Source organism: Ligilactobacillus acidipiscis (genome assembly GCF_900116935.1).
GTDB classification, from domain to species: Bacteria; Bacillota; Bacilli; order Lactobacillales; family Lactobacillaceae; genus Ligilactobacillus; species Ligilactobacillus acidipiscis.
In genome coordinates this window covers 980,415-1,211,100 of sequence record NZ_LT630287.1, presented here as the reverse complement: position 1 = coordinate 1,211,100, position 230,686 = coordinate 980,415, and the positions used below count along the sequence as shown (strand labels likewise).

Genomic DNA, 230,686 nt, shown 5'->3' with positions numbered 1-230,686 from the left:
TATGCACCCCACGAGCTAATAGTTCATTACCGCGAAATATTGGAGTAACTTAGTATCTGACATAATTAGTACTGCTCTGTTCAAGATATGCTTTGGTATCCATTTCAAAACGCAACATTTCAGGACTATTTAATTGCCGTGTCCCTGTGATCAAGTTCCTCCAATTATCATTTTCAGCGGATAATGCCCAGCCAATTAAATGTGACCTATTATAAAGATAACCGCTTGAGATCCTTTTATTCTTCCAGCCGGTTGGGGTCACATCAGAAATGCTTTCGCGCTTTTCACCTGGTTTGGGCATTGTTGCCTGGCTCAACATAGCTTCAGCAAAAGTCGCACGATTTAAACTATCAAGCTCGCCATACTTTTCCCACGACCCATTTTTAGTAGACATCCCAGTCTCACTAAAGGTTGGGACTCCATTGTTAACATTGATGGTTTGTGTACCCTTAAATTCCAAAGCAGCAAGTTCTTTATTTGAGGCACGATTTTGTTGTTGAACCCTACTTTGATCCTTCTTTTTTGCTAACTGGGCCTTCCTAATAGATTCCTGTTTATTTGAGTACTCTTTTTTAGTACTTTTATTCCTTCGTGACGAAGAAGTTTTCCCCTTCTTAACTTGCGTTGCTCTATGTTCTTGCGAAGATACTTGTTCAGTTTTTTCTCCACTAGCCGTCTTCTCAGATCCTGTTGGAGTCAATACTCCAAAAATAACAAAGGCTAAGATCGAAGCACCAAGTATCATCCACTTCGTTTTCTCCTTCCGCCTTTTTTTGTTAAATAAACAAAAAATAAAATAGATCAAAGCTCCCAACCATATGATGGCAAAAAAAGTGTCCATTAACCTTCCTCCTCGTATTATTTTTAATAGTAATATTGTTACCTTTTATTATATACCTAAATTATTCATACTTTTTGTCTTAAATAAAATTTGGCGCAAAATAACCGTGGTCTCAGAAAAAAGCTTTTTTTGTTAGTTTTGCGGTCGTATTGCTTAAAAAAGGGCAGACTTCACCCTTTCCCTAGAAAATATATTTTATTTTGTGAGTTCACAGCGGGTATATTTTAATGTTTTGGATCTTAAACAGTGTCTGCCAGAATAATTTATCAAACACATTGGTCTGGGATAAATGGACCCAGATCTGATGGGCGTGGTGCGTGACCTTAGCTGCCAAATGAAGTAATTTAAAGCGGATGGTCTCGACCTGAGCGTGTTTAAGTTCCGGTGGTAAAACCAAGTTCTTCATGGCTTGGAGTATATTGTAAGCCGTGCCAGCCACCAACATGCGAAACTCATTGGCGTTAAAGCTGGAACTGTCCGTTTTATCAAAATGAAAACCGCGTTTAACTTCTTTGATCAAGTCTTCCATTGAACCACGTTGTTGATAGAGGGCAAAGACTTGCGGACCACTCAATTCTTCCAAGTTGGTCACGATAAACTCATGGTCAAACAGTAAATTTCCCGCTGGCCGAGTTGATCTAATGATCACCCGATAAGGGCGTGGCCAACTTTGGGGACAGTAATCCTGCAGGACATGCCATTGGACTTCAGTTTCGCTGAAGTCGTGGTCGCCCACTTGGATCAAGCGCTCAGCCCGACTTTGGAGTTGGCGGTTCGCTTTCATGCGGATCACGAATTTAGCCTGTTTTTTATCACAGGCACGGTAGATCCCTGGCGCTGCGAAACCAGAATCTCCCCGCACGAGGACATCCAAAGAAGGCCCGTAGGCCCCGTAATAAGAATTTAGTCGCTCCCTGTGAAGTATAGCGATTGCCTGGACGTAATTGGGCATTCAATAAGCAGTCCGATAAAGCATCGAAAGCTAGTAATGGATGATAACCGTTAGTCTGATAATGACCGTTATAAGCACTTTTTTCTTGGTTACCAAATGTATCAGCATGCGTGGAGTCGAGGTCAAGGATCAGCTGATGTTGATTCAGCTGGCCCAGGACTAAGTGCGCCAAAGAGATCATTACAGACTTGACGGAGAAAAGGCCTGTCGCCGAGACGTGATTGATAAAACGTGAGAGCGTCGGTTGGGAAGCGACTGCTTGTTTTAGAGCTAAGTTGAAATCAGCCGCTTGGGCCAAGGTGTTAGCAGACTGATCCTGGGAATACCCCGCTAGTAATTGAAATAACAACTGCTTGAATAAATCGTTCATAGTGAAGGTACAATACTTGCGACCATCTTTGAAACGCAAGTTAGTCTCTAAAAACTGGTCAAAGTGGAGTTGATGGAGAAACTCAGCAAGCAATAAAGTCCCCGCATCGTTCGCTAGCTCACCGCCGTCATTAGAAATTTTGATTTGTTTATTGAATAAAAGCTGTTTATGATGTAAAGTCGACATTAGGAGCACTCCTGTTCTTTGTAGTGTTTAGTCGACTTTACAATAGCACAGGATGTGCTCTTTTTGTACACCCAGCAGGTGAAAAAGAAAAAAGGTCAGCAACAGCACGGCAACAACCAAAAGCAGACCTCAAGGTAAAATTATGAATAATCCAGGATATATATAAATATCAACTTTTAAGCAAACAATTTTTTCTAGAATAAAAAGTATAACTACCGTCACTCACAATGGATACACTTACAAAAAGTAATTTTTATTTGAATTATTCGTACAAGATTGATACTATGTACTTCAGCATAATTGAGAGAGGTTTTTGATATGGCAGTATATCAACTTAACGCAAACAATTTTCTGGGTGTTGATAGAAATAATAATTATTTATATGTTTTAAAAATCAAACTTCCTAAGTTTGTCGACATCAAAGAAAATTTTATAGGTGAGTACGGATATAATTACATTAATTATGAAGATCCAGAATCACTTGATATTAAGTTCCATGAAGGAAAATTTACACGTTTTAAGTTATGGATCGATTTTCCTAAAATTGATCAACAAGCACAAAAAAGTTTTTCGATCAACCTGATGTTTCATCCAGAATTAATGCAGGTTCAAAAATACGCATTCCATGATGATGAAGGTTTTTATGTTGATACGAAACCACAAAAAAGTGATGTTTCACTAGATGAATTAGAAGAAAATTTTGAACATTTTCATTTAATTAATTTATTTTTTAATTCTCAATTCGAACGAGTTGGAGTAAGAAACCAATAAAAAAATGTCTAGTTTTAGGGTTCTATAATATTTGGTACTGATAGAAAAATCTTTTCTCAGTACCAATTTTGTTTTATGATAAAAAAATAGAGATGAAGACACACTTCATCTCAAAGAAACAATCCCTACACTGAAAGGAATGTCCTACATGAAGAATTGTACACTGGATCTATTGGGAATTAAAGACTCACACCTGGAATTTGATCCAAAATATAAGAATAAAGTGATAGCTGCAGGATTTTACCAACATAAAAAAGTCCGCAAGATCCATTTGCGGCAATCTTATCCTTGTGCTTGCCCAGTTTGTGGTCAAAAAATGCGCTACAACGGTTTTAAAACCGTTGAGATGCTCGGTTTGCCTTCGGGTGGGATCACAAATGTTTTTTCGATCCGCAAACAAAAATATCTCTGCCCGGCTTCAGCTGCCTGCCCTAAAACTATTACAAAACTTGCGGAGATCAAGGACGTCAAGGCTAACGACCAAATCTCACAAGCCGTTAAATATCAGGCTATTTCTAAATTAGACCAGAATATCTCACAAAAAGATATTGCCGCTGATTTTGGGATCTCTGGAATGACAGTGATGCGCTTTGCGCAAGAGCTCTCAACTTACTTAAGGCCCAATCATCATTTCTTACCGCAAAATATCGCTTTTGACGACTTTAAAGCGGGCAACTTTTCTAGTAGCGGCATGAGTATCATTGTCATGGACATTGCGACACGCCGCACGTTAGATATCGTGCGTTCTCGGCATAATACATACTTACGAAGTTACTTTTTACAATATGACCGTCAAGCTCGCTGGGCAGTCCAAACGGTCACAGTTGATCTGTACTCGCCTTATCGATCCTTGATCCATGAGATCTTTCCGCAAGCGCTGATCATTGCCGACCGCTTCCATGTCGTAACCCAAGCTTATCGGGCCTTAAACTTAGTTCGGACACAAACCATGAAACAGGCGGGACAGGGTTCGCACAACGCACGTGCTTTGAAACATTATTGGAAATCGTTAACTAAAGACTCGACCAAACTTGATTTTAAAACCTATCGTAAAAGCAGAAACTTTCGTAATATGCAGTTATGTGAACAGGATATTGTGGAGCGTTTATTAAACATGTCCTCCGCTTTGCGACAAGCTTACGTTTATTATCAAACACTTTTACAAGCTGTCCATCAGCGAGATCCAAGGCTCTTAGAAAGTCTAACACGTTCAGCTGCAGGCATGCCTGAGCCCATCAAAAAAACTAATCGTACCTTGCGTAAACATCTACAAGAAATCAAGAACAGCTTTCAGACGACCTTTTCTAATGGACCCGTGGAAGGAACAAACAACAAGATCAAAGCCATTAAAAAGACTGCTTACGGTTTCCGGAACTTTGAAAACTTCCGTTTACGTCTTCTCATCGAATTAAAGAATAGTTATGTCAGTTTGAATTTTCATAGTCACAATCGGGTAGGAGATAGTTCACACTATCGACCTCCCACACCACCGTACGTACGGAACCGTATACGGCGGTTCAACAACTTAAGCTTTTGCTTGAATAGACTGGTACAGTTTGGACAGATTTATTAGCCCACGCTGTGCCAGTCTTTTATTAGTTATGGTCATCAACAGTGTTTTACTGTGCGCGTTGCGCCAGTATCCCTTACGAGTATTGACGTAGATTTTCGCCTGTTTGGGTGTCAAGCCTAGTTTAATCAATGCTTTATAACGGGTTCCGATATTCTTCCACTGTTTCCAGATATACTGGCGGATGCGCGAGCGCAACCATTTGTCTAGTTGTTGGAGAAAGGTTTTCATCTTCCCAATGGAATAATATTGGATCCAGCCCTGCATTTTCTGCTTAATTTCATGCAGAATCCTATCAAGGCTGACGCCTCGGCTTCTCTTGGTGATTCTTGTCAATTCCTGTTTAATTCTCTGTTTAGGTTTTTGATGAGGACGCGGGTAGGCGCTATTGCGTCCCACACCCAGCGAAAAACCTAGAAACTTCAGTCTTAGTGGAGAACCGACTTGCGTCTTTTCTGCATTCACTTCAACTTTGAGTTCCTTTTCTAAAAACTGGGTGATGCTTTTGAGAACCCGTTCACCCGCACGCTTACTTTTAACATAGATATTACAGTCATCCGCATAGCGTACAAATTTATGTCCTCTTTTGGTCAATTCTTTGTCCAGCTCGTTCAGATAAATATTTGCTAGTAATGGTGAAATATTGCCACCTTGCGGTGTACCTTTAGCGGACTTCTCGAAAAATCGACCATTCATAACACCACTCGTCAAGAACTTACGAATCAAATGCAAGACCCATGGCTCACTAATGTAATTTTCAACAAATTTAATTAGTAAATCATGGTTCACATTGTCAAAATAGGACTTTAAATCAAGGTCGACCACGTAGTGATAACCCTGATTATAATAAGCAACCACCTTTTTCACAGCACTTTGTGCACTGCGGTGTGGTCGAAAACCATAACTATTATCTGAGAATACTTTTTCAAAAATAGGAGACAGTTGCTGTTGTAACGCCTGTTGAACCACACGGTCAACGACCGTTGGGATTCCTAACTGACGTTTCGAACCATCTGGCTTAGGAATCTCAACTCGTTTGACAGGTTGGGGTTCATAGCTTTCGGTTCGCAAGGCCTCGATTAGTTTTACGTTATTCTCTTTCAAGTATGGGCCAAGTTCCTCAACGGACATGCCGTCAATTCCTCCAGCCCCTTTATTACGCTTGACATGGACAAAGGCCCGATTTAAATTATTCCGGTCTAAGACCTTCTCACGTAATAAGCCATTTTGAGTTCTCTTTTCACCAGAAACAACGCTACGCGCTCCTGTTTGCTCTGACCCTTCCAGGGTTACCCTCCGCAGGTAGTCAGCTTTATTTTCTGTTTTCTGCGATTGTCGTATTGTTTCCACCTCCAGGATGAATCAAAATTATTGTTGTTCAGCCCTTCACCATTACTGGCTACTATGGCCTCGGCTGACTTCTGTCATGGACAACTCAACATTACTATTGAGCCTGTTCCTGCCAGAAATAACTTCCAGCTTGAGAGAACTACCATGACAGACCTCCCCGGGTAAGAGCAGTAGCTTTCGCATCAAACCGTTGGCTTTACTGTGACGGTTTCGAGTGGTCAGGGACTTCGATTTGTTAGGCAATCTCATCCCACCGTTTCCAGCCTTTTAGCCACTTCTTGTTCATCGATTCGATGTTTCGTCTAGGACTTCCTTCAGATTCTACCTCACGATAGACACCCTTGTCTTCGACTCGTGATACCGGCCACTACGGCTCACAGCGGACTTACACCGCCTAGTTACTGCCCATGCCGGGCGCACTTAAAAAAGCTGCTCATTCCATTCAGGAACAAGCAGCTTGACCAAGTAGACCAATTGCTTATTATTTTTAATAATTCATTTCATCAGTACCACTTGATAAAGAACCAGTTTTAGGACTAACTTAAAGTCCTGAAACTAGGCACTTTTTATTTCCGCCTTCTACCTCTATTATTATTTTCGATTTTGTATTTCCGACTATCTTGGATCTCTCCATAAATAGTAAATATCAGTATTATCAAAAAAACAGCCGCAAAATATAAAAAAGAATTTAAGGTGAAGTGCGAATCATCTTTTAATATAGTTGATGGAGGTGGTGCATATGCAGTTGATCCGTTAGTAAAGTCAACAATATCAGTGTTTGGTTTTTCATTCGAATTTTTTTCAGCTTTCGAATTATTGCCATAATTTCCGGCAGCTAAAATCTGCGCTTTGTTGTAAGTGTTAGTTACCCTTCTAACTTCATTATTTTGAGAATCTAATGAATTTTTGTTTGCTTTTGAAACTGACGTAAACGAACTGGATCGCCAATTTTGACCATTCTTGTTAGATTGAGCTGGAAGATCTCTCACTGAATCGGCACTGGAGCTTGGACCATTTCCCGAATCAGAGTCATTCGCAGGTGCTTTATTTTCATCAAACGAAGCACTTGTATTTGAATTACTTGCAGATGAAGATGACGCAGACGAACTTGTTTCTGAACTAGAACTATTGCTGGAACCGGACTCAGAATCACTTGATGAGGATGAACTAGATGGTTGATCAGAGCCTGTATCTGAACTCGAACTAGATGAAGTCGAGCTTGACTTAGAAGTACTTTGGTCAGAGCTAGTACCAACTTCATCACTTACAGAAGTTGTTTCAAATGGTACCGAAATCTGACTATCGTCATCCTTTTTAGATTGAGAATTTTTTATTTTTGAAGACTCCTGACTAATAGCATAATTGGCATTGCTGCTAGCAGCCGTTATGCTTGGTTCAAACATCCTCAAGAAAACAAGCAATACCAAGCAACTCATATACAAAAAAAACTTTATGGGGGCTGGTCTATGTTTAACCAAAGCTTCACTTCCTAATGTATTTATAACTATGACAGTGTTATATAATTAACGTATGGTACATACTAGCATATTTTATATTTTTTCTAAAGCTAATAAACATGTTTAGATAATCGTAAGGGAATTATTTAGTTAATTTAGGTTGGGAAATTTTAAAATGAAGTTAGCCAGTTAAAAAAATTAACACAAAAAACGCCATAGTGGCGAAATATCGTTTATCATATTAGTTACCACACCAAACATGAGAGGACGATATCCACACTATGACGCAAATTGAGAATACCACAAATCACATTCAAGGGAAACACCTAACTAAAGAAAATCGAGTATCAATTGAAGATTGGACCCGTTTTAACTCCAAAGGGCCGCATGATTTAGTTCATGTTCTTTCGAATCGACAAATCGCGAAGCTCTTAAATACCTCGCCTCAAACTATTAATAATGAACTGAAAAGAGGTACTATTAGGCAGATCCGTCGACAAAAACAAGGTGATAAAACGTACGAGTACGAATATTTCGAATATTCAGCGCAGGCTGGTGAAGCCGTCTACCAACGTAATCACCAATCCTCTGGCCGTCATTCACTAGCTGATCAAGAAGCATGCCAAGCTTTTATCAGATTTACTGATCAACACTTGCTAGCCCGCTATGCTTGGTCACCTGATCAGGTTGTCATGGCTGCTCACCAGGATGCCAAGCTTAGTCAAGCTACAATTCCATGTACTACAACACTCTACAACTGGATCGACCAACAAAAATTGAAAGCCAGAAACATTGATTTGGCCGAAAAAGTCAGTCGTAAGGCGAAAAAAGCCCGGTCTAAAACTAATGAGAAGGTTTTAGGTCGTTCAATTGAAGAACGTCCAATTGAAGTTGATAATCGTCAAGAATTCGGACATTGGGAAATCGATAGTGTTGTTGGCCAACGTGAGGCTGGCGATTTAAATCTGCTGACATTAACGGAACGAAAAACCAGATATGAAGAAGTTATTCTAGTTCAAGGTAAAGAAAACTGTTACGTTAATCAAGTTCTTGTATCGCTTAAACAGGAACTAGGTTTAAAGTTTGAGAAGATTTTTAAGACGATTACTGCTGATAATGGTTCTGAGTTTAGTGAGTTAACTCAGGTCGTCCCCGACCGTGAAAATGGAGGTATCTATTACGCTCATCCATATGCTTCATACGAACGTGGAAGTAATGAACGCAACAATAAGATCCTCCGCGGAATATATTCCAAGGGAAAACCAATCGTGGCACAACCGGCTAAAGCAGCTCGTGAAACAAGTGACTGGATGAATAACACACCACGGCGTTCACTGAGAACTCAGACGCCACGGATGGCGTTAGAAGCTGAACTTCAAAAGATTTTTCAGGCCGGTTAAGCGCGAAAAATGGGCGCGAACGGTGGGTAGGGAGAAAGGCCTTCGCCTCCCGGCTCAAGCCTTTCTCCCTACCCACCGAACTGTACTAAGCTACTAATGTGATAAATAATATGTGAGAGTGGCTAACTTAGACTTGAAATTTCCAAGTTAATTTAGGCTGGAAAATTAACTATTTGAAAAAAATCTAAATTTTTCCTTACGTCTTGAGTTGACTACTACCAAAATTTAACTTATTATAAGATTAAACATAAGGTCACGCGCCTGAAGATTTATCTTCATTGCTGCTTCGGTAGTGCACATAACAAATTAAACTCATCCTTGCTGGAAGGATGGGCTTTTTAAATGTTCATATACTAGTTATATTAAATTTATATTGTCATCATGCTTAATGTTTGCTATAATTATTCTTGTTGTGGAGAGTTGGCAGAGTGGTAATGCACCGGACTCGAAATCCGGCGAACCGGCTAATACCGGCGCGCAGGTTCAAATCCTGTACTCTCCTTATTATATAGTCTTAAATAAATGCCAAAAGCCTTGGAATACCCATTCTAAATGGCTTTTTATTTTTTTATTGGAGGTGAATAAAGGCAAAAAACGGAGGTCGTGTGCACATTATGTGCAAAAAAATAAGCCTCCGATTACTTTGGGGCTGTGAATCTTATTCAGTTGCCAATCTACGCATTACATTCATCATTGTCTTATTTTTCAAAAAGCTTTCCTCGGTCTGTGCCCAAATAGAAGCTTTGCTTTCATTATCAACATCAATAGGCTTGATTTTTAAGTTACTGTTAAAAACGATTTTTTCCTCCATGTTTAAACACCCTTTCAATCTTTAAATAAGAATACAACTAGTTTAACAAATCGTCAAACATTTCTTATAGCTTTAAAGATTTCGTTCATTTTCTTAAAATCAACTTTAATATTATCGTAAATAAACTTTTGTACGTCTTGTTCTGTATATTCTCCTACTGCAATTTTAACAGAGGCTTTATAAAGTGCGCCTTCTAATTCTTGATCGTTGTCGGCTACGAAATAGAATTGATTAGCTTCTAAGAAAAGTTGTGCTGTCATAAAAGCTGTTCTTTTGTTGCCATTGTTAAAAGCTTGGTATTTAGCTATCACATGCCAAATATGAGCGGCCTTAGCCGTAACCGTGGGAAATACGTCTTGACCAAACACTACAGAATTTTTTACCACTGATAATAAGTTAGTTATAATTCCTGGATCTTTCAACCCATATAAACCATATATCCCTTCTTCTTCAAAAATCTTTTGAGCTTTTTCATTCCAATTACACACATCATCTAAAGAAGGAAATATTATATCTATCGGTACATATATAAAGAGCCATTTGTATCCATTGGTTTTAACCTCTACATCTATACCATGATTATTATTTTGGTTTGCAGAATAAACCATTGTGCCTTCTTTTCTATTTTCTAGTTTCTTTTCTTTAAATAGAGTTCTCATAACTACTTTTGCAAACTCATTTTGATGAGGTTTTATAAAATCTACATCCTTATCTATAGGATTTATCAGGACCCCATCATAGTCATAGCCGTTATATCTTATTTTTTCTATAACTAACCACTCCCTTCAAAGTTCAAATAAAGTATAGCACAAAAAATAACGCCCACCCGGGTAAGGTGAGCACGATAACCACAACATAGGCGGGGACATTGATCCGCCTTTTGATAGTATATCATTAATAATAGATTTTTTGTCCAGGTAAGTTAAATTAGCATTCTTACCCCCAATTGTCAAATCAAGTGCGACAAGTGTAAAGCTTAAACTATAAGTGAAGATAGATGTTAGTTCAGTGGGAGGCCGGCCAGGAAGCGTAGCAAATGGCCGGCCTCCCACTGTCGAACTTTAGCCACTACTTATTTGGCTGGGCTAATTCATTTTCTAATGCTTCTTGGGCGGAGTGATAACCTAAAATCCGGCGATATTTGCCATTTAAAGCATTTTGCGCCCGCTGTATTTCCTCTGGTGTGACTTGCCTCAGTGAGTGTCCTTTAGGGAAAAATTCACGTAAAAGCCCATTCGCACGCTCATTGCTACCCCGTTCCCAGGGCGAAGAAGGATGCGCAAAGTAACTTGTAGTTCTTTTTAAACGACTTTGCTCCGAAAACTCTGCTCCATTATCAAAAGTGAGTGTCTTAAAAAGTGTGGGGGCTTGTTTAATAACCTTTTGCACAGCTGCTAAGCAAGTTTGTGCGTGATAATTAGGGACCTTAAGCACGATTTCATACCGGGTTTTCCGCTCAGTTAAAGTCAAAAGTGCCGGCTCACTAGCTTTTCTAACCCCTTTAACTAAATCAGCTTCCCAATTACCAAATGTCAAGCGTTGCTTGACGTCTGCCGGCCTTTTTTCGATCGAGAGGCCCAAGTTTTTCTGATTCTGCCTGACATGGGTATGTTTTGTCGTTTTTATTCTCCGCCGGAGTTTTTGTGGCAAATCAATATTCCTGAGCTGCAATAACCCTTGATCTATATAACGGTAAACTGTGGTTACCGACGGTGTCGGCTTGTCAGGATGGATCCGTTTGAAATAGGCCGTAAAACTGGCCACACTTTGGGAACGAAAAGGTCGCTTCAACTCTTTTGCTAACATTGCAAAATATAACCAACAATTACGTGTCAGCGGTTTTGAATGACACTGACTACGATTTTTCCGATAATTTATCTGGCCGGTCTCTGCGAAATATTGGCGGTAAAATAAATAATCAGAGTTACGCTGCAAGGTCGTCCCACGGGCGATCTCACGATAAATAGTACTTCGTGCCCGACCTAAACGTTGTGCGATCTGCATGACACTCAGACCGTCTTTTAAAGAGGCTTCGATCTGTCCTCTTTCAGCTGCAGATAATTGTTGATAGTGCTTTGGCGTGTTAGAATATATTCGAGTCATAAAGGTCTGCCTTTCTATTTAGTTTAGACACTTATAGTTTAGGCCTTATGGCTTTTTTGTTTAATTTTGACTTGTGTTGCACTTGGATTGTAAATCAGGCTCGTATTTATTTTGACTGGCGTGATCAATTTTTATTGACATGTTGTCAGATTTTCAGCATTAGAAAATCGAAAACTGGATGCAGAAATTAAAATCAAAAATTCTGCATCCAGTTTTTTATTAAAAAAGGCAAAGCAACCATAAGCCGCCTTACCTTCAAACAGTTATAGAAATCAGGTGGTCTTCACCACCAGTCTCATTTTAGTATGTCAATTAGTTTAGTTAAACCTCTTTTGCAATTCTTAACCTTAATTTAGAAGGACTAGCAAACTAAAATTTCCACTCTAAAATGGCTTAATAGAGAACAAAATTATTTACTTTCATCTTCTGATTGTAAAACAGCCATAAACGCCTCTTGTGGGATTTGAACCGTTCCGACATCTTTCATCCGTTTCTTACCGCGTTTTTGCTTTTCTAACAACTTAGCCCTTCTATCAGGATCTCCAGTGTGGATCCGTGATGTAACATCCTTCCGATAAGCCTTGATATTAGTCCGAGCAATTATTTTAGAACCAGTTGCCGCTTGAATTGGGATCTCAAAGTTTTGGCGTGGAATGATCTCTTTAAGCTTTTTAGTGATCACACGCGCACGTTCTTGTGCAAACTGCTTATGCGAAATAAAACTTAACGCATCAACTTTATCACCATTTAACAAAATATCGATTTTTACCAAATCACTCGGTTGTTCCTGGTCAAATTCATAATCCAATGAAGCATAGCCCCGTGTATTTGATTTTAACTTATCAAAGAAATCAAAAATAATTTCCGCTAACGGCATTTTATAAATCACATTGACCCGCGTATCATCCAAATAATTCATCGTCACAAACTGTCCCCGCTTGCGTTGGCACAATTCCATCACTGCCCCAACATAATCATTAGGCACCATTATTTCCGCTTTAACAAATGGTTCATTGATTTGTGCAATATTTGAAACCTCCGGCATATCTGCTGGGTTTGAAACCTTAACGTACGAACCATCAGTCAGCTTAACATTGTAAGTAACTGCTGGAGCCGTTGTGATCAGATCCATATTAAACTCACGCTCTAATCTTTCCTGAACGACATCCATATGCAACAATCCAAGAAAACCACAACGAAAACCAAAACCTAAAGCCTGTGATGTTTCTGGTTCGAACTCCAAGGCTGCGTCATTTAATTGCAGCTTTTCAAGAGCTTCTCGTAAATCATTGTACTTAGCATTATCCGTCGGATATAGTCCAGAATAAACCATCGGATGCATTTCACGATAACCCGCTAAAGGCCTATCAACAGGAGAATCTGCGCTAGTAACAGTATCACCGACCCGTGTGTTTTTTATATTTTTAATGCTGGCCGTCAAATAACCAACATCACCTGCCATCAAAAAATCACGTTTGAGAGGTTTAGGCGAATTCACCCCTACTTCAGCAACTTCATATTCCATCCCACTATTCATCAATTTGATCCGATCACCCGGCTTAACAATACCTTGTGTGACCCTGACGCTTAAAACAACACCCCGATAATCATCATAAATTGAATCAAAGACCAAAGCCTTAAGTGGTGCTTTAAGATCACCAGCAGGAGCAGGTATCTGTTGCACGATCTGTTCCAACATTTCCGGTATTCCAAGACCGGTTTTACCGGAAGTTAGCACTGCTTCAGATGCATCTAAACCAATCAAATCTTCAATTTCCTGTCGAACGACCTCGGGCTGAGCCGATGGAAGATCGACTTTATTAATGACAGGAATAATCTCTAAATCATCGTCAATAGCTAAATAGACATTTGCTAGAGTTTGGGCTTCCACACCTTGGGCGGCATCAACGACTAGCACTGCCCCTTCGCAAGCAGCCAAAGACCGCGAAACTTCATACGAGAAGTCGACATGTCCTGGCGTGTCGATCAAATGAAAAATATAATCTTCCCCATCTTTAGCATGATACTTTAATTCAACAGTATTCAACTTAATAGTAATTCCCCGTTCTCGTTCAAGATCCATGGAATCCAAAAGTTGGGCTTTCATTTCACGATGAGAAACAGTATCCGTCAATTCAAGAATACGATCGGCAATTGTAGATTTGCCATGATCTATATGGGCCACGATCGAAAAATTACGAATATGTTTCTGGCGCTCCTTCATTTCTTCTATATTCATTCAGCAAATTCCTGCTTTCTCTTCTGTTATCTTTCTAACGTTATATTATAGCCTGTCAAAGACTTAATCGTCAATTTAGCAATTTTTCTATATTTTTTAAGGCAAAAAACTCTCAATGGAAAATTTATTGGCAGAAGTTAAAGCCCTAGAAAACAAGCATCAGCAAGTTTCTATACTTAATTTTTTAGGTATTTTAAAAAAAGTTAAAAAAAATGTTGCATACAACCTTGTAAGCGATTTTCTTTTACGGTAGAATGAATGGTGTTGATTTTTTAGCTTATCAGAGAGAAAGGATGTATTATTTTGCAAAAACAACAAACCGTTGAAGCCGGCGTTGCTATGATCAAAGTTTTAGAATCTTGGGGTGTCAAGCATGTTTATGGGTATCCAGGCGGTTCGATCAGTTCGACACTTCATGCTTTAGAAGTTGAACAAGAAAACATTACTTACGTACAAGTCCGTCATGAACAAGTAGGAGCTTTAGCAGCTGCTGGTCATGCCAAAGCCACTGGTGAGATCGGTGTAGCTTTCGGTTCAGCCGGCCCTGGTGCTGTAAACTTATTGAATGGTTTATACGATGCAAAAGAAGATAATGTTCCTGTTTTAGCTATCGTTGGTCAAGTTCCGCGTGCAAACGTAAATTATGACTATTTCCAGGAATTTCCAGAAGTACCTATGTTTACTGATGTTGCAGATTACAATCGTGTTGTTATGACACCAGAAAGTTTGCCATACGTTGTCGACAAGGCTATCCGTGAGGCATACAAAAACAATGGTGTGTCTGTTGTTGTTATTCCTAATGATATTGGTTTTGAGGAAATTGAGGATGTCCCATTCTCTTCTGCACAATTAACAGATCAAAAAGCAGATCCACAACCTGAAGCTACTGACGAAGAAGTCAATCATTTGCTTGAAATGATCAAACAGGCTAAACGCCCAGTTTTCCATGTTGGTTCAGGTATTAAAGATAACCAAGACAAATTACAAAAATTATCAGAAAAACTCCAAATCCCTGTTGTTATTACTGGTCTTGCAAAAGGTAAGGTCGATGATGACTTTGCAGGTAACATGGGTACTTCTAACCGTGCAGCATCTAAAGCCGCTGACGAAGTATTCGGTTCAGCTGACTTAGTTATTGCATTGGGCGCTAACTTCCCATTTGCTAACTTAGTTTACCGCACACATGATTTCACATTTGTACAAATCGATAATGACAAGTCCAAGTTTGGTCGTCATCATTACCTTAACTACAGTATCTGGTCTGATTCAGGTAAATTCTTGGATAAAGCCCTTGAATTAAGTGAACAGCAACCAGAATCACCATTTTACAAGGCTGCTGTCGAGGATATGAAAGACTGGAGAGCTTATCTAGACAGTTTAATGAACAAAACTGAAGGTGAACTTGAATACGAACAAGTTTATCGTGAAATCAATCGTATTGCAGAACCAGATGCTCTTTTTGCAGTCGATGTTGGCGATAATATCATTAACAGTTTCCGTTTCTTAAACATGAAACGTGGCCAAAAGATGACTATCTCCGCCCTCTTTGCAACTATGGGATATGGTCTTCCGGGTGCAATTGCAGGACAATTCGCTTATCCAAAACGTCAAGTCTTTAACATTGCTGGTGACGGCGCGTTCTCAATGGTCATGCAAGATCTTTTAACGCTAAACAAGTACAACTTGCCAGTCATTAACGTTATTACATCAAACCAATATCTCAGCTTTATTAAATCTGAACAAGATGATTTAACTATGAACGATTTTGGTATTGACTTGAAAGATGCTAAGTTCAAAGATATTGCTGAAGCAATGGGTGTTCATGGTATTGAAGTTAATAAAGCAGAAGATCTGTCAGCTGCCTTCGATGAAGCACTTGCAACTTCAAAAGCCGGCAAACCAGTACTGATTGACACTAATATTACTGGCAAACGTGGTATCCCAGTTGAAGAGCTGCAACTTAAAATTGAAGGAGATCACTTTGTAGAATATATTTCCGACGGTTATCAAAAAGCTCATGGCAAACGTTCTATTGAAGAATTCTTTGCAGAATATGATGCTTCTGAATTAAAACCATTCCCTTACTACTTGGAAAAATACGGTGTACAACTTTAATATTTCAAAAAAGTCACATCATTCATGATGCGGCTTTTTTTATGGTACAGTGTATATATTCAAACCACTACAAATAAGGATGGAAAACATGACAAAATTAGCAGTCTACTGTGGAGCCTCTACAGGGGTTTCGCCAGAATTTGAAAAAGCTACGATTGAATTGGGAAAATGGATGGTTGCCCATAATTTCGAATTAGTGTACGGCGGAGGCAAATATGGATTAATGGGGACACTGGCAAAAACGATCAGTGACAATAAAGGAAAAGTTTACGGCATAATACCTGAAGTCCTATATAAACGTGATATCGCATTTGACCGTTTAACAGATTTAGAAGTTGTTGCTGATATGTCTACTCGTAAAAAGAAAATGCTTCAAATTTCCGATGCCTCCTTGGCTTTACCAGGAGGTCCAGGCACACTGGAGGAAATTTCACAGGCTTTCTCCTGGTCGCGGATCGGAGAAAACCCTAACCCTTGTATTTTGTATAATATCTCTAATTTTTATTCACCCTTAGAAAAAATGTACGATTCTATGGTTAAAAACGGCTTTTTAACAAGTGATGATAGACAAAAATTACTATTTACCGGTTCATTACCTGAAATACTAAGCTTTATGAGTAGTTATACACCACCACAGGTTCGTAAATACAGTCGTAAAGACGCAAAAAAATAAATTTCTTGGGCTAATATAACTGGTTTTGGAGGCAAAGGGTCATGACCAAATCTACCATCGACAATAAAGCTCTTTTGTTTAATTATCTGTATAAGAACGTAGCTAAAGCCTTGCCAGCAACTTGCTCAATTCGTGCAGCCAATTTCTCAAAATCTGATATTAGCGCATATTTTTTATTGAAGTATGCTCATAATCTCTGGCTAACGCTTAGAACTGCTGATCATCCGCTATGGCTCAAGAATGCACAACAATTACAAATTGACCTGGGCGACCCAGCAGATTTGGTCCGCTTTTCAGCGTATTTAAAAAAATGCCTTGCACTCAAGAAAAATAACTATTTTCATATAACTTTGGCAGAAATTTCAATACTGAATTTTTTGCTTTCGCTTGAACAAAGAGGCTTGATCTGCGTGCTTCGGCTACCCGCTAAAATATCCTCATCTCATAAATCACTGCCGTTAAATCTCAGCATGTTTATGACACAGGACTTTTATTTAGGACAAAGAAATAATCTCAATCATTTATTATTGCCGATCAAAGATGAAGAATTCCAAAAAATAGTTGCTCGTTTATATGGCAGAAATTTTCTTTTTTCACAATTTTCCGGGCATTCTTTGCTGAAATTGTTGCCTACTAACCAGTGGATCCTCCCTGTATTATCAGACTTAGACCAAAAAAACACCAACTGGCAACAAAACTGCCAACAATTTCTATCAGACAAAACACTCTTAAAACAACTCTAAAAAAGCAGTATCATCATGACTCCAACAAATCATGAATGATACTGCTTATTTGAACTCATTACAAATTACTCAAATTCTTCGTACTCATTAGGGTCTTGCCCATCGATCCGCCCATCTTCACGATCTAAAGTATTAATTGCTTTGATTTCATCATTTGTCAATTCAAAATCAAAAATATCAAGATTAGAACGCTGATGATCCAAATTTGTTGATTTTGGTAAAGGAACAATGCCACGCTGAATGTGCCATCTGAGCAAAATTTGACCAGCATTTTTATTATACTTCTCAGCTAATTTTTTAACGATCGGCTCTGTTAGTGCAGAACTGCCCCGTCCCAAAGGACTCCATGCTTCAGTTACAATGCCACGTTTAGCATTTTCTTTTACACGCTGATCATTTACCCAATAAGGGTGGATCTCAATTTGATTGACTGAAGGAGTAACGCCGGTTTCACTAATAATTTTATCAAGATGTTCGGGTTCAAAATTAGAAACACCGATCGATTTAATTAATCCCAGCTTTTGAGCAGTGACGAGAGACTGCCAAGCTTCGACGTAAAGTCCTCTTTTAGGCAATGGCCAGTGAATTAAATAAAGGTCAAAATAATCTAACCCCATTCGAGCTAACGACTCTCTGATCGCGTTTAAAGCATCATCATAATGATGATATTTTCCAGGTAGTTTAGAAGAGACGAAGAGCTGATCACGGGGAACACCAGAATCGCGAATAGCTTGACCAACTATCCCTTCGTTGTCATAATTTGTTGCACTGTCGATCGAACGATATCCATCTTTAATTGCGGAAATGATTTGATGATAGCCAATTCCACCACGTAATTGGTAAGTTCCCAAGCCCACTTTAGGTAACTTGTAACCATCATTTAGTACTACTTCAGGTATTGTCATTTAATAAATCCTCCTTTAATATATTCTTTAGCTATAGTATAACGCAAAACCGTATTAAAATAATGTAATATGTTTAGTGACATATATCTAGCTAAAAATCTAAAAAATCATGTTAGTTTGTATCATGCAATTAAGTTACTGCTGATACTCATTGCTTTACTACAATAGCAAATGTTGCATAATACAAACACATACTGAATTAAGGAGAACTTCCGATGAATATAACATTTAGATATGCTCAATTAACTGATCTGCCAAAAATTGTTGCAATATATAATCAAACTATCAAGTTAAAAAATGTAACGGCTGATATTCGCCCCGTTTCCGTTTCAGAGAGAAAAGAATGGTTTGCATCTTTCTCAAACGACTCTCATCCTCTTTGGGTCTTAATAAATAAAGAAGATGAAATTGTTGGCTGGATCGGATTAGAACCTTTCTATGGCAGAGCCGCCTATGAGAAAACTGCAGAAATCAGTCTTTACTTAGATGAAAATTATCGCGGTCAACACTTAGGCACTAAAACTCTTGAATTTATTTCAGCACATTTAAAAAAATTAGGTATTCAAAACATAGTGGCTTTTATTTTTAAACAAAATACAGCGAGTTTAAACTTATTCAAGAGACATTTCTTTGAAGAATGGGGATTCTTACCACAAGTTGCTCAAATCGACGAAAATTACCTCGATTTGGTCATTATGGGAAGACATTTTGCAAATGACCAGTAAACGACAGTAAAAAAGGTGGTTGTTACTAACGAAACAGTAACAACCACCCTTTTTTTATTTAAATTCTATCGGGGCAATGTATTCATCGATTGGATGTGTTGCAGTTAGTTGATGAACAGCTGACCTAATTTTCTCTAATTCTATTTTATCGTCATGATGATCGATCGCCCTTACGATCAACTGTGCAACCTGACGACAATCTGCTTCATTAAAACCACGAGTCGTTATCGCAGGCGTACCTAACCTGATCCCAGAAGTTTTAAATGGGCTCAACTTTTCGGCAGGAATAGCTTCTTTGTTTGTCGTAATTGAAACAGAATCGAGGACTTCTTGGGCTTGTTTTCCGTTAAGAGCAGTCTTTGATAGATCTAAAGTCATTAAATGATTATCTGTTCCACCAGAAACTACCCGGACATGTTCAAAATGAGAAAATTCATCAGCCATTGCCTGAGCATTTTTAATAATCTGTGCAGCATAGACTTTAAATTCGGGTTGAAGATCTTCATGTAACATGGCAGCTTTAGCTGCGATCACGTGATCTAACGGACCACCCTGTGAGCCAGGGAAAACGGCTGAATTTATCTTTTTAGCATATTTTTCTTTTGCAAGGATCAAACCACCTCGTGGGCCTCTTAAAGTTTTATGCGTAGTTGTTGTTACAACATCAGCGTATGGGACCGGATTAGGATGAAGTCCTGCAGCTACAAGCCCGGCAATGTGAGCCATATCAACTAATAAATAGGCACCGACATCATCTGCAATTTCACGAAACTTTGCCCAATCGATCGTCTGACTGTATGCTGATGCTCCGGCGATAATTAAATTTGGTTGGATTTCACGTGCTATTCTCAAAATCTCATCATAGTCAAGTAACTCAGTTTCAGGATTTAAACCGTAAGAAAAAGATTGGTATAACTTACCGCTAAAATTAACTTTGGCCCCATGAGACAAATGACCCCCAGCATTCAGATCCATTCCTAAAATTTTATCTCCTGGTTGTAAAAAGGCCGTGTAAACCTCTTGGTTTGCTTGTGAACCTGAATGAGGCTGAACATTGACATATTCAGCTCCAAAAAGCTTTTTTGCTCTGTCAATTGCGAGATTTTCAATAATATCGACATATTCATTACCGCCATAGTATCGCTTACCCGGATAGCCTTCCGAATACTTGTTAGTTAAAACAGAACCTTGTGCGGCGCGCACAGCGGGTGAAACAATATTTTCCGATGCGATCAATTCAATATTGTCTTGTTGTCGTTGTTGTTCATTTTCAATTGCTTGCCATAATTCTGGATCTAATTTTTGGTAATTCAACTAAACATCAGCTCCCTTTATTTACTATAAAATATCATAACACGTAACCAATTTAATTGGCGCAACAAATGTAAATAGTGACATTTCAGAGTGAAAAAAAGCAGGAGATCTTTCTCCCGCTTTTTACACTATTATAGTCTAAAAGAAATGACGCATAATATCCTTGATCGGTGGTAACTTAGGCATGCGACGTTTCTTCGCGAGGTACTGTGTTCCAAACTTTGTATACCCCTTTGCTTCGCTGCTTACGATCTGACCTGGAAGTGGAGCATCGTCAGCAACATATGCATTGATCAAAACAGGACGATCTTTAACTTTGTATGCTTTTTTCAAAGCAGCAGCAAATTCTTGCTTGTTAGTTACGGTATAGCCGACACCACCAGCGGCATCAGCAAACTTAGCATAGTCCATATCTTCAAGATCGATCGCATAATTCAACTGACCAGCAGACTGTTGTTCATATTGAATAAATGCTAATTTTCTATTATTTAAAACAATATTGATCAGCGGCATCTTGTACTTAACAGCCGTTACAAAGTCTTCCATCACCATGGCGAATGCGCCGTCACCGTTGATCGAAATCACTTGACGATCAGGATAAGCTTGAGAAGCAGCGATAGCGCCCGGTAGCGCACACCCCATTGTGCCTAACCACGAAGAAATTGTATACTTCTGTTGTGGGCCCACTGGCAAATAACGTGCACTCCAAGAAGTTGCTGTCCCAACGTCAATTGCAAAAATGGCATCTTTAGCAGCTGTTTTCTTGATTTGATCAAACAAAACTTCTGGTGCTAAAGGTGAACCTTTCAAGTCTTTTTTGGCTTCGACCCATGAATTCCAAGTAGCCATGTGTTTCTGGCATTCAGCTAAAAATGTGCCGTCAGTCGATTCTAAGCCAGCATTTAAAATTGCCTCTATGACTTCGCCAGAATCACCATGAATTGCGACATCAGCTGGAAAACGTTTGTTTAGATGACTTGGTTCTAAGTTGATCTGAATACTCTTAGCACGTCCCGGCTTTGGCAAATAGTCTGTATATGGATAATTTGTTCCGATCATCAAAACAAGATCAGCTGACTTCATAGCCTGATAAGCAGCTTTTGTCCCCAGTTTACCGACCTGTCCTAAAGAGTTCGGGTGATCATCTGGAACCAATCCTTTTGCAGGCAAAGTTTCAACAAATGGGATCTTATACGTTTCTACAAAACGCTGCATAATTTCACCAGAGTGCTTGATCCCAGTTCCAAATAAAGCAACAGGTTTTTTAGCCCTGTTTAACAAGTCAACTGCTTCTTCAACTTGAGCAGCAGGAACCGAGGGTTTTTGTAATTTAAATAAATCAGCTGTAGGTTTAAAAGCAGTGGTTAATTTTTGCTGTGGAATATCATCTGGGATCGTTAAAACAGCCACACCTTGTTTTTCATAAGCTGTCCTGATTGCTTCGTCAACCGTTTCAGCCAAATGATCGACTGATGTGATCGAACGATTATAGACAGCTACATCTTCAAACAATTGTGGTGTATTAACTTCTTGGAAAAAACCAGTATTGAGTAAATTGGACTCAACTTGCCCCAGTAAAGCCAGGACAGGCGCATGGTCCATCTTAGCATCATATAATCCATTTAACATGTGAATTGCACCAGGGCCGCCGATCGACAAACATACTGCTAATTTATCTGTTAACTTGGCCTCTGCTGCAGCGGCTAAAGCGCCGACTTCTTCATGGCGAACTTGAATAAATTTAACTTTATCTGCTTGACGACGAATACCATCAACTGTAGTATCGATCGAATCACCAGGAAGACCATATACATGGTCTACTCCCCAGGCAGTTAAAACGTCTACTAATCTATCTGCACCATTTTTCATAACTTATTATCTCCCTGTTAAAAATTTCCTAGGGACACGGTTTCTTTTTGTAAGATACTAACGAAAAAAGAAGAAATGTCCTGACTGGGAATATTTACTTTTATCGAAGATCGTTGGTATTGTTACCGTGTCTTTAGATACCAACACAAAATATTGCGCAAAATTTAGTTTACCGCAAACTGACTGTTTTTTCAAAGAATTTTCATTATTTGGTGAAAATTCTTTGAAAAAAGTTTCTATGATACTTAAATTGCCAAATCGATCTTATTTTAAGTTAGTCCGAATGAAATTAATGATCAGATCACTGATCTCTGGCTGCATATATAGCTCGTCCATATGTTCTGCACCTTCTAATTCTATCAAGTCGGCTGGATGACCGTTTTCAGTTAAACTTGCATATAATTTTTCAGAATCACTGACAGGTACGACTGCATCCTTAGTACCGTGCAAAATCAAGAAAGGAACTTTATTTTGTCCTACAAATTGAAGCGGATCAGCCCGAGCATCTAGTTTAGGAGCATCTTCAGGCTCCGCACCCAATAAATTACGATACACGAAATCAAAATCATTAGAAGCACTTTTTTGTTTAGCAGATAAGGGGTCCACTACACCATACCACGGGATCGCCTGCGAGACAGCGCTGCTTTCATCCAAGTAGTCTCCCTTATCATATCCTGTCATATTATTAGTCAGAGCTGTCATACTGGCTAAATGTCCACCTGCCGACTCACCCATAACGATGACTTGTTCTTTATTTATTTGATACTTAGCGGCGTGTGCTTTTAAATAACGGATCGCAGCTTTAGCATCCTCAAGTTGGGCCGGCCAATTTGCTAGGTTACTATGTCGATACTCAACACTTGCGACAACAAAACCAGCGCGCGCAAAATCAACCAGATTGGGCAAATGAACATTCTGGTCAACATCCATCCAGCCACCACCTGCAAACCAAACGATTAAAGGCAGCGACTTTTCTTGCTGTTCAAAGTGCCTAATAACCGTTAGCTTTAAATCACGTGTGCTATGCCCTAACCACCCTGGAACTTGTGCATAAGTTACATTATTTTCCTGCCATAAACCAGCACGTTGCTTAGTGACCTTGATTGTTTTTTTCATTCTTGATGTACCTCCAATTAAAAGTTAAAGTAAATTTGATACAATAGATTTATTATAACAAATAATTTACTAACTTTTAATTAGACTTTTTTAAGTTTTAATTATTTGCTGGATCTTAGGGTTAATCTATTACGTGAGAATTTACTACTTTTGCATAGTCTTGACCACAATAATGGTTGATCAACGAAAGATATTCATCGCTAGTTAAAGATTGACCAGTTGCTACTAGAAAATCATAATGAACATCTAGTTCAGCAATTTTAAAACCTGCTGACTGGAACCCATTAGCTTGGTAAAAAGAAAATCTTTTCTTACGAGCTTCATAATCAGCATATTTTGGAGAAACTTCTTCGATCAACAAGCAAACCCTATTTGTCGAATACTTTTCTTTGACTGCTGCTAAAGCTGCACTACCATAACCCTCTCCACGAAGTTCTGGCGCGATAGCTAAAAATCCAATATAAGTCAAATCATTTTCGGTCATACAATAGACCAAACCGACCCACTTTTCATCATCATAAATGCTCCAAAATTCATTATTAGGATCATTAAAATGGCCAAAAAGCAAGTCTGTTGGATACAATTCGTCTACAGGAAAAGCCTGTTGATATAAAGCATATACTTGATCACAATCTGGCTGGTCGGGATTTGTTAAATTTAACTTCAAGTTCATAATACCTTTGTTCCTCCTTAAAATAAAAAGCATAATGTCTTAAACATTATGCCAAACCTACATTAAAATACTTTGCCAATATAAGTTCCTAACGTAATATGACGGAAATCAAAGTCGGCAAGTTCAGAGAGTTTGATCACTCTTGTAACACCATGAGCGATCATTAAGTTCAGTGGCTTTTCATCGTCATCAGGTATCACCAAAACGATCGGCTTGTTCATGGTAGCTAAAACACCGCATTCGTATGCGATACCGTCGTCAATATCACTAGGATTGAAAAGCATGATACCAATATCTGAGCCCTTGATCCCTGCAATATCAGCTCTAAATGTTTGCACTTGCCATTCAATATCATCCATAAGTTCTGGATGTTCGGTCACATTCAAATCTTTATACTGGAAATCTAATGGATAATGTGAAAATTTACGACTGACTGACGGGTTCTTGGCAATAGCTTTCAAACCAGCTTGCCGTAATTTATCCTGTTCCTCACTAAACCAAGCACAACCGATATAAGCTTTAACTGGCGAAACTTCTGGGTCAAATTCTACATTTTTTTCTTTTGCGATCGTCATTTATATCTCCTTGTCATGTTAACAATTTAATCTCATAACTCAATTCTATATAAATTATTAACAAAAAGCAATTGCTGAATTTAACAGTAACGTCAACTGCTCACTAAACAATTTTTATCAATAAGGGACTGCTTGTTTTTTCTTCAAGCGCAAAAAAAGGGACCCTATACCAAGAGTAAGAGTCCCAAGAAAAAATTATTTTTTAAACCTATCGAAAAATGATCCATCGCCCGATGGTTTTTCTCCTGAAGCAGCTGCAAGATCATGCAATGCTTCCTTTTGCTTTTTATTAAGTCTTTGTGGAGTAACGACCTTCACAGTGACACGTTCATCACCATTGCCCTTACCTCTTAAAAGAGGAGCTCCCTTACCACGCAAACGGAAAGTAGTATTAGTTTGTGTTCCGGCAGGTATCGTTAGTTTGACCTTGCCATGCACAGTTTTGACTTCAATTTCATCACCAAGTGCTGCTTGTACAAAAGAAATATCCTGATCTAAATAGATCTCTGCTCCATCACGTTTATAGATCTTGCTTGGCGCAACGGTAAAGATAATATATAGATCCCCATATGGTCCGCCATTTTGACCAGCTTCACCTTGGCCTTGCAAACGCATTTGATTGCCATCTTCAACCCCTGCAGGAACCGTGACTTCGACTGCATGCTTTTCTTGCACTCTACCGGTGCCATGACAAGTATCACATTTTTCCTTGATTTCTTTACCAGTACCGTTACACTTATCACATTGTTGCTGTGTCATTACACGTCCGAGTGGTGTTTGACGCTGAACCTGAATAAACCCACGGCCACCACATTTAGAACAAGTCTCCGGCGATGTGCCCGGTTTAGCCCCGTTCCCGCCGCAAGTCTTACACTGTGCCTCACGCGTATAATCAACAGTCGTTTTCTTACCAAAAATAGCTTCCTCAAAAGTGAGATGCATCTCATATTGCAAGTCGCGTCCCTGACGAGGACCATTTTGATTTCGTTCACGGCCGCCGCCACCAAAGAATGAACCAAAAATATCGTCAAATCCACCAAAATCACCAAAACCGCCTTGGTCAAAGCCGCCGAAGCCGCCACCACCAAAACCGCCTTGTTGGTCAGTTGAGCCAAATTGATCATATTGAGCTTTCTTTTTCTCATCACCCAAAATATCATAGGCTTCGTTAACTTCTTTAAATTTTTCCTCTGCGCCCGGTTCATGATTTAGATCCGGGTGATACTTCTTAGATAATTTCCGGTATGCTTTCTTTATTTCATCAGCAGAAGCATCCTTGGAAACTCCAAGAACTTCATATGGATCTTTTTGCTCAGCCATATCCGTCCTCCAAATTAATTCATCTTACGTCCCTTTAGCTTATCACATCTATATCCAAATAAAAAGCCAAAGTCCACTAACGGACTTCGACCTTTTAAATTACAGCTAACTAATTAGTTCTTGTCGTCCGGATCGACTTCTTTAAAATCACCGTTTACGGTACCGTCATCATTGGAACCATTGTTATCTGATGACGAATTATCAGCAGCACCGTCTTGAGCTTTTTGGGCATCCTGAGCTTGTTGATAAAGTTTAACTGACATATCCTGGACTAATTTAGTTAAGTCATCTTTCTTAGTCTTCATGTCGTCAACATTATTTGCTTCTTGAGCCTTCTTCAACTCATCACGAGCATCTTTGATCTTTTGAACTTCGTCTTCACCGACAGCTTTGTTGTCTTTGACTTCATCCAAAGTCTTATCCGTCTGGAAGATCAGTTGATCGACTTCATTTTTCAAGTCAACTTCTTCTTTACGCTTCTTGTCGTTCTCTTCGTTTTCTTTAGCTTCATTGACCATACGATCAATTTCTTCATCAGAAAGGCCGGAAGAACTCTTGATAGTGATCTTTTGTTCTTTATTTGTGCCAAGGTCCTTAGCAGAAACATTAACAATACCGTTCTTATCAATATCAAATGAAACCTGGATCTGTGGAACACCACGAGGAGCAGCAGGAATATCTGTCAATTGGAAACGACCTAATGTCTTATTATCTGCAGCCATTGGACGTTCACCTTGTAAAACATGAATATCTACAGCTGGTTGGTTATCTGCAGCCGTTGAAAATGTCTGTGACTTCGATGTTGGGATCGTAGTATTACGATCGATCAACTTAGTGAAGACACCGCCCATTGTTTCAATACCTAATGAAAGTGGTGTAACATCAAGTAAAACAACATCCTTAACATCACCAGTGATCACACCGGCTTGAATAGCAGCACCTAAAGCGACAGCTTCGTCAGGGTTAACCGATTCGTTTGGTTGATGACCAGTTTCTTTTTCAACTAATTCCTTAACAGCAGGGATACGTGTTGAACCGCCGACCAAAATAACTTCATCAATATCACCAGTCGACAAATCAGCATCAGATAGGGCATTTCGAACAGGAATACGTGTTCTTTCAACCAAATCAGCTGTTAATTCATTAAACTTAGCACGTGTCAATGTTGTTTCCAAATGCAAAGGCCCTGCTTGTCCAGCAGTAATAAATGGCAAAGAAATTTGGGCTGAAGAAATACCAGAAAGGTCTTTTTTAGCTTTTTCAGCAGCATCCTTTAAACGTTGCATTGCCATCTTGTCCTTAGAAAGGTCGATCCCATTTTCTTGTTTAAAGTTATCAACTAACCAGTTGATGATCTTATTATCGAAATCATCACCACCAAGGTGTGTATCACCATTAGTAGAAAGTACTTGGAATACCCCATCACCTAATTCAAGGATAGAAACATCAAATGTACCACCACCAAGGTCATAAACCATGATCTTTTCGTCTTTGTCAGTTTTATCTAAACCATAAGCTAAAGCCGCAGCAGTAGGTTCGTTAACAATTCTTTCAACTTTCAGACCAGCAATTTTACCAGCGTCTTTAGTTGCTTGACGTTGTGAATCATTAAAGTATGCAGGAACAGTAATAACTGCTTGAGAAACTGATTCACCCAAATATGATTCTGCATAATTTTTAATGTGTTGTAAAATCATAGCAGAAATTTCTTGTGGAGTATATTCCTTGCCGTTGACCGAAACTTTATAATTTTCTTCTCCCATGTGACTCTTGATCGAAGAAACTGTATCTGGGTTAGTGATGGCCTGGCGTTTAGCAACTTCACCAACTTGTGTTTCACCATCTTTAAAGGACACTACAGAAGGAGTTGTCCGATTTCCTTCAGGATTAGTGATGATCTTTGCATCTTTACCTTCAAGAACAGCAACTGCAGAGTTTGTGGTCCCTAAATCAATACCAATAACTTTTGACATACAATTCTACCTCTCTTAAAAATTAATTTTTCAATATTTTTAATAACATTATTTATTGTGCAACAACTACCATTGCAGGCCTTAAGACACGGTCTTTAAGCATATATCCTTCTTGATAAACTTCAACAACTGTGTCTGCTTTTTGCCCTTTTTGCACTGGCACTGTTTTAACAGCCTGATGGAAGTTAGGGTCAAACTTTTCATTCAAAGAATTCATTTTAACGACGTGATTGTTTGAAAGTGCGTTTTGAATATCGTTGGCAACCATTTCTACGCCCTTTTTCAACTGCTTAGAGCTTTTATCATCAACTTCAATTTCTAAAGCACGTTTCAAATTATCAACAGCCGGCAAAATTGCCTTTGCAATCTCTTGACCTTGATATCTTAACAAGCGTTCCTGCTCTTTTTTATAGCGGTTTTGCATATTAACTATCTCGGCTTCTGCACGTAAATACTTATCTTCTGTCTCATCCAGCTTTTGGGATAGTTCATCTATTTTAGCTTGTTTTGTATCAATCTTTTTTGTTTGAGCTTCTTCATTATTAACTGCTTTGTTGCCATCTTCTGGTTGTTTCACTGCAGCATCTGAAGCAGAGTCTTTCTTTACTTTCTCAGGTTTTTCGCTCAAATTTTTTTCATCGGCCAAATTAACACCCCTTTTCTTTAATCATTAAAGTCACGATAATAATTGCTGAGCCGCTGTGATAGTTCAGACCGCAACGCATCAATTAAACCCAAGGCCTTAGAATATTGCATGTTTGTTGGTCCTAGAATGGCAATTAAACCTTCGCCATTATTACCATCGTGATATTTAGCAGAAATCAGACTATAATCGGTCAACACATTATCATCCGCTAATTCATCACCGATCATCACAGCCAAATCACGTTTAGTATTCAAGAGTTCACCTAAACTAGAGCTGTGATCGACAAAACTATAAATCGATTTGAACTGCTCAATATTATCGCTGGTCAAATAATTCAACAAGTTTTTCTTGCCGTCGACAAAGACTTGCTGATGAAAAGCCCGACTCAATACATTATCAAAGACATCTAGCAAACTGATCGATTCACGTAAATAATTACGTAGCTTAGGCGCATTCGATTGCAGCCTAGCACTCACTTCTTCAATCGGTAAGCCAACAACTTCTTCATTGATCAAACGAACGACCGCTTCTAATTGATCACCATGGATACCCAAGGGTACATTGTAGACTTGGCTGTCCACAGTGCCATCATTAGTTACCATGATCAACATTACCTGGGAACTGCCCAAAGGCACCAAACGAAATCCTTCAAGCTTGACATCTTTCGAACCAGGTTTTAAAGAAATTGCCGTATAATCTGTCATTTCAGACAAAAGCCTTGCAGACATAGCAATGATTTCGTCGACCTTCGAAAAATTGTTAGCCAGTGCACTATGAATAACTTCCAGGGCGCTTTGATCGATTTTAGTCGGCTTGACCAAATTATCGATATAGTAGCGATAACCGCTTAACGATGGAACTCTTCCAGAACTTAAATGTTCTTTCATAATATACCCAGCTTGCTCTAAAACAGCCATCTCATTCCTGATCGTCGCAGAACTGACATGTACAGGTAATTGCTCTTGCAATTTTTTCGAGCCGATCGGCTGACCGACATTAGCATAGTCCTGAATGATCGTCTCCAAAATCAGTAATTGTCTTTCTGTTAACATCACAATCACCTCTTTTTTAGCACTTAACACTCTTGAGTGCTAAGTCAATTATTAATATACACGACATTAACTGAAACGTCAAGAAAAGTCAATGTTTTTTGCGAACTTTTCATTTAGCCTTACAAGCTTGTGTTAAAGCTTCTACTGGGGACTTATCCTGCAAAAATTCACGAGATTTTTTTTCATCTTTTTTCATTTGGTTAATCAATTCCTCGACACCTGAAAACTTGACTGAGGAGCGTAAGTACTTGAACCATTGAACTCTCACATTTTTATCATAGAAATCACGCTTAACATCGAACAAATTAATTTCAACAGTCAAATCATTGCTGGGCCCAAAAGTTTCGTTGTGACTAACAGAAGCCATTCCATCGAACCATTCATTATCTATATTCACTTTAACTGCATAGACACCGATCGCCGGAAGTTTTTGCCGCAAGGCACTATCAACATTGATCGTGGGAAAACCTAACTTTAGCCCACGTGCTTTACCATGAACAACAGTACCCGAAATTTCAAAAGGATAACCTAACAATTCATTGACTTTCATCATTTTTCCTTGATCTAAAGCATGCTTGATTTGTGTCGAGCCCACTTTTTCAGAACCGTCTTGCAACTCTGGCACTTCACATACCCTAAATCTACCAGCTGCATAATCAACTAAAGTTTTCATGTTCGCCACACTGGCTTTGCCATAAGTAAAATCAACCCCCGCCACTGCTTCAACTACATTCAAACCAACTATATATTTATTTACAAAATCTTTTGGACTCATTGGTACTAAATTTTGATTAAATTCAACTACGTAAGTTAGGTCAACACCAATTTTTGAAAATAATTCTAGTTTACGATTCAAGAGCGTCAAATAGCGTACCTTTGCTGGATCAAGATCTTGATAGGCAATTTTTGGATAACGATCAAAGGTCATGACTGCTAACTTAATGTTTTTTTCTTGGGCTATTTTTTTAGCAGTCTTAATAACCCTTTGATGTCCACGGTGGACGCCGTCAAAAAAACCTAATGCTAGAACAATTGGTTCAGAAGGTATTAGGTCTTTATCGTATGGCTCTGATAAATTAATAACTTGCATTTTCATTCCTCTTTCAGACTAAATCTATCATTTGCTCAGGTTGATATCTTTTTTTAGGCCTGTTGTAAAAATAAACACACCGTGCACGCCCCTCATAAAACAAAACAAGTTTGTTTTGCAGTTCACCTTTAAGTTGGTTTTGCACACTTTCGGGACTTAAAAAGCCGCCATTTTGAATGATCTTCCATTCATCAACAGATAATTCGTACTGCGGATATTTTTTCAAGGCGTGACTGACGGGCTTTAAAATTTGTTCCAGCTGTTGTTCATCCATTTCACTTAACTTTTTTAAGCTAATCGATTCCTCAATTGAAAAACCACCACTTTTTAGTCTAGTTAAGTCAGACATCACTGCAGGTACACCCAATTTTTTCCCTAAATCAACCGCTAGTGTCCGTACATATGTCCCCTTTTGACAACCAACTTCAAAAAAGATTTTTTGTTGTTTTTTTTCCTGATCGTAAACTGTTGGACTGGTTTGTTTGAAATAGTCTACGGTCACTTGACGCTCAGGCCGTTTGACCGGTTCATTGTGCCGAGCGTAATCGTATAGACGGCGGCCGTTAACTTTAATAGCTGAGTACATCGGTGGGATCTGAATCTGCGTACCCGTCAACTCTCTCATCTTTTCGTCTATTTGGTCGGCAGATATTCGTTTTTCAATTTCTTCTTTAGTAATAATTTTTCCTTCAAGATCTTCAGTTTCGGTCGCAAATCCTAATGTGATCTCTCCTTGATATATTTTACCAGAATCCATTAAATAGTTAACGACCTTGGTTGCTTTTCCAATACATATTGGTAAAACGCCATCAACATTAGGATCTAGTGTTCCTGAATGACCAACTTTACCTGTTTTGAAGATTTTCCTGCACTTGAAAACTGCGTCATTACTTGTCATTCCTCTTTCTTTATATAAAGGCAAAATACCTTCCATCAAAATCCCCTCATTTTTGGTCACTAATTTTTTCTGTTCTAAAATTGGTTTACTTTAAAAGCAACCGCGTCTTTTTTTAAAAGAAAACCGCTACAAAACAATGTTTTGCAGCGACCTGTCGTCAAAGATGTTTTAGGTATGGGACAACTTGATTTTTCTAGTTATCCATCAAAACACCTTCAGTAATATCTATTGTTCCTCCTGATGCAGCTTACGCAACAATTCATCAATATGCTCACCATATCGTTCTGATTTATCCTGTTTGAATTCAATTTCTGGAGTAACATAAATACTTAATCTATGTCCCAGTTCTCCTCTGATCAAACCTGTGGCCCTTTTTAAGCCCTTGGCTGTTTTCTCCTGATCAGAAGCCAAATCAGACAAAATACTGTAATATATTGTCGCCTGCTGCAGATCACCAGTGACATCAACGCCTGTGATCGTCACACCTTGAATACGTGGATCACGGACACGTTTTTGCAATATATCATTGACTTCACGCTGAATTTCTTGCGCTAATCTGCCAACACGTATCTGTTGTGCCATCATTATCCTCCCTTAAATTCTTTTCAAGGTTAATAATAGCCGTCAGTCAGCTATTATCGAACTGGTACTTCTTCCATAATATATGACTCGATTTGATCTCCAACCTTGATATCATTATATTTTTCGATCATCAAGCCGCATTCATAACCTTGTTTAACTTGTTTAACATCATCTTTAAAACGTTTCAAACTAGCCAAATTACCCTCATAAATCACAATACCATCACGGATCACACGGACACCACTATCGCGTTGGATATAACCGTTAGTGACAAAACCGCCACCGATCGTACCAAGCTTAGAAACTTTATAAGTCTCACGGATCTCAACTTGACCTGTGATTTTTTCTTCATATTCGGGTTCAAGCATTCCCTTCATAGCAGTCTCTATCTCATCGATTGCTTTATAAATAACATTATGCAAACGAATATCAACTTTATCAGACTCGGCTTGAGCACGGGCACGCGGTGTAGGACGAACATTAAAACCGACAATAATTGCGTTAGAAGCCTCTGCTAAAGTAACATCACTTTCATTAATAGCACCAACAGCTTCATGAATAATATTGACCCGGACACCTTCAACATCGATTTTCTTAAAACTTTGTGCCAAAGCCTCTACAGAGCCTTGAACGTCTGCCTTAATGATCACGCTAACTTCTTTCATTTCCCCTTCTTTTAAAGTATCAAACAAATTGTCCAAAGTCACATGGTTAGTCTTTTGACGTTCACGTAAAACTGCTTGTTCAGCACGTTTTTCACCGGCCGCACGTGCAGTTTTTTCATCACCAAAGGCTACAAATCTGTCCCCTGAATCAGGGACGTCACTGAGTCCAGTAATTTCAACAGGAGTTGCCGGAGTTGCTTCCTTGATTCGTTTGCCACGAGCATTTGTCATCGTCCGAACGCGACCAAAGGTATCTCCAACAACGATTGGATCACCAGTATGCAACGTACCTTGCTGTACAAGCAGTGAAGCAACTGGGCCCTTGCCTTTATCCAAACGTGCTTCGATCACAGATCCAGCCCCATGTTGTTCTGGGTTAGCCTTTAATTCAAGCATTTCAGATTCTAGTAAGATCATATCCAATAATTCATCAATGTTTTTACCAAATTTGGCAGAAATTTCAACGAAAATCGTATCGCCGCCCCAACTTTCAGGGATCAACTCATATTCAGCCAGCTGTTCCATAACATGATTAGGGTTAGCTCCCGGCTTATCGATCTTATTCACAGCTACGATTATCGGTACATCAGCAGCTTTAGCATGGTTGATGGCCTCGATCGTCTGCGGCATAACACCATCATCTGCAGCAACTACCAGAATAGTAATATCAGTGATATCCGCACCACGAGCACGCATATTAGTAAAGGCAGCATGACCTGGAGTATCCAAGAATGTGATCGTCTTATCATCATGATGCAATTGATAAGCACCGATATGCTGCGTGATACCTCCAGCTTCTCCCTCAGTAATATGAGAATTACGCAACCTATCAAGCAAGGTTGTTTTACCATGGTCAACATGTCCCATGATCGTAACAACTGGTGGTCTTGATACTAAATGCTCTTGGTTTTTCTGTTCATCTTCAAAGAACTTGTCGATATCAGAAACATCAACTTGAACTTTTTCTTCAGCTTCGATCCCATAATCTGCAGCCAAGATCTCAATCGTATCCTTATCAAGAGATTGGTTTTGGTTGACCATCACGCCCATCATGAAGAGTTTCTTGATGATCTCAGCAGGTTCACGGTGAATCTTTTTTGCAATATCAGCTACATTCATCCCGACTGTATAGATCAATTTGTCTGGCAATGGTTTATTCTTACGTTGTGAAACAGGATTATGCTTGATCTTCACATTGCGATTATTCTTGCGGTTATTATTGCGCCGATTCTTCTTTTTAAAATTCTTGTTACGATTGTTATTGTTGTTATTTGAATTGTTAAAACGATTATTTGAACGCGGGTTTCCTGAGCGTACATTACGCGTTCCATTATTTTTGGAGCTATTTTCATTCTTAGAATGATTATTTTGATTATTTACCGGACGGTTATTTGAACCATTATGTTCAGGTTTGCCTGAATTATGGTTTTGACTATGCTGTTTTGAGCCGTTATTTCTGGCATTTCTATTTCCATTCTGTTGATTTTTTGGAGCAACGGCCTTTTTAGCATGCTCATTTTTCTTATTGTTATTTGTTTTTTGCGCAGGAGCTTTTTTCTTAGGTTGATAAAATTCCCGAATCTGCCGCTCTTCGTTTTCACCTAAAACCGACATATGATTTCCAACACTAAAACCCTTATCTTCTGCAACTTTAATAATATCTTTGCTGTTTACATTTAATTCTTTCGCTAACTCATAAATTCGTTTTTTGCTCATACCATCAACCTCCGATTAGATTCTGCGGAGCATCTGTCCGACCGCAACGAATCAAACGATACTCCGTTTGATCCGCCTAAGTCGACAGTAACTCAAGCATTTTACGACCGAAGCCCCTATCAGTCACAGCGATCACACTTCTTTTTTGTCCGATCGCATTACTAAGCTCAAGCTCGTTAAAAGCTTGAGATAAACTAACATTATAGCTACGGCACTTGTCATTAAATCTTTTACGTGTATTTTCGGCACAGTCACTTGCTACAAAAACTACAGTGACCTTTTGTGCGCGCACTTGTTTTAGAACCATGTCTGTTCCCGTGGTAATTTTTCTAGCTCGTTGTGCGAGACCCAGCAGATTCAAAACTTTTTGTTTATTTTCCATCGCCAAATAATTCCATCCGTGCAACCTGATGATCAACGTAGGCAATTAATTCTTCATAAAATGAAGGATCGATTTTAATACCAAAGGTCTTATCAAAAGTTTTGTCTTCACGTGCTTTTTTCGCAATAGCTACATCTAAACGAATATACGCACCACGGCCCTGTTTTTTTCCAGTCGGGTCGATACTAACTTCATTTTCTTTGTTCTTAACGACTCGGACTAATTCTTTTTTAGGAAACATTTCGCCAGACACAATATCCTTACGCATTGGAATTTTTTTTGCCATTGTAGGCCACCTCCTAAACTAATTATCAGAATCCGGATTGGCATCGTTTGTTTCAGCAGAAGCTTCTATTGAAATTTCCTTGCCATCGTCTTCAACTTGTGTTTGTGTATCACTTTCTTGTTCTGGTGTATCATCTTGTACAGCAAACTCAGCGGATACTTTCTGCTCATCAAGTTCTTGCATATCAGATTCAGATTTAATATCGACCTTATAGCCGGTTAATCTTGCAGCCAAACGAACATTTTGTCCACGTTTGCCGATTGCCAAAGAAAGTTGATCATTTGGCACAACAACAGTACATACGTGCTCATTTTCAGGGTCAAAGCGGACTTCCAAAACATCTGCGGGATTCAAAGCATTAGAAATAAAGTCTGCCGGTTCCTCTTCCCACTGGACGATGTCCATATTCTCGCCTTTAAGTTCATTAACGATCGTTTGGATCCGTTCCCCCCGCGGGCCAACACAAGTTCCGACTGGATCAACGTTTTCATTGTTGGAACGCACGGCTACTTTAGCTCGGTCACCTGCTTCTCGCGCAATTGAAACAATTTCAACAGTTCCATCATAAATCTCAGGGATCTCCTGCTCAAATAATCGCTTCAAAAGATCCGGATGTGAACGGCTAACAAACACTTGTAGTCCCTTGGAAGAATTTTCAACTTTGTAAATGTAAACCTTGATTCGATCATGGGAATTGTACTCTTCACCTTCGATTTGATCTTGACGCGATAACAAAGCTTCGACCTTACCCAAGTTAACATAAATATAACGATTATCCCGCCGTTCAACTTCACCAGTTACAATTTCATTTTCATATTGAATGTACTGATTATAGATAATGTTATGTTCTTCTTCACGTACTCTTTGCATGATCACTTGCTTAGCAGTTTGAGCTGCGATCCGTCCAAAATCTTTAGGTGTAACTTCAAAACGGATAGTGTCGCCAACTTCATAAGCCTTATTCAAATCAAGAGCATCTTTTAAACTAACTTCCAAACGAGAATCAAAGACTTCATTTACGACTTCCTTGACTGCATAGACATGGATGTTGCCCTTAGCTTTATCAAATTCAACTTCTACATTCTGAGCCTGCCCATAATTACGTTTATAAGCAGAAACCAATGCATTTTCTAACGCTTCGATCACAATTTCTTTTTTGACGCCCTTTTCAGTTTCTAAAGAATCTAAGGCTTCAAGTAATTCCTTGCTCATTTTATTTTACTCCTTGTTTTAAACTTTACTAAAATTCGATTGCTAAGCGCGCTTTGGCAACTTTTTTGCGTGGAATAACAACTTCCTTTGTCCGAGTTTTATCACGATATTCTATCGTTAACTCGTCAGCTGTCAAGTTGACCAAATGCCCTTCATATCGCTTATTGCCAGCAACCTTTTCATACAAAGTTACGAAAATATTTGCTTGCTTTTCAGCAGCTTTTTCAAAATCTTTGTCTTTTTTTAAAGGACGCTCTGCCCCAGGAGAAGAAACCTCCAAGTAGTAAGCTTGTTGAATCGGATCTGGGTCGCAAGCATCCAACTTTTCACCAAGTTCATCACTGACCAATGCACATTCATCGATCGTGATACCACCTTCTTTATCAATAAAGACCCGTAAATACCAATTCTGACCTTCCTTAACAAATTCAACATCAACTAATTCAAAATGATATTTTCCCAAGATAGGTGTTACTAAATCTGATACCGTTTCAACGACACTGCTCACGCCTTGTCCTCCTTGTCAATAAAATTTTATGCTAAAATAATCTTTCTCTGATCGTTTCCAATAAAAAGAGTGAGCATTTCTGCCCACTCATTACGAGTTATCGAGTTATCAAGTTACTGTTTAAATCTTAGCATAGTCCCCTAAAAAAAGCAAGTCAATCAGCTTTATGACACCATTACAGCCGCTGATCTCTCAGTTTTAAAATAAATTATCAAACAAACTAAGCTGATTTTCGTCAGGGAGATCATCTAAAACATGATTTTCAGTCATATATTCAATCAAAGTATTAGAAACTTTACCTCTTTTTGACAAATCTTCTTTAGATAGAAATTCTTGTTCTTCACGTGCAGCAACGATTTGTTTAGCAGCATTCAAGCCTAAACCTGGAATGGCTGATAATGGTGCTAATAAAGTATCTCCGTCAATAATTAACCAGTCAGCTGCGTCGGAACGCTTGAGATCGACCATCTTAAACTTGAAGCCGCGTTCAAGCATTTCATTGGCTAATTCTAAGACTGTCAGCAAATTCTTTTCCTTAGTCGAAGCATCATTACCCTTGGAATTGATTTCGGACATCGCTGCTTTAACAGATTCTTTACCATGTACCATTGAGACCAGGTCAAAGTCATCCGCACGAACAGAAAAATATGCTGCATAATAAACCAATGGGAAATAAACTTTAAAGTAGGCGATCCGCAACGCCATCAAAACGTAGGCAGCCGCATGGGCTTTCGGGAACATGTACTTGATTTTTAAACAAGCCCCAATATACCATTCAGGAACTTCAGCTTCACGCATTTTAGCTTGCCATTCGTCAGGGATCCCACGCCCTTTTCTAACATGTTCCATGATCTTAAACGCCAGATCAGATTCAACACCCATGTGGATCAGATCCATCATAATATCATCACGACAACCAATAACTTCTGGCATGGCGACGGTTTTATTTTTGATCAATTCTTCAGCATTTCCTAACCAAACATCAGTCCCGTGTGAAAGACCCGATATTTTTAATAGTTCGGCAAAAGTTTTTGGGTGTGTTTGATCCAACATACCCCGAACAAAACGTGTTCCAAATTCAGGGATCCCTAAAGTACCAGTTTTAGACTGGATCTGGTCTTCAGTTACTCCTAAAATATCTGTACCTGAAAACAAGGCCATGACTCCAGGATCATCCGTCGGTATCGATTTTGGTTCGATCCCAGAAAGATCTTGCAGCATTCTGATCATTGTCGGATCATCATGACCTAAAATATCCAGTTTCAAAATATTATCGTGAATCGAATGGAAATCAAAGTGAGTTGTTTTCCATGTAGCACTGGTATCGTCAGCTGGATATTGAATCGGGGTAAAATCGTAAATATCCATATAATCAGGCACAACCAAGATACCAGCCGGATGTTGTCCGGTCGTTCGTTTAACACCGGTAGCCCCTTTAGCTAAACGATCGACTTCTGCGCTACGAATGTTTTGTTCAGTATCACGTTCATATGCTTTAACGTAACCATAAGCCGTTTTATCCGCAACCGTACCAATAGTCCCGGCACGATAAACATTCTTTTCACCAAACAAGACCTTTGTATAGTTATGCGCGATCGACTGATAGTCGCCAGAAAAGTTCAGATCAATATCAGGGACCTTATTTCCCTTAAAACCTAAGAATGTCTCAAAGGGGATGTCTTGGCCGTCTTTGACCAAGTGGGTTTTGCACTCAGGACAATCTTTGTCAGGTAAATCAAACCCTGACCCATATTCACCGTTTGTAAAAAACTGATTCCATTGGCAGTTAGGACAGCGATAATGCGGCGGTAAAGGATTAACCTCGGTGATTCCTGACATCGTAGCAACTAGGCTGGAACCAACAGATCCCCGAGAACCAACCAAATAACCATCTTTATTAGATTTATAAACTAATTTTTGAGAAATCAAGTAAATCACAGAAAAACCATTACCAATAATCGATTTTAATTCCTTAGCCAAACGATCTTCGACGACCTCTGGTAATTTATTTCCATACAACTCATGAGCCTTATTCATAGTCAAATTTTTTATATCATCTTCAGCGCCTGGCATTTTAGGTGTGTACAGCTTGTCTTTCACAGGTGAGATCTCATCACACATCTCTGCGATCTGTGTGGGAGAATCCACGACAACTTCCTCGGCTGTTTCTTCACCTAAAAAGGCAAATTCATCCAGCATTTCATCAGTAGTACGAAAATGGGCATCAGGGAGCTGACGTAATCTGTTCAGCGGATTAGCACCACTTTGTGAGTGGATCAAGATCTTACGGTAAATCGCATCTTCTTTATTCATATAGTGGACGTCACCAGTTGCTGCTACAGGGATTTTTAATTCATGAGCTAGCTGGATCATATTTTTAATAATTTCTTCCAAATTAGCTGTATCTTTGACTAGTTCCTGTTCGAGTAAAGGGGCGTATAGCGGTTTAGGCTGAATTTCAAGGTAATCATAGTAGCGTGCTTTTTCCTTAGCAGTTTCATAACCCTTTTGCATCATAGCAGTGAAAACTTCTCCATTTGCACATGCTGATCCGACCAACAACCCTTCCCGATACTTATTTAAAATTGACCGAGGTATTCTGGGAACTCGATAGAAATAATCTGTCATTCCCGCAGATACAGCTTTAAACAGATTCTTTAAGCCGTCCTGAGTTTGAGCCAATATGACTGCATGAAAGGGATGTTCATGCTTATAGGCATCATTTTCACCAGCATGATCATTCAGTTGATCATGATACTCAACTCCAAACTTCTCAACTGCGTCTTTAAGCATCGCAAAGTAAATAAATCCTGTCGCTTGTGCATCATAAATCGCACGGTGGTGATGTTCAAGGTTAACATTCAATTTTTTGGCCAGATTGTTTAGCTGAAATCTCTTCATTTCCGGGTACAAAACCCTCGCAAATGGCAAAGTGTCGATCCAAGGCTCCGAAATTTCTGCCAAATTATGACGTGCATACCCAGTATTCATGAAATCTACATCAAAAGTTGCGTTATGTCCGACAATAATGGTGCCTTTACAAAATTCTTGGAACATTTTGAAAACTTCTTCTTCGCTCTTTGAGCCTTTAACCATGTCATCGGTAATACTAGTTAAATTGATCGTAGTCTGCGACAAAGGATGACCAGGATCGATAAATTGCTCAAAAGTATCGATCACATTACCATCTTTCATTTTAACAGCCGCCAACTCAATAACTTTATCATAGCGAGCTGATAAACCTGTAGTTTCAGTATCAAAGACAACATATGTGGCATCTTTAAGTAAAACATGCTGGTCGTTATAAGCGATGGGTGTCCCGTCATCGACCACGTTAGCTTCAACACCATATAAAATCTTGACCCCATTTTGTTCGCCGGCACTATGAGCTTCAGGGAAGGCCTGCAGTGTTCCATGGTCGGTCACCGCGATTGCTTTTTGTCCCCAGTCGGCAGCTTGTTTGACATAACTAGAAATGCTATTAGTGGCATCCATCGCACTCATATTTGTATGCAGATGTAATTCGACTCTTTTTTTATCAGTTGGCGCCAGATCTTGACGTTTGGGGTGAGAAACAGAGTTTAAGTCATAAGCATTCACGACCAGATCGTGCATATAAGTATCTTCCTGTACACTGCCACGAACTTTGATCCAGCTGCCTTCTTCGATCGCAGCAAACATCGCTTCATCATTTTCATCACGCGAAAACTTCTTTACAACAAACGAAGAACTATAATCTGTGATTTTTAAGATCAATAATTGTCTTTCAGACCGTAAGACACGTACCTCCTTATCGAAGACATAGCCTTGAATTACAACTGAACGCTCTTCTTCCGTGATGTCGACCATTTGGCGCGGTTCAATATCACTTGAGATTTTCTTACCCAGTTGAATTGGACCATCGATCTGAGGAAGTTCTTTTTTATTCTTACGAGCCTCTTTTTGTTGATTTTGTTTCTGGATCGCTTGAATAGCCTTTTGTGCAAGTTCTGCATCACTTTTAGCCTTTTTTTCCTTGTATTCGTCTATTTTATCCTGGGAGGCAGATTCATCCACTAAAGTCGTAATATTTTGCGGCGGAAAACCAACCTTACGATAGGTATCTTCTATCGGACCTAAAGCCTGATTAACTAAAAAATCCTTGATTATTTCATTATCTGCAAGTAACATGACACGTCCATCCTGCAAATAAGGCACTTTTCCCTCACATAGACTTTGTGTCAAGTTAGACCGCAAACCGCTATTAGCGATAACCCACTGCCAATAATCGCCTAACTTTCGATTCGTTACTTCAGGAGCCGTCGCATTAATTGCGATCGTTGTTTGTGCTATTCCTTGAAAAGCAGAACTTAAATGTTGTTGCAACTGAATAAATAATTGAAATGGCAAAATATCAGTTAAATTTATTATAAAATCCCAGCGCTTAGACACTTGATGAACTTCAACACGAGAAATACTGCCATTTTCAAAATAGCCTGTGTCTTCTGGCTGCAACTGCAGATCGATCTGCTGCAATAACTTAGTCAGCATCTCTTTTTTACTTAATTCCAAATTTGCTCCCCTCTCTCCTAGATTTTGTTCCATTACTTATTTACGGATACTGTTTCATCTTCTATAGATAAAGACAGCCGAAACATTAAACGCGTTTCGGCCTGTCAATTTCTATTGTTCTTGATCTGCATTAAGCAAAATACTAAGTGAACTCAAAAGTTCTCCTGTCTGAACTTCCAATGTTTCACCAGTTTTACGTAATTTGATTTCAACGATCTGCTCGGCAGCCTTCTTCCCCACCGTGATCCGTACTGGCAAACCGATCAAGTCTGCATCAGCAAACTTAACGCCCGCACGTTCTTTTCGATCATCCAGTAAAACTTTGTAACCGGCCTGTTCCAGCATTTCTGTAACGTGCTCCGCTAAATCAGCTTGTTCGGCCTTTTTACTGTTAACTGGGACCACGTGAACATCAAATGGAGCTAAAGAACGTGGCCAGATAATACCATTATCATCACAATGCTGCTCAACAATGGCTGATAAAAGGCGTGAAACACCAATTCCATAGCAGCCCATCTTGACTGGGACCTGACGTCCATTTTCATCCAAGACAGTAGCACCCATATCTTTTGAATAACGTTCTCCAAGCTTAAAGATATGCCCGATCTCGATCCCGTGTTGAAATTTCAAAACTCCTTCGCCATCCGGAGAAATATCTCCCTCTTGAACTAGACGCAGGTCAGTGTATTCGGCTACCTCAAAATCTCGACCAATATTAGCATTCAAATAATGGAAGCCGTCTTCATTAGCACCAACGCCAACGTTAACCATACCTTCTACATCCAAATCGGCAATTACCTTGAGATCAGTAATACCAATTGGCCCTAGAGATCCAAAACCGGCACCAAAATATTCTTGAGCTTCCTCGTTAGTTCCTGGACGAACATCCAAAGCTGAAAAGTAGTTTTTCAATTTTGTTTCATTGACCTGATCATCACCGCGCATCAAAACAACAACAGCTTCACCATCGATCACATATAATAATGTTTTAACTTCGCTGCTTGTTTCGATCTGTAAATATTGTGCGACTTCATCGATCGTTTTGGCACCAGGTGTTGCAACTTTTTCAAGTTTTTGTGGTGTTTCATGTGACTTTTTAGCAACTCGAAGATTTTTAGCCATTTCTAGATTAGCCGCATAATCACTTGCGTCAGAGTAAACAACGACATCTTCACCGATCGGAGCCATCGCCATAAATTCCTTAGAATCTTTTCCTCCCATTTGACCAGAATCAGCTAAGATCCCACGAAAGTTTAAACCAGTCCGTTCAAAGATCCTAGTATAAGCCTGATTCATATTTTGGAAAGTTTGATTTAAGCTTTCATCATCAACATGAAAAGAATAAGCATCCTTCATCAAAAACTCACGCCCGCGTAATAAGCCAAACCGTGGTCTTCTTTCATCGCGGTATTTCATTTGAATCTGATATAAAGTTAACGGTAATTTTTTATATGATTTGATAGTATCGCGAATAATAGAAGTAAATGTTTCCTCATGAGTTGGGCCTAAAATCAATTCACGCTCATGACGATCCTTTAATTTATAAAGATCTGGGCCATATGCCTCGTACCGTCCGGTTTCTTTCCAAAGTTCCGCCGGCAAAACAGCTGGGACTAACATTTCAACTGCATTGATCTTATCCATTTCTTCGCGAATAATTTTTTCAATATTTTGCAGGACCATATTCGCTAATGGCAAATATGCATACATTCCCGCTGTGATCTGCTTAATATATCCAGCCCGCAGCATTAACTGATGACTTTTAGCCTCAGCATCGCTAGGCACTTCTTTTAAAGTTGGGATCAACAATTGCGATTGTTTCATGTACTAACTTTCTCCTCTCAGTTCTCAAACAAATAATACCTAGAAAAAATATCGTTGAATATCATTCCAAGTGACTAATATCATTAAAAGCATCATAAACCCAAAACCAATCAATGTGATCAAGGTTTCTTTACTTGGATCAAGTGGTTTACCGCGAATTGCTTCAATAATATTCAGTAATAGTTTACCACCATCTAACGCTGGGATCGGCAATAAATTTACGATCCCTAAATTGATCGATAAAAAGGCCAGCAGATTGATAACACTGATAAGCCCATATTTAGTTGCTTGTTGAGTGAACGAATACATTGCGACTGGCCCACCCAAATCATTCAGACTAAAACCGTGGAACATATTGACCAGCGCATCCCAAACGGCTTTCATCACAGAGTATGTCTGAGTGAAACCGTAAGTAATGATCCCCCCGAATGAATGATCAACTTTTTGACCGGCTTGGATCCCGATCATTCCTACTTTTTGACCACCAGAATTTTGTGATTTAGGCGTCAAAGTAACTTGCTGTTTCTTATTATCACGATTTATGGTCAATTCTGTTTTCTTACCTGCTCTACTTCCAATAGCAGTAGACAAAGAATCCCAAGAAGCCGTTTTTTTACCTTCAACGGCAACGATCTTATCACCCTTTTTTAGGCCTGCTTTTTGAGCCACAGAGTTTTCTTGCACAGCCCCAACTGTATTGATCGTTGTCACAGAACCACCTTGAATGCCAGCAATCAAAATAAAGGCCAAAATCGCTAAAAGAAAGTTATTCACTGGACCAGCAATATTTGTTAGGATCCTCCTGATCAAACTTGCTGATTGATACTGAACATTACGTGGAGCAATTTGTACTTCCGTGCCATCTGTTTCAATAATCATAGCGTTAGGCTTAACATTGAAGCGACGCAGCTTTTCTTCATCACCATTTTCGTATCCTTCGATATATAAATCATCGATCAGGTCCCATTCAGTCACTTCAATCGGCAAACCGTTCAATAAACTGACTTTATGGCTAGTATTAATTTTTTCAACCTCTTCATCTTGATCTAAAATCAAATTAACAGGCATCCCTTTTTGCAAGGTATCCTCATCATCTTCTAGACCGGCCATGCGGACATAACCACCCAAAGGCAAGATCCTGATCGTATAGGTCGTTCCATTTTTATGAGTAGCAAATAACTTGGGACCCATGCCAATAGAAAATTCACGGACTAAAATACCAGATTTTTTTGCAACTATAAAATGTCCAAATTCATGGGAAGTCACAATGATCCCAAAAACAATTATAAAAGCGATGATCGTAATGAACATCTGCCACCATCCTTCCCACTGGGAAAATTTTATAAATTACAGTAAACCGCAAAAATGCATCAATGGCAAAACAAACAAAATTGAGTCGAATCGATCCAAGATCCCGCCATGTCCAGGCAAAATTTTTCCTGAATCTTTAACATCAAAATAACGTTTATAGGCCGACTCTGCCAAATCACCAAATTGACCGGCAACAGACAGGATCAGTACCAATAACAACATGAGCGGTAAACTGTATGTAAAATGTGCTTGTAAAAAGAAAACATAAAGTCCAACAACAATAACTGTGGCGATAGTACCACCGATAGAACCTTCCCAGGTCTTGTTAGGACTAATATTTGGCGCCAATTTATGCTTGCCTATCTTACGACCGATCATATATGCTCCACTATCTGTGATCCATACAATGAACAAAGCAAAGAAAATCATCCAAATACTGCTCTGTCTAGCACTCATCATATAGTGAAAACCCAGACCAATGTAAATCGAACCGATCGTTAATGCACCTGCATCATCAAACGAAAATCTGTTTCGCGTAAAAACACTATTAAGCAGCAAAAATAAAATCAAAAAGTATGCTAAATCAAAGTGTGTTACTTTTTCTGGGAGAAAACTCAGCCAAGCGTTAGGTACCAAAAATACGGCCGTTAAAAGATAAGAAATGATGGCTTCAAAAGAAACCAACAGTTTCTTCTTCATCATCAGTAATTCCGAAGTTCCCACTAAACCCATAGCCACAACTAAAATATTAAACGCTGTTCCTCCCACAAAAATAAGCGGGATAAAAATAGCCAAAGCAATTACGGCTGTTATAACTCTTTGTTTCATTTACTCTCATTTTCTCCTTTTTGTGTTTTGATTCCGCCAAAGCGTCTGTCACGCTGCTGAAATACCACGATATCATGGTACAAATTTTCCGGTAGGTAATCTGGCCAATAAGTATCTGTAAACACAAGTTCGCTATATGCGATCTGCCACAACAAGAAATTGGAGATCCTTTGTTCTCCGCTGGTCCGAATCAACAGATCCGGATCATTATAGGGTGTCAACTGACCAGTCAATAGGTATTTAGCGAACAAGTCCTCATCGATCTGTTCAGTTGTAACTTTATCATTTTTAACATCTGTGGCAATATTCTTGACTGCAGCAATAATTTCAGTCCGAGAACCATAGTTTAAAGCAAAATTTAATATCATCCCATCACAATCTTTAGTTTGCTCAATGGCATTATTAACTGCTTCTTGTGTCTTTTTTGGTAATTGTTCTTCATCCCCCATAACATTCACTCGAACATTATGTTTGATCAGTTCAGGAACAAAGCGATCAAAAAATTTAACAGGCAGATCCATCAGAAAGTTCACTTCATCTAAAGGACGTTTCCAATTTTCTGTTGAAAATGCATATAAAGTAAGAACTTTTACTCCTATTTTACTAGCCGCTTTAGTGATCGTTTCAACAACTTCCATACCTTGTTTATGCCCTGCAACTCGTGGCAAATGTCGCTGTTGCGCCCACCGTCCGTTGCCATCCATTATGATTGCAATATGTTTAGGGATCCTTTGAAGGTCCACTGCACTTTTTTCGCTCCGTTCCTGTGAATCTTTCTTTTTCTTATTACTGAACAAAGGGTACACCTCCTGAGTATCAACAAATATTGTATCAAAAAAAACACAAGAGAGGCAAAAACTTTCAAGAAAATTAGGAAAATACTAATTATTCTAAAAATTTCTGCCTCTCTTTTATGTTAGTTTATTTGAAGATCTACCCTTCAAGTACTTCTTTTTCTTTGTCGTCAGCTAATGCTTCAAGGTTTTTGATCGATTCGTCGGTAACTTTTTGTGCCTGTTCTTCAAGAGCATGAAGCTCGTCCTCGTTTAAGTCACCATCTTTTTCAGACTTTTTGAGCTGTTCCATCATATCTCGCCGAATATTACGTACAGCAACTTTACCGTCTTCAGCCTTTGCCTTAACTTGTTTAGCTAACTCTTTACGACGTTCTTCAGTCAATTGAGGAATAACTAATCTAATCGCAGAACCGTCATTGGCTGGGGAAATTCCTAAATCTGACGCAAGAATAGCCCGTTCAACTTCTTTTAAAGAAGATTTATCATAAGGCGTCACAAGCAAAACACGGGCCTCTGGAACGGTGATTTGTGCCATCTGATTTAACGGTGTATCAACTCCATAATATTCGACGTTGATCCGATTAAGCAGACTTGCATTAGCACGCCCTGCACGAATATTTCCTAACTCGCGCTGTAATGCATCTTCAGATTTTGACATTTTAGCTTGAGCTTCTTTGATGATCGGATTACTAATTTTCATAATCTATTTTCCCTCCACTGTAGTTCCAATGTTTTCGCCGAGAACAACCTTTTTGATGTTCCCATGTTCATTCATGTTGAACACAACCAACGGAATATCATTATCCATTGATAGAGAAGAAGCTGTCGTATCCATAACATGTAAACCTTTATTAATGATATCTAAATGAGTCAGTGTTTCAAATTTTTGAGCCTCTGGATCAAGTTTTGGATCGGCAGAATAAATGCCATCTACACCATTTTTGGCCATCAAGATAACATCAGCGTTGATCTCAGAAGCACGCAATGCAGCTGTGGTATCGGTAGAGAAGTACGGTGAACCTGTTCCACCAGCGAAAATAACAACACGATGTTTTTCCAAATGACGAATGGCTTTTCTCCGAATATAAGGCTCCGCGATCTGACGCATTTCAATCGAAGTCTGAACCCGAGTAGGAACACCAATTGTTTCAAGGTTGTCTTGCAATGCAAGAGCATTCATGATCGTTCCTAACATACCAATATAATCTGCTTGGGCACGTTCCATCCCCATTTGAGCCCCTGCTTCGCCACGCCACATATTTCCACCGCCGACAACGATAGCAATCTCAACGCCCAGATCGTAAACATCTTTCAATTCCTCTGCGACCTTACGAATTTCTGGGGGATTAATTCCATGTCCTTCCCTTCCGGCCAATGCTTCACCGCTAAGTTTGATAATTACACGTTTGTACTTGACTGACATGCTGCTCCTCCTAGTATCCATCCATATATTATGAATTCACGTTCACTGGACATTTTAGCACAATTTACCGCTTTATTGAACTAGTGCAAAATAAAAAACTATTTTACCGAATAACGATCAGTTCAAATAAAAACAATAATTGACTAAAGTATTTCTAATTACAATTATGTACAAAAAAAGTCCTTGAATCAACAAGGACCTAAAATTGGGTCTAAACTTTTTAGTGTTGATGAGCGTTCATCAGCACTATTTTTGTACAAAAAAGGACATCATTTGTCCTCATATGCTACGATTAAAGCGATAAAACCAAATCAAAGCGAGGTATAAATGATGTCCCAAACTGATTCTATCCTAAATTTACTCAATATCCAAGACCCAAATATCAAAATTTCAGCTTGTACTGATTTTTCACAGGCCGGAGTTCACGAAAAACTGCTTTCAGCTACGCTGACTTACCCCGTCGAACGCTGTGTTAATTGTGGTTCCACGAATCTTGTTCAGAATGGGACCCGCCTGACCAAGATGAAACTGCCCAGCCTAGGTGAACAACCGCTCCGCATGAACCTGCGCAAACAGCGTTATCTGTGCCGAACTTGCCACCATACTTTTAGCGCGCAGACGCAGCTCGCTCCGCCTCGGCACTCGATCACCCGCCAAGCAGTCCACGAAATCGCGACTTTAGCTAAGAACTCACTGCCAGTCAAGACGATCAGCCAGGCCGTGGGGATCTCAGCTTCCTCGGTTCAACGGATCTTGTATAAGGATCAGCGGGCTTTAGTAACGCCAAAAGAGCTGCCGACAGCTCTCAGCTTTGACGAATTTCGTTCAACTAAGAACTGCTTTTCTTTTATCTGCATTGACGCAAAAACACATGATTTGGTCGCCTTATTGCCAGATCGTCTCTCGCAGACGATCCGCGAGTATTTCACCAATACTTATACACTTTCTGAGCGTCAAAAAGTTCAACTGGTGACCATGGATCTGAATGCACAGTATCAGACTTTCGTCCGTCGTCTTTTTCCTAACGCACTGATCGTCTTTGACCGTTTCCATATTGTTCAGTTAGCGGGTCGGGCACTTGACCATGAACGGCTGCGTGTTTTAAAAGGGATCAACGACCACCACGACCGCAACTATAAAGTTTTAAAAAGCAACTGGCGCTTATTCCACTTAGCTGAAAATCAACTTGAGACCTCCCAGGTTAAATATTATCGGGGATTAAATGAATACACGACTGCCCAAAATGTGGTCGATCTGGGACTCAAGAATTTTCCACAGTTCGCAGAAAACTATCAGACCTATCAAACGATCTTAACCTTTATTCGCAACCGCGATCGGGCTACTTTACAACAATTAGTTATGAACTACCGTCCCAATGGTACTGAAATGGATACCGTCATGAGGACCATTCAAAAGAACTACTTAGGGATCAGGAACGCTTGTCTCTATGACTACTCTAATGGGCCGTTAGAGGGGATCAATCGCAAGATCAAAGAACTTAAACGTAGCTGTTACGGATTCAGTAACTTAAGGCATTTCTTTATCCGCATCAAATTGATCCATGCCTAAGATAAAAAATTTAGGTCAACACTGTGGGAGGCAGGTGCGGGCCCATTTCGCTACGCTTCGGACCCGCACCTGCCTCCCAACCCAAACACTTTAATCTAGCTATGGCAGTAAAAAAAGAACCCTACCATAAAGATAGAGTTCTATGGACCATCAACACTATTTGACAAAGTCCCCTAAAATTACTATTTACGACGGCGTTCTGGGATACGAGCTGCCTTACCTTGCAATGCACGCAAGTAGTACAACTTAGCACGACGAACACGACCGTTACGAATAACTTCAATTTTATCAACACGTGGTGAGTGAACTGGGAAAGTACGTTCAACCCCTACACCGCTACTGATTTTACGAACAGTGTATGTTGCAGAAATACCTTCGCCACGGCGTTTGATAACAACACCTTCAAACATCTGAATACGTTCACGCTTACCTTCAACGATACGTGCATGTACACGAACTGTATCGCCTGGGCGGAAATCTGGAATATCATCACGCAGTTGAGACTGTGTGAGCTTTTCAATTAATGGATCAACTGACATTACTTTTCTTCCTTTCACCGACATTCATGTCCAGTCGCAGCGGAATATCGTTAATATGGCCTAACAGCCAGATATTAGTTTAGCATAACAATTAGTCTGTGTAAATAAGTTTTTCAGACTTTTCAAGCTAAAAAGCTGTCAACTTTTGTTAAGAACGCTTTTGCTTGAACAAACTTATCCAGTGCTTTTCTTTTTCTGATAGTTGGCGCTCTTCCAACAAATCAGGACGTCGCTGATATGTTTTATAAAGAGCTTCTTTTTGTCTCCATTCCGCGATCTTTTGATGATTGCCAGATAGCAGAACGTCTGGAACTTTCAGGCCGCGAAAATCAGCTGGTCTGGTATACTGTGGATATTCTAATAATCCGGAAGAAAATGAATCATCTGGTGCTGAAGCACTATTGCCTAAGACTTCCGGTAAAAGTCTGACAGTTGCATCGATCATGACCATTGCTCCTAATTCTCCACCCGTTAAAACGAAATCACCAATAGAAAACTCATCAGTCACTAACCGTTTTATTCTTTCATCATAACCTTCATAATGCCCACAAATAAAAGTCAACTGCGGTTCTTTAGCAAGCTCTTCGGCCGCTTTTTGATCAAATTTGCGGCCTGCAGGATCTAATAAGATCACTCGACCTAAACTTCCACGTTTTTCATTAACATCTGCAAGAGCGTCATAAATAGGCTGTGCTTGCAATAACATTCCTGCACCGCCGCCATACGGATAATCATCCACGTGGTTTTGTCGATCCGTAGTAAAATCGCGGAAATTTGTTAGGCTAACATCTAAAATATTTTTTTCAACTGCTTTCCCGATAATAGAAGAAGAAAGTATTCCACCAAACATCTCGGGAAACAGACTTAAAATATCTATTTTCATTGTTCATCCAATCCTTCAAGCCAATCAACTATCACACACTGTTGCTCAAGGTCTACCTTTTTAATAACATCTTTGATAGCGGGCAATAATACTTCCTTGCCATTTGGCCGTTTCACTACCCACACATCATTAGCTCCTGTCTCCATTACCTCAGAGATAGTACCTAGAAGCTCATCTTCTAAAGAATAAACCTCTAGGCCAATTATTTCCCGGTAATAATAGGCGCCTTCTTCAAGCGGAGATTGCTGTTCGCTAGTGATCTGCAGTTGAGCACCCTTGTACTTTTCCACCTCGTTAATATCATTAATTTCTTCAAAAGCTAATATTTCAAATTGCTTTTGTGACCAGTGGCGCTTGACTGTTAATTTGACGGGAGAACTATTTTTTTGTGACACGTATAATACTTGCCCAGGTACAAAACGTTCTTCCGTGAAATCTGTAGTTGCTAAAACCTTGACCTCACCGCGAATTCCATGAGTATTTACAATTTCTCCAACATTAAAATAAGTCATAAACACACTCCTAAAAAAGAAAGCCCCTGTCCAAAACTTATGTGTCTGAACAAGAGGCTCTAAACTATTTGATTATTATTGGTCCACGATGTTTAACCGCACTCTTGCAGAACCATTTAAGTGGACACTGTAAACGATCGTTCGAATAGCTTGCGCAACACGACCATGCTTGCCAATAACACGACCAACATCAGCCGGTGCTACGGATAAATTAAAATTTAAAAAGTGTGCATCCCGTTGTGTTTCGATAGAAACAGCGTCTGGGTCTGCAACAAGAGGTTTAACAATCGAAATAATTAATTGCTTCACATCTGCTTCATTCATTTAATTTACCTTATTTCTTAGCTAACTTACTTTCGTGGAACTGCTTCATGATACCTTCCTTAGAAAGGATATTACGTACTGTATCTGAAGGTTGTGCTCCATTACCTAACCATTCCAAAATACGATCTTCTTTCAAAACAACTTCTTCTGGTTTAGTCAAAGGATTATATGTGCCGACCGTTTCGATTTGGCGACCATCACGTGGTGCACGTGAATCAGCGACGACGATACGGTAAAATGGACGCTTCTTGGAACCCATCCGCTTCATACGAATTTTAACTGCCATACTCTAACACCTCCTACATATTTTCTCAACGTTTATAAATATAACAGTTATTCTCTTGCCTGTAAAGGAAAATTTCTTGACACATGAATTATTTTTGTCTTGTCAACTAAAAAATGATGGGTTTAAGCAAAATTATCTGCGTTTGCGCGCTTTTTTCAGCTTCTTCAACTTTTTCTTTTTATTTTTACGAGCCATTTTATTCATCGTCATTTTAGCCATTTTTCCTTGCATGCCGCTACCAAATAAGTTTTCCATCCCTGAAAAATTTCCATTGGAAACTTTGGCCATCATATCGCGCATCTGTTTAAACTGTTTGATCAGCCGATTAACTTCTTGGACAGAACGACCAGAGCCAGCAGCAATCCTCCTTCTACGACTCGGCTTTAAAATATCAGGATCTTCACGTTCTTGCGGCGTCATCGAATAAACGATTGCTTTAGTATGGTCCATGTCTTTGGGGTCGATCGAAGCATTCTTTAAAGCAGAATTATTTGCCATACCAGGGATCATTTTCATAATATCTTCCATAGAGCCCATATTTTGTACTTGATCTAATTGCTCAAGAAAGTCATTAAAGTCAAAAGTATTGGCCCTCATCTTTTCTTGCAGATCTTGGGCTTTCTTTTCATCATAATCCCTTTGAGCTTTTTCGATCAGCGTCATCATGTCGCCCATACCCAAAATTCTGGAAGCCATCCGATCTGGATAAAAGACGTCTAAATCAGCCATCTTTTCACCCTGACCGATAAATTTGATTGGTTTGCCAGTCACAGCACGGATCGAGAGGGCCGCACCACCCCTGGTATCACCATCAAGCTTAGTCAAGATAACACCAGTGATATTTAATTGCTCATTAAAACCTTCGGCAACTTCCGTAGCATTCTGCCCTGTCATCGAGTCAACCGTCAATAAGACTTCATCTGGACTTGCGAGTTTTTGAATGTCGGCAAGTTCTTGCATCAGTTTTTCATCGATCTGCAAACGTCCGGCTGTATCAATAAACACATAGTCGTTTTTATTTTCTTCGGCGACTTTTAAGCCTTCTTCAACGATCTTGACAGGAGAAACATCAGTCCCCATATCAAAAACAGGCAAATCATTTTCAGCGCCCAGAGTTTTCAACTGATCGATAGCAGCTGGACGATAAACATCGGCTGCGATCATCAGAGGTCGAGCATTTTGTTCATTTTTTAATTTCAATGCCAGTTTGCTGGCCGTAGTAGTTTTACCAGCCCCTTGCAAACCAACCATCATAATAACAGTCGGGATCTTAGGCGACTTATTTAAGGGTACTGCTTGCTCCCCCATCACCTTGACCAGTTCTTCGTTAACGATTTTTACTATCTGTTGTGCCGGAGTTAAACTTTCAAGGATCTCGGCCCCAACAGCGCGACCACGCACAGTCTTAACGAAATCCTTGACCACACCAAAATTAACATCGGCTTCTAAAAGAGCTAAACGTATCTCACGCATTACTTCTTTTACATCTGACTCACTGATCTTACCTTTGCGGCGTAACTTGCCGATCGCATTTTGTAATCTTTCAGTCAATCCTTCAAATGCCATTATTTATCCTCGCTTTCATCCCTGATCTTCTGTATCTTCTATCAACGAGATCAACTTTAATAAACGTTGGTCATTTTGATAGTATTGATTAACGTATTCTACCAGAGAATCTATTCTTTTATTTCGTTCTAAAAAATCACGGTATAAATGTAATTTATTTTCATATTTTTCTAAAGTCTGTTCGGTCCTCTTTATATTATCATAAACAGCTTGGCGTGAAACATCAAAATTTTCAGCAATTTCACCTAATGAATAGTCTTCACGATAATATGAACCAATGTATTGCATCTGTTTATTTGTCAAAAGTTCCTCGTAAAAATCAAACAATGCATTGATACGATTAGTTTTTTCTAATTCCATCACTTTTCACCTATTCTGCTGGTTGTGCAACTAGATCTTTAAACAAACCGTAAACAAATTTTTCTGCGTCAAATTCGCGCAAATCATCCATCTGTTCACCCAATCCGACCAATTTAACAGGTAAATGGAGCTCGTTTCTGATCGCCAAAACGATCCCGCCTCTAGCAGTACCATCTAATTTGGTTAAAACGATCCCGCTAACTTCAGTCACATCTTTAAACTGCTTGGCCTGTGTCAACGCATTTTGTCCAGTCGTAGCGTCCAAAGCAAGTAAAACTTCCTGTGGACTTTCTGGTAATTCTCTTTGGATCACACGTTTGATTTTAGCCAACTCATTCATCAAGTTTACTTTATTCTGCAACCGACCAGCAGTATCGACCAATAAAACATCATAATCATCATTTTGTGCTTTTTTGACCGCATCAAAAACCACAGCTGCCGGATCACTTTGTGCTTGCTTTTTAACAATATCAACATTGACCCTTTGCGCCCATTCGTCTAACTGTTCGATCGCACCCGCTCTAAATGTATCACAGGCCGCTAATAGAACTTTCTTGCCTTCTTTTTGATACTTATGAGCTAATTTACCGATCGTAGTGGTCTTACCAACACCATTGACGCCGACAAATAAAAAGACTGTCGGACCGCTCTTAGCAAAATGCAAGGAATTGTCTTCTTCTTGGCCTTCTTTTTCGTATAGGTCAACTAACTTCTCCACGATAGCATCCGACACATCAGCTTTAGACTTAGCATTACGTAACTTAACCTCATCTTGCAGCTCATCGCTGATCTTAACGGCGGTTTCAAAGCCAACATCAGATTCTATTAAAGTTTCCTCCAAATCATCAAAGAAATCTTCATCAACATGACGAAAATTAGCCAATAATGCGTTGATTTTTGCGCCGAATCCCTGACGTGACTTTTTCAAACCTTCATCGTAACGCTTCTCTTCATTTTCGTCTGTTTCGCTTTCATCTTTGTGATCAGAAGCGGCTTTTTGGTCCTTTGTTTCACTTTCTAAACTAGCTTTTACGTCTACTTGTTTACTTTCTATGTCTGAAGGCTCATTTGAAGGCTCATTTTCACTTTTAGTTTCATCCTGAATTTTCTGAGTGTCATTTTCTGAGGACGTAGGATCTTCAGCTTTTTTTTCATCAGCAACGGCATTTTTTGTCTCACTGTCGCTTGTCTCTTGCTGGTCTTGTTTTTCCTTTTTTTCTTCTTGTTGCTTTTGTTCCTCGTCCTCAGACTGTTCAGGGCCAGAAAAAGCACGTTTTAGTTTATCAAAAAGTCCCATGTTTATTCTCCTCCCGTGTTGGTACAGTGTCTATTTTAACAAAGTGACCATTAAATTACATCTTCTAATGAAACAGATACCATGCGAGAAACACCGGAATCCTGCATAGTGACCCCATATAAAACATCGGCTTGGACCATAGTCCCTTTACGATGTGTAATAATAATAAATTGTGTCTCGTGATCAAGGCGCCGTAAATATTGCGAATAACGAGCAACATTGGCATCATCAAGAGCAGCCTCTGCTTCATCCAAAACTGCAAAGGGTACCGGACTAACTTGCAAAATCGCAAACAGCAAGGCAATAGCTGTCAAAGTTCTTTCTCCACCGGATAACAGACTTAACTGTTGCGACTTCTTGCCTGGCGGCTGAGCCGTGATCTCTATGCCGGTTTGTAATAAGTCGCTGGGATCAGTTAAAGTTAAATAAGCATTTCCGCCCTCGAATATTTGCGGAAAAACCTGGGCAAAAGCAGCAGCAACCTTTTCAAAAGTTTCCTTAAAACGTGTCTTGACCTCATTATCCATCTCTGCCATACTGCTTTCCAACTGTGCTTTAGCAGTCAATAGATCAGTTTGTTGCTGTTGCAAAAATTCATACCGTTCACTGATCCTTTCAAATTCCTTGATCGAGCCCAAGTTAACATCACCCAAATCATCCAAGCCCAATTTCAAAAGTTTTAATTGATGTTTAACTTGCTTAGCGTCTCGCTCTATCTCTTGTTGAGAAGCGTACTCGTAACTCATTCCATACTGCTCTGACAAATCACTTAAATTACGGTCAAGTAAGGTGTTAACTCGACTTAAAAGGATCTGCTTTTGTTGTTGTTCATCTCTAGTTGCTTCCTGTAATTGACTGACCCTTTGTAATTTCGCACTTTCTCGACTTAGTTTTTCTTTTAGCTCTGCTTTATTAGCAGCCAGTTCTTTTTGTAAAGAACTAGTCTCCTCGATCCTCTTGGAAATCTCGGTCAGCTTAGTCTTTAAATCTTGCTCACTTGTATCATTTAACCGGTTTTTCTCAACTAAATCATGACTGATAGTCGTTTGCTTTTCGATGAGTTCTTTTAGACGTTCTTTTTGATTCTCAACTTCTTTTAACTGGATCTTGAGCGTATCTAAACGTTCATTTTCGACAGCGACTTTTTGTTTGATCTCAACGATTTGTGCTTCATATTTTTTTTGAAAATCAGAAGCAGCTGTAGTTGCCGTTTGCTTTTCTTGTAGCAATGATTGCAATTGGTTGATTTTTGATCCTGTTTGAGCCTGTTGCTCTTTTGTTTCACTGACTTGTTGCGCAATTTTATTCTCTTGCTCGTCTCTTTTTGCAAGAGCTTGTCGCAAATTGTCATAGTCTGTTTGCTTATGCTTGACGATATAAGATAATTCCGCATACTTTTTTGCGAAAGCTTCATATTCATCCTTGGCTTTGACCGTCTGACTTTCTAACTGGTCAACTTTGTCACGCAGTTGTCTTCGTTGATCCGCAGCCTTTTTTCCAGCAACTTCGAGCTCTGCCAATTTTTGCTGCATTATTTGTACGTCGGAACGTAAATGGCTATACTGCTGTTTTTGCTCCAAAAGTCCAAGGTGTTTTTGTCTGCCAGTACCACCGGACATCGAACCCCCAGCATTGATGACTTCACCCTTTAATGTAACTATACGCGCAGCATGATTACTAACTTTTACTGCCTGTAATGCTACCTCAAGGTTAGAGACGATCACAGTTGTCCCTAAAAGATAATTTAATACGTTCTGGTCATCTGGACCCATTTTGACCAACTGACTAGCGACACCGAAGACTCCCACGATGTTAGCAAGTTTATCAGCTGCACTAGTTGCTATATGGCGCGGCTTAACTGTATTACGCGGTAGAAAAGTAGCACGCCCCAGACGTTTTTTATTTAAATATTCAATGCCTCGTTTAGCAGCATTTTCATCAACTGTCACAATATTTTGCAGCTGACCACCCAGAGCTGTTTCGATCGCAGTACTGAATTTGGGAGATAATTCTAAAAGTTCCGCAACTGAACCGATCACACCAGACAATTGCTTTTTAGCTTGTAAAACATTCTTAGCGCCTTGATAATAGCCGCTATAGTTGGCTGAGACTCTGTCCAAAGTTTCTAACTGTATTTGTGCCTTATGCATGATATCACTAGCAGAATACCACTGCTCTTTTTTTTGTTGATACACTTTTTCACTGTCAGACAACTCATTTTGGACACTTGTTGCTTGATCTTCTATTTGAGTATACTTACGCTTACTTTGTTCCATCTCAATGGCCAGTGAATCTTGTTGGCCGATCAACTGCTCAAGTTCCGCTTTTTGTGAACGCAGCTGATCATCTTGTACTTTGCTGACTTTTAAATTTTCCTCTTGTTCTTGCTGTAAATACTCTAACTTACTAGTCAAAGAGGAACGATTTTGCACTAACTTTAAAATTTGTTGCCTAATATCGTCAATTTCACTAGCTAATTGTGCCGGATCAGTATTTTGTCTATTTCTTAGATCCCTTAACTGCCGTTGCAATTGAGATAAGCTATTTTCCTTATCATTAACTTGATTTTTCAAGTCATTAAAGCGCAGTTCACTTTCTTGCAGGTCGCTTTTATTGTCTGCCAGCTGTTCTTTAAGTTCTGCTAACCTCTCTTTTTGAAAAGTACGTTCTTGCTGTGACATCTCTTGCTTACCAGACATTCGCTCTTTTTGCCTGGCCAATTCCAAAAGCTGCTTGGAAGTCAGAGTTGCTTTTTGTTCCAACTCTTCATTTTCTTTTGTTAATCTATTAGTAGTTTCTTTTTGCTGCTTATTTTGGAGATCATATTTTGCAAACAAATGATTTGTTTTTCTCAACTCACCATTAGCAGTATCGACCTGCTCTTTAAGCTCTTCAATTTCTAAAACAAGATCGCTCAATTTAAAATGGTCATACTGCTTTTTTTGTTTCAGATAATCCTTGGCAGCACTAGCTTGCTTTTCAAGGGGTTCTCTTTGTTTGTCCAATTCAATGATCACATCGGCAACACGACCCAAATGGTCTGTTGTTTCCATCAGTTCGGAGCGGGCTTTTAGCTTCTCTTTTTTATACTTAGAGATCCCTGCAGCTTCCTCGATCAAATATCTGCGATCCTCCGGCTTACTGTTAAAGACTGATTCGACTTTTCCCTGAGAAATTATGGAAAAAGAATTACGCGAAACACCTGTGTCCATAAACAGTTCGCTAATATCACGCAGTCTGACATTTTTATTATTGATCAAAAATTCACTTTCACCGCTGCGATATAAGCGCCGGCAAATTACAACCGATTCTGGTAACCTCTTCAAAGTTTGATCTGTATTATCAAATTCAATGCTCACTTCTGCGCGGTTTAACGATGCCCTTGATTCTGAGCCGCCAAAAATAATATCGGCCATTTTATCTCCACGCAAACTCTTAGCTGACTGCTCACCTAATACCCACCGTAAAGCGTCAATAATGTTACTTTTACCGCTGCCATTCGGACCAACAATACCTGTCAAACCGTCGGTGAACTCGATCTTGGTCTTATCTGCGAAGGATTTGAAGCCATTCAGCGTTAACGCCTTTAGTTTCAATGAACACTCCTCCTTACATTACTTCGTGGCTGTTTTGCCAAATTTTTTCAATGCCTGAGCGGCCGCAGCTTGTTCACCAGCTTTTTTGGAATAACCAGTGCCTTCGCCTAATTGTTCGCCATTTGCATAAACAGCCATTCGGTATAGCCGCTCATTATCAGGGCCTTCTTGATTGACTAATTTATATTCTATCGAACATTCACCATCTTTTTGCAAATATTCTTGTAATTCTGTTTTATGGTCAAAGAAATGGTCGAACCAGCCCATATCAAGTTTAGGAAAGACGACTTGTGAAATAAAATCTACTACGACCGACTTTCCTTGATCCAAATACAACGCACCAATAAAAGCTTCAAAGATATCACATAACAGTGACGGACGCTTTCTGGCATCTGCTTTTTCCTCACCTTTTCCTAAACGAATGTATTCATCAAAGTGACATTCCTTAGCAAACTTACTAAAGCTATCCTCGCAGACCATTGCCGCACGGAGTCGAGAAAGTTTTCCTTCCGGCATAGTATCATAACGTTTGAATAAATATTCTGAAACACAAAGCTGCATTACTGCATCTCCTAAAAACTCAATGCGTTCATAAAATTTCAAATTTTCTTTTGGATGTTCATTGACATACGAGGCGTGTGTAAATGCCTCATCTAATAAATTTTGATTTTTAAAATCAATTCCGAAATCATCTTTTAAATGCTTTGTTAAACCAATTATCAATACGATTACCCCTTTTTTAAATTTTTGTCCGAACAACAGTGCAAATAATGAACTAAGCCTGGCTTTATCTGATTTAGGAGAAACATCCACCATGTTACCTAGTAATATTTCTCCTAAGTCCAATATGGACCCGGGCCAATTTCAAACGCTTTTCTATAAAAAAAACTGGCACATCCGGCCAGTTCATCAAAATAATTATCAAGCTTAGTCTTTTTGGTGAGCAGAGATATACGAAACTGCTTGACCGACCGTAGCCAATTTCTCAGCATCATCATCTGAGATCTCGGCACCAAATGTGTCTTCTAACTCTAAAACAAATTCAACAATATCGATTGAATCTGCATCCAAGTCGTCTTGAAAACTTAACTCGTTGGTAACTTTCTCTGCAGGATAATTAAAACGATCTTCAATAATATTTGCAATCTTAGCAAAAACTTCTTTTTCCGTCATACTATTTACCTCACTCATATGTCAGTATTATAATTTTATCTTTTTCTAGATAAATTGTCCAGTACATCAGAAATATCGATAGTGTCAACTTTGTGTGGGTAAATTTTTAAAGGGCTTGTTCCTCTGCTTTTTGTAATTGCTCTATTTATTTTTAGTCCAATGCTGTGCTTGAATTGAGCGTCTTTGAACTACCAGCCAACTTGCAGACCATGTTGCCACAAACTCCGATGTCCTCGCAAATGCCCACTGAACGCAGCTTGTGCTTGTTCATAATACTTATTTTTAATGTTTTTTCTGACATTCAAACGCCGGTCGAACTGGCTGATTTTTTCTTGCTTGAGCGCTTTTAGCTGTTCTGCTTGTAAGAAATTGGTGATATTGCCGCCATTCAGCTGAAAGATCCGTGTTCGGGCGACACTTTGCGCACCCACTAAACTCCAACCTTGCGGACGTGAGCTTAAGCGCCGGGACAGATAATGACTGATATGGCCCTCAGCCGAACAGCCATGATAATCCTCTAAGCGGTTATCGCAAATCGCTGCGGCATTGTTGGTCAGATATTTAGCGGCTTGTTTCAAGCTGTGACATTGGCTGACAGTTACCGTTGGGTCACTAAAACGGACCCTAAAGTAATCCTGGATAAAATTAGTTTGTCCAGCTAAAGCCCAATGGTATAAAGTCCGGTCCAGACCAGCGATCCCTACGGAAGCTTTTTTACAATATTTACGTAAGTGAAACCGATCCAAAATGAACGTGCAGTGCGGAATAAAGTCGGCTCCGTGCTTGATCCATTGAGCACCGTCACCGCTTAAATAAACTTTTTCTGGCCGATAGTTGGTCTCTATATAATCTAGAACTTCTGTCCATAATTCTTCGTTGTCTTTGCCCGGATAGTTACCCGTAAAGTAATGCGCTTTGATCAGTGGATGGCGCGGATCAGTTACGTCATAACCTTCATGAACATAAACTAGTTTCATGAAACGATTAGTACTGTCCTGATAAGCAACATGATCTTCGTCAGCTTCAATAAATAGCGTTTGGATCGGTTTGGGGGCGGGCTTCTCAGTCACAGAAGGCTCATTGGGCAGTTGTTGACCTTCACGGTGAACAATGTTCATGACTGCTGTTTTAGAGTGGATCCCCAAATGGGGGATCATCGTGAGCGCTTCTTGGTAAGTATGTCCAGCAACATTTTCTAAGATCTGCGCTTTGACTCCCAGCGTCATCCGGCTATATTTTTGCCAGCCTAAGACTTTATCCAACAAAAAGAAATACGCCCGGGTTTCTTTATTTTGATAATATGTCCGCTTCACTGTGAGATCACCGTACAAAGTCGACTTAGTCGTTTCACGGATCGCTTTGATCGCAAATTTATCCTTGCGGATCTCAGACTCCTTAAACTGCCGGTCGGCTTCTTCTAAAAAGACCCTGATCAAGTTTAGGCATAGTTTTCTCCCTGCGGCCATTGTATTTTCGATCCAGTCATCAAAGGCAAGATCTTGGTACAGAACTTTTTCACCATTTTTTGTAAAATTCGCCCACATTTGTTCGCTCATCTGTTGTAAAATATTCATTGGGAAATAACTCTCTCTTTCATTGTTTTGTCGTAATTACAATTGTAACAGAGAGTTATTTCTCTTTTTTTGTCTTTTTAGACTTCCACCCACAAATACTTTACGCTAACAGAAATATCAAACTTCAGAAAAGATAAGTCTAATATTTTTCTTGCATCTCATCTGATGCTATTTTTCAGCATTTTCCGAGTCGCTTGCCTGTGCTTGTTTTTGTTGGGCTGAGAAATACTCCGTAAAGTTTGGCAGCATTTGCCCATCGATCATGCTTTTGATCTGCTTGATGGTATAATAGACAGTTTTACCATCACTTGCGCCATGCGCTTTAACAACTGGCGCCTTAACTCCTAGCAAAACTGCTCCACCATATTGAGATTGATCCATTTTACTCTTGATTTGTCCCAAGCTGGACTTCAATAACAAAGCACCTAGTTTACCTGAAACTCCTGCATTCATGATCGTATTTTTTAACAAGTGCATCACAGAAGATGCCGTGCCTTCAATTGCTTTTAAAACGGCATTGCCCGTAAAACCATCTGCGACAACAACATCACAAACACCGTCTAAAAGATCCCGTGACTCAACATTCCCAACAAAATTGATCGACTTGTCAGCTGCTATCAATTTATGGGCTTCCAAGGTCAACTTGCTGCCCTTATGTGGTTCGGTACCATTATTTAACAAACCGATCCGCGGCTCCTTGATCCCACGAACACTGGTAGCATAATATTTGCCCAAAAGAGCATATTGATACAGCTGTTCTGCCTTACTATCAGCATTAGCCCCACTGTCTAATAAATTGAATGATTCGTTATCAGAACTGACCACAGGTAAAGTTGAAACCAAGCCAGGACGACTTATCCCCTTGATACGACCGACCAATAATAAACCTGCTGCCAATAAAGCACCGGTGTTCCCACATGAAAACAACGCGTCTGCCTCACCATTTTTAACTGCAGTGGCAGCCATGACCATTGATGAATTCTTTTTCCGTCGAATAGCACGAACAGGTTCATCATTCATATCTATTTGTTCATCCGCCTGTACAAGCGTGATCCTTTCAGTATTATGGATCAAAGGATCGATCTGAGCCCGATCACCATATAACACGAATTCGACATCTAAAAACTCATCTCGTGCTGTTTCAACACCTTCAACGATGGTTTGTGGCGCATTATCTCCGCCCATTGCATCTACAGCTATTTTCAATATTTATCATCCTTTCAGGAATTATGCATAAGATTGCTGATCAGTTAATCATAGCAAATTTTTTATGCTTGTGCTCATTTTACATCTAAAAATTCAATCGAATCCCGCTGGCTGGACTATTCTTCTGCGCAAATAATTGATCAATTCAGCATTTTCCGTCTTTCTCTCAAAATCCGGAGCATTGATGATTGCATGCGCTTCTTGCTGCGCGATTTGTAAAATATTAAGATTTTCAACTGGATCGCCAACTTTAAACTCAGGTAGACCCGCTTGTTTCGATCCTAAGACTTCACCCGGCCCTCGCAATTCTAAATCTTTTTGTGCGATCAAAAAACCGTCATTAGTTTGCACCATCGTTTCCATCCGCGCTTTGCCATAATCATTTTTTGGATCTGCAATCAATATACAATATGACTGAGAACTACCGCGCCCGACCCTGCCGCGCAATTGATGAAGCTGTGCCAAACCAAAACGATCAGCATCTAAAATTAACATTACAGTCGCATTAGGAATATCGATCCCAACTTCAACTACTGTCGTAGATACTAAAATAGAATACTTCTTATCTTTGAAATCTTGCATGACCTGATCTTTTTCTTGACTCTTTAATTGACCATGAAGTAACCCTACTTTAAATTTAGGCTCAAACAATGAACTCATTTTTTGATAAACTTCTTGAGCATTTTGCAATTCGACCATTTCGGACTCCCCAATTAATGGAGAGACCACAAATGCTTGAGCTCCAACCGCGACTTGTTGAGCTAAAAAATTGATAGCCTCATTAACTTGCTTTTTAGAGAACCAATCAGTTTTGATTGGTTTACGATTTTTGGGCAGCTCATCAATAATAGAAACATCCATTTCGCCATAACTCGTAATAGCCAAGGTCCGCGGGATCGGAGTCGCTGTCATCGCAAGTACATCAGGATCATTTCCCTTTAATCGCAAAATTTTACGTTGTTCCACTCCAAAACGATGTTGTTCATCGATCACCACAAAACCTAAGTTATGAAAAATAACATCCTTTTGAATCAAGGCCTGCGTCCCGACCACAATTTGAATCTCTCCGTCTGCTAAATGACTCAATAGTTCTTTTTTTTGTGCGGTTCTGCTAGTAGAAGAACTGGTCAATAAAGCAACGTTTACCCGTAACGGTGCAAATAATTCTGCTAATTTCTCAGCATGCTGCTCGGCTAAGATCTCAGTTGGAGCCATCAAAGCACATTGAAAACCTGCCGTTACTGCTGCGTACATGGCAATTGCAGCAACTACAGTCTTCCCTGAACCAACATCGCCTTGTAACAATCGATTCATATGCAAAGAGTGATGCATATCACTGCATATTTCATTGACCACTTTCTTTTGAGCCTTAGTTAATTCAAACGGTAATTTAGCGATGAACTCTTTTAATAAATCATTATCGTAAGCAATAACTTCCCCATTAGCGTGTTTATTTTTACTTTTCATAAATTGCAGTCCAGCTTGATAACGGAAAAATTCTTCAAAGATCGCGGATCTTCGTGCGAGATCAGCGGCGTGTTTGCTGGCAGGAAAGTGCATATCATGGATCATTTGTTGCCGAGACTCCAAACGATACTTTTTACGTAATGAGTCTGGAACAATATCAGCTATTAATTCGCCATATTGCTCGTAAGCTAATTTGACTAGGTTTTTGATCGTATTAGGTCTTATTTCTTTAGACGACCGATAAACTCCAGTAAAGTCATCATTAGCGTCAGCTGTAAAAAGTTTCATGCCCGTCACTCTTTGTCTTTTGACATCATACTTGCCATAAACACCGACCTCTTGCCCAGTTTCAAGACGTGAAACAAGATATGGCTGGTTAAAAAAAGTGACCATTAGCACATCTTGTCCGACAAGAAAACGGAAATTCAACCGACTCTTTTTTCTGCCGAATCTAGCCAAGACCGGTTGAGAAGCTACCGTTCCTTTGATCGTAGCTTTTTCCTGATCTGCGATCTCATCTAATTCCTTAGTACTTAGGTCATCGTAGCGAAAAGGGTAAAAGGTTAATAGGTCTTCGATCGTGCTGATCCCCAATTTGTTTAGAGCAGTGATCCTTTTAGGCCCTGCACCATTCAACACTGAAACAGGAATCAAAAGACTACGCTCATCCACATTACTCACCCTTTCCGTTATGCAAAAATTATCGTTTTTAAAACAGCGAACAGTATGACCGGTCACTGTTATATTCTACAAAAGTAAACGTCCTCTTTATTAATCACTAAAAGCTGATCGACTCGTTTTGAATCAATCAGCTAAATACTATTCAACAGACATCAAATATGGATATAGTGGTTGATCGCCTTCATGAATTTCAATTTCAAGTTCATCATTATCAGCTAAAACAGCCTCTTTGACCTTTTGAGCTTCTGCTTGGTCACCATCCTCACCAATAATAATTGTGATTATCTCACTATCATCTTCAAGCATGGTTTTGACCATTGACAGAGTTGTTTGATAAAGATCTTTACCAGTAACGCTGATATCTCCATCAACTATTCCCATATAATCATCTTTATTGATTTGTTGACCATCAAGCGTCGTATCCCTGATTGCTTGGGTCACTTCACCAGAAATGACCGTGTCAAGATCTTCAGTCATCATCTCAACATTATCAGTAAGATCTGAACTTGCATCAAATGATAACATTGCTGTCAATCCTTGAGAGATCGACCTAGTCTTCACAACACCAACAGAAGCATCACTGACTTCAGCAGCTTGCTGGGCTGCCATAAAGATATTCTTGTTATTAGGTAAAACAAGAACTTTTTCTTTGTGAGTCTTTTTGATTGCCGCAACAATGTCTTCTGTACTAGGATTCATTGTCTGACCACCATCGAGGATCTCAGTAACACCCAAGCTCTTAAACATTTTAGCTAAACCAGCTCCAGAGCTGATCGAAATTATCCCATAATCACCGGTATCGACTTCAGGAATTTCCTCTTCTGCTTGTTCCTGTTGTTGATCATCTTTTTCCAAAATAGTTTCGTGTTGAAGACGCATATTATCTAATTTAACTTTGACAAGTGAACCAAACTTTTGACCAAAAGACAAGACATCTCCTGGATGTTCAGTATGCACGTGAACTTTTACTACTTCGTCATCGGCAATGACCAGTAGTGAATCGCCAATTTCTGCTAAATGTTCACGAAACTTGTCATAATCAAATTTAGAGTCAACCAAGCGTCCATCACCTAAACGCACCATAATTTCTGTACAGTATCCATATTTGATATCTGCAGTATTCAGCTTACTTTGAACACTCTTGTGATGTTCGGCATTGACCATTTCATCCATTTCTTGAACTGAAGGTTGATATTTATCTGCTTCTACACTTTCATTACCGCTCAAAGCATCAAAAAATGCTTCATAAACGAAAGTTAAGCCCTGTCCGCCTGAATCCACTACCCCAACTTCTTTTAAAACCGGCAACTGTTCAGGTGTTTGAGCTAAGGCTTTCTTTGCAGCTTCATACGTATCAGAAAGCACTTGAATGCAATCATCAGAATTTTTAACGCGTGCACGTGCAGCTTCAGCGGCTTTACGTGCAACAGTTAAAATCGTTCCTTCAGTAGGTTTCATCACTGCCTTATAGGCCGTTTCAACACCACTAGAGATCGCATCAGCTAAGTCTTGGGCTGACAAAGTCTGTTTTTTAGCAGTGCTTTTTGAAAAACCCCGGAAAACTTGAGAAAGTATCACACCCGAGTTTCCTCGAGCTCCCATCAATAGCCCTTTTGCTAAAGCCGATGACAATTCACCGATTTTTGTTGAAGTGGATTCTTTGACATACTGAGCTCCACTTGCAAATGACAAACTCATATTTGTCCCGGTATCTCCATCCGGAACAGGAAAAACATTTAAAGAATTTATAAATTCGGCATTATTATTTAAACGGTTAGAAGCAGCCATTATCATTTTCCGAAATTCTTTATCAGTAATCGTTACAACTTTCAAATCTTACTTCCTCCTTGGCCGCGTTTAGTCTTCAATGACTTTAACGCCTTGAACGAAAACATTAACGGATCTAGCCTTCAATCCAAGCATTGATTGTAAATTATATTTAACTTTATCTTGGACATTGCGACAAACTTCTGAGATTTTTGTCCCATACCCCGCAATAATATAGACATCGATCGCAATACCGTCATCTTCTTGGCGGACTACTACACCTTTTGAATAATTATCACGCTTTAATATCTCGTTTAAATTGTCACGGATCTGGTTTTTACTTGCCATTCCGACAATTCCAAAAATTTCCGTCGCCGCTCCACCAACAACAGTTGCGATCACATCATTACTAATGTCAATATTGCCTAATTGGTTCTGAATTTTTACAGCCATAAAAACAGCCTCCTTGCTATTGATAGACAATCACTTATTATTTTATCATACGAATTTGTCAAATCCAAACTAAGCTCGGATTTACTTGCTCGACAAAACAGGCTTTATAATAAGGCAAGCTCCCTGTGTAGTAAATAACTTTACTTTGAACATCTGCTTGATCAGTCGCTTACACTAAATATCACAGAAGTCAAACTACTTAATTTTAGCGAGACAAAGTCTATCTTGCAAATTAATTGACTGCCAAGTGATTTTACTTTACAGAAAAATCTTGCAATTGCCCTCTTATTATGATAATTTAGTTTAGTGAGTAAAGCAACTTAGTTCGCTGTAAAGAGATTAAGGAGGAACATTGATAATGGCAAAAGATTATATTACTGGCCGTAAAACTACTTTTGGCAAAAAGCGTTCACATGCTTTAAACCAAACAAATCGTAGCTGGAAGCCAAACTTGCAAAAAGTTCGTATCATGGTTGACGGCAAGCCTAAGAGAGTTTGGGTTTCTGCTCGTGCCCTAAAATCCGGTAAAGTTAAACGTGTTTAACTCTTAAAAATGGACTCCCTCATCGGTGTCCTTTTTTTATACCCAAATGTTAGCGAACCACAAAAAGAAACGGCTCTTGAGACGTTTGCTCTAATATAAGGAGCAGAAGGTCTCAAGAACCGTCTTTTTGTTAACGCAACATTTTGATATTAATCATGACACTGGATCGTACAAACAACGCCGCTTTGAAAAGAAAAACTGGTTGTATTACCGACAAATTCATTACTTGATAATGAGATCGGCTCAGCAAAGTCAACTCCATCCAATTGATATTTAGCATCATACAAATGTAAGTCAGCCACTGCATTCAAACAGACAAAAGCCAAATAATGAGTTGTCGATAATTTAGCCAGTCGATGAGTTCCCGGCAAATGAAATTTAACCGTATTCCACTTATCGACTAATTCGATCTGTTCACAGTAAGGTTTAAATTCGGGCATTAAAACAAAGAATAAATTACTCAATAATTGATCTAGCCGTGCACCAGTAGCTCCATAGATCACAATTTTATCGAATTGCAGCTCCTGGATGATATAGCGCAAGGCTAACATCGTATCAGTAACATCCTCTTTTTTTGGTCGTATCACACTTTTAGTCGCTTTTTCCTTAACTAACTGAATCTCTTCAGCCGTCGATGAATCAAAATCACCCACTGCTAGGACCGGCTTAACTCCGCATTTAACGAGCCTGACTGCTCCATAGTCGGCTCCGACCCAAACCTCATCGTCTGCAGCTTGCCTTAAATGATCTGCAAGGTCATCTGGCCAATCGGAAACTGGTCCTCCGACCAATAGGTTTACGATCATATGTGAGTTTCGCTGCCTTTCCGGAGCGCAGTAATACTATCAGCAGGAACATCAGCACCAAAAATATACGACCCTGCAACTATAACATTCGCTCCGGCAGCCAGAGCTTGTTTAACTGTTTGATCATTCAAGCCGCCATCAACCTCAATATCATAGTTTAAATTATTTTTCTTTTTGGCATCAGCTAATTGTTTGACCTTAGTCATTGTTTCGGCTAAAAATTTCTGGCCTCCCATTCCAGGATCGACCGTCATTACGAGGACCTGGTCAACCATTGGCAAAACTTCACTGATCATACTGACTGGTGTGCCTGGGTTGATCACAACCTCAGCTTTCATTCCAGCGCTTTTGATCAATGACAATACAGAGTGAAGATGCGGCGTAGCTTCAGCGTGGACACCCATGATGTCAGCCCCTGCTTGAGCAAAATCAGCGACATATTTCTCTGGGTCTTCAACCATCATGTGACAATCGAAGACTAAATTTGAATGTGATCGCAATGCTTTGACTACATTAGCACCAAAAGTCAAGTTAGAAACAAAGTGGCCGTCCATTATATCAATATGCAAGTATTCAACACCTGCATTTTCAACTACTTCAACATCGTGTGCCAAATTAGCAAAATCTGCACTCAAAATCGATGGAGCAATTTTCATACTATCACCTCATTAAAATAATTAACCAAAATATTATAGTATATCTTTCAACAAGCTCAAAGAAAACTGACCCACTTTTAATTATATTTTGGTTTTCTTTTTGCAATATCACTTTGAAATTGCACATAGTTCTCGTACCTGCTTGCTAAAATCGTTCCATCTTCGTAGGCTGCTTTAACAGCACACTGGGGTTCTTTGAGATGTAAACAGCCGCGAAATTTGCAATTATCTTGCAAAGCAACAAAATCCGGATACAACAGTGGTAATTCTTCTTTGCTAACATCCAGTATTTCAAATGAAGAAAAACCGGGCGTGTCCGCAATCAAGTTGTTTTGAATTTGTCGTAAAGTAACACGCCTGGTAGTATGTTTTCCCCTGCTTAAAGCCTTGGAAACTTCTGCTGTTTTTAAATTTAATCCAGGAGCGATCAGATTTAAAAACGTAGACTTTCCAGCTCCAGTCTGTCCCATAACTACGATCACTTCCGAACTGACTTGTCCCAAAAAATCATCTTTTATCTCTTTTGGATCCTCCTTAGAAAAAATAAAACATGGAAAATACTGCTGATAATAATCAACCAACTTAACTAATTTTTCCCTCTCATCTTGGCTAAGAAGATCTGCTTTAGAAAAATAAATCATAGGCGCAATATTATTATTGCGCAGAGATGCTAACTGCCGATCTAACAAGTTAGTCGATAATTTTGGTTCCACACAAGCAGTGACTACGATTGCCCTGTCAACATTTGCGACCGGCGGCCTGACTAAACTATTTTTTCGTTCTAAAATTTTCAACAGATAGCCCTCACGTTCATTATCGGCTTTAAATTCTACCCAATCTCCAACATAAGGAACTTCTTTTTTATTACGAAAATTTCCCCGAGCGCGAGTTCGGTATATCCGTTCATCAGCCAGTACATCAAAATATCCACTTAATGACTGGATTATCTGTCCTTTAACCAAATTGCTTCCTGCCTTTCTTAGTCACCTCAAACAAATCAACTACGAATTTGGCTGAGCGCGCCCGCCAATAGAGTCGCCAATATTATTCTTGGGTTACATCGTCTTTTTCTTCGATCACTTGACCATCACGTACTATTTTGTAAGCACCTTTTTTCCCATCTTCTAATTCAAAAGGGATTTGAACCTCACGATCACCAGTAATATCTAAAGTTTGATAAATATTTTTTATTTGATGACTTTTATCTGAAATATAGATCTGAACCTTGTTGCTTTTTCCCTGATTGGTTTCCTCAAACGGGAGCTTAACAGACACAGCAAACTTAGAGGTGCTATCCGCTAAAGAAGAGGATGATGAGGAAGATGACGAACTTTCTGCCGAAGATTCTTCTTTCGCACCGTCAGAGATCGTAACACTAATAGTATCTCCCTGATTAAGCACAGTTCCTGCTGCAGGTTCTTGTTGCATAACGATACCTTCGTCATATTTATCAGAATTTTCCCGGGTCACATTCAAAGTCAACCCTTTTTCGTCAGCATAGTCCTGCGCGCTTTTTAGCGTATAATTCAACAAATCACGTAATTCAAAACTCTTTGCTCCTTGGGAAACCTGGAAAGTAACAGCGGTTTCACCCATTACTACTTTCTTTTTAGCAGAGATACTTTGAGATTTGATCTCACCTTTCGGTATCTTTTGAGAAAAGACTTTTTCAGATTGAACGGTGACTCCCCTTTTTTTCAATTCTTTCTTAACTTGAGAGTATTTTTGCCCTGTATAATCACCAAATTTTTCTTTTTTAGGACCTTTGGAGATCTCTACATCTACTAAAGTTCCCTCCTTGATTTCTGTTTTGGCTTTAGGCCGCGTTCTGATAACTTGACCAAAATAATAAGTATTGTTGTACTTTTTGGTGACCTTTCCGAGTTTTAAATTAGCATCTTTTAGACTTTCAGTAGCCTCAGAAGTCGTCATTCCCTTCAATTGCGGCACAGAAGTATCTTTGGGGATCATAGCATAAGAAAGTCCAGTCCCTACTAAAAGAACCAGCAAAAAACTCAAAACAAAGAGCCACCTCTTCTTTTTACTCCACTTTTTCTTTGTTTTTTTGCTAATTTGATCTTGGTCAAAACCTTCATCTGCAAGAGACTGATCCTTGTCAGACAACTCACTATCTGAGGGAGGTAACAACACTTTAGTCTCATCATCATTTTCAAATGAAGGCAGCCATTTACTTTCATTTGCCCTGCCTGGAGACAAACAAGTCCGTAGATCCCCGGCCATTTGTTCAACCGTTGTGTAACGATCTCTTAGGTCTTTAGCAGTCGCATGAAATACTACATTCTCCAATGCTTGAGGAACATTGGGTTCTTCTTGCCTAACTGAAGGCATTGCTTCCTTATAATGTTTCATAATGATCGAAACAGCATTTTCGCCACGATAAGGCACATGCCCAGTCAACATTTCAAACAAAATGATACCCAAAGAATAAATGTCAGCTTGCTTGGTAACAATGCTGCCCCGCGCTTGTTCAGGAGAAATATAATGCACGGAACCCATAACAGTATTTGTTTTAGTCAATGTAGAGGAAGAAACCGCAAGTGCAATCCCAAAGTCAGTTATTTTTACATTTCCTTCTTGGTCGATCAAAATATTTTGCGGTTTAAGATCCCGGTGGATAATGCCATGCTGATGAGCGTCACCAACGGCTTGTAGTATCTGCTGCATGATTTCTAAAACTCTAGTTAATGAAAAGGGATATTCTTGTTTGATATACTGCTTTAAATCCATCCCTTTCACATATTCCATTACAAGATACTGGTTACCATCTTCTTCACCAATATCATAGATCATAACGATATGAGGATCGGTCAATTCTGTTAAAGACATGGCCTCGCCTTGAAATCTTCGCACAGCAGTAGGATCATCACGCATATCTAAGCGTAACAATTTAACCGCAACAGAACGCTTAAGTATCAGATCATAGGCAACATAAACATTAGCCATGCCTCCTTCGCCCAAGACATTGACTATCTTATAGCGGCCATTCAAAACATAACCTGTTTCCATTAACTGACCTCCTTATTTTCAAAGGAAATCAATAAAGCAGTGATGTTGTCAGCACCGCCTGCTTGATTAGCAGCTTTGATCAGTTGCTGGCATTTTTCTTTCAAACTCAACTTTTTTTGTCCTAGGATCGCAGCGATCTGCTCGTCTTCGACCATATTCGTCAAACCGTCAGTACATAAAAGCAGCTTCCCCGGAACTATTTCGCACAATTTCTGATCTAAGCGCGCATCTTTCGAAACTCCTAAAGTTCTGGTAATGATATTTTTTTGCGGGTGGATACGTGCCTGTTCTTTGCTGATCTGTCCATTTTTAACCATCTCGTTGACTAACGAGTGATCTTCTGTCAGCTGAGTTAGACGTCCTTCGTTGAAAAGGTAGCACCGGCTATCGCCAATGTTTGAAATCAATAATCTTTTTTTAAGAATAACCACGCAAACTAATGTGGTGCCCATTCCCATTAAAGAATCATTTTGATCGGCAGAATGTAAGATCTTCTTATTTTCCGACACTGCTTGTTTTTGTAACCAAGAATAAGCATCATTAGGCATCTCAAAACTAGTCTGTTCGAATTCGTAGCCAATATTAGAAACAGCCATTTCAGATGCAACTTCTCCTCCTTGATGCCCTCCCAAGCCATCAGCAACGATTGCTAAAGAAACTCCAACTTGATTTGTAAAAAAACCAACGAAGTCTTCATTTTTCTGTCTGGAGCGTCCAACGTCACTTAAATAGGAATATTTCACTTCTCACACCTCATTTTTGTTTAAAAAGAGTAGCAATAAAAAAGCCATCCGAATCATAGTCGTCCGGGTAAATCGTCAAGGATAAAGACTGACGTTCGTCTTTTAAATGATACTTCGTTGTTGTTTTGACTTGTACAAAATCTGGATTTGCAGTCAAAAACTTATCAACTACTGCTTGATTTTCAGTGCTTATAATAGTGCAAGTACTATAAGTCAACTGACCACCCTTGGCAACTAATGGAGCAGCAGCTTGTAAGATCGATAATTGGACCTGAGCCAACTTGGTCGTATCTGCCAAACTTTTTTCATATTTGATCTCAGGTTTGCGTCGTAATAAACCCAGGCCAGAACAGGGAGCATCAACCAATACCTTGTCAAAAGTCTCTCTAGAATATTTTTCAGGACTTTTTCGAGCATCTAATGCTCTTGTTGTTACACTCTCGCTGAGATGCATCCGGTCTACATTTCTTTGGATCAAACGTAATTTATTTTTATGGATATCAAGTGCTTCAACATGTCCGTTATCATTTAAATGTTCCGCAATTTGTGTTGTTTTTCCTCCTGGTGCAGCACACATATCCAAGACTTGATCATCTGGCTGAATATTCATAGATTCAACACTCAAGCTCGCACTTTCATCTTGAACAGTAACTTGGCCGGCTTTGTATGCTCTACTTTGCGGGATAAAGCCGCCCTGCACTAATAAAACAGCTGGCGAAACCCGACTCGGTGAAACATCAAACCCCTCGCTTTTTAAGATTTGTTGGACTTCTTTTGGGTCGCTGATCTTGTTGTTAACACGAACGCTTTGGGCAGGTGTTTTTAAAGTTGACTGAAGCAAAGAGCTAACTTTTTTAGGATCTAATTCAATTAGCAGCCTATCAACCAACCAGCGAGGTGTACTCGTCTGCACGCTTAACTTTTCAACTGGATCTTTGATCTCAGAAATTTTTGGTAATCCCTGACGCGAAACAGCATGTAAAACTCCAGTCACAAATCTTCTCGTTCCTTCATGACCCATTTGTTTAGCGATCTCGATCGCCTCATTAAAAATTGCATGTTCAGGTATACGGTCCAGATACCCAAGCTGGTACACAGATATCCTTAATAACTCTTTGACCCACAGATCAAGTTTCTTAGGCTTTTTTAAAAAAGGCTTCAGAAAAAAATCCAAAGTTAGCTTATTTTGAATCGTTCCATACACCAAATTAGTATATAAATTTATATCACGGCCCACAAGCTTACCAGCAGCTACAGTTTGGTCAACAACCTTATTCGAATAGGAATTTTCTTTTTCGATCCGAGTTAAGTCATTTACTGCGAGATAGCGCGGACTATTTTTTATTTTACTTGTCATCTGAGATCAAAACCTGCCCCTTTTCTAGCTTCTGGTTCAATCCATTTAAATAGTCGGTCACAGTTAAACGTTGTTTGCCTGCAGGTTGTAATTCATTGATCTGGTAGACCGTACCTTTAGCCGCAGCAACCGTTAATTGATGTTTGGTAACTTCAATGATCGTCCCTGCTGCTTGTTCGGTTCTTTTTTCAAGAGGATCAACATTCCACAATTTTGTCCGTTTACCAGCAAAGTTCTCAAAAAATGCACCCGGCGCTGGACGTAGTGCCCGGACCTTCCAGTCTATCTGTTCAGCAGTCAGTGAAAGTAAGAGTTGTTCTTCTTCAGGTTTGATCGTTGGTGCAAAAACAACTTCATCTTCATTTTGTGGAGTTGAGTTTAAGTTACCCGCGATCAATGCAGGTAATTTTGCTAGCAGCAGATCACGGCCTAAAAAGCTTAATTTTTCAAATAAGCTTCCAGTATCATCACTCATTGTGATCGGTAATTCTGCTTGACCAAGCATTTCTCCCGCATCCATTTTTTTGATCATATAAATCAAGGTGACACCAGTCTTATCATCACCATTCACTAGCGAATATTGTACCGGAGCACCGCCACGATACTTAGGCAATAAAGAGCCATGAACGTTGATTGCTGCAATTTTTGCGCTATTCAATAACTTGCTGGGTAAAAATTGCCCATAAGCAGCGGTCACGATCAAGTCAGGCGCAAGGTCAATAACACGCTTCATTTCTTCACTGCCACTGATTTTTTCCGGCTGCAGTACTTCGATATTATTTTTCACAGCAACTTCTTTAACAGGAGAAGCAGTTAAACGGTGTTTTCTTCCTACGGGGCGATCGGGCTGCGTAACGACTGCTTTAACATCATAAGCTTGTTTTAATAACCCCTCTAATACTGGAACTGCAAATTGCGGCGTTCCCATAAAAACGATTGAAGTCATACATCCACATCCTTAATTTCTATAAAATATAATTACTTTAGATAAAATCGATCGGATCTCGATCAATTTTTAGTTTGAGTTTTTGTCTAGCCTCTTTTTGACTATTCAACAGTAAATCTTCCAAAAATGCATCCAGCTCCGGTTCTTTTTTATACTTGATGACTAATTGATAATAAAACTGATTATTAATTCTCATGATAGGTTTTGGCGTTGGCCCGAGAATAACAGCTTGTGAGGATAATACTTGTTTTAATTGTCCGTCGATCTCAAACATCTTCTTGGCTACATCTGCTTCGTTAGGTCCGCTTGTTACTATCTGGGTAGTAAAGAAATACGGAGGATAACCGCCACGATGGCGCATATTCATTTCGATCCCAAAAAACTTCTCGTAATTCTGTTTTTTCGCTAACTGAATGGCATAATGTTTTGGATTGAATGTTTGAATGACGACCTGACCTAGTTTATCAGCTCGACCTGCACGACCACTGACCTGTGTTAAAAGTTGAAAAGTTCGTTCAGCCGAACGAAAATTAGGTAAGCTCAGAGATGTATCTGCATTTAGTACTCCGACTAATGTTACATCCGGAAAATCTAATCCCTTGGCGATCATCTGTGTTCCTAATAAAATATCAGCTTCTTTGTTTCCAAATTGACGTAATAGTTTGGCATGAGCACCCTTACGTCTTGTGGTATCAACATCCATTCGCAAGATCTTTGTTTCAGGCAGCAATTGTTGCAATTCTTGTTCCACTTTTTCTGTCCCAGTCCCATAATAGCGGATTTTCTTGCTTTGACAACTAGGACAAGTTCGAGGGATCGGTTCTTCATGTCCACAATAATGACACTTCATAGAGTGCGAATCCATATGAAGTGTCAATGATATGTCACAGTTAGGGCATTTTAGGACAAAACCGCATTCCCGACACATAATAAAGGAAGAATATCCGCGCCGATTCAGCATTAGCACAACTTGTTCTTTTTGTTCAAGGCGCTGTTTGATCGCATCTAACAGTGGTGTTGAAATATCAACGGCTGGTGCTCTTTTTAATTCTTGTCTCATATCGATCAACTGAACTTCAGGCAATGGCTGTCCGTTGATTCGTTCATCCAAACGGAGCCATTCATAAACTCCCTTCTGTGCTCTTGCACGCGATTCTAACGAAGGGGTCGCACTTCCTAAAACAACTGGGCAATGATGCCATGATCCCCGTTTGATGGCGACATCACGGGCATTATATTCTGGCATATCTTCTTGCTTATAACTGGTTTCATGTTCCTCATCCATGATGATAATGCCAATATTTTCTAATGGCGCAAACACAGCCGAACGAGCGCCAACCACCACGGTAGCTTCATTTCTTTCGATCCTGCGCCATTCGTCATATTTTTCTCCTTCAGACAGACCACTGTGCAACACAGCAACATTTGAACCAAAACGAGACTTGACCCTGCGCACCATTTGCGGAGTCAAAGAAATTTCAGGCACTAACATCAAAGCTGTTTGCTTATTTTTTAAGGCGCATGCGATCGTATACAGATAAACTTCCGTTTTGCCGCTGCCCGTTACCCCCTGAAGTAAAAAAACTTTATCTTGCTGCTGAACTATTGAGTGATCTATCCGCTCAACCGCCTTTTGTTGAGCAGCTTTCAATTGCTTAGGCTTAGTTCTTTTAATTTCAGCATCGCGATAAGGATCACGATATTTCTCGACTTTTTCTTTTTTTAACCAGCCTTTTTTTTCACCCTGTGTGAAGACCGCCGCTGACAAACCCGTTTTTTTTATGGCATCTTTTTGTGTCAGAATTTGTGAACCCATTTTTCCTAAAAAATCTAATAAGAGCCGTAACTTGTCTGCGTTCACCCGTAACAATTCTTTTTGTTTCTGGACCTCTTGAGCATTTAACAGACTTTTGATCGCTGTAACTTTTTTTGTGCGTGCACGGTCATGAACTTGATAAATAACTTCTGCTTTTTTTTCGCGACTGAGCTTTGAAAGTTTTTTAAAAACATCCGCTGATAATTCTTTACTGTCAAATTTTACTTCATTTTGTTCATCGAACAACTGCTTGACCTCTTCTGAAACCTCTGTACTAGTCAGTTTGATCGTTTTATTGTAGCTAGCACGCATAGCTGCTGGAAGCATGACCTGTAAACACGAAATTTTAAATGAAAATGTCCACTTAGCCAACCAACTCGCCATTTCTAACATTTCGGTGTTTAAAACTGGGGTTAGGTCTAAGACTTCCTCGATTTCTTTGATTTTAAAAGAAACACCTGGTCGTTTAGAAAGGATCTTGGTGGTAAATCCCAAAATTTTTCTTTTTCCAAAAGGCACAATGACACGCATTCCGGGAAATACTTGACCTATCCATTCTGTCGGTATGGCATAAGTATATGGTTGATTGGTTTGCATTGAAGGCACATCAACTATTACCTCGGCAAATTGTTCACTCACGTCTTTCCCCTCTTTACATCTTATAAACTAGTCAGTTCGTCCAAGATCTCATCTGCAATTTTGTCTTTACTGGTCTTTGCGATCAACTTAGGTTCTTTTTTTGGTCTTAACAACCGAACTTCATTGTCGGCTTCATTAAAGCCAATATCTTTGCGAGAGACATCATTCAAAACTAACATATCCAAATTTTTTTTAACTAATTTTTTATTACCATTTTCTATTAAATTTTGCGTTTCGGCTGCGAATCCTACTAACTTTTGATGCGTTTTAATGTGCCCTAAATCAGCTAAAATATCAGGATTGGCAACCAGATCCAAATGCATGCTCTGACCATTTTTCTTGATTTTTTGCTTTGCGATCTGTTTCACATGGAAATCCGAGACCGCAGCCGCCATAATAACCACATCGTTTTGCTCAAATTTTTCCTTAACTTTTTGCTGTAATTCTTTGGCAGATATAATGTCTATTACTGCAACACCACTTGGTTTAGACAACTGAGTCGGCCCACTGACTAAGGTCACATTTGCTCCGCGATCAGCTGCTTTTTGAGCTAAAGCATATCCCATCTTACCGCTTGAATGATTTGTCAAATATCTGACTGGGTCGATTTCTTCAACCGTCGGACCAGCCGAAATTAAAAGATTAACGCCAGCAAGATCTTGCTTAACAGTGATTTTTTCGCTGATCCAATGAAAAATTTCTTCCGGTTCTGGCATTCTGCCTCGACCACTATAGCCTTCGGCGAGAAACCCAGTTGCTGGAAACATGACACTCACACCATCGTCTTTTAATGTATGAACATTTCTTTGAGTTGAAACTTGTTGCCACATATTTTCATTCATAGCAGGTATCACAAATTTAGGAGCGCGTGTGGCTAATATCGCCGTAGATACAAAGTCATCTGCAAGACCGTTCGCCATTTTCGCTAAGATATTAGCTGTGGCTGGGACAACTACAGCAATATCCGTCCAATCTGCGAGCGCGATATGCGGTACAAATTCTTGATCCTCTGTTGGCACATGGTCGGTATAAACATGATGAGTCGATAATACTTCAAAAGTTTGCGCAGTTACAAACTTTTGGGCGGCACTTGTCATTGCAACTTTGACCTCAAACCCCGCTTTGATGAAGGATCGCACCACCTGTGCTGCCTTGTAAACCGCGATCCCACCAGTAATATACACAGCAATATGTTTCTTACTCACGTTCTTCGTTCCTTTCACTGATCGATATTACCCTTTATTGTATCAATTTTACCTGTAATAAAAAAGTGTTCATTACTTTAATGGGGACAACAACCTGAACCCAAACAAAAGTAATGAACACTGGATAAAAAGAATCTATTGTTTTTTAGTATCAGAAATCTTTAAATCGCCAGCTTCGACCTCTTCTAAAGCACGTCCAACATTTTTCTCAGAAGTATATTCACCTAATAAAGGCATTGCTCCATCATCAAGTTCATGTGCACGTTTAGCAGCCAGCATCACCAATGAGTAACGAGAATCTACTTGATCTAATAGCTTGTCTACTGAAGGATATAAAATCATTTTAAAGCATCTCCTAATTGTTTTTTATAGTCTGGTAAGAAACGTTTTACACGCCAACGTTCAGCTCGGATAATAGTTTTGATCTTTTCAGCCGCAGTTGGGACCTGATCATTAACAACAGCATAATCATAATTCTGCATCATTTCTATTTCACCCACAGCTTGGTGCATTCGCTTATCGATGGTTTCTAAGTCATCAGTACCGCGATGAACGATCCTTTGCCGCAATTCCATTAAATCAGGCGGGGTCAAGAAAATAAATAAACCGTCCGGGACTTTCTCTCGAACTTGCATTGCACCTTTGACTTCAATTTCTAAAAAGACATCCTTACCGGCATCTAACATCTCATTCACATATTTTAAAGGTGTTCCATAATAGTTGTCAACGTACTGTGCATATTCAAGCATTCCGCCAGTTTTGATCTCATTTTCAAATTCTTTTTTTGAGACAAAATAATAGTCCTTACCATTGACCTCTCCTGGACGCATCTTTCTGGTAGTCATTGAAATTGAATAATCAAAATTATTTCCTGGTTGTGAAAAGATCTCTTTTCTAACGGTTCCCTTCCCCACTCCAGATGGGCCCGAAAGCACGATCAACATTCCTCTTTTAGACATGCACTAAAACTCCTCAAATAAATATTTACCTTCTATCATGCACTTTTTACTTATTTTTTTCAAGTACGACAAGCAAGAAATGGCAAGAAAATTTTATTTTTCTCATGATTTTTTCAAAAACTAGTCTATAACATCTCTCGGAAAATAATATGTTTAAATGATGAGCGAATGTACATTTTTAGAACAACAAGAAATATTTGCGAAAAACAAAACTTTGAACTTGCGTTCGGGAACTTTTGTTCTATAATGGTAAATGTAAGCAAACAAATGTTCAACCGATCGCTTTATTATTTTTAGAAATGTTTTTAAAAATCAGGAGGTAAAAACATGAAATATCATTTCATTGCACTCTTACGAGCAAAGGCCTTTTTTTATTTTCAACTTTTACTAACAAAATGGAATACATTTTTCGATCCAGCACAAGTCTTAGAACAAGAACAAATTCCTTCAATGCCTGAATTTCAGATCGATTCATTCATTGAAAAAGCAATTCAAAATAACATTCCTGTCAAAATCAACGTCCAAGCTGGTCAACACACTGAGAGTATTGAAGGACAGTTGTTTAAAGACTTTCGTCATCAAGACACCTTCTTCATGACAACACCAGAAAATCGTAAATTGATCCGCATTATTTTCAAAAAGCAAATCACTGCGATCTCCATCAGTGGTAGTTTTAAATCAACGATCAGAACAGCAAGTTCAAGCGATTATCCTTTCAAATTAAGAAAAACATCCTAAAAAAAAGCAACTCATTTAAATGAGTTGCTTTTTTTACGACATTTTATAATTAATATTGTTCGAAATATTGTTTTCTTTCCCATTGTGAAACATCCTGGCGATATGCTTCCCATTCGATTCGCTTACCTTCAAGAAAACTTGCAGCTAAGTGTTCACCAAGAGAATTCAAAATAACATCATCCTTTTTCAATGCTTTTAATGCATTATGCAATGTAGAAGGAAGGTCTACAATATTATTCGCATGTCGCTCTTCTTCCGTCATAACATAGATGTTCCGGTCGATTGGTTTAGGGGGTTCGATTTTATTACGTACACCATCTAGTCCGGCTTCCAGAATAGTTGCAACGGCTAAGTATGGATTAGCAGTTGAATCAACACTGCGTAATTCCAAACGAGTTGAACCTCCACGTGCGGCTGGTACACGAATCAAAGGAGAACGATTATGTCCTGACCAAGCCACATAAACAGGTGCTTCATAGCCTGGTACTAACCGCTTATATGAATTAACGATCGGATTAGTAATAGCCGTAAAATTACGAGCATGCTTTAATAATCCGCCTAAAAAGTACATCGCGTCTTCTGAAAGTCCAGATTCAGCAGATGCATCGTAAAAGACGTTTCCACTGTCATTGAATAATGACATATTAACATGCATTCCAGAACCATTAATACTGGTTAATGGCTTTGGCATAAAGGTTGCATGTAAGCCATGTTTGCGTGCTACTGTTTTCACTACAAGCTTGAATAATTGAATGTTATCAGCAGCATGTAAAGCATCAGCATACTTAAAATCTACTTCATGCTGGCCAGGAGCAACCTCATGGTGAGAGGCCTCAACATCAAAACCTAAACGTTCAAGTTCAAGAACGATCTCGCGCCGACAATTTTCGCCTAAGTCAACGGGAGCTAGGTCGAAATAGCTTCCCTGATCATTCAATTTAGTAGTCGGATCATTCGTAGTTGGATCCAGCTTAAATAAGAAAAATTCAGGTTCAGTCCCGATGTTAAAATCAGTATAGCCCAGATCTTTCATTTCACGCAAAACTCTGATCAAATTGTTTCGTGGATCGCCCATAAAAGGTGTCCGGTCAGAATTATATACCTCGCAAATCACCCCAGCTATTTTACCGTACTCACTACCCCATGGGAAGATAGTCCAAGTTGACAGATCTGGGTACAACCACATGTCACTTTCTTCAATTCTTACAAAACCATCTATAGAAGAACCGTCAAACATAATTTTGTTATCCAACAACTTGTCTAACTGGCTAACTGGAACTTCAACATTTTTGATCGTGCCATACAGATCTGTAAACATTAACCGTAAAAACTGAACATTCTCATCCTTAACAATTCGGCGAACATCATCTTTAGTGTACATTGGTTTAGCCATTTGCATACTCCTTTGTTTTTGACCTACAGTTTCTTTTTATGGACAGAAAGTTTATCAGCTCGGTCAGCCAATCCACCAACAGCTTTGATTTCTTCACGTAAAATACGCCGAACATCCGTGTCAGTCAATGACTTTTGCATCTGATCTTGTTTTGCGTGTTCACGTTCTTTTTGCTGTTCATAAATGTGTCTGATTCCAGCCATATTTATCCCTTCGCTTAAATAATCTTTGATCTCAAGTAATTGATCCACATTATTAAGTGAATACATTCTCCGATTACCTTCATTACGCTCAGGGATCACTAAGCCTTGCTGCTCGTAATATCTAATTTGTCGCGCAGACAAATCAGTCAATTTCATTACCGTTCCGATCGGTAAGACTGAAAGTGAGCGCCTTAACTCTTTTTCTTTCATAAAATCCCTCCCGAAACTACTCATCCATAATATCAAGTAGTCCAAAGCTTGTCAATATTTTATGTCATATTTTATAACACGAAAATAATTCCTGATTTATAAGAGCTAAACTCATATTTTTAATACTTTTAACTTTTTTTATTTCTATTTTTTCAACTATACCAAAGTTAAACTTTACTTTTTTGGATAGACTTTTGATACACATAGTTTTATTTTATCCATTCAGTAACTATCTGCTCTATCTTTGCTATTTCTTGCGGATTTTGTACTAAATCAAACCACGAAACATTCATTCGATTTCTAAACCAGGTCAGCTGCCGTTTTGCATAATGGCGTGAATTTTTTTTGATCAGTTCAACACATTGCTCAAGTTCTGCTTCTCCTGCAAAAAAAGGAAAAAGTTCCTTATAACCGATACCCTTTCCTGCTGGCAGCTCACCACCGCCATCTTGATAAAGCTGACGTGCCTCTGGTAATAATCCATCATCCATCATGTGCTCGACTCTCGAATTGATCCGCTCGTATAATAATTTTCGGTCTGTATTTAGTCCGATTATTAATGGATCTAATTTTCTTGATCCGACATCATTTTGTTTTGAAAATAATTCTCCTGTTTGCAAATAAACTTCTAAAGCTCTAACCACACGGCGCACATTGTTGACTGGTATTTTTTGGGCAGCTTTAGGGTCAACTTTTTCCAAGCGGTCCCACAGAGCTTTGTTGCCATGCGACACAGCGAATTTTTCTAATTCTTTTCTGATATCCTGGCCTACAGGGGTATCCGGGCTTCCTAAATTAAAACCATCTAGCAAAGCTTGTATATACAAACCTGTTCCACCTACAATTATCGGCAAATGCTGCTTTGTGGCAATCTTTTTGATTTCTTTTTCACTGTTATCCACAAAATCAGCTACTGAAAAAGGCTGGTCTGGTTTTAAAATATTCAAAAGATGATGATCGATCCCATCCATTTCACGCTCTGTCACCTTGGCTGTCCCAACATCTAAACCTTGATACACTTGCATCGAGTCGCCTGAAATAACCTCACCATTAAATAAATGTGCTAATTTGATTGAAAGGTCCGTTTTTCCAACAGCCGTTGGCCCCACGATCACTAACACTTTTTGCGCCAAATTTTTTCACTCCCTGAGCTAACTTTTTTGCTATTATTCCTGATATCTTTTTAAGCAAAAAGGAAATGAGCTTTTATTGCTAAACTCATTTCCTCGACTTGCATTCAACTATTAACCTTTACTTTTAGTTTTTCCGTCCCACTTATCAAAGCCGGATTTCAAAATATAAAGGTCAGAATAACCATTTTTGTGTAATTTAGATGCCATACGTGGTGCAACTGTCTTAGTATCATCGTACAAATACACTGGCATATCTTTACGTAAGCTATCTTTAAATAATTTATACTGTGAAAACGGCATATTTCTAGCACCTAAAATGTGCCCCTTCTTAAAATCTTTTGGTTCACGAACATCAATTATTTGTGCTCGGTGCATACCTTTTTTAAAATCCTCATTAGTTAATATAGTTGCATGACGTTTCCCGATAAAATAAGTATAAAACTGTCCGCCAAACAGCCAAACTAAAATTAAGATCAATACTATATTGATCAAAGCCATAACTGACAAATCACCTAAAACAAACACTGATAAAACTCCCTTCACCCTTATTGCCTCTAATTATTTTTATTTAAACTTTAAAGCCAATGATGCAGCACCGATCAAACCAGCATCGTTACCTAATTCAGCCAATTTTAAATGAGTTGAATCTCTGACTGTTGGAAAAGCAAATTCTTCAAAGTTTTTGATAACTCTGGTCAACAAGAAATCACCTGCAGCAGAGACACCGCCACCGATCACAATGTACTCTGGATTAGTTAAGGCTGCAATATTAGCACATGCAAAGCCCAAGTAGTAACATACTTCATCAACAACGCGCAAAGCTAAAGAATCATTTTGTTTAGCGAGATCAAAAACATCCTTAGAGGTAATATCTGCACCATTATCTAAGGAACGTTTCAATTCTGAATCACCAGCAAATTCTTCTGCTTGATCTCGCGCAATATGCACAACACCAGTAGCTGATGTATATGTTTCCAAGCATCCATGACCCCCACAAGTACAGAGATAACCACCAGGATGGACATTTATATGACCGATCTCTCCTGCGGCACCTTGACCGTGAAGCAATTGACCATTGCTGATAATGCCACCGCCAACTCCAGTACCCAGTGTAACAAAAACCACTTCGTCAGAATTATTTCCGGCACCCTTCCAACGTTCACCTAAAGCGGCAACGTTAGCATCATTATCTACAGCAAAACTGATCCCTGTACCGCGTTCGATCTCTTCTTTAATGTTTTGAGTAGTCTTCCAATTTAAGTTGTATGCACCAACAACCGTTCCTGCTTCTAAATCAACAGTTCCGGGGGTACCCATACCGATCCCCAAAAACTGATCCTTATCCATATTGTATAATGCAAGATGATGATTGATCGATTCAATAATATCTGGAACAATATGTGCTCCATCATCCAAAATATTAGTTTCAACACTCCATTTTTGCTGAATCTCCCCCTCAGTAGTTAAGATCCCAAATTTGATCGTAGTACCTCCCAAATCAATTCCAAGCAACTTTTTGTCCATCAGCTTGTTCCTCCTGCTAACTTTTATTTTTTTCTTGCTCGCGTTGTTCTTCAATTCTATGTTCACGTTCGATAACTAATTTAGCTTTGATAAAAGTTTCTTTATCGATCACGTCAGATTCTCGTAAATGATCTAATTCCAAGGCCATTAGTTCAATATCCCACAAACGTTTACCAACATAGACAAAGACCCCAAAACGTTTTAACAATTGTTGTACATCATACAGAGTCTTCAAAAAGAATCACCCTTTCTATTATAGCGGAAATTAGTACTGTTTGAAACCGGCTACAGCAAGTATTCCATATATAATTACTAAGGCTGCTCCAGCCAAGATTTTTTTGTTAGTTGGAATTTTTTCCAGGTTAGGAGTACCTAGAACATAAGCCGTTAAAAAGCCGGCTAACAACCCACCTATATGACCGGCAATGTCGATCCCAGTAAATCCTAGACCCAAGTTTAAAATTACTAGGATCAAAAATTGTTTGGCTGTGGCTCTAATATACGGATTTTGACGGTAAGATTCACCCAACATCAAAAAAGCACCAAACAAACCAAAAATAGATGTTGATGCTCCAGCAGAAATGCTCGGACTGAAAACAAAACTGGCAATGTTTCCACCTAAACCACTGATCAAATAAAGGATCACAAAACGCCATTTACCAAAAACTGCCTCGATCTGTATGCCAATAAAATAAAGTGTCACCATATTCAAAACGATGTGTTGCAATCCAATGTGAATGAACATTGGGGTAAACAAACGCCACCATTCTCCTTGCCCGATCAATTGGTTGACCTTTGCACCAAAAAACACTAGAACATTAGTATTCTCACTTCCACCTGCCACGGTCATTAGCAAATAAACAATAATATTAATAATGATCAAAAAATAAGTAGCAGATGGTCGTTGTTTACGTGTCATATTCTAACCTCTTCCCTGCTTTAAAGAAAACCACCCTGAAGTGGTAACAATGTTTGCGATAGCCTGGTCATTTGCGTCCACTTGCCACTTTGTACCTAAGTAGAAGCGCGCAGGTTCCGCACAGCTGATCACGGCTCCATGATATTCGGCTAAAAAGCGATCATAAAATCCACCACCAAAGCCTAATCTTTCCCCTTTAGAGGTAAATGCAAGTCCAGGAACTACTGCGAGGTCAATTCGTGCAGGTTCAACTACTACTGAACTTTCTACTGGTTCCAACACTCCAAAATTCGATCTCACAATTTGAGTAGCAGCATCAAGTCGACAAAATTGCAAACGATGCCCGGATAATGTTCTAGGAACCACAATAGTTTTTTTACTGTGAAGAGCCGCAACGATCAGAGGTTTTGTATCAAACTCTAATGGCTCACTGAGTGTAATAGCAATGACATTGGCATCCTGCCAAACAGCGGAAGATAATAATTTCTGATAGATCTGTAATTCACTAGCTGTTTTTTCCCATCGACCAGCCTGTGAAGTTAATTTATTTAATTGTTGTTTGCGCATGTATTCCTTAGAGAACATTAACAAACTCCTTTATGAATCGGGTAGGAGATAGTTCACACTATCGACCTCCCACACCACCGTACGTACGGAACCGTATACGGCGGTTCAACAACTTAAGCTTTTGCTTGAATAGACTGGTACAGTTTGGACAGATTTATTAGCCCACGCTGTGCCAGTCTTTTATTAGTTATGGTCATCAACAGTGTTTTACTGTGCGCGTTGCGCCAGTATCCCTTACGAGTATTGACGTAGATTTTCGCCTGTTTGGGTGTCAAGCCTAGTTTAATCAATGCTTTATAACGGGTTCCGATATTCTTCCACTGTTTCCAGATATACTGGCGGATGCGCGAGCGCAACCATTTGTCTAGTTGTTGGAGAAAGGTTTTCATCTTCCCAATGGAATAATATTGGATCCAGCCCTGCATTTTCTGCTTAATTTCATGCAGAATCCTATCAAGGCTGACGCCTCGGCTTCTCTTGGTGATTCTTGTCAATTCCTGTTTAATTCTCTGTTTAGGTTTTTGATGAGGACGCGGGTAGGCGCTATTGCGTCCCACACCCAGCGAAAAACCTAGAAACTTCAGTCTTAGTGGAGAACCGACTTGCGTCTTTTCTGCATTCACTTCAACTTTGAGTTCCTTTTCTAAAAACTGGGTGATGCTTTTGAGAACCCGTTCACCCGCACGCTTACTTTTAACATAGATATTACAGTCATCCGCATAGCGTACAAATTTATGTCCTCTTTTGGTCAATTCTTTGTCCAGCTCGTTCAGATAAATATTTGCTAGTAATGGTGAAATATTGCCACCTTGCGGTGTACCTTTAGCGGACTTCTCGAAAAATCGACCATTCATAACACCACTCGTCAAGAACTTACGAATCAAATGCAAGACCCATGGCTCACTAATGTAATTTTCAACAAATTTAATTAGTAAATCATGGTTCACATTGTCAAAATAGGACTTTAAATCAAGGTCGACCACGTAGTGATAACCCTGATTATAATAAGCAACCACCTTTTTCACAGCACTTTGTGCACTGCGGTGTGGTCGAAAACCATAACTATTATCTGAGAATACTTTTTCAAAAATAGGAGACAGTTGCTGTTGTAACGCCTGTTGAACCACACGGTCAACGACCGTTGGGATTCCTAACTGACGTTTCGAACCATCTGGCTTAGGAATCTCAATTCGTTTGACAGGTTGGGGTTCATAGCTTTCGGTTCGCAAGGCCTCGATTAGTTTTACGTTATTCTCTTTCAAGTATGGGCCAAGTTCCTCAACGGACATGTCGTCAATTCCTCCAGCCCCTTTATTACGCTTGACATGGACAAAGGCCCGATTTAAATTATTCCGGTCTAAGACCTTCTCACGTAATAAGCCATTTTGAGTTCTCTTTTCACCAGAAACAACGCTACGCGCTCCTGTTTGCTCTGACCCTTCCAGGGTTACCCTCCGCAGGTAGTCAGCTTTATTTTCTGTTTTCTGCGATTGTCGTATTGTTTCCACCTCCAGGATGAATCAAAATTATTGTTGTTCAGCCCTTCACCATTACTGGCTACTATGGCCTCGGCTGACTTCTGTCATGGACAACTCAACATTACTATTGAGCCTGTTCCTGCCAGAAATAACTTCCAGCTTGAGAGAACTACCATGACAGACCTCCCCGGGTAAGAGCAGTAGCTTTCGCATCAAACCGTTGGCTTTACTGTGACGGTTTCGAGTGGTCAGGGACTTCGATTTGTTAAGCAATCTCATCCCACCGTTTCCAGCCTTTTAGCCACTTCTTGTTCATCGATTCGATGTTTCGTCTAGGACTTCCTTCAGATTCTACCTCACGATAGACACCCTTGTCTTCGACTCGTGATACCGGCCACTACGGCTCACAGCGGACTTACACCGCCTAGTTACTGCCCATGCCGGGCGCACTTATAGAAAAAAACAACAGGAACTTTTCCTGTTGTTATTTTGTTTCGCGATGTAATGTAACTTTATGATCACGTGGGCAATATTTTTTAAGCTCCAAACGATCAGGATTGTTACGCTTATTTTTGCTTGACAAGTATGTCCGTTCATGACATTCTGTGCATTCTAATGTAATGTGTACACGCATCTGTTTGACCCTCCAAACTTACATATCGTATTCAAAAGACACTTAAGCGCCTTTAACGTTAATATAATACCATCTTTTATTTATGATTACCAGTATTTTTTATTTTTTGTTAAGTGTTTTTCCTTGACACTAGCTTAGTCTGAAATGTCTGATATCTTTTTTTGAGCATTTCGCTATCGTTAACTAGAAGACAGAATGAAACTTTTTGCGCAATTCCCTAGCAGAAAAGGTTTTCTACAATTAATTAAACTTTACCTTTTCTTAATATTTGTCTATTTCCCAATCGTGGGCACACATGCCCCTTTTAGTGCTCCTAAAACTAACAAAAAGATTGTGAAACCATTTACATCAAAAAATAAAGTTGTACAATGAAGTCAGATTTTGAAAGAAAGAGAGTGACCTTATTATGAACAAACTAAATTATCAGGCAAATTTCGGTGACTTCGATGTGTACGTTGATGAAGACAATGCATGCGCACTAAAGAAATACCATCCAAGGGTAGCTGAAGTTGGTGAAGCATATACATTGAGCGGTCAAGATATGAAAACACTTCTCTTTGAATGCCAAAAGATCAACGAACTTGAAGATCAAACAGAAAAGAAAGAACATTGCGAATTTGTTGAGCGTGAAATTTTAGTTTAAGAAAAAATGTAACCGTTCTTGCAAACGCATTCTATATTAAGATAATTGATGATAAGATTTGTGCCCAGCACAAATCTTTTTTATTGGTCTCGACATAGGGCCTTTTTTTGGTACTTATACATGGGTTAAGATTATATTTAAGCTGACGTCATTTGCTGAAATTCAAAAATAACTGTGTTATCCTTGTTAAGTTATCTAGATAGATAACATTAAATATGCTTGTTGTTAACACTATCTTTAAGTGAATAATTTAATATTTGGAAGGTAACTTTCTAATGAAGATCAAAATCACCGCTTATGTAAAAAAACACTATCCTTTAATGCTTAGCTTTTGTATCCCCGTCATCTTGATGCTTGGATACTTTATTTATCGTAAAATGGCGCCTTTTGGTCAGAACACCTTATTGACCGTTGATTTAGGCCAACAATATATTGATTTCTTTGCTTTTTTTAGGAATTCTATACTTCATGATCCAAGTAACTTTTTTTATTCTTTTAATAAAGCGATCGGTGGAGAAATGTTTGGTGAATTCGCCTACTATTTGCTGAGCCCCTTTAATCTATTATTCTTGTTCTTTCCTGGAAAATCTATCACTGCCGGAGTAATGTTAGTGACTTTACTTAAATACGGCTGTTCCGGTTATACTTTTGGGCGTTTGCTTAAAAAGCAGCAGATCCAATCAAACATTTTGCTGCCGCTTTTTTCTACCGTCTATGCTTTAATGGGCTGGGCGATCGCCAACCAATTGAACCTCCTCTGGGTCGATGCTTTAGTTTTTCTACCTTTGATAATTAATTCGTTATTACAATTACTTAAAAATCAACATGGCACTTCCTACTCGTTATGGCTTGCCTTGATGTTCATTTCTAATTACTACATGGGTTATATGATCGCACTTTTCCTGATCTTGTTTTTCATCTGGACTGAGACCGATAATTTTGTATCTATCAGACATACTATTAAAGATTCTTTCTTATTTATTAGCAGGTCACTGTTGAGTGCCGGTCTAGCTTGTCTTGTATTGTTGCCGACCTTATTTTCTCTCCAAAGCAGCAAGGGAGAATATACAACTAACGTGATCCATGCCAAAATAGAGTATCCTCCGCTGCAAATGCTGTCTAAACTATTAGTCGGCTCTTTTAACTTCAAACAAATGTCAACCGGACTCCCTAACATTTTTGTAGGTTCATTGGTTTTGTTTGGTTTCCTACTCTATTTCTTAAATAGAAAGTTTAAATGGCAAACTCGTTTATGTTCCTTTTTGATCACGGCTTTTCTTTTTCTTTCAATGTGCTTCGAGCCGCTTGATCTTTTATGGCACGGAATGCAATTTCCTGTTTGGTATCCATATCGTTTTTCCTTTTTAGTCAGTTTCTGGATGATTTATCTGGCGGCACTTAACTATCAAAGTTCATTAGATATCTCAGCGGCCAAAGTTTTAGTCTTAGCTTTATTATACGCAGGGGTCATCTTCTTATCTTGGCGTAACATGAAAAAATTGTCATTTATATCGAAAGAAACTCTGATCTGTTCAACATTATTTGCAACAGCGACATTAACTTTACTATTGATACGTCCAGGCAACGTTCGATCAAATAGGATAAATAAGATATTATTGCTCTTTTTAGTTGTTGGTGGTGAAACTTTTGCCAATGCTATTCTTTCTTTGAACAATATTAGCTATTTAAGTCAAAAAGAGTATGCTGATCCATCCGAAGCCTTGGCAAACGACAGCAAGACTTTGTCTAAGATAGATCCCGGTTTTTATCGTACGGGGCAAACTTATTCACGAACTAAAAATGATGGGATCGCACATGATTTGAATACGGGTTCTTATTTCAGTTCAGCTTTAGAAAAAAGTATTCCTGATTTTTATGGCCAACTAGGCGACCCCGACGGCGATAACTATGTAACTTATTCAAATGGATCATTGATCAGCGATTCGTTACTGGGCATGAAATATTTTACTGCTCCTAAAGATAGCAGCGAGCTTGATCAAAAAAATGCACAAAAAAAAGCATTGACTCCATTAACTGTTAAGCCTGAGATCCAGCGCTATCAGCTGGTCAAAAACCAGCAGTTGACAAAAATTTATAAGAACCCGCTGGCTGCATCGGTCGGATATAGTGCCAACGAAGCGCTTAAAAATGTCAAGTTACCTATCAATGACCCTGTAAATTATCAGACCAACTGGTTAAATGCGGCAACAGGTACTTGGCCGACAACTAAATATTTCACTGCGCAGAACTTTAATGAGGTTGTTTTTCAAAATGCAGATAAAACAGTAAATTTAACTGGTTCCTTATTGAAAAAGAAAAATAAGAAAGACCCAGCACAAGTCATTTTCAAATTTACTCCTAAGACAAATGATCCATATTACCTCACTTTTGGACCTGGAATGGAAGAAACAAACGTTGAAACTTATACTGGTAGTCACTCTTTATACCACTATGGTACATTCCGTCATACCGTTATCTTAAATATTGCTGATCATTCTAAAAACAATGAAGTAACGATAACGACCAGATTTAAAAAGGACTCTTTATTTCTAGAGAACTTTGTTTTATATCGGTTGGATAGCCAGCAAGCAAACAAGAAGTTGCAGCAAATAAAGAAACAGTCTTGGCATGTCAAAGAAATCAATAACCGCCATTTGTCTGGTAAGATCAATATCAAAAATAATAACCAAATTTTTGCAACAACGATTCCATATTCATCAGGCTGGACGGTCAAGATCGATGGAAAAAAGGTGCCAACATTTAAGTTACAAAACACTTTCATTGGAGCAAATATTTCTAAAGGTCAGCACACTGTCACAATGAAATTTACCCCACCTTATTTCTACCAAGGCTTGTTAATTTCATTGCTTTCAATTTTGATCCTAACAGTCATCGAATGGCGCAGTAAAAAACAACAAAATATGTAAGCAAGAAATAAGCTGCTGTGTATCCTAAATCAGGGATATACAGCAGCTTATTTTGGTTAGTGAACTTCTTTAAATTCTAATAACTTCACCAGTTTCTACTAAGTAAATATACTTTTCGATCCTAGCATCTTTTCCTAAAATACTTTGCAAAGCTAAACCATATAAATTTAGCTGTCCACGATAAGACTCTGCGACTTTTTGTGAGCCATTTGCCGGAACATGGTCGGTTTTATAATCAAATAAAATTGTTTTATTTTGTTCGTCTGTGAAATACCCATCGATAATACCATGGATCAGCACAGGTTGTTCAACATCTCTGAACTGTGAACCATCAAACAGCTTGACTGCTGGATACAACATAGCGATCGGTGCTTCACGCTGTAAAGCTGCTTGATTTTGCAAAATCTCTGCACCAAGTTTAGTTTGATATAAACCGACTACTCCATCAATGCTGATTTTAGCGGCCAAAGAATTGCTTAACAGACCGTCTTCACATAAATCTGCTATTACCTGTTCCACTACTTTTCTAGTAACAGTACCGGTAAGGGGCAATTTTTGGAATACTAAATGCGTGGCAGTCCCGACTTGAGCAGGTGTGACATTATTTTCCTCCATCATAAATAACGGTCGCTCAAAACCATGCTGCAGATAAAGTACACGTTTTTCGTCATTTTGATCCTTGTTTTGATTTGAATTCCCTACTTGATCAATATTGACTTGTCCCATTAAATCATTATCTGGATCTTCAAACAATCGTTTAATATCAGTTACAGACTGATATGCCGTAGTCATGGTTAATTGCGTATCAGGATATTTAAATTCCATCAGTGCCGAATAATCTGCCGGTAATTGCCCACTTTGAGACTGGCGTTTGGCCCATTGTGCAGCCTGTTCGGTAATTTTGGCTTGACTTATCCCCATATCGCTTTGCAGTCTGCGTTTATCCCAAAATTCAACTTTGAATTTGGCAGGACTATCTTTCAGGACCTCTGGTGCTTGTTCTTTAAGCTCTCTAATTTTTTGAAGTAAGTCGATCTGATCTTTATCTGCGTTTTCTATAATGCTTTTTCCATCTTGCGTTTGCTTCTCATTTTCAGCTGTTAGCGTATAGCGCTTTATATTTGCAGAAGAAAACTCTTTTGATCGAATAATTGCCGCCCCGATCCAATCCAAATAGTTAGAACCAGCCCTTTTACGACTAGCGTCACTCAAAACTAATTGATCGGCAACAATTTGTCCGACCCAGTTTTCTAAGGCCGTTAAAGCGGTCTTAGATTCGCCAACAATGTAAATTTTTTGTTCTGCTCTTGTTAAAGCAACGTATAACTTGCGCATTTCCTCCGCTATAGCCTTTTGAGTTGCCTTTTCTTTAATAGCAACTTTAACTGGTGTCGGTGTTTTAACTTGAATTTCTCGTCCATCTTCAATTTCAGTTGCAACATAATCGATCCCCATACCCAATTTATCATCAAGAACATATGGTTTACTAGATATCGAACGTAAATTAAATCGCTTATGAGCATTGATCAAAAACACCACGGGATACTCTAACCCTTTACTTTTATGGATCGTCATAAACGAAACTGCATTATTACCGTCTTGGACACTCATTTCTGCTAGATCATGATCTTTTTCTTGCATCTTTTTTATGAAACGAACAAATTGAAAAATTCCTTTATAACTCATTTTTTCATAATCAGCTGCTCGCTCATATAAAGCATGCAAATTTGCTTGCCTTTGTTGACCACCTGGCATTCCACCAGCATAATCGAGAAATCCGGTACGCGAATATATTGACCAGATCAAAGTTGCTAAGTCATTACGCCGTCCGCGGACACGGAAACTAGTCAAGTCATCCAAAAAACGAGTCACTTTATGATATATTTTCTCAGACCGTTCATCTTTTTTGAACTCATCTTCATTCTGCTTTTTTTCAAAATGATAGCGAAAATCAGTTAAAGTTTGATAGAAATCTCCCTTTTGCAAATGAATACGCAAATAGGCTAGTTCATTTTCATCAAATTGATATAATGGCGAGCGTAAAACAGCGACTAACAGTATATCCTGATGTGGATTATCAATAACTTCCAATAAAGACATCATGATCTGGATCTCAATCGTTTTGAAGTAGTTATTTGTATTATCAACATTGACTGGGATCTCTAAATTTTTGAATTCTTCGGCAATCAACAAACTATCTCCATGAGTCGAAGCCAGGATCGCTATATCGCTATATTCTAACGGTCTCATTTGTCCACTATCGCGGTCAAAGATCTCTTTGTGTTCTTCATTAATCAGTTTTTTGATCTTATTAGCAACTAAATAAATCTGACCCTGCTCTTTGCTGTCAATTTCAAAATCATCTTCTATCTGCTCTTCTTGCTCGTCTTGTTCTTCTTGCGACTCATAAACTAAGATATCAGTCGACAAATGTGCTGTTTGGGGTGGATAACTAAGATTTCCTGCGATTAAACTCGCGTTGTCATCGTAACTGATCTCACCGATTTTTTCATCCATGATCTGTCTAAAAATAAGATTCGTAAAATCAGCAACATTTTGAACTGAGCGAAAGTTTTCAGCTAGGATAATCTTTTCTCCTGGTTGATCTGTGAGAGTTTCATCTTCCTTAAGTTCGGCAAAATCATGATATTTACGATTAAACAACGCCGGATCCGCTTGTCTAAAACGATAAATCGATTGTTTAACATCACCGACCATAAACATGTTCCCTTGCTGTGGATCTTGAATGGCTGTCAATAAAGCTTCCTGGACACCATTAGTATCCTGGTATTCATCGACCATGATCTCATGATAACGTTTCTGCAACATTGCACGGATCTGGCGACTTTCATCAGTTGGTGAAGAAACAATTGCTAAAGCATAATGTTCCAGGTCATTAAAATCTAGGAGATGCCTTCTTTTCTTTTCTTTCTGATATTCTTTTCTAAAAGAAATGACTATTTGCCCAAATTTTATTAATAATTTTTTCGATTTACTCAATAATGAAACTAGTTCCGAGTCAGATAAGGCAAAATAATCAACTAATAAATGTTTAGTTAATTGGTCGCTAGCAGCCATTTGCAATTTCTTCATTTGTTCGTTTATTAAAACAGCCTTTTCGTTAAGATCATTCGGTTTCGTTTCGCCTGAACACTTGACCAAGGAAGGTTTCCCACTTAACGAACAATTTTCAGCTAATTTCTTGATCTGTTTATATGGCTGGTCATTTGTAACAGCCGTACGCAATTTTTTCAAAGCAGTTAGTTCCTCTGCCTGCAGTTGCGCCTTTTTAGCATATTTTTCAAAACGAGTTTGTTTCTTTTTCTCATAATCCTTAAGATCCGTGCTAACTTCATCTGACCAGTATGACTCCATTTCAGATCGCAGCTTTTTTTCATATAAATCATTACGTTTTTGAACATTAGTTATTATTTCATCCAGTTGCCCAGTAATGATCCCTTTTAAAGAATTTTGCCAGATCAAGCTATTTACAATGTCCTGTCCTTCATCGATCTGGTATGAATTGCTCAGATTTAAAAGCCATTTTTCAGGATCACTGGTTGCACTCGCAAACTCATCCGCTCTCATCACTAACTCAGAAAAGTCAGCATCATCACGATCTTTAGCAAAAATCTGGAGAAGCTTTTCAAATAATTGTGCATCCTCACGTTCATTTTCTGTCATTGAAGAATTATTTTGATAAGAATCCTCTAACTGTTGATAAAAACTTTCGCGCACTGTATCCCAAACATCATCTCTGATCAGGGTCCTTTCTGTATCATCCGAAACCAGTCTGAAATCAGGTTCGATATCGACTGTATAATAATACTTTTGGATCAAATGCAGACAAAAAGCATGAATGGTACTGATATCAGCTACATTGACCGCAGATAGCTGTCTGCGCAACCACTTGAGCTGTTCAGTTTGTTGAATATTTCCAGATCCTAATTGCTGGCTTAATCGTTTTTGTAATTCCTTAGTCAATCTTTCGCGCATTTCTTTTGCTGCTGCTTCAGTAAAAGTCACAATTAGCATGGAAGAAAGATCAACTTTCTGCTCGATCACTTGTTTTAAGACACGTTCGATCAAGACTTTGGTTTTACCGGAACCAGCAGATGCAGCCACTAAAACATCATGTCCATGATGTTCTATGGCTTTAAACTGGCCGGGTGTCGGTTTGAAGCTGCTTTTTTTCTCAACACTCAATCTGTAGTCCCCCTTTCTTTGATCATTTTTTGTATTTCACTCCAGATTTCTTCATCGGACATTTTAGTTATCTTACGGTAGTTATTTCGGTCGAGCAGCGGATCAAACATCATGATCTCCTGATAATCCGAATAGTCAAGTCCAGTACTATTATCTAAACGATAAGGGGCTAAGTCGATCACTCCGGCAAAAATATTTTTGCGCGCCTCTTCTATTTTCAAATCATTGTATAACAGCAATTCTCTGATTTGGTTGATCGTCAATAACAGGCTTTTGGCAGTACTTGTCTTAAAATCCTTCTTACTCTTAACATATTTAACAGGATAGTTATCAGATGACGCTGAGCCACCGGTTTGCGCAGCTGATTCCAAATCTTGGTCCAAAGCTAAAAGAAAGCCGTTTTCTTCATTAGAAGCATCTGCTCCGCGACGGAATATCCCTTTATACATATAATTTTTATCTAATTCACGGGCATGATCTTTGCTTTCTTTTTTAATTATTGGATCAAATAGATGCAAATATGAAGCACTACCCAACTCGGGGTCTTTCTTATTATGGACTAATTGTCGTGCTAAATTCGAAGAACCATTCAACATATTGGTCAAATCACCATTATCAGCCGCCTGCTGTAAAGCACGCAGATAAGTCAATAACTGTAAAGAGAGTCCATTAAAAGCACGTAGTAAAAAATGATCCATTTTTCGTTCCGGATCACCAGACTTGTAATCTATCACGTTATAATAAAGTTTTCCGTCCTGACCTTCAACGAGATCTATCCGATCTATCCGTCCACGTAAATTCATTTTTGAAGCATTGTCCTTACTTGTTGGATCTGCAAAAACCAGCGCAGGAAGTCCTGTTTGATCTCCAAATGACGTTTCAGTTTTGACTGTATAGATTTTTCTTTTCTTTCGTTGTCTAGCGATCGCGTGAATCACTTGGTCAGCCGTATGAGTCAATTGGCGCTGAGTGTATCGATACCTTGCTGTGGAAGAAAAAATCTTTCCGCAAAATTCTTCTGAAACTTGTTGCAATGTCTTTGCCATTAATTCATCGAATTCGTTACTGCTGATTTCCGCCAAAGTTTTGCCCTGCTTGAGGATATTCCGGAAAAAATACTCCATAATAAAGTGAAAATATTCTCCGGTATCAGCCGGTTGAAGTAAAAACTCCTGCCGTGGGCGCAATTTTAACCCATATTGCAAAAAGTACTGGTAGGGATCAGCAAAAAAAGTTTCTAACTTAGAGATCGAAGTATTGATCTGGTCGCCATATAAACCATGAACTATTTCAGGATCTAAATATTTATGACCATCAGCTTTTTCAGACTGGCCTGGCAACACATCGTTAGAAAAACCTAAACTTTTAAAAAGCTGTGTTGTTCGTTGGTTATAAGTCGCTGATAAATAACGATAAAGACCTCGCCAAGTTGCGTGAAGATCTTTTCCATTATGAAAAGCATCTCGACTTACCGACAACAGTTCACCCAAAGTCGTAGCCTTGGTCCCAATCAAATCAATAATATTATCGGCTGTTGGATCTAGCTGTTTTTCAGGATGTTGAACCTGCAAAGAAAAAGCATTTTTGATCCGCTCAATATAAGGTGAAAGTCGTAATGGCTGGCCATCATTATCACTCAACGGATAAGTGAAGAAAATCCGCGAGTTGACCGCCATAAATGATAAATAATTCGCAAACGGTTCTTCCGCCATTCGAATCTCCGCTGTTTCAGTCAAATATTTTTCAGCAGATCCCTCGCCAGTTAATTGTTCTATCTCATCACGATCTATATCAGAAAGCAACGCATTATTTTCAAATGTCCGCGGCATGACAGCATCAGTAACTCCAACAAAAAATAACACCCGCCTATTTTGCATTTGAACTACTCCGCTTTCAGAAAATATAACCTGATCTAAAGTGGAGGGAACTTGACTATATTTAGCATTATCAAAACCGTTTTGAATAAGAGCGATAAATTCTTCCAGATCCAAAGGTTCTGCGCCCAAAGCTGTCACATACTCATCTAATAAAGAACATAAGGTGTTCCAGACTTCTTCATGCCGAGAAACATCGCTGACCGAACCACTTAAACGAGTAGGGTCATTTTCAAGATCCTTAGCGGCACTAACTTGCCAACCCTGTAAAGTTTGCGGCACACCGATTTTTTCCAAGAAATTTATCAATTCAACAGCAAACTCTCGTCCTGTCTTAACCTTGTTGACCTTTTTGAAAAATGAACTTAATTGCCGGTATACTTCCCGACGGACCTTATTTACAAAACGATTGTTAGGTAAATTAGCTTGACGCTTTTGGTGCTCTTCTGGTGACTCATTTGGTTTCATACCACAAGTTTCGACGACCCAATCCTCTGGATCTTTCCACGAAGATTCATAAAAATAGCCATTTTGCAATATACAATTTTCTAAAAGATCTAATGTGTTTCTGAATGTTCCGAGAGTCCAGTTTGGTTCGTCGATCTTGGGTACAAAAATCTCGGTTTTCAACAATCTCATTACTGAACGATAGGAATAATTTTGTTGTTGCACACTAAACAAAGCAAGTACAAATTCAACTAAAGGATGATTAAGCATTGTTTTATTCAAATCAGTAAAAATTGGAATGTCATACTCATCCATCACATTTTCCAACAGATTCTGATATTTATCCTGCTGTGGCGTTAAAATCAGAAAATCGTGATACTTATAATTACCCGTAAAAACAAGATTTCTAATTTTTGCGGCTACATAACGAATCTCACGTACACGGTCAGATGTTTCTGTCAAAGACAAACTCTGGGCATCTTCTAAGTAATACTTTTTTGGCGGAGAAAACGTTTGTGAATCTATCCAAAAATCTTCGAGGCTGGTCAAATCAGCTGATACCCGAGAATCTGCTGCTCTTTTATCGACCATTCGTGCTACATGTGACGCTTTAGCCTGCTGTGTTAACTCATAGTAGATTTTACCGGTTTGATAAAACAAATCACTTGTTTCAGGTTTACTATCAACATATTTATGATTCAAGATCAAACTAACTCTGACTTCAGCAGCCTTTTGCATCAACACTGAAATAACTTCTTTTTCTTTAGCATTAAAACTTGTAAAACCATCGATCACAAAACAAGACCGACTTAAATCAACTGTTTGCAAATAATTGATCAACTCATCCAAGCTTTCTGCCGTATCTAAGTATTGACCAGCAATATATTTTTCAAACTTCGTATAAACTAGTGAAAGATCATGTAATCTTTGACCAAGATCAACTTGTTCTCCTTTATCTTTTGTCTGTAAATTTTTAGCAAATTGTTCTAAATCTTCTGGTAAAAAACCACCTAATTTAAGCTCTACTATTTGTTCGGCTAATTTTTTACTAAACCCAGGACTATTTCTCTCACGAGTAAAAACGTAAAGTTCTTTTTCATCAAGTTCATGCAAAATATGGGTCACGATCATAGAAAGTCCTGTTGGAGTCAAACGTGTTTTGGTTAAAGCTGGTTGTTCTTTCAAAAAATACCACATCAAACGACTAAATGAAAAAGTCTGCACGTTGGCAGATGCAAACATTTTTTCCATCTCTCCTTTTTGGTGTCGTAAATAATCTAAAACATTAACTTCTGATTCAAATTTAATGTGGTCAGGTACGATATAAAATATTTCTGAAACACTGGCAGAACTTTGCCACTCTTCCAGTTGTTGTAAAACAAGTTTCTGCCGATCAGTTCCCGCCTTACCATAAATAAACCCTAAACTCACCGTGATCCCTCCATTCTTCTTTATATAGTATGCATTTTTTAATAAAAGCCTTTGATTACAAAAAAGGACCCGAATGTCACAGAGACACACGAATCCAAGAGCTAACGATCCTTTTAATATTTCATCAAACTTAAAATATCATAATCTTTAATTTTATCTCTGCCGTGCAATTCACTCAGCTCGATCAAAAAGGCACAACCGACGACTTCGCCACCAAGTTGTTCAACTAAATCAGTGGTTGCACCGATCGTTCCCCCAGTAGCCAATAAATCATCGACTACCAAAACTTTTTGGCCAGGTAATACGGCATCTTGGTGCATATAAAGTGCAGATTCGCCATATTCTAACTTGTACGAGGCCTTGACCGTTTTACGAGGCAATTTTCCCTTCTTACGTGCTGGAGCGAAACCAACACCTAATTCATAAGCAACAGGACAACCCACAATAAAGCCACGAGCCTCCGGGCCAACAATCATTTGCACGCCTTTATCTTTAGCAAACTGAACGATTTGATCAGTTGCTTGGTGGTATGCTTCACCGTCAGCCATTAACGGTGAAATATCGCGAAAAATAATCCCCTTCTCTGGATAATCAGGAATACTTGCAATATAGTTATTTAAGTCTAAAGCCATTAAACCTTCTCCTTTAATATACGCTAACACTAAACAGACTGTTCTTTGACCCAGTTAATTAAGTCAGCGCTCTTACTGTGCAGGAGGATCTGTTGAGTCCTGATCTGCAGTCTGCGGGAGTGATAACTGGAAGTCTCCTTCAAATTAACATGTTGAGTACTGGGGACACCTGTAACCAATCCATTCTCTATTTTAACAAATCCTACCTCAAAAAACACCTGAAACATAAAAATCATTAGTTCTTTTGACACTCCAAGATATTTTGCGATCTTAGCGCCATCACGAGAAAGATTTAACTCATGGTGTGATAAAACGAATCGATAAAGATTTCCAAATTGTGCTCTATCGGGCATTCCCGCCTTAGAAACATCATTTTTGGGATAAAAGACCAAGTGAATTTTTTGAGCTTCTACTGTGTTCAATGAGAGCTGTAAGTCCCGCAGATCATTAGGACAATCGATCAAATAAAGATCTTTAGCTCGTACTTTTTCTCCTTGTTTTGATAAAACTATCGCCTTTGAATCAACCGACATGTATTGTTTGACTTGTGCCAAGATTTTTTTCTCAAAAAAGGCGTAAACTCCAGGCTTTTTAAACATATTAACCGTTAATTTGTTTATTCTTTGATCAAAAACTTGTAGTTCAGGCTGCCCTTGCACTAATCTTAAGTCTTCGATCTTGACTTGCAAAGAGGTCTTATTTTGCCAAACGTTTTTATCCGGATATCCTACAAATTCTACATGTTTGGGGTCTTGTATGATCTGACCAAGTTTATCTTGATCTATTCCAAAATAAACAGCAGAAACTAGGTCACCTTTACTATTTTCCAAATTTAAACGTAGGTGATTATTTGCCTTCCCCATCGGCTTAGCTAATTTGACTTTAAAATTAGTGAAAGCAAAAACCGGTCGTTGATTATCTTGCCCAAATGGGGCTAACATTTCGATCTTGTCCAAATCGTCTAGATGAAAATTCGTTAAATCTATCTTGTCGGCGATCTCTAAAACAGGTTGGGGTGCAGCGCTAATATTTTGTTTAGCGACCTCATCATCTAAAATCTGCTGGACCTCATCTTGTTTTTCTATGGCAATAGTTAAACCACACGCCATATGATGGCCGCCAAAGGAAAGTAATTGATCTCTGTGTCCATCTAGTGCAGCAAATAAATTAAACGCTGCGATCGAACGTCCTGAACCCTTAGCAGCGCCAGTTTCTTCGTTTGCATTCAATACCAAAGTAGGTTTACTAGTTGCTTCAACCAAGCGACTAGCAACGATCCCCAAAACACCTTCATGCCAATTTGAACCAACGACCAAGTTAACTGCATGTTGTTGAGACTCATTTTCAACCTTCTTCAATGCAGCAGCCGTTATCTCATTAACCAACTCTTGACGCTTAACATTCAATTGTTGCACGTGCTGTGCAATCTCTTGAGCTCGTTGATCATCAAATGTTGTCAACAATTCGACACCCAAAGCTCCGCTTTCCAGACGGCCAAGTGCATTCAGGCGCGGTGCGAGGCCAAAACCGATCGTTTCAGCTGTGATCTTATTTTGTTCCACCCCAGCTTCGTGATACAGACTTAACAAGCCAACTCTTTCAGTGTTTTGTAAAACCTTTAGTCCCGCGCTGACGATCACGCGGTTCTCATCTGTCAACGAAACAATATCTGCGACAGTTCCGATCGCAGCAAGATCTAACATTTCTGGTGGGACCTCTTCCAATAGCGCGGTTGCTGTCTTAAAGGCTACACCAGCCCCTGAGAGATCCGAAAAAGGATAGCTGCTATCTGGATGTCGCGGATGAACGATTGCAAATGCATGGGGAAGTTCTGCAGGCATTTCATGATGATCAGTGATCACAACATCGACACCTTGTTGCTGCGCATAATTGACTGCTTCATTGCCTGAAACACCATTATCGACTGTCACGATCAACCTAGTGCCCTCGCTGATCAACTTTTTGTAAACTTCTAGGTTTGGACCATAACCATCTTTAAAACGATCAGGTATGTAATACTGAACATCTGCGCCCAATTGCAACAAAGCCTCATACATGATCGAAGTACTTGTTAGTCCATCCGCGTCATAATCACCATAAACAGTAATTTTTTCTCCCGACGTGATCGCCTTTTTGATCCGGTCACATGCTTTTTGCATATCATGTAATAAAAACGGATCATATAACATTTCCAATTCTGGTTTTAAAAATCTGTTGATCTTTTCGGCACTGTCATATCCACGTTCAAGTAAAAGCGAGACTACCAACCTTGGAGCCTTTGTTTGTTTAACTAGTTCATCGATCTGCTCGTTATTATCATTTTGGATAAACTTCCATTGATTACGGGATGAGAACACAAAATCACTCCTCGTTTTGTTCTGAACTATCTTCCTTTTTGTCCTCCGTGGAAACAGATTCAGCAACTGCCTCTGGTTGACGTCTCATGGCCTTATTAGCAGCTAATTCTTTTTGTAGATTCTTAATTTCCCTTTTCTGCCTCAAATAAGCAGTGGTTGAAAGCAAGACTGCGATCAAAGCTCCTAACAAAAGTGCGATCACTAAAATCACCACTAAAGGCATAGTAACTTTGGAAAAGCCAAAATTAACTGTTGCATTTTGAGAATTCATCCAAGAAAATAGCACCGCGATCAATAATAAAACAATTGCTCCTATCATGCTCCATTGTTTTTTCATTTTTCATAACGCCTCCTTATTTCTTATTGAATAACGTACTTGTTAAAAAATCTCCCGTTTTTGGAAACATTTGATATACATGAAAGGCTGCTTCCATGATAAGCGGACGGTTTAATTCACGTTTGCTGGTTCCAATAGTATCAACGATCTTAGCTGCCAAGATCTCAGGATCGAGGGCAAAGATCCCGATATTATCCAAATAGTGCCCCGTTTTATCAGCGTAATCAAAAAAATGTGTCTTGATTGGCCCTGGATTAACTGTTAACACTGAGATCCCCAGCGGTTTTAATTCCAAGCGTAAAGCATTAGAGTAGGCTAAAACTGCAGCTTTGCTGGCAGAATAGACCGCTGATTTTGGTGTTTGGATCTTTGCAGCGATCGAAGCGACATTGATCAAAGCCCCCCGCCGTCGTTCAGCCATTTGCAAAGCAGTATATTTAGTCATATACATCAGCCCTAAAACATTGACTCTAAACATTTTTTCGGCAATGTCCATTGGAAAATCAACGGCTTCTTCCATTAGCCCAAAGCCGGCGTTATTTACCAAAACATCTATGGGTCCAACGGAACTTTCCACTTCATTGACAACTTGTTCGATCTGAGCTGGATCTGAAACATCGAGTTCATACGCTAAAGACAAACGACCTGATAACTTACGACAGACTTCTGCAACTTTTTCCAACTTATCCTTGCGTCGCGCACAAACGATCACAATGGCTTTTTTTAAAGCGGCTTGGTAAGCGATTTGTTCTCCTAAACCTGAAGAAGCTCCAGTAACAAAAACGATCCTATTTCTTAAGCTTTTTAACTCTTGATACCCAGTCATTTTGCTTCACCTCTATTTGTCTGAAAAGGAACTTGGATCACATCAAAATCTTTAACGACTTTAGTATTCTTAAACACATCTTGAGCGTCATTTTGCAAAGTCTTGACCATCGGCCCAACGTAACGCGCAGAGATATGAGTTAATAACAACTTTCGAACGCCTGTTTTTTTGGCAACCTGTGCAGCCTGGATACAAGTTGAATGGTAGTATGCTCTGGCTAACTTAGCATCACCTTTGCCATAAGTACTTTCGTGCACCAATGCATCTGCATTAGCCGCTAATTTCTCAATATTAGGAGTAGAACGTGTATCTCCAAGGATCGTCACGATACGCCCTTTCTTAGCTGATCCAATAAAATCAGTTCCATTTATTTGACGTCCATCAGCCAAAGTTACTGTTTCACCGGCCTTGAGCCGACCGTAGATTGGTCCTGCCGGGACCTGCAATTCTTTTAATTTTTCAACCTGCAATTCGCCAGGATAGTCTTTTTCTTCGACTCGATAACCGACACATGGTATCCGATGCTCAAGATATTTAAACGAAACTTTAAACCGATCATTTTCAAAAATCTGTCCTGCTTCGCCTAATTCAATGAAATTCAACTTGTATGCTAATTTAGTACGCGAAACACGCAAGCTGGTCTTAACGAAATCTTCGATGCCGGCCGGACCATAAATCGTCAGTGTGGTTGGATCATCCCCATTTTGAAATGAACGGCTACTCAAAAAACCAGGTAAACCAAATATATGATCACCATGCAAGTGGGTAATAAAGATCTTCGTGATTTTCCGCGGACGGATCGTCGTTCTTAGGATTTGGTGTTGTGTTGCCTCTCCACAATCAAAAAGCCAAACCTCATTGATCTCTGGCAATAATTTAAGTGCAGTCGCAGTTACATTACGAAATTTGCCTGGTGAACCGGCACCAGTGCCTAAAAATTCTATTTCCATATTTAAAATATCCTATCTAACTTTAATTTTACCGAATTGGGGAAGATTTTTGTATCAAAAACACCTAAATAGTTAGTAGTGACCACTGAACTTCCTCAAAGTTATTTAAACTAACCGCCTACCATTTTATCATTATCTGTGTCTGATTAAAATAAAATTCACGCAGACAATTTCTTTAGCTGTAGTGTTACCCCTGAATTATTCATACTTTTCGTTGCAGTTAAAACTTTGTGCAAAGTTACTTTAGTGTGTAAAAAAAGCAGCTTTTTGTTAGTTTTGTTGTCGGACTGTTTAAAAAAGGACAGACTTCACCCTTTCCCTAAGAAAAACATTTTTTTTTGTGAGTTCACAGCGGATATATTTTTAGATTTTGAATCTTGAACAGTGTCTGCCAAAATAATTTATCGAACACATTGGTCTGAGATAAATGGACCCAGACTTGACGCGCATGGTGCGTGACCTTAGCTGCCACATGGAGTAATTTAAAACGGATCGTCCCGACCTGAGCGTGTTTAAGCTTTGTTGGTAAAACTAAGTTCTTCATGGCTTGCAGTATATTATAAGCGACCCCAGCTACCAGCATCCGGAACTCATTGGCCTCAAAACTAGAACTGTCCGTTTTATCAAAGTGAAAGCCACGTTTAACTTCTTTGATCAAGTCTTCCATGGAACCGCGTTGGTGATAGAGGGCAAAGACTTGTGGACCGCTTAATTCTTCCAAGTTGGTCACGATAAACTCATGGTCAAACAGAAAGTTGCCCGCCGGCCGCGTTGATTTAATAATCACACGATAAGGTCGTGACCAACTTTGAGGACAATAGTCTCGCAGGACATGCCATTGGACTTCAGCTTCGGTGAAGTCCTGGTCACCCACTTGGATCAGGTTTTCAGCCCGACTTTGGAGCTGGTAGTTCGCTTTTAAACGAATCACGAACTTAGCCTGCTTTTTATCACACGCATGGTAGATCCCTGGAGCTGCGAAACCAGAATCTCCCCGCACTAAGACATCCAGGGAAGATCCGTCATAGGCCCGTAAGCTCCGTAATAAAAATTTAGTCGCACCTTGGGAAGTATAGCGATTGCCGGGGCGTAATTGAGCATTCAACAAGCAGCCCGATAAAGCATCAAAGGCTAGTAAAGGATGATAACCGTTGGTCTGGTAGTGACCGTTATAAGCACTCTTTTCTTGGTCACCAAACGTATCGGCATGTGTCGAATCTAGATCAAGGATCAGCTGATGTTGATTTAGCTGCCCAAGAACAAAGTGAGCTACCGAGCCGAGCAATGATTTGACTGAAAAGAGCCCAGACGCTGAAATGTGATTGATAAAGCGTGAAAGTGTCGGCTGGGAAGCGACCGCTTGAGACAAGACCAGCTTAAAATCAACGGCGTGTGACAAGGTATTAGCCGACTGATCTTGGCAGTATCCTGCCAGCAATTGCAACAGCAACTGCTTAAATAAATTGTTCAAGGGAAAGGTACAATATTTACGGTCATCTTTAAAATGCAAGTTATCTTCTAAGAGCTGGTCAAAGTGAATTTGGTGCAGAAATTCAGCAATTAATAAAGTTCCGGCATCGTTCGCTAACTCACCACCGTCATTAGAAATGTTGATCTGGTCATTGAATAAAAGTTTTTCATGATGTAAAGTTGACATAAGGAGCACTCCTGTTCTTTGTGGTTTTCATCGACTTTACAATAGCACAGGATGTGCTCTTTTTGTACACCCAACAGGTGAAAAACGAAAAAGATGCGAACTAGCATGACAACAACAAAAAGTAGTCCTTAAGGGAAAAGTATGAATAATTCAGGTTACCTGTCACTCTAAAAATATTTTCCGTTAAAAATAATGCTCCATAATCAAATACGCAAAAAAAGCTGAATTTTATCAAAGAAACTGAATTAATTTTAACGATACTGCATAAGTTAGCTTTCTGCTCCACAAAATATCCCTTTTATCTCCTAATTTTTTTAACTTTCATCGACACTAAAGTACGAACTTCTATGAACAAACGCAACTTATCATCTGCATTTCTTCAGCACTCAACAGCGGTTGATTTGCATAGCTAACAACTGATCCCAGCCAAAATAGCATGCACCACAGTTTGCAATAATTTGTTTTGGCTGTTTTAAATTAGGATATATATGCAGTTTTGTTTCTTTTATACATTAGAACCCTTTACTTCTTATTATTTATTATCTTCATAATACCATCTGTTTTTTAAAAAAAGAAAACAGATGGTATAATCAAAATGTTAAGAAGCATACGCACGTTAAAATACATGGCAGTCGTCCTAGACACTAATTTATCCTACGATTTAAAGCTAAGTTTTTCTTAACTGCCTATCTGTATAAAATCAATTGTAAAAAAGGACGGTGCAAGGAATATGCGTGTCGGAGATTTTCAAAGTTGTACGTTTGGCTTAGAACCTAATTTGGAAATTTTTTTTGAGGACGACAAGAAGATATTACCCCTGTCGTTTTTGCATCAGTCTGAGACAATAACGACCATCTCTGTATCTAAAAAGCCGCTTAAACTGCATGAGTTACAGTATGGATTAAACTTTTGCCCGCCTGATTCAGTTTTAAAAATTGAAAATGAAAAAAACATTCAAACTGTATTTGGTTTTCGCCGAGTTGAAAAATATCTTTATTTACGCTGATCTTAATATTGTTTGATCCACAAAAAAGCAGGGAATTTTTACTCCTTGCTTTTTTATTGGTCCTATAAGATTTGTATCGGTCAGCGTCAAGACATCATGTACAAAAACTTAGAAGTTTGGCAGGAGAATTTACACCTACTCCCACACTTCTGTCCACCTAACTCTTGAACAAACATTACTTTTTCACATTTCTATTCTATTGATTTGCTAGTCTTTCGTCAAAATGATCACGAAACTCACTCATAAATCACAATTCCACTAACCATTCGTAAGTTGTTTTGAAAAAAGTTCACCTTAAATGTTTACTTTCCTGCTCAAAACATTGTCCGTGCCCGCTATACTGAAATCTTAGTCTACCGCTTTTTATTTCAAAATAGCTCGTGTAACAAACTTGCCAAAATAAGGTAATCCATTTGTACTCGGATGAACGTTGTCAGAATAGAACCAGTCTGGATGATCCTTACTGTAAGAATACCAATCGATCACCGTCAGATTAGAATATTTTTCTTGTGCCTGTGCTAATTCTTCATTAACTTGATCCTGCCATCTTTGTGTAGGAACATTAACGTTGATCCAGTATACTCGACGTTTTGGCCCGATCATACCCATGATCTGCTTCATATCGGAGTCAGCGAATGGTCCATTCGTACCTAAACTGATCAGTACGGTGTCTGTTAATTTTCCTCTGCGCACCAGCGAATCCAAGATCGGTAATGCTTCATGTACTTGACGACCAACTTTGGCATCCACATACATTTGTGGAAAGATACCCTGCATTGTTGAAGAAGCATCGGCCAAAACTGAATCACCGATCGCAGTGACTGGCATGTTCTGAGCCTTAGTTTTTTCCGAAGCAGTCAGCTCACCATCAGCCTGTTGTTCATTTTTTTGGCTTTTAGCTTCTGTTGCTGACTTTTCAGCAGGTTGACTTGCTTTTTTCTTATCCTTGTCAGCAGCTGTGTTTTGTTTTTTGGCTTGCTTATTATTGTTCTTGATCACCTTTTGCAAGTCAGAAGAGTCACTACTTGAAACACTTGCACGAGGTTTATCAAATGCACCCCATGTCGCCGTAACTAATACTAAAGTAGCAAGCACTGCCCAGATCCTTTTCCAACCATAAGAAGAATTTTTGGAAAAAGCATCTTTAATAACCATAAAAGTTCTTGAATAGTCAAAATGTTGCAGCGGCAGTTCAAGAAAACGATATGAAATGTCACTGATCACAAGGATCAAAGCAATTTCGATCATCGCATGCAGCCAAGGATGGTTAGCAACATTAGCAATTTTTTGTTCATAAAAAATCATTATAGGATACTGATAAAGATAAATGCCATAACTTCTTTTGCCAACCCATGTAAACACTGGGTTAGTTAGTAATCGGTTCATATCGGCCCCAGGATGGGCGATCGTCCCGACCAAAATAACTGACAACAAAGAGAAGAAAAACATTCCACCTAAGTACACCAGCTCACTTTCACCGTTCATTTTGAAAAACATTAGGACGATCAAGAGCAAAGAACCTAAGCCGACTCCATCTAAAAATAACCGCGGACCACTTTGCAGGTTTTCTTTAAGTTTAGTACTCGGCCACAAGAAAGCCAGCGCAGCCCCTAGTAGGATCGAAAACATGCGTGTATCTGTCCCATAATAAACTCGAGAAGGATCTTGTCCTGGTTTAAACAAAATGATCATTAATAATGCGGACACAAAAGCCGCGATCAATAAAATATCAAATTTAGTTTGCTTAGACCGGATGAACCGTAACAATAATAAGATCACGATCGGCCAAATTAAATAAAACTGTCCTTCTATCGACAACGACCAGAGATGGGTAAATGGTGATTGATTACCGAACTTATCAAAATAAGATTCGTGATTAGCAACCTGGAACCAATTATAAACGTAAAAGACATTAGTAACTATTACATCACGTAATTTCCCCAAAGAATCTCGGGCAAATAACGTAATAAAAGCCGCTGTTGTCATCACCATAGTGATCAACGCTGGATAAAGTCGCTTCATTCTTCTGACATAAAACGATTTAATATCGAGCCGGTCGTTTTGGTCGTACTCTTGAATCAACAAATCAGTGATCAAATAGCCTGAAACCACAAAGAAAATAGGAACTCCTAAGAAACCACCAGTCATTCCATACGGAAAGAGGTGGTACAGTATAACACCAATAACTGCTAAAGTCCTGACACCATCAAAACCTGTAATATATCTGCTTTTTTTTAATCTTTTTTCCATCAAAATCCCGTCCGTAAAAATTCAAGGAATATACAACTAGCTGTATGTACGACGATCTGAAAAAGTGTAAGCTAAATAACCGGCCAACTTTCTCAGATCGGTCTTCTTCTAATTACTCTACAAATTCGAACGTAAACTTGCCTATCTGAACCATGTCGCCACTCTTGGCTCCTTGTGCACGTAATTCATCATCAACACCCATTGCCCGCATTTGCCGAGCAAAACGCATCAAACTTTCGTCATGTTCAAGATTAGTCATCTCAAATAAGCGCTCCAGTTTTTCTCCCCCAAGTATCCAATTCGAATCAGGATCTCGTTTGAGAGTGAATGGTTTCTCTTCCGGTTTATAGGTATAAACAACATTATCATTGCTTTCCTGTTCCGGTTCAAGATCAAATCGCGGTGTTTTTTCTAAGGTATCAGCCGTCTGAGCAACTAGTTTTTGTAAATTAGAGTGCGTGATCGCTGAAACAGGGATCACTTCCGGTACTGAAGCTAATGTCGTGTCCATCTGCAACTTTTGCTTGAAAGTCTCTAAGTTGGCTTGTGAATCCGGCAGGTCCATCTTACTTGCAGCCACGATCTGCGGCCGTTTCAAAAGCGCAGGATCATATTTAGCAAGTTCATGATTGATTTTTTCGAAATCAGTGAATGGATCACGTCCCTCCATGCCAGACATATCAACAACATGTACGATCACACGTGTCCGCTCAACATGACGCAAAAATTGGATCCCCAAACCAACACCGTTCGAAGCGCCCTCGATCAGTCCGGGTAAATCAGCCATGACAAAATCACGCCCGTCATCCAATTGAACCATTCCTAAATTAGGAACTAAAGTTGTAAAATGATATTCAGCAATTTTAGGCTTAGCACTAGTTAAAACCGACAAGAGAGTAGATTTACCAACAGATGGAAAACCAACTAGCCCAACATCGGCTAAAACCTTTAATTCAAGCTGAAGATTTCTTTCAACACCCGGCTCACCGTTTTCAGCAATCTCTGGTGCCGGGTTTTTGGGAGAAGCAAACTTAATGTTTCCTCGTCCGCCACGACCTCCAGCGGCGACAACTAGTTCTTGTCCATTTTCAACAAGGTCGCCTAATACTTCACCAGTATCAGCATCATGAACAGTTGTCCCTTCAGGAACGGCAACGTATAGATCATCCGCTTTATGCCCGTACATTCCCTTGATCATGCCATTTTGACCGGCCTTAGCCTTAAAAATACGATGATAGCGAAAGTCCATCAAGGTCCGCAAACCTTCATCAACTCGTAAAATAATACTTCCACCATGGCCGCCGTCGCCACCAGCTGGTCCACCATTTGGCACGAACTTTTCACGCCGAAAAGCCACCATTCCATTGCCGCCCTTACCGGCTTTCACAGTAATTTTAACTTGATCTACAAACATTATTTTTAATCACCTTTCTCAGGTAGCCTGAGTTGTCTTTAGATGTTATTAATTTCTGAAAACAATTTTGTCTCCGCCAACTATAGCAGTTTTTATTTTCAAAATCAAAAACATCCGTACTAAAAACACTTATTTTAAGCTTAATTTAATCGTTTGTGCTACTTTCTCGGAAATTCCTAATTTTTGAAGATCTTCCAAAGAAGCTTCACTGATTTTTTTCAATGATTTAAAGTTTTTGAGCAATTTGACTCGAGTTTTAGGCCCCACTCCTTGGATCTGTTCAAGCCGCGAAGAAAGAGAGTTTTTAGAATGCACTTGCCGATGAAAAGTGATCGCAAAACGATGAACTTCATCTTGGATCCTTTGTAACAAATAAAAGCCTTCACTTTTTGGATCCAAACCAATTTTTTCATCATCTTCGGTCATTAAGTCGGCAGTCTTATGATGATTGTTTTTAACCATCCCTGCTACTGGTATCTCTAACCCTAGTTGGTTACGCAAAGTTTCACGAGCTGCATTGATCTGCACGACACCACCATCCATTAGGATTAGATCTGGTAATTGTGCATGCTCTTTTAACAAACGGCTGTATCTGCGATAAATAACTTCTTGCGTACTTGCAAATTCGTCCGCATTAGTGACCGTCTTTAGTTTATACTTACGATACTCATTTTTATCTGGTCGTCCATCTAAAAAACTGACCATAGCAGAAACTGGATCTTGTCCCTGAATATGTGAATGATCGAAAGACTCTATCCGATGACCGTTAGGCAAACCTAATGCATCCGTGATCTCATTCATTGCGCCGACTGTCTTACGATCATCCAATTCCAAAAGACGGAATTTTTCTTCCAAGACCAATCTGGCATTTTTTTGTGCCATTTCTAATAAGTCTCTTTTTTGTCCTCTTTGAGGGGTCCTAACAGGGATCCCAATAATTTGAGCCAAAATATCATGTTCCATCTCTTTAGGCACAAGGATCTCCTTAGGCAAGATCCGGTTTTTCTGATTATAAAACTGCAAAATAAACGAAGCTAATTCGTTTTCAGGAGAATCAATACATGGAAAAAGACGTTTTTCGCGCTTCATCAAACGTGCCTGGCGAATGAAAAAGACTTGGATCGACAGCCAACCCTTATCCATATAGCAAGCAAACAGATCACGTGGAGTATTATCATTAGAGATAATTTTCTGTCTTTCAACGGTGACCTCCACATAGTGGATCTGGTCTCTTAATTCTGCTGCACGCTCATATTCCATATTGTTGGCAGCTTTCTTCATTTGATTGGTCAACTTACGTTTGATCCCTGAAACATTGCCTCTTAAAAATGATTTGATTTTCTTGATTTGTGCATCATATTCGCTTTGAGGCACTTCCCTAAAACAAGCACCTAAGCATTGTCCCATATGATAGTATAGGCATGGTCTTTTTTGATAGCCGTTGCACCTTCGCAAAGGATAAACTTTCTGGATCAACTGCATCGTTTCAGTTGCAGCATATACATTTGGGTATGGTCCAAAGTATGATCCGCCATCGTGCTTAACTTGACTAACAATTTTTAATGTCGGATCCTTTTCATTGGTAATTTTGATATATGGGTAGCCAGTACCACGTTTTAGCTTAATATTGTAATACGGCTTGTGCTTTTGGATCAGAGTAATTTCCAATAAAAAAGCTTCCTTGTCAGTAGAGGTCACGATCGTTTCAAAATCGCGGATCTCAGAAACTAACTTGGCAGTTTTTCCTTCATGAGCACTTTTAAAATATGAACGAACTCGATTTTTTAAGTTTTTCGCTTTACCAACATAAATAATTTTACTGTTGATATCTTTCATCAGGTAACAACCTGGGAGATCCGGCAACAACTTTAATTTATTTTCGACATGTTGAGTTGCCATCCAAATGTTCCTTTCTTTATATCATTGAGTCAATTATACCGCGTTCTAGCGCTAATTCACAACAATTGAAACCATTATCTCAAGAAATTTACAAAAAAATACCATTTTCGCTTTAGTTTTGCGAAAATGGTTTATGAAACCCTATTTTACAACACCTTTGACAGAAATTCCTGTCCCCGTTTGGTTTGTGGATTTTCAAAAATCTCAGATGGTTTGCCAGATTCTTGGATGTAACCATCAGCCATCAACCAGATCCTGTCGGCAACTTCCTTAGCAAATCCCATCTCATGCGTTACAACAACCATCGTCATGCCGGAATTAGCTAGATCCTTCATTACTTCTAGTACTTCCCCTACCATTTCCGGATCAAGAGCTGAAGTAGGTTCATCAAACAACATCACCTCAGGATCCATTGCTAATGCACACACAATGGCCACACGTTGCGCCTGACCACCAGAAAGACTGGCTGGGTATTGTTGAGCCTTATCTGCTAATCCGATCCGTTCTAACAGTTTACTTGCTTTTTGCTCGGCTTCTTGTTTACTGACCCCTTTAACTTTCATTGGTGCAGCGGTAATATTTTCCAGGACCGTCATATTTGGAAAAAGATTAAAACTTTGAAAAACCATTCCCATTTTCTGACGTAAACTGCTTAATTGTTTTTCAGAGATCTTTGTCAGGTCCTGACCTTCAAAAATGACTTTGCCGTCTGAGGGATGTTCCAAGACATTCAAACATCTTAAGAAAGTACTTTTGCCAGCTCCAGACGGACCGATCACACACACAACTTCACCCTGGGCAACAGTTTCATTAATATTTTTCAGGATCTCATTTTTACCAAATGATTTTTTCAGGTTTTGAATTTCTAACAGCTCGCTCATTATATGTTTTCTCCTTTTTCAAACAGCCCTACCAATAACCTGTGTAGTTTCATGTTATTTTTTAATGCCTTATTTACTTTTCCTTTATTGTAGTTTATTTATGCAATATAATACAATTTTAATTCATTTTCAAGGGTAAATTTGCATATTTTAAAGATAAACTAGTTTTTTTATGCATATTTTAGCAAATTTAGCTTGCAAAAACATTATTAGAATAAATTATTTGAAAAAAAAGACAGAAACTGCTATGCTTATGTTCGAATTAAGGTGGGGCAGATGATGGCAGATCTTAAATCGAGTGTCTCGGGGACTCACTGATCATTATTTGGTGAAAGGACTGTTTAAATTGAGTTTAAAGATCAATCGTCAATCTGATTTAGATGAATTATTTAGCAAATTTGCTGTCGAACCAGATAAAACTCCTAAAAAAGAGGAATTATCTAAAGATAAAAAGCAAAACGATAAGCAAAAGAAAGAACAAAAATAAAATTAAAAAAATGACGGGTATTTTCAACTTTGAAAGTACTCGTCATTTTTTATCAAGTTGTGTAGGCAAAAAACAACAGACAACTAGTGTCTTTATGCAATCTATTTTGCGGGTGAAAAACCGTGTGGATAGCGTTTATTCAAAGTTTCAATGTTATCTTGAGCTACCTCATCAAATAGGATATCGGCCCATTCTGCAATTTGGGAAAGATACCATAAAACATCACCCATCTCGTGGATCATTTCTTGCCGGTCAAGCTTCTTGCCCTTAAAAGTATAATCTTTTACCAGATCGATCAGCTGACCGCTTTCTCCAGCAAGACCAAGCGCACAATTGGTTAAAACTTGCTCATTACCATAAAGGGTCCGATTTGCTTTTTCCTGATAATCATTAAACTCCATAGAATTTCCCATCCTTTATAAATAAAATTAAAACAGACAGCGGACAACAACAGGCGCTCATTTCGATGTCATATTATTTGGTCTTTTGTTCGATCCAATTCCAAACTTGGTCTTTGCCTGTCTTATCTAAGGCTGAAAACAAAATCAGCTCATCATTTTCACCAAGCTGTAAAGTTTTCTTGATCAAAGAATATGATTGATTTCGTTTACTCTTTTTCACTTTATCGATTTTAGTACCAACTACTAATATTGGCAAATCATAATAATGTAGTAAATTGACCATTTGCTGATCTAATTTAGTTGGGGCATGGCGTGCATCTACCAGGGACACAACGCCTTGTAATTGGTCACGAGATGAAAGGTAGGTTTCGATCATCGCTCCCCACTTATCCCGTTCTTTTTGTGATACCTTGGCATAACCATAACCGGGAACATCAACAAAAAAAAGCTGTGACTCAACATCATAAAAATTTAAAGTCTGTGTTTTCCCGGGTTGGCTAGACGTTCTAGCGAAACTCTTTCGGTTGATCAAAGCATTGATCAAAGATGATTTGCCGACGTTTGAACGACCAGCAAAGGCAATCTCAGGATAACCCTCCGTCGGATATTGATTTGGTCTGACCGCGCTAATAGTCAGGTCAACATTATGAACCTGCATAAAGTATAGGCCTCTCTTTCTGAATTATCTTTAATTCTACCATATTCGTTCAATTTCCACAGTGATAAATACTGTAATAATTGAAAATATATGTAACAAAAAAACATCCAAGATCGAATGATCCTCGGATGTTTCGTAAAATCGTCTTGAGGGCCATGGTCCCTCTATACGATTAATTCACTTTCTATTACTTAACGTTGATGACCTCTTTATCACCGTAGTAACCACAACTAGAACAAACATGGTGAGCTTGTCTTAATTCACCACAATGTGGGCATGCTGTCATGCCAGGAACTTGCAACTTGTAATTAGTACGACGAAGTCTCTTTCTTGTCTTAGAAGTCTTTCTTGCTGGTACAGCCATTTTACAAGCACCTCCTTTTCAAATTTTAAAATATTCAACAAGAAAAATTGTAACCTTTACACGCCAATTTTGCAACTACTCTTCAGTATCATCAAAAAAATGTGTTAATTTCTCCATTCTAGGATCAACTTTTGGACTACTATCTTCTTGCTTTTTATTTAACTGTTCCTCAGATAAAACTTGCCAATCACGACCTGCTATAGCAGGATCACTAGCATTTTTTTCTGCTTCAGTTAAAACCTGCATGGGAATCTGTAACAAAATATTATCAGTTATGACTTTTTCCAAATCAAGTAAATCATTATCTAAAACTAAAACAAGATCTTCTTCAGAAAAATCTGAAAAATCAGTCCTGTCTGCCTCAACATAATTTTCATCGATCAGAAAAGAAAGTTCGAGACTAACGGGAGTCAATGACCTAGTTGAAGGCAAAACAAGTTTTGCATCCACTTGTAATTGACTGTAAGCCCCTAAGCGATCTGCTCCGATCACACCTTTAACATGAACAGGAGCAACTGATAAAATATCACTTCTACGACTCTTTAAATCCTTTTCTAAATGAAATATTTCATTGATCTGGAGCGGTTCATCACCGAGCTGTTGCAGTTGTTTGTACGACCACTTCATGCTATTTTCCTCCAATGCAACACGTATGATTATACAGTGCTTAAAATCCTTTGTCAATGTATTTTCCTTGACACCCGCTCTAAAATACTATGGGTGCGCGTTTTACATCTTGTTCAACACCATTAAAAAGCTGATAAATTTTACCTGCACGGTAATCGACCGCCAATTGTTCTTTCCTATCGTCTTGTGAAACGCGGGAATAAATCGGAAATGGACAGTTCTTTTTAACCCTAGATAACTGTTTGCGGCCATCGCCTCCAAAACCGAGCAACCGAATATATGGCTCACTATTATATGCTTGAACTTCTTGCTCAGAAATGTTGAGCAGTATTGCAACTGCTAGACGTGCGAGATGAGTATAGGTAAAACGTTTTGTTTTCACTTTTTTGACCCACATATCAAAGTTGATATCTAACGGCAGCCGCTGAGTCTGTTCTTGAATCCGATATTCTATCCCCTCACTCATTCCATAGATCTGACCTAGATCGGCCAAATTGCTGCTGACCACCTTATACCGCAAAAGCGGCCAAAAATCATCCCATGAAACGAACGGACCTTCAACTAGATCGTTTAGCGAAACTTGCGGTAAATAAGGTGCAAGTTTTTTCTGCGCTTTTTTCGACAGCGAAAAGTTTTTACGGATAGCTGAAGCACTTGCGATCTGTGCACCCTTATGCAACGATTGGTCATGATAACTTGTTTCTACTCGCTGCACTGGAAAGAGGTCCAAAGGCTCACCTAAACGATAATTAGCTTTAGCATAGGCCAGACCCAACAAATCATTCGGCTGATCTACAGCATGTCCTAGCTCTTTTTTAATGGCGGTTTGAAATGAACGAGCATAGGATTCGTCATACTTATGAAATTCACCATGGACTCCAGCAACCTTACGAGCAAAAAACATAAAATCATATGAACTATGTTCTGCTCCAAAGACTAGTTTATCAGCTCCCAAGGCCGACAACAATGAAACTGCTCCAAAAGCAAAACGATCTGCCGGCTGTACACACGCCAATACCGGTAATTCGACCACTAGGTCTGCGCCGTTTTGCAGAGCTTCCTGTGTCCTAGTCCATTTATCCAAGCAAGCTGGTTCCCCTCTTTGCAAAAAATTGCCGCTCATAGCCACGATAATGATATCGTCAGGAAAAGCCTGCTTGATTTGCTGTAGTTGATACAAATGTCCATTATGAAATGGGTTGTATTCGGCGACCACCCCAACAACTCCAGCCATGCCATCTCTCCTTTTACTTGTCACAACAAAAGAACCATCTCGTAGAATCGTTTTTAACTGAAGACCGACCAAAATCTGCCTTAACCTCGACTTTTTTAAATCCGACTTCTTTTAACAAATCAATATAATTCGCTAAAGGATATGTTCTTTCGTAATGATGTTCAGTCAAACGTTGGTAATTTTTCGTAGCTTGATCTTTAATAAAAAAGGTCAATTCATGTTCTATCCCATATGAAACATCAGTCGGATATGAATGCCACAAGAATGCCTCATTTTGGTCCTGATAATTATACATATAGTCGGGAAAAACTTTTTCCATCTGATAAACACTATGCACGTCAAATAAAAATTTACCATGTTCTTTTAAATGAGCGTATACTTCACGGAATACCTTGCCTAATTCAGCAAAGTTCGCCAAGTAACACAAAGAATCCAGTGTACTGACCACTACAGCATACTGGCCAAGCCCGTTTAAATCTGTCATATCAGCCTGATAAACCGGGAAAAAGACATTTGCCCGACTCATTCTTTCACTAGCCAAACTCAACATTTCATCAGATAGATCTAGGCCTTCCATTTGAAAACCGGCTTTTTTTAATTGCATGGTCAAGGCCCCAGCACCACATCCTAGGTCTAAAACCATTCCAGAATTGGGACTGACCCGTTGCTTAAAATATTCCAGCCAAGACTCATAGATTTCTGGATCCATCAGTTGATCATATAACTGAGCAAAAGTTGTATAGTTCATTATGCCTTGACCCAATCAGAAACATCGACTTCTTTGGCATCAGACCATAATTTTTCCAAATTATAAAACTCACGCGTTTCTTTTTGGAAAACGTGCACAACAATATCTCCGAGGTCTAATAAGACCCAGGTGGAGCCGTTTTTGCCTTCGATGTCTAAAACATCATAGCCGGCTTTTTCGACTTCCTCTTCAATATTTTCCGCGATAGCCTTAACCTGACGTTGTGAACTAGCATCCATGATCACAAAGTAATCTGCCAACAAACTAACACCATCTACATCCAGTGCTGTGACATTTTCGGCCCGCTTATTATCAGCTGCTTCTACAACTACCTTCAATAATTCTTTACTGTCCATTAATAGTCTCCTTTAAATCTTTTCTTGATCTGTCTATTATACTTTCTAATGACCTGCGACCCAAGCATTATATGTCTGGATAGCTGCTGGATAGATCGTCTTATTTGAACTCATTAAATATTGCAAAGTATGCTTAGTTTCAAAGATAACCGCAGCTTGTAAATCAGCATAAGCCAAACTTCTCGCAATCTGAGCATCTGGAAAATCACGCCCATCTTCAACAAAATCCGCTACATAGATCAGCTGGTCAAGTTTTGTCATTTTAGGTGCACCGACCGTATGGCGGGAAATAGCATTTAAAATTTCAGGATCAGTGATCCCTAATTCATGCGAAACAATTTGTGCTCCAACAACACCATGCCAAATAAAATTACCCCAGTTCAATAGGTCTGGATCCATCGAATACTTCTTGATCGTTTCCTTAAATTCACTGTCACTGCGTTCCTTAGAATAATCATGTGTCAAGGCAGCGATACTAGCTTTTTCTGTGGAAACATCATTTAATTTAGCCAACTTAATTGCGGCCTGTTCGACACGTAAAACGTGTTGAAACCGATGTTCACTCAAACTCTGCTTAACAGCTGCGACCAGTTCTGCCCGCGTTCCAGAAAAAAACTCTCCAGAATACTCAATTTTATTCACGATATAAGCCCTCTTTTTTTATATACTCCGCCACAATATCTGGTACCAAATATTTGATCGAACAACCTTGTTTGATTTTACTTCTGATCAAAGTTGAACTAATATCGATCGTCGGAACATCGACCCACAAGATCGGATATTGACTATGTGTCTTGGCACCAGTTCGTTTCACGCCCACAAACTTCACCATTTTAACCAACTGCTCGATTTTATTCCACTTAGGCAAGTATTCGACCATATCACCGCCAACAATGAAATAATAGTCTGCTTCTGGATGTCGTGCTTGTAGTTCTTTGATCGTGTCATAGGTATAACTAACACCCCCACGGTCAACTTCAAGTGTATTCAGTTCAAAGTTTTCATTGTCAGCGACCCCCAAGCGAACCATAGTCACGCGATCTTTAGCAGAAATAGCCTCTTTCTTATCAACATGCGGAGGCAAATTATCAGGTAAAAATACTATCTTATCTAACCCCAACTGACTTAAAACTTGTTCCGCTACGACCAAATGACCATTATGCAATGGATTGAAAGTTCCACCCATCAACCCGATCCGTTTTCTTTGAGCGCCAAACATAACTTCTGGCATAATTTTGACCCTAGGGATCTCAACTGTACTCATTTCCAACCTACTGACCTCCAAAACTAAATAGCTTCAACCTCAGTCGAAATAACCCGATTCTCTTTATCGGATGCCTTCTTGTACAAAACCAGGACATGCCCAATTTTTTGTACGACTTGAATTGAACTATTATTTTCAACAAATTCGATCACTTCATCTTCATCAACAAGTGAATTTTGTAAAATAGAAACCTTTAGTAGTTCACGCTTTTCTATAGCGGCTTTAACGTTTATCAACCAATTCTCACTTAACCCATCTTTTCCGATCTGAAAAAGTGGCCGTAGATCATGCGCCTGACTTCTTAAAAAGCGTTTTTGTTTTCCTCGTAATGTCATTAACTCTCTCCTTGATCATTAAATACTACTCAACTATAAATTTAGTTAATTACCTCTTGCTTTATTTAAATCATTGCTTTTCTGCGTAAAACTCCTACACCTTTAGGTGCATAGCCAGCAACGATCGAACCACTTTTGACTGTTACCCAGCCCAAACCTTCAAAAACAATATCACTTTTCTCGCGAACTTTAAATTCAAAACGTTCCATCGGCGGAAAATCAGATAATTCACCAGTTGTCGGCGGTTGTAACAATTCTCCTTGATGTCGTACAAAAAATGCATCAGCTTTTTCCAACTTAGTGCGATGGACCTGCAGGTTATTTTCCATATAAACAACAACACCATTACGCGTTGACGGACCTGTGATCAGGTCAAAACGCGCCAACCCGCCAAAAAACAATGTCTGTCCACCAGCCAACTGGTAAACCTTAGGTCTGATCTCTTTTTGCGGCGTTGCCAAGCGAAGTTCTTTAGCTGACAAATAATGGGCCATTTGATCTTTATGAATGATCCCCGGTGTGTCAACTATCATTCTACCATCGTCCAAAGGGATCTCGATCTTGTCTAAAGTCGTCCCAGGGAAACTCGAGGTCGTGATCAGATCCTGCATTCCTGTACTTCGTTTGATGATCTGATTGATTAATGTCGATTTACCGACATTAGTTACTCCAACCACATAAACATCGCGACCCTCACGATACTTTTCAATTGCCTTTAATAATTCTTCTAAAGCATGTTGCTTAGTTGCACTGGTCATGATCACATCGACCGGATGGATACCTTCTGCATTAGCACGTTGACGGACCCAATCTTTTAACTTCGACCGTTTTAACGAGCGTGGCAGCAGATCTTCCTTATTAGCCACCATCAATACTGGATTATTACCGACAAAGCGGTGAATGCCCGGGATCAAAGAACCGTTAAAATCAAAAACATCAATAACATTGACGATCAAAGCATCCGCACTGCCAATTTGATTTAATAAAGCCAAAAAATCATCATCAGTCAAAGAAACATCACTGACTTCATTATAGTGACGCAAGCGGAAACAACGCTGACAATATAACTCATCATTTTCTAGGCCTTTTTTTATTGCGGAAACAGGTGTATAACCCGGTTGTTTCGGGTCATCTGATTGGATCTTTGCTCCACAGCCAATACAATAAAGCTCTTCGTTATTCTCATCCATTCAGTGAATGCCCCCATGTTCTTTTTAAATATCCTTTTTTCAATAATTGTTTCTTGACAGACTTTTCAACGGCTCGATTAAACTTAGTATTCCAGGCATCTGTGTTCACCAACGGTTTAACCAAAATACTCTTGATCCGGGCATTATTAGCAGCAGCAACATCTGTCAGCAACTGATCTCCTACTAAAACGATCTGCGAAGAATTGACCCGGTATTCTTTCTTTGCAATATTGATACCGCGGTTCAGTGGTTTTAAAGCTCGCGAAATAAAAGGCAACTGTAATTCTTTCAATGCACGAGCTGCTCTTTTGGCGCTATTGTTGGTCACCACTACCACAGGGATCTGTGCCTCATCCATAAGTGCTAGCCATTCGCGCAGCTGAGGTGTCCCATTTGGATTGTTCCAAGCAATCAAAGTATTGTCAAGATCAGTTAAAATCAACTGAATATCATGTTCACGAATTTCTTTTGGAGTTAGATCATAAATCGATTCCAACATCCATGTCGGTCTAAAATCTACAAGCATATACTATAACTCTCCCATTTTCTCAATAACTTAATTATAGATTATTTTTGCAATTTTTAGCAAAAATTAGGCAACAAAAAATCCAGTTAATGTAAAAATAACTATACACATTATTAAGCGGATCTTGCCCACATAATATGTGTACACGCCTAATATGTAAAAAAAGCTGAAGCAAAACCAATGTTTTGTCTCAGCCCACGTTATCTAAAAGATTATTTTGCCAAAGCTTTTTTAGCTTGGTCAACCACTACAGAAAATGCTTCAGGGTCGTTGATTGCTATATCAGCAAGCATCTTACGGTTTACATCAATTTCAGCAACCTTCAAACCATGCATCAATTTACTGTAACTAATATCATTTGTACGAGCTGCTGCATTGATACGAGCGATCCATAATTTACGGAAATTAGATTTGTTCTTCCGACGATCACGGAAAGCATATTGTTGACCTTTCATAACTTGTTGCTTAGCTACCTTAAACTGTGTATGTTTTGAACCACGGTAACCTTTAGCTAATTTTAACATTTTTTTACGACGCTGACGCGTAACTGTGCCGCCTTTAACACGTGACATGTGAATTCCTCCTTATTAATCATCCAAGTTTAAGCTTGGATCATCCCTCTTTAAAGAGGGCAAATAAAACTTGTTAGCAAAGGCAATATACCTTGCTTGTAGATTTCAACTGACAAATGATTATTTCATTTGTGATAGCATTTGCTTGATACGGCTCATATCTGTGGAATCTACCATACCTGCCTTAGCTAATTGACGGCGTTGCTTCTTAGTCTTGCCGTGAAAACGGTGTGATGTATAAGCATGTGAACGCTTCAAACCACCATTCGCTGTTTTCTTAAAGCGCTTTGCAGATGCGCGATGTGTTTTTTGTTTTGGCATAATACATTTTCCTCCTAAATTACCAGCCTATTTTTCGGCTAATGGTGCAAGCATTAAGAACATACTGCGACCATCCATTTTTGGTTTTGATTGAACAGAAGCAATGTCTTCTGTTTCTTTTGCAAAATTATTCAAGACTTCACGGCCAATATCTTTATGCGTGATCGCACGTCCTCTAAAACGAATAGATACTTTGACCTTATCGCCCTTACCCAAGAACTTACGTGCATTTTTGACCTTAGTATTAAAGTCATTCGTATCGATCGTAGGACTTAAACGAACTTCTTTAATATTAATGACTTTTTGCTTCTTACGAGCCTCACGCTGTTTCTTTTGTAATTCAAAACGATATTTACCATAATCCATAATTTTGGCAACTGGTGGTTTAGCCTTTGGTGCTACAAGTACCAAATCTAACTCGGCCTGTTCGGCCAAAACCAAAGCATCCTTTTTAGACTTGACCCCAAGTTGAGCCCCATCTTTACCGATCAAGCGAACTTCGCGTGCGCGGATACCATCGTTAACTATCTTGTCTACTGCTATGATATTTCACCTCCAAAAAATTTCAGAAGAGTAAGCAGAAAAAAAGTGAGTGTTTTTCAACACCCACTACTCCTCACGTTACAGTGAGGTTATTTCGTAATTCTGCCCGAGGATCCTGATCCCCTAGGCGAGAAGCGGGTGCTTCTGCTTTTTTCTCAACTACAATATGATACCAATTCTATTGTAGTTTGTCAATTAGTTTTTGCGACTATATGTTTCAATATCATGGTTCAATAAAGTTACAAAATCGTCAAAAGGCATAGTTTCAGTATCTTTTTGACCATACTTTCTGACTGTGACTGTTTGATCAGCAACTTCATGATCACCAAGGACTAAGGTATATGGGATCTTGTTGACCTGAGCTTGACGGATCTTATACCCCATCTTTTCATTACGATCATCGATATCGATCCTAATATGGTGTGCAAGCAAACGGCTCTGCAATTGTTTTGCATATTCCATATGCAATTCATTTTTAACAGGGATCATTTCAACTTGTTTTGGAGCCAACCATGTTGGGAAAGCACCCTTATACATTTCGATCAAGTATGCAGTAAATCTTTCCATAGTAGAGATAACACCACGGTGGATCATAACTGGTCGATGATCTTCGCCATCAGCACCAACATACTTCAAGTCAAAACGTTCTGGTAACAAGAAGTCTAATTGGATCGTTGATAGTGTTTCTTCTCCACCCAGAGCAGTCTTAGTTTGAACATCAAGCTTTGGACCGTAGAAAGCAGCTTCCCCTTCAGCTTCGTAATAGTCTAAGCCCATGTCGTCCATCGCTGCTTTCAGCATCTTTTGTGATTTATTCCACATTTCATCATCGTCAAAATATTTTTCAGTATTTTCTGGATCACGATAACTCAGGCGGAAACGATAATCATGAATATCAAAATCACTGTATACATCGATCATCAAATCAAGAATCTTCTTGAACTCATCTTCGATCTGATCAGGTGCAACGAACGTGTGCCCATCATTCAAAGTCATTTCACGTACACGTTGCAGACCTGTCAAAGCACCAGATTTTTCATAACGATGCATCATACCTAATTCTGCTAAGCGCAATGGTAACTCACGATATGAACGTTTATGGTGGTTATAAACCTGGACATGAGAAGGACAGTTCATTGGACGTAGTTCCAAGAATTCACCATCACCCATATCCATTGGCGGGAACATATCTTCACGATAATGATCCCAATGTCCAGACTGCTTATAAAGATCAACATTTGCCAAAACAGGAGTATACACATGCTCGTAGCCTGCAGCTAATTCCTTGTCAATGATATAACGTTCCAATGTCCGTCTGATCGTGGCGCCATTTGGCATCCAATAAGGCAACCCAGCACCAACTTTAGGGTCAACAAAGAAAATATCAAGCTGATTACCGATCACACGGTGGTCACGTTCATGAGCTTCTTGCCTTCTAGCAAGCTCAGCATCAAGGTCTTTTTGCTTATAAAAAGCTGTCCCGTAGATCCGTTGCAGCATTGGATTACTTGAAGCGCCCTTCCAATAAGCACCAGCCACTGATAAAAGCTTAAAGATCTTGACCTTGCCAGTTGATGACAAAACAGGTGCAAAAGCTAAGGAAACAAAGTCGCCCAAACGATAAACTGCTACTTGACCATCCTGAGCTAATTCAGCAACTAGTTGCTTTTGATATGGATCGTCACCTGCATTTTTCAGAGCTTCTTGCTGACTGATCGAAGTTAACTCGATCGAATCATTAGCAAGAACGATTTGATTCATGGCAGCAGTCAGGTCGTCAAAATCTGTTTCTGCAACTTGTGTTTGTCCTGGCTTTTCAGTATCCAGATAAAAGCCATGTTCATCAACATGTGCTTCACCGAAGTTCATCTCAGGATACTTGTCTACCAAAACTTTATTCAAGATCAATGCAGCTGTTTGCCATAAAACATTGATCCCTTCAGCAGAATCTTTAGTAGCGATCTCGATCACTCCGTCTTGGTTTAATTCTTGGCGAAGATCAACAGCAACATCGTTAAATTTACCGGCAACAGCTTTTTTACCTAAACTAATGCTGATCGAATCAGCAACATCTTTAACAGTTACTCCGCTGTCAAATTGTTTAACACTGCCATCTGGAAAAGTAAGATTGATTTGTGACATAAATTTTCCTCCTAAATTTTGTATAAAAAAAGCCCTGTCGTTTAATAACGACAGGGACGTTTTTAACGTGGTTCCACCCATATTCGAACTCACGCGCAGACATGAGTTCCTTATTCAAGGTCGTTAACGGAAACCATCCGGCCTAACTTTTAATTAAGCTTTTCATGAAAGTGGTAAACCGTTAATGTGAGAAGTTTTCAGTCACGACTTCTCTCCCTGAAAATTGGGTCCATGTCTTTCACACAATTTAATTATATTAAAACACTAAAATACTAAACTAACAAGAGCATTTTAAAATTTTTTTCAATTTCTCCGATTTCGTCCAACAACATGATAGTCATCGGCCAAAAAACGGAGCCGTTCCATAATACGTTTAGCCTTCAACGGTTCAGCTTCTCCTCTGCTGTTAACAGTCAAGTATTCCTCTTCTAGTTGCTGTAACGAGAGATTTGAACTGAAAAATGTAGGCAATTCTTCTTGCATCCGATATTGTAAGATCACACCCAAAACATCATCACGGAACCAACTGCTCATCTGATCTGCTCCGATGTCATCTAACATCAAGAGTGGTGCTTTTTTCACAGAATCGATCAATTCTCCGGTTGAATTACTGCTGATCGAACTTTTCATTTTCACCGCAAAGGATGGAAAATGAACAAGTGTCGTACTATATCCCTTTTCAGCCAGTGCATTGGCTAAAGCCCCTAGCAGATATGTTTTACCTACTCCAAAGCTTCCTTCTAAATACATGCCCTTATGAAACTCATGCGGTGACTTTTGAAATTCTTGAAAAAAACGTAAAGCCGCATCTAAGATCTCTTCTCTGCCATCAGGAGTGTACTCGGATAACTCAGCATTTCGAATCGATTTTGGCAAACTAATGACCTTGACCCGCTGCTTGATCTCTTTTTGTTTTTGTTTAGCAACAAATTCTTTAGTAGGAGTATATGTGACCTCGATATGGTGATTACTCAAGGTCAAGTATGGATAATATCCAGGCATAAAAGTTTTTTCCCCAGCCGCTAACTGGCTTTTAAAGTTAACAAACTCATATAACTTGCTGGCACTTCTAATAATGTCATCTTTAGTTAATTCACCTTGGTGCTGCTTCAAAAATTCCACCACATCAGGATCTCTTTCAGCTGCGGTGATCAACTTCTGATAACGAGGTCCCCATTTATTATCTTTTAACTGTTCTGCAAGGATCTGGCTAAGACTTTCCATCACCTCACCCCCATTTCTACTGAACTTTAATTAATTGTCATTCTTGATCTCTGCCAAACGTCGCTTGATCTGTGCTTGGAGATCAGCCTTTTTGCTGCTTTGATCTTTAGTTGTTTCGGGTTGTTTATAGTCATTTTGAGCCCACTCAGGTAACTGCTCTTTTTGAACAACTGCACGACCTTGACGATAATTTTTCTTCTTATTACCGTATTTCTGGTGCTTTTTTGCGCCTTCCTGTACGACTTTTCGGACCTCAGACATGGCCTGTTCAGCAGTTTTAACACCATTTTTCGACCAAGTAGCAGCTGTTGTTTCAAAATAATTTTGATTCATGCTAGCATTTCCGCGGTCGCTTAAAATATAATGGATCAACACGTTGATCACCTCATTAGGCAATATTTGCTGTTGAACTAAATTTGAAACCATATATTTTTCAGAACTAGTTAATAAGGCACCCGTTTCATCTTTGATAGCTTGTAAAAACTCCATTGGAGCCAAAGACCTGCAAAATTCTAGCAGTTGCGCATCAGCAGGGTCTGAGCTAGTACTTGTATTTTCAGCTTGGGGACTAAAAGCAGCCCCTTTAGCAGAACTTGTTGTTTTCATTTGATAATCAAAAGAATTATGTGCCAACATTTTAAAATATTTGACGTTGAGCTTATTGCTGCTAATGTCAATTGCTTCTTCTAACAAACGAACCAACTGCATCTCATCTAAACCATACAAAAGATGGATCGTCTGGACTGCATCCATGTTCTTAAAGACCTCTTCTTCAGGCACAAACGACCTTTCCAATAATTGTCTGAAAAATTTTACATCTAAATCAGTTTCATTTTGGTCGATCAATTGCTGCTGCTTTTTTTCAAGCGGCTGAACTTGTTTAGAAGCGGCGCTTTTCATTAAAGCACTTTGGCGGATCGGAAAGACATCTAAAAATGACTTAGTAACTTCCGTGCTGCCTTCTATATTAAATTTAGGTGGACAATACTTTTCCTGTAATTTTCGAAAAGCTCCTTGACCAATAGTTTCCAACAATAACGTACTGAGTAAGTCATCGTTGAAAAAGTTCTCACCCACTAAAGGTCGCTGAATAAAATATAAGGATAATTTACCTAATCGATCATTTTTTTCAAAAGTTCGTAATAGACCTAATGCCTCTAATTTTTCCCGCACCTCCAAAAAATCTCTCATTCCTAAAGATAAACCTACCAAAAGTTCTTTATTCATTGACCTTTTGACTAGGTCCGGACGCGGCTTGCCATATCGACTTAAAAGCACATAGAGTCCATAAGCGTTAGAACCCATGATCGGAACATACAGGTCTAAAAGTCCATGTAATTCTTTATCACTAGGACCACTTTCTTGAACCACAACAAAACCATCTTTTGGGGAAACATTCTTCAAATTTTCAGTAACCATATCTTCCCCTCTTACTTAATTATTACTCTTTATGGTCGTCGTCATCTAAAGCGTGCTCGTCATCTTGACTTCGACCCATCAATTCATTTAATTCATTAACAAAAGCACCCATATCTTTAAATTCACGATAGACACTTGCAAAACGGATATAGGCAACATCATCAACATCTACTAATTCATCCATCACATACTTACCGATCAATTGAGTCGAAACCTCTGTTCCACCCAAAGCGCGGACCTTACTTTCAACATCATCAACGATGCTGGTGATCTTGTCCATTCCGACTGGTCTTTTTTCAGCAGCTCGCATGATACCTCGTAAGATCTTATCACGATCGAACTCTTCCCTGTTTCCATTTTTCTTGATCACCAAAAGCGGGGTAACTTCAATTCGCTCGAAAGTTGTAAAACGATACCCGCAATTTTCACATTCTCTGCGCCGTCTAATAGCATGCCCATTATCTGCCGGCCGACTATCGACAACACGTGAACTGTTATGATGACAATGTGGACACATCATAATTTCCACCTCAATTAAATTCAAATTATCCGTTCTGAGACTACTTTAATTAGCTTATCACTCAAAATGATTTTATCATAAAAGGCGCAGCAAACAAACTTTTCACGTTAAGCAGCTATTATTTAATAAACTCTTGTTGCCCCGAAGAACATCACAGTTTATCACAATCCAAAAATAATTGCTCAAACCATTAACTGGCAACCGAGATCAGCTTTTGACAGTGCGGGCAAAAATGTGTGCCGCGTTGTCCAACCACGATCTTTTCGATCGGCGTCTGACACCTCGCACAAGGTTCGCCTTTTTTACCATAAACATTTAACTGATTTTGGAATGAACCAATTTCAGCATTAGCCCCAGCAAAGGTAAAGACTGTTGTTCCATGAGCTTTGATCGCACGATTCAATTCCAGGATGATATTATCATGCAATTTTTGTGTTTGTTCATGAGTAATTTCAAAGCATTTTGTTTCAGGATGGATCTTAGTCATCCATAAGACCTCATCGACATAAATATTTCCTAATCCAGCAACGATCGTCTGATCAAGTAACGCGGTTTTAATAACTTTCTTTTTCTTTTGAAGTTCTTGATAAAACTCATCGACTAAAAACGTCTCTGGAGTGGGTTCTGGTCCCAATTTTTTTAACGCAGCCAGATCATCTTCTGTACCGGTCTTGACCAAGTGCATGCGGCCGAATTTACGCACATCATTGTATCTTAACTGGGTCCCATCATCTAAATCAAACACAACATGCGTATGCTTATCAAGTGGCATTTCACTACTTTTAACTGAATATTTACCTTCCATCCGCAAATGAGAAACCATCGTCAGTTCTCCGGAAAAGCGAAAAAGCAGGTACTTCCCCCGACGATCGATTTTTTCAAATTTCTTGCCGGTCAACTCTTTGATAAATTCTTGCGGGTCTCCTTGAATGATCTTAGGATAAAGCAACTCAATGCCAGTGATCTGTTTATCGGTGACAAGTTCACTTAACCCCCGTCTAACTGTTTCAACTTCTGGTAACTCAGGCATTTTTCCACCAACTACTCTCTTTTTAATTATCACAAGGAGAAATAAACTCCTTATTTATATACTATCATTTTAAAAGCCGTGAGACCGGGCAAAATTTGTTCGGTCTCACGGTCAACACAGCTGAACTAATAAACAAAAAATTTGTCAGCTGGTAAATATCTTTTTTATTTTGCACTAAACCATGTTTTGCCATGGGCACATTCCACTTTGAGTGGAACATTTAAATCAACAGCTGAATCCATAACACTTTTGACCAGTTCCTCGAAATCGGTCAATTCTTCGTCTGGGACTTCAAAAATCAACTCATCATGGACTTGCAGTAACATTTTAGCCTGCATCTTCTTTTCAGCTAACTTTTTATCCATGTTGATCATCGCGACTTTGATGATATCCGCAGCACTGCCTTGGATCGGACTATTCATCGCCGTCCGTTCAGCAAAGGAACGAATATTATAATTTTTATTTTTGATGTCTGGCAAATAACGACGTCGATGGAAAATCGTCTCTACGTAACCTTCTTCACGCGCGTGCTCAACGATTTCATCCATGTATTTTTTGACCCCAGGAAACTTTTCAAAATAAGTGTCAATAAATTGTTTGGCCTGTTTACGTGTGATCCCGATGTTTTGCGACAAACCATAGTCACTGATCCCATATACTATGCCGAAATTGACGGCTTTAGCCTGGCGACGAATATTTGGGGTAACTTCGTCTTCGCTGTCAAGACCAAAGATCTGCATGGCGGTATTAGCGTGAATATCGCGATCTTCTTTAAAGGCTTCTTGCATATGCTCATCACCAGCAATATGTGCTAAAACACGAAGCTCGATCTGCGAGTAATCAGCAGAAAAAATCTGCCAACCCGCACGACTCGGTAAAAAAGCCTGTCTGATCTTACGTCCTTCTTCCAAACGGACTGGAATATTTTGCAAATTAGGGTCAACTGAAGACAAACGTCCGGTTGCTGTCAAAGTCTGCGTATAGCGAGTATGAACTTTTTGATCTTCCTTGAAAACGACCTTTAGCAAACCTTCGATATACGTTGATTGCAATTTAGAAATCTGCCGATATGTCAAAATATTATCAACGATCGGTGACATTCCACGCAATTTTTCTAACACACTGACTGCAGTAGAATAACCAGTTTTAGTTTTTTTGATCACTGGCAATTCTAATTTTTCAAATAGTATGTGCCCCAATTGCTTTGGTGAATTAATATTAAATTCTTCACCAGCTTCATTATAGATATCCTGTTTTAATTCAGACAAACGTTCTTTAAATTCACTTTTCATTTGCTCCAAGCGTTCAGTATCTACAGAAATACCAGCAATTTCCATTTTTGCCAAAACTTGTGCCAACGGTAATTCCATTTCATCATATAGATTTTGTTGCTGGTTATTCTTCAATTCAGTGAAAAGTGGTTCTTTTAAAGTTGCTATCGCAAAGACCTTATGACTCAAATGAGCAAATAATTGTTCATCTTCAGCTGGAATCTCCCGTTTAGCACCCTTACCATAAAATTGTTCATCGGTTTTGACTTGATCAAATCCGTGAAGACTAGCCAATTCACCAAGATCATCACTATTTTCAGTGTTATTCAATAAATAAGACACTAACAGCAAATCAAAATCGACATTGGTCATTGTAATTCCCAGACGATTCAAACCAACAAAAGTTCTCTTACAATCAAAAACATCAAGCTTAATAGCCGGATCGGTCAATATTTGCTTCAGTGGCGCTTGTTTTAATAATTCAACATCTCTAGCACCATAATATTGATCCGCGATCTTGAAAACAAAGCCAACAAAGGGAGCATTATGATAATTTTTGCCGTCCATTTCCAAATAAAAGACAACTGGTTCTTTAATTTTTGCAGGGACTTTATCCAAGTTTTTCTGAGTTAACATTGTCACTGCAAGTTTATCGAATGCCTTTTGTTCATCCGGATCCTCGCCAGTCAAGTCCTTTAAAAAGCTCTTAAAATCAAGTTCTTCATACAAGGAGTGCAAGTCTGTTTCATTCATTTCTTGTCGCTTTGTATCAATTAATTTGATCGTCAAAGGCGCATCTGTTTTGATCGTGGCTAAGTCTTTACATAGCAGTGCAGTTTCTTTGTCCTCGATCAGATGTTCCTTCATTTTAGACTGCTTCATTTCGTCAATATGTTCGTAGATACCTTCAACGCTAGTATATTGCTTCAATAGTTTAATAGCCGTTTTTTCACCGACTTTAGTCACACCTGGATAATTATCCGAATTATCTCCAGCTAAGCCTTTCATATCGATAATTTGCTTAGGTTCTAAACCATATTTTTCCTTAACATGATCAGGAGTATATTCTTCGACCTCGCTAAAGCCTTTTTGTGTCACAGCGACAGTCGTTTTATCAGTCGTCAATTGAGTCAAGTCACGGTCCCCAGTGACAACGACGACACGATACCCCTCTGCTTGTCCTTGGCGGGATAAAGTCCCGATAATATCATCAGCTTCGTAATCAGCCAATTCATAATCTTTGATTCCATATGCTGCCAACATTTTCTTCAAATACGGAAATTGTTCACTGAGTTCTCCAGGTGTTTTAGCTCGACCTGCTTTATAATCAGAATATTTTTTTGTTCTGAAAGTTGTTTTGCCAGCATCGAAAGCCACCAAAACGTTAGTAGGAGAATACTTTTTCAAAATATTATCAAGGATCTTTTTAAAAACATAAATAGCATTAGTATGTAGACCATCGTGGTTTGTAAAGCTGCCGACATTTTGTAAAGCAAAAAAAGCACGAAAAGCCACGCTATTACCATCAACTAATAAAAGTGTATCTTCTTGTTTGGTCATTATTATTCTCCTCTAATTTAATATTACTGATACTATTCTACCAAAAATCACTGCTGATTTCGAAGCAGACTCTCTATTGTTTGGCACAATTTCTTGAATTAAAAACTTCAAAAAAAGATACCCGCAAATTTGCTAGGTATCTTTTAGTTTGACTTTTCTAATAATTAGTCTCGACTGCTGCCACCAGAAAAAATAGTTAATAGTTGGATAAAGATATTGATAAAATCAAGGTACAACTGTAAAGCACCTGAAACGGCCAACGAAGTTGTGTTCACTTGATCACCAAACTGTAAATACATATTTTTAAAGTTTTGAGAATCCCAGGCAGTTAGGATCGTAAAAATAATAACGCCGACAAATGAAAAGATATAACTAATCATTGGACTTTGCAAGAAAATATTAATAAAAGTAACCAAGATCAAAGCAATCAAAGCTGCCAAAGCCTGTTTACCAAAACCAGAAAGATCTTTCTTAGTTGTTGCTCCAAAAATAGCCAAAACAACAAACTCAGTCGCTGCAGCAACAAAAGCCATTGCCACATGCGAAATATCATAAACCATCAAAATGGTACTTAAAAACAAGCCCTCGATCCCAGCAAATGCAAATAGCATAACAATGCTAGAAACTGCCGAACGTCCCGGCTTAAACGAAACTCCAAAAACCATAACTAACTGAATTGCAAATAGTGCAAAAAAAGCAAAGCGGTGAGTTCCAAAAAAGTTCAAAACGCTCATCTGAAAAGTAGTCGCACAGAGATATGCAATCAATGCTGAAAAAGCGACTGCCCCTGCCATAAAGCCATACATTTTAGTGAAGAAACGGTTTAAGCCGCCTTCTCCAGCTGCATAAGTTTGATTAGAATTATTCATTTGATCGTCCTCTCTTAATTTTTTATCGATTATGATCCTTTAATGATCTTCAATGGAATTATCATACCATATGAATAAATCACAAGCAATTTTGATGTTCCAAAAAAGGTCGTCCTTTCAGACGACCTTAATGCTGCTTATGTTTAAATACAATTTCAATAATAAGGATCAACCGCGCGAGATCTAGTTTTTACGTAGCTTAACTTCACTTAGCAGTCGCTCATAAGCAATTTCATACTTTTGAATGTCCCCAGCGCCCATAAATACCACAACTCCATCATGGTAATCTAACAGCGGCGACATGTTTTCAACACTCAGTATTTCTCCGCCTTTTGTGCTTTTTTCACCTAGATCAGCCGCTGAAACACTACCATTCGTCTCACGGATCGAACTGAAAATTTCAGTCAAGTAAACCTTATCTGCCAAATTTAACGCTTCAGCAAACTCATCCATCAACGCAATTGTGCGACTGAAAGTATGCGGTTGAAAAACAGCGATGATCTGTTTATTGGGATATTGTTGCCGCGCAGCATCGATCGTAGCTTTGATTTCATGAGGATGATGAGCATAATCATCAATAATTATCATATCCTCGACCTTTTTTTCAGTAAAGCGGCGCTTGACACCTGCAAAGGTCAATAAATGTTCCTGAACATCACGTTGATCAATTGCTTCAATGTAAGCAACAGCGATCACTGCTAAACTGTTTAAAATATTGTGCTCGCCAAACATATGGATCTCGTATGTGCCTAAAGACTCTCCTCTGAAATAAACATCGAAGGTAGAACCGCTAGTTGAACGTTTGATGTTTTTAGCTTGAAAATCATTATCATCTTCGACCCCGTAATAATAAACAGGGAGATCAGATTTTAACTTACGCAGATTTTTGTCTCCACCCCAAGCAAATATCGCTTTATTTGTTTGGTCTGCCAAAGTTTGAAAAGCAGCGCAAACATCATCGATACCAGTAAAGTAGTCTGGATGATCAAAATCAATATTGGTCATAACCGTATAATCCGGGTGATAGGCAGCAAAATGGCGCCGATACTCATCAGCCTCAAAGACAAAAAAGCGCGCATCGGGTGTTCCTTTGCCTGTCCCGTCCCCAACTAAGTAACTAGTCGGAGCTACACTACTTAAAACATGTGACAAAAGTCCTGTAGTGCTTGTTTTGCCATGGGCACCTGCAACAGCGATCCCAGTTGTTTCTGTCACTAGCATTTCGACAACTTCTGGATAAGTTAGAACTTCAAGCCCAATTTTTTTAGCTTCCGCGATCTCAACCTGGTCATCATCGAAAGCATTCCCAGCCACGATAGTCATGCCAGGTTTAATATTCTTGCTGTCAAAAGGAAGGATATCGATCCCTTCTTGTTCTAATCCCCGTTGGGTAAACGTATATTTATCAATATCTGAGCCAATAACTTGGTATCCCTTGTCATGTAAGATCAATGCGAGGGCACTCATACCCGTTCCTTTAATACCAACGAAAAAATAGGTAGTATCCATATTCATTACAAATATCCTCTTTTCTATTTTCCACTTCTATCAGTCTATCATATCCGCGAGGAAATGTATCTAAATTCTAAAACTTAAAAAAATTAACTTTCTCTTAATTTAACCAGACCCTCAGGCGTTAAGAAAACATCACGAGGCTTGGATCCCTTGGCTTCAGAAATATATCTCTTGGCTTCAAGTTCCTCTACAATACTTGCAGCACGATTATAGCCTATGGAAAAGACCCGCTGTAATTTGGAAGTTGAAACTGCCTCCTCGTTAACAATATAATCCAACACTTGAGGCATTAACTCATCCTCATTTTCTGATTGGATCGCCTCTTCTTTGAGACCGTCAGGATCAAAGGCAAAGTTCGGCTGACCTTGCTTTCTGACAAAGTCAGTGATCCGATCAACTTCTTCGTCAATAAACGTTCCTTGCAAGCGGATCGGCTGACCAGCACCATTACCTAAGTAAAGCATATCGCCTTTGCCAAGTAAGCGCTCGGCTCCGGCAGAATCCAAGATCGTCCGCGAGTCTACCTGACTAGCGACCATGAAGGCCACTCGAGTCGGAATATTGTTTTTAATGGTCCCAGTAACAACATCAACACTTGGACGCTGAGTTGCGATCAACAAGTGGATCCCAGCAGCACGAGCCTTAGCAGTGATCCGTGCGATGTAATCTTGGACTTCTGAAGCTGCGACCATCATAAGATCCGCCAACTCGTCGATCACGATCACAATATATGGCATCTTCAAACCATAATCACCTGCAGCCATGGCCTTCTCATTGAAACTATCGATATTCCGTGCTCCACTAGCCGCTAAACGTTCATAACGCTCGTCCATTTCTTTAACTACCCATTTTAATGCAGCAGCAGCCGATTTTGGATCTGATACGACTGGTGCCAGCAAATGAGGGATGTTTTGATACGGTGCCATTTCAACAGCTTTCGGATCGATCAAAAGTAACTTCACTTCGGACGGCTTAGCCTTATACAGCAAAGAAACTAATAAACTATTAATAAAGACAGATTTACCTGAACCTGTTGCACCTGCTATCAAACCATGAGGCATCTTCTTCAAGTTAGTGACTTGCGGTTTGCCGAATAAATCGACCCCTAAAGCGACTGTTAAAGGAGACCGCGCCGTCTGAAAGGCTTGTGACTGCAAGACTTCACGCAACATGACCGGTCGTGACTTCTTATTCGGGATCTCGATCCCAATGCTGCTTTTACCTGGGATCGGAGCCTCGATCCGAATGTCTTTAGCAGCCAAAGCCAACTTAAGATCATCAGTTAAATTGGTGACTTTATTGACCTTAACTCCTCTACCCAAAGTAATTTCAAATTGGGTAACAGTTGGACCAATCGTCCAGTCTTTAACTGTACCGTCGACATGGAAAGCTTGCAATGTTTCATTTAAGACATCCGCTTCTTGCAAGACCCATTCATCCATTTGCGGATCATCTTCGATAACTGGCTCAGGTAATAATGCAGTGTCTGGAAATTGATAGTTAATGTCTTTTTCCGACTCATCTTTTTGTCCAGTCTGTCCCCTTTCACGCTCTTTAAACAAGGAGAGGTCACGTTGCTCATTTTGTTCTAAATTTAAAACATCGGCAAAGGAGCGGCTTAAAGCCCGCTCTTTTGGTTGGGCTTTGTTTACTGTTTTTTGTGTTTCTTTACTTTCTTGCACACTGTCAGAGTCATCATTTATCGTTACAAGATCTGTATTATTTTCTTCAGCCAAACCAATTTCCTGAGCTTCCGTTCTGCCAGCAGGATTTTGCGACTCTTGTAGGTCATCATCCATGCTGTTGTTAGTCGCCACTGGTGAAACATCAGTACTTAAAGCTTGCGGTCGTACCATCACCTCAGCATGTTCGACCAACTGTGAACCAGCAGCTGAATTTAAGTTATTTTTTTGCTCTTCGGACTCATCCGCTGCATCTTCATTAGGATATAGACCAGTATCAGTTGCTTGATCTTTGCTTGCACGATCGTTATCTGTATGCTTTGCAGTAGGCAAAAATGTTTCTGTTTGCAGAACCTTATTTATTTCTTCGCGCTCTTTATTTTCTTTATCGTCGCTGGCAGTTTTGGAAACTTGGTGCTCATTTGGAAAATCAATTTTAGCTACATTCCTACCAACAGCTTTTTGTTGCGGCTCTGGGAGTGTTAAATCAATTTCTTCAAGCTCACTGTCATGCTCCAGGTCGAGCAAATAAAAAGTATCCGCTGGTTTTTGCAGTTCCTGGCACAACCGCTGATATGCAATTTTTTCTTTTGGCCTGGGCGAACGTGCTTTGTTCAACAAAGAAGGAGGAACATAAGACGGACGAAATGGACGTGAATTTAGTTTGACCCTTTTACTTATCGGATCACCGCTAACTGAGCTGTTAACACGTGCAGGCTTATGAACACCCTTTAGTGCATCTTTATTTACTTTTCTTGGTGAAATCCATTTGCTTTTTTTATAACTGTGAAGCCGATAAAAAGCCGGACCATCATAATGTTTCATAAGACTATCATCCAATCAATAAAAAAATCGGGTAGTTCGACAACTAAAACACATTGCTTTCTACCCGGCTAGTACAAACATCTATTTTGCTGAGAATAAACCTGCAGCTTGCTTAAAATCAAAAGCTTGACCGATCTCATATTCAGCAGCAGGCAACTCAAGGATCCCCCGCTTCTTAGGAGCATTCGGCAATCCTAACTCACGTGCAGAACACACCATGCCAAAACTGTCTTTACCCCTTAATTTACCGGGCCAAATAATCGCCCCACTTGGCATCATTGCCCCAACTCTAGCAACAACAACTGTTTGCTTTTCAGCAATATTCGGTGCACCGCAAACGATCTGCAGATGTTCTCCATCGTTGACCAAAACTTTCAATATATGCAAATGGTCAGAATCTGGGTGAGAGACCATTTCCTCAACGTAACCCACAACAAAACGCGGTTTATCATCTACAGCCAATTCAGGTGCAAAACCCGCTTCATTCAGCAAATCGTTCAAGTCGTTAACCTGTTTTTGAGTTAATTTTACTTGACCAGAAACACCATTCAAGTCAGAAACACGTTTTGACGCTTGAAAGAAGTTATAGCCCAAAGTTTCACCAGTTTTTTCGTCATAGATCCGAACAACGTTATCTTTTTTTTCAGACACTTGCGCAATGCTATCCTGATGTAAAACAACCATCAAGACATCACCCGTTTGTGCAAAATTATAGTTTGCGATCAACATACTCTAAATCCTATCTCCCTTATTTCTATAAATTAATTTACAGCCGTTAAAAAGTCTTCAACCTCTTTTTTGGTTTTGCGGTCTTTATTGACAAAGCGGTCTGCTTCTTGGCCATTTTCATAAACAATAAAACTTGGGATCCCCATGACCATCATTTCTTGGCACAGGTCAATATTTTCGTCACGATCGACCTGAATAAAAGTATAGTCTGAAAATTCTTGTTCGATCTCTGGCATTGCCGGTTTAATAAAACGGCAGTCAGGGCACCAGTCAGCAGTAAAGAACAAAACATAATTTCCTTTTGCCAGCTTATCTTCTAATTCTTTTAAGTTCATTTTAGGTAACATTTCCATGGTAAATTCCTCCTAAATTGTCCTGACAGTTCTGTTGCTGCCCGCCAGGCCTCTAATTGAGTACTATAATTAAGTTTATTTTTTAGTTGGGACAATTGCTTTTGTTTCACAAATTGAGCACAACAAACTAATTATAATATATTTGATCTAAATTTCATATTCTAATGTTCATAGTCAAGGATCTTTTCTCTCTTAGCTGATCAGTCTGTAAAATGAGCTGCTAATTTATAGATCGGTTGTCCTTTTTGACTAAACTTTTCCTCATATTCAGTCATCACATTGTCAGCTGCTTCTTCTGACGCGTGCAGGTCCAGCCACACTTGATCGAAAACCATGCCGTAGTTATTCATTGATGTCAGTGAGTATTCAAACAAACCACGATTGTCAGTTTTAAATTCCAACTGACCATCTTTTTGCATGACTTGCTGATACTGTTTCAAAAAAGTCCGATAAGTTAACCGTCTTTTAGTATGTCTTTTTTTAGGCCAAGGATCCGAAAAATTCAAAAAAATCCCTGCTACTTCATTTGATGCGAACATCTCAGTCAAGTCATTGCCGTCGCCGCAAACTAATTGCAAATTTGGTAATTGAACTTCAAGCTGTTTTTTTAAAGCAATGCCGGTTGCTGTTGTCTGTACTTCGATCCCAATGTAGTTATGCTCTGGGTCACGTCTAGCCATTTCAACGATAAAACGACCCTTCCCCATTCCGATCTCGATCAACAAAGGCTGTTTTTGCGAAAACCTCTCAGACCATTTTCCACGCCACTTTTCAGGCTCAGTCACGACATATTGTGGGTTGGCTTCAATCAATGGCAATGCCCAGGGTTTGTTTTTTAATCTCATTTCTTCCTCCAAATTAAAGTTAAAACTGTTTTTTACTTAGAATAATTTCAAATTTTTAAATTACTTGAGAAGTATTTATTCATTATACCGCAAAAAATCCCTCGGGGTATTTCTCCCTAAGGGATCTAAAATTAAGTGCAAACTCGCTAAATATGCTAAAACTAAATAAACTTTTCAAATATTTCAAATGTTTGTTGTATTTTTATTATGTCTTGGTTCATTTCATGGAAACGACCACGCCGATAGTTAAACTCTACATCCAAAAGGAGATTCATCAGTGCGTACCACTGAATGCGAAACTCCATTGCCTTCGATAATTGCTTTCCAAAATAGCTTTCTAACCATTGCTTCCAATCTGCGCGTGGGACATAGCGACACATTAACATGCTAAGATCCTTTGCTGGGTCAGCAAACATTACTGATTCCCAGTCAACAAGAAAAAGCTGCCCTGAATCTGACAACAAAAAGTTCTCACGCTTCAGGTTGCCATGCGACACCTCATAATCATCTTTAGGACACTCCGGCAGATGTGCTTCTAAAAACTTAGCACATTTGTGCAGTAACGGGTGCGCTAATAAATCGGCAGAAGTTCCCCGATAATAAAGTGTCAAAAAATCGCTTGGTTCATAATGTATTCCGCCAACTTTTTGCAACATCCGTTTCAAAAGATCAGAGTGATGAACACGTCTAATCAAGGAAATTACCTGATCCGAGCTCATTTCACTGCGCTCGAGGCACCGACCGTTCATCCACTGCTGAGCAGTCAATGTATCGCCTGTGTGCATCCTTTTCGACCAGATCAGTTTCGGAGTGACCTCTTCCAACGAAAGTGCTGCAATAAATGGTGATGGGTTTCGTTTTAAAAAGACTTTTTCTTTTTGCTTGATCCCCATGTACGCTGTCCCTGTATCGCCGCCAATTGGGAGCACTTGCCAGCCATTCTCTAAATCGAGATTCATTTTGGCAACGCTCCTTTTTCAGTTCGGATTTTCTGATTTTTTTGCAAAAATCAATTACTACATAAAGTCTACAAACTCACTTCGACGCTGTCAAGACATTTTATTAATGCGTGTTTTACTGTATATTCTTGCAATCAAGGCACTTTCAGCGACCAACAAAACCAGTGCAGATAAGGCTTTGATTATTCCTGGGCCTTGAATAGCAATCGGAATAAAAAAGAATACCGAACTGATAAAAAGCAAGAAAAACAGCATTTTAGAAAATGCAAGAAACTTTTTTTGTATATTTATAGGATAAGTGTGCATAAATACAACTTCATCATAAGTTACAAAGAGCGGCATCAATTGAAAACCTAACAAATACACAAAAACCGCGGCAATGAGCAAAGATACCCAGTAGTTAGGAATAAAAAATAACACGATCAGGCATAAAAGCGTCAGTCTGAGGTACAAGTTGCTAAATTCCCCACTGCGAACAAAAGCCCGCCAGAACATGTACTTAAAAAGTCCTTCCGGTTTTGCACTATACTTGGGCAATAAACGATCCAAATAACGTCGTCTCTTAGGTTTCGGGCTGACAGAACCAACATCAGTAAACATGTTAAAAAAGCGGTATAATCGAGCCATTCGAGCTGCTTCTTGATCGATAGCGTAACGCCAGTCAAATATTTTAGTCGCTAATAATTTTTGCTCCCGACTAGTTGTGAACAATAACAGCAATATTGCAACCGCACACGCAACATAAGCAGGTAAATAGACTCCCGCAGCCAAGATCAGCCCAGGTATTAACCATGAAAATGTTACTTCCTTTGAAAAGACACGATTTTGAGTAATAAATAATCCCATTGCCTGCCTTTTCGTGCGGTCGATCGTTAATACTACTTGCGTAATGGCTAGAAAAATCACGTTCAAACCAGTTAACTTGGCAGCAAACAATAAAAATGGTGTCAGCACTACATAAAGTGCCAGCTGTACAGTAACAGCAATGAATGTACTATATTGCCCAGAATTCTTAATATATTGTCGGATCTCTTTTTCTTGCGGCAGTAAAAAGACTTTGTCCGGTTCTTTTAAAAAAGTAGCAATTTGATTGACATGCATCATGATCACTAAGATAAAAAGTGCTGTTGGCTGTGCCCACCAAATATTTTCATTGCCAGACAAACTTTTTAAAAAGTTAGAGTATGACAATCCGAAAGCACCAAATAAGAAAAGCAAAGCAATCACAAAATGATCGTTAAAAACATAACGTAAATACTTTAACAGCATTTTTTGGTAAGAAGCCCGTCTTTTTTTCCAAATCTCATTCATAATTACCGCCTCACTTATCCGTCATATCAAGATAGATCTCGGACAACGAAGCATCAGGTTTATGGCTTTGTTCTTGCAGATCTGATAATGTCCCTGAGGCCAACAACTGTCCCTCGTCGATCATCACAAAACTGTCACAAACCTCTTGAGCAGTTGATAAAACATGGGTCGACATCAAAATGGCTGTTCCAGCTTGCTTTTCTTTGTCTAGTAAATTTAGCAAGTCACGTGTAGCTAGCGGGTCGAGTCCTAAGAACGGCTCATCTACTAACAACAAGTCCACTTTAGGCAAAAGTGCACAAACGATCATCACTTTTTGCTTCATTCCCTTGGAAAAATTAATTGGAAACCAGTCTAATTTATTGTCTAACCTAAAGACTTTTAAAAATCTTTCTGCTTTCTGCCAAGCTTGCTCTTTATCCAATTGATACGCCATCATCGTTAATTCAATATGTTCTTTTAATGTAAGTTCCTCATATAAAACTGGGATCTCCGGAATATAGGCGATCATCTTTTTATATTGAGCAGCATCTTGTTGCAAAGAAACGCCGTTCAGAGTTATTGAGCCCTTCATTGGTCTTAACAAACCAATAATGTGATTGATCGTTGTCGACTTTCCCGCCCCGTTCAAACCGATCAGACCGACCAAAGAACTTCCTGGCACTTCAAAAGAAATATCTTTTAAAACGGGGATAGATGAATAGCCGCCAACTAAGTTTTTAACTTTTAAAGTCATCTTTTTCTTCCTCTCAGTGGACCACACATGCTGACCTTCATGAGCCAAACATGGATCAACCACTTTAATTTATTGTTTTTGATCAACAGCGCATGACTAACTTGTCTTTGCTATGCACTAATAACTTTCTATTTTTCAAAAAATTGCTCCCGTGATAGCGAGCTGTCAAAATTCACAAATAATCTAAAACAGTACACATATTAGATTATAACATTAGATTTTAGACCGCCAAAGTCTTAAAAATTTTCTGATCTAGTGTATACTGGACATAATAGAAATTAACATATATAGAAAGAAGGTTCCAATTATATGGAAGATTGTGTGTTTTGTAAAATTATCAGCGGCGAGATCCCGAGTACTAAAGTTTATCAAGATGAGGTCGTCACAGCTTTCTTAGACCTTTCACAAGCAACACCGGGCCATACCTTGGTCGTCCCTAATAAGCATGTCAAAGACATCTTTGCTTATGATACAGACCTTGCTGCGGCAGTGTTTTCTAGGATCCCTAAAATCGCTCGTGCAGTTCGTGCATCAAACAAAGATATCAAAGGACTTAATATTTTAAACAATAATGGCAAAGTTGCCTACCAGTCTGTTTTCCATTCACACATTCATTTAGTTCCACGATATACTGATAACGATGGCTTCAGCATGAGTTTCACAGATAACTCAGATAAACATAGCACCGAAGAATTAAACCAGATCGCTGCTAACATTTCAAATAATATTACGGAGAGTGACTAAGATGAAAAAAGCTCAAATCTTTTCTATCATAGGAGGAAGCGCTGTCCTGGGTCTGTTAATGTATCGTAAACAGCACAAAAGACAAATTACAGACGCATCTTCAAAAAAAGACCCGACATTAGGGTCAGCTATTAAAAATACATCAGTTTCCGCTAAGAAACTAGTCTCTGAAATCAAAACTTCCCTTCAGACGGTCGAAGAGATCACCGATGAGATCGGCGATTTTATGACAGAAGTTGAACCGCAAATCAAAAAGCTGACCAAAGATGTCGAAAAAATGCAAAAATAAGACTTTTTTCAAGATAATTAAATTAGTCTAAATTTATCAATGCACATACTAACAAAAAACAAATTATGTTATAGTAGTAACCGTTAGTTTTGCACCAGATAAGACCTAAATCTTATAGAAACGGATGTGTTCACGGAATGAAAAAATGGTTAACTGGTTTAGCCGCGATCATGATGACCTTCACTTTGGCCGCATGTTCAAAAACTGTCGCAACTACTTCCGGCGGAAAAATCACCGAAAGTGAATATTATGACAGTATGAAGAAAACTTCTTCAGGTAAGCAACAATTGCAACAGATGATCTTAAATAAGGTTCTCGAAGGAAATTACGGAAAGAAAGTTTCTGACAAAAAAGTTGACAAACAGTTTAACGCTGCCAAGAAACAATATGGTTCTTCTTTCAATTCTGTTTTACAACAGGGTGGTTTTACTAAGTCCTCATACAAAGATCAGTTGCGCTCTTCCCTCTTATTGCAAGAGGCAGTTAAAGCCAACACTAAGATCTCAAACAAAGATCTCAAAAAGCAATGGAAGTCATATCAGCCTAAGGTCACTGTAGCTCACATCTTATTAAAGAATAATGACGATGGTAAGAAACAGGCACAAACTGTGATCGACAGCTTGAATAAAGATGGTAGTTATAAGAACTTCAAAGCTTTGGCTAAGAAGTATTCTACTGATGATCAAACAAAGAATAATGGTGGTAAATTACCAGCATTCGACAACACTGATACCAGTTTAGTTGGCGGTTTCAAGAAAGCAGCCTTCAAGTTAGATCAAGGAAAGTTCACTACTGAACCAGTTAAGACTAGTTATGGTTACCATGTGATCTATTCGATCAAAAACCCTGGTAAAGGTAAGATGTCTGATCATAAAGCAGAACTTAAGAAACAGATCTTAAATAGCAAGATGCAAGATCAAACATACATGCAAAAGATCATTTCTAAAGAACTGAAACATGGCAAGGTCAATATTAAAGATAACGACTTAAAAGATATCTTGGCCGATTATATTGGCACAGATTCTAAATCCTCTAACAGCGCAAAATAATAGCACAAAAAAAGCACCGTAACTCTTCAGTAAACTAAACAACGTTTGCTGAATGTTACGATGCTTTTTTAACGGCCTCTTTTTCAATCAAACTAACCCTAAAACCAGCTAACCATCCCTTTTAGTAAACAGTATCAATATCTCCAAAACGTTCACGGTTTCTTCCTCATCATCACCACTATATACCTCTACGATACCTCTACGCTTAATAATTTTAGTTCGATCAAGGTTCAACTAAATTAATTCCGCAATATACTAGTTAAAAGCTTGTTAAAACTCTGAACCAGGCTGTGATTGTCCTTTTTCTTGAGGACGATAGAAATTCCGCCGATCCATACCAAAGACTCTCTCGGTATAATCTCCAGGTTCGGTATGTTCCAATGCTTTACGCATCATTTGGATCGAAGCGTCCAAGTCATCAAGGTGATGTAAAATTTCAGCTTCCATTAAATGCGGTTGGACTGGTGAACCATATTCCAACAAACCATGATGAGAAATAATCATATGACGCAGTAAAACAGCATCTTCGGACATTTTATCGATACCTAGTTTATCGCAGGCATTAGCGATTTCTTCATCAATCAGCACAATATGACCCAACAAATTACCAGGGACAGTATAAACAGTAGCTACAGGTCCAGATAGTTCTAAAGTCTTGCCAAGGTCATGCAGGATAGCACCCGCATATAATAAAGACGCATTAATATCTGGGTATTCTTTGACTACCGAATGTGCCAGTCGCAGGATAGATAAAGTATGAAAAGCCAAACCGCCTGCAAAATCGTGATGATTCTTCTTGGCAGCTGGAAAACTGAAAAATTCATCATGATATTTTTTCAGTAAATACCGTACGATTCGATTCCATGTCGGATTAGTGATCTCAAAAATGACCTCATCAACTTCTTTTTCCATATCCTGCGTTGATTCAGGCGCGCTTTGTAGATAAAGCTGCGGGTCAGCCGGTTCATTTTCATTTGCTAACCGCATCTTAAATATTTTGATCTGTGGATTTTGCTGATAATTTTCACGTTTCCCCTGTAATGCAACGACTCGTCCCGCTTGAAATTGAGAAATATCTTCTTCTGAAGCATCCCAGAATTTCGCACTGATCTCTCCAGAGCGATCCGCAAACGTAAACGCAATAAACTTTTTACCGTTCTTCGCGATCCTAACGTCGGCACCCTTGATCAAAACAAATAATGCCATGTTATCATCGACTTTATAGTCAAAGATCTTCTTTGCTTCCAAAATTTGCCTCCTGCTTTGCAGTACTGACCTACCCATTTAAGAATAAGCTTTTGCTACAGATTTTATATCTATTATCATTCTACCAGCTTAAACGATTAATTGAAAAAAGGAACTGCATGAGATAAACAGTTCCTCTTAAAACGTTCTTTAGAAGTTATATAATTCGCTGACTGGTTTAAAGATGATCTTGTTGATCTCTTCAAAAACAGCATTTAAAGCCTGTTCCTTTTGCATCAAATCAGACAAACTGTCGTAGCCTTGAGCTTCTTCTGCAAGTGCCTTGATCTTGTCTACATCTTCATCTGATAAATCGCCTTGCATTTGTTTTGCTTGCAAATTCTTTTGTGCGTCTTGCACACGCTTGAAACAATCATAAGCTTCAGGTTCTGCTTTAAGTTTTGCCATTGCTGCCGTAAGGTCAAGATATTCTTGAGTCTGACGTAAGTCTTGTTCAAGCTTATTTGCTGAATCATAAATATTGATCACGTAAGTGTCCTCCTTGCATATACTAGTTAACATTGTAACATTTATTACTTATCTACCAAAGGATTTTACCAAGATTATTTTGAAAAGTTCCTAGCGCCCTAAAATGCTGTCTAAATATTGTTTGCCCCGTTCAGCGGCACTGCTAGCCTTGTCTTTGAGACCAGATGCTCCTTGATCGATCTTATCTCTCAGATCACGGCCGGCTTTTTGAACTGAATCCCAAGACTTAGAGCTGCCTTCACCCTGACCAGAAACACTTTCATTATATCGAGTCGAAGCAGACTTGGTATCAAAGGATGTTTGCGCAGTATAAGGCAATATCCCTTCCATTTCAGATTTAAATAACGCAGAACCTGCATTCGTACCGACATTAGCGATCGAATATTTTGTGGAATCAAAACCGATCCATGTAGCTACGACAACGTCTGGAGTATATCCAATATACCACTTGTCATTATCATCGCCGTTGCCATTTTCAGCACTCGTGCTTTCAGTTGAGCCGGTCTTTCCCGCAATAGTATAACCGTATGGCTTAGCCGATTGACCAGTCCCATTGTTGTAGACATCCATCATCATGCTTGTCATTTGCTTTGCAACTCGTTTTGACATGACATGCTTAGATTTGATCCTCGTGTTGTCAACTACTGTTTTTCCTTCTGAATCAACAATCTTAGTGATAAAATGCGGATCTTTCCGGACACCCGAATTTGCAAACGCTGTGTATGCGCTAGCCATTTGATACGGTGAAACACCTTTCTTCAACCCGCCTAAAGCCAAACTCAGGTTTTCATCTGATTTGTCTAACGGGATCCCGAATTTTTCTACTGAACGGAATCCTTTTTGCACGCCAATCTTATTCAATAACCACACAGCCGAAGTATTTTTACTAAGCGCTAAAGCTTGATACATTCGCATTTCTCCAGCATATTGGTCATCCCAATTATGTGGAGTGTAATCATTTTTTCCATAAGGTTGTAATTTGTCTTCTACCTTGGAATCATAATGATAGCCGCTTTCGATCGCAGGCGTATAGACTGCCAGTGGTTTGATCGTCGAACCAGGTGAGCGGATCAGTCCGGTACCACGGTTATAACCACGAAAAACATGACTGCCAGAACGACCGCCCACAACTGCGCTAACTCCACCTGTATTAGGGTCAATAGCGATCGAACCAGCTTGGGCTTTAGTTCCGTCGCTAGCCGCACTAGGGAAAAGACTTGGATCAGCAAAAGATGATTGCATTTTAGCCTGTTGATTTTGATTCAAAGAAGTATAGATCTTATAACCCTTATTCATGATCTCTGCTTCTGTCAAACCATAGTCTTTGGTGGCCTCGTTGATCACCGCGTCAAAGTAATAAGGATACTTGTAACCAGACCGATATTGATAGGTGTCATTTAAAACGATCCCTGTTGCTTGATACTCCTTAGCTTCAGCACTCGTGATCTTCTTATTTTCAACCATCGTTTGTAATACAACATTGCGTTTCATCCGTGACTTTTGCGGATTATCGATCGGGTTATATTGCCCTGGATTAGATAACATCCCGGCTAGTGTAGCAGACTGTGGCACTGATAACTGGCTAGCATGAACGCCAAAATACTTTTGGGCAGCATCTTCCACACCCCAAACACCATTCCCGAAATACGCATTATTAAGATACATCGTTAAAATATCGTCTTTACTATAATCATTTTCAACTTGCATTGCGATGAAAATTTCTTTAGCTTTCCGACTAAACGTTTGCTCTTGTGACAAAAAAGCATTTTTAACTAACTGTTGTGTCAACGTACTCCCGCCACCGCTAATATAATTAGCACCAGTCAGCTTGTTTTTAACGAGCAGCCAAGCTGCTCTTCCTAACCCCTTAACTGAAAATCCATATTCATGATAAAAGTTTCTATCTTCACTGGACAAAACTGCGTTAGAAACATTTTTTGACATTTCATCCTTTGAGACCCATGTCCCCTTTTGTGAATATAAGAAACCAGCCTTTTGATTTTTATCGTCATAGACCTCAGTCGATTGCTGCAAAGCTGATCTTAACCCAGAAACATCGGTCGTTTTCGCAATATAAACCAAGTAAACACTCGCTACCAAAAAGATACTCAAGAAAGCGACGAGCAACCAACGCCAGATTTGAAATCGACGCCACTTTGCACACAGCCAATGCCAAAAGGGTTCAAAAATTTTTTTGAATTGCTGTTTAAAAGTATTCCAAAATGATGAATCATTCATAACTATTTTTTCCTCTTATACAATATTATTAGTCTTTTCCATATTATCATACTTGAGCAAAATTTTAGCGGCTGAAAACCTTCTTAACAAAAGATTTAGCAGTTAAAGGCACTAAAAATGACCACCCATTGCCTTGGTACTTGCTATATAACAGAGCCTGCCGACGTCTAATATTACCCATTTTCATAAACTCTATTCACCAATATTTGCAATAAAAAATCTGGAAACTTCTTGGGCAGTTTCATTATTAGGACTAAATAAAACGACAGTGTCATAACCTGCTAAAGTCCCAACTACTCCAGGCAATTCATTATCATCGATCAATGCTGCCAACACGTTAGCATTTCTGGGTGTAGTCTGCACGATATTAACAAACTGAACGTTGGTCACATTCGTGACAATATCGCTGATAGTTTCCTTGATCCTTTGTTTGGGGTCCGAATGATCTTTTTTAAGCAAAGTATAATAAGTATTACCATCAGTATCTGCTTGTTTAATGATCTTCATTTCACGTATGTCTCGTGAGACTGTAGCTTGCGTTGAATGGATTCCCTCATCCTCTAAAGCTTGGATCAGGCTGTCCTGATTGGAAATTTTCTGTTGTTTGATCAACTGTTCAATTTTTCGTTGCCTATCCTTTTTTTTCATATTTGACCTTCCTTGTCCCATTCATGTTGTATATTTAAAGATAACGCCTAAAAACGGCCAATAATTTGACCATAGTAATTGCTTGGCTTCCTCAAATAAGTATTATAACAGAATCAGTCCAATAGAACAGGTCAGCTGGCACCTAATAGCTGATCTAACGAATCTTTGCAGATGATCAACTTTCGCGAGCCGCCATTCAATAGCCCCTTTTGTCTAAAATGTTTGATTGTTTGACAGACAGTTGCAACACTTGTGTTAGCGAATGACGCTATGATCCGATAGGTCAAAACAGCAGGTAAAAGAACATCACCATTAGTTAGCTTGCTGCCACATTCTTTAGCAAAATAAACTAAAATATTTTTGATCCGTTCTGCAATTTTTCCTTCCAGACAAAGCTGCTGCAATGCTTTTTGCAAAAAATATTTTTTTAATAAACTATGATGAACCGTCCTAATAAAGTGAGTATGAGTGTTTTTTAAATGATCAAACTTTTTAATTGGGATCGCTAAAATCGTTAAATTTTGACAAGCATGGACTACCCCAAATGATGTTTGCTGTTCAGGCAGTTCTAGGTCTGAAGGAAAATACATACCTTTCTTCAAAAAGGTAAAAGCTGACTGTCCATTCGCACAAAAATCTTCTAAAAACAACGACCCTTGCTCTAACCAGAAAATATAAGACTGGTACGGAACATAGGTCAGTTCAAATTTACTGCCGCTCTCAAACTTTAAAATTTTAGTATATTCTTCTAAGATCCTTTTTTCACTCAGATCGAATTCCTGGAATCCTTCTAAAATATCACTGGCTTCATTTTCTAACAATGAATTTGTTGTTGTCTTCATCTCTGTTCTATAATCACACGTCATGCATCAAGTACCTGAACCGGACTATAATCCTCCTTTACTATTTATGCTTCAAATATAATTAAAATTTATTTAAATTTTAGCAATATAAAATATTTAATATTATCTATTATACCACTATAATATTATCTTGTGCAAACTTTAACTTAAACAATTAAATAATTATTATTCATTGAATGCATTTTAATAAAAAAGGCTTCACACTTCCCCAATGGAGAAATGCAAAGCCTTAATTGATAGTAATGTCAGAAAATTAATTACATTTCGTCAGGTGCTTTAACGCCCAACAAACGCAATGATTCCTTAAGAACTGCAGCGACACTGGCAACCATCGCTAAGCGCGAATTCTTTTCAGCATCATCAGTCAAAACCTTAGTATGTGCATAATACTTGTTAAACGATTTAGACAACTGAATGGCGTATTTCGTGATCACAGATGGTTCATATTCTTCGACAGCACGTTTGATCATTGCTGGGAAATTAGCTAACTGACGAACAACTTCCCATGAGCCTTCATCTTGCAAACCTGCAATATCAGCATTTTCAAGGTCGATCTGCCCAGCTTTACGTAAAATACTCATAGCACGAGCGTGAGAGTATTGCACATATGGACCTGTTTCGCCTTCAAAACGGACAACTTCTTCTAAGTTGAAATCAAAATTATTCAAACGATCATTCTTTAAATCATGGAAGATCACGGCACCGACACCAACTTCTTCGGCAACCTGATCTTTGTTTGGCAAATCAGGATTCTTTTCAGCAATCTGTTTTTTAGCCAAATCAACAGCGTCATTCAAAACATCTTCGAGCAAGATAATATTGCCCTTACGAGTTGAAAGTTTTTTACCACCGGAAGTGATCAAACCAAATTGAATATGATGAATGTCATCTGACCAGTCATAACCCATTTCTTTTAAAACAGCTTTTAACTGCTTAAAGTGATTAGTTTGTTCGTTACCAACAACGTACAAGGATTTTACAAAATCATATGTCCGGAATCTGTACAATGCAGCGGCTAGATCACGAGTAATGTATAAGGTCGTTCCGTCAGTCTTTTTGATCAAAGCCGGATTTAAACCATATTTTTCCAAGTCAACGATCTCAGCGCCACGGCTTTCTTGCAATAAGTTTTTATCTTCTAAAATCGACACGATCTCGTCCATTTTATCATTGTAGAAAGATTCACCATTGTAAGAATCAAACTCGATTCCTAGTTTAGCATAAATAGATTTGAAGAACTTCAAGGATTCATCTCTGAACCATTGCCATAACTCAGTTGCCTCTTTATCACCATCTTCAAGCTTTTTAAACCAAGCACGTGCTTCATCGTCCAATTCTGGATGTTCTTCATCGACTTGATGGAAATGAACGTAGTACTTCAATAAAGTATTGATCGGGTCTTGACGGACCTCTTCCTCACTTCCCCACAGCTTGTATGCTTCGATCAGTTTACCAAATTGAGTACCCCAGTCGCCTAAATGATTGATCTTGATCGGATTATAATTAGCTTTTTTCAGCAGTTCCGCTAAGGAGTTACCAATGACAGTTGAACGCAAATGTCCCATTGACATTGGTTTAGCAATATTAGGTGAAGACATATCGATCGGAACATTGCCGCCATGGCCGAGATCTTGCTGCCCAAATGCTTCTTTTTGGTCTAAGATCTGATTTAAGATATTATGGCTAAATGCTTTCTTGTCAATGAAAAAGTTTACATACGGCCCGACTGCTTGGACCTTATCAAAAGCATCTCCTGAGATCTTTTCAACTAATTCTGGTGCGATCTGCTGTGGTGCTTTATGGTAAAGTTTAGCTAAAATAAAAGTCGGAAATGCATAGTCTCCAAGATCATAAGTCTTGGGAACTTCAATTTTGGACATAACTTCATCCAAGGATAACTGTCCCTCAGTTGCGTCAACAATTGCTTGTGCCACTAATTGTTTTTGTTTCATCAAAGGTTCCTCCTGCTTGTAATAATTTTATAATTTTCCTAACCAAAATATACTAAGTTCAACCTAGTCTATAACTCAATCTGGATAAAAAAAGTCCCCTGCAAATAAACTGCAAGAAACGAGATGACCCGCGGTACCACTCTAATTGATTAATGATCCACTCATTATTATCTTTAACGGGCTCTAAAAGGTACGATTCAATAAGTTAGACAGTCTGGCTTACATCATCCCAGACTCGCTGTATGCCGCCCTTATTTACTAGTCTTTATGATCGATGACCAACTAAAGATTTATCTGTATTTGAATAATAAACTAAAAAACATCTTCATTGCTGAAGATGTCATCGTCAAGCGGGTAACGAGAATCGAACTCGCGACATCAGCTTGGGAAGCTGGAATTTTACCACTAAACTATACCCGCAACAACAAAAACTAGTATAGCACAGCTTCTCAGGCTTGTCACTATCTTTATGCAGAAACTTTCTTCATACTGCTTAGACGAACGATCGCACGATTATGAAAATCTGTAACCGTGATATTATCACTTTCATCATATTTATCGATCGAAACCATCGCAGAATTATCATAAATCTTTTCAACGGTACCGACAAAATCATGTTTCAACGAACCAAACTTTTTACAACTAACCTGATCCCCAATTTTTAATGTAGTTTCCATTGTTTCACCCCTTACCAACTCTATCCACTGCAGAACTGCGCTTTTAGTCCAACAAAGCGAAAAGTTTGCTGCTCAGCAAACCTCACCAGTTCCTGTAAACACGAAAAGCATAGTAACAAAACTTTGGCAAAAAAGCAAGTAGTTTTAATTATCTGCTACTATTTCAGCAGCTTCATCTTTTTCTTTTTGCCGTCTTCTTAACATCTTCACTGATTGCACATAAGAAGTGATCAAAACTAAACACGACCCGATCCAAGCTAATGGACTAGCGAAACAAGCGCCCGCGTAACCGAAACGTGTTGCCAAGAATAAGGCAGCACCGATCCGCATGGCCAGCTCAGCCAAGCCAGCCAACGTCGGTACAACACTTTTGCCTAAACCTTGAAGAGTATTGCGGAAGATAAATAAGATCGCTAAAAGCGGGTAAAATGACGCATTAACGTTAAAGTAGATCTGGGATAAAGACAAAACGCCCTGGTCCGCATTACCAACAAAAACCGTGACCATGTTTTGCCCAAAGATGATCATCAGTAAGCCGGCAGCAACGCTAAAACCAACTGACATCAAAACGGCCGATTTGACTCCCTTTAAGATCCGGCCATATTCCGCCGCACCATAGTTTTGTGCGGTATAGGTTGCCATTGCAACACCAAAGGAACTCATCGGCAAAGTAGCAATCTGGTCGATCTTACTGGAAGCCGTAGTAGCCGCCACAGCAGTAGTCCCTAAGGCATTCAGTGCTGACTGGATCATGATCGAACCAATGGCAATGATCGAGGACTGAAATGCCATCGGTAAGCCCACGTTCAAATGGCTAGTGATCATTTTACGATCAACTTTCTTAAAATCGACCCAATGGATCTGCAGCAACGGGATCTTCTTAATGATATACAACACACATAAAAGTACCGAGAATAACTGAGCAGCTAAAGTGGCGAATCCAGCCCCGGCAACGCCCCAGTGAAAGACAACAATGAAGAGTAACTCCAGCAAAACATTTAACACGGCAGCGATAATCAAAAAATAGAGCGGAGTCCGACTATCACCCAAACTGCGAATAATATTGGCAAGCAGGTTGTATGCCATTTGAATCCCGATCCCACCGAAAATGATCGTACTAAAAGTCTGTGCGTTATGCTCAATTTCTGCTGGTGTGTTCATCAACATCAAAATATCATGAATAAAATAGACACTTAAAAAAGTTAACACAGCAGTTACTACCAAACTGATCACGATACTTGTCGCAAAGCTTTCACGTACTTTACGATAATCATGCGCACCAAAAAACTGCGCAGTCATGATCGACAGACCAGCAGTCATCCCTTGAGCAAAACCAATGATCAAAAACTGAATACTCCCCGTCGAACCAACGGCCGCCAATGCGTTTACCCCTAAAGTTTGCCCTACAATGATCGTATCAGACAGGCTATACAGCTGCTGAAAAAGATTGCCTATCAAAAGTGGTACGGCAAAAGTTAAAATCAATTTAATTGGACTGCCTTTGGTTAATTCTTTCACAGTAAAATCCCCCCAAATATAACAGAGTTCTGGCTTGGACAGCTCGACTAAAAAACAGAGTGTACCAAGCCGGGAGAACTTGAGCACTAAGGGACTCAGGCATTATGACCAGGGTTTTTCTGGTCGTAATGCTTGAGTTGATTAGGCGCAGAGTTCTGGCTTGGGCAACTCAACTAATAACAACAGCAAACAAGGATATGATACTTATCCCTGAATTGAAATTCAAATAAAATCATATTTATCTTATTTAGTATAATTTTCCTGGACCCATTGTTGAACCAACTTCAAAAAAGCATGTGTCGATGGCGTTTGCTTGGCCTCATTTTGAGTCACAACGGCAATTACTCGTTTAAACGGTTGCGAAAAAGGATAAACCTTGACGTGCCCAGAAAGATTTTGTAGCGCCAACTCCGGCAAGATCCCCAAACCAAGCCCACTTTCTACCATCGCAATAATTGAGGCATCATCAATACTGTATTGGATCGAATTAACAGACACATTATACGCATCTAAAGCCCGCTTCGTTTCACGATCATAATCGATCTGCTGCAGTATAAAACGTTCATTTTTAACATCTTCTTTAGTGATACTATGCCCATTTTGCGGGATAAAGTCACTGGGAGCAATACAGTAGATCATATCCTCGTGTAAGGGAACAACATTTAGATTTTCATTGATCGGTAAAGCAGAAAAACCAATGTCGAGCCGCCCCAAACGTACCAATTCGGTGACTCTGTTAAAATTGCCCTGTTCAATACTTATATCAATTTGAGGATAATCTTGCTTAAACTTTCGAATGATATCCGGCAGCCAATTAATACAAACACTACTAAAAGCTCCTAGCCTGATTTTACCGGAACTAAGTCCCTTGATACGATCAGCTTCTTCATGCAACTTTGTTTCGGTATTTAAAATTTCCTGCACGATCGGTAAGATTCTCTCACCGTCTGGGGTCAAAGTGACTCCAGTCCGATTGCGAATAAACAAAGGAAAGTCCAGTTCATTCTCAAAACCAGCGATCGAGTGACTGATCGCAGAGGGCGTAACATTCAACGTTTTGGCAGCGGAAACAAACGTCTTTTGCCGGGCGACTTCACTAAACGCTTGGTAAGCGAACTCTGTCATTTAAAACTGCTCCTTTCAACATTAAAAATTAAAGTACACCCATTCAGTGGGCCAGTCAAACGATAACTCCGACAAATAGAATTTTGTCTGACCAGTTACTCCACAAGGTGTACTTTAGGAAACTATTTTAAACCTACCCGTTCAAAAATCTCATCAACTCGTCTTAAATGCCAACGATAGTCAAAAGCATCATCTAAAGTTGCTTGGTCTAATCTATTAGTAATTTGCGGATCCTCTTCCAGTAATTTTCTAAACGGTATCTGTTCATCCCAAGAGCGGGCAGTTTTCGGCTGTATCAAGTCGTATGCTTCCTCGCGACTCATGCCTGCATCGATCAACTTCAACAAAACACGACCACTATAGATCAAGCCGAAAGTCTTATCCATATTCTTCTTCATATTTTCTGGGAAAACCGTCAGATCTTTGATGATTTTACCAAACCGGTTCAACATATAATCTAACAGGATCGTTGTATCTGGCAAAATGATCCGCTCAGCTGATGAATGCGAGATATCACGTTCATGCCATAAAGAAACATCTTCATAGGCTGTGATCACATGGCCGCGGACGACCCGCGCTAATCCACAAATATTTTCCGAACCTATCGGATTACGTTTATGCGGCATAGCAGAAGAACCCTTTTGTCCCTTACTGAAATGTTCTTCAACTTCACGTGTTTCGGTTTTTTGTAAACCGCGGATCTCTGTTGCAAATTCTTCTAAACTTGTTGCGATCAGTCCCATAACTGAGACATATTCTGCGTGCAGATCGCGGGGCAAGACTTGGCTGGAAATTTCTTGCGGACGGATCCCCAACTTTTCACAGACATACTTTTCGATATAGGGATCAATGTTAGCGAAACTACCAACCGCCCCACTGATTTTTCCAGCTTCCACACCAGCTGCAGCATGCTCGAAACGCTCGATATCTCGCTTGATCTCAGAGTACCACCGTGCCAGTTTCAAGCCAAAAGTAGTTGGCTCAGCGTGCACACCGTGAGTTCGTCCCATCATCACAGTATATTGATATTCCTTTGCTTTTTTTGCGATGATCTCTTTGAAATTCTGCAGGTCCTGCCGTAAAATATCGTTGACCTGTTTTAACTGATAACCATAAGCAGTATCGACAACATCAGTACTAGTCAAACCATAATGAACCCACTTTTTTTCAGCACCTAATGATTCAGAAACACAACGAGTAAATGCGATCACATCGTGGTGAGTTTCCGCTTCGATCTCTGCGATCCGATCAACATCGAATTTAGCATTTTGCTGGATCTTTTTAACATCTTCTTCAGGTATCATGCCTAACTTAGACCAACCTTCATCAGCTGCGATCTCAACAGCTAACCAACAATCATATTTAGTTTGGTCATTCCAAATAGCAGCCATTTCCGGACGGGTATATCTTGAAATCATTCGTTTTTTCTCCTCTTTTTATGAAAGTTTCTTTGTTTTGTTAAGCTTTACAGGGTCAATTATACAGTTGAATCATGGATCGTACCAGTTTTAATTCAAATTTTCTAAACTTTTTAATCATCTTTGATCGGCAGCTGCATTTAATTCCAGGTTAGCGTAAAGTATTTGTGGGTGGAAGTCTAAAAAGACAAAAAAAGAGAAATAACTCTCTGTTACAATTGTAATTACGACAAAACAATGAAAGAGAGAGTTATTTCCCAATGAATATTTTACAACAGATGAGCGAACAAATGTGGGCGAATTTTACAAAAAATGGTGAAAAAGTTCTGTACCAAGATCTTGCCTTTGATGACTGGATCGAAAATACAATGGCCGCAGGGAGAAAACTATGCCTAAACTTGATCAGGGTCTTTTTAGAAGAAGCCGACCGGCAGTTTAAGGAGTCTGAGATCCGCAAGGATAAATTTGCGATCAAAGCGATCCGTGAAACGACTAAGTCGACTTTGTACGGTGATCTCACAGTGAAGCGGACATATTATCAAAATAAAGAAACCCGGGCGTATTTCTTTTTGTTGGATAAAGTCTTAGGCTGGCAAAAATATAGCCGGATGACGCTGGGAGTCAAAGCGCAGATCTTAGAAAATGTTGCTGGACATACTTACCAAGAAGCGCTCACGATGATCCCCCATTTGGGGATCCACTCTAAAACAGCAGTCATGAACATTGTTCACCGTGAAGGTCAACAACTGCCCAATGAGCCTTCTGTGACTGAGAAGCCCGCCCCCAAACCGATCCAAACGCTATTTATTGAAGCTGACGAAGATCATGTTGCTTATCAGGACAGTACTAATCGTTTCATGAAACTAGTTTATGTTCATGAAGGTTATGACGTAACTGATCCGCGCCATCCACTGATCAAAGCGCATTACTTTACGGGTAACTATCCGGGCAAAGACAACGAAGAATTATGGACAGAAGTTCTAGATTATATAGAGACCAACTATCGGCCAGAAAAAGTTTATTTAAGCGGTGACGGTGCTCAATGGATCAAGCACGGAGCCGACTTTATTCCGCACTGCACGTTCATTTTGGATCGGTTTCACTTACGTAAATATTGTAAAAAAGCTTCCGTAGGGATCGCTGGTCTGGACCGGACTTTATACCATTGGGCTTTAGCTGGACAAACTAATTTTATCCAGGATTACTTTAGGGTCCGTTTTAGTGACCCAACGGTAACTGTCAGCCAATGTCACAGCTTGAAACAAGCCGCTAAATATCTGACCAACAATGCCGCAGCGATTTGCGATAACCGCTTAGAGGATTATCATGGCTGTTCGGCTGAGGGCCATATCAGTCATTATCTGTCCCGGCGCTTAAGCTCACGTCCGCAAGGTTGGAGTTTAGTGGGTGCGCAAAGTGTCGCCCGAACACGGATCTTTCAGCTGAATGGCGGCAATATCACCAATTTCTTACAAGCAGAACAGCTAAAAGCGCTCAAGCAAGAAAAAATCAGCCAGTTCGACCGGCGTTTGAATGTCAGAAAAAACATTAAAAATAAGTATTATGAACAAGCACAAGCTGCGTTCAGTGGGCATTTGCGAGGACATCGGAGTTTGTGGCAACATGGTCTGCAAGTTGGCTGGTAGTTCAAAGACGCTCAATTCAAGCACAGCATTGGACTAAAAATAAATAGAGCAATTACAAAAAGCAGAGGAACAAGCCTTTTAAAAATTTACCCACACAAAGTTGACACTATCTAATTCCAGCTTAAGATTGAAAACACCTTTTGGTCCATGTAAAATAGGTATGCGTATGAATTATCATATGAACGGGAGAACAAATGAGAAGCAGTTTCTACTAATTACTTCTCATCATCAACAGATCAACTGGTATTTGTTCCTCCGAACTTTTTATAAAAGGAGTTGTCCCAGCTTGATCACTTTAGCCGGAATTATCGGGTCTGGAAAGTCCAGCCTGACCGAAATATTAGCACAAGAACTTGGAACGCGACCATTTTACGAACCGGTGGAAGACAATCCGGTCTTACCTTTATTCTACCAAGGTAATGAGATTGCCGCCAAACGTCGAGCAGCCGGCGAAAAAAATGTTTCTAATCCTTATGCTTATTTATTACAAACCTTCTTCTTAAATCGCCGTTTTAAAATGATCAAAGAAGCAAAAAAAGGCAGCAATAACATCTTAGACCGTTCGATCTATGAAGATGCAATGTTTATGAAAATGAATACAGCGATGGGCAATGCCACTGAGATCGAATATTCGATCTACAAAGAGTTACTGGCTAATATGCTTTCCGAACTGCAATACGTTTCCGACGACCCTACTGAAGATCTGATGGTCATGATCAATGTCTCTTATGACACCATGATCAAACGGATCAAGAAACGCGGTCGTGAGTTTGAGCAAGTGGAAACTGATCCAAGCTTAGTCAGTTACTACCACAATCTGTTAGATTATTACAGCGACTGGGCAAACTCGTATGATATTTCTCCTTTCTTGCTGATCGACGGTGACAAGTATGATTTCGTTGAAAACCCTGCCGACCGCAATCTGGTCTTAGATCTGATCGAAGAAAAGCTAGTTGCTTTAAATAAGCTTTCCCCGGCAAGGTACTCTAAACTCAAACAAAAGCGTTCTTAATAAAAACTATGAGAGCTTTATGTCCTAATTGGATCATAAAGCTCTCATAGTTTTTTGTTAATTTCTTTTTTTCTGGTTTGTTTGATCAATCTTCAGCCGCTTCGATTGCTTCTAAAATAGTTTGCAAATTACGGCATTCATTTTGTACGCTTTTGCGTTTTTCATCATAAACCTTCAGAAATTCAGAAGCTAGCTTAGAATCATCGATCTGATGACAAACATTGTCTAATTCCATAGCTTCTGCCTCTGCAACTTGATAGTCGCGCAAAATATCAAGCTTGTTGCCCATGACAAAGCCTCCTAAAAATAAATTATAATTTAACGATCCAGAATAATTTACCACTTTTTGAGGCGGTTGTTAACACTTTTATTTTACAAAAATATTACATTTTTTAAGAAATAATAATAGGCTTACAAAGCCCGGCAAATCAAGGCTTCTGCACTGACAAAAATCTGCTTATTTTTGACTGAGATCCATGACATCACGAGCGATCATAACTTCTTCATCAGTTTTGATCCGCATAACAGTGATCTTGGAATCAGGACCGGAAATAATATTAGTGACTCCTCGTTTCTGATTTTCCTCTTGATCGATAGTGATCCCTAAAAAGCCAAGTCTTTCTAAAATAGAAGCTCTGATCTCATCCGAATTTTCACCAACACCGGCTGTAAAGATAATGCCGTCTAAGCCCCCCATTTCAAAGGTATACTGTCCAATGTATTTCACCACATCTTTGACCAAGATGTCTAGTGAGAGCTGTGCACGATGATTAGCATGGGCCACTTGCAAAATATCCCGACTATCCTGCGATACACCGGAAATACCCAATAAACCCGATTCCTTATTCAGCATATAGATCATTTCGGTCATAGAATCTATATTCAACTTTTCCATCATGTAAGAGATCATAGCCACATCAACATCACCAGAACGGGTTGCCATGGTCACACCGGTCAGCGGGGTAAAACCCATCGAAGTATCAAACGATTTACCGTTTTTGATTGCACATATCGACGCACCTGCCCCAATATGACAACTGACCAGTTTAAGGTCTTCTAATGGCCGTCCTAATAATTTAGCTGCTTCGCCAGCCACATAGCGGTGACTGGTGCCGTGAGCACCATATCTTCTAACACCATATTTTTCATACCATTCGTAAGGAACACTGTAGATAAAGTTTTCTTCTGGGATCGTTTGATGAAAAGCAGTGTCGAAAACAACAACAGATGTAGCCTGAGGCAAGATTTTCTTGAAAGCCTCAATTCCCACAAGGTTAGCCGGATTATGTAAAGGTGCCATTTCTGCAATTTCGTGGATCTTAGCGATCACGTTATCATCAACGATAACAGAATGATCAAAATATTCTCCTCCAGCGACGACACGATGACCAACACCATCAATTTCTGAATAATCTTTAATGATACGTAATTCTAATAACAGGTCCATCAATTCTTGTACGGCTTCTTTATGATTTTTAATATTATCTTTGCGTTCATATTTTTCACCGCCATGATGCTTAATAGTCACGATCGAGCCCGTTTGACCAATGCGCTCAATTTGCCCAGAAGCGATTACTTTTTCTTCCGGCATGATAAACAATTTAAACTTAAAACTTGAACTTCCTGAATTAACGGCTAATATTTCCATGACAAATTATCTCCTCTAAATTTCTCCTATAAAGCGCTTACTTTAAAATTATACAACGCTTTCAAAATTTCACAAGAGGAAATTATCTCAAAAAGAGATAGCGTGGACCGAAAAAACGCAATACAATGGTAACTGGAAAAATTTCTAGCAGGAGGAACTTAATTTGTACAAGAAAAAATTTTTAGATATTATTTCCCATGATCCAGAGATCAATGAAATATTCAAGATCCTCGAAAAGATGCACCTGCCTGAAGCGACTATTTGCGGCGGTACGATCCGCAACCTGATCTGGAACAAACAAACTGGTCACCAGTCATCACTTAAACTGGGTGATATCGATGTTTATTACAAAAACAGCAATCAATCTTACGAGAACTTCTTGATGACTAAAGAAATCTTAGCTCAAAATCATTCACTTTATTTGTGGAACATCAAAAACATTTGCCTGCCAGCACGGCATCTGAGTCACAGGCGCTTTTATGATTCGATCGAAAAAACCATCGCCGATTTCCCAGAGACTGCTACAAGTGTCGGTATCCAAAAAAGCCGACTCAACGGTTATCATGTAATTGCGCCCTATGGTTTAGCTGATCTTTTTGAGTTACAAGTCAGTCCGACCCCCAATTATGCAGTTGGACAAGCAGGCCATCAACGCTATCAACAGCGACTGACCAATAAAGCATGGCAAACTCGTTGGCCTGAGCTAACTATTAATGACTGACCCGACGCGGTACGTTACTCCAACTGATCTAAACGCAAAACAAAAAAGGTTTTCTCCTTGCAGAGAAAACCTTTTTTAGGTGCGCCCGGCATGGGCAGTAACTAGGCGGTGTAAGTCCGCTGTGAGCCGTAGTGGCCGGTATCACGAGTCGAAGACAAGGGTGTCTATCGTGAGGTAGAATCTGAAGGAAGTCCTAGACGAAACATCGAATCGATGAACAAGAAGTGGCTAAAAGGCTGGAAACGGTGGGATGAGATTGCCTAACAAATCGAAGTCCCTGACCACTCGAAACCGTCACAGTAAAGCCAACGGTTTGATGCGAAAGCTACTGCTCTTACCCGGGGAGGTCTGTCATGGTAGTTCTCTCAAGCTGGAAGTTATTTCTGGCAGGAACAGGCTCAATAGTAATGTTGAGTTGTCCATGACAGAAGTCAGCCGAGGCCATAGTAGCCAGTAATGGTGAAGGGCTGAACAACAATAATTTTGATTCATCCTGGAGGTGGAAACAATACGACAATCGCAGAAAACAGAAAATAAAGCTGACTACCTGCGGAGGGTAACCCTGGAAGGGTCAGAGCAAACAGGAGCGCGTAGCGTTGTTTCTGGTGAAAAGAGAACTCAAAATGGCTTATTACGTGAGAAGGTCTTAGACCGGAATAATTTAAATCGGGCCTTTGTCCATGTCAAGCGTAATAAAGGGGCTGGAGGAATTGACGGCATGTCCGTTGAGGAACTTGGCCCATACTTGAAAGAGAATAACGTAAAACTAATCGAGGCCTTGCGAACCGAAAGCTATGAACCCCAACCTGTCAAACGAGTTGAGATTCCTAAGCCAGATGGTTCGAAACGTCAGTTAGGAATCCCAACGGTCGTTGACCGTGTGGTTCAACAGGCGTTACAACAGCAACTGTCTCCTATTTTTGAAAAAGTATTCTCAGATAATAGTTATGGTTTTCGACCACACCGCAGTGCACAAAGTGCTGTGAAAAAGGTGGTTGCTTATTATAATCAGGGTTATCACTACGTGGTCGACCTTGATTTAAAGTCATATTTTGACAATGTGAACCATGATTTACTAATTAAATTTGTTGAAAATTACATTAGTGAGCCATGGGTCTTGCATTTGATTCGTAAGTTCTTGACGAGTGGTGTGATGAATGGTCGATTTTTCGAGAAGTCCGCTAAAGGTACACCGCAAGGTGGCAATATTTCACCATTACTAGCAAATATTTATCTGAACGAGCTGGACAAAGAATTGACCAGAAGAGGACATAAATTTGTACGCTATGCGGATGACTGTAATATCTATGTTAAAAGTAAGCGTGCGGGTGAACGGGTTCTCAAAAGCATCACCCAGTTTTTAGAAAAGAAACTCAAAGTTGAAGTGAATGCAGAAAAGACGCAAGTCGGTTCTCCACTAAGACTGAAGTTTCTAGGTTTTTCTCTGGGTGTGGGACGCAATAGCGCCTACCCGCGTCCTCATCAAAAACCTAAACAGAGAATTAAACAGGAATTGACAAGAATCACCAAGAGAAGCCGAGGCGTCAGCCTTGATAGGATTCTGCATGAAATTAAGCAGAAAATGCAGGGCTGGATCCAATATTATTCCATTGGGAAGATGAAAACCTTTCTCCAACAACTAGACAAATGGTTGCGCTCGCGCATCCGCCAGTATATCTGGAAACAGTGGAAGAATATCGGAACCCGTTATAAAGCATTGATTAAACTAGGCTTGACACCCAAACAGGCGAAAATCTACGTCAATACTCGTAAGGGATACTGGCGCAACGCGCACAGTAAAACACTGTTGATGACCATAACTAATAAAAGACTGGCACAGCGTGGGCTAATAAATCTGTCCAAACTGTACCAGTCTATTCAAGCAAAAGCTTAAGTTGTTGAACCGCCGTATACGGTTCCGTACGTACGGTGGTGTGGGAGGTCGATAGTGTGAACTATCTCCTACCCGATTACTAAATTTTTTAACTTGCAGGTTCACCTAGCAGTTTAATAATATCAATATCTATATTATTAACTGAAATAATGGAAACCGTGTAGAGATCCATGAAAAAAGCCAGTTGAGCCAACGTTCCCTTAAAAGCAATAAACACTGAGATGAAAAAGAACAATTGACTTAAAATAGACCATTTTCGCTTATCTGCGGTATACCCTTTCAATTTGCCCTGCTCATCTTGTGACAATCTTTCTGGTTCACGAATTTTTGCTTTGGAACGTAACTTCATCAAGTGGTAATTACGTCGCACGTTATAGATCGTGAGAACAAACAACGCAATATACACTATTGCTGCCCCGAAATTCAATTGTAGATTTGTCTCCTTTCACGTCCAGCATTACCTGGCCATTTTCTCACATCTAACTCGGTGATCACCGTGCAATGATCACATCACAACTAGCAGCACGGATCACATAGTCAGTAACAGCACCAACAAAGACGCGTTCGACCGCATTCAAACCTGTTGGTCCCATAATGATCAAATCGGTCTGGTGATCTTCTGGGAAATCTTTTGCAATAACTGTCCGAGGAGAACCAAAACGGGCATGGACATCAACATCATCAAAGCCCTGGTCTTTAACTCTCTTTTGTAACTCGGACAAGTACTTGTCTACATCTTCAAAAGTCTTATAGACAACATCGCCGCTAGCATTCAACATGCCGGCAAAACTAACAGAAAATTGCTTAAGATCGATCACATTCAAAATGTCTAAGTGTGCGTGGTTTCTTTTGGCAACTTCTACCGCTTTCTTTAAAGCTTTTTCAGCTGCTTCGGAACCATCAACAGGTACAAGGATGGTTTTATACTCTTGTTCTGCCACAGTTGCCACTCCCTTTTTTCATACGAAAATTATCTAATTGATACTTAACTTACTAACGAAAGTATAACATAAAACTGATGAAATGTCTTATTATTTACTACTGTCGATCTTAAGATAGTCACGACTGCTAACGCGGATCATTTCTAAACCAGACATCACTTCACTATTATTTTTTAGATAATCTGCCATGGTATGTAAAAAGTGAGCATAATTATCATCTTGACCATCGTAACTTTCTAATTCCGCCTCACAAGCTCGCTTTAAACTCTTCCATACCAATAAAGCTCTTTGCGGGTCTCCTTGTGACTCCAATTCTATTCCACGTTGAGCCTCATCGCGGTAAATCTTCGCGCGTTCCACTAAATACATTGCATTTATTTCTGCCATACCAATTATTTCCTTTCTCTCTCAAAATGATTACGTTTTCATAAAATCGTAACGTTTTTATTTAAATTAATCAAATTTAATGATCGTACCAAAAATTATCCATGCTCATTCTTCCACTCAATTCTCGTTCACCTATTAATATCGGTCAATTTCTGAGAATTTATAGTCTCAATAACAAGAAATCCTTAAAAAAACTCGCTAAAAAATTATATATCAGAAAAAATACATAATAATTACGGAATAAGTATAACCCTGAATTATTCATACTTTTCGTTGCAGTTAAAACTTTGTGCAAAGTTACTTTAGTGTGTAAAAAAAGCAGCTTTTTGTTAGTTTTGTTGTCGGACTGTTTAAAAAAGGACAGACTTCACCCTTTCCCTAAGAAAAACATTTTTTATTTTGTGAGTTCACAGCGGATATATTTTTAGATTTTGAATCTTGAACAGTGTCTGCCAAAATAATTTATCGAACACATTGGTCTGAGATAAATGGACCCAGATTTGACGCGCATGGTGCGTGACCTTAGCTGCCACATGGAGTAATTTAAAACGGATCGTCCCGACCTGAGCGTGTTTAAGCTTTGTTGGTAAAACTAAGTTCTTCATGGCTTGCAGTATATTATAAGCGACCCCAGCTACCAGCATCCGGAACTCATTGGCCTCAAAACTAGAACTGTCCGTTTTATCAAAGTGAAAGCCACGTTTAACTTCTTTGATCAAGTCTTCCATGGAACCGCGTTGGTGATAGAGGGCAAAGACTTGTGGACCGCTTAATTCTTCCAAGTTGGTCACGATAAACTCATGGTCAAACAGAAAGTTGCCCGCCGGCCGCGTTGATTTAATAATCACACGATAAGGTCGTGACCAACTTTGAGGACAATAGTCTCGCAGGACATGCCATTGGACTTCAGCTTCGGTGAAGTCCTGGTCACCCACTTGGATCAGGTTTTCAGCCCGACTTTGGAGCTGGTAGTTCGCTTTTAAACGAATCACGAACTTAGCCTGCTTTTTATCACACGCATGGTAGATCCCTGGAGCTGCGAAACCAGAATCTCCTCGCACTAAGACATCCAGGGAAGATCCGTCATAGGCCCGTAAGCTCCGTAATAAAAATTTAGTCGCACCTTGGGAAGTATAGCGATTGCCGGGGCGTAATTGAGCATTCAACAAGCAGCCCGATAAAGCATCAAAGGCTAGTAAAGGATGATAACCGTTGGTCTGGTAGTGACCGTTATAAGCACTCTTTTCTTGGTCACCAAACGTATCGGCATGTGTCGAATCTAGATCAAGGATCAGCTGATGTTGATTTAGCTGCCCAAGAACAAAGTGAGCTACCGAGCCGAGCAATGATTTGACTGAAAAGAGCCCAGACGCTGAAATGTGATTGATAAAGCGTGAAAGTGTCGGCTGGGAAGCGACCGCTTGAGACAAGACCAGCTTAAAATCAACGGCGTGTGACAAGGTATTAGCCGACTGATCTTGGCAGTATCCTGCCAGCAATTGCAACAGCAACTGCTTAAATAAATTGTTCAAGGGAAAGGTACAATATTTACGGTCATCTTTAAAATGCAAGTTATCTTCTAAGAGCTGGTCAAAGTGAATTTGGTGCAGAAATTCAGCAATTAATAAAGTTCCGGCATCGTTCGCTAACTCACCACCGTCATTAGAAATGTTGATCTGGTCATTGAATAAAAGTTTTTCATGATGTAAAGTTGACATAAGGAGCACTCCTGTTCTTTGTGGTTTTCATCGACTTTACAATAGCACAGGATGTGCTCTTTTTGTACACCCAACAGGTGAAAAACGAAAAAGATGCGAACTAGCATGACAACAACAAAAAGTAGTCCTTAAGGGAAAAGTATGAATAATTCAGGATAACAATTATTCCTTTTAAAGTAAATAACCTGACTCCTTTATTTATTCGAACAAATGAATTTTTGCCCAAATTGATATTAGCAGACTTCCAACCTAAAAGAGACTGCTATTCTTTTTCGTTTATTTTTGATCCATATCCTCATTAACAAAAAAAGACCCACCGCCCACATATGAACGATAAGCCTAACTAACTATCAAAGTGCCACTGGCAGGAGTCGAACCTGTACTTGGATAACCCAAACAGCGACCTGAACGCTGCGCGTCTGCCAATTCCGCCACAGTGGCAAATACCTGTAAATCAGTACCTAACTATCATACACTAATTTGTCCCAAAATAAAAGAGTTTTTATCAAGTTTCTAGTCATGAAACAACAAAAAGCTAATGAAATCTTTAATTTGCCCAAGCAATTATAATAAACGCTGTCTAGCCATTACTAGCACTATCTTCGTGAATGTGCTTCTATACTATGCCACTGGCAGGAGTCGAACCTGTTGCTGTATTTTTTCAAACTTTCTTTCTTTTCTCATAGCCGTTTGAACGTGTTTGAAATCGTTATTTTTGCTATACTAAAACTGAAGTTCTAACAGAAAGCCGAGGGAAAAATATGTCTAAAGTTACTGCACAAACCATAACGTATATTGACCATTCACGAGATGATCGTCCGTTAAAAACAACGATCTGGTGTCCAGAAAACCTAAACCTAGCTTATGCTGGCACCTACACAGGAGAAAAACATCCACTGATCTTGCTGTCTCATGGTTCTGGCAGCAACCGGATCAGTTTGGCCTGGTTGGCAATTCCACTGGCTGAACAAGGATTTATCGTAGCTTCACCGGATCATTACGGCAATACGTTTAATGATCCACTGCCTGAACAATTCAAACGTTACTGGGAACGACCTCGCGACCTATCTTATTTATTATCGCAACTTTTGCAGCACTATGGTCCCGTGATCAACCAAAACAAAATCTGTGGCATTGGTTTCTCACTAGGCGCTTACTCGGTAATGGCAATTGCCGGAGTGAACGTTGATCAAAATCTGATCAAAAAACAAGAAAATGAAACTTTACCCGCAGACGTCGTGACTCAGATGCCTGCATTTGGCAAACTGACCAAAAAAGTTGTTGAAGCAGATCCAGCAGAAGTTCCCACTGATTTAAAAGACGAGCACTTTAAAAAAGTTGTCGCGCTCTCCCCTGCTTTAGGTACGGGCATTGATTCTACCCAACAAACAAAGAATGTTGATATTCCAGCATTGATCATTGCACCTGGCGGAGATCAAATCGCACCGATCGCACAAAATGGTCGGATCTATCATAAATTTTTGCCCCAAGCCATCTATCGTGAACTACCAGCAAATGTCGGCCACTTTATTTTCTTGCCCGTCAAAAAAAACTATGCAGCTGCTGACGCATTCTGGTATCAAGACGCACCTGGTGTAGACCGACAACAGATCCAACAAGAAACCATCACAGCAGTGAAAAAATTTTTGTTAAGTTAACAATTGGAGGTAATATTTTGAAGAACTTAACTAAAGAAATACTGACAGTCATAAAAAAACGCCCAGCTAACAGTCACAAGGGCAACTACGGCCGTGTTGTCACAGTGGGCGGCACTCAGCAGTATGGCGGTGCTATTTTGATGTCAACTTCAGCAGCCGTCCATGCCGGAGCGGGCTTAGTGACTTGTGCTACAGCCCCAGAAAACTTGACTGCCTTGCATTCCCTGGTACCGGAAGCCATGTTTGTTGATTTCACAGACGAAAAAACGGTCAATTCTGTTCTCCTTGGAGCAAATGCGATCGTAGTCGGTCCAGGGTTAGGAACAGATAAGACATCACTTTCGATCGTCAAGAATGTTTTTGCAAATGTTGAACCAGAACAATACCTGATTATTGATGGTTCAGCAATCACTTTGCTTTCACAGGAAAATAGTTTGCAAGAGGCATTACCTAATGCTCATATTATTTTCACACCCCATGAAATGGAGTGGCAAAGACTTTCAGGTATTAAAATTGCTGAGCAAACAGAAGAAAATAACCGTCAGATTCAAGAAAGACTTAATGCAACAGTTGTTTTAAAAAAGCATCATACAGAAATTTATGCACCTGGTGCAGAAACTGTCCATCTGCCAATTGGAGGGCCTTACATGTCCACCGGCGGCATGGGAGACACTCTGACCGGAATCATTGCTGGATTTATGGGCCAATTTGCCAACCAGGATCCGCAAAAAGCATTGGCTGCTGCCCTTTACACTCATAGTGCCATCGCTGACGAATTAGCAGAAAATTCATACGTTGTTTTGCCAACAGATATTATTGGACAATTACAAGAATTTATGAAAAAACAAGTCCGCTAATTTTCTTGTGTATAATCAGGTAATAAAAGCCCCTCTTTTTTGCAGGGGCTATTTTAATAGTTCCTTGTTAATTTTCCCCCTTATTTATCAGTCTAAAATAAAAAGTCTATTAAATTAACTTTTCCCAGTGTCTATTACTAGCTTATGGATTCTAAATTCACATTCTTTTGATGAAAAAACTCTTCTAACTGGAACGAAAGAAATGAACACTTCCCTCTACCCTATTTGGGAGCGTCAATAATTTTGTGTAAATGGTTCTTCCCTACTGTAGATTATTTCTAATTCTCCATCGGTTGACTCAGCATTTGTTCGAGCTCGCCTTCGGCCTGTTGGAAACCTTTATGACTGCGACCTAGGAATTTTTGGTTGTGAGTATCAAAAGACGAGACTAAGAAACGTTCCATCGACTCTTCATTTTGGAACTGTTCCTTGCGGTGGCTGTATTTCTTGATTTGCTTATTAAAGGATTCAATCAAGTTCGTAGAGTAAATAGTCTTGCGTATGGCTAATGGGAAATCATAGAAAGTGAGCAGGTAATCGTTCGAAAGGATCGATTCCACCATTTTTGGATAGCTGGTTTTCCATTTTTCCGCAAAAGCACCACGTGCTTCCAATGCCGCCTTTTTAGATGACGCTTGATACACCATTTTAAAATCATCACAGACTTCCTTACGATCATCGACACGCACTTTGTGACTGATATTACGGGAAACGTGCACACAGCAATGTTGAAAACGGACTTTGGGGTAGAACCGCTGCACGGCCCCTGCCATCCCCTTTAAGCCATCCGCGATGAAAAGGAGGACGTTTTTCACGCCACGTTCCTGGAGGTCTATTAAAATCTCTTCCCAAATCGTGATAGATTCAATTGGTGCAATCGCATAGCTCAACACTTCCTTTGAACCGTCCGGGCGAATGCCAACTGCGATATGAATGGCTTCCTTGGCGACGGTTTTCCGCTTTAAAGGGATATAGGTTGCGTCCATATAAATAGCGGCATAACGGTCATGAAGCTCACGTTCCTTAAATGAAGTGACTTCTTCCGTAAATGATTTAGTCATATTGGACATGGTTTGGGGCGTGTAGTGATGCCCATACATTTTCTCAATCAAGTCTGCGATTTCCGACATGGTAATACCTTTTCGGAAGAGGTGAATGACGGTCTCCTCTAACGTATCATTCGTCCGTCTATAAGCAGGAACAGTCTGTTGCTTGAACTCGCCGTTGCGGTCGCGCGGGATCTGGAGATGAAGTTCCCCGTACTCGGTCTTGACCGTACGGTCATAGGAGCCGTTACGAGAATTACCCGTGTTAAAACCAATGCGATCGTACTTTTCGTAATCGAGGAAAGCCGTTAACTCCGTTTTGAGAAGCGTATTGACAGCTTTTTCCAAATGGACACGGAATAATTCATTCAAATCGCCTTTGTTCGCTAGAGTCTTTAGAATTTCTGTAGTAAAATCGTTCATATGGAAGTCCTCTTTTCTGTGAATGTGTTGTGGTAACTCTATTCTACAGAAGGGACTTCCTTTTTTCTATTTACACAAAATATTTTACACTCTCCCAACCGGGAGCGTCAAGAATCTTGTGTAAATGAAATGCCTTCGTACATATAATATGTATCTAACTTAAATAAATGATGCTTCCAAGGTGTCCTGGAGTCCTTTGAGCCCTCGGTGGATCCGCTTCAGAGACTTCTCGTTATAAACATTAAACTTGAGAAACCAGGAAGCAATCCAGTGAATCTTCCGTTGGAAATTGTTCTTTGTGGTGGGTGGTGCGCTTGAGATGCTTATTAAAGTTCTCAATCAGGTTAGTGGAGTATAGTGATTGCCGGATAGCTGGTGGAAAGTCCATGAAAGTGAGTAAATTCGGCATTTTAAGCAGATCTTTGATTAATTTGGGATAGGTCTGATGCCAGTTGTTGGCGAACTCATTCAGTTTCAGTTCGGCTGCTTCACGGTTGGCGGCCCGATGAACTTGTTTAAAGTCACTGATCACGGCCTTGCGGTCTTTTACGCGAACTTTGTTCATCAGATTCCGCCCAACATGAACCAGGCAACGTTGTCGTTTGGCTTTAGGGAAATGCCGATTCAAGCCTTCATCCAAACCAACTAACCCATCGGCCACAAACAACAGCACATCTTTAACGCCCTGCTTGATCAAGGTTCCCAGCAGTTCAGTCCAGATTCCAGTCGATTCCGTTGGCGCCACTTGGTAGTTCAGCACTTCTTTCGTACCATCTGGACGAATGCCAATCGCAATATGAACGGCTTCTTTTTGAACGGTATCCCGCTTTAACGGCAAGTAAGTGGCATCTAAGAAGATGGCCGCATATTGTGAAGCCAGTCGACGTTGCTGGAAAGCTTGAACCTGTTCATTGACGGCTTTAGTCATGTTGGAAACCGTGGCTTTGGAGTAGTGAGCACCGTACATTTTCTCAATGAGTTCGGCAATTTCAGCAGTGGTAATTCCCTTGGTATACAACTGAATGACCGTTGTTTCTAAATTATCACTGTGCCGACCGTAGGCTGGCAAGGTATGATTTTCAAACCGGCCATTGCGATCTCGAGGAATGGTTAAGTTAAGTTGGCCGTACTTCGTATCAAACGAGCGCTCATAACTGCCGTTGCGGTTATTACCAGTGTTAATCCCAGCGTATGAGTAGCGTTCGTAACCCAAAAACTCTGCCAATTCGGTTTGAAGCAGCTGGTTAATCGCAATTTCGAGGTGGTGACGAAAAACTTCGTCCAAATCTTGCTTTTGGGCTAGTGCAGCGATAATTTCTGTGGTAAGTTCATTCAAGGGGAATGCCTCCTGTGATGTTTTCTGTGGTTACTAAATATCATAAGGGAAGGCATCCCCTATTTCTATACAATTCAGAAATCTTTTATGCATTTACACAAGATATTTTACGCTCTCAGAGAGTATAAAATAGTTTGTGTAAATAAATAAAATCCTATTGAAAAGGGAATCCCTTCCCCGTATGATTAAATCGTCAAACCAAACCAAAACGGAGGGATTCCCCATGGAACAGTTTACCAAAGATTTAACCAAAACTCTATTATCAAATGGCGATGTTAAAGAACTTTTTCGCCAACAACTTGAAAAAGCTATTAATCAAATCTTACAAGCTGAGTTAACTTCGTTACTCGGTTATGATCCTTATGAACGTAATGGTTTTAAGGCTAACAATTATCGGAATGGTCAATACTTTCGGTTAATTGATTCCGAATATGGTAAGTTGAAAATTGCTGTGCCGCGTGACCGACAAGGCAAGTTTCATAATCATTTACTTCCAGCTTATTCTCGTCGTCAAGATGCTTTAGAAACTACAATTATTCAACTTTACTCTAAAGGTGTTACCACTCGTGAAATCGCTGATTTGATTGAGAAAATGTATGGTTCTTATTATTCAGCTACAACTGTTTCTAACATTACTGCTCAAGTAACTGAGCAGATTGAAGCTTTTCATCAACGAACCATTAAAGCAAACTATGTTTGCTTATTCTTAGATGCAACTTATTTACCTTTGCGTCGTGACACAGTTCAAAGAGAAGCGGTTTATATTGCCTTAGGAATTACACCCACTGGAATTAAGGAAGTTCTTGATTATCGCATTGCACCCAGTGAAAATGCTGAAGTCTGGTCGGAAATGGCAGCAGATCTTAAGCAGCGAGGGCTTAAACAGGTTCAATTAATTATTGCGGACGGAATGGTCGGACTTCAACCAGCGCTGTTACATGCTTTTCCTAAAGCAAAATTTCAAAGATGTTTAGTTCATGTTATGCGTAATATTAGTACACATGTCCGTTTAAAAGACCGTGAGGTCATTTTAAATGATTTCAAACAGCTTCATTCGGTAACTAATAAAACTGAAGCTCATAAAATGCTTGCCGATTTTTATAGTACTTGGGAAAAGCAATACACAAATCTGATTAGTCACATTAGGTCAATTGAAAAGGAATTATTAGCTTTTTTGGCTTTTCCAGCCGCAATACGCCCAACCATTTATTCAACAAATATTATAGAATCGCTAAATAAAAAGATTAAACGCAAGACTAAAGCAAAAGAACAGTTTCCCAATGAAAAATCATTAGACAATTTCATTGGAGTGCAAGTAATTAGTTACAACGAAAAGAACTTTAATCGAATTCATCGTGGATTCGGACAAGTTAAGGATACATTAGAATCACTTTTCGACTGAAAAGATTTAATTTTATGGAGAAAGGGCAATCCCTTTTTACACAAACTTCTTGACACTCCCCGCTCTCAGTTACAAAAAATTGAAAATAAAAAACAGTTAAATATTTATTTTTGTTCAAAATAGTAATCATTAAGTGTGAAGCTAGAAATTGGCGTAATATGAAGTTTGTACTTTTCAACAAGATCAGTAATTCTACGACCATCAATTAAAGTAACCGACTTACTTCCTTGAACTGCCTTTCTTTTAGCACTTTCCGTAAAATGAGTAGTAGTTATAAAAATGCCGTATTCTGCATTAAAACTATCCATCACACCTTTGAATTTATCTATTTCCGGTTCAGAAACAGCCGAATCTGTGTACTTTTTAGATTGAATAGCTGCCCTTGAAGTTCTAAATTCATCAGATTCAAAATAACCAAAACCGTCAATGCCATGGTCGCGTGACATAATTTTTCCTCGAGTGTCGTCTACCACAACACCCATATGTGAAATCAATAAACGTGAAAAGCTTTCAAACTTTTGCGGAGTAAATAATTTAAGCTGACTCAGTAGTTCTGCTTTCCAATTATCACTTTCCAAATCTTGATTTTCTTCGTCATCAACTATCTTTTCTGGAGTTTTTGGCGTTGCAGTATTAGCTTCTTTCTTAGTATGTTTGCTCCTTTTCTTCCAATATGAATCAATCATTTCTTGTTCTTTTATAGTTGGAAATTTAGAATGCCTTTTAGCTCTGCCTTTTTCAGTTAAAACAATATCCTGACCCCTTTTAGGACTTTCAATATATCCTGTTATAGCAATATTATTTATTCCAAAATTAAACAAAAAATCAAATGGAACGTACTTATTACCTGACTTTGACACTACAGGCTCAAAAACTTCATCGTAAGTAAATCCGCTATCTGGATTATTAGCAATTGATTGTTTCAGTTTATTTTTTGAGGCTGATCCGCCTAAAAGTTGCAAAGCATCTAATATTGCTTTCTCTACTCCTTTTTTGCATATCCGCTCACTTTCATATCCCCCTATAATTTATATATAAACTAAGTATAGCACTTTGAAAGCAATCTCTAATTCCAAAAAAATAACGCTTGGGAACAGCGAAAGTTAGAGAATGTTGTGGATGTTAACTCCGGTAAAGATTACAAGCACTTAAAAAAGGGGCATATTTCCGTTTACGGTACAGGTGGTTATATGCTGAGTGTTAACGAGGCACTATCCTATAATCAGGATGCAATTGGAATTGGACGAAAAGGTACAATTGATAAACCTTATGTATTACAAGCTCCATTTTGGACAGTTGACACACTTTTTTATTCAATTCCTAAAGATGAGCAAGATCTAAACTTTTTATTTGCGATTTTTCAGAGTATTCAATGGAAGAAATATGATGAATCAACGGGAGTACCCAGTCTGTCAAAGAGTACGATTAACAATGTTAATGTTATGATTCCTAAAATTGAAGAACAAAAGAAAATAGGGAGTCTTTTAAAAAGACTTGATAACCTTATCGCTCTTCATCAGCGTCAGCCTTTTTCGCCAAATAATTAACTTAATCCTGAAAGTGACCGCATTACTAAATCAACGTCCTGATTCTCTAATTCCTGAATAATATGAAGATATGTCTTCTGCGTAGTTGTCATACTTGCATGCCCTAACCTTCTAGCAACACTCGCAATTGAAACCCCTGCAAACAATAACAATGATGCATGTGTATGTCTCAATCCATGAATCGTGATGACTGGCACCTTCGCCCTTTTACATGTTCTTTCTAAAACACCATTTACAGTTGAGTTGTACACTTTAGCTCCTTTGTGCACAAAAATTGGTTCGTTTTCTGGTAATTCCTTGATCAACTGTGAAAATTGAATAACAGTTTGCCAATCAAGCTCAACTTTTCTTGCTGATGACCTATTTTTTGTTGGTAAAAAGCCGCCCTTTCCTTTATAATCCCAAGTTTTATTGACAACAACCACTTGGTGAGAAAACTCAAAATCTCCAGGTGTTAACGCCAAGGCTTCTGAAAAACGCATTCCCGTTTTTGCGACTAGCAATATAAACCAATTCCAATCAAGTTCATTCCCCAGTTTTAAATTTACCAATACAGTATGCAATTCATATTGATTTAAATACTTTGGTTTCTTTGGCCTAGGGGTCTTACCCTTTATAATTGCTTTACGTGTTGGATCACGTTCTATTAACCCCTCATCAACAGCATCCAATATTGCGCCCTTTAATTGATGGTGAAAGTCCATTGTTGTTTGTCGTTCGTGATTTTCAGCATATTTATTCAGCAATTTCTGATAAGTAATACGTGTTAGATCACAGATCTTAAGTTCTGGAACTAACTTAACTAACCACTGTTGAGTCATTAAGTATTTGGCCATCGTAACCTTACGAATAGCCCCTTCTTTATACACAGTAATCCATCGTTCATAATAAACATGAAAAAGCTCATTTTTTTCTGTTGGATCTGCCATGGTATTATCCTCCTATTAAAGTGGCTGACGCTCATGAAGGAGGACAAGCTGTTAACCCGATTTTATCAAGCACACCACATTCAAACAACATTTATTAAAGGATTCTATATTAAAAAGACCGAGATATTGTATCTCAGCCTTCTTTTCCAAATCAATCATATTTTTGTCTAATTTGCACCATCCACTTAGGAAGATCTTTGGTTAACTTTATATTATGCATTAACATATTTCCAGCAGACTTATCAGTTGCTTTGTTAAAATCAACTCGGCTAGTAATTTCATCGATATAAGGTACAACATCCGGTTCAGAAATGGAAAAGGCAGAAACAGAACGATTTAGTAATTCTGAATCGATTCCTCTTTCCTGTGCAAATTCATCAACTTGTTTTTCTTCTAAGCTCTTTTTCCATTCATCATAAGCATCATCAAAATTAATATCACCTGACAAATGCCCTGGAACAAGTTCTTCGTCAACAAACTCTCTTAATAATTGAGCTTGATCATCTTGCCCCATATTACTCAATTCTCGAATTTGTTCTGAAATGATCCTCAATGTTTCATTATCGACAGTTTGTATACCGTTTTTCGTTTCAACTCTATCACCAATTAAATTTAAGATGTGAGCTGCATCAATAACTTGAGTACCAGATAACTTAGTTCTTCCAGTAAGTTGTTTAATTTCAATTGGTGGGTCATCATCTGGACCAACACCCGTAAAAATGTTCTTATATGCACCCACATACTGTAACCACTCATGTTCTGTGATACCAAATGCATCATCATCCCATTTAAACTCATAATATTGCTCAACAGTATTAACTTTGTCAGCAGTAGCCTTGAAATTTGCTTGGAAATTTGCTTTTCCGGCTTCATCATCTTTTAATTTTTGCCAATCTGTTGGATCTGGTAAGATTGGTTTCATTTGTTTTACGGAGAGTTCAAGCTTTTTAACTGCATTTTTATAAACATCAACAATCGCTTTATTACTTGTTCCTCCACTGCCATATAGTTTTAAAGCAGTATCCACTGTATTTTCAGTAATCTTAGGGTATTGAAAATTAATAATGGTCCCAAACTCTTTAACTGCTCCAAAAACACGGTTCGTCCTAGAATAAGCTTGAATCAATTCTTGAAGTTCCAATGAACGATCAACATACAAAGTGTTCAGCCTTTTTGAATCATATCCTGTCAATAACTGATCAGCTACAATAACTAAATCAATATTTTTCGAATTTCTGCCACTACCCCCACGTTTTGCACGTTCTGTTAAATCTTCAAAATAGGCATCTCCACCCTGTTTTTGATTACCAGCTTCAAAATGTAATCCTGTAAATGCCTCGTAATCCGCAAACATTTCATTGATTATTTCAGGAGCAACATTATCGGGATCATTTTCGTTTCCAAAACTAAAAGTCATTGCGACGTTGATTTGCTTATTCCGACTTTCCAACTGTTTTTTAAACTCTCGATAATAAGCAATAACTCTACTTTTATAAGCAACTGTTAAGATACCGTTGAACTGTTTTAACTGCGACTGATTTTCCCAGTTATCTAGCATTTCTGTAACTACCCGTGGAATATGCGTCTCATCTTGATAGACCAAAACACCATCCTCAGCCGCTTGTTGTTCAACCTGTAAATCAGATAAAATCTGAACTGAACGTTCTAATTCGCGATCAGATAAGTCTGGATGTTCTATTTTCTGTCGCTCAATTATTTGTTCACGTAAATCTTCATAGCTTGTAAATTCACCAGTATTAATATAATCCACATGAAAACCTAAAACATTGCCATCTTTGATGGCCTCTTCGATCGTATAGCGATGTAATTCAGGGCCAAAGAGCTTTGTTGTCGTATTAATAACTTCGCTTTTTTTATTAACTTTACCCTTCACATTATTTTCTTCAAACAATGGCGTGCCTGTGAAACCATAGAATAAACCATATTTTCTGAAATAATACTTGATGTCACCCATCATTTGTCCCATAGTTGTGCGATGAGCTTCGTCAATAATAAAGACCATCTTTTTTTCAGCTAAACTCTGATCATGATTTTCATTAAGCTCTTTTACTAATGAATTCAATTTAAAGGTCGTCGTAACAACAATTCCAGTCTTTAGTGACCGTAACTGTTTTTTAAGTTGATATGTTGAATTAGTATCATCAACATCAACTGATTCATAAGCAGAATATGCTTTAAAACTATCAGAAGTATTACTATCAAGTTCCCGTCTATCAACCAAGAAAACTACTTTATCAAAACCTCCACGAGTTGAGAGAAATAAAGCAGTTTTAAAACTAGTGATGGTTTTACCTGAGCCAGTAGTATGCCAGATGAAGCCCCCGTGAGGCCCGACACCTTTATCATCTCGTCCGAATGCAGCTGCCTCAATTGCTTGTAAAGCATACACTTGATAAGGTCGCATTAGCATATGCTTTTGATTTTCTTGATCATTAGCTTCATCGATCACCAAATAATCGCCAACCATTTGGTGTGCCATTGGAATTTTTAATAATGTTTTAGTAATTGTTTTCCAATTATTAATTGGTCGATTATTTTCATCCGCCCAGTGAAAAACAAAGCTGGGATTAAAATCATCAACCGATTTTGGAGTCGCAAAATAACGTGTTTCAATTTCGGAAGTGACCACCATCATTTGCGAAAAAGCCATAAAATTATTGCTATATTCGCCATCTCGATAGTATCGTTTAAACTGACCAAAGGCCTCATCTAAATTTTTATCGGTTCGTTTCTGTTCAATGTTGATCAATGGCAAACCATTGATCAACAAAACAATGTCAAAGCGATTATTATTAGGCGTTCTAACTTCACGCGCAATTTGATAAGAAGAGTCGCCCCCACGTACTTCTGCCTTTTTAAAAATTGTTAGTGTAATTTGCCTTCGAGTAACATTTAAATTGTCGTCCCGATATATTCCATCAATTTTTCCAGTAGATTCTTCGATCGACAGAAGTTTAGCAGCTTCGTAGCTATTACTGATCTGACTAACTTTAGCTAATACTTGATCGAATTCTTCGTCTGTTAGCGGCACACCTTCCAACTGATCAGCATTGATACGGTTCAATTGCACTCGCCAATTTTTTATTAAATCAGCGACTGTAACTTCATGTGTATTACCATTTAATTCTTCCATGGCATCCCACTTATATTCAGCTAAGGCCTCAACAAAGTTTTGTTGAAATGTCCTTTCAGAAGCATCTTTAACAACTTCACTCACTTCACTGTCCCCCTTTTTTAAATTTTCGAATATACTTACGCTAAATTTAAACGAACATCTCATTCAAGTATGCTTGTTTCAAATTTTGCAGCTTTTCTAACTGTTGCTGATGAAGAGCGATAGTGTCATCTAACTTCTCAAACATATCGCCAATCACTTTCTGTTCAGATTCCTCGGGTATCATCACCTTGATATCTTCAACATCGGAACCATTGAAACTTGGTAATGCTCCGACTTGAGCAAATCTAGATAATCTTAACTTTTCGAATAATGTCTTACCGAAATAACGATTCCAAGAAGAGTCAAACAAATAACTCATCATGTTATTATCAATTAAAAAAGAAGTATCGACAATTCGCTTTCTATCGAGGAATATGGCTGCCCCTACTTTTGCAAATACAACACCACTATTTTGGGGGTTAATGGGATTCCACTTATTTTCTTTAAGTTGAGAGTCACTTGCGTAATTGTTGGCATTCATCATAACAACCTCATTACCTGGGTTGTTCATGTCTGATACTTTATAAAATGGAGTCCCTTGCTTACCTCCTTGTTGAGCATCTGGAAATCCAATTCCAGACTTAGCCTTGCCAACTTCACCCAACTTACGCTCTTCCCAATCATCAGTAAATCCAGAAAATCTTCGTTTCGGCTTACGCTCTCCTTCCGCAGGAAACATTTCCGTTAAATAAGCAGATTTTAATTTTTTTAACTTATCATACTTACGCTGATGAAGAGCGATAGTCTCATCTATCTTTTTGAAGAATGAACCGATTTTTTGTTGTTCTTCAAAATCTTTTGGAAAAGATACTAATGTTTTTTGTAAGTTTCCTTTACTAATTGATGATACTTTTGAACCCTGAATCAGTCTCAAAAGTTGTCTATGATAGGTATTTGAATTGATATAATATCCTAGAAAAAATTCAGCTTTTTTATCTTTTGATCTTGCAACTATTGTATGTAATCCTGCTACGAGATTTTTTTCAGTTAAACCATTGACTTCAACAGCTTTTCCAACAGTTTCATCTTCAGCTGCATCAGCAAAAATCAAATCGCCGTTCTCGAGCAAACTAGATTTATATTTTTCTAATTTACCACCTGTGATATATGGAATTTTATCATTTTTAATATTTAGAATGGCTGGATATTTAATCAATATATCTCCATAGTGAACGCTTTTAATATCGCCTTCATCATAATTTAACAATGCTCTAGATAATGAATTTGTAGACACAGGAAAATTAAAACATTCATCAAACTTTCGCTGTTCCCAAGCGTCTGCATTTTCGAACTCCTTAAAACGTCTATAAGGCACATTTTTCTGCTTATCGGCCATTATTTCACCACCAATTCACTTAAAAGACTTTCAAATTCACTTTCAACTTGCTCAGTTTCCTTTTCAAGGTCAGATAAGGTAGTTGAATAACGAGTATTTAACGTTTCTAAAGTTTGTAATTCATTTTTCAAAGGAGCTTGAACTAGATTAACTATTTTAGTTTCAATACCACCGAACCACTTTTCATAAACCAGACTATTTACTTCTTCATTAGTCAAGTTTTCGATTCGTTCATAAACAGCACCTTGAAGCTCTTTTTCTTGATTTTTTATTTCTGTATTTAGCTTTGATTTCTGATTCATTAAGGTCGAAACTTTGTGCAACAATTGATATTCGTCTGACCCTTTTTTTGCTTCTTTAAGTTCAGCTTTGATTTTTTTATTGTCGAAAAAATCTTGTGGTTCATCATCTTTGTTTTTCTTTATGGAATCATATAGAATACTATTTTCGTCACTATCTTCAACTTTAGCCGCCTCAACTAACTCGCTAAGTTCACTTTCTGTTGCGGTTAACTGCTCTTTACTATCAGCGATTTTTTGAACTAGTTCAGAATATAAATTCTTAGCGATCAAATCATTTGGCACGATTGCACCGATCCAACCGTCTTGCTCTTCATGTTTCTTTTGCCCCGTACCTTTAGTGACCATATTGGGCTCACGTGTGCGTCCAGCAGTATAAAAGCCCATCCCGGCAATTAGTTCTGTATCATTGAACAAGGTATTTTTCCAAATTTCGGCAATAATTTGATAACCAGCATAAGCATCTAGGTAATCAAACTTTGACAATATTTGTTTAATCTCTGCCAACATTTCGTCACGTAGGTCTTCTAGCTCTGTTTCACTGTCGACACTAATTAATTTTCCCCAAAATTTCTGTAGATATTCGGTAACTTTACCCTCAACTTCAGCAGACTTGTTTTTAACCCTCTCATCAGCTAAAACTTCTTTTGTCAAATCATCTACTGACTCATTCAATTCAACATAGCCTTCACGTAATGGAGTTAAAGCATTATCTAATACATCTTTAACGATTGAGTTCAAAACTTTCAAGTCAGCAATATTTTTCATTGGTATTCCACCTAACAAGTGACCGTCAACATCTTGAGGAATTTCACTATCCATAGCTTCTACATAACGCGGGATATTTAAGTTATATTCATTTTCAATAATTTCTTTTCGGTCTGCTAAATGACTGTAACCAGCGACTTCAATTTTATCAACATAAGTATCAACGATTTGTGCAATATCTTTTTCTCGTAAAACATTTTGTTTACCGATCTTCACAAAATGTTCCGATGAGTCGACCAACAATACTGGATCAGACAACTCTCGATTTTTCTTTAAAATCATAACACAAACTGGGATACCGGTATTTGTAAACATATTGCTAGGCAGTCCAATAACCGCGTCAACATAATTTTTCTCTAACAAACGCTTACGGATCTGACCCTCTGTTCCGCCACGGAATAAGACACCATGAGGCAACACGATCGCCATTGTCCCTTTTTGTCCTAAATGGTATAAACCATGCATCAAATAAGCAAAATCGCCTTTAGAATCTGGAGGTAAAACCCCAAAATCAGCAAAACGCGGATCACTAACTTTAAGCGGCTTATCTTCATGCTTATTCCACTTAGAATCAGAGTAAGGTGGATTCATTACGACTGCATCAAATTGCACACCTTCCTCTGGCCTTTCTGGATCTTCAGGCCAATCCTCAGCTAATGTATTCCCATTTTTAATATCCATATTTTCTGGTCGAACACCATGCAACAGAAGGTTCATCCGCGTTAAATTATATGTTTCCGTAATGAATTCTTGGCCATAATAATGCAAGTCACGTTGCGCACTCTTATTTAAATGCTTACCCACTGTTAAGAGTAATGAACCTGAACCAACTGTGGGATCATAAACTGACGAAATGTTTGACGATTTAACCACGATCTGTGCTAAAACTTCACTGACTTGACGAGGAGTATAAAATTCTCCTGCCTTTTTACCAGCACTAGAAGCAAATTGACCGATCAAATACTCGTAAGCATCGCCCAAAACATCTCCATTTTGCAAATCAACCATATCCAGATCTGCAAAAAGCAAAATCAAGTCTTTGATGTTTTTACTACGTTTATTTAAATCATTTCCTAACGCTGAATCTGTCAAATCAATGATGGAAGTTGAAAAGAGCCCCTTAAAATCATCGGCATCGCCTTTGATCTCGATATTACGCTCAAAAGAGTTCAAGCTATCCATGACCTTTTGTAATTCAAAGTCACCATTTCTAATATCTTTGACCCATGTTTGATATAAATGTTCTGGTAAAACATAATAACCTAAAACTTTTTGAATCATACCAGACAAAGTATCTCCTAGTTGTTGATAGGCCTCTTCGTATTCCTGAACATTATTTGCACTTTTGGAAACTCCTGCTGTCGACCGAAATGTTGCCAATGTCTGATCACTCAAGAATTTGTAAAACATCAGACCTAACATGTAATCTTTATAGCGACTAGCATCCATCGAACCACGTAGATCATTAGCACCGTCCCATAGACGACGTTTAATTTCTTCTGAAGTAGTAATCATTATGTATTTCCTCCATGTATCAAGCTATTATTTCTCATGTAAATAAAAATATACATCTATTTTTATTTTAGCATTTTGATATCAGCTAAAAAAGCATCTTCTGGTATTATCTTGCCAGAGATGCCTCTTCAATCAAGAACAACAATTGTTATCGTTCATTTAAATACTTAACTGAATGCATATATTCTCATCTAGCATTGACTCCATAAACATATGACACATAACAAGCGAAGTCACCGATCCTTTTACGCGCTTGCACAGGGTTAAACGTCAATTCTTCATACCAGCTACTTTCTAAGTCATGCTCATCCAAATAACGTTTGACTATGTTTAGCGTATGAATGACGTTATCATGCTGGCTTGTTCGTTGATCATCCATTTCAGCTCGTTGTTCATTTGACAATAACAGCCATTTTCCACGCATTGCTGCATAAATCACCGAAGACTGCAAAAAATCTGACCAATAATTTTCTACCTTTGGGCCAGCAATTTCAATCAAACCAACTAATTCACTATAAATTTGGTCTGCCTCTTCAAACTTTAAACCACTTTTCTTTTTCTCGAAGTCCTGATATGTATAAAGTTCCATTTGGCTCCTCCTCATAAATTTAACTCATGGCTAACTTCTAAAAACATTAAAGAATTTACTTCATTGTATCAAAAAAACGAGCTCCGTTTAAAAGAGAACTCGCTTCATTATCTATATCTTATTTAACGTGCAGCAATCTTCTAAGTGATCCAGCCCTAGATCCAAGAATCTTGTCGGCCACTCTGGTTTTTAATGTTAGCCAGGCATAAACATAAGCCCCGCCGCCAACTGCCAAGAGTAATACCAAGACCGCCATGAACCGGCTGTATTTATTCAAGACAAGGCCCAAACCAAAGACGATCGCTAAAACAACCGCAAACATGATCAAAGAAAAGACTGTCACTTGGTTGAATCTCTTTAACAAACGATCGAGATCTAAGCCGAATTCGTAATAAACATAGCGGACCATCAAGATCCCAGAACAGGCTGTACCGATCCCTGTAGCTATGACAGGACCATAACCATGCAGCCAAACTGTCAATGGGACTTGCAAGATCAGCTTGATCACCAAACCAACGACTGTATATTTGATCGCGATCTTATTACGATAGACCCCCTGCAAGACTGAGGCCATCAGTGAAAATAAGCCCAGTGCTAAGGCAGTATACGCCGAAACGCTCATGATATAAATACCCAAATGCTCATATGAATAAAACAAAACATACAGTGGACGTGCCACGGCTGCCATTCCTAAGGAGGCAGGCAGCATGATAAAGAAAAATAATTCCAATGTATCAGTGATCTGGTCTCGTGTACCTTCTTGATCACCCTTCGTGACAAACTCCGACAAAAGCGGGATCGCCGTGGAAGCCATCGCGATCGCCAGTGAAACGATGATCATCACTAATTTGTTGGCATTCCCTGCAAACAGCGCGTACTGTGCGTTGATACTATCCAAGGTAAAATTAGTGACCTTTTGCATGATCGGTTGGAAAGTATACTGATCAAACAAGTTATATAAGGTCATCGAAATGCTGACAAAAATAAATGGGATCGACTGATAGATAACTTCTTTGATCAGTTCACCATCTGAAACCGAAAGCACATTAGCACTACTGTCTGCTAAATTATCAAACCAAGTCCGCTTTTTTAAATAATAAAAGACTAACAAGATGATTCCGCCGATCGCCCCGAAAAAGGCTCCGAGTGTTGAATGAACAACACCTAGTTCATAATGACCGTTAAAGACTTTCATGATCAAGTATGTAGCGACTAACATATAAACGATCCGTACGACTTGCTCAACTAGTTGTGAGATCGCCGAAGGAGCCATATCCTGATAACCTTGAAAGAAGCCTCGGGCCAAGCTCATAACTGGGATCAAAATCAAGGCCAATGATAACGAACGATAAATTGGCACCATGCGTGGATCGCCTTGCGAGATCCACGGTGAAATAAACCACAACAACCCTGCTGAAAAGATCCCTAATCCCAACATCAACAGCATCGTTTTTTTAAATAATCGTCGTCCAACTTGGTATTCATTTAATGAATTGTAATGCGAAACTTGCTTTGCTACCGCCGAAGGGATTCCCGCCGTAGCGATCATGATAAACAAGCTGTAAACAGTATATCCTTTAGTGTACAAGGCATTAGCCTGTAACTTGTCACTACCAAACCAGCCGTACCACGGAATAATATAAATTGCTCCTAAAATTCGTGAAAAAATACTGCCCGCTGTCATCCAAGCGGACCCTTTCAACATCTTTTCTTTAGCAGTAGGTTCAGATCCAGCTGGCTTGAGCTGTTCTTCACTTGACTGGACCTCACGTTCACTCATCAAAATAAACCTGCTTTCTTTCCAGTTAATTTGACATCACCTGCACACGACAATGCCACCGTTCTTCATCAATAACATTAAATTTACATTCACAACTATTCTATAGAAGTTGCCGTTGATTAGCAATGTTTCTTGAAAAACATTATGAAATAATAAAGAAAATCGCCTAAAAAAATAGAAGTACCCAAAGAGTACTTCCATTCAATCATCTTACTTTGTTCACATAATTACTTGCCAACTACAATATTGACTAACTTGTTAGGCACAGCGATCACTTTCTTGATCTCCTTATCAGCCAATTCTTCTTTGACCTTTTCATCAGCTAAGGCAATTTCTTGCATCTTATCTCTGGAAGTATCACGCTCGATATCCAAATGCTGCCGAACTTTACCGTTGACCTGAACGACGATCTGGACTGAGTTATCAACTAACTGAGTTTCATCGTAGCTTGGCCACTGAGCATAGGTGATCGTGCCGACATGACCTAATCTGGACCATAGTTCTTCAGCGATATGCGGTGTCAATGGAGCCAACATCTTGACAAAGCCTTCCATGTATTCCAAAGGCAAAGAATCCTGCTTGTAACAATCATTAACAAAGACCATAAAACTTGAGATCGCCGTATTGAAATGCAATTCTGCGAAGTCTTCTGTGACTTTCTTGACCGTTTGATTATAAACTTTATCTAACTTATGATCGTTGATCGTTGTTACACGGTCACGCAACTCGCCTTCGTCATCGATCAGCAGGTTCCACACACGTTTGATAAACTTATGTGCCCCATTCAAACCGTCTTCACTCCAAGCGATCGAAGCATCAAGAGGCCCCATGAACATTTCATATAAGCGCAAAGTATCGGCACCATATTGTTCTACGATGTCATCTGGATTAACCACGTTCCCCTTAGACTTGGACATCTTTTCGTGGTTATTACCCAAGATCATTCCTTGGTTGACCAACTTCTGGAATGGTTCCTTAGTTGGCACGACTCCCAAGTCATACAAGAACTTGTGCCAGAAACGAGCATAAAGCAAATGCAAGACAGCATGTTCAGCACCGCCGACATACAAATCGACCGGCATCCATTGCTTTAATTTTTCATAGTCTGCCAAAGCATCCTTGTTAGTAGGGTCAACGTAACGTAAGAAGTACCATGAACTTCCTGCCCATTGTGGCATAGTATTAGTTTCACGCTTGCCTTTACGTCCGTTTTCATCGACAACATTGACCCAATCATCCAGGTTAGCCAGTGGGCTTTCACCAGTACCTGACGGCTTAATGTCTTTCGCCTTTGGCAACAAGAGCGGCAATTGATCTTCCGGCACTAAGGTCGTTTCGCCGTCTTCCCAGTGGATCACAGGAATCGGTTCACCCCAATATCTTTGCCGTGAAAACAACCAATCACGCAAACGATAGTTGACTTTCTTTTCACCGATTTTCTTTTCAGTGAGCCAAGCGATCATCTTGTCGATCGCTTCTTGCTTGCCGAGGCCATTCAAGAAACCGGAATTAATGTGTTTGCCATCGCCCACATAAGCTTCCTGTGTAACGTTGCCTCCTTCGATGACTGGTGTGATCGGCAGGTCAAACTTCTGCGCAAACTCATAGTCACGTTCATCATGAGCCGGAACGACCATGATCGCACCAGTTCCGTATGAAGCCAAAACATAATCGGCGATCCAAATTTGGACTTTCTCGCCGTTCGCCGGATTGATCACATAACTCCCAGTAAAGACACCCGTCTTGTTCTTAGCCAGATCAGTCCGTTCCAAGTCGGATTTATGTGAAACTTCGGCCACATATTTTTCAACTGCTTCTTTTTGTTCAGGGGTCGTTAACTTTTTGACCAGCTCATGCTCTGGTGCCAAAATCATACAGCTGGCACCAAAAATCGTATCTGGGCGAGTGGTGAAAACTTCGATCTCATCATCATGATCTGCCACTTTAAAGCGAATTGACGCACCAACTGAACGACCGATCCAATTACGCTGTTGTTCCTTAATTGCTTCAGGCCAATCCAAGTCATCAAGATCATCGATCAAACGGTCGGCATAGGCCGTGATCTTTAAGACCCACTGGCGCATTGGTTTATGAATAACAGGAAAACCGCCGCGTTCCGTCTTGCCATCGATCACTTCTTCATTAGCGACGACTGTCCCGAGATCTGGACTCCAGTTAACGGGAACTTCAGCTTCATAGGCCAAACCTTTTTTATACAATTGTTCAAAGATCCATTGCGTCCATTTGTAATAACTAGGGTCTGTGGTATTGATCTCACGGTTCCAATCATATGAAAGACCAAGCGACTTGATCTGACGGCGGAAATTATCCACATTAGTTCGAGTAAATTCACGTGGGGAATGACCAGTATTCAAAGCATACTGTTCTGCAGGCAACCCAAAGGCATCCCAACCCATTGGATGCAAAACATTGTAACCTTGCATCCGTTTCATGCGTGCAATGATATCCGTTGCCGTATAACCTTCTGGATGTCCAACGTGCAAGCCTTGTCCAGATGGATAAGGAAACATATCCAGTGCATAATAATTTTTCTTAGCAGGATCTTCAGTTGTTTTGAAGGTCTGGTGTTCTTTCCAATATTTCTGCCATTTTTTTTCAATTTGTTTATGATCGTAAGCCATTGATCAAAGACTTCCTTTCCTATTTGTCAAAATAAAAAAATCCTATACATACTCCCCCAAAAGAGGAAATGTATAGGACGAATTACTCGCGGTACCACCTAAATTTCGGCAAAATGCCGACACTCAATTTCATAACGGGAAATACCGTTCTTGTTTACTCTGTTCAACAAGAAACTCAAAGGTGAGTTCAAACTGATAAGTGTTATGCTCACACCGCCCGCATACTCTCTGTATCACTGCTCAGTCCTACTGATCCTTCTCAACGTTAATATTAACTATTACTATAGCAAATCGCATTTTTGAATGCAATAGCTGAATCAATTTGAATTATTTTAATTTTAAAGTCTGACCGACATAGATAGTATCGGAAACCAGGTGGTTCAATGACTTCAGCTGGTTGACCGTCATTTTATTTCTAGTAGCAATCCTCCATAAAGAATCATGAGCCTGAACAACATACGAACTTTTTTGCGCAGCTGAAGCCGGTTTTGAAGTAGTTTTATTGATCGAGGCGCGCCCCTGGACTTTCAAGGTTTGGCCAATATAAATGACGCTGCCTGTCAAATGATTCAACTGACGCAGTTTTGCGATCGTGGTATTATGTGCATTCGCGATCGACCACAAACTATCATTTTTCTTGACCACATAAGTTCCATTAGTTTGTTTGTTGGCAGTGGTCGTCTTAGAACTCTGGTTATTATTTTGCCCAGTATGAACTTGACTGCCCTTGACCTGCAGTTTTTGACCGACACTGATCAAATCACTCGTTAATTTGTTTAACGATTTTAAAGCAGAAACCGTCATATTATGTTTTTGCGCGATTGCCCATAAAGAATCCCCCGACTTAACGGTATAAGCACCTGCTGTGTTGCTTTGACCGGACTGCTTTTGGTCTTTATTAGGCTGTGATGTCTGCGAAGTTCCTGGTTTAGACTGTGATTTCAAAGTCAGCTTTTGACCGACATAGATCAAATCAGAACTTAACTTATTGATGGATTTGAGCTGCGCCACGCTCAAACCATGCGAATGCGCGATCGACCACAACGAGTCATGTGCCTTTACGGTATAGTCTGCTTGCTGTTGCTGCTTGGAATTGTCAGCGGCTGGCTTTTGTGAAGTTCCACTGGTTTGTTTACCTGGTTGTTTATTCGCCCCAGAAGCACTTACCTTAAGTGTCTGGTCAACATAAATTATATCCGATTTAAGATTGTTCCAAGCCCGTAAATTAGCGACCGTCGTTTGATACTTCTGAGCGATCGACCACAAACTATCCTTCTTTTGAACCTTGTAGGTTTGCGAATTCGAATCTGCCGGTTTTGACTGAGTTGGCTGATTAGGCTGCGAATTCGTTGGTTTTGAAGGCTGTGAATTTGCAGAACCATTATTGCTTGCAGTTGAACCAGTCAGTTTCAATTTTTGGCCGACATAGATATTGTTGCTCGTCAAATTATTCAGTGATTTTAAACTAGCGACCGTCATCCCATGAGTCGTTGCAATATGGTATAATGTATCCCCTGATTTAACGGAGTATTGCCCGTTAGCTGTTGGAGTCGTGCTTGTGTTGCTTGGCTGATTATTTTGACCCGAATTGGCGTTAGGCAACGTCGTTGAAGTATTACCAGTCGAACCGGTCTGGCTATCATATTTTTTCAAATTATAATTATTGATGATATTCTTCAAAGTAGCAGCGTAAGTCGGCGAAGTGGCGTATGTGCCGTAGACACCGTGAGCTAAATTATCTGCAGCTTGCTCAACACTTGCGGTCTTACCAACAGTCGAATTAGGAAAATGCCCCACAATCAAGTTAGCATAATTATTCAAACTTTCAGTGTAACTATTATATTTCTGGAATTTAGCCGAAACTGTATGATTAGACCCGCTATAATATTCATTTGTATTCATTTGAACAAAAGCACCATAACCATTCCACTTAACACCAAATAGATTATAAGCACTGGTTGACAGCGTACTGCTGCCCCAGCCGCTTTCTAAAGCAGCTTGCGCGATCATCATCGAGGCGTATAAACCACGCTGACGCGCAACTTGCATTGCTGACGGCGCGATTTTATCAATAAACATTTGCGGGCTGCTGTAGACAGTTACAGAACTGCGTAAAAGGCTATTGCTGTTTTCTGAAGCCGCAGCCGTGTCCTGTGAAGCAACAGTCTGATCTTGCTGCTGGCTGCTGTTGCTTTGCGGCTGAGCAGCGCTGGCTTGACTGGCAACAGACTGTGATTGTTGTGATTGTGTTTGACTTGTATTGTTATTAGCAATAGACGAACTGGCCGCCTGGGTGTTAGTAGCCGGTTGCCCGGAATTATTGTTGTTCACTGCTTCTGCTGAATCATTATTGTTGTTATTAGCTTGACCGTTTGCAACTTGCACAGTTGAATCAGCCAGTGCCTTAGTGCGGCTCAAACCAATACCAGCTGTCCCCATTATGACAGTTGTCCCGATATATGTAGTAGCCTTCTTGACTGATTTAAAATTTTCCGTAAATTGAAGAGCTTTTTCCTGCTCAATTCTTTCTTTTCTCTTTTTCAAATCTTTAACCCCCTAAAACGAGATTTTGCAACCATATAACTTTGTGTTTTAAAAAAGTGCGTAAGACGCATTAAAACCCCTATACAAAATAATTATGTTAGTTTTAATTATATCATTGAAGTACTTAAAAATGCACTAAAATTGTTTCAAAAAAAACAGCCCGATAACAGGCTGTTTAACGTTTTACTGTAAAACTCTTATTTAGCTAATTTTGCTTGTAATTCTGCAACTTTGTCAGTGTGTTCCCATGGTAATTCAATATCAGTCCGTCCAAAATGACCATAGGCAGCTGTTTGCTTATAAATCGGACGACGAAGATCCAACATTCGAATGATCCCTTCTGGACGCAGGTCAAACACTTCACGGATCGCATCAACTAATTCTTGATTCTTAACTTTCGCCGTGCCAAATGCATTAACAGAGACTGACACTGGTTGAGCTACACCGATCGCATATGCCAACTGTACTTCGATCTCGGTCGCCAACCCGGCAGCAACAATATTTTTAGCAATGTAACGTGCAGCATAACTTGCAGAACGATCAACTTTCGTAGCATCTTTACCTGAAAATGCACCACCACCGTGATGAGCATAGCCACCGTATGTATCTACGATGATCTTTCTACCTGTTAAGCCGGCATCGCCTTGCGGTCCACCGATAACGAAACGGCCGGTCGGGTTGACAAAATATTTAGTCTTGTCATCCAATAACTTGGCTGGGATCACTGCCTTGATCACGTGTTCCAACACATCTTGACGGATTTGAGCTAAAGTAACATCTGGTTTATGCTGCGTTGAAACAACAACTGTATCAACTCTAAACGGTTGATCATTGTCGTCATATTCTACAGTTACCTGGGCCTTGGCGTCTGGGCCGAGATAAGTTAGTTCGCCGGATTTACGCACAGTAGCGATCTTACGCATTAACTTATGGCTCAAAATGATAGGCAATGGCATTAACTCAGGTGTTTCACTGTTAGAATAGCCGAACATCATACCTTGGTCCCCAGCACCGATCGTGTCGAGTGCATCCGAATTATCTTCCTTGCTTTCAAGCGATGAATCGACACCTAAAGCAATATCTGGTGATTGCTCGTCAATGGCGGTCATCACAGCACAGTTATCACCGTCAAAACCAAATTCATTGTCTACATAACCAATGTCTCTGATCGTTTGACGGGCAACTTTTTGGATGTCGACGTAAGCTGAAGTAGAAACCTCTCCCACAACTACAACTAAGCCGGTTGTAACTGTTGTTTCCACCGCAACACGCGCATTTGGATCTTGCTCTAACATTGCGTCTAAAATACCGTCGCTGATTTGATCAGCGATTTTATCTGGATGTCCTTCAGAAACTGATTCTGAAGTAAATAAATGTCTTTCTGACAATTTTGATTCCCCCACTATCTTTTAATAATTGGTTACAAGGCATCTTCATCAAACATGAATCCTCTCGGGAATGAGTTGTAACGATAGTATTTTAACATAAAAAATTCTAACGTACACTTTATAGAAAATGATCAGCACTATTGGACACAAAAAAACGGGACTTTGTCAAATAGTGTTGATGGCCCATAGAATTCTATCTTTATGGTAGGGTTCTTTTTTTACTGCCATAGCTAGATTAAAGTGTTTGGGTTGGGAGGCAGGTGCGGGTCCGAAGCGTAGCGAAATGGGCCCGCACCTGCCTCCCACAGTGTTGACCTAAATTTTTTATCTTAGGCATGGATCAATTTGATGCGGATAAAGAAATGCCTTAAGTTACTGAATCCGTAACAGCTACGTTTAAGTTCTTTGATCTTGCGATTGATCCCCTCTAACGGCCCATTAGAGTAGTCATAGAGACAAGCGTTCCTGATCCCTAAGTAGTTCTTTTGAATGGTCCTCATGACGGTATCCATTTCAGTACCATTGGGACGGTAGTTCATAACTAATTGTTGTAAAGTAGCCCGATCGCGGTTGCGAATAAAGGTTAAGATCGTTTGATAGGTCTGATAGTTTTCTGCGAACTGTGGAAAATTCTTGAGTCCCAGATCGACCACATTTTGGGCAGTCGTGTATTCATTTAATCCCCGATAATATTTAACCTGGGAGGTCTCAAGTTGATTTTCAGCTAAGTGGAATAAGCGCCAGTTGCTTTTTAAAACTTTATAGTTGCGGTCGTGGTGGTCGTTGATCCCTTTTAAAACACGCAGCCGTTCATGGTCAAGTGCCCGACCCGCTAACTGAACAATATGGAAACGGTCAAAGACGATCAGGGCGTTAGGAAAAAGACGACGGACGAAAGTCTGATACTGCGCATTCAGATCCATGGTCACCAGTTGAACTTTTTGACGCTCAGAAAGTGTATAAGTATTGGTGAAATACTCGCGGATCGTCTGCGAGAGACGATCTGGCAATAAGGTGACCAAATCATGGGTTTTTGCGTCAATGCAGATAAAAGAAAAGCAGTTCTTAGTTGAACGAAATTCGTCAAAACTGAGAGCTGTCGGCAGCTCTTTGGGCGTTACTAAAGCTCGCTGATCCTTATACAAGATCCGTTGAACCGAGGAAGCTGAGATTCCCACGGTCTGGCTGATCGTTTTGACTGGCAGTGAGTTCTTAGCCAAAGTCGCGATTTCGTGGACTGCTTGGCGGGTGATCGAGTGCCGAGGTGGAGCGAGCTGCGTCTGCGCGCTAAAAGTATGGTGGCAAGTCCGGCACAGATAACGCTGTTTGCGCAAGTTCATGCGGAGCGGTTGTTCACCTAGGCTGGGTAGTCTCATCTTGGTCAGGCGGGTCCCATTCTGAACAAGATTCGTGGAACCACAATTAACACAGCGTTCGACGGGGTAAGTCAGCGTAGCTGAAAGCAGTTTTTCGTGAACTCCGGCCTGTGAAAAATCAGTACAAGCTGAAATTTTGATATTTGGGTCTTGGATATTGAGTAAATTTAGGATAGAATCAGTTTGGGACATCATTTATACCTCGCTTTGATTTGGTTTTATCGCTTTAATCATAGCATATGAGGACAAATGATGTCCTTTTTTGTACAAAAATAGTGCTGATGATTTTACCATCAACACTAAAAAGTGTAGACCCAAAAAAACCGCTCCAAAAGGAACGGCAAATTTATATCGTCACAACGGTCCTAGCCGGATTTGAACCGGCGATCTCCTGCGTGACAGGCAGGCGTGATAAACCCCTACACCATAGGACCAAAAAATTGCGGGAGCAAGATTTGAACTTGCGACCTTCGGGTTATGAGCCCGACGAGCTACCAGACTGCTCCATCCCGCGATAATATAAAATATAAAAAAGTGACCCGTACGGGATTTGAACCCATGTTACCGCCGTGAAAGGGCGGTGTCTTAACCACTTGACCAACGGGTCATAAAGAAACGGAGAAGGAGAGATTCGAACTCTCGCGCCGTTTTACCGACCTACACCCTTAGCAGGGGCGCCTCTTCAGCCACTTGAGTACTTCTCCAATGGGCCTAAATGGACTCGAACCATCGACCTCACGCTTATCAGGCGTGCGCTCTAAACCAGCTGAGCTATAGGCCCATAACAACGACAACTAAGTCGTAAGCGGGTGACGAGAATCGAACTCGCGACAACAGCTTGGAAGGCTGTGGTTTTACCACTAAACTACACCCGCATTTTATGAAAATGGCGCGGGACGGAATCGAACCGCCGACACACGGAGCTTCAATCCGTTGCTCTACCGACTGAGCTACCGAGCCATCAATGCTAAACCTGAGCAAATGCTCAAACTCAAGCGGTCCTAGCCGGATTTGAACCGGCGATCTCCTGCGTGACAGGCAGGCGTGATAAACCCCTACACCATAGGACCGAATTGCGGGAGCAAGATTTGAACTTGCGACCTTCGGGTTATGAGCCCGACGAGCTACCAGACTGCTCCATCCCGCGATAATATAAAAAAGGAGGATAAGAGATTCGAACTCTTGCGTGGTTTTACCCACCTGACGGTTTTCAAGACCGTTCCCTTCAGCCAGACTTGGGTAATCCTCCATAATAAGTTCCATACGATAAAAATCCATTGAAACTATGGACCTTGTAGGACTCGAACCTACGACAGGACGGTTATGAGCCGTCTGCTCTAACCAACTGAGCTAAAGGTCCAAGCTCTGGTATGAAAATCGCGGCAGGGGGGATCGAACCCTCGACCTCCCGGGTATGAACCGGACGCTCTAGCCAGCTGAGCTACACCGCGATAAAAAACATATGAATCGGGAAGACAGGATTCGAACCTGCGACCCCCTGGTCCCAAACCAGGTGCTCTACCAAGCTGAGCTACTTCCCGATTAAATGCACCCAGTAGGAGTCGAACCTACAACCTTCTGATTCGTAGTCAGACACTCTATCCAATTGCGCTATGGGTGCATAAAAAATAAAAAAATTAAAATGCCGAGGACCGGAATCGAACCGGTACGGTGATCACTCACCGCAGGATTTTAAGTCCTGTGCGTCTGCCTGTTCCGCCACCCCGGCAGTATTTTGACAAGCGGAAGACGGGATTCGAACCCGCGACCCCCACCATGGCAAGGTGATGTTCTACCACTGAACTACTTCCGCATATGCCGACTAGACGATTCGAACGCCCGACCCTCTGATTACAAATCAGATGCTCTACCAACTGAGCTAAGTCGGCAAACTGATAAACACAACTTTATTAGTTTACCAAACCGATAACCGCTTGTCAAGGTTATCATGGATAAAAATGAGTCGTGACAGGCTCGAACTGTCGACCCTCTGATTAAAAGTCAGATGCTCTACCAACTGAGCTAACAACTCAAGAAAAATGGAGGATACAGGGCTCGAACCTGTGACCCTCTGCTTGTAAGGCAGACGCTCTCCCAACTGAGCTAATCCTCCAAAAACAAAGCGCGACAGCTACCTACCCTCACAGGGGGCGATCCCCCAACTACTCTTGGCGTGACGAAGCTTAACTGCTGTGTTCGGCATGGGAACAGGTGTAGCCTTCGTGCTATCGCCACCGCACTTGTGTTTTTTTCTTTGAGAGATCCATTCCCTCAAAACTGACTAACATTCATTTCTTGCTGCTTTTATCTGACCGAGCCCACACACGCGACTCGTTGGTTAAGTCCTCGACCGATTAGTAATGGTCCGCTCCATGCCTCACGGCACTTCCACTTCCATCCTATCTACCTGATCATCTCTCAGGGGTCTTACTTCCATAAAGGAATGGGAAATCTGATCTTGAGGCGAGTTTCGCACTTAGATGCTTTCAGCGTTTATCTCATCCACACTTAGCTACCCAGCGCTGCCTTGGGCAAGACAACTGGTACACCAGCGGTGTGTCCATCCCGGTCCTCTCGTACTAAGGACAGATCCTCGCAAATTTCCTACGCCCGCGACGGATAGGGACCGAACTGTCTCACGACGTTCTGAACCCAGCTCGCGTACCGCTTTAATGGGCGAACAGCCCAACCCTTGGGACCGACTACAGCCCCAGGATGCGATGAGCCGACATCGAGGTGCCAAACCTCCCCGTCGATGTGGACTCTTGGGGGAGATAAGCCTGTTATCCCCAGGGTAGCTTTTATCCGTTGAGCGATGGCCCTTCCATACGGAACCACCGGATCACTAAGCCCGACTTTCGTCCCTGCTCGACTTGTAAGTCTCACAGTCAAGCTCCCTTCTGCCTTTACACTCTGCGAATGATTTCCAACCATTCTGAGGGAACCTTTGGGCGCCTCCGTTACCTTTTGGGAGGCGACCGCCCCAGTCAAACTGCCTACCAGACACTGTCTCCCGCCGGGATCAACCGGCGCGGGTTAGAGTGTTCATACAACGAGGGTAGTATCCCACCACTGCCTCCAACGAGACTAGCGTCCCGTTTTCTACGGCTCCTACCTATCCTGTACAAGTTGCACGAACACCCAATATCAAGCTACAGTAAAGCTCCATGGGGTCTTTCCGTCCTGTCGCGGGTAACCCGCATCTTCACGGGTATTATAATTTCACCGAGTCTCTCGTTGAGACAGTGCCCAGATCGTTACGCCTTTCGTGCGGGTCGGAACTTACCCGACAAGGAATTTCGCTACCTTAGGACCGTTATAGTTACGGCCGCCGTTTACTGGGGCTTCGATTCTGAGCTTCGCTTGCGCTAACTCATCCTCTTAACCTTCCAGCACCGGGCAGGCGTCAGCCCCTATACGTCATCTTACGATTTTGCAGAAACCTGTGTTTTTGATAAACAGTCGCCTGGGCCTATTCACTGCGGCTGGTCTGTCGACCAGCACCCCTTCTCCCGAAGTTACGGGGTCATTTTGCCGAGTTCCTTAACGAGAGTTCACTCGCTCACCTGAGGATACTCTCCTCGACTACCTGTGTCGGTTTGCGGTACGGGTGATCAGATCCTCGCTAGAAGCTTTTCTCGGCAGTGTGACATGACTTCCTTCGCTACTTAAATTTCGCTCCCCATCACAGCTCATCTACCACCAAAACAAGCCTTTCACTCGTTTTGCGACTCGCTGCTTGGACGTGCAATTCCAGCTGCACGCTCCGTTAGCCTCCTGCGTCCCTCCATTGCTCAAACAGATCTGATCAGTACAGGAATCTCCACCTGTTGTCCATCGCCTACGCCTTGCGGCCTCGGCTTAGGTCCCGACTAACCCTGGGAGGACGAGCCTTCCCCAGGAAACCTTAGTCATACGGTGGGTCAGATTCTCACTGACCTTGCGCTACTCATACCGGCATTCTCACTTCTAAGCGCTCCACCGGTCCTGACGGTCCGGCTTCTTCGCCCTTAGAACGCTCTCCTACCACCCGACCTGACGGTCGGATCCACAATTTCGGTAATGTGTTTAGCCCCGTTACATTTTCGGCGCAGGATCACTCGACTAGTGAGCTATTACGCACTCTTTGAATGGTGGCTGCTTCTGAGCCAACATCCTAGTTGTCTGTGCGATCCCACATCCTTTTCCACTTAACACATATTTAGGGACCTTAATTGGTGGTCTGGGCTGTTTCCCTTTCGACTACGGATCTTATCACTCGCAGTCTGACTCCCGGAACAAGATCAGTGGCATTCGGAGTTTATCTGAATTCAGTAACCCAAGACGGGCCCCTAGTCCAAACAGTGCTCTACCTCCACGATCCTTAACTTCCGAGGCTAGCCCTAAAGCTATTTCGGAGAGAACCAGCTATCTCCAAGTTCGTTTGGAATTTCACCGCTACCCACACCTCATCCCAGCATTTTTCAACATACACGGGTTCGGTCCTCCGGTGCGTTTTACCGCACTTTCAACCTGGACATGGGTAGGTCACTTGGTTTCGGGTCTACGTCAACGTACTCGTGCGCCCTGTTCAGACTCGCTTTCGCTGCGGCTCCGGTCTTTCCACCTTAACCTGGCACGTTAACGTAACTCGCCGGTTCATTCTACAAAAGGCACGCCATCACCCCTTAACGGGCTCTGACTACTTGTAGGCACATGGTTTCAGGAACTGTTTCACTCCCCTCCCGGGGTGCTTTTCACCTTTCCCTCACGGTACTGGTCCACTATCGGTCACTAGGTAGTATTTAGCCTTGGGAGATGGTCCTCCCGGATTCCGACGGAGTTTCACGTGCTCCGCCGTACTCAGGATCCTGGACTGAGGAAAAACTGTTTCGCCTACGGGGCTGTCACCCTTTCTAGCCGGCCTTCCCAGGCCGTTTGACTACAGTTTTTCTTGGTAACTCAAATGTCCAGTCCTACAACCCCAAGAAGCAAGCTTCTTGGTTTGGGCTGTTCCCCGTTCGCTCGCCGCTACTGAGGGAATCGAAATTTCTTTATTTTCCTGCAGGTACTTAGATGTTTCAGTTCCCTGCGTCTGTCTTCCACCGGCCTATGTATTCAGCCGGCGATAATAACTCGTTACAGTCATTGGGTTGCCCCATTCGGAGATCTCCGGGTCATTGCTTACTTACAGCTTCCCGAAGCATATCGCAGTTAGTCACGTCCTTCATCGACTCCTAGTGCCAAGGCATCCACCATGCGCCCTTCCTAACTTAACCTCTCATTTATCAAAGATAAATGGGTCATGAGTTTGCGTTTAATACTTAATAATTGAATTCTTGTTTGAAACTCTTTCAAACGCGGTGTTCTCGGTTTAATAAAATTATTGATCAAGAAATAAATGTTATTCAGTTTTCAAAGAACGGATCCATGATGACTAACGTCATCAATGGAGGTTAGCGGGATCGAACCGCTGACCTCCTGCTTGCAAAGCAGGTGCTCTCCCAGCTGAGCTAAACCCCCATTTTGAGAGTAGACCTCTCAAAACCAAACAAAGTTTCATGTAACAAATCGTGTGAGTTTCCGTAATTTTCCTTAGAAAGGAGGTGATCCAGCCGCAGGTTCTCCTACGGCTACCTTGTTACGACTTCACCCCAATCATCTGTCCCACCTTAGACGGCTGGCTCCAAAATGGTTACCGCACCGGCTTTGGGTGTTACAAACTCTCATGGTGTGACGGGCGGTGTGTACAAGGCCCGGGAACGTATTCACCGCGGCATGCTGATCCGCGATTACTAGCGATTCCGACTTCACGTAGGCGAGTTGCAGCCTACGATCCGAACTGAGAACGACTTTCAGAGATTAGCTAAACCTCGCGGTCTCGCGACTCGTTGTATCGTCCATTGTAGCACGTGTGTAGCCCAGGTCATAAGGGGCATGATGACTTGACGTCATCCCCACCTTCCTCCGGTTTGTCACCGGCAGTCTCGCCAGAGTGCCCAACTGAATGCTGGCAACTGACAATAAGGGTTGCGCTCGTTGCGGGACTTAACCCAACATCTCACGACACGAGCTGACGACAGCCATGCACCACCTGTCATTTTGTCCCCGAAGGGAATTCTGATCTCTCAGATGGTCAAAAGATGTCAAGACCTGGTAAGGTTCTTCGCGTTGCTTCGAATTAAACCACATGCTCCACCGCTTGTGCGGGCCCCCGTCAATTCCTTTGAGTTTCAATCTTGCGATCGTACTCCCCAGGCGGAATGCTTAGTGCGTTAGCTGCGGCACCGAAGGGCGGAAACCCTCCAACACCTAGCATTCATCGTTTACAGCGTGGACTACCAGGGTATCTAATCCTGTTCGCTCCCCACGCTTTCGAACCTCAGCGTCAGTTACAGACCAGAGAGCCGCTTTCGCCACTGGTGTTCTTCCATATATCTACGCATTTCACCGCTACACATGGAGTTCCACTCTCCTCTTCTGCACTCAAGTCTTCCAGTTTCCAATGCACTTCTCCGGTTAAGCCGAAGGCTTTCACATCAGACTTAAAAGACCGCCTGCGTTCCCTTTACGCCCAATAAATCCGGACAACGCTTGCCACCTACGTATTACCGCGGCTGCTGGCACGTAGTTAGCCGTGACTTGCTGGTCAGATACCGTCAGCGCGATAACAGTTACTTTATCACGTGTTCTTCTCTGACAACAGTATTTTACGATCCGAAGACCTTCTTCATACACGCGGCGTTGCTCCATCAGACTTGCGTCCATTGTGGAAGATTCCCTACTGCTGCCTCCCGTAGGAGTTTGGGCCGTGTCTCAGTCCCAATGTGGCCGATCAACCTCTCAGTTCGGCTACGTATCATCACCTTGGTAAGCCGTTACCTTACCAACTAGTTAATACGCCGCGGGCTCATCCAAAAGCGACAGCTGACGCCGTCTTTGCCCGGCCGACCATGCGGTCAGCCGGTTGATGCGGTATTAGCACCTGTTTCCAAGTGTTATCCCCCACTTTTGGGCAGATTGCCCACGTGTTACTCACCCGTTCGCCACTCGCACTTTGACCGCTGAGTGCAAGCACTCATTAGTCAAAGATTGCGTTCGACTTGCATGTATTAGGCACGCCGCCAGCGTTCGTCCTGAGCCAGGATCAAACTCTCATTTTAAAGTTTGTGACTCATAAATTTTACTAGCGAATTGACTTCGCAAATGTTGTTTGCACTTATCGTTAAGATAAGCGACCTCACACATTTGATTTGTCGAAACTTTGTTCAGTTTTCAAAGATCTACTTGCTACGAAGCAAACTATTAAAAGCTCAATCACAACGTTATTTATTATATCAATAACTGAATTACTTGTAAAGAACTTTCTTATAATTGATGAAGTTTTTTTAAAACTAAAAAGCAACAACACCAACCTTAATAGAATATCATCAAAATGCTTAAATGTCAAAAGAAACTTAAAATTGTTTTATTCAAATTCTTTTATACAGTTAAAGCGACAAGAAATATAATACCAGCAAATAGTATCAATGGTCAAGTACTTTTTTTCATTTTCCAGCGTCAATATCGACTAAAGCCTGTTTTACCCACCCATCAAGGCGCTCGCGGATCGGCTTAAAACCAGTTGAAACGCCACGATCTATCCAATAAACCTTATGTTGAAATCTAGCACGTTTACGTGGCTGTGAAAAATCAAACGGCTTCTCTAAACAACGGATGGATAGAGAGATCTTTTCTGTATACAGGTCAATATCAATAATCATGACTGAAACCTCTTGACCTACAGATAAAAATTTAGAAACATCATCAACAAAGCCATGATGGCATTCTGAAATATGAATCAATCCTTGGGTATGTTCATCTAAAGCTACGAAAGCACCATATGGCTGGATACCCGTCACACGCCCAGTGATGACTTGTCCAATGCGATATTCTGACATAGTATCCTCCATTCTATTAAAACGATAATAATTATTTATTCTACAACTATACTTTCGATCTTAATATCATCGACAGGCTTATCTTGGGCACCTGTGGGAGCTGCCGCCATTTGATCAACAACATCAAGTCCTTTGATCACTTGTCCAAATACTGTATGCCGATGATCTAACCATGGCGTACCACCATTTTGGTACATGTCAATAACTTCCTGCGGATAGTTAGCAGCTTTCATTTGCTCAATTAAATCTGCAGGAACCTGCGTACTTTGAACAATAAAGAATTGACTGCCATTAGTATTCGGACCAGCATTTGCCATAGACAGTGCTCCGCGAATATTAAAGAGATCCATTGAAAATTCATCTTCAAAAGGAGCTCCGTAAATACTTTCTCCCCCCATACCTGTACCGGTCGGATCCCCGCCTTGTACCATAAATTCAGGGATCACGCGATGAAAAATAGTTCCATCATAATAATGGTCCTGTGCTAAACTAACAAAGTTTTTAACAGTTTTAGGTGCCTGTTCGGGAAACAACTGGATCTCTATCTCACCCAGTGTAGTATTAATTTTTACTTTTGGTCCCTTAGCGTTTTGTAAATCTGATTGTGGATAATTCATAATAAGCTCCTTAAGTTTTTTATACTATATCATAATACAAAAAAACAGCTTCATTTGCCAATTTATTTTAAGACTTATTAATGCTAGTCTATAAATTGAATATTGTTTTTAAATCGGGGACAGTAATGGTATAAAAAGACTCTGTTTTTCTTGCAAGTTCAAGACAACAAGATCACTACCATCCTTTTCCTGATCATCGAAGGGAGCTTTTTACTCATAATGAGTGATAATAATGAATATTACGACTTAACTATCATCGGTGGCGGACCAGTTGGCATGTTCGCAGCCACCTACTCACGCATGCACATGGCCAAGACCCAGATAATTGAAAGCTTAGATAGTTTAGGCGGCCAAGTATCTGCTTTATTTCCGGCAAAAACTTTATATGACATTCCGGCTTACTACCAAACATCTGGTAAAGATCTGATCACAAACTTAACTGAACAAACTAATGCCTTTGAACCAGATATTTTCTTAAAAGAAACGGTCGAATCATTTACGAAGACAGAGCAAGGTTTTATGATCAAAACTACTAAACGTACCACCTATAGTAAAGCAATCATCATAGCCGCTGGTATTGGTTCTTTTGAACCCCGTAAATTAAGGGTAGACAACGCGCCTTTTTTTGAAGGTCAGCAACTGCACTACTTTATCTCAGATCCTACTATTTTCAAAAACAGAAATATCGCTTTAGCCGGCGGCGGCGATTCAGCAATTGACTGGGCATTAGAATTAGCACCCCAAGCGCGATCTGTAACCGTGATCCATCGCCGTGACAAGTTCAGAGCATTGGAAAGCAGTGTCCATGCTTTGCAGCAAATGCCAAACGTTAACTTCTTGACGCCTTACACTATTAAAGACCTCAAAGAAGCAGCCTCAGGACAATTGAAAGTTATTTTACAAAAGGCACGCGACAAAGAAAGAAAAAACGTGCTTTTCGATGATTTGATCGTTAACTACGGATTCTCTTCTAGTAACACCATCATAGAATCTTGGGGCTTAGACATGGAACGGCATGCAATAAAAGTTAGTGAAAAACAAGAAACCTCGCTGCCTGGTATCTATGCGATCGGCGACATCGCATATAAGGAAGGACGCCCCGCTTTGATTGCTTCTGGTATGGGAGAAGCACCAACAGCTGTCAACAATGCCTTGCTTTATGTTTATCCTGATCGGCGTCAACCCGCCCATAGTACCGAGTTGATGCTAAAATACAAGCACTAAAATTTGTTTAAGGTCAATGAAAAGCTTTGAGAAGTTTATTTTAAAAAAGTATAATATAATGATCAATAGCATAAGGAGAAGAAATATTTGGCAAATTTAATCGATTTCGTTTTACACATCGACAGCCACTTAGTTAATATTGTCAATAACTTTGGCGGCTGGACCTATCTAATTTTATTCATTATCATTTTTGTAGAGACTGGTGCAGTAGTTTTACCTTTTCTACCCGGAGATTCCTTACTATTTGCCGCTGCTGCCCTGGCAGCCAACCCAGATTACGGGTTAAACATCTGGATCTTTTTGTCCTTATTTCTAGCAGCACCTATTCTCGGTGACAGTACCAATTTTATGATCGGTCACTTTCTTGGAAATAAGTTAAAATCGGCCAGCCGGTTTCAAAAAGTAGTCAAACCAGAATATTTGGAGCGAACGGAAAAGTTTTTTGAAAAACACGGGGCAATGTCGATCACCCTGGCACGCTTCATGCCGATCATCCGAACATTTGCTCCTTTCATTGCGGCTGGATCTGGCCTCAAGTATAATAATTTCATTAAACACAATGTCATTGGAGCAATAGCTTGGGTCGCCCTTTGTTGTGGTGCTGGTTACTTTTTTGGAAACATGCCCTTTGTTAAAGAACACTTTTCAATGATAATCATTGGCATCATTATCATCTCATTGATCCCCGCAATCGTAGGAATCATCAAAGGAAGTTCCGAAAGTTCTAATTCAGAACCAGACGAGTAATAAATAATTCGAAGAATAAAAAAAGATCTTAAAGTTGTTTTGAAAAAACAGCATTAAGATCTTTTCATTTGTGCGTTTTTAAGCTCTTTTTACCAATAAAAATGACTGCTAGCATAGCAGCAATAAACAAGATAAAAAAGAGCACGAAACAAGCCAAGAAAAACTCATCCGGTAAAGCATCGATGATCGGATCTTTCAAGGGATCAAAGACCCAGTCATTATTTCTAAACAAGATCTTATGAAAGATCACAAAAAACTGCTGAAAAGAAATACTCATCAGCACCAGCAAAAAAATCATTCCTGTCAAAGTGATCTGTGCAGGGGCGATCAAAGTCCAAAGCATTTGCTGTTTTTTCAAACGGTGCAGGTGATACACACTGAGCGGAACACCAACGATCATTACAAAATAATCTACCAGAAATAACCGTTTAACATCAGCAAAATGTTGCAGTCCATTTGCCGAACTGGGTAGGGTCATATCCAGCTTATGCACCCACGGAAAATTCAAGTAATTTAACAAGTGCTGGTAATCAGTGATCAGTCCCTTTCTTGTCAAGCTAACCGTCTGTGCCAGATGCTGCTGATCCACAAAGAAATAGTATAAGGGCTGAAAGTTAATAACCAGCGCAATACATAATGCAAATATCGTTAAAAATAAAACGCCATTTAAAAATAACTGGCCCTTTGGTCTACTTATCATTAATTATCTTCCAATCATCGAGCGAATCAATTTCATAAGTCGGCTTGAGTGGCTTTTGCTGAACCTGCTCTTTAGTAGAAACACCTGTATATACTAGCAAGGTGTCCATTTCAAAATTGATCCCTGCTGTAATATCAGTCATGTAATTGTCACCGACCATGATCACTTGATCTTTTTGCAAGCCCATTTGAGCTAAAGCCTTCTCCATAATAATTGTTTCAGGTTTCCCGATATATGTGGCTTTTTGCTGTGTAGCTCTTTCTACCAAGGCAATCAAGGAACCAGCACCAGGGACTAAACCTCTTTCGTTTGGTAAATTAGTATCTGCATTAGTTCCAATGAAACGTGCGCCTTTTTTAATAGCTAAAGTAGCTAACTCAAACTTGTGATAAGTAGCATCATAGTCCAACCCTACAACAACATAATTCGGAGCTTCTTCATCAAATACGAACCCCCGTGCTAACAATGCTTTTTTTAAGCCGATCTCACCAATGGCATAAACTGACCGCTTGTTAATATCAAGGTCTGCCAGATAGTCGGCTGTTGCTAAAGCAGATGTAAATACATTTTCCAAAGAAACATGAATATCGAAATTATCAGCTAAGTTTTGTACTACTTTTTCAGGTTCCTGAGTACTATTATTAGTTACAAATAAAAATGGGATATTTGCTGCCTGTAATCTCTCAATAAACCTTTTGGCAGCTGGTATTTTTTCTTTTCCACGGTACATTGTTCCATCTAGATCGATCATATATCCTTGGTAATTTTTCATCAAATTTCTCTCTTTCTGCATTAAATTAACACCACTATTTATTTTTGTCGAATAACAAAATGCCTTTTATTTGCATGTTTGTTTTCTCTTTTAGTTCGTGTAGGCTGTTTTTTCTTCCTTGAATGAACTGCATAGGTCTTCTCTGTGGTGTAAGGAGTGTTTTTGGGCTTCCTTTTTCTTTGACGATGCTTGCGATTTTTACTGACAGTCGTTGTTTTGTGCCCTTTATTTGGCCGTTCGTTACCATAAAGTTCCTTGTCTAATGCAGAACTCGGCTGTTGTTTTTGCACTTCTAAATTACGCAATACAAAGTACGGGCAACCAAAATTACAATATTCAAATAAATAATCTTGCAAACGCGTGATATTTTGTGAAGGAAGACCCTTTTTACTTCCATTCTTATAGAAACCATGCAGCCTTAACTGATCAAAACCCATATCACCAACTATATAATCATACTTAGTCAAGATGTCGCTAAAACGTTCTTCTAATTTTTCAAGGTCAAATCCTTCGTGAAAATTAACCAATAACTCGTACGGTCGACCATCGATCGTCAAATGAGTCTTATCAGTCATCACTACTTTGCTAGCATATGCCTTGATAGCTTCAGCTTTTTTCGCCAGCTGAGCTTCCCTTCGTTCTTTCTTTTCACTATTCACTAAAGTTTCCTCCATGATTTAAAACAAAATCAATTATACTATACTGGATATTTCCGCGCAAAATGCTCTCCTAAAGCGTCACGCAAAAAACGATCTCCAATATATGAAATATTTCCTGCAATTTCAAGCGTGGGGAAAAACGGCCCATAAATAAAATTATCTACTGTTCCCAATGTGTATGTTTTTTCTAGATCGAGTGCATGTCCGTGCCATAAGACCTGCTTTTCAACGGCGTCATATTCGATTCCATCATAAACCAGTTCCCCGAAAACTGTTCCGCGAAAACCATTGCCCTTAACGACAGAACGGCGAAGGTGATTGCGATTTTTTTCCATTTCACGAACCAAACGCCAAATATTATACCCTGACAACTTAGCCCGGACCATTCTCATCGGATGGGGCAATAATTGATGAAGATCGTTTCTAGTCAACACCCCTTGTTTTAGATCTCCTAAGAACAAGCCGGCGTTTAAGATAGCTGTTGAAGTTCCCGTCACCTCTTCAAGAGCTTGTAAGCCCTCTTGCATCAAGGCAGAATCGCGGACCCGTGAGCCAATATAACCCTGTGGCAAAACCGCGACTTTATGCGAGTTTAAGCTATGTTGACCTTTTTTAGTATAATTTGCGATCTCAGTTTCATCCCCCATGGCTTCAGGAAGATCAGCAGTCGCAATTGTTGACACCGTTTTACTGCTGATCTGATGCTCATCCGTTGAAAAAGAGAGCGAAACCTGCCCAATATACTGCCCCCATTTACCGGCAGCACACACTAAAGTATTACCGTCGACTTCACCATTTTCCAATAAATGGTGCGTATGACTGCCTAAAATCACATCAAACTCTGAATATTTTTCAGAAATATAACGATCCATATCGATTCCTAAATGAGACATCAAGACCAAAATATCAACTCGCGGCCGTAACATTTTTACCATTTCGGGTAAGACCCGATCGACATCTAAAGCCTGCCAATCATTCATCTCATAGGTCGGTCCAAATGGAGCAGTACAGGCCAACAAACCAACTTTAGTATTATTTTTAGTCTTGATTATTTTTGACACTTTGACCCAAGAAGGCCTTTTTTTAGTGCGCAGATCGATCAAGTTGTCCAAAATAACTGGAGCCTTGCTTTTCGTATACAGCTCCTCTAGTTGTTCATGCGAGTTGCCGATCCCCTCATTATTGCCGATCGTCAACGCATCATAACCAACAGTATTCAATAAGTCAATGTTGAACTTGCCATCAGTTGCTTCTGTCAAAGGATGGACTCGATCCATCGCGTCACCAAGATCGACCGTGATCACTGTTTGCCCCTGACTTTCCAAGTCTTTTTTTGTACTTTGAAGATATCTTCTCACTTTTGGCCAATTTTCAAAATGAGAATGAAAATCGTTTGTGTGTAAGATCGTAATTTTTTCATTCATCGTCTTTAAACCTATTTCCTTTTCTGAAAGTCTATCTTTTTGTTTTTTACCAATTCAACCACTTCTTTTTGCGAAAAGGGCTGTCCGAATGGTCGCTTATTTCCCGACAAGTAGTCAACCTCCGGCGTATCGACACCAACATTGATGTTAGATGCAAAATTCACAGAGTAGTGATGAATATGTCCATGTAAATTAATGCTGTTAACTGAGATTCCAAGCATTAACGGATAATGCGTTAGAAAAAATTGATAATGATCAAACTTGAGTATCAAGCCAACATCATGAAAAAGAAATTTAGTTTTGCCCGCCGGTGTTTGCAATTGATTACGACTTAAATATTTGATCAGTGCACGCGGATCATGGTTGCCCTTAATAAAAACGATCTGTCCATTGAGCTTAGATAAGACATCAAGTACTTTTTTGTATCCCGACCGATTAGATGTTATTCGTGCTATATCGCCCAAATGATAGACTGTATCTTCAGGGCCAACAACATTGTCCCAATTGTCAATGATCGTTTGGTTCATTTCAGTCACAGTCAAAAAATCACGATCAGCAAAATTTAGATCATGTTTCAAATGTTCATCAAAAAAATGCGTGTCCGCTGTAAAAAAAATCATTTTCTCGCTCCTTGCTGCTTCCTCGTTGTCAATTTTACACTGAATCTTGCCACAAAAAAAGATTCTGCTCTCACTTGCGAATAGATCAAATAAAAAACAGCTGCTAAACACGAGGATTATCTCAGTCTATCAGCTGTTTTAACTTAAATATTATTATTCAGGAAGTCTCAGTTTTTCTTTAGAGATCCACTGATCGATCTGGTTCAAGAAACTACTGAATTCTTTCTTGTCTTTGAATGAAGGAAAATCACCCAATAATACCTGCTCTGCTTGATGAGCATCGTTGCCCTTCTTTTGTATCAATAATAATGATTTTTGTGAGTTTTCTGATGCAAACAACTCTGTCGGAAGGTTTAATAATACTTGCAAATAACCCACCTGTTGAATATATCTTAACAAAGTCTGCGCTTCTTTAGTTTCAAACAATCCTCGGGGGATCACAAAAATACCGATTCCTCCCGGCTGCAAAGACTCTAATGAGCGCTCGATCAAAATATGATGCACGTATGAGTGACCACTCTTGGCATGGGTTGCAAATCTTTGTACCCTTTCATCCAATGGATAATAGCCGACCGGTAAATCACTTAGCACAACATTAGCTGGCTGCAAAGACAGGTCTGCGATCGCATCCTGATGGATCAAATCAATATTTTGCTTTTCAAGTTGCGCCGCGATACTTGCAATAGCTAACAATGTGTCATCATTGTCAACGCCAACGCCGTGTATATTTTGCCAGCCATTAGCTTGCAGACGATTCATGACAACTTCGAGTAAATTTCCTGTACCCACAGCTAGGTCAAGTATTTCAAGACCTTGGTTGGGTCGACTCACCTTTTCTACTAAATATTCAAGTAAAACCCCAATAGAATCAGGTGTCATCTGATGGTTCGCCTGGATTTTTTCTTCACGATAGGATCTTAACAACACAAGCTGGATGACTTGTCGCACTTCTTCTTGGGTAAAATGCTCAAAATCAAGTTGCTGATAGACCTCTGTTAATCTGGCAACAACTTCTTCATCTAATTCTTGATCTTTATTATAAACTTCTCCGCCTCCAAGTATGTCATCGGCCACTTGAATGAAAGCATCCAAGTATGAAAGATCTTCTTTTTTTTGTACCAAATCGATCGCTTGTTCAAGCAAATCAAATGTCTTCTTGATATCTTCTATTGTCAACTCGTTCACCTCAATTATCTTCTAATACTTTAGTGTACAGACCGACTCAAGGATTTTCAAGTCTTGGCCGCCTCTTGTGAACATTATAATGCAACAAATGCTGTTAATGTTTCTGATCGTCTTGCCAACTCTTGACCGAAAAGACAAATTTTTGCTGATTATTTAACCAAATAATACATTTTTCTTTGTCTCTTTGAGCATGACCTAAGTTAAAAACAAGTTTTTGCTGGTCAGTTAAATTATTAGCAACAGCCATATTTTTCATTGTCTGAGCTTCATTTTGCTGGATAATTTCGATATATGTTGTTGCACTAGTATGGTAATACGCAATTTGTCCGACGATCATTGTGCCAGCAAGCATTAAAAATATCAACGCTGAAAAGAAAAGATCTCCAGATATTTTTTTATTCATTTTATTCTTCACTTTCAGCAGAACGAAAAGCAATCTTTTCATGATACTTGACCCCATTTAAAATGAGATCCATCTTTAAATATGGTGCACAAAAAGAGAGTTTGCCACTATCTAAATTAAACAATAACGGCATATAACCTTCCCTTTTCCCAAACATGACCAAGCGGTCGCCACTGACCTTTAAGGAATAGTCCATCTGCTTTTCTGGGCTATAAAATAAAATTTGTCCGCCTTCAGACTTGCGATACTCCAAATTTAACTGATCAGATTGCAAGCAGGCAATAGCTGCGACCAACTGAAAGTGATCAGTCCGCTGGCTGACTGAACCCTCTTTGCGCCTATTTGACAGAAAACCTGTTAGCAAAAAGATTGCCAACAAACTAACACTTAACGAAATTATCGTTTCGACCAACGTAAAAGCAGCCACTTTATTTCTTGATTTGCACTGACATTGTTTGTGTCCCATTTTTGACCTCAATACTTCTTTTATTTGTGATATCAGAATTAGCTGACAGTTCATTGCTTTTGCTGAGCAATTGGCTGGATAATTCAACTTTTCGGACTAAACTGTTCTCTTGTCTACTAGCACGCGTGTCAATGGAACAATACATCAAAATGAACAACGACACGATCCATAGGGTGACCAATGAGTCTGCCAAGATAAATGCCGGCCTAGTTTTTAACTTTTTGTACACGATACTGTCCCCCAAATCCTAATTCGAAAATTATGTTATAACTTGCCCCGCCTAAATCCGAGTTGATCTTAATTGTTTGAGGTTGTGTTCCTCCATTTGCATAAATCTTTTCCTCTCTTTTTCCGCCTTGAACGTGCATTGTTTTTGGCAGAGCGATTTGTTTTTTATCGGCCGTATCAGTCCCGCTTGTAAATTGAACGGAGTGGTTGAGAAAAAGAGCTAATCCAGCTGTCTTTTGGCGATGACTCCGAACGACTAAACTTGTCCAATTCTGCCTAAAATTTAACCAAAATTCGTCTTCTGCCATTTTATTAGTCGTTTCTGAACTAGGTACAAATTGTAATATACAAATCAAAGCTATCAGAAACAAAACGATACTCATTTCTAATAATGAAAAACCCGTTTTTTTGCCATAACAGCTTTTATTCATCAGTCTTTCCTATTTGCAAACCATCCTTTTGGATCTGTTTGATCTGGGCATCGCTGAGATAACCGCTTTTTTTCAGATCATCAAGTGTTATCGAAGTCGAATCACCAACATTATGATCTTCTTTGTATAATTCAACTTGGGAATTTAGCTCAGTTTGCAAAGCACGGTCATTAATTTTGATTGCCCGTCCTCTTTGTTTACTAACATTTGGAATAACTATTAAGATCAATAAGCTGATAATGAATAGGACAATTGCCATTTCTACAAGGGTAAATGCCTGCACTTTTTTCTTTTTCATTAGTAGATCCCTCCAATACTTGAATATAACGGCAGTAAGATTGCTAAATAAGTACCAATAATAATTGCAGCAATCACCAAAAACAATAACGGTTGGACCCAAGTCAGCAATCGTTCAGAACCTCTGAGCAAATTACGGTAAGAATTTTGAGAAAAAATTGCTAACTCTTTACTCATTTCCTCTTTAGTATCGCCATTATTTAGAAAAAACAATAGTTCATGTGGAATAAAGGAATAACTCAAAATAAAATCTTCAACCTCACTTCCCTGATTTAAAGCAGCATCTAACTCATACCCTAATTGATAATAAATGGAGTTCTTTTTAAAATCTCGCAAATACAGACAGATCTGCTGAATATCAAGCCCACACTGAAAAAGCAGCGAAAGATCAAAAGTGATGATATATGCACAATATAAACGATAAAGTTGACCTAAAATAGGGAGTTGGGCATACCAGACATGCCGAGTTAAGCTTTTTTGCTTAACCCACCAATGAATTACCTTGCTTAAATACATAATGACCGCTAACAGGCATATAGTTATGGCACCTTTAACTAAATGAACCGGATCCTTAAAAAAAGGTACAGACTGACCTGGATCGACTACATTAGAAAAAGCAGTCAATTTTGGTACTAGCCAGATCTTGATCGAGGTACATAATCCGGCCAATAAAACAAGCAGCATTAGTGGGTACAATAACAATCCCTTTAATTTTTGAAGCTGTTCATTAAGACGAAATAAAAACTTCCCTAATTCTTTGATCGCCTGCTCCAGGTTTCCATGCTGCTCGGCCATTTTAATTTGAAAATATGTTTGTTTTGAGACCCACGGCTCAACAGTCTGACTGAATGTGGCACCCAAACTTAACTGTGTGATTATCTTCTCTACCTTATTTTGCAGTTTGGGGTCAAGCAGCTTAACATTAAGCAAGCTTTTTTTTAGAGAAAAACCTGCTTGAAGCATATCTGCCAAAGAAGTGAAGAATGCGGCCTGCTCTTTTAAAGTGACTTTTTTACCCAAATAAATATTTTTCTTTTGCAGCGACCGTGATTTCTCCTTCTTGAACACATTTCGTAAGATTCTTCTTCCACTCATCTGTCATAACACCCCGCTTGTTTTGTCTGATTTCATCCCATGAGGTTTGATTCAAAGTTAAAAGATCAAATAACACCTTAGCTGAGCCGGCAGTAGTCTCGATCAAACGCTGGTATGAAACCAGTTGAACAGTTTGTTCCAAGTCATATTTAGAAACTCCTAAATTTATTAACCGTAAAAACACGCCATAAACATTTTGTGCGTGAACTGTGCTCAAAACCAAATGTCCGCTTAGAGCAGCTTTGATCGCAATTGCTGCAGTTTGTTCATTGCGGATCTCTCCGATCACAAAAACATCAGGATGTAACCGTAACGCCGCGGTCAGTAGCCTTTCATATGTCATTTGTGCCTTATTATTTACCTGTAATTGTAAAAAATTTGGTTCATATATTTCCACGGGATCTTCAATGGTCATAACTAATTGAGCTTGTAACTTGCGTGCAAAAGTGTACATAGCAGTTGTTTTTCCGGACCCCATTGGACCTGAAAATAAAATTAGTCCCCTCCTTTTGCAAGCAGTTAAGATCTGGGAAAATTGTTGTTGTTGAAAATAGTTTTCATTTCTAAAATCATTAGGATAAATAAATCTAATTACCAGTGATTCTTGATCTAAGAAAGTGCCCACACTAGAAAAACGACAAAATATTTTATGTCCTTTTTGTTCATAGGTCCACGCCCCAAGTTGTGGCCTGCGCCGTTCGCTTAAACTCATATCAGCCTTAAATTTAAAAAAATTTATTAAATGAATTGCTTGATTTGCCGAAATTTTTTTGTAAAACTCAAATTTTGCCGCAGTACTAAAACTGATTTCATATCCTTTTACTTTAGGTAAAATATAGATGTCACTCACATGTCGTCTGATTGCTTCTTCGAAAAGTTCCACAATTTCTTCATTCATCTTGAACCTCCTTTGCTATAAACATATACGCAAAAAACAATGATCTGCGTTTATTAAATTTAATTTATGTAAAATCAAGACAGTCGCTCTGCAAAAGCTATGAAAAAAGCGCAAAAAAAAGCCCCGGACCTTCTCAACGTATGAGACGGTCCGAGACTTAAAATCTGGCTAAAACATCTAACTCAGATCAATTATTATAATTAAAATTCAGCAGATGTGTAGACTTCAGAAACATCGTCTTCATCTTCTAAATGATCGATCAAACGTTGAACTTTTTCCAACTTATCATCTGGAACTTCAACCGTTGTCTTTGGTACCATTGTTAACTCAGCACTAGCTAATTCGTATTTCTTTTGCAGTGCATCGCGAACTTCTGGAAATGCTTTTGGATCGGTGTAGATCTCAAAAACATCATCGTCTGTTTGCAAGTCATCAGCACCTGCATCGATCACATCTTCAAACATTTGATCTTCATCTGCATCAAGGCCTTCACGAACAATGGCGATATAACCCTTGCGGTCGAACATAAAGCTGACCGAACCAGATTCTCCCAAACCCCCGCCATTATGACTGAAATCTGCTCGTACAGCTGAAGCAGTCCGATTACGATTATCAGTTAACGTGTGAACTAAAAATGCAACGCCTGCAGGTCCATAACCTTCATACGTGATTTCTTCGTAATCAGCACCATTGGCACCACTAGCCTTATCGATCGCACGTTTAATGTTATCTTTTGGCATGTTAGCAGAACGAGCTTTATCCATCATTAGGCGCAATTGTGGGTTCGAGTCTGGGTCAGGACCGCCACTCTTTGCAGCCATATAAAGTTCTCGTGATATTTTTTGGAAAATTTTCCCACGCTTTGCATCCTGGGCGTTTTTACGACCTTGGATGTTATGCCATTTTGAATGTCCTGACATTTCATATACCTCTTTCCGAAAATTTATTTCTATGCGGCAATAGCCATAATAAATGTTACCAAATCATAGGTGGTAACGCAAACTTTTTTGCAAATATAAAGGCGTTTAGGTCTCACGGAGAATAGCCATCCCCTCAAATAAGCCCAACGCCTTACAGATTATTTACTTGATCCACGCTTAATAAAGCCATATGGCAAATCGATAGTCTTTTGTGTCGACTCTTCTTTATTCATCATTTTAGTCAAAAAGCGCATTGAAACAGCGCCAATATCGTAAAGCGGCTGAGTAATGGAAGAAAGTTGCGGACGAACGATCTCTGTTAACTTGGAATTGTTGCTGGTAATGACCTCAAATTCGTCTGGGATCTTGGCACCAGCATCGCGAGCGCCATTCAAAACACCAGCAGCCAATTCATCATCGGCAACAAAAGCTGCTGTCGCACGTGCCGAAGCCAACGCTGGCCATAAAACTTCACCGGAACGGTAACGATAGTCTGTTTCAAAAACTAAGCTAGGATCATACTCTATCCCATTTTTAGCTAAAACGTTCTTGTAACCTTTCAACCGATATTCACCATTGATCGGGTCTGATAATGGACCTGAAACAAAAGCGATCCGCTTATTGCCATGATTGATCAAGTTAGAAATGGCACTTTCAACCGCTTCAACATAATTGATATGAACACTTTCAACTTCGTCTTTTTGGTCAACCGAACCTGCTAAAACGATTGGTGTTTTAGCACGTTTGAATTGAGCACGCAGTTCATCAGTTAAGTTATGTCCCATGAAAATGATCCCATCAACTTGCTTAGCTAATAAAGTATTCAGAACTTGAATTTCCTTTTGGTGGTTACCATCTGAATTAGCCAAGATGATATTATATTTATACATCGAAGCAACATCATCGATACCACGTGCTAAAGATGAAAAATAAACGTTAGTTACAGCCGGGATAATTACACCAACAGTAGTAGTTTTTTTACTTGCCAAACCTTGAGCAACCGCATTGGGACGATAATCCAAACGATCGATCACTTCTAAAACCTTTTTTCGCGTAGCTGGTTTAACATTTGGATTACCATTCACTACACGAGAAACAGTTGCCATGGAAACACCGGCTTCTTTAGCAACTGTAGAAATAGTAACTGCTTTTTCTTCTCTTGAATCCATATTTTTGTCCCTTTCTTACTCTTTAATGTTTTAATTTTCATTTTACTTTCAATCAACATTATCTAATCTAACAGACTTTCAGCAAAAATGCAAGCGTTTCAAGAAAAAAGTGACAATTATTTTCAATGAGTTTTCATCAGCTTTTTTCAAAGAGTTAAAACCTCTTTGTGTTATAATGACACTGTTAATTTTAATAAAGGAGCGATTTTATGTCTCATATTAGTTCCGTTCAAAAATGGTTAGCCGACAATGATTACGATGTTGCCTACGTTAGCGATTTTATGAACATCCAATATTTCACAGGATTTTCGAGCGATCCGATCGAACGTATTCTGGCACTTTTCATCTTTCCTGACAAGGATCCATTTATCTTTGCACCAGCATTGGAAGTCGAAGCAGTTAAAGAAACTGGGTGGAAATACCCTGTGTTCGGTTACCTCGACCACGAAGATGCTTTTGCCAAGATTCATGACCATATCGTTGACTTAGAAGGCTCTCCCAAAAAATGGGCAATTGAAAAGAACAATTTAACGGTGGAAAAATTTACTGCGGTCCAAAAACAGTTTCCACAAGCTGAATTTAACGGCAACTTAACGCCTTTTATTGAACAGCTAAAACTCTTCAAAACGCCTGAAGAATTAAAAGACTTAGAAATTGCTGGTAAATGGGCTGACAAAGCCTTTGAAATTGGCTTTAACGCCCTCGCTAAGGGTAAAACTGAGCAAGACATTGTCGCTGAGATCGAATATCAACTTAAGCTTCAAGGCATCATGCACATGAGTTTTGACACGTTGATCCAAAGTGGTGCAAATGCTGCCGAAGCACATGGTGCTCCCCGCAAAGTAAATGTTAAACCTAATGAGCTTTGCCTTTTCGACTTAGGTGTCGTTTATAATGGCTATATTTCTGATGCCACCAGAACAGTGGCTTTTGGTGAGGTTAGCCAACACGCCCAAGATGTTTATAAAGTCTGTTTAGAAGCACAATTAACAGCTCAGGCAGCTGCAAAACCTGGGATCACTGCAGCGCAGCTCGATAAAATTGCTCGTGACATTATTGATAAAGCTGGCTATGGAGAGTACTTCAACCACCGTTTAGGTCATGGTATCGGTCAAAGTGAGCACGAATTTCCTTCGATCATGGCTGGTAATGATCTCGAATTACAACCTGGAATGTGTTTCTCTATTGAACCAGGCATTTACATTCCCGGAGATGTCGGGGTCCGGATCGAGGATTGTGTCCATATCACAGAAAATGGCGCAAAACCTTTCACGCATACATCTAAAGAATTACAAGTATTACCACTTAAATAATATTTCAAAAATGGAATTGATTTTAACGATCAATTCCATTTTTTTGCACTAATAAAAAAGCTCTCGCAATCTAGTGCGAGAGCCTAACTATGTTGAACTATTCAAAAACTAATTTTTATGTGGATATAATTTTTCTGTAGGATGAAGATCTTCCTGTTCAGCTGTTTGCTTTGCCTTACTGAATGCGGAACGATGGTCGATCACAATATCGTCTTGCATCACGTCGGTTTCATCTGCCATATTTTGACGAGCTGAGTCTAAATGTCCCTTAAGCTTACTTGTTGAGTCTTTTAAAGATGATAAAGCTGCCTGAACATTAGAACCCGCAAAATCAACAGCTTTTCCTTCAATATCAGCAGCCTTATCACGACCACTTGCAAATGTATCGTCTAGCTTAACGGCTAGTTGATCTTGCTGAGAAGCTGTCAGTCTATGCCAATACACATAAGCACCGGCTAAGACAGACACCCCCACACCAAATCCAATTAGAAATGATTTTTTCATAATTAGATTTCCTCCTTAGAAGTCTTCTTGCCCTTTCTGTTTTTAAGTTTTCCGAATAACTTTGAACCAACAGCAGCAATAGAAGAGAATTTCGAAACATTGCTCATCGTACGCGTAGAATTAGCGACCTTTCTAGCTGCGCCCTTACCAGCTGTGTTTAAATCAGAAACACTCTCACTCAAATCAGCAACAGCGGTAAATAAAGGATCGATGGTCTTGACTTTCCCATTAACATCTTCAACCAGATCATTGGCCTTATCTAATAAATCATTGACTTGGTCCAACATCGAATCGGCATCCTTGGTCAAGGTATTGACCGTGTCATTGACCTCATTTAAAGTTTGTACTAAACGGATCAAAACACGACAAAGATAAATCACCAAAATCAAAAAAGCTATCGCAGCTATTAGCCCTGCAATTTGTCCAAAAGTTATTTCCATGATCATTTCCTCCTAAATAAAATAAGTCATAAAACAATAGCCATATTATTCTTTGTCCTAAATAAAGTATGATCTATCAACAGCTCAATCAATAACAGACTATTACCTTAAATGATTCTTATTGTTTAAAGAATATCATTACAAGAATAAAACTTCAAGTGAACTCTTTTATCCTGAACGATCTCTACTGAAAAACCTGATTTCTTGAGCCTTTTTCATTCTATTTTCGGGAAAAGGCAGCACATTTTTTCATTAAAAAATAATTTTAACTTTAAATTATTTCAAACTAGCAAGCTTTTTTTGTTATCATGAATGTATAAGTCAAAAAAGGAAGTGACACATTTGTATTTTGCTCAAAGCAATTGGTTTCTAGCCGCTAAGGGTAAAAACTTTTTTAAATTCAACGTTTTTCAACGTTACATTGAAAATTTTGATTGGGATAAAGCTATTACTTCCCTTCTGCAAACTTTAGGATCACTAGTCTTAGTCTCCCTGCTTTTCTTTATCGTTAATTTTGTGGGAAAAAGATTGATTCGTCGTGGCTTTGAATCACGTAAAAAATCTAATAATCAGCATTTGTCAGAAAATCGCAAAGCAACTATTTTTACATTGTCTCAAAACATTTTCCACTATGCGATTTTGTTCTTTTACCTCTATGCTGTATTTTCGATTTTAGGTATCCCAGTTGGTACATTGATCACTGGTGCCGGAATCTTAAGTGTTGCGCTTGGCTTAGGTGCTCAGGGTTTCGTGACGGACATTGTCACTGGTTTTTTCATCTTGTTGGAAGAACAGTTTTCTGTCGGAGAGTATGTTAAATTGGGAGCTGTGCAAGGTACGATCCATGCGATCGGCTTAAGAACAACACAGATCTTAGGCTACGACGGTACACTTCACTTCGTGCCTAATCGAAGTATTACGATCGTCAGCAATTTTTCCCGTAATGACATGCGTGCTTTAATAGACATCCGTGTTGACCCTAATAAAGACATCAACCAGATGGAGCGGATCATTTCACAGGTCAATGACAGACTAACGCCGCAATACAGCGAGATCACGATCCCACCACAAATTTTAGGGACCGTTGACCCCGGAAACGGAACGTTAGTTGTCAGAGTAACTATTTATACTAAAAACGGAGCACAAGGCTCGATCCAACGTGAATTTCTCGCAGCTTATTTAGCTGCTCTCAGCGAGGCAGGCTTTGAGATCCCTGCAGCACCGATCAATTTAGAATGAATGATAGCATCAAAAAAGATCTAAAAGTTACCTTATGCTAATACAAAAATTGTGTCATAAAGTGAGAAAAAAGGTCACTTATGGCACAATTTTTATTTTCCTGAAAAAATTTTTTTACGTCAAAAAGACGACTGCTGCTATTTTGCTAATTTAAGTGCTCGATGTTTTAAAAATCCACTGAATCCCGTTACTCCTGCTTTAATTGCAGCGGTATTTGGCGCCATCCGATCAGAATGTAAGGAATAAGGTGAATCTACTCCTAACCAACACATTGTCCCAGGAATCTGCGATAATAGGAAACCAAAATCCTCTCCGGTCATCGCTGGACCAGTTTCTATATACTGCAATGAACTGTCTTGAAAATATTTGATCAGATCAGTTGTTGTTTGTTCGTTATTTTCTACTGGAAAATATCCACCTTGATGCAAATCGATATCGGCTTTACAATTAAAGGAATAAGCAACTCCCTTGGCCATCTTTTCGACTTGATTTTGAATTTCTAAATTGATGTCTTGTGTTAAGGCTCTAATCGTTCCATCAATTTGACATTCACCTGCAATAACGTTTCCTGTCGTACCGGCAGTCATATGTCCAAGTGTCACGACTCCTGCTTTAATAGGATCGATCCTGCGGCTCACGATCGTCTGAACTTGGGACACGAAATTTGCTCCACATACTACCATGTCGTTAGCTTTCTGAGGAAACGCCGCATGACCGCTTTGACCAGTGAACTTGATATGGATCTCACAAGTACCTGCAAACAACGTTCCTTGGCGGCAGCCAATGGCACCAACGGGTAAGCTAGGATCATCATGAATAGCATAAATTTCCTCAGGCAGCCAATCCCCAAATGCTCCACTTTTAAACATTTGCATGCCTCCGCTGGCATTTTCTTCTGCAGGTTGAAAAACAAAGGTGAGTGAAACAGGAGGCTGCTTTTGTGCAAATTTGCTCAGGATCCCAAGTGCCACCGTCATATGTATGTCATGCCCACAAGCATGCATTTTCCCTGGATGTTTCGAGGCAAAAGGCAAGCCTGTTTTTTCTGTGACCGGTAATCCATCAATATCAGTCCGATAGCCCAAAGTATGGCTGCTATCTTTTCCTAGCACATGGACTAATATCCCTGTTTTCCATGTTTTTATTTCCAAAAATTCTTGCGGCATTTCACGAATAAATGCTAATAATTTTTGTTGAGTTTCAAATTCTTGCATCCCGATTTCTGGAATTTGATGTAAATCTCGATACATTTTGAGCAATTTTTCATTATTCATTCTAACCGGTCCTTCCACCTAAAAAAGATTGTTACTATTCTATCAAAAATTACAAAAAAAACCGAATTTTCGACTTTGAAATCCGGCTTAATATTTGCTTGTCCTTAAAGCTTCCTCAAATCGTCAACCAAATCGACCTTAGAATCTTGGACATCAGTAACATTCTTGATTTTCTTAGCTGGTACTCCTGCAACAACACTGTTTGCTGCCACATCCTTTGTAACAACTGATCCAGCTCCTACAACAGCGCCTTTACCAACAGTTACTCCTTCCAAAATAACTGCATTGGCACCGATCAGCACATCATCTTCGATCGTCACAGGTTTAGCTGAGGCTGGTTCGACAACACCAGCAAGCACCGTTCCAGCACCAATATGACAATTATTACCTACTAATGCACGCCCTCCTAGAATGGCACCCATGTCGATCATAGTTCCCGCTCCGATCTCAGCGCCAATATTAATAACAGCCCCCATCATGATCACCGCCTGGTCTCCAATCTCCACTTGATCACGAATGATGGCACCCGGTTCGATACGAGCATTATATTTTTTTTCATCTGCTAGAGGGACCCCAGTATTCCTTCCACTAGTCTCTATCTGTGTTTTAGTAATTGCTGGTGTTGAGTTTAAAAATTTTTGGATATCGGCCCAATCTCCAAAAATGACCCCCGCTTGATCGCCAACATACGCATCGATCATACTAGGAAACTCCAGGTCTTTCAAATCACCCTTGATATACGCTTTGACTGGGGTCTTTTTTTCTGAATTAGCGATTGTTGCGATAATTTTTTGTGCGTCTAACTCTGCCATTTAACTTCCTCCAATTAAAATTACATACGTCAGTAAAAAATATAATAAACAACTGCTTAGAATTTGCTTGTTATCAACTTACTTTTTTCAATAAATACGTAGTTTTTAGTCAAATTAAGGTACATCATACTTACAGGTCTGACAAATCTTAAAAGCGGTTCAAACAACCGCACTTTGTCAATTCGAGCGGATACTATCTGCTTTTTCGATCAATGGTTTGATCTCGTAATTATTACCAATTTCATGTGCCATGTGATTAACACTTTTAAGCAACTCACGCCGAGTAATGATACCAGTAAAAATTTCTTGCTCGTCAACAACAACCACAAAGTTTTCATCAACCAAGATGTGTAAAATATCCTCTAGCTTAAAAGGCTTTTGAATAGTATGCACATCTTTTTCCATGACATCAGCAACTGTATGTTTAGTTAAATTACTAGGGTCAATTCCGTTTAACCCTAGCATCGTCTCAGTGATCATAGAAAGAGACAGTAACCCCTTAAAATGCTGTTTGCTATCCAAAACCGGGATCTTAGCGTAACGAACTTTTGTTAAAACAAGAAATGCATGTTCCAAATTATTATTCTCTAGTACATTAGCAACCAATTCAGCAGGAATCATAAATTTTTCTTTACGCTGCTCCATTAGCTGTTCAACAGCTTTCGCTATCATTCAAACTACCTCCTTGAATTACGATCGCTAAGTATATTTTATTAAATTCAGAGGAAATTACAACAAATATCCCATAACTTGAGTAAAACTTCAAAAATAAGCAGTAAAAAAACGGGTCTAAACTTTTTGGTGTTGATGAACGTTCATCAGCACTATTTTTGTACAAAAAAGGACATCATTTGTCCTCATATGCTACGATTAAAGCGACAAAACCAAATCAAAGCGAGGTATAAATGATGTCCCAAACTGATTCTATCCTAAATTTACTCAATATCCAAGACCCAAATATCAAAATTTCAGCTTGTACTGATTTTTCACAGGCCGGAGTTCACGAAAAACTGCTTTCAGCTACGCTGACTTACCCCGTCGAACGCTGTGTTAATTGTGGTTCCACGAATCTCGTTCAGAATGGGACCCGCCTGACCAAGATGAGACTACCCAGCCTAGGTGAACAACCGCTCCGCATGAACTTGCGTAAACAGCGTTATCTGTGCCGAACTTGCCACCATACTTTTAGCGCGCAGACGCAGCTCGCTCCACCTCGGCACTCGATCACCCGCCAAGCAGTCCACGAAATCGCGACTTTGGCTAAGAACTCACTGCCAGTCAAAACGATCAGCCAGACCGTGGGAATCTCAGCTTCCTCGGTTCAACGGATCTTGTATAAGGATCAGCGAGCTTTAGTAACGCCCAAAGAGCTGCCGACAGCTCTCAGTTTTGACGAATTTCGTTCAACTAAGAACTGCTTTTCTTTTATCTGCATTGACGCAAAAACCCATGATTTGGTCACCTTATTGCCAGATCGTCTCTCGCAGACGATCCGCGAGTATTTCACCAATACTTATACACTTTCTGAGCGTCAAAAAGTTCAACTGGTGACCATGGATCTGAATGCGCAGTATCAGACTTTCGTCCGTCGTCTTTTTCCTAACGCCCTGATCGTCTTTGACCGTTTCCATATTGTTCAGTTAGCGGGTCGGGCACTTGACCATGAACGGCTGCGTGTTTTAAAAGGGATCAACGACCACCACGACCGCAACTATAAAGTTTTAAAAAGCAACTGGCGCTTATTCCACTTAGCTGAAAATCAACTTGAGACCTCCCAGGTTAAATATTATCGGGGATTAAATGAATACACGACTGCCCAAAATGTGGTCGATCTGGGACTCAAGAATTTTCCACAGTTCGCAGAAAACTATCAGACCTATCAAACGATCTTAACCTTTATTCGCAACCGCGATCGGGCTACTTTACAACAATTAGTTATGAACTACCGTCCCAATGGTACTGAAATGGATACCGTCATGAGGACCATTCAAAAGAACTACTTAGGGATCAGGAACGCTTGTCTCTATGACTACTCTAATGGGCCGTTAGAGGGGATCAATCGCAAGATCAAAGAACTTAAACGTAGCTGTTACGGATTCAGTAACTTAAGGCATTTCTTTATCCGCATCAAATTGATCCATGCCTAAGATAAAAAATTTAGGTCAACACTGTGGGAGGCAGGTGCGGGCCCATTTCGCTACGCTTCGGACCCGCACCTGCCTCCCAACCCAAACACTTTAATCTAGCTATGGCAGTATAAAAAGAACCCTACCATAAAGATAGAGTTCTAAGGACTATCAACACTATTTGACAAAGTCCCAAAAAAACTTCGATTTTAACACAGCTAAAACCGAAGCTCAAAATTCAATTATTATTTCAAACGAGCATTTAATTCTTTTGTAAGGTCTTCATAACCAGGACGTCCCAGTAAAGCAAACATATTCTTCTTATATGCTTCAACACCTGGTTGGTTGAATGGATTGATGCCGTTCAAGTAACCGGAAATTGCAACCGCAGCCTCGAAGAAGTAAATCAAATAACCGAGAGTATATTCTGTTTGGTCAGGAATATTAACGATCATATTAGGCACATTACCGTCTGTATGGGCTAAAACAACACCTTGCATGGCCTTGCCATTCACGTAATTCATTGTCTTGCCACTTAGATATTCTAATCCATCAAGATTTTCTTCATCTGCCGGGATCTTCGTATCAGCCTGTGGAGAGCTAACCCTGATAACTGTTTCCATCAAATTACGACGACCTTCTTGAATATACTGACCTAATGAATGAAGATCTGTCGAGAAGTTAGCTGATGAAGGATAAATCCCCTTTTCGTTCTTCCCTTCTGATTCACCCATTAACTGTTTCCACCATTCTGAGAAATATTGCAATGATGGCTCATAATTTTCAAGAATCTCAGTCGTATAACCTTTGCGATACAAAATATTACGTAAAGCCGCATACTGATAAGCTTCATTTTTATTCAAGTCTGCATCTACATATGCTTCACGAGCATCCGCTGCACCTTGCATCAACTTATCGATGTTTGCACCAGAAACAGCAATTGGCAATAAACCTACTGGGCTCAAAACAGAGAATCGACCACCAACATCATCTGGGATAACAAATGACTCATAGCCAGCAGCATCTGCTTCTGTCTTCAAAGCACCACGGGCACGATCAGTTGTTGCAAAGATCCGTTCGTTAGCTCCTTTGACACCATACTTCTTGATCAATTTTTCTTTGAAGACACGGAATGCGATCGAAGGTTCAGTTGTTGTACCTGACTTAGAGATCACGTTCACAGAAAAATCACGGTCACCAATAAAGTCTACTAATTGCTTCAAATAAGAACCTGAAATCGAATTACCTGCAAAAAAGACCTGCGGTGCATTTCTTTTTTCAGCAGGCAGCATATTAAAGAATGAATCATGCAAAAATTCAATTGCGGCACGTGCACCTAAATAAGAGCCACCAATACCGATCACAACTAAAACTTCAGAATCTGATTGGATCTTTGATGCAGCTTTTTTGATGCGTTCAAATTCATCCTTGTCAAAATCCCTAGGAAGGTTTAAGAAACCTCTAAAGTCGTTACCTGCACCTGTACCATCACGTAATTCCTGGTCAGCAGCAGAAACTAGGGCTTGCATTTCTCCCAATTCGTTTTCATGAACAAACTTGTCTAAATTAGAACTGTCAAATGAAATATGAGCCATTATGAAATCCCCTCACTTTTGATATTGTTTACCTATTTATTATACAACACTTTCACATAATTTAAAGTATAAAAAACGACAAATTAAGATTTTCCATTGAAATTACTTAAATTTCACTAAAGCTATTATTCAGAAGCATTGACTTCACTGGCAGAGGATTTCACACTGCTTGAATCTTTAGCATTTTTGACATCTTTATTCTTATTGGTCGTAATTTTTTTCTTAGCACTTGAAACATTCGCTGAATTATCATCTGTCTTTTTTAACTCTGGAGCATCCGAATCATAATCATCGATCGTCGAATGGTCCTGATTCCTCGACCATAAACTAGTTGATCGTTGCTGCAATTTTTTTTCGGTTTGGATCAACTTATAAAAATCATTTTGATAATCATATTCCTTTGGATTTACCGGTGTAAAACCATTTGGCACGTAAAAACGCAATAGGTTTTTATTGTTCAAAGAGTCAGACAAACTTAATTCGTGAGTTACCTGTCTTGATTTTTCTTGCAACTCTTTTTTCACATCCGCTGATGGATGAGTTACCACATCTCCTGTGCCGTTTTGATAGATAGTATTTCCGATCACTGTATAGTTTGGTGTCACAAAGTTGTCATTTCTAAAAGCAACCGTCTGGTCATGTTCTGGTGAAAATAAATCTGTTCCAAACTGAATATACTTGCTTGAATCTATTCCCGCCAAATGCAAGAGGGTCGGCAAAACATCGATCTCGCCGCCATACTGTTTTTGAACACCGCCGTCATGTTCTCCGGGAATGTGAAGCATAAACGGTACCCGTTGCAACTGAGTATTATCATAATCACTCCAAGTGGATGATGATTTGCCCAATAGCTTAGCTAATTTAACATTTCTTGTATCGGAAATACCGTAATGATCTCCATATAACATGATCACAGAATTATCATATAAACCAGAACTCTTTAGATAATCAAAAAATTCTTCGACCGCCTGATCTAAATAATGAGCAGTAACAAAATAATTATTGATCGAGTTGTCAGAGGTATCGGCCGTTGGAAAATCAGTATTTTCTTTATCCAGGTTATATGGAAAGTGGTTGGAAACCGTAATGAATTTAGCATAAAACGGCTGTTGCAGCCGCTCCAAGTACTTAACCGAATCATGGAACAACAACTTATCTTTCAGGCCATATTCACTTAAGTTGTTGGAATCTTGGTTAAAATAGCTGGCATCAAAGAAATTTTGATAGCCTAAATTTGGATAAACACTATTACGATTCCAAAATGAGCCATTATTTCCATGGAAAACAGCGGATGAATAGCCGCCTTCCTGGTTTAAGATCGCAGGAGCCCCTTCAAAAGTATTATCAGTACCTAAAGCAGAAAAAAGTGAACCCTGCGGTAATCCAAATGTTCCTGTTTCCAACATATTTTCTGCATCCGAAGTTTTTCCTTGTCCAACTTGATTAAAGAAATTTTCAAAACTGTACATATCCTTGCTATTATATAAGCTATTCAAAAATGGCGTAACTTCTTTACCATCCAGTTTATAATTGATCAAAAATTGTTGAAAACTTTCTAAGTGGATAACAATAATATTTTTACCCTTGCCTGCACCAAATAATTTTGGATCGGGTTTAGCATAGTGGTTTGAAGTATACTGCAAGATATTATTGAGATCAGCACCATCAGCACGACTACGTGCCTGATTATTTTTAGCAGTCTTCAAACCGTCGTACACCGTAAAAGTGTCGATTCCTAAATATTTAACGAGATAATTGCGATCAAATGTCCGAGTTAACAACTGTGGCCGGTCGATCTCACCTAAAACTATGTTAAACATCAGTGCAAAAATCGCAAAAGAACTAATTGCCGCTGCAGATTTCTTTTTGATCGGTCGCTTGTCCAATTTGATGAGCTTGGTCAGTAAACCCAGCAACACTAAAACAACATCGCCAAGAATAATAACATCCTCTGGCTTTAACAAGGCAAAGGAACTGCCGCTTAAACCTTGCGAAACTGCCGAATAACCGAAAATGACATTAATCGTCATGAAATCAGTAAATTCACGATAATAGATCACACTAAATAGCAGTAAAGCGGTATTTGCAACGTATATCAAAAACATTGTGATATATGAAGGCAAAGTCCGTTTTACATATAAACCTATACTAAATAATAAAAGCGTGGTCGCAAAAGGATTGATCAACATTACAAAATATTGGTAGATCCCCTTGACCCCCAGATGAAAGTCGATCAAATAGACCAAGATAGTTTTTATCCAAAATAAAACAACAAGCAGACTCAAAAACCCTATCCGAGTATTGATAAACTCACGAATTTTTTTTAAATTCAAATCAGATCGAAATCCCTTCAAAGTCTCTATATATACCTTAACAGTCTATACTATTTTTGAGTCTAACGTCAATTTAGCTTGTACAAATTAGAAAAATATCAACATTTAGACCAATTTTCCTAGTTAAACTTCTCATCCCAGCAAGTTTTCTTGACCAGCTTTCACACTACAATACCGAAAACACATTATAATGTGAAAGTCGGTTAGTGGTCTCCTTTTAAATACCATGTTTTTCTCGTACAAAAAAAGAGTTCCGGAAAAATCGAAACTCCTTAGAAATGGAGATGGCGGGGATCGAACCCGCGTCCAAGCATATCGCCGCTTAGATATCTACGTTCATATCCATGCTACTTAAATCTCGCTGTTAGTCACGCCGCATGTCAGGGCAAAGCACTAACGGCCAGCCTGATGATCTCTTTCTTACATTGCAGGTGGAAACATAAGACGTAGCCTACTTATTATAAGACCCGGAGATCAGTACATAGGCGATACCGGCCGGATCTACGTTAAAGCTGACTAGGCAGCTAAAGCGTAAGAGTTATTGTTATTTTTTGCAGTTATATTTTAACTGAGCGTTTTATGGTAGTCGCAACCTACCAAACGCAATCTAAGCTCGACCTATACCTGTCGAATCCAAAACATCCCCAAATACATTGTTATTATAGCATAATAACCAGCAGGCGTAAAATCAAACACTTACCCCACAAGCAATCCTACCACTTGCCAGGATTCCAAATCCTTCCATCCAGCTCTCCTTTTGCTTGAGTCAAACGACGATCTTGTTCTGTAATCAATATTTTTAATTGTTGAAAAAAGGCACGTTCTTCATATTTTTCAGAATTAGTGACCAACTCATCACACCGGTCAAGCAACCACTGACTTTCTTCGGTCATAGATCCCCCTCCTCAATATTTTTGATCATAGCAACTTCATCTTTTAATTCTGTTAATCTTTCACCACGTTCAGCTATCTGCTGGCTGATCATGCTTAATGTTTGCTGATAGTGAGATTCATCCTTGTTTTTTGTCAGTTGCGCTAATCTGTTAATAAACCACTCCTCACGCTGTGAAAAAGAATGATCACGAGGCAGCTCAAGATACTGAAGATAATCGATCAGTAATTGCTGATGTTGTTTGTCCGTTTGATATTCAAACTGCGGAATTACAAAATAAGGCAGCATACGCATTCCTAAATTATCCGCTATCGCCGCAAAAGGACGCAAAAGCTCACTCAACGAATAACCCTGCTTTTTTCCCAACGCAAACTCACTTTCAGGCCGCCCTGTCGATACAACTAAGCCTAATTCTTTGGCACTCATTTTTTCTTTATAGGGCGTGATTAAACTATCCGCTAACCATTGGTGCAAATTTGCAGGAGCACTATACCAGTATAGTGGAAATTGAAAAATTATCCGCTCAGCTTGTAAAACATCTTGCATTTCGTCTTGAGCTAAAAAGCCATCGACCTGGGTATCAGATAGAACGCGTCTTTTAATGTCTTGATTGCCAAAAGTTAAAGCCTGTTTTAAAAAGGCTTGTGTCAAAGAGTCTTGTTCTTTGGGATGTGCCACTAAAACTAATGTTTTCACCAAGCCTTTCCTCCTTACATTTTGTCCATCGTATCATTTAAAAGCTGATCCACCAAGATATTTCCAGCATTCTTGGCATGCCCTTTAGTCCACTGAAAAGCCAAATGGGTAAAATAGGGCAGTAATTTTTTTATTTCCTGCCACAATTCTTTATTGGCAACCTCCGTATTACTCCCTGTTTTCCAACCTCTTCTTTGCCAACCATCGATCCACTTTTTCGTGATCGCATCCAGCACATATTTCGAATCAAGTGTAGCAATGATCACTTCATTTTGCCAGCCTTGTCGTCCCAAAAACTTTAATGCCTTCACCAAAGCCATAACTTCCATTCGATTATTGGTACTACCATATTCACCCTCACTGGCAGTATATTTTTTGCCGTCTTTTATCACGCAAAAAGCCCATGCAGCTGGATCACTTTCTTTAACATGCTGTCCTTTTTTATTTCCATGATTTCTAGATCCGCCATCGGTCCATAATGTAATAGTAGCTGCTTTTACAAAAACTTGATTACTTTTTGAAACGGCATTTTTGGTTAAACTGGCACGAGTGCTTTTTTGGTCATTCATCCAATCCTTTGCTTCTGCCGGTGTTTTAAAACTTTCGTACTTAGCGCCCGCAAAACCCTTGACTTGTTGTTCACACTCAGCCCAAGAATTAAAAATACCGGTTTTTCTTCCTTTTTTTACCGCATAATACTTAGCTGAAATGACATTCATCCCCTCTACCAATTAAATTGCTCCATTAATTTTAAACTATCTAAAAACTAAAGGAAAGAAAAAAACCATTCATTTAATGTAAAAAACAAAAAATGAACGGTCTTAATTATTCATAGTCACTTAATTCTCCCCCACTTCGACCCGCAAATCATGAATCACATCTTCTAAATGAATTAACGGTTCAGAAAGGGTTAAGTAATATAGGCTTTGTAAACCATTTTTACGGAACGCTACTAACCCAGCTTCACGTAATATTTTCAAATGATGAGAAACCGCGGGCTGTGTAATTGACATTTCTTCGGTCATTTCAGTTACAGTTAAACCTTCAGATAAATGATTACACAGTAAAACAATGATTTTCTGTCGATTTCGGTCTGCAAGTGCGTTAATTACTTCGAAATCATCCACGAAATTTTCGATTGCTCTACTTTGTGATGCTGTTAGTTGAACAGTTGGCATTACTTTCACTCTCCTTTCACGGGATACACATAACTACGTGTATAGAATAGCATGAACGAAGATTTTAAGCAAACGTTTACATCGTTGCTATATAAATAAGTCAATTATTTAAATGTAAAAATAAATCGATAAAAACATTAAAAAAGTGCCCAGCATTACTGCCAGATGCCAAAATACATGAGTATACTTTAACGTTTTTATACTATACAGCAAAGCACCCAACGTAAAGGCTAAACCACCGCAAAATAGCAGACTCATACCAACACTTCCCAGCCCGAGAAAAAGCTGTTTGATTCCCAAAATACAGGTCCATCCCATTAAAATATAGATCAAAGTCTCAATATTTTGCTGACGATTTTTAGCTAAAATATGGTATAAAGTTCCAAACAATGCTGAAAACCAAATCAAAGATAAGATAAACAGTCCAAATTTACCTTCAATTACTAACAAGCAGTATGGTGTGTACGTTCCAGCAATCAGCAGATAGATCCCGCAGTGATCAAATATTTGGAAAACTCGACTTGCTTTTGTGAAATAAAGGCAATGAAATAAGGTTGAAAATAAGTAGAGGCTTAATAAAGAAATTCCATATGTCAAATAAGCAAATAGAGCTAATCCGTTTTCTTTTGACACTCCCTTCATAATCAACGCAATTAAAGCTATCACACTTAGTAAAATACCTACTCCATG

Annotated in this window: 196 protein-coding genes, 23 tRNA genes, 3 rRNA genes, 1 other RNA gene, 4 pseudogenes, 1 riboswitch and 2 other annotated features (1 of these 230 running past the window's edge); of the genes and pseudogenes, 31 read left to right on the top strand and 196 right to left on the bottom strand. The window is 39.5% G+C overall.

What is annotated here, in order from left to right:
• Nucleotides 1–49: 49 nt before the first annotated feature.
• Both BQ5903_RS05515 and BQ5903_RS05510 read right to left on the bottom strand, forming a co-directional pair.
• Complete coding sequence (locus tag BQ5903_RS05515) at nt 50–841, bottom strand: DNA/RNA non-specific endonuclease (protein WP_010496106.1); 792 nt, start codon at nt 839–841, stop codon at nt 50–52.
• 208 nt (nt 842–1,049) lie between these two features.
• A pseudogene (locus BQ5903_RS05510) lies at nt 1,050–2,349 on the bottom strand (IS1380 family transposase).
• Nucleotides 2,350–2,667: 318 nt separating this feature from the next.
• Here BQ5903_RS05510 and BQ5903_RS05505 point away from each other — a divergent pair.
• Both BQ5903_RS05505 and BQ5903_RS05500 read left to right on the top strand, forming a co-directional pair.
• Complete coding sequence (locus tag BQ5903_RS05505; RefSeq protein WP_010496112.1) at nt 2,668–3,120, top strand: hypothetical protein; 453 nt, start codon at nt 2,668–2,670, stop codon at nt 3,118–3,120.
• A gap of 148 nt (nt 3,121–3,268) precedes the next feature.
• Nucleotides 3,269–4,567, top strand: a pseudogene (locus tag BQ5903_RS05500) (ISL3 family transposase); the annotation flags it as partial.
• Between the two features lie 78 nt (nt 4,568–4,645).
• Here BQ5903_RS05500 and ltrA (BQ5903_RS05495) read toward each other — a convergent pair.
• Both ltrA (BQ5903_RS05495) and BQ5903_RS05490 read right to left on the bottom strand, forming a co-directional pair.
• A complete protein-coding gene (gene ltrA, locus BQ5903_RS05495) occupies nt 4,646–6,031 on the bottom strand; it encodes a group II intron reverse transcriptase/maturase (RefSeq protein WP_079579635.1) in 1,386 nt (461 codons plus the stop codon).
• Nucleotides 6,032–6,606: 575 nt separating this feature from the next.
• Entirely contained in the window at nt 6,607–7,518 is a 912-nt protein-coding gene (locus BQ5903_RS05490; protein ID WP_154022016.1) for a hypothetical protein, read from the bottom strand.
• Between the two features lie 260 nt (nt 7,519–7,778).
• Between BQ5903_RS05490 and BQ5903_RS05485 the strand changes: the two genes are divergently transcribed.
• On the top strand, nt 7,779–8,897 hold the full coding sequence (locus tag BQ5903_RS05485; protein WP_010496125.1) for an IS30 family transposase: 1,119 nt from the start codon (nt 7,779–7,781) through the stop codon (nt 8,895–8,897).
• Nucleotides 8,898–9,311: 414 nt separating this feature from the next.
• Nucleotides 9,312–9,399, top strand: a tRNA-Ser gene (locus BQ5903_RS05480).
• 156 nt (nt 9,400–9,555) lie between these two features.
• Here BQ5903_RS05480 and BQ5903_RS05475 read toward each other — a convergent pair.
• The 4 genes from BQ5903_RS05475 to lepA form a co-directional block, all read right to left on the bottom strand.
• Nucleotides 9,556–9,708, bottom strand: coding sequence for a hypothetical protein (locus BQ5903_RS05475; RefSeq protein ID WP_154022015.1), 153 nt, complete (start codon nt 9,706–9,708; stop codon nt 9,556–9,558).
• Between the two features lie 53 nt (nt 9,709–9,761).
• The gene (locus BQ5903_RS05470; RefSeq protein WP_010496130.1) at nt 9,762–10,367 is read right to left on the bottom strand and encodes a type II toxin-antitoxin system death-on-curing family toxin; all 606 of its coding nucleotides are present in this window, start codon (nt 10,365–10,367) and stop codon (nt 9,762–9,764) included.
• A 409-nt stretch (nt 10,368–10,776) separates the two neighbouring features.
• The gene (locus BQ5903_RS05465; protein WP_079578356.1) at nt 10,777–11,811 is read right to left on the bottom strand and encodes an IS30 family transposase; all 1,035 of its coding nucleotides are present in this window, start codon (nt 11,809–11,811) and stop codon (nt 10,777–10,779) included.
• Nucleotides 11,812–12,220: 409 nt separating this feature from the next.
• Nucleotides 12,221–14,050, bottom strand: coding sequence for a translation elongation factor 4 (gene lepA, locus BQ5903_RS05460; protein ID WP_056988131.1), 1,830 nt, complete (start codon nt 14,048–14,050; stop codon nt 12,221–12,223).
• Nucleotides 14,051–14,165: 115 nt separating this feature from the next.
• Here lepA and BQ5903_RS12225 point away from each other — a divergent pair, with 115 nt between their 5' ends.
• The 4 genes from BQ5903_RS12225 (at nt 14,166) to BQ5903_RS05445 (ending at nt 17,581) form a co-directional block, all read left to right on the top strand.
• Nucleotides 14,166–14,303: a hypothetical protein gene (locus BQ5903_RS12225; protein WP_231920922.1), complete on the top strand. Its 138-nt coding sequence runs from the start codon at nt 14,166–14,168 to the stop codon at nt 14,301–14,303.
• An 86-nt stretch (nt 14,304–14,389) separates the two neighbouring features.
• Nucleotides 14,390–16,165 (top strand): pyruvate oxidase, encoded by a 1,776-nt coding sequence (gene spxB, locus BQ5903_RS05455; protein ID WP_035631058.1) that lies wholly within the window; start codon nt 14,390–14,392, stop codon nt 16,163–16,165.
• A gap of 88 nt (nt 16,166–16,253) precedes the next feature.
• A complete protein-coding gene (locus tag BQ5903_RS05450; protein ID WP_010496142.1) occupies nt 16,254–16,838 on the top strand; it encodes an LOG family protein in 585 nt (194 codons plus the stop codon).
• Between the two features lie 41 nt (nt 16,839–16,879).
• Nucleotides 16,880–17,581 carry a hypothetical protein gene (locus tag BQ5903_RS05445; RefSeq protein ID WP_010496144.1) on the top strand — a complete coding sequence of 234 codons (702 nt, stop codon included), beginning with the start codon at nt 16,880–16,882 and terminating at the stop codon, nt 17,579–17,581.
• A gap of 65 nt (nt 17,582–17,646) precedes the next feature.
• On the opposite strand, the gene BQ5903_RS05440 is transcribed toward BQ5903_RS05445, so the two are convergent.
• On the bottom strand, nt 17,647–18,486 hold the full coding sequence (locus tag BQ5903_RS05440) for an aldo/keto reductase (protein WP_010496146.1): 840 nt from the start codon (nt 18,484–18,486) through the stop codon (nt 17,647–17,649).
• 215 nt (nt 18,487–18,701) lie between these two features.
• On the opposite strand from BQ5903_RS05440, the gene BQ5903_RS05435 reads away from it, so the two are divergent.
• On the top strand, nt 18,702–19,211 hold the full coding sequence (locus tag BQ5903_RS05435; RefSeq protein ID WP_010496148.1) for a GNAT family N-acetyltransferase: 510 nt from the start codon (nt 18,702–18,704) through the stop codon (nt 19,209–19,211).
• A gap of 54 nt (nt 19,212–19,265) precedes the next feature.
• Here BQ5903_RS05435 and glyA read toward each other — a convergent pair whose 3' ends face one another.
• From glyA to pyrH, 24 genes are all read right to left on the bottom strand, one after another.
• Nucleotides 19,266–20,525, bottom strand: coding sequence for a serine hydroxymethyltransferase (glyA, locus tag BQ5903_RS05430; protein WP_010496150.1), 1,260 nt, complete (start codon nt 20,523–20,525; stop codon nt 19,266–19,268).
• A 138-nt stretch (nt 20,526–20,663) separates the two neighbouring features.
• The gene (locus BQ5903_RS05425; protein WP_010496152.1) at nt 20,664–22,394 is read right to left on the bottom strand and encodes a pyruvate oxidase; all 1,731 of its coding nucleotides are present in this window, start codon (nt 22,392–22,394) and stop codon (nt 20,664–20,666) included.
• A 264-nt stretch (nt 22,395–22,658) separates the two neighbouring features.
• Nucleotides 22,659–23,510 (bottom strand): alpha/beta hydrolase, encoded by an 852-nt coding sequence (locus BQ5903_RS05420; RefSeq protein WP_010496154.1) that lies wholly within the window; start codon nt 23,508–23,510, stop codon nt 22,659–22,661.
• 121 nt (nt 23,511–23,631) lie between these two features.
• Entirely contained in the window at nt 23,632–24,183 is a 552-nt protein-coding gene (locus tag BQ5903_RS05415; RefSeq protein WP_079579018.1) for a GNAT family N-acetyltransferase, read from the bottom strand.
• Nucleotides 24,184–24,245: 62 nt separating this feature from the next.
• Nucleotides 24,246–24,758, bottom strand: coding sequence for a nucleoside 2-deoxyribosyltransferase (locus BQ5903_RS05410; RefSeq protein ID WP_010496158.1), 513 nt, complete (start codon nt 24,756–24,758; stop codon nt 24,246–24,248).
• A gap of 195 nt (nt 24,759–24,953) precedes the next feature.
• A complete protein-coding gene (gene dnaJ / locus BQ5903_RS05405; RefSeq protein WP_010496162.1) occupies nt 24,954–26,078 on the bottom strand; it encodes a molecular chaperone DnaJ in 1,125 nt (374 codons plus the stop codon).
• A 113-nt stretch (nt 26,079–26,191) separates the two neighbouring features.
• Complete coding sequence (gene dnaK / locus BQ5903_RS05400) at nt 26,192–28,051, bottom strand: molecular chaperone DnaK (RefSeq protein WP_010496163.1); 1,860 nt, start codon at nt 28,049–28,051, stop codon at nt 26,192–26,194.
• Between the two features lie 52 nt (nt 28,052–28,103).
• Entirely contained in the window at nt 28,104–28,697 is a 594-nt protein-coding gene (gene grpE, locus BQ5903_RS05395) for a nucleotide exchange factor GrpE (RefSeq protein ID WP_010496164.1), read from the bottom strand.
• A 17-nt stretch (nt 28,698–28,714) separates the two neighbouring features.
• Nucleotides 28,715–29,749 carry a heat-inducible transcriptional repressor HrcA gene (gene hrcA, locus BQ5903_RS05390; RefSeq protein ID WP_079579016.1) on the bottom strand — a complete coding sequence of 345 codons (1,035 nt, stop codon included), beginning with the start codon at nt 29,747–29,749 and terminating at the stop codon, nt 28,715–28,717.
• A 109-nt stretch (nt 29,750–29,858) separates the two neighbouring features.
• Nucleotides 29,859–30,839 carry a riboflavin biosynthesis protein RibF gene (gene ribF / locus BQ5903_RS05385; protein WP_079579014.1) on the bottom strand — a complete coding sequence of 327 codons (981 nt, stop codon included), beginning with the start codon at nt 30,837–30,839 and terminating at the stop codon, nt 29,859–29,861.
• Between the two features lie 13 nt (nt 30,840–30,852).
• Complete coding sequence (gene truB / locus BQ5903_RS05380; protein WP_010496170.1) at nt 30,853–31,773, bottom strand: tRNA pseudouridine(55) synthase TruB; 921 nt, start codon at nt 31,771–31,773, stop codon at nt 30,853–30,855.
• 189 nt (nt 31,774–31,962) lie between these two features.
• Nucleotides 31,963–32,319, bottom strand: a complete 357-nt coding sequence (rbfA, locus tag BQ5903_RS05375; protein WP_010496172.1) for a 30S ribosome-binding factor RbfA — start codon at nt 32,317–32,319, stop codon at nt 31,963–31,965.
• A 53-nt stretch (nt 32,320–32,372) separates the two neighbouring features.
• Nucleotides 32,373–34,700, bottom strand: a complete 2,328-nt coding sequence (gene infB / locus BQ5903_RS05370; protein ID WP_010496174.1) for a translation initiation factor IF-2 — start codon at nt 34,698–34,700, stop codon at nt 32,373–32,375.
• Between the two features lie 76 nt (nt 34,701–34,776).
• Nucleotides 34,777–35,082, bottom strand: coding sequence for a YlxQ-related RNA-binding protein (locus BQ5903_RS05365; protein ID WP_010496176.1), 306 nt, complete (start codon nt 35,080–35,082; stop codon nt 34,777–34,779).
• Complete coding sequence (gene rnpM, locus BQ5903_RS05360; protein ID WP_010496177.1) at nt 35,072–35,368, bottom strand: RNase P modulator RnpM; 297 nt, start codon at nt 35,366–35,368, stop codon at nt 35,072–35,074. Before rnpM ends, BQ5903_RS05365 begins: the two co-directional genes overlap by 11 nt.
• 18 nt (nt 35,369–35,386) lie before the next feature.
• Nucleotides 35,387–36,580, bottom strand: coding sequence for a transcription termination factor NusA (gene nusA / locus BQ5903_RS05355; RefSeq protein ID WP_010496178.1), 1,194 nt, complete (start codon nt 36,578–36,580; stop codon nt 35,387–35,389).
• Nucleotides 36,581–36,608: 28 nt separating this feature from the next.
• The gene (gene rimP, locus BQ5903_RS05350; protein ID WP_010496179.1) at nt 36,609–37,088 is read right to left on the bottom strand and encodes a ribosome maturation factor RimP; all 480 of its coding nucleotides are present in this window, start codon (nt 37,086–37,088) and stop codon (nt 36,609–36,611) included.
• A gap of 198 nt (nt 37,089–37,286) precedes the next feature.
• Nucleotides 37,287–41,618: a PolC-type DNA polymerase III gene (locus BQ5903_RS05345; RefSeq protein WP_407936225.1), complete on the bottom strand. Its 4,332-nt coding sequence runs from the start codon at nt 41,616–41,618 to the stop codon at nt 37,287–37,289.
• Between the two features lie 132 nt (nt 41,619–41,750).
• Nucleotides 41,751–43,463, bottom strand: a complete 1,713-nt coding sequence (locus BQ5903_RS05340; RefSeq protein ID WP_010496181.1) for a proline--tRNA ligase — start codon at nt 43,461–43,463, stop codon at nt 41,751–41,753.
• Between the two features lie 39 nt (nt 43,464–43,502).
• The gene (gene rseP, locus BQ5903_RS05335) at nt 43,503–44,774 is read right to left on the bottom strand and encodes an RIP metalloprotease RseP (RefSeq protein ID WP_010496182.1); all 1,272 of its coding nucleotides are present in this window, start codon (nt 44,772–44,774) and stop codon (nt 43,503–43,505) included.
• 36 nt (nt 44,775–44,810) lie between these two features.
• The gene (locus tag BQ5903_RS05330; protein ID WP_010496183.1) at nt 44,811–45,602 is read right to left on the bottom strand and encodes a phosphatidate cytidylyltransferase; all 792 of its coding nucleotides are present in this window, start codon (nt 45,600–45,602) and stop codon (nt 44,811–44,813) included.
• Nucleotides 45,599–46,399, bottom strand: coding sequence for an isoprenyl transferase (locus BQ5903_RS05325; RefSeq protein ID WP_010496184.1), 801 nt, complete (start codon nt 46,397–46,399; stop codon nt 45,599–45,601). Before BQ5903_RS05325 ends, BQ5903_RS05330 begins: the two co-directional genes overlap by 4 nt.
• A 136-nt stretch (nt 46,400–46,535) precedes the next feature.
• Nucleotides 46,536–47,099, bottom strand: coding sequence for a ribosome recycling factor (frr, locus tag BQ5903_RS05320; protein WP_010496191.1), 564 nt, complete (start codon nt 47,097–47,099; stop codon nt 46,536–46,538).
• Nucleotides 47,100–47,102: 3 nt separating this feature from the next.
• Nucleotides 47,103–47,822 carry a UMP kinase gene (pyrH, locus tag BQ5903_RS05315; RefSeq protein ID WP_010496193.1) on the bottom strand — a complete coding sequence of 240 codons (720 nt, stop codon included), beginning with the start codon at nt 47,820–47,822 and terminating at the stop codon, nt 47,103–47,105.
• Between the two features lie 327 nt (nt 47,823–48,149).
• On the opposite strand from pyrH, the gene BQ5903_RS05310 reads away from it, so the two are divergent.
• Nucleotides 48,150–49,391 (top strand): ISL3 family transposase, encoded by a 1,242-nt coding sequence (locus tag BQ5903_RS05310; RefSeq protein WP_079578423.1) that lies wholly within the window; start codon nt 48,150–48,152, stop codon nt 49,389–49,391.
• Between the two features lie 182 nt (nt 49,392–49,573).
• On the opposite strand, the gene rplS is transcribed toward BQ5903_RS05310, so the two are convergent.
• The 16 genes from rplS to BQ5903_RS05230 all read right to left on the bottom strand — a co-directional run bounded on the left by rplS (nt 49,574) and on the right by BQ5903_RS05230 (nt 67,075).
• The gene (gene rplS / locus BQ5903_RS05305; RefSeq protein WP_010496195.1) at nt 49,574–49,930 is read right to left on the bottom strand and encodes a 50S ribosomal protein L19; all 357 of its coding nucleotides are present in this window, start codon (nt 49,928–49,930) and stop codon (nt 49,574–49,576) included.
• A 148-nt stretch (nt 49,931–50,078) separates the two neighbouring features.
• Nucleotides 50,079–50,813, bottom strand: a complete 735-nt coding sequence (gene trmD, locus BQ5903_RS05300; protein WP_056971043.1) for a tRNA (guanosine(37)-N1)-methyltransferase TrmD — start codon at nt 50,811–50,813, stop codon at nt 50,079–50,081.
• On the bottom strand, nt 50,810–51,325 hold the full coding sequence (rimM, locus tag BQ5903_RS05295) for a ribosome maturation factor RimM (RefSeq protein WP_010496199.1): 516 nt from the start codon (nt 51,323–51,325) through the stop codon (nt 50,810–50,812). Before rimM ends, trmD begins: the two co-directional genes overlap by 4 nt.
• 75 nt (nt 51,326–51,400) lie before the next feature.
• A complete protein-coding gene (locus BQ5903_RS05290) occupies nt 51,401–51,649 on the bottom strand; it encodes a KH domain-containing protein (protein ID WP_010496201.1) in 249 nt (82 codons plus the stop codon).
• Between the two features lie 10 nt (nt 51,650–51,659).
• Nucleotides 51,660–51,935: a 30S ribosomal protein S16 gene (rpsP, locus tag BQ5903_RS05285; RefSeq protein ID WP_010496203.1), complete on the bottom strand. Its 276-nt coding sequence runs from the start codon at nt 51,933–51,935 to the stop codon at nt 51,660–51,662.
• A 132-nt stretch (nt 51,936–52,067) separates the two neighbouring features.
• A complete protein-coding gene (ffh, locus tag BQ5903_RS05280) occupies nt 52,068–53,501 on the bottom strand; it encodes a signal recognition particle protein (RefSeq protein WP_010496205.1) in 1,434 nt (477 codons plus the stop codon).
• A 15-nt stretch (nt 53,502–53,516) separates the two neighbouring features.
• A complete protein-coding gene (locus BQ5903_RS05275; protein WP_010496206.1) occupies nt 53,517–53,861 on the bottom strand; it encodes a putative DNA-binding protein in 345 nt (114 codons plus the stop codon).
• A gap of 10 nt (nt 53,862–53,871) precedes the next feature.
• Complete coding sequence (gene ftsY, locus BQ5903_RS05270; protein ID WP_010496207.1) at nt 53,872–55,158, bottom strand: signal recognition particle-docking protein FtsY; 1,287 nt, start codon at nt 55,156–55,158, stop codon at nt 53,872–53,874.
• 50 nt (nt 55,159–55,208) lie between these two features.
• Entirely contained in the window at nt 55,209–58,754 is a 3,546-nt protein-coding gene (gene smc, locus BQ5903_RS05265) for a chromosome segregation protein SMC (RefSeq protein WP_056988148.1), read from the bottom strand.
• 18 nt (nt 58,755–58,772) lie between these two features.
• Nucleotides 58,773–59,477, bottom strand: coding sequence for a ribonuclease III (gene rnc, locus BQ5903_RS05260; RefSeq protein ID WP_010496210.1), 705 nt, complete (start codon nt 59,475–59,477; stop codon nt 58,773–58,775).
• Between the two features lie 204 nt (nt 59,478–59,681).
• Entirely contained in the window at nt 59,682–59,927 is a 246-nt protein-coding gene (gene acpP / locus BQ5903_RS05255; protein WP_010496212.1) for an acyl carrier protein, read from the bottom strand.
• 188 nt (nt 59,928–60,115) lie between these two features.
• Nucleotides 60,116–61,501: an ISLre2 family transposase gene (locus BQ5903_RS05250; RefSeq protein WP_079578614.1), complete on the bottom strand. Its 1,386-nt coding sequence runs from the start codon at nt 61,499–61,501 to the stop codon at nt 60,116–60,118.
• Between the two features lie 168 nt (nt 61,502–61,669).
• Nucleotides 61,670–62,707, bottom strand: a complete 1,038-nt coding sequence (gene plsX, locus BQ5903_RS05245; RefSeq protein ID WP_010496213.1) for a phosphate acyltransferase PlsX — start codon at nt 62,705–62,707, stop codon at nt 61,670–61,672.
• A gap of 93 nt (nt 62,708–62,800) precedes the next feature.
• Nucleotides 62,801–64,846 carry an ATP-dependent DNA helicase RecG gene (gene recG, locus BQ5903_RS05240; protein WP_056971050.1) on the bottom strand — a complete coding sequence of 682 codons (2,046 nt, stop codon included), beginning with the start codon at nt 64,844–64,846 and terminating at the stop codon, nt 62,801–62,803.
• Nucleotides 64,847–64,993: 147 nt separating this feature from the next.
• Entirely contained in the window at nt 64,994–66,688 is a 1,695-nt protein-coding gene (locus BQ5903_RS05235) for a DAK2 domain-containing protein (RefSeq protein WP_010496219.1), read from the bottom strand.
• 24 nt (nt 66,689–66,712) lie between these two features.
• Nucleotides 66,713–67,075, bottom strand: a complete 363-nt coding sequence (locus BQ5903_RS05230; protein ID WP_010496221.1) for an Asp23/Gls24 family envelope stress response protein — start codon at nt 67,073–67,075, stop codon at nt 66,713–66,715.
• 358 nt (nt 67,076–67,433) lie between these two features.
• On the opposite strand from BQ5903_RS05230, the gene rpmB reads away from it, so the two are divergent.
• Nucleotides 67,434–67,619 (top strand): 50S ribosomal protein L28, encoded by a 186-nt coding sequence (gene rpmB, locus BQ5903_RS05225; RefSeq protein WP_010496223.1) that lies wholly within the window; start codon nt 67,434–67,436, stop codon nt 67,617–67,619.
• Nucleotides 67,620–67,768: 149 nt separating this feature from the next.
• Here rpmB and BQ5903_RS05220 read toward each other — a convergent pair whose 3' ends face one another.
• The 11 genes from BQ5903_RS05220 to gmk form a co-directional block, all read right to left on the bottom strand.
• The gene (locus tag BQ5903_RS05220) at nt 67,769–68,425 is read right to left on the bottom strand and encodes a thiamine diphosphokinase (RefSeq protein WP_010496225.1); all 657 of its coding nucleotides are present in this window, start codon (nt 68,423–68,425) and stop codon (nt 67,769–67,771) included.
• Complete coding sequence (gene rpe / locus BQ5903_RS05215) at nt 68,422–69,081, bottom strand: ribulose-phosphate 3-epimerase (RefSeq protein ID WP_010496227.1); 660 nt, start codon at nt 69,079–69,081, stop codon at nt 68,422–68,424. The genes BQ5903_RS05220 and rpe overlap by 4 nt, the downstream gene beginning before the upstream one ends.
• A gap of 77 nt (nt 69,082–69,158) precedes the next feature.
• Nucleotides 69,159–70,043, bottom strand: a complete 885-nt coding sequence (gene rsgA, locus BQ5903_RS05210; RefSeq protein WP_010496229.1) for a ribosome small subunit-dependent GTPase A — start codon at nt 70,041–70,043, stop codon at nt 69,159–69,161.
• A gap of 82 nt (nt 70,044–70,125) precedes the next feature.
• Nucleotides 70,126–72,108, bottom strand: coding sequence for a Stk1 family PASTA domain-containing Ser/Thr kinase (pknB, locus tag BQ5903_RS05205; protein ID WP_079579012.1), 1,983 nt, complete (start codon nt 72,106–72,108; stop codon nt 70,126–70,128).
• Nucleotides 72,108–72,851: a Stp1/IreP family PP2C-type Ser/Thr phosphatase gene (locus BQ5903_RS05200; RefSeq protein ID WP_010496241.1), complete on the bottom strand. Its 744-nt coding sequence runs from the start codon at nt 72,849–72,851 to the stop codon at nt 72,108–72,110. The genes pknB and BQ5903_RS05200 overlap by 1 nt, the downstream gene beginning before the upstream one ends.
• Nucleotides 72,852–72,861: 10 nt before the next feature.
• Entirely contained in the window at nt 72,862–74,208 is a 1,347-nt protein-coding gene (rsmB, locus tag BQ5903_RS05195) for a 16S rRNA (cytosine(967)-C(5))-methyltransferase RsmB (protein ID WP_010496244.1), read from the bottom strand.
• Nucleotides 74,198–75,154, bottom strand: a complete 957-nt coding sequence (gene fmt, locus BQ5903_RS05190; protein WP_010496246.1) for a methionyl-tRNA formyltransferase — start codon at nt 75,152–75,154, stop codon at nt 74,198–74,200. The genes rsmB and fmt overlap by 11 nt, the downstream gene beginning before the upstream one ends.
• A 37-nt stretch (nt 75,155–75,191) precedes the next feature.
• Nucleotides 75,192–77,609, bottom strand: coding sequence for a primosomal protein N' (gene priA, locus BQ5903_RS05185; protein ID WP_269147256.1), 2,418 nt, complete (start codon nt 77,607–77,609; stop codon nt 75,192–75,194).
• Nucleotides 77,610–77,629: 20 nt separating this feature from the next.
• Nucleotides 77,630–78,814, bottom strand: a complete 1,185-nt coding sequence (coaBC, locus tag BQ5903_RS05180; RefSeq protein WP_056988094.1) for a bifunctional phosphopantothenoylcysteine decarboxylase/phosphopantothenate--cysteine ligase CoaBC — start codon at nt 78,812–78,814, stop codon at nt 77,630–77,632.
• Between the two features lie 135 nt (nt 78,815–78,949).
• Nucleotides 78,950–79,156: a DNA-directed RNA polymerase subunit omega gene (gene rpoZ / locus BQ5903_RS05175; RefSeq protein WP_010496254.1), complete on the bottom strand. Its 207-nt coding sequence runs from the start codon at nt 79,154–79,156 to the stop codon at nt 78,950–78,952.
• Nucleotides 79,153–79,773: a guanylate kinase gene (gmk, locus tag BQ5903_RS05170; protein ID WP_056971066.1), complete on the bottom strand. Its 621-nt coding sequence runs from the start codon at nt 79,771–79,773 to the stop codon at nt 79,153–79,155. The genes rpoZ and gmk overlap by 4 nt, the downstream gene beginning before the upstream one ends.
• Before the next feature lie 327 nt (nt 79,774–80,100).
• Here gmk and BQ5903_RS05165 point away from each other — a divergent pair, with 327 nt between their 5' ends.
• Nucleotides 80,101–80,511 (top strand): hypothetical protein, encoded by a 411-nt coding sequence (locus tag BQ5903_RS05165; protein ID WP_056988066.1) that lies wholly within the window; start codon nt 80,101–80,103, stop codon nt 80,509–80,511.
• Between the two features lie 49 nt (nt 80,512–80,560).
• Here BQ5903_RS05165 and glnA read toward each other — a convergent pair whose 3' ends face one another.
• The 10 genes from glnA to rpmG form a co-directional block, all read right to left on the bottom strand.
• Nucleotides 80,561–81,904, bottom strand: coding sequence for a type I glutamate--ammonia ligase (glnA, locus tag BQ5903_RS05160; RefSeq protein ID WP_010496264.1), 1,344 nt, complete (start codon nt 81,902–81,904; stop codon nt 80,561–80,563).
• A gap of 23 nt (nt 81,905–81,927) precedes the next feature.
• The gene (locus tag BQ5903_RS05155) at nt 81,928–82,317 is read right to left on the bottom strand and encodes a MerR family transcriptional regulator (RefSeq protein ID WP_010496265.1); all 390 of its coding nucleotides are present in this window, start codon (nt 82,315–82,317) and stop codon (nt 81,928–81,930) included.
• A 209-nt stretch (nt 82,318–82,526) separates the two neighbouring features.
• Nucleotides 82,527–83,450, bottom strand: a complete 924-nt coding sequence (gene miaA / locus BQ5903_RS05150; protein ID WP_010496266.1) for a tRNA (adenosine(37)-N6)-dimethylallyltransferase MiaA — start codon at nt 83,448–83,450, stop codon at nt 82,527–82,529.
• Nucleotides 83,451–83,561: 111 nt separating this feature from the next.
• On the bottom strand, nt 83,562–83,948 hold the full coding sequence (locus BQ5903_RS05145) for a rhodanese-like domain-containing protein (protein ID WP_079579658.1): 387 nt from the start codon (nt 83,946–83,948) through the stop codon (nt 83,562–83,564).
• Between the two features lie 66 nt (nt 83,949–84,014).
• On the bottom strand, nt 84,015–84,974 hold the full coding sequence (locus tag BQ5903_RS05140; protein ID WP_010496268.1) for an ROK family glucokinase: 960 nt from the start codon (nt 84,972–84,974) through the stop codon (nt 84,015–84,017).
• A gap of 16 nt (nt 84,975–84,990) precedes the next feature.
• Entirely contained in the window at nt 84,991–85,209 is a 219-nt protein-coding gene (locus BQ5903_RS05135) for a YqgQ family protein (RefSeq protein ID WP_010496269.1), read from the bottom strand.
• A gap of 30 nt (nt 85,210–85,239) precedes the next feature.
• Entirely contained in the window at nt 85,240–85,893 is a 654-nt protein-coding gene (locus BQ5903_RS05130) for a rhomboid family intramembrane serine protease (RefSeq protein WP_010496270.1), read from the bottom strand.
• A gap of 3 nt (nt 85,894–85,896) precedes the next feature.
• The gene (locus BQ5903_RS05125; RefSeq protein WP_056988065.1) at nt 85,897–86,478 is read right to left on the bottom strand and encodes a 5-formyltetrahydrofolate cyclo-ligase; all 582 of its coding nucleotides are present in this window, start codon (nt 86,476–86,478) and stop codon (nt 85,897–85,899) included.
• Between the two features lie 95 nt (nt 86,479–86,573).
• Nucleotides 86,574–87,959, bottom strand: a complete 1,386-nt coding sequence (gene ltrA / locus BQ5903_RS05120; protein WP_079579657.1) for a group II intron reverse transcriptase/maturase — start codon at nt 87,957–87,959, stop codon at nt 86,574–86,576.
• A gap of 463 nt (nt 87,960–88,422) precedes the next feature.
• Entirely contained in the window at nt 88,423–88,572 is a 150-nt protein-coding gene (rpmG, locus tag BQ5903_RS05115; protein ID WP_010496280.1) for a 50S ribosomal protein L33, read from the bottom strand.
• A gap of 406 nt (nt 88,573–88,978) precedes the next feature.
• Here rpmG and BQ5903_RS05110 point away from each other — a divergent pair, with 406 nt between their 5' ends.
• Together BQ5903_RS05110 and BQ5903_RS05105 are read left to right on the top strand one after the other, a co-directional pair.
• The gene (locus tag BQ5903_RS05110) at nt 88,979–89,215 is read left to right on the top strand and encodes a hypothetical protein (protein ID WP_010496281.1); all 237 of its coding nucleotides are present in this window, start codon (nt 88,979–88,981) and stop codon (nt 89,213–89,215) included.
• Nucleotides 89,216–89,490: 275 nt separating this feature from the next.
• Nucleotides 89,491–92,142, top strand: a complete 2,652-nt coding sequence (locus BQ5903_RS05105) for a YfhO family protein (protein ID WP_056988064.1) — start codon at nt 89,491–89,493, stop codon at nt 92,140–92,142.
• A gap of 69 nt (nt 92,143–92,211) precedes the next feature.
• Here the strand turns inward: BQ5903_RS05105 and addA are convergent, their stop codons facing one another.
• The 12 genes from addA to BQ5903_RS05045 form a co-directional block, all read right to left on the bottom strand.
• Nucleotides 92,212–96,348 (bottom strand): helicase-exonuclease AddAB subunit AddA, encoded by a 4,137-nt coding sequence (gene addA / locus BQ5903_RS05100; RefSeq protein ID WP_079579010.1) that lies wholly within the window; start codon nt 96,346–96,348, stop codon nt 92,212–92,214.
• Nucleotides 96,345–100,100, bottom strand: a complete 3,756-nt coding sequence (locus tag BQ5903_RS05095; protein ID WP_056988063.1) for a PD-(D/E)XK nuclease family protein — start codon at nt 100,098–100,100, stop codon at nt 96,345–96,347. Before BQ5903_RS05095 ends, addA begins: the two co-directional genes overlap by 4 nt.
• 113 nt (nt 100,101–100,213) lie before the next feature.
• The gene (locus BQ5903_RS05090) at nt 100,214–100,732 is read right to left on the bottom strand and encodes an adenine phosphoribosyltransferase (protein WP_056972299.1); all 519 of its coding nucleotides are present in this window, start codon (nt 100,730–100,732) and stop codon (nt 100,214–100,216) included.
• A gap of 29 nt (nt 100,733–100,761) precedes the next feature.
• On the bottom strand, nt 100,762–103,089 hold the full coding sequence (gene recJ / locus BQ5903_RS05085) for a single-stranded-DNA-specific exonuclease RecJ (RefSeq protein ID WP_010496299.1): 2,328 nt from the start codon (nt 103,087–103,089) through the stop codon (nt 100,762–100,764).
• 4 nt (nt 103,090–103,093) lie between these two features.
• A complete protein-coding gene (locus tag BQ5903_RS05080) occupies nt 103,094–103,426 on the bottom strand; it encodes a LapA family protein (protein WP_010496302.1) in 333 nt (110 codons plus the stop codon).
• A 16-nt stretch (nt 103,427–103,442) separates the two neighbouring features.
• Nucleotides 103,443–104,252, bottom strand: a complete 810-nt coding sequence (locus BQ5903_RS05075) for an SDR family NAD(P)-dependent oxidoreductase (protein ID WP_079579008.1) — start codon at nt 104,250–104,252, stop codon at nt 103,443–103,445.
• Complete coding sequence (gene rnz, locus BQ5903_RS05070; RefSeq protein ID WP_010496307.1) at nt 104,249–105,202, bottom strand: ribonuclease Z; 954 nt, start codon at nt 105,200–105,202, stop codon at nt 104,249–104,251. Before rnz ends, BQ5903_RS05075 begins: the two co-directional genes overlap by 4 nt.
• 346 nt (nt 105,203–105,548) lie before the next feature.
• Nucleotides 105,549–106,859 carry an IS1380 family transposase gene (locus BQ5903_RS05065; protein WP_010499933.1) on the bottom strand — a complete coding sequence of 437 codons (1,311 nt, stop codon included), beginning with the start codon at nt 106,857–106,859 and terminating at the stop codon, nt 105,549–105,551.
• Nucleotides 106,860–108,228: 1,369 nt separating this feature from the next.
• Nucleotides 108,229–110,115, bottom strand: a complete 1,887-nt coding sequence (locus BQ5903_RS05060; protein WP_010496318.1) for an acyltransferase family protein — start codon at nt 110,113–110,115, stop codon at nt 108,229–108,231.
• A gap of 112 nt (nt 110,116–110,227) precedes the next feature.
• Nucleotides 110,228–111,529, bottom strand: coding sequence for a GTPase ObgE (gene obgE, locus BQ5903_RS05055; protein ID WP_010496319.1), 1,302 nt, complete (start codon nt 111,527–111,529; stop codon nt 110,228–110,230).
• A gap of 129 nt (nt 111,530–111,658) precedes the next feature.
• Complete coding sequence (gene uvrC / locus BQ5903_RS05050; RefSeq protein WP_056988061.1) at nt 111,659–113,428, bottom strand: excinuclease ABC subunit UvrC; 1,770 nt, start codon at nt 113,426–113,428, stop codon at nt 111,659–111,661.
• A gap of 146 nt (nt 113,429–113,574) precedes the next feature.
• Nucleotides 113,575–114,309 (bottom strand): amino acid ABC transporter ATP-binding protein, encoded by a 735-nt coding sequence (locus BQ5903_RS05045; RefSeq protein ID WP_079579006.1) that lies wholly within the window; start codon nt 114,307–114,309, stop codon nt 113,575–113,577.
• A gap of 346 nt (nt 114,310–114,655) precedes the next feature.
• On the opposite strand from BQ5903_RS05045, the gene BQ5903_RS05040 reads away from it, so the two are divergent.
• Nucleotides 114,656–114,796 carry an SPJ_0845 family protein gene (locus BQ5903_RS05040; RefSeq protein WP_162829029.1) on the top strand — a complete coding sequence of 47 codons (141 nt, stop codon included), beginning with the start codon at nt 114,656–114,658 and terminating at the stop codon, nt 114,794–114,796.
• Between the two features lie 101 nt (nt 114,797–114,897).
• On the opposite strand, the gene BQ5903_RS05035 is transcribed toward BQ5903_RS05040, so the two are convergent.
• The 30 genes from BQ5903_RS05035 to BQ5903_RS04890 all read right to left on the bottom strand — a co-directional run bounded on the left by BQ5903_RS05035 (nt 114,898) and on the right by BQ5903_RS04890 (nt 142,925).
• Nucleotides 114,898–115,197 (bottom strand): nucleoside triphosphate pyrophosphohydrolase family protein, encoded by a 300-nt coding sequence (locus tag BQ5903_RS05035; RefSeq protein WP_010496322.1) that lies wholly within the window; start codon nt 115,195–115,197, stop codon nt 114,898–114,900.
• A 73-nt stretch (nt 115,198–115,270) separates the two neighbouring features.
• Entirely contained in the window at nt 115,271–115,855 is a 585-nt protein-coding gene (gene yihA, locus BQ5903_RS05030) for a ribosome biogenesis GTP-binding protein YihA/YsxC (protein ID WP_010496323.1), read from the bottom strand.
• Nucleotides 115,856–116,042: 187 nt separating this feature from the next.
• Nucleotides 116,043–116,219, bottom strand: coding sequence for a 50S ribosomal protein L32 (gene rpmF / locus BQ5903_RS05025; protein ID WP_010496324.1), 177 nt, complete (start codon nt 116,217–116,219; stop codon nt 116,043–116,045).
• A 75-nt stretch (nt 116,220–116,294) separates the two neighbouring features.
• Entirely contained in the window at nt 116,295–116,846 is a 552-nt protein-coding gene (locus BQ5903_RS05020) for a DUF177 domain-containing protein (RefSeq protein ID WP_010496325.1), read from the bottom strand.
• 79 nt (nt 116,847–116,925) lie between these two features.
• Nucleotides 116,926–118,080 (bottom strand): nucleotidyltransferase, encoded by a 1,155-nt coding sequence (locus tag BQ5903_RS05015; RefSeq protein ID WP_079579004.1) that lies wholly within the window; start codon nt 118,078–118,080, stop codon nt 116,926–116,928.
• 13 nt (nt 118,081–118,093) lie between these two features.
• Nucleotides 118,094–118,828, bottom strand: coding sequence for a class I SAM-dependent DNA methyltransferase (locus BQ5903_RS05010; protein WP_010496327.1), 735 nt, complete (start codon nt 118,826–118,828; stop codon nt 118,094–118,096).
• Nucleotides 118,828–119,184, bottom strand: a complete 357-nt coding sequence (rsfS, locus tag BQ5903_RS05005) for a ribosome silencing factor (protein ID WP_010496328.1) — start codon at nt 119,182–119,184, stop codon at nt 118,828–118,830. Before rsfS ends, BQ5903_RS05010 begins: the two co-directional genes overlap by 1 nt.
• Nucleotides 119,185–119,229: 45 nt before the next feature.
• Complete coding sequence (yqeK, locus tag BQ5903_RS05000; protein WP_010496329.1) at nt 119,230–119,826, bottom strand: bis(5'-nucleosyl)-tetraphosphatase (symmetrical) YqeK; 597 nt, start codon at nt 119,824–119,826, stop codon at nt 119,230–119,232.
• Nucleotides 119,819–120,448, bottom strand: a complete 630-nt coding sequence (locus BQ5903_RS04995) for a nicotinate-nucleotide adenylyltransferase (protein ID WP_056988062.1) — start codon at nt 120,446–120,448, stop codon at nt 119,819–119,821. The genes yqeK and BQ5903_RS04995 overlap by 8 nt, the downstream gene beginning before the upstream one ends.
• Nucleotides 120,449–120,471: 23 nt before the next feature.
• Nucleotides 120,472–120,783 carry a ribosome assembly RNA-binding protein YhbY gene (yhbY, locus tag BQ5903_RS04990; RefSeq protein ID WP_010496340.1) on the bottom strand — a complete coding sequence of 104 codons (312 nt, stop codon included), beginning with the start codon at nt 120,781–120,783 and terminating at the stop codon, nt 120,472–120,474.
• Nucleotides 120,784–120,848: 65 nt separating this feature from the next.
• On the bottom strand, nt 120,849–121,973 hold the full coding sequence (gene yqeH, locus BQ5903_RS04985) for a ribosome biogenesis GTPase YqeH (RefSeq protein WP_010496342.1): 1,125 nt from the start codon (nt 121,971–121,973) through the stop codon (nt 120,849–120,851).
• A complete protein-coding gene (locus BQ5903_RS04980; protein WP_010496344.1) occupies nt 121,966–122,499 on the bottom strand; it encodes a YqeG family HAD IIIA-type phosphatase in 534 nt (177 codons plus the stop codon). The genes yqeH and BQ5903_RS04980 overlap by 8 nt, the downstream gene beginning before the upstream one ends.
• A 212-nt stretch (nt 122,500–122,711) precedes the next feature.
• The gene (rplT, locus tag BQ5903_RS04975; protein ID WP_010496346.1) at nt 122,712–123,071 is read right to left on the bottom strand and encodes a 50S ribosomal protein L20; all 360 of its coding nucleotides are present in this window, start codon (nt 123,069–123,071) and stop codon (nt 122,712–122,714) included.
• 120 nt (nt 123,072–123,191) lie between these two features.
• Complete coding sequence (gene rpmI, locus BQ5903_RS04970) at nt 123,192–123,392, bottom strand: 50S ribosomal protein L35 (RefSeq protein ID WP_010496348.1); 201 nt, start codon at nt 123,390–123,392, stop codon at nt 123,192–123,194.
• 27 nt (nt 123,393–123,419) lie between these two features.
• Nucleotides 123,420–123,920: a translation initiation factor IF-3 gene (gene infC / locus BQ5903_RS04965; protein ID WP_029605206.1), complete on the bottom strand. Its 501-nt coding sequence runs from the start codon at nt 123,918–123,920 to the stop codon at nt 123,420–123,422.
• 46 nt (nt 123,921–123,966) lie between these two features.
• Nucleotides 123,967–124,091: a sequence feature (ribosomal protein L20 leader region), on the bottom strand.
• Nucleotides 124,092–124,130: 39 nt separating this feature from the next.
• On the bottom strand, nt 124,131–126,077 hold the full coding sequence (thrS, locus tag BQ5903_RS04960; protein WP_010496352.1) for a threonine--tRNA ligase: 1,947 nt from the start codon (nt 126,075–126,077) through the stop codon (nt 124,131–124,133).
• A 303-nt stretch (nt 126,078–126,380) separates the two neighbouring features.
• Complete coding sequence (gene dnaI, locus BQ5903_RS04955; RefSeq protein WP_010496353.1) at nt 126,381–127,301, bottom strand: primosomal protein DnaI; 921 nt, start codon at nt 127,299–127,301, stop codon at nt 126,381–126,383.
• A gap of 30 nt (nt 127,302–127,331) precedes the next feature.
• The gene (locus BQ5903_RS04950; protein WP_010496355.1) at nt 127,332–128,720 is read right to left on the bottom strand and encodes a replication initiation and membrane attachment family protein; all 1,389 of its coding nucleotides are present in this window, start codon (nt 128,718–128,720) and stop codon (nt 127,332–127,334) included.
• 22 nt (nt 128,721–128,742) lie between these two features.
• Nucleotides 128,743–129,240, bottom strand: a complete 498-nt coding sequence (gene nrdR, locus BQ5903_RS04945) for a transcriptional regulator NrdR (RefSeq protein ID WP_029605208.1) — start codon at nt 129,238–129,240, stop codon at nt 128,743–128,745.
• Nucleotides 129,241–129,430: 190 nt separating this feature from the next.
• Entirely contained in the window at nt 129,431–130,270 is an 840-nt protein-coding gene (gene mutM / locus BQ5903_RS04940; protein ID WP_079579656.1) for a DNA-formamidopyrimidine glycosylase, read from the bottom strand.
• A 164-nt stretch (nt 130,271–130,434) separates the two neighbouring features.
• The gene (gene polA, locus BQ5903_RS04935; RefSeq protein WP_079579002.1) at nt 130,435–133,101 is read right to left on the bottom strand and encodes a DNA polymerase I; all 2,667 of its coding nucleotides are present in this window, start codon (nt 133,099–133,101) and stop codon (nt 130,435–130,437) included.
• Nucleotides 133,102–133,265: 164 nt separating this feature from the next.
• A complete protein-coding gene (locus BQ5903_RS04930) occupies nt 133,266–133,970 on the bottom strand; it encodes a Bax inhibitor-1/YccA family protein (RefSeq protein ID WP_010496373.1) in 705 nt (234 codons plus the stop codon).
• A gap of 183 nt (nt 133,971–134,153) precedes the next feature.
• Entirely contained in the window at nt 134,154–135,485 is a 1,332-nt protein-coding gene (gene murC, locus BQ5903_RS04925) for a UDP-N-acetylmuramate--L-alanine ligase (protein ID WP_079579000.1), read from the bottom strand.
• Nucleotides 135,486–135,571: 86 nt separating this feature from the next.
• On the bottom strand, nt 135,572–137,992 hold the full coding sequence (locus tag BQ5903_RS04920) for a DNA translocase FtsK (RefSeq protein WP_079578998.1): 2,421 nt from the start codon (nt 137,990–137,992) through the stop codon (nt 135,572–135,574).
• Nucleotides 137,993–138,073: 81 nt separating this feature from the next.
• The gene (ytpR, locus tag BQ5903_RS04915) at nt 138,074–138,721 is read right to left on the bottom strand and encodes a YtpR family tRNA-binding protein (protein WP_079578996.1); all 648 of its coding nucleotides are present in this window, start codon (nt 138,719–138,721) and stop codon (nt 138,074–138,076) included.
• Nucleotides 138,722–138,753: 32 nt separating this feature from the next.
• Entirely contained in the window at nt 138,754–139,074 is a 321-nt protein-coding gene (locus BQ5903_RS04910; RefSeq protein ID WP_010496383.1) for a thioredoxin family protein, read from the bottom strand.
• Between the two features lie 200 nt (nt 139,075–139,274).
• Entirely contained in the window at nt 139,275–139,919 is a 645-nt protein-coding gene (gene trmB / locus BQ5903_RS04905; RefSeq protein ID WP_010496385.1) for a tRNA (guanosine(46)-N7)-methyltransferase TrmB, read from the bottom strand.
• A 161-nt stretch (nt 139,920–140,080) separates the two neighbouring features.
• A complete protein-coding gene (locus BQ5903_RS04900) occupies nt 140,081–140,878 on the bottom strand; it encodes a phosphotransferase family protein (protein WP_010496386.1) in 798 nt (265 codons plus the stop codon).
• 90 nt (nt 140,879–140,968) lie between these two features.
• On the bottom strand, nt 140,969–142,189 hold the full coding sequence (locus tag BQ5903_RS04895; protein WP_010496388.1) for an ABC transporter permease: 1,221 nt from the start codon (nt 142,187–142,189) through the stop codon (nt 140,969–140,971).
• 10 nt (nt 142,190–142,199) lie between these two features.
• Nucleotides 142,200–142,925 carry an ABC transporter ATP-binding protein gene (locus tag BQ5903_RS04890; RefSeq protein WP_056971897.1) on the bottom strand — a complete coding sequence of 242 codons (726 nt, stop codon included), beginning with the start codon at nt 142,923–142,925 and terminating at the stop codon, nt 142,200–142,202.
• 309 nt (nt 142,926–143,234) lie between these two features.
• Between BQ5903_RS04890 and BQ5903_RS04885 the strand changes: the two genes are divergently transcribed.
• The 3 genes from BQ5903_RS04885 (at nt 143,235) to BQ5903_RS04875 (ending at nt 145,007) form a co-directional block, all read left to right on the top strand.
• The gene (locus BQ5903_RS04885; RefSeq protein WP_010496391.1) at nt 143,235–143,669 is read left to right on the top strand and encodes an HIT family protein; all 435 of its coding nucleotides are present in this window, start codon (nt 143,235–143,237) and stop codon (nt 143,667–143,669) included.
• Nucleotide 143,670: 1 nt separating this feature from the next.
• A complete protein-coding gene (locus BQ5903_RS04880) occupies nt 143,671–143,958 on the top strand; it encodes a hypothetical protein (RefSeq protein ID WP_010496393.1) in 288 nt (95 codons plus the stop codon).
• 137 nt (nt 143,959–144,095) lie between these two features.
• On the top strand, nt 144,096–145,007 hold the full coding sequence (locus tag BQ5903_RS04875) for a peptidylprolyl isomerase (RefSeq protein ID WP_010496395.1): 912 nt from the start codon (nt 144,096–144,098) through the stop codon (nt 145,005–145,007).
• Nucleotides 145,008–145,277: 270 nt separating this feature from the next.
• Here BQ5903_RS04875 and BQ5903_RS04870 read toward each other — a convergent pair whose 3' ends face one another.
• The 11 genes from BQ5903_RS04870 to purB all read right to left on the bottom strand — a co-directional run bounded on the left by BQ5903_RS04870 (nt 145,278) and on the right by purB (nt 157,180).
• Nucleotides 145,278–146,255: a 3'-5' exoribonuclease YhaM family protein gene (locus BQ5903_RS04870; RefSeq protein ID WP_010496404.1), complete on the bottom strand. Its 978-nt coding sequence runs from the start codon at nt 146,253–146,255 to the stop codon at nt 145,278–145,280.
• 147 nt (nt 146,256–146,402) lie between these two features.
• A complete protein-coding gene (locus BQ5903_RS04865; protein ID WP_010496406.1) occupies nt 146,403–146,741 on the bottom strand; it encodes a YlbF family regulator in 339 nt (112 codons plus the stop codon).
• Nucleotides 146,742–146,831: 90 nt separating this feature from the next.
• Nucleotides 146,832–148,979, bottom strand: coding sequence for a PBP1A family penicillin-binding protein (locus BQ5903_RS04860; protein WP_010496408.1), 2,148 nt, complete (start codon nt 148,977–148,979; stop codon nt 146,832–146,834).
• A 192-nt stretch (nt 148,980–149,171) separates the two neighbouring features.
• Nucleotides 149,172–149,627 carry an arginine repressor gene (locus BQ5903_RS04855; protein WP_010496410.1) on the bottom strand — a complete coding sequence of 152 codons (456 nt, stop codon included), beginning with the start codon at nt 149,625–149,627 and terminating at the stop codon, nt 149,172–149,174.
• 131 nt (nt 149,628–149,758) lie between these two features.
• Nucleotides 149,759–150,469 (bottom strand): Crp/Fnr family transcriptional regulator, encoded by a 711-nt coding sequence (locus BQ5903_RS04850; protein WP_148266337.1) that lies wholly within the window; start codon nt 150,467–150,469, stop codon nt 149,759–149,761.
• A 278-nt stretch (nt 150,470–150,747) separates the two neighbouring features.
• On the bottom strand, nt 150,748–152,442 hold the full coding sequence (gene argS, locus BQ5903_RS04845; protein ID WP_010496415.1) for an arginine--tRNA ligase: 1,695 nt from the start codon (nt 152,440–152,442) through the stop codon (nt 150,748–150,750).
• Between the two features lie 349 nt (nt 152,443–152,791).
• A tRNA-Gly gene (locus BQ5903_RS04840) sits at nt 152,792–152,862 on the bottom strand.
• A gap of 47 nt (nt 152,863–152,909) precedes the next feature.
• Nucleotides 152,910–153,119, bottom strand: a complete 210-nt coding sequence (locus tag BQ5903_RS04835; RefSeq protein ID WP_010496418.1) for a hypothetical protein — start codon at nt 153,117–153,119, stop codon at nt 152,910–152,912.
• A gap of 144 nt (nt 153,120–153,263) precedes the next feature.
• On the bottom strand, nt 153,264–154,637 hold the full coding sequence (locus BQ5903_RS04830; protein ID WP_010496421.1) for an MATE family efflux transporter: 1,374 nt from the start codon (nt 154,635–154,637) through the stop codon (nt 153,264–153,266).
• 243 nt (nt 154,638–154,880) lie between these two features.
• On the bottom strand, nt 154,881–155,762 hold the full coding sequence (locus BQ5903_RS04825) for a LysR family transcriptional regulator (RefSeq protein ID WP_010496433.1): 882 nt from the start codon (nt 155,760–155,762) through the stop codon (nt 154,881–154,883).
• A gap of 122 nt (nt 155,763–155,884) precedes the next feature.
• Nucleotides 155,885–157,180, bottom strand: a complete 1,296-nt coding sequence (gene purB, locus BQ5903_RS04820; protein ID WP_079578994.1) for an adenylosuccinate lyase — start codon at nt 157,178–157,180, stop codon at nt 155,885–155,887.
• A gap of 260 nt (nt 157,181–157,440) precedes the next feature.
• Between purB and BQ5903_RS04815 the strand changes: the two genes are divergently transcribed.
• Both BQ5903_RS04815 and BQ5903_RS04810 read left to right on the top strand, forming a co-directional pair.
• Nucleotides 157,441–158,826 carry an ISLre2 family transposase gene (locus BQ5903_RS04815; protein ID WP_079578614.1) on the top strand — a complete coding sequence of 462 codons (1,386 nt, stop codon included), beginning with the start codon at nt 157,441–157,443 and terminating at the stop codon, nt 158,824–158,826.
• Nucleotides 158,827–159,112: 286 nt separating this feature from the next.
• Nucleotides 159,113–159,838, top strand: coding sequence for a deoxynucleoside kinase (locus BQ5903_RS04810; protein ID WP_010496443.1), 726 nt, complete (start codon nt 159,113–159,115; stop codon nt 159,836–159,838).
• Nucleotides 159,839–159,923: 85 nt separating this feature from the next.
• Here BQ5903_RS04810 and BQ5903_RS04805 read toward each other — a convergent pair whose 3' ends face one another.
• Complete coding sequence (locus BQ5903_RS04805) at nt 159,924–160,127, bottom strand: hypothetical protein (RefSeq protein ID WP_010496444.1); 204 nt, start codon at nt 160,125–160,127, stop codon at nt 159,924–159,926.
• A gap of 168 nt (nt 160,128–160,295) precedes the next feature.
• Nucleotides 160,296–161,486 (bottom strand): acetate/propionate family kinase, encoded by a 1,191-nt coding sequence (locus tag BQ5903_RS04800; RefSeq protein WP_010496446.1) that lies wholly within the window; start codon nt 161,484–161,486, stop codon nt 160,296–160,298.
• Between the two features lie 163 nt (nt 161,487–161,649).
• Here BQ5903_RS04800 and BQ5903_RS04795 point away from each other — a divergent pair, with 163 nt between their 5' ends.
• Nucleotides 161,650–162,207 carry a nucleotidyltransferase family protein gene (locus tag BQ5903_RS04795; RefSeq protein WP_010496448.1) on the top strand — a complete coding sequence of 186 codons (558 nt, stop codon included), beginning with the start codon at nt 161,650–161,652 and terminating at the stop codon, nt 162,205–162,207.
• 508 nt (nt 162,208–162,715) lie between these two features.
• The gene (gene ltrA / locus BQ5903_RS04790; protein WP_079579655.1) at nt 162,716–164,101 is read left to right on the top strand and encodes a group II intron reverse transcriptase/maturase; all 1,386 of its coding nucleotides are present in this window, start codon (nt 162,716–162,718) and stop codon (nt 164,099–164,101) included.
• 88 nt (nt 164,102–164,189) lie between these two features.
• Here the strand turns inward: ltrA (BQ5903_RS04790) and BQ5903_RS04785 are convergent, their stop codons facing one another.
• From BQ5903_RS04785 to BQ5903_RS04765, 5 genes are all read right to left on the bottom strand, one after another.
• The gene (locus BQ5903_RS04785) at nt 164,190–164,528 is read right to left on the bottom strand and encodes a hypothetical protein (RefSeq protein ID WP_010496457.1); all 339 of its coding nucleotides are present in this window, start codon (nt 164,526–164,528) and stop codon (nt 164,190–164,192) included.
• Between the two features lie 64 nt (nt 164,529–164,592).
• The gene (locus tag BQ5903_RS04780; RefSeq protein ID WP_010496460.1) at nt 164,593–165,042 is read right to left on the bottom strand and encodes a universal stress protein; all 450 of its coding nucleotides are present in this window, start codon (nt 165,040–165,042) and stop codon (nt 164,593–164,595) included.
• Between the two features lie 90 nt (nt 165,043–165,132).
• Nucleotides 165,133–165,429, bottom strand: a complete 297-nt coding sequence (locus BQ5903_RS04775) for a hypothetical protein (protein ID WP_079578992.1) — start codon at nt 165,427–165,429, stop codon at nt 165,133–165,135.
• A gap of 407 nt (nt 165,430–165,836) precedes the next feature.
• The gene (locus BQ5903_RS04770; protein WP_079578588.1) at nt 165,837–167,147 is read right to left on the bottom strand and encodes an IS1380 family transposase; all 1,311 of its coding nucleotides are present in this window, start codon (nt 167,145–167,147) and stop codon (nt 165,837–165,839) included.
• A 356-nt stretch (nt 167,148–167,503) separates the two neighbouring features.
• Nucleotides 167,504–167,588, bottom strand: a tRNA-Leu gene (locus BQ5903_RS04765).
• Between the two features lie 320 nt (nt 167,589–167,908).
• On the opposite strand from BQ5903_RS04765, the gene BQ5903_RS04760 reads away from it, so the two are divergent.
• Nucleotides 167,909–168,805: an alpha/beta hydrolase family protein gene (locus BQ5903_RS04760; protein WP_079578990.1), complete on the top strand. Its 897-nt coding sequence runs from the start codon at nt 167,909–167,911 to the stop codon at nt 168,803–168,805.
• A 17-nt stretch (nt 168,806–168,822) separates the two neighbouring features.
• The gene (locus tag BQ5903_RS04755; RefSeq protein ID WP_079578988.1) at nt 168,823–169,662 is read left to right on the top strand and encodes an NAD(P)H-hydrate dehydratase; all 840 of its coding nucleotides are present in this window, start codon (nt 168,823–168,825) and stop codon (nt 169,660–169,662) included.
• Between the two features lie 278 nt (nt 169,663–169,940).
• On the opposite strand, the gene BQ5903_RS04750 is transcribed toward BQ5903_RS04755, so the two are convergent.
• On the bottom strand, nt 169,941–171,131 hold the full coding sequence (locus BQ5903_RS04750; protein WP_079578986.1) for an IS256 family transposase: 1,191 nt from the start codon (nt 171,129–171,131) through the stop codon (nt 169,941–169,943).
• A gap of 159 nt (nt 171,132–171,290) precedes the next feature.
• Nucleotides 171,291–172,467, bottom strand: a pseudogene (locus BQ5903_RS04745) (IS256 family transposase).
• A 223-nt stretch (nt 172,468–172,690) separates the two neighbouring features.
• Between BQ5903_RS04745 and BQ5903_RS04740 the strand changes: the two are divergent.
• The gene (locus BQ5903_RS04740) at nt 172,691–173,869 is read left to right on the top strand and encodes an IS256 family transposase (RefSeq protein ID WP_057785074.1); all 1,179 of its coding nucleotides are present in this window, start codon (nt 172,691–172,693) and stop codon (nt 173,867–173,869) included.
• Between the two features lie 104 nt (nt 173,870–173,973).
• On the opposite strand, the gene BQ5903_RS04735 is transcribed toward BQ5903_RS04740, so the two are convergent.
• Nucleotides 173,974–174,831, bottom strand: a complete 858-nt coding sequence (locus BQ5903_RS04735; protein WP_231920921.1) for a restriction endonuclease — start codon at nt 174,829–174,831, stop codon at nt 173,974–173,976.
• Nucleotides 174,832–174,966: 135 nt separating this feature from the next.
• Here BQ5903_RS04735 and BQ5903_RS04730 point away from each other — a divergent pair.
• Nucleotides 174,967–175,416 (top strand): annotated as a pseudogene (locus BQ5903_RS04730) (restriction endonuclease subunit S); the annotation flags it as partial.
• On the opposite strand, the gene BQ5903_RS04725 reads toward BQ5903_RS04730, so the two are convergent.
• The 35 genes from BQ5903_RS04725 to BQ5903_RS04555 form a co-directional block, all read right to left on the bottom strand.
• On the bottom strand, nt 175,413–176,345 hold the full coding sequence (locus BQ5903_RS04725; protein ID WP_079578980.1) for a site-specific integrase: 933 nt from the start codon (nt 176,343–176,345) through the stop codon (nt 175,413–175,415). The pseudogene BQ5903_RS04730 and the gene BQ5903_RS04725 sit on opposite strands and share 4 nt — an antisense overlap.
• Nucleotides 176,346–176,496: 151 nt before the next feature.
• The gene (locus BQ5903_RS04720; RefSeq protein WP_079578978.1) at nt 176,497–179,583 is read right to left on the bottom strand and encodes a type I restriction endonuclease subunit R; all 3,087 of its coding nucleotides are present in this window, start codon (nt 179,581–179,583) and stop codon (nt 176,497–176,499) included.
• A 46-nt stretch (nt 179,584–179,629) separates the two neighbouring features.
• A complete protein-coding gene (locus BQ5903_RS04715; protein ID WP_056971822.1) occupies nt 179,630–180,919 on the bottom strand; it encodes a restriction endonuclease subunit S in 1,290 nt (429 codons plus the stop codon).
• Entirely contained in the window at nt 180,919–183,501 is a 2,583-nt protein-coding gene (locus BQ5903_RS04710; protein ID WP_197684887.1) for a type I restriction-modification system subunit M, read from the bottom strand. The genes BQ5903_RS04715 and BQ5903_RS04710 overlap by 1 nt, the downstream gene beginning before the upstream one ends.
• A 187-nt stretch (nt 183,502–183,688) precedes the next feature.
• Entirely contained in the window at nt 183,689–184,090 is a 402-nt protein-coding gene (locus tag BQ5903_RS04705; protein WP_010499776.1) for a hypothetical protein, read from the bottom strand.
• A gap of 118 nt (nt 184,091–184,208) precedes the next feature.
• A complete protein-coding gene (locus BQ5903_RS04700) occupies nt 184,209–185,870 on the bottom strand; it encodes a putative polysaccharide biosynthesis protein (protein ID WP_010499774.1) in 1,662 nt (553 codons plus the stop codon).
• Nucleotides 185,871–186,097: 227 nt separating this feature from the next.
• On the bottom strand, nt 186,098–188,512 hold the full coding sequence (gene leuS, locus BQ5903_RS04695; protein WP_079578976.1) for a leucine--tRNA ligase: 2,415 nt from the start codon (nt 188,510–188,512) through the stop codon (nt 186,098–186,100).
• 70 nt (nt 188,513–188,582) lie between these two features.
• Nucleotides 188,583–188,784: a binding site (T-box leader), on the bottom strand.
• A 55-nt stretch (nt 188,785–188,839) separates the two neighbouring features.
• Complete coding sequence (locus BQ5903_RS04690; protein WP_079578974.1) at nt 188,840–191,056, bottom strand: LysM peptidoglycan-binding domain-containing protein; 2,217 nt, start codon at nt 191,054–191,056, stop codon at nt 188,840–188,842.
• 197 nt (nt 191,057–191,253) lie between these two features.
• A complete protein-coding gene (gene metK / locus BQ5903_RS04685; protein WP_079578972.1) occupies nt 191,254–192,444 on the bottom strand; it encodes a methionine adenosyltransferase in 1,191 nt (396 codons plus the stop codon).
• Nucleotides 192,442–192,530: riboswitch (SMK box riboswitch) on the bottom strand. It overlaps the preceding gene by 3 nt.
• A gap of 243 nt (nt 192,531–192,773) precedes the next feature.
• On the bottom strand, nt 192,774–194,015 hold the full coding sequence (locus BQ5903_RS04680) for an ISL3 family transposase (protein ID WP_079578956.1): 1,242 nt from the start codon (nt 194,013–194,015) through the stop codon (nt 192,774–192,776).
• 165 nt (nt 194,016–194,180) lie between these two features.
• Nucleotides 194,181–194,254, bottom strand: a tRNA-Asp gene (locus BQ5903_RS04675).
• 6 nt (nt 194,255–194,260) lie between these two features.
• Nucleotides 194,261–194,334: transfer RNA gene (locus BQ5903_RS04670), tRNA-Met, on the bottom strand.
• A gap of 21 nt (nt 194,335–194,355) precedes the next feature.
• Nucleotides 194,356–194,427 (bottom strand) — tRNA-Glu (locus BQ5903_RS04665).
• 9 nt (nt 194,428–194,436) lie between these two features.
• Nucleotides 194,437–194,524: transfer RNA gene (locus tag BQ5903_RS04660), tRNA-Ser, on the bottom strand.
• Nucleotides 194,525–194,526: 2 nt separating this feature from the next.
• A tRNA-Ile gene (locus BQ5903_RS04655) sits at nt 194,527–194,601 on the bottom strand.
• A gap of 23 nt (nt 194,602–194,624) precedes the next feature.
• Nucleotides 194,625–194,695, bottom strand: a tRNA-Gly gene (locus tag BQ5903_RS04650).
• Nucleotides 194,696–194,707: 12 nt separating this feature from the next.
• A tRNA-Phe gene (locus tag BQ5903_RS04645) sits at nt 194,708–194,780 on the bottom strand.
• 36 nt (nt 194,781–194,816) lie between these two features.
• Nucleotides 194,817–194,890: transfer RNA gene (locus tag BQ5903_RS04640), tRNA-Asp, on the bottom strand.
• Between the two features lie 3 nt (nt 194,891–194,893).
• Nucleotides 194,894–194,967, bottom strand: a tRNA-Met gene (locus BQ5903_RS04635).
• Nucleotides 194,968–194,979: 12 nt separating this feature from the next.
• Nucleotides 194,980–195,069: transfer RNA gene (locus BQ5903_RS04630), tRNA-Ser, on the bottom strand.
• Between the two features lie 37 nt (nt 195,070–195,106).
• Nucleotides 195,107–195,180 (bottom strand) — tRNA-Ile (locus BQ5903_RS04625).
• 17 nt (nt 195,181–195,197) lie between these two features.
• A tRNA-Met gene (locus BQ5903_RS04620) sits at nt 195,198–195,271 on the bottom strand.
• Between the two features lie 16 nt (nt 195,272–195,287).
• Nucleotides 195,288–195,361, bottom strand: a tRNA-Pro gene (locus BQ5903_RS04615).
• A 6-nt stretch (nt 195,362–195,367) separates the two neighbouring features.
• Nucleotides 195,368–195,441: transfer RNA gene (locus BQ5903_RS04610), tRNA-Arg, on the bottom strand.
• 22 nt (nt 195,442–195,463) lie between these two features.
• Nucleotides 195,464–195,549: transfer RNA gene (locus BQ5903_RS04605), tRNA-Leu, on the bottom strand.
• Between the two features lie 12 nt (nt 195,550–195,561).
• Nucleotides 195,562–195,633, bottom strand: a tRNA-Gly gene (locus tag BQ5903_RS04600).
• Between the two features lie 3 nt (nt 195,634–195,636).
• Nucleotides 195,637–195,709 (bottom strand) — tRNA-Thr (locus tag BQ5903_RS04595).
• 70 nt (nt 195,710–195,779) lie between these two features.
• Nucleotides 195,780–195,852, bottom strand: a tRNA-Lys gene (locus BQ5903_RS04590).
• A gap of 8 nt (nt 195,853–195,860) precedes the next feature.
• Nucleotides 195,861–195,933 (bottom strand) — tRNA-Val (locus BQ5903_RS04585).
• A 9-nt stretch (nt 195,934–195,942) separates the two neighbouring features.
• A 5S ribosomal RNA gene (gene rrf / locus BQ5903_RS04580) occupies nt 195,943–196,059 on the bottom strand.
• 95 nt (nt 196,060–196,154) lie between these two features.
• A 23S ribosomal RNA gene (locus BQ5903_RS04575) occupies nt 196,155–199,078 on the bottom strand.
• Between the two features lie 171 nt (nt 199,079–199,249).
• A tRNA-Ala gene (locus BQ5903_RS04570) sits at nt 199,250–199,322 on the bottom strand.
• Nucleotides 199,323–199,398: 76 nt separating this feature from the next.
• Nucleotides 199,399–200,962, bottom strand: a 16S ribosomal RNA gene (locus tag BQ5903_RS04565).
• Together the 16S, 23S and 5S rRNA genes with 20 tRNA genes alongside form the textbook arrangement of a ribosomal RNA operon.
• Before the next feature lie 384 nt (nt 200,963–201,346).
• Complete coding sequence (locus BQ5903_RS04560; protein ID WP_010498153.1) at nt 201,347–201,739, bottom strand: CvfD/Ygs/GSP13 family RNA-binding post-transcriptional regulator; 393 nt, start codon at nt 201,737–201,739, stop codon at nt 201,347–201,349.
• Between the two features lie 35 nt (nt 201,740–201,774).
• On the bottom strand, nt 201,775–202,356 hold the full coding sequence (locus tag BQ5903_RS04555) for a peptidylprolyl isomerase (RefSeq protein ID WP_079578970.1): 582 nt from the start codon (nt 202,354–202,356) through the stop codon (nt 201,775–201,777).
• 219 nt (nt 202,357–202,575) lie between these two features.
• Here BQ5903_RS04555 and BQ5903_RS04550 point away from each other — a divergent pair, with 219 nt between their 5' ends.
• Entirely contained in the window at nt 202,576–203,580 is a 1,005-nt protein-coding gene (locus BQ5903_RS04550) for an NAD(P)/FAD-dependent oxidoreductase (protein ID WP_010498148.1), read from the top strand.
• A gap of 87 nt (nt 203,581–203,667) precedes the next feature.
• Complete coding sequence (locus BQ5903_RS04545; protein ID WP_056971481.1) at nt 203,668–204,327, top strand: VTT domain-containing protein; 660 nt, start codon at nt 203,668–203,670, stop codon at nt 204,325–204,327.
• Between the two features lie 64 nt (nt 204,328–204,391).
• Here BQ5903_RS04545 and BQ5903_RS04540 read toward each other — a convergent pair whose 3' ends face one another.
• From BQ5903_RS04540 to ccpA, 15 genes are all read right to left on the bottom strand, one after another.
• Nucleotides 204,392–205,027: a TIGR01906 family membrane protein gene (locus BQ5903_RS04540; protein WP_079578968.1), complete on the bottom strand. Its 636-nt coding sequence runs from the start codon at nt 205,025–205,027 to the stop codon at nt 204,392–204,394.
• Nucleotides 205,017–205,799 (bottom strand): TIGR01457 family HAD-type hydrolase, encoded by a 783-nt coding sequence (locus BQ5903_RS04535; protein WP_010498136.1) that lies wholly within the window; start codon nt 205,797–205,799, stop codon nt 205,017–205,019. The genes BQ5903_RS04540 and BQ5903_RS04535 overlap by 11 nt, the downstream gene beginning before the upstream one ends.
• A gap of 38 nt (nt 205,800–205,837) precedes the next feature.
• A complete protein-coding gene (locus BQ5903_RS04530; protein WP_010498134.1) occupies nt 205,838–206,458 on the bottom strand; it encodes a YutD family protein in 621 nt (206 codons plus the stop codon).
• A 38-nt stretch (nt 206,459–206,496) separates the two neighbouring features.
• On the bottom strand, nt 206,497–207,882 hold the full coding sequence (locus tag BQ5903_RS04525) for a bifunctional metallophosphatase/5'-nucleotidase (protein ID WP_010498132.1): 1,386 nt from the start codon (nt 207,880–207,882) through the stop codon (nt 206,497–206,499).
• An 11-nt stretch (nt 207,883–207,893) separates the two neighbouring features.
• Nucleotides 207,894–208,502 (bottom strand): metallophosphoesterase, encoded by a 609-nt coding sequence (locus BQ5903_RS04520; RefSeq protein WP_056971485.1) that lies wholly within the window; start codon nt 208,500–208,502, stop codon nt 207,894–207,896.
• 153 nt (nt 208,503–208,655) lie between these two features.
• The gene (locus BQ5903_RS04515) at nt 208,656–209,687 is read right to left on the bottom strand and encodes a class I SAM-dependent methyltransferase (protein WP_010498124.1); all 1,032 of its coding nucleotides are present in this window, start codon (nt 209,685–209,687) and stop codon (nt 208,656–208,658) included.
• A gap of 94 nt (nt 209,688–209,781) precedes the next feature.
• The gene (locus tag BQ5903_RS04510) at nt 209,782–210,090 is read right to left on the bottom strand and encodes a hypothetical protein (RefSeq protein WP_010498121.1); all 309 of its coding nucleotides are present in this window, start codon (nt 210,088–210,090) and stop codon (nt 209,782–209,784) included.
• 1 nt (nt 210,091) lies between these two features.
• Nucleotides 210,092–210,517, bottom strand: coding sequence for a type II secretion system protein (locus tag BQ5903_RS04505; protein WP_231920920.1), 426 nt, complete (start codon nt 210,515–210,517; stop codon nt 210,092–210,094).
• 1 nt (nt 210,518) lies between these two features.
• Nucleotides 210,519–210,785, bottom strand: coding sequence for a hypothetical protein (locus BQ5903_RS04500; protein WP_010498119.1), 267 nt, complete (start codon nt 210,783–210,785; stop codon nt 210,519–210,521).
• Complete coding sequence (locus tag BQ5903_RS04495) at nt 210,763–211,215, bottom strand: prepilin-type N-terminal cleavage/methylation domain-containing protein (RefSeq protein WP_010498116.1); 453 nt, start codon at nt 211,213–211,215, stop codon at nt 210,763–210,765. The genes BQ5903_RS04500 and BQ5903_RS04495 overlap by 23 nt, the downstream gene beginning before the upstream one ends.
• A complete protein-coding gene (locus tag BQ5903_RS04490) occupies nt 211,208–211,513 on the bottom strand; it encodes a prepilin-type N-terminal cleavage/methylation domain-containing protein (RefSeq protein ID WP_010498114.1) in 306 nt (101 codons plus the stop codon). The genes BQ5903_RS04495 and BQ5903_RS04490 overlap by 8 nt, the downstream gene beginning before the upstream one ends.
• A complete protein-coding gene (locus tag BQ5903_RS04485) occupies nt 211,513–212,607 on the bottom strand; it encodes a type II secretion system F family protein (protein WP_231920919.1) in 1,095 nt (364 codons plus the stop codon). The genes BQ5903_RS04490 and BQ5903_RS04485 overlap by 1 nt, the downstream gene beginning before the upstream one ends.
• The gene (comGA, locus tag BQ5903_RS04480) at nt 212,525–213,505 is read right to left on the bottom strand and encodes a competence type IV pilus ATPase ComGA (protein ID WP_079578964.1); all 981 of its coding nucleotides are present in this window, start codon (nt 213,503–213,505) and stop codon (nt 212,525–212,527) included. The genes BQ5903_RS04485 and comGA overlap by 83 nt, the downstream gene beginning before the upstream one ends.
• 200 nt (nt 213,506–213,705) lie before the next feature.
• A complete protein-coding gene (locus BQ5903_RS04475; RefSeq protein WP_079578962.1) occupies nt 213,706–214,425 on the bottom strand; it encodes a YebC/PmpR family DNA-binding transcriptional regulator in 720 nt (239 codons plus the stop codon).
• A gap of 158 nt (nt 214,426–214,583) precedes the next feature.
• Nucleotides 214,584–215,594 (bottom strand): catabolite control protein A, encoded by a 1,011-nt coding sequence (ccpA, locus tag BQ5903_RS04470; protein WP_010498110.1) that lies wholly within the window; start codon nt 215,592–215,594, stop codon nt 214,584–214,586.
• A 209-nt stretch (nt 215,595–215,803) separates the two neighbouring features.
• Between ccpA and BQ5903_RS04465 the strand changes: the two genes are divergently transcribed.
• Nucleotides 215,804–216,907 (top strand): M24 family metallopeptidase, encoded by a 1,104-nt coding sequence (locus BQ5903_RS04465; RefSeq protein ID WP_010498109.1) that lies wholly within the window; start codon nt 215,804–215,806, stop codon nt 216,905–216,907.
• A gap of 108 nt (nt 216,908–217,015) precedes the next feature.
• On the opposite strand, the gene BQ5903_RS04460 is transcribed toward BQ5903_RS04465, so the two are convergent.
• Nucleotides 217,016–217,411: a hypothetical protein gene (locus BQ5903_RS04460; protein ID WP_010498108.1), complete on the bottom strand. Its 396-nt coding sequence runs from the start codon at nt 217,409–217,411 to the stop codon at nt 217,016–217,018.
• A gap of 2 nt (nt 217,412–217,413) precedes the next feature.
• Entirely contained in the window at nt 217,414–217,851 is a 438-nt protein-coding gene (locus BQ5903_RS04455) for a DUF948 domain-containing protein (RefSeq protein WP_010498107.1), read from the bottom strand.
• Nucleotides 217,852–218,193: 342 nt separating this feature from the next.
• Between BQ5903_RS04455 and BQ5903_RS04450 the strand changes: the two genes are divergently transcribed.
• A complete protein-coding gene (locus tag BQ5903_RS04450; RefSeq protein ID WP_079578960.1) occupies nt 218,194–219,090 on the top strand; it encodes a mechanosensitive ion channel family protein in 897 nt (298 codons plus the stop codon).
• Between the two features lie 137 nt (nt 219,091–219,227).
• On the opposite strand, the gene BQ5903_RS04445 is transcribed toward BQ5903_RS04450, so the two are convergent.
• From BQ5903_RS04445 to cbpB, 3 genes are all read right to left on the bottom strand, one after another.
• Nucleotides 219,228–220,364: an N-acetyldiaminopimelate deacetylase gene (locus BQ5903_RS04445; protein WP_079578958.1), complete on the bottom strand. Its 1,137-nt coding sequence runs from the start codon at nt 220,362–220,364 to the stop codon at nt 219,228–219,230.
• A 104-nt stretch (nt 220,365–220,468) separates the two neighbouring features.
• Entirely contained in the window at nt 220,469–221,176 is a 708-nt protein-coding gene (gene dapD, locus BQ5903_RS04440) for a 2,3,4,5-tetrahydropyridine-2,6-dicarboxylate N-acetyltransferase (protein ID WP_056988080.1), read from the bottom strand.
• A gap of 177 nt (nt 221,177–221,353) precedes the next feature.
• Entirely contained in the window at nt 221,354–221,848 is a 495-nt protein-coding gene (cbpB, locus tag BQ5903_RS04435) for a cyclic-di-AMP-binding protein CbpB (protein WP_010498102.1), read from the bottom strand.
• Between the two features lie 233 nt (nt 221,849–222,081).
• On the opposite strand from cbpB, the gene BQ5903_RS04430 reads away from it, so the two are divergent.
• Nucleotides 222,082–223,323 carry an ISL3 family transposase gene (locus BQ5903_RS04430; protein ID WP_079578956.1) on the top strand — a complete coding sequence of 414 codons (1,242 nt, stop codon included), beginning with the start codon at nt 222,082–222,084 and terminating at the stop codon, nt 223,321–223,323.
• Between the two features lie 224 nt (nt 223,324–223,547).
• Here BQ5903_RS04430 and BQ5903_RS04425 read toward each other — a convergent pair whose 3' ends face one another.
• From BQ5903_RS04425 to trhA, 8 genes are all read right to left on the bottom strand, one after another.
• A complete protein-coding gene (locus tag BQ5903_RS04425) occupies nt 223,548–224,897 on the bottom strand; it encodes a glucose-6-phosphate isomerase (RefSeq protein WP_010498101.1) in 1,350 nt (449 codons plus the stop codon).
• Nucleotides 224,898–225,022: 125 nt separating this feature from the next.
• Nucleotides 225,023–227,230, bottom strand: coding sequence for an LTA synthase family protein (locus tag BQ5903_RS04420; protein ID WP_056972573.1), 2,208 nt, complete (start codon nt 227,228–227,230; stop codon nt 225,023–225,025).
• A gap of 276 nt (nt 227,231–227,506) precedes the next feature.
• Nucleotides 227,507–227,876: a transfer-messenger RNA gene (ssrA, locus tag BQ5903_RS04415) on the bottom strand.
• A 67-nt stretch (nt 227,877–227,943) separates the two neighbouring features.
• Nucleotides 227,944–228,123 carry a hypothetical protein gene (locus BQ5903_RS04410; protein ID WP_010498094.1) on the bottom strand — a complete coding sequence of 60 codons (180 nt, stop codon included), beginning with the start codon at nt 228,121–228,123 and terminating at the stop codon, nt 227,944–227,946.
• Entirely contained in the window at nt 228,120–228,818 is a 699-nt protein-coding gene (locus BQ5903_RS04405) for an NAD(P)H-dependent oxidoreductase (RefSeq protein ID WP_010498093.1), read from the bottom strand. The genes BQ5903_RS04410 and BQ5903_RS04405 overlap by 4 nt, the downstream gene beginning before the upstream one ends.
• A gap of 14 nt (nt 228,819–228,832) precedes the next feature.
• Entirely contained in the window at nt 228,833–229,537 is a 705-nt protein-coding gene (locus BQ5903_RS04400) for a ribonuclease H family protein (RefSeq protein ID WP_035631266.1), read from the bottom strand.
• 120 nt (nt 229,538–229,657) lie between these two features.
• On the bottom strand, nt 229,658–229,996 hold the full coding sequence (locus tag BQ5903_RS04395; protein WP_010498076.1) for an ArsR/SmtB family transcription factor: 339 nt from the start codon (nt 229,994–229,996) through the stop codon (nt 229,658–229,660).
• Between the two features lie 108 nt (nt 229,997–230,104).
• Nucleotides 230,105–230,686, bottom strand: the 3' portion of a protein-coding gene (trhA, locus tag BQ5903_RS04390; protein WP_056972500.1) for a PAQR family membrane homeostasis protein TrhA. Its footprint extends 48 nt past the window's final position; the window shows 582 of its 630 coding nt (coding positions 49–630); its start codon lies beyond the right edge, outside the window; it ends in the stop codon at nt 230,105–230,107.

Excerpts from the sequence above, each read along its gene's own strand:
- BQ5903_RS05515 (WP_010496106.1), bottom strand. The coding sequence starts at position 841 with ATGGACACTTTTTTTGCCATCATATGGTTGGGAGCTTTGATCTATTTT.
- BQ5903_RS05505 (WP_010496112.1), top strand. The coding sequence starts at position 2,668 with ATGGCAGTATATCAACTTAACGCAAACAATTTTCTGGGTGTTGATAGA.
- BQ5903_RS05485 (WP_010496125.1), top strand. The coding sequence starts at position 7,779 with ATGACGCAAATTGAGAATACCACAAATCACATTCAAGGGAAACACCTA.
- BQ5903_RS05475 (WP_154022015.1), bottom strand. The coding sequence starts at position 9,708 with ATGGAGGAAAAAATCGTTTTTAACAGTAACTTAAAAATCAAGCCTATT.
- BQ5903_RS05470 (WP_010496130.1), bottom strand. The coding sequence starts at position 10,367 with ATGAGAACTCTATTTAAAGAAAAGAAACTAGAAAATAGAAAAGAAGGC.
- BQ5903_RS05465 (WP_079578356.1), bottom strand. The coding sequence starts at position 11,811 with ATGACTCGAATATATTCTAACACGCCAAAGCACTATCAACAATTATCT.
- lepA (WP_056988131.1), bottom strand. The coding sequence starts at position 14,050 with ATGAATATAGAAGAAATGAAGGAGCGCCAGAAACATATTCGTAATTTT.
- BQ5903_RS12225 (WP_231920922.1), top strand. The coding sequence starts at position 14,166 with ATGGAAAATTTATTGGCAGAAGTTAAAGCCCTAGAAAACAAGCATCAG.
- spxB (WP_035631058.1), top strand. The coding sequence starts at position 14,390 with ATGATCAAAGTTTTAGAATCTTGGGGTGTCAAGCATGTTTATGGGTAT.
- BQ5903_RS05450 (WP_010496142.1), top strand. The coding sequence starts at position 16,254 with ATGACAAAATTAGCAGTCTACTGTGGAGCCTCTACAGGGGTTTCGCCA.
- BQ5903_RS05445 (WP_010496144.1), top strand. The coding sequence starts at position 16,880 with ATGACCAAATCTACCATCGACAATAAAGCTCTTTTGTTTAATTATCTG.
- BQ5903_RS05440 (WP_010496146.1), bottom strand. The coding sequence starts at position 18,486 with ATGACAATACCTGAAGTAGTACTAAATGATGGTTACAAGTTACCTAAA.
- BQ5903_RS05435 (WP_010496148.1), top strand. The coding sequence starts at position 18,702 with ATGAATATAACATTTAGATATGCTCAATTAACTGATCTGCCAAAAATT.
- BQ5903_RS05425 (WP_010496152.1), bottom strand. The coding sequence starts at position 22,394 with ATGAAAAATGGTGCAGATAGATTAGTAGACGTTTTAACTGCCTGGGGA.
- BQ5903_RS05420 (WP_010496154.1), bottom strand. The coding sequence starts at position 23,510 with ATGAAAAAAACAATCAAGGTCACTAAGCAACGTGCTGGTTTATGGCAG.
- BQ5903_RS05415 (WP_079579018.1), bottom strand. The coding sequence starts at position 24,183 with ATGAACTTGAAGTTAAATTTAACAAATCCCGACCAGCCAGATTGTGAT.
- BQ5903_RS05410 (WP_010496158.1), bottom strand. The coding sequence starts at position 24,758 with ATGACGATCGCAAAAGAAAAAAATGTAGAATTTGACCCAGAAGTTTCG.
- dnaJ (WP_010496162.1), bottom strand. The coding sequence starts at position 26,078 with ATGGCTGAGCAAAAAGATCCATATGAAGTTCTTGGAGTTTCCAAGGAT.
- dnaK (WP_010496163.1), bottom strand. The coding sequence starts at position 28,051 with ATGTCAAAAGTTATTGGTATTGATTTAGGGACCACAAACTCTGCAGTT.
- hrcA (WP_079579016.1), bottom strand. The coding sequence starts at position 29,749 with ATGTTAACAGAAAGACAATTACTGATTTTGGAGACGATCATTCAGGAC.
- ribF (WP_079579014.1), bottom strand. The coding sequence starts at position 30,839 with ATGCAAGTTATTAATTTATCAGAGCCATACGATAAAGACCTAATACCT.
- truB (WP_010496170.1), bottom strand. The coding sequence starts at position 31,773 with ATGGAAGGTATTTTGCCTTTATATAAAGAAAGAGGAATGACAAGTAAT.
- rbfA (WP_010496172.1), bottom strand. The coding sequence starts at position 32,319 with ATGGCACAACAGATACGTGTTGGCAGATTAGCGCAAGAAATTCAGCGT.
- infB (WP_010496174.1), bottom strand. The coding sequence starts at position 34,700 with ATGAGCAAAAAACGAATTTATGAGTTAGCGAAAGAATTAAATGTAAAC.
- BQ5903_RS05365 (WP_010496176.1), bottom strand. The coding sequence starts at position 35,082 with ATGGAAAATAAACAAAAAGTTTTGAATCTGCTGGGTCTCGCACAACGA.
- rnpM (WP_010496177.1), bottom strand. The coding sequence starts at position 35,368 with ATGGCAAAAAAAATTCCAATGCGTAAGGATATTGTGTCTGGCGAAATG.
- nusA (WP_010496178.1), bottom strand. The coding sequence starts at position 36,580 with ATGAGCAAGGAATTACTTGAAGCCTTAGATTCTTTAGAAACTGAAAAG.
- BQ5903_RS05345 (WP_407936225.1), bottom strand. The coding sequence starts at position 41,618 with ATGCTGACTAAGTTATTGCAGCAGATCGATCTGCAGTTGCAGCCAGAA.
- BQ5903_RS05340 (WP_010496181.1), bottom strand. The coding sequence starts at position 43,463 with ATGAAACAATCGCAATTGTTGATCCCAACTTTAAAAGAAGTGCCTAGC.
- rseP (WP_010496182.1), bottom strand. The coding sequence starts at position 44,774 with ATGTTCATTACGATCATCGCTTTTATAATTGTTTTTGGGATCATTGTG.
- BQ5903_RS05330 (WP_010496183.1), bottom strand. The coding sequence starts at position 45,602 with ATGAAACAAAGAGTTATAACAGCCGTAATTGCTTTGGCTATTTTTATC.
- frr (WP_010496191.1), bottom strand. The coding sequence starts at position 47,099 with ATGAAAATTAGTAATCCGATCATCAAAGAAGCTCAAGCTAAAATGTCA.
- pyrH (WP_010496193.1), bottom strand. The coding sequence starts at position 47,822 with ATGTCAGTCAAGTACAAACGTGTAATTATCAAACTTAGCGGTGAAGCA.
- BQ5903_RS05310 (WP_079578423.1), top strand. The coding sequence starts at position 48,150 with ATGATGTCCCAAACTGATTCTATCCTAAATTTACTCAATATCCAAGAC.
- rplS (WP_010496195.1), bottom strand. The coding sequence starts at position 49,930 with ATGTCAGTTGATCCATTAATTGAAAAGCTCACACAGTCTCAACTGCGT.
- trmD (WP_056971043.1), bottom strand. The coding sequence starts at position 50,813 with ATGAAAATAGATATTTTAAGTCTGTTTCCCGAGATGTTTGGTGGAATA.
- rimM (WP_010496199.1), bottom strand. The coding sequence starts at position 51,325 with ATGACTTATTTTAATGTTGGAGAAATTGTAAATACTCATGGAATTCGC.
- BQ5903_RS05290 (WP_010496201.1), bottom strand. The coding sequence starts at position 51,649 with ATGAATGAAGCAGATGTGAAGCAATTAATTATTTCGATTGTTAAACCT.
- rpsP (WP_010496203.1), bottom strand. The coding sequence starts at position 51,935 with ATGGCAGTTAAAATTCGTATGAAGCGGATGGGTTCCAAGAAGCGTCCA.
- ffh (WP_010496205.1), bottom strand. The coding sequence starts at position 53,501 with ATGGCATTTGAAGGATTGACTGAAAGATTACAAAATGCGATCGGCAAG.
- BQ5903_RS05275 (WP_010496206.1), bottom strand. The coding sequence starts at position 53,861 with ATGGAATTAGAAAAAACTAATCGTATCAATGCATTGTTTGATTTTTAC.
- ftsY (WP_010496207.1), bottom strand. The coding sequence starts at position 55,158 with ATGGGACTTTTTGATAAACTAAAACGTGCTTTTTCTGGCCCTGAACAG.
- acpP (WP_010496212.1), bottom strand. The coding sequence starts at position 59,927 with ATGACGGAAAAAGAAGTTTTTGCTAAGATTGCAAATATTATTGAAGAT.
- BQ5903_RS05250 (WP_079578614.1), bottom strand. The coding sequence starts at position 61,501 with ATGAATATTTTACAACAGATGAGCGAACAAATGTGGGCGAATTTTACA.
- BQ5903_RS05230 (WP_010496221.1), bottom strand. The coding sequence starts at position 67,075 with ATGGCTGTAAAAATTCAGAACCAATTAGGCAATATTGACATTAGTAAT.
- rpmB (WP_010496223.1), top strand. The coding sequence starts at position 67,434 with ATGGCAAAAGATTATATTACTGGCCGTAAAACTACTTTTGGCAAAAAG.
- BQ5903_RS05220 (WP_010496225.1), bottom strand. The coding sequence starts at position 68,425 with ATGATCGTAAACCTATTGGTCGGAGGACCAGTTTCCGATTGGCCAGAT.
- rpe (WP_010496227.1), bottom strand. The coding sequence starts at position 69,081 with ATGAAAATTGCTCCATCGATTTTGAGTGCAGATTTTGCTAATTTGGCA.
- pknB (WP_079579012.1), bottom strand. The coding sequence starts at position 72,108 with ATGGAAACAGGTTATGTTTTGAATGGCCGCTATAAGATAGTCAATGTC.
- rsmB (WP_010496244.1), bottom strand. The coding sequence starts at position 74,208 with ATGACAAGTAAAATAAAAAATAGTCCGCGCTATCTCGCAGTAAATGAC.
- fmt (WP_010496246.1), bottom strand. The coding sequence starts at position 75,154 with ATGACTTCAATCGTTTTTATGGGAACGCCGCAATTTGCAGTTCCAGTA.
- rpoZ (WP_010496254.1), bottom strand. The coding sequence starts at position 79,156 with ATGATTTTATATCCTTCAGTAGACAAGCTATTAGATCAAGTAGATTCT.
- gmk (WP_056971066.1), bottom strand. The coding sequence starts at position 79,773 with ATGTCTAAAAGAGGAATGTTGATCGTGCTTTCGGGCCCATCTGGAGTG.
- BQ5903_RS05165 (WP_056988066.1), top strand. The coding sequence starts at position 80,101 with ATGAAATATCATTTCATTGCACTCTTACGAGCAAAGGCCTTTTTTTAT.
- glnA (WP_010496264.1), bottom strand. The coding sequence starts at position 81,904 with ATGGCTAAACCAATGTACACTAAAGATGATGTTCGCCGAATTGTTAAG.
- BQ5903_RS05155 (WP_010496265.1), bottom strand. The coding sequence starts at position 82,317 with ATGAAAGAAAAAGAGTTAAGGCGCTCACTTTCAGTCTTACCGATCGGA.
- BQ5903_RS05145 (WP_079579658.1), bottom strand. The coding sequence starts at position 83,948 with ATGGCTTTGATCAATATAGTATTGATCTTAATTTTAGTTTGGCTGTTT.
- BQ5903_RS05140 (WP_010496268.1), bottom strand. The coding sequence starts at position 84,974 with ATGGACAAAAAGTTGCTTGGAATTGATTTGGGAGGTACTACGATCAAA.
- BQ5903_RS05130 (WP_010496270.1), bottom strand. The coding sequence starts at position 85,893 with ATGACACGTAAACAACGACCATCTGCTACTTATTTTTTGATCATTATT.
- BQ5903_RS05125 (WP_056988065.1), bottom strand. The coding sequence starts at position 86,478 with ATGTTCTCTAAGGAATACATGCGCAAACAACAATTAAATAAATTAACT.
- rpmG (WP_010496280.1), bottom strand. The coding sequence starts at position 88,572 with ATGCGTGTACACATTACATTAGAATGCACAGAATGTCATGAACGGACA.
- BQ5903_RS05110 (WP_010496281.1), top strand. The coding sequence starts at position 88,979 with ATGAACAAACTAAATTATCAGGCAAATTTCGGTGACTTCGATGTGTAC.
- BQ5903_RS05105 (WP_056988064.1), top strand. The coding sequence starts at position 89,491 with ATGAAGATCAAAATCACCGCTTATGTAAAAAAACACTATCCTTTAATG.
- BQ5903_RS05090 (WP_056972299.1), bottom strand. The coding sequence starts at position 100,732 with ATGGCTTTAGACTTAAATAACTATATTGCAAGTATTCCTGATTATCCA.
- BQ5903_RS05080 (WP_010496302.1), bottom strand. The coding sequence starts at position 103,426 with ATGAAAAAACAATGGAGCATGATAGGAGCAATTGTTTTATTATTGATC.
- BQ5903_RS05075 (WP_079579008.1), bottom strand. The coding sequence starts at position 104,252 with ATGACTGGGTATCAAGAGTTAAAAAGCTTAAGAAATAGGATCGTTTTT.
- rnz (WP_010496307.1), bottom strand. The coding sequence starts at position 105,202 with ATGGAAATAGAATTTTTAGGCACTGGTGCCGGTTCACCAGGCAAATTT.
- BQ5903_RS05065 (WP_010499933.1), bottom strand. The coding sequence starts at position 106,859 with ATGTCAACTTTACATCATGAAAAACTTTTATTCAATGACCAGATCAAC.
- BQ5903_RS05060 (WP_010496318.1), bottom strand. The coding sequence starts at position 110,115 with ATGGAAAAAAGATTAAAAAAAAGCAGATATATTACAGGTTTTGATGGT.
- obgE (WP_010496319.1), bottom strand. The coding sequence starts at position 111,529 with ATGTTTGTAGATCAAGTTAAAATTACTGTGAAAGCCGGTAAGGGCGGC.
- uvrC (WP_056988061.1), bottom strand. The coding sequence starts at position 113,428 with ATGGCAACTCAACATGTCGAAAATAAATTAAAGTTGTTGCCGGATCTC.
- BQ5903_RS05045 (WP_079579006.1), bottom strand. The coding sequence starts at position 114,309 with ATGAGCGAGCTGTTAGAAATTCAAAACCTGAAAAAATCATTTGGTAAA.
- BQ5903_RS05035 (WP_010496322.1), bottom strand. The coding sequence starts at position 115,197 with ATGGAGTTTAATGATTATCAGGAAAAAGCAAATCGGACCCTTTATGGT.
- yihA (WP_010496323.1), bottom strand. The coding sequence starts at position 115,855 with ATGCAGGTTCATAATGTTGACCTGACTATTAGCGCGGTCAGACCAAAT.
- rpmF (WP_010496324.1), bottom strand. The coding sequence starts at position 116,219 with ATGGCTGTACCAGCAAGAAAGACTTCTAAGACAAGAAAGAGACTTCGT.
- BQ5903_RS05020 (WP_010496325.1), bottom strand. The coding sequence starts at position 116,846 with ATGAAGTGGTCGTACAAACAACTGCAACAGCTCGGTGATGAACCGCTC.
- BQ5903_RS05015 (WP_079579004.1), bottom strand. The coding sequence starts at position 118,080 with ATGGCTGGAGTTGTTGGGGTGGTCGCCGAATACAACCCATTTCATAAT.
- BQ5903_RS05010 (WP_010496327.1), bottom strand. The coding sequence starts at position 118,828 with ATGAACTATACAACTTTTGCTCAGTTATATGATCAACTGATGGATCCA.
- rsfS (WP_010496328.1), bottom strand. The coding sequence starts at position 119,184 with ATGGACAGTAAAGAATTATTGAAGGTAGTTGTAGAAGCAGCTGATAAT.
- BQ5903_RS04995 (WP_056988062.1), bottom strand. The coding sequence starts at position 120,448 with ATGAGTACAGTTGAGATCCCTAGGGTCAAAATTATGCCAGAAGTTATG.
- yhbY (WP_010496340.1), bottom strand. The coding sequence starts at position 120,783 with ATGACATTACGAGGAAAACAAAAACGCTTTTTAAGAAGTCAGGCGCAT.
- yqeH (WP_010496342.1), bottom strand. The coding sequence starts at position 121,973 with ATGGATGAGAATAACGAAGAGCTTTATTGTATTGGCTGTGGAGCAAAG.
- BQ5903_RS04980 (WP_010496344.1), bottom strand. The coding sequence starts at position 122,499 with ATGCTTGTAGATTTTAGACCGACATGGATGTTGGAATCGATTTATGAT.
- rplT (WP_010496346.1), bottom strand. The coding sequence starts at position 123,071 with ATGTCACGTGTTAAAGGCGGCACAGTTACGCGTCAGCGTCGTAAAAAA.
- rpmI (WP_010496348.1), bottom strand. The coding sequence starts at position 123,392 with ATGCCAAAACAAAAAACACATCGCGCATCTGCAAAGCGCTTTAAGAAA.
- thrS (WP_010496352.1), bottom strand. The coding sequence starts at position 126,077 with ATGTCACAAATCAATCTTACTTTTCCAGATGGCAGTGTTAAACAATTT.
- dnaI (WP_010496353.1), bottom strand. The coding sequence starts at position 127,301 with ATGGAAAGTCTTAGCCAGATCCTTGCAGAACAGTTAAAAGATAATAAA.
- BQ5903_RS04950 (WP_010496355.1), bottom strand. The coding sequence starts at position 128,720 with ATGGTTACTGAAAATTTGAAGAATGTTTCCCCAAAAGATGGTTTTGTT.
- nrdR (WP_029605208.1), bottom strand. The coding sequence starts at position 129,240 with ATGATGTGTCCACATTGTCATCATAACAGTTCACGTGTTGTCGATAGT.
- mutM (WP_079579656.1), bottom strand. The coding sequence starts at position 130,270 with ATGCCTGAGTTACCAGAAGTTGAAACAGTTAGACGGGGGTTAAGTGAA.
- polA (WP_079579002.1), bottom strand. The coding sequence starts at position 133,101 with ATGACCAAACAAGAAGATACACTTTTATTAGTTGATGGTAATAGCGTG.
- BQ5903_RS04930 (WP_010496373.1), bottom strand. The coding sequence starts at position 133,970 with ATGAATAATTCTAATCAAACTTATGCAGCTGGAGAAGGCGGCTTAAAC.
- murC (WP_079579000.1), bottom strand. The coding sequence starts at position 135,485 with ATGAATATGGATACTACCTATTTTTTCGTTGGTATTAAAGGAACGGGT.
- BQ5903_RS04920 (WP_079578998.1), bottom strand. The coding sequence starts at position 137,992 with ATGAAACATTATGATGGTCCGGCTTTTTATCGGCTTCACAGTTATAAA.
- ytpR (WP_079578996.1), bottom strand. The coding sequence starts at position 138,721 with ATGTTGATCGCAAACTATAATTTTGCACAAACGGGTGATGTCTTGATG.
- BQ5903_RS04910 (WP_010496383.1), bottom strand. The coding sequence starts at position 139,074 with ATGGAAATGTTACCTAAAATGAACTTAAAAGAATTAGAAGATAAGCTG.
- trmB (WP_010496385.1), bottom strand. The coding sequence starts at position 139,919 with ATGAGATTAAAAAACAAACCCTGGGCATTGCCATTGATTGAAGCCAAC.
- BQ5903_RS04900 (WP_010496386.1), bottom strand. The coding sequence starts at position 140,878 with ATGAATCTCGATTTAGAGAATGGCTGGCAAGTGCTCCCAATTGGCGGC.
- BQ5903_RS04895 (WP_010496388.1), bottom strand. The coding sequence starts at position 142,189 with ATGAATGAGATTTGGAAAAAAAGACGGGCTTCTTACCAAAAAATGCTG.
- BQ5903_RS04890 (WP_056971897.1), bottom strand. The coding sequence starts at position 142,925 with ATGACTTTAAAAGTTAAAAACTTAGTTGGCGGCTATTCATCTATCCCC.
- BQ5903_RS04885 (WP_010496391.1), top strand. The coding sequence starts at position 143,235 with ATGGAAGATTGTGTGTTTTGTAAAATTATCAGCGGCGAGATCCCGAGT.
- BQ5903_RS04880 (WP_010496393.1), top strand. The coding sequence starts at position 143,671 with ATGAAAAAAGCTCAAATCTTTTCTATCATAGGAGGAAGCGCTGTCCTG.
- BQ5903_RS04875 (WP_010496395.1), top strand. The coding sequence starts at position 144,096 with ATGAAAAAATGGTTAACTGGTTTAGCCGCGATCATGATGACCTTCACT.
- BQ5903_RS04860 (WP_010496408.1), bottom strand. The coding sequence starts at position 148,979 with ATGAATGATTCATCATTTTGGAATACTTTTAAACAGCAATTCAAAAAA.
- BQ5903_RS04855 (WP_010496410.1), bottom strand. The coding sequence starts at position 149,627 with ATGAAAAAAAAGGATAGGCAACGAAAAATTGAACAGTTGATCAAACAA.
- BQ5903_RS04850 (WP_148266337.1), bottom strand. The coding sequence starts at position 150,469 with ATGAAGACAACAACAAATTCATTGTTAGAAAATGAAGCCAGTGATATT.
- argS (WP_010496415.1), bottom strand. The coding sequence starts at position 152,442 with ATGAAACAAAAACAATTAGTGGCACAAGCAATTGTTGACGCAACTGAG.
- BQ5903_RS04835 (WP_010496418.1), bottom strand. The coding sequence starts at position 153,119 with ATGGAAACTACATTAAAAATTGGGGATCAGGTTAGTTGTAAAAAGTTT.
- BQ5903_RS04825 (WP_010496433.1), bottom strand. The coding sequence starts at position 155,762 with ATGACAGAGTTCGCTTACCAAGCGTTTAGTGAAGTCGCCCGGCAAAAG.
- purB (WP_079578994.1), bottom strand. The coding sequence starts at position 157,180 with ATGATTTCAAGATATACCCGTCCGGAAATGGCTGCTATTTGGAATGAC.
- BQ5903_RS04815 (WP_079578614.1), top strand. The coding sequence starts at position 157,441 with ATGAATATTTTACAACAGATGAGCGAACAAATGTGGGCGAATTTTACA.
- BQ5903_RS04805 (WP_010496444.1), bottom strand. The coding sequence starts at position 160,127 with ATGGGCAACAAGCTTGATATTTTGCGCGACTATCAAGTTGCAGAGGCA.
- BQ5903_RS04800 (WP_010496446.1), bottom strand. The coding sequence starts at position 161,486 with ATGGAAATATTAGCCGTTAATTCAGGAAGTTCAAGTTTTAAGTTTAAA.
- BQ5903_RS04775 (WP_079578992.1), bottom strand. The coding sequence starts at position 165,429 with ATGGCAGAAATAAATGCAATGTATTTAGTGGAACGCGCGAAGATTTAC.
- BQ5903_RS04770 (WP_079578588.1), bottom strand. The coding sequence starts at position 167,147 with ATGTCAACTTTACATCATGAAAAACTTTTATTCAATGACCAGATCAAC.
- BQ5903_RS04760 (WP_079578990.1), top strand. The coding sequence starts at position 167,909 with ATGTCTAAAGTTACTGCACAAACCATAACGTATATTGACCATTCACGA.
- BQ5903_RS04750 (WP_079578986.1), bottom strand. The coding sequence starts at position 171,131 with ATGAACGATTTTACTACAGAAATTCTAAAGACTCTAGCGAACAAAGGC.
- BQ5903_RS04740 (WP_057785074.1), top strand. The coding sequence starts at position 172,691 with ATGGAACAGTTTACCAAAGATTTAACCAAAACTCTATTATCAAATGGC.
- BQ5903_RS04725 (WP_079578980.1), bottom strand. The coding sequence starts at position 176,345 with ATGGCAGATCCAACAGAAAAAAATGAGCTTTTTCATGTTTATTATGAA.
- BQ5903_RS04715 (WP_056971822.1), bottom strand. The coding sequence starts at position 180,919 with ATGGCCGATAAGCAGAAAAATGTGCCTTATAGACGTTTTAAGGAGTTC.
- BQ5903_RS04710 (WP_197684887.1), bottom strand. The coding sequence starts at position 183,501 with ATGATTACTACTTCAGAAGAAATTAAACGTCGTCTATGGGACGGTGCT.
- BQ5903_RS04705 (WP_010499776.1), bottom strand. The coding sequence starts at position 184,090 with ATGGAACTTTATACATATCAGGACTTCGAGAAAAAGAAAAGTGGTTTA.
- BQ5903_RS04700 (WP_010499774.1), bottom strand. The coding sequence starts at position 185,870 with ATGAGTGAACGTGAGGTCCAGTCAAGTGAAGAACAGCTCAAGCCAGCT.
- leuS (WP_079578976.1), bottom strand. The coding sequence starts at position 188,512 with ATGGCTTACGATCATAAACAAATTGAAAAAAAATGGCAGAAATATTGG.
- BQ5903_RS04680 (WP_079578956.1), bottom strand. The coding sequence starts at position 194,015 with ATGATGTCCCAAACTGATTCTATCCTAAATTTACTCAATATCCAAGAC.
- BQ5903_RS04560 (WP_010498153.1), bottom strand. The coding sequence starts at position 201,739 with ATGTCAGAATATCGCATTGGACAAGTCATCACTGGGCGTGTGACGGGT.
- BQ5903_RS04555 (WP_079578970.1), bottom strand. The coding sequence starts at position 202,356 with ATGAATTATCCACAATCAGATTTACAAAACGCTAAGGGACCAAAAGTA.
- BQ5903_RS04550 (WP_010498148.1), top strand. The coding sequence starts at position 202,576 with ATGAGTGATAATAATGAATATTACGACTTAACTATCATCGGTGGCGGA.
- BQ5903_RS04540 (WP_079578968.1), bottom strand. The coding sequence starts at position 205,027 with ATGATAAGTAGACCAAAGGGCCAGTTATTTTTAAATGGCGTTTTATTT.
- BQ5903_RS04535 (WP_010498136.1), bottom strand. The coding sequence starts at position 205,799 with ATGAAAAATTACCAAGGATATATGATCGATCTAGATGGAACAATGTAC.
- BQ5903_RS04525 (WP_010498132.1), bottom strand. The coding sequence starts at position 207,882 with ATGAATGAAAAAATTACGATCTTACACACAAACGATTTTCATTCTCAT.
- BQ5903_RS04520 (WP_056971485.1), bottom strand. The coding sequence starts at position 208,502 with ATGATTTTTTTTACAGCGGACACGCATTTTTTTGATGAACATTTGAAA.
- BQ5903_RS04510 (WP_010498121.1), bottom strand. The coding sequence starts at position 210,090 with ATGAATAAAAAAATATCTGGAGATCTTTTCTTTTCAGCGTTGATATTT.
- BQ5903_RS04495 (WP_010498116.1), bottom strand. The coding sequence starts at position 211,215 with ATGAATAAAAGCTGTTATGGCAAAAAAACGGGTTTTTCATTATTAGAA.
- BQ5903_RS04490 (WP_010498114.1), bottom strand. The coding sequence starts at position 211,513 with ATGAAAAAGAAAAAAGTGCAGGCATTTACCCTTGTAGAAATGGCAATT.
- BQ5903_RS04485 (WP_231920919.1), bottom strand. The coding sequence starts at position 212,607 with ATGAGTGGAAGAAGAATCTTACGAAATGTGTTCAAGAAGGAGAAATCA.
- comGA (WP_079578964.1), bottom strand. The coding sequence starts at position 213,505 with ATGAATGAAGAAATTGTGGAACTTTTCGAAGAAGCAATCAGACGACAT.
- BQ5903_RS04475 (WP_079578962.1), bottom strand. The coding sequence starts at position 214,425 with ATGTCAGGACATTCAAAATGGCATAACATCCAAGGTCGTAAAAACGCC.
- ccpA (WP_010498110.1), bottom strand. The coding sequence starts at position 215,594 with ATGGATTCAAGAGAAGAAAAAGCAGTTACTATTTCTACAGTTGCTAAA.
- BQ5903_RS04465 (WP_010498109.1), top strand. The coding sequence starts at position 215,804 with ATGTCTCATATTAGTTCCGTTCAAAAATGGTTAGCCGACAATGATTAC.
- BQ5903_RS04460 (WP_010498108.1), bottom strand. The coding sequence starts at position 217,411 with ATGAAAAAATCATTTCTAATTGGATTTGGTGTGGGGGTGTCTGTCTTA.
- BQ5903_RS04455 (WP_010498107.1), bottom strand. The coding sequence starts at position 217,851 with ATGGAAATAACTTTTGGACAAATTGCAGGGCTAATAGCTGCGATAGCT.
- BQ5903_RS04445 (WP_079578958.1), bottom strand. The coding sequence starts at position 220,364 with ATGAATAATGAAAAATTGCTCAAAATGTATCGAGATTTACATCAAATT.
- dapD (WP_056988080.1), bottom strand. The coding sequence starts at position 221,176 with ATGGCAGAGTTAGACGCACAAAAAATTATCGCAACAATCGCTAATTCA.
- cbpB (WP_010498102.1), bottom strand. The coding sequence starts at position 221,848 with ATGATAGCGAAAGCTGTTGAACAGCTAATGGAGCAGCGTAAAGAAAAA.
- BQ5903_RS04430 (WP_079578956.1), top strand. The coding sequence starts at position 222,082 with ATGATGTCCCAAACTGATTCTATCCTAAATTTACTCAATATCCAAGAC.
- BQ5903_RS04425 (WP_010498101.1), bottom strand. The coding sequence starts at position 224,897 with ATGGCTCATATTTCATTTGACAGTTCTAATTTAGACAAGTTTGTTCAT.
- BQ5903_RS04410 (WP_010498094.1), bottom strand. The coding sequence starts at position 228,123 with ATGACCGAAGAAAGTCAGTGGTTGCTTGACCGGTGTGATGAGTTGGTC.
- BQ5903_RS04400 (WP_035631266.1), bottom strand. The coding sequence starts at position 229,537 with ATGAATGTCATTTCAGCTAAGTATTATGCGGTAAAAAAAGGAAGAAAA.
- BQ5903_RS04395 (WP_010498076.1), bottom strand. The coding sequence starts at position 229,996 with ATGCCAACTGTTCAACTAACAGCATCACAAAGTAGAGCAATCGAAAAT.